Source organism: Cobetia sp. 5-25-4-2, from assembly GCF_013374075.1.
Lineage (GTDB): Bacteria > Pseudomonadota > Gammaproteobacteria > Pseudomonadales > Halomonadaceae > Cobetia > Cobetia marina.
On record NZ_BLWK01000005.1, the window covers coordinates 1 to 230686 of the forward strand.

The window sequence follows — 230686 nt, forward strand, 5'->3', positions numbered from 1 at the left end:
TTACGGACAGATTGCCGGCACCGTCGATCGTAATGTCAGTTGTGGCGACGGTGATCTCGTTGGCCGGATCGGCGCTGTCAGTGATGGTGATCACGACATTGCTGCTGTCGAGGCCGGCCTCGATGCTGCCAGTCAGATCAACGGCGTTGATGTCTGCCAGATTGAGAAGGCCATCGCCACCATCGACGAAGGCGATGCTGCCCGTCGGGTCGGTGGTATCCACGGTGACGGCGCCCAGGTTCACGGCGTCGCTGACGTTGCCCGCGAGATCGGTCTGACGGATCTGCACAACGCCATCGGCGTAGACACCTTCGTCCAAGGTGAAGGTGGTGCCAGTGCCAGCATCCCAAGTGGTGCCGCCATCGAGGGAGACTTCCCAAGTGGCATCGGTCTCGAGACCACTGACGGTGACCTCACCATTGCTGGTGATGCCGTCGTCCGCGACGTTGGTGTCGGCGGTGAGCGCAAGGCTCGGGACTTCAGGCGCCGTGAGATCACTGGTGGTGGTGCCGTCGGTCTCGAACGTATTGCCCGCTACATCGGTGACGGTCATCGAGACGGTGAGGGTGCCTGCTGTGAGGGCAGAGAGATCCAGGCCAGTCACCGAGAGCGCGCCGTCGGTGCCGACCGAGATGTTGCCAGCGTCGACGGTGTACTCATTGGCCGGCTCGGCGCTGTCCGTGATGGTGATCACGACATTGCTGCTGTCGAGGCCGGCCTCGATGCTGCCGCTGAGGGCGACGGCAGTGATGTCGTCGACGTTCAGGAAGCCATCGGCGCCATCGACGAAGGCGATGTTGCCCGTCGGGTCAGTGGTATCCACGGTCACGGCGCCCAGGTTCACGGCGTCGCTGACGTTACCAGCCACATCGGTCTGACGGATCTGCACAACGCCATCGGCGTAGCTGCCTTCGTCCAGCGTGAAGGTGGTGCCAGTGCCAGCATCCCAGCTGGTGCCGCCGTCGAGGGAGACTTCCCAGGTGGCATCGGTCTCGAGACCACTGACGGTGACCTCACCATTGCTGGTGATGCCGTCGTCAGCGACGTTGGTGTCGGCGGTGAGCGCAAGGCTCGGTGCCGCGATGGTGGCATCGACGGTGACGGCGCCCAGATTCACGGCGTCGCTGACGTTGCCGGCGACATCGGTCTGACGGATCTGCACCGTGCCATCGGCATAGCTGCCTTCGGCGAGAGTGAAGGTAGCCCCCGTGCCATCGACCCAGGTCGTGCCACCGTTGGTGGTGTACTCCCAGGTAGCGTCGGCTTCCAGATCGCTGACGGTGACTTCCCCGTTGCTGGTGATGCCATCGTCCGCGACGTTGGTGTCGGCGGTGAGCGCAAGGCTCGGTGCATCCGGCGCGGTGGTGTCGACGGTGAGCGTGAAGTCGGCAGACGGTGCACTTTCGTTGCCCGCGGCATCGGTGGCGGTGACGCTGAAGACGTGCTCGCCATCGGCGAAGTCAGTCTCCGGCGTGAAGCTCCACGTGCCGTTGCTGTCGGCGGTGGACGTGCCGATCACTTCGCCATTATGCGTGACGGTGACGGTGCTACCGATCTCGGCGCTGCCAGTCAGAGTCGGGGTCGCGTCATTGGTGCTGTCGCCATTGGCGAGGGAGCCGGTCACGGCTTCCACATTATCCGTGGCGGAGGCGATGGTCGGCGCATTCGGCGCGGTGACGTCGGCATCTTCCGGGACCACCAGGGTGTCGGAGACAGCACTTTCGTTGCCAGCGGCATCGGTGACTGTGGCGGTCAGCTCGGTGCCGGCATCCTGCTCGGGAGACAGCGCGACCGAGAAGTTGCCTTCTGAATCGACGATCGCGGTGCCCACCACATCATCGTTGGCATTCGTGACTTCCACCGTGGTGCCCGCTTCACCGGTCCCGGCGACGGTGGTGCCATCGGTCTCGGCCAGAACGGGCGCATTCGGCGCGGTGGTGTCGACTGTGAGCGTGAAGTCGGCAGACGGTGCACTTTCGTTGCCCGCGGCATCGGTGGCAGTGACGCTGAAGACATGCTCGCCATCGGCGAAGTCAGTCGCCGGTGTGAAGCTCCACGTGCCGTTGCTGTCAGCGGTGGTGGTGCCGATCTCTTCACCGTTATGGGTGAGAGTAATGGTGCTGCCGGCTTCGGCGCTGCCGGTCAGCGTCGGAGTCGCATCATTGGTGCTGTCGCCATTGGCGAGGGAGCCGGTCACGGCTTCCACATTATCCGTGGCGGGGGCGATGGTCGGCGCATTCGGCGCGGTGACGTCTGCATCTTCCGGCACATCAAGTGCCGCGGACGCTGCGCTTTCATTGCCGGCCGCATCGGTTGCCGTGGCTGTCAGAGTGCTGCCAGCTTCTTGCTCCGGTGAAAGCTCAACGGAGAAGTTGCCTTCTGAATCGACGATCGCGGTGCCCACCACATCATCGTTGGCATTCGTGACTTCCACCGTGGTGCCCGCTTCACCGGTCCCGGCGACGGTGGTGCCATCGGTCTCGGCCAGAACGGGCGCATTCGGCGCGGTGGTGTCGACGGCGAGCGTGAAGTCGGCAGACGGTGCACTTTCGTTGCCCGCAGCATCGGTGGCGGTGACGCTGAAGACGTGCTCGCCATCGGCGAAATCGGTCTCGGGCGTGAAGCTCCAGGTGCCGTTGCTGTCGGCGGTGGTGGTACCGATCTCTTCACCGTTGTGGGTGATCGTGATGGTGCTGCCGGCTTCGGCGCTGCCGGTCAGCGTCGGAGTCGCGTCATTGGTGCTGTCGCCCGAGGCGAGGGTGCTGGTGCCATCAGGCACGTCGTCGATCGCGGAGGCGATGGTCGGCGTGTTCGGGGCGGTGACGTCGGCATCTTCCGGCACGGTCAATGCGGCAGAGGCTGCGCTTTCATTGCCTGCAGCATCGGTGACGGTGGCCGTCAGCTCGGTACCGGCTTCTTGCTTCGGAGACAGCGTGACGCTGAAGGTGCCGTCATCCGCGACGGTGCCAGAGCCCAGCAGATCGCCATCACCGTTGGAGATCTCGACGGTCCCGCCGGCTTCAGCGCTGCCGTTGACCGTGCTGCCATTGGCGGTCTCGCCATCGGTTTCAGTCAGGACCGGTGCATCCGGCGCGGTGGTGTCGACGGTCAAGGTGAAGTCAGCAGATGCCGCACTCACGTTGCCCGCGGCATCAGTGGCGGTGACGCTGAAGACGTGTTCGCCATCGGCGAAGTCAGTCGCCGGCGTGAAGCTCCAGGTGCCATTGGCATCGGCGGTGACTGTCGCGATTTCCTCACCGTTGTGGGTAATCGTGACGGTGCTACCGGCTTCGGCGCTGCCGGTCAGGGGCGGGGTCGCGTCATTGGTGCTGTCACCAGAGGCGAGGGTGCCTGTGACGGCTTCCACGTCGTCGGTGGCAGAGGCGATGGTCGGCGCATTCGGTGCGGTGACGTCGGCATCTTCCGGCACCACCAGGGTGTCGGAGACAGCACTTTCGTTGCCTGCGGCATCGGTGACGGTAGCCGTCAGCTCAGTGCCAACTTCCTGCTTCGGCGACAGCGTGATGCTGAAGGTGCCGTCATCCGCGACGGTGCCAGAGCCCAGCAGATCGCCATCACCGTTGGTGATCTCGACCGTCCCGCCGGCTTCGGCGCTGCCATTGACCGTACTGCCATTGGCGGTTTCGCCATCGGTCTCGGCCAGGACTGGTGCATCTGGCGCGACGGTGTCGACGGTGAGCGTGAAGTCGGCAGACGGTGCACTTTCGTTGCCTGCAGCATCAGTGGCAGTGACGCTGAAGACATGCTCGCCATCGGCGAAATCGGTCTCGGGCGTGAAGCTCCAGGTGCCGTTGCTGTCGGCGGTGGACGTGCCGATCACTTCGCCATTATGCGTGACGGTGACGGTGCTACCGATCTCGGCGCTGCCGGTCAGCGTCGGGGTCGCGTCATTGGTGCTGTCACCAGAGGCGAGGGTGCCTGTGACGGCTTCCACGTCGTCGGTGGCAGAGGCGATGGTCGGCGTGTTCGGGGCGGTGACGTCGGCATCTTCCGGCACGGTCAATGCGGCAGAGGCTGCGCTTTCATTGCCTGCAGCATCAGTGACGGTAGCCGTCAGCTCGGTGCCAGCATCCTGCTTCGGCGACAGCGTGATGCTGAAGGTGCCGTCATCGGCAACGGTGCCGGTGCCAAGCACAACGCCATCGACATCGGTGATCTCGACGGTCCCCCCGGCCTCGGCGCTGCCATTGACGGTGCTGCCGTTGGCGGTCTCGCCATCGGTCTCGGATAGAATCGGCGCATCCGGCGCAGTGGTATCAACCGTCAGCGTGAACTCGCCAGACGGCGCGCTCACGTTGCCGGCTTCATCAGTCGCGGTGACGCTGAAGACGTGCTCGCCATCGGCGAATTCAGTGCCTGGTGTGAAGCTCCAGGTGCCATTGCTATCGGCGGTGGACGTGCCGATCACTTCGCCATTATGCGTGACGGTGACGGTGCTACCGATCTCGGCGCTGCCGGTCAGCGTCGGGGTGGCGTCGTTGGTGCTGTCGCCGGAGGCGAGGGTGCCGGTCACGGCTTCCACATCATCCGTGGCGGAGGCGATGGTCGGCGCATTCGGTGCGGTGACGTCGACATCTTCCGGGACCACCAGGGTGTCGGAGACCGGGCTCTCATTGCCTGCGGCATCAGTGACGGTGGCCGTCAGCTCAGCGCCGGCTTCCTGCTTCGGAGACAGCGTGATGCTGAAGGTGCCGTCATCCGCGACGGTGCCAGAGCCCAGCAGATCGCCATCACCGTTGGTGATCTCGACGGTCCCGCCGGCTTCAGCGCTGCCATTGACGGTGCTGCCGTTGGCGGTCTCGCCATCGGTCTCGGACAGAATCGGCGCATCCGGCGCAGTGGTATCAACCGTCAGCGTGAACTCGCCAGACGGCGCGCTCACGTTGCCGGCTTCATCAGTCGCGGTGACGCTGAAGACGTGCTCGCCATCGGCGAATTCAGTGCCTGGTGTGAAGCTCCAGGTGCCATTGCTATCGGCGGTAGCGGTGCCGATTTCTTCACCGTTGTGGGTGAGGGTGACGGTGCTGCCAATCTCGGCACTACCGGTCAGGGTCGGGGTGGAGTCATTGGTGCTGTCGCCGGAGGCGAGGGCGCCGGTGTCGGCTGGCACATCATCTGTGGCGGAGGTGATGGTCGGCGTGCTCGGCGCTGTGACGTCAGCATCTTCCGGTACATCGAGTGCCTCGGACACTGTGCTTTCATTGCCGGCCGCATCGGTTGCCGTGGCTGTCAGAGTGCTGCCAGCTTCTTGCTCCGGTGAAAGCTCAACGGAGAAATTGCCTTCTGAATCGACGATCGCGGTGCCCACCACATCATCGTTGGCATTCGTGACTTCCACCGTGGTGCCCGCTTCACCGGTCCCGGCGACGGTGGTGCCATCGGTCTCAGCCAGCACTGGTGCATTTGGCGCGACGGTGTCGACGGTGAGCGTGAAGTCGGCAGACGGTGCACTTTCGTTGCCCGCGGCATCGGTGGCAGTAACGCTGAAGACATGCTCGCCCTCGGTCAGCGCAGTCGTCGGGGTGTAGGTCCAGCTGCCATTGGTATCTGCCGTGACAGTAGCGATCACTTCACCGTTGTGGGTGATCGTGACGGTGCTGCCGGCTTCGGCGCTGCCGGTCAGGGTTGGCGTCGCATCATTGGTGCTGTCTCCATCGGCGAGGGTGCCTGTGACGGCTTCCACGTCGTCGGTGGCAGAGGCGATGGTCGGCGTGTTCGGTGCGGTGACGTCGGCATCTTCCGGCACCAGCAGGGTGTCGGAGACAGCACTTTCGTTGCCAGCGGCATCGGTAGCAGTGGCGCTCAGTTCGGTGCCTGGCTCCTGCAGCGGATCCAGCTCAACGACAAAGTTGCCATCGGCATCAGCCGTCGCGGTGCCCACGATCTCACCGGATGCATTGATGACTTCGATAGTGGCACCGGGCTCGCTGATGCCGCTGAGGACCATGCCATTGGTGTCGCTCAGAAGAGGAGCATCGGGCGCTGTCGTGTCCGCATCAGAGGAAGCGCTATCGCCAGAAGTGGCTGCGGCAACCCCAACGCCGGCGGCTACTGCAACACCGCCTGCCACCAGTCCAGCAGTACTGATGCCGGCGCCAGCCCCTGCGCCGGTGGCTGCTTCCGCCCCGGCGCCGACAGAGCTTGCTCCAGCAGCCGCTGTGGCGAGGGCAGACTCTGCCGTGGTCAATGTCGCAGTGCTCGTGAAGGGGACTGCGCCACTGGCACCGGCCTCGCCAAGGCCGACCTGGAATATTTCTCCAGCGAATTCATCACCCTGAAGATACAGATGACTGAGTTCGCTGGGGTCGGCGTAGAAACTCTCGATCGTGACCAGATCCCCGTTCTCGAGAGTGACAAGCAGGTTGTCCCCTTGGCGGGTCATCATTTCTACGTCACGTGGATGGAGATCTAGGCTGACATCCGAGGCATCATTGAGGGTGATGTTATCGACTTCACGCAGGATAGCTTCCTGACTTTCGAGTTGACCGTGCGGAGCGACCTTGGCATTGACTGGCATATTGTTGTCCTCAATGGCACTTCTTGTGTGCTTTTACGACTTTCTATTAATTATCAATGATTAACACAGTATTATGTGTGGGTTCATTTTTCTAGCACTGTCGCATGAATGATATGCGTGTATATATCGTTTGATTTGTTTTTCTTGTGTTTCTCGATTTCTTGTTCAACACATCGAATGCTGTCTACGCCACTGATACCTAGGTAGCAGTGGCGGTATGGGGTGTGTTTTCAAGAACGCTGCAAGGACGTATCTGGATCATTCCCTGGGTATGATTATTCTGGTTTCGTATCGATGCATTCATGGAATGGCGCTAACTGATTAATATCGTGGCGAAAAAACGCATTACTTTAAGATATCCTTATAAGTAGGTGCCCGCTGGTCAGTAATGTCCGTTGTTTAAACGTTTGAAATATGTTTCTGAGCTCACGAAAAAAACGCCACCCTGTCGGGTGGCGTTTTCATGGTTCGAGAGGAAATCGTCTCGTCAGCGTTGGAGAGGGCGAGAATTCTCCCCTCCTTGCCACTCCAGGTAGGCATCGATCTGTGACCGAGAGGCTTCGATCGGTGATTTCATCACAAACCAGGTGACGGGTTCAGAACATGGTGGAGTGGTCAGCGAGCCGGAGTATTGCCAGCCAGCATGCTCGCGTGGCAGTAGCAGGTTGGCCGACAGTCCGCTTGTCAGAGTCTCGGAGAGTCCTCGCTGTGGAAGACGGCTCAACAGACGGCTGAGCGCTAGGTTGTCATGTCCTTCCTCGACCAACACGGCCAGCACTGCCAACTTGCCTTCTGGAGTGGTGTGCACCAGATGGATTTCCATGGCAGCGCGCTTGCCATCGATCGCGTGTTCCGAGGGCACATGCAGATGCACCTGTGACAGAGTGTAGGGGGTGCCATCCAGTGTCATCGTGTTTCCGCTGGCCCCTTCGATCTGCAAGGTGTGCCCCGTGTCCCGAGTGACGAGCAGCGGCGAGTGGTAGTCGAGCTTCGGCCCTGTTTCCTCCAGAGGGCGTGACTGACTGTCGATGTCGATCGGTGATTGCCGGGCACCACTGGCGCATTCCGCGTAGCCGGGGGTGAGGTCTCCCCAGTGTTCCGGTCCATTGGCGCTGTCGCCCGACTCACTCGAGTAGCTCCATTCGGTGACGGATGTTCCCGGGGCTGGTGCCGTTTCATTGTCATTGGCCAAGGCCGGGAGGGATGACGAAGCGGTGGCAAGCAGCACAGCCATGGTGAGTGGGCGCAACAACGCACGAGGCGACGAGGAATTGGCTGGCATTGAGATGTCCTTGCTCAAGAGTCCGGAACATTCCAACGTTCTGGCCTGCGGTTGGCAGGCCAGAACGCTGACGAATAAAAGCAGTCAGTGTGCCGGACTCAGAGGGAAGGTCAAGATGACGCTGGAGGGTCACTCGGTTGTCGCATTCCAGCGTCAGAGGAGGTGGGGATGCCGGTCAGTAGCGGAAATCACTCAACTCTCCAGCCATAGACACTCCACACTGTCGCCGGGGCTTATCTGTGCGTGGGGAGGGATCACGGCCAATGCCTCAGCGCCGACGCATGAGGAGAGCACGGCTGAGTTCTGGTCCGGGAAGGCGTGAGCCTCAAGCTGGCCATCATCGGCTGGCGTCAGCGTGACACGCAGATGGTCCTGACGGATGGCGGTGTTGGCCGAGAAGGCGGAGCGTACTCGGAGGCTTCTCAGGGTCCGCAGTGCGTCACAGTCGAGCATCTCGCCCAGTATGGGGCGAAGAAACAGCCAGCCACCGACCCAGCTCGACACCGGGTTGCCAGGTAGCCCCACAACACGCACCGAGTCGCCTTGCGTGTTGAGGATGCGCCCCAGCGCCAGTGGCTTGCCCGGTTTGATGGCCAGGCGCCAGAGATCCAGGCTGCCAAGCGCCTCGATGGCAGGGCGGACGTGATCTTCCTCCCCGACGCTGACCCCGCCACAGGTGACGATCAAGTCGGCCTGTTCTGCCGCTGTCGCGAGAGCGTCACGGGTGGCCTCGAAGGTATCGGCCACATTGAGTGGCGCCAGCACCACGTCAGCCCCGAAGTCGCTGAGCATCTGGCTGAGCATCACGCGATTGGAGTTGTAGATCTGCCCCGGTTCGAGGGGCTGTCCCGGTTCGATCAGCTCATCGCCAGTTGCAAACAGAGCCACTCGTACCTTGCGCCGCACCGAGACCCTGCTCAATCCTTGACCACAGAGCAGGCCCAGCATCGCGGCATCCAGGCGAGTGCCAGCGGCGATCAGTCGAGTGCCACGAGTGACGTCGCGTCCCTGTCGGCGGATATTGTCGCCGGGAATCCGTGGGCCGGGCAGCCACGCTTCCGTGGTGCCATTTTCGTTCTCACGCAGTGTCACTTCTTCCTGCATGACCACAACGTCGGCGCCTTCGGGGATTTCCGCCCCGGTGAACAGCCGTGCACAACTTGCCGAGGCGAGTGCCGAGGTGGGCTGGCCTGCCGCGATGCGCTGGCTGATTGGCAGCCAGGCGCCATCACCGATATCCGCTACTCTTGCACAGTAGCCATCCATCTGTGAGTTGTCGGCAGGAGGAACGTCCAGTTCGGCGTAGATATCCTCAGCGAGGACACGCCCCGCGGCCTTGCTGACAGGGACTTGCTCTACCGGCATTACCGGACAGCATTCGCGCAATGCGGATAAGGCACTGGAAAGAGGGGCCAGGCCCTTGGCGCCAACCGGCACGCTATCGCAGCCGCAGGCGGTCTTGGTCTGACCCGTCCGGGATGCCTCTTGTGCAGAAGAGGAGTCAGTGGGCATGGGTTCCGCGCTCCGGGATCACCAGATTGGCGAAGTTGCAGGGACGATGACGGCTGTCCAGCTGCTCCTTGAGGATGCCGTTCCAGGCTGTCCTGCAGGCCCCGGTAGAGCCGGGCAGGCAGAACACCACGGTACGATTGGCCAGGCCGCCCAGACAGCGGCTCTGGATCGTGGAGCTGCCGACTTCCTGATGGGAAAGCTGACGGAACAGCTCGCCGAAGCCCTGGATTTCCTTGTCGAGCAGCACGCGGATGGCTTCCGGTGTGGAATCACGTCCGGTGAAGCCTGTGCCGCCGGTGGTCAGGATGACCTGCACGGCCGGGTCCGCGATCCACTCGCTGACCACGGCGCGCAACTGATAGATGTCATCGGGGACGATACGTTTTTCATGCAGGGTATGGCCGGCTGCCGTCAGGCTCTCGACCAGGGCGTCACCGGAGCGATCAGTGTCCTCGGTGCGCGTGTCGGAGACGGTCAATACCGCGATGGTGAGGCCGATCTGTTCGTCATTGCCGCTCATGATCAGTCCTTCTTGACTTGTTGACGTGCCTCGAGCGCTGCGAGTTGCTCAGGGGTCGCCTTGGCCTGGTGATGTGTCTTCCACTCGGAATAGGGCATGCCGTAGACGTGCTCGCGCGCCGCGTCGTAATCGAAGCTCACGCCGCGTTCCTCGCCGGCGGCCATCAGCCACTTGGACAGGCAGTTGCGGCAGAAGTCGGCGAGGATCATCAGATCGATGTTCTGGACATCCTTGTTGTCATCCAGGTGCTTGAGCAGACGGCGGAAAGCGGCCGCTTCCAGCTCGGTGCGGGTCTGCTCGTCCAGCTGGTTCAGGTCCTGGACGGTCTGGGGGGTCGGGTCGCTCATGGAAATCTCCTGAGAAGGCGCGGCATGGCGCAGGCCTTCATGGTAGAGGGGGCCTGGTGAGACCAGGCCAGATACCTGAAACTTTACGCAACTAATGCAGGGCTGTGAACCGGTGCGAGAGGCCGGGAGACGGGCAGGGAGAGGCGATATCAATGCAAAACGCCCGGCAGGCGAACCTGACCGGGCGAATCATCACTCATCCAGCGGACGTCTGGCCTCGGACTAATTCGGGCGTTGCTGACGCGCCAGGCTGTCGTCAGGTGCCATCCAGCGGACGTCTGGCCTCGGACTAATTCGGGCGTTGCTGACGCGCCAGACTGTCGTCAGGTGCCGTGGCGGGGTCTGATGCCGGGTCCGCCGCCTCGGCCTGCTTGACCTCGTCATACCACAGATTGTGGTGTTGCTTGGCCCAGGTTTCATCGACGTAACCGGTCTTCATGCCCTCGAAGGCACCTTCCGTGCCGGCGGTACCGATGTAGATGTGGCCGAAGGACACCGCGATCAGCATCAATGAGGCAACGCCGTGGAAGACATTGGCCCACTGCATGTTGTCACGGGTCTGACCGAATATCGGGAAGTCGAGCACCAGCCCGCTGGCAATCACCACCAGGCCGACTGTCGCCAGAATCCAGTACCAGGCCTTTTCCCCGCCATTGGCGAAGCCGGCATCCGGGTGCTTGCCCTTCATCATGCCGCCACCCTGGCGGAACCACTCAAGGTCATGCTTCTTGGGAAGGTTGAGCTTCAGCCACTTGGCCAGCACCAGAATCAGCATGATCGAGAACAATGGCCCCACATAGTTGTGGATCACCTTGGTCGCCATGATCATGTTGGCCCAGAACACATCCCCGAAGACATTGCGGAACACGAACTTGCCCCACAACAGATTGATGCCGGTGATGGCCAACGTGAGGAACAGAGTGGCCAGTGTCCAGTGCATGGCACGTTCCAGTGCCGTCCAGCGCAGCATCAACTTGCCCGAGCGGGGGTGGTCCAGATCGTTGCGCCCCACCAGCAGATAGAAGATCGCCAGCACGGCCAGCATGCCGCCCAGAGCGATCAGGCCACCCGGTGAGATCCAGCGGTTGCGGATCTGTCGCCAGGTCTCGCCGCTCTGGTTGATCAGGCTGTAGTTGGAGTCATGGCGACTGTCGATGGAATTTTCTCCATCTTTCACCTGCCGCCAGGTGTCGGCATTCACCGTACCGACCGCCTGACCGATCTCGCCGTCCGGATTCGCGGCCAGCGCCTGAGGGGCCAGCCAGAGGCTGGCCAGCATCAGACACAGGAACATGGCGACGACGGTCAACCGTGAAGCTGTGAAGTGCGCGCGCATGTCGCCTCCTTACCCCTTGCGGGCTGCGTCGTAGGCCAGGTGATCCGCCTGCTGAACGCTGCTGGTGGTCAGGTTGGCCGAGGTTTCCGGGTGGCTGGCCTTGTCGACCGGCGACCAGGCGCCGTCTTCATGGCCACGATAGACCACGCGCTGACGGAAGATGTCAGAGACGGTCTCGGCGTCACCGGCCAGCAGGGCTTTGGTGGAGCACATCTCGGCGCATAGCGGCAGCTTGCCTTCGCTGATGCGGTTGGCACCGTACTTCTCGAACTCTTCTTCCGGGCTCTCGGCCGGGCCGCCGGCACAGAAGGTGCACTTGTCCATCTTGCCGCGCTCGCCGAAGGCACCTTGCTGCGGGAACTGTGGCGCGCCGAACGGGCAGGCATACAGGCAGTACCCGCAACCGATGCAGATATCCTTGTCGTGCAGGACGATGCCGTCATCGGTCTTGTAGAAGCAGTCGGTGGGGCAGACCGCCATGCACGGCGCGTCATCACAATGCATGCACGCCACCGAGATGGAGACTTCGCTCGGCTTGCCGTCGTCCAGGGTCACGACACGGCGACGCTGAATGCCCCATTCCGTCTCGTTGGCGTTCTTGCAGGCCGTCACGCAGCCATTGCACTCGATGCAGCGCTCTGCATCACACAGGAATTTCATCTGGGCCATCTTGCTTCTCCTTCACGGCCCGTCGTCGAGTGGCTCAGACGACAGGCCGGATATTTCTGATCATCGACATATGATTGGCTCGATGATTCGGCGTTTACGCGATCGACAGTCAGGGTCGGGACGCGCTTCAGGCGAGGCTGACTCGGCACAGCGTGACCTTGGTTTCCTGCATCAGGGTCACGGGGTCATAGCCATAGGTCGTCGCGGTGTTGGCGGACTCACCCAGCACGTAGGGCACCGTGCCTTCCGGGTAGCGTGACTCCAGGGACTCGCCCTCGTAGTGGCCCCCGAAGTGGAAGGGCATGAAGACCACGTCCGGCCCGACTCGTTCGGTGACCAGCGCCTTGACCTTCACGCGGCCGCCTTCGGCACCCTCGACCCATACCATGTCGCCATCCTTGATGCCTTGGTCATTGGCCAGCGCCGGATTGATCTCGACGAACATCTCCTGCTGCAGCTCGGCGAGCCACGGGATGGAGCGTGTCTCTTCGCCACCCCCTTCGTATTCCACCAGGCGGCCCGAGGTCAGGGTGATCGGGTACTTGGCGCTGACGTCCTTCTCCTGAATGGAGGCGTAGAGCGTCGGCAAACGATAGATGGATTCGGAATCCGGCCAGGTCGGATAGTCCTTCACCAGGTCACGGCGCGCGGTATACAGCGGCTCGCGGTGCTTGGGGATCGGGTCCGGGAAGGTCCACACCAGGGCACGTGCCTTGGCGTTGCCGTACGGCATGCAGCCATGCTTGATGCACACGCGCTGGATGCCACCGGAAAGATCGGTCTTCCAGTTCTTGCCTTCCGCCGCCTGCTTTTCCTCGGCCGTCAGGTCGTCCCACCAGCCCAGCTGCTTGAGCAGCTTGTCGGTGAACTCCGGATAGCCATCCTCGATCTCGGCGCCCTTTGACCAGGAGCCCTCGGCCAGGATATTGGTGCCGTTGTGTTCCACGCCGTAACGGGCGCGGAAGTTGCCACCGCCTTCGGCCACCGTCTTGGAGGTGTCATACAGGATGGGCGAGCCCGGATGGCCCATCTCCGGCGTTCCCCAGCACGGCCATGGCAGACCGTAGAAGTCGCCATTTGCCGGACCACCCCGTGCCTTGAGTGTCTCGAAGTCGAAGGTATGCCAGTTCTTCTGATGTGCCTTCAGGCGCTCGGGACTCTGGGCGGTATAGCCAACGGTCCACATCCCGGCATTGAATTCGCGGGTGATGTCCTCGACCACCGGCACGCTGCCCTCGACCTTGATGTTGCGGAACAGCTCGTCGGCAAAGCCCAGCTTGCGGGACAGCAGATACATGATCTCGTGATCCGGCTTGGAATCGAACATCGGTTCGATGACCTGATCACGCCACTGCAGGGAGCGACTGGAGTTGGTCACGCTGCCGGTGGTCTCGAACTGGGTCGCGGCCGGCAACAGGTAGACGCCATCGGTGCGGTCGTGCATGACGGCGGCGATGGTCGGGTAGGGGTCGACCACCACCATCATGTCCAGCTTGGCCATGGCCTTCTTCATCTCGGGTCCACGGGTCTGGGAGTTGACGGCATGCCCCCAGTAGAACATCGCCTTGAGCGCGGTGCGCTGGGAGATGCGATCCGGGTCCTCAAGCACGCCATCGACCCAGCGCGAGACGGTGATGCCGTTGGTGTGCATCGGCTTGCCGTCGTGGTATTCGGTCTGGTCGTAGCGGTTCTGGATCCAGTCGAAGTCGACGTTCCATACCTTGGCCCAATGCTTCCACGCCCCTTCGGAGAGGCCGTAGTAACCTGGCAGGGAGTGGGACATCAGGCCCAGATCCGTGGCGCCCTGAACGTTGTCGTGACCCCGGAAGATGTTGGCGCCGCCACCGGACTTGCCGATGTTGCCCAGTGCCAGCTCCAGAATGCAGTAGGCGCGGGTATTGTTGTTGCCGGTGGTGTGCTGCGTGCCACCCATGCACCACACGACACTTCCCGGACGGTTCTGGGACAGTCGACGTGCGACGTCGAGCATGTCGGCTTCACCGACACCGGTGATGCGCTCGACCACGTCGGGCGGGAAGTTGGCGACTTCCGCGCGTACCTCGTCCATGCCGTAGACGCGCTGCTGGATGTAGGCCTCATCTTCCCAGCCGTTCTCGAAGATGTGCCACAGCAGTCCCCAGATGTAGGCAACATCGGTGCCCGGACGCAGACGAACGTACTTGTTGGCTTTCGCTGCCGTGCGGGTGAAGCGCGGATCGACGACGATGATCTCGGCGTTGGAGCGCTCCTTGGCCAGCAGGATGTGTTGCATCGCCACCGGGTGGGCTTCGGAGGGGTTGGAGCCGATGAACAGAATCGAACGACAATTGTGCATGTCGTTGAACGAGTTGGTCATCGCGCCATAGCCCCAGGTGTTGGCGACGCCGGCGACGGTGGTGGAGTGGCAGATACGCGCCTGGTGATCGACGTTGTTGGTGCCGAACAGCGCTGCGAACTTGCGCATCAGGTAGGCCTGTTCATTGCTGAACTTTGCCGAGCCGAGCCAGTAGATGCTGTCCGGGCCATGCTGCTCGGTCAGCTCCAGTACCTTGTTGCCGACTTCCTCGATGGCCTGCTCCCAGGACAGCTTCTTCCACTTGCCGCCTTCGAGCTTCATCGGATACTTCAGACGACGGTCAGAGTGACCATGCTCACGCAGCGAGGCGCCCTTGGCACAATGCGCGCCGCGGTTGAAGGGGTGATCGAAGGCGGGTTCCTGCTTGGTCCAGACGCCTTCCTGGACTTCGGCATAGACGCCACAGCCCACGGAGCAGTGGGAACAGATCGTGCGCTTGGTCTCGACAGGTGCCTGTGAGACTTCCGTCTTGGCCTCGGCACGCTTCATCATCGGGGTGGCCATGAAGCTGGCCGCGGCAAGGCCGCCGGTCGCAACACCGCTGCGCTTCAGGAACTGGCGGCGGTTGATGCCGAGTCCCGTACTCTCCGTGCTGGAGGGGGTGGGGGTCAGTCGCATGACATCTTTCTCCTCATCACCCGATACACGACATGCACCGCTTGGGCGGGTCAGGTGGCCGTGTCGGGAGTGGCGGTTCTTCAGGTGGCTCTTCTGGCATTCGCCAGCGAGCTCCTGTGCCGTCTTGTCGCTGTCAATGGCGGCTGGAGTGAACTCCACGCTGCCCTTTGTGTCTCTGATCGGTCACGCCGTCAGGCGAGTCTGTACTCTCCCGGAGGATCTGGCAGTGGCGGCGTTGCCACTGGCAGATTCCCCTGAGGAGACGTGACCGACAGAAGGTCAATCTCGCAGAGTGGCGTAGAACGCCTTCACGTGATCCGTCTCGCGATAGTTGTCGGTCACTCTGTCTGCTGTCTTGCCGTCCTGTGGCGCGGCCTGATCCGGGATGACGGCCCCGGCCAGCGTTCCAGCGGCTGCCGCCCCGACGGTGCTGGCTCCCAGTACCCTCAGGAACTTGCGGCGGCCCTGACGGGCCAGTTCCTGGCCTTGCGTATTATCATCAGTCTTCATGCTGATCTCCTGTCTGACATGTCATGTTCAAGGCGAACGTCGCTGAATCCGTTGTCGCTTGAAGGGTGTCTCACGGTCTTGCTTCAGGTCTTGCATCAGGGTCTTGCATCAGCCCCAGCACTGGCCATGGCGTGTGCCGGGGCTGTGGGTGCTGTCCGGCTCGTGTCTGTCGGTCTCACGATTGGGGAAGTTGTATGCCTTGCCAGCCAGTGGTGTCTTGGCTTGCGACGTCCGCCAATGAGGCTGTCGGTTGGGGAGCCTCTCCGAGATTGCGTCGTTCGGCTGCCAGAAATGCCTGGCCAAGATAGCCAACCGCGGCATAGAAAGGACTCTTGCGACGCGCAAGGTCGGCACAGCAACGCTCACCCCAGTTCGCCAGATGCTGACGGAAGAAGTTGACCTGTTCGCCGGGCAGCTCCTCGATCAGCATGGCCATGACCTCGCACAGGGCCCCCAGGTGGTCCTCCGGCTCGCGAACGTCGGCTTCGCGCTCGAAACCGAGGCGCTTGAGGTCATGGCGCAGTGCCACCAGCGGCATTTCCATCAATGAGCCGGTCAGGTACCAGCTGGCATACGGCACCACTTCGCCCTGCACGACCCCGACCAGTGCCTGGAAATACTCATCCTCCAGTCGTCGAGGATCACTGACCCGCGCCGAGAGAGACAGCGAGGCCAGCGCCCTGGGCAGTTGCTGCTGATCCGCGCCGGGCATGGTGATGGCCTCAGGCTCCAGCGCCGCCAGGAAGTCGATGAGTGGCTGATCGGGCGCTGCCCGCAGCAGGCGAGCCAGCAGGCGGTAGAGATCGGCCCGCAGTGCCTGTTGCTCGGCACTGTGGCTGATCAACGATCCATCATCAGGTGTCATATCAGTGTCATCACTTGAAGGCATGGACTCAGACCTTGAGTTGAGCATCGGGATTGCGGGCCATTTCGTGCCAGATATCCTTCACGCGGCAATCGCTGCACATCTTGAGGCGCAGCGCACCGTCACCCTGGAAATAGGCGTGGGAGGCCAGCTTGGTCTGCATCGCCGTGATGGTGGCGGTGGAGCCGAACGGGGTGCCGCAGCTGATGCAGGGGAACGGCGTGTCCTGCTTGAGCAGGCGCGGTTCACGGCGCACCTCTGGTTGTGCGGAAAAGCCCGGCGTCAGAGTGATGACGCTCTCGGGGCATGACTGCTCGCACAGGCCACATTGCACGCAATCTCCCTCGGTGAAGGACAGTGCCGGAGAGGTGCGGTTGGCGGACAGTGCGCTGGTCGGGCAGACCGCGACACAGGCCTGACAAAGGGTGCAGCCGTCGCTTTCGACCTGTATCGCGCCGAAGGGCGCACCGGCAGGTACCTCGACGGCGGTCTGCGCCAGGTCAGCGGCGGCCAGCGTGGCCAGGTGATCCAGTACACGATTCAGGCGCTCACGCTTGCCGGGTCGGGCATCCGGTTGACCCAACAGCCAGTCACGCGCGATCGGCAGGCCCGGCTGGCCGTCTTCTTCGCGATCGGCACCGGGCGCCAGCGCGATGCAGAGCGGACTGACGAGCGTCATGGGCGAGGCCGGCACGGCGGACTCGGTGATCAGCACGAGACGGGGGGAGCCCTGGGTGTCCGTGGCCAGTTGCATGCTTTCCAGCAACGCATTGCACAGACGCTGTTCCTGCTCGAGTTGCTGGTGCTGACCGGCAGGCAGTGTCCGAGGCAGTTCGACGATGACCTGGGTGGCGCCCAGCGCCAGCGCGGCCAGCCACTCGTCGTGCCCGGTGGCGCTGATTTCATCCAGTGCAATGTCCAGGCAGCGTTCCTGATCCTCAGGTGCCAACGGCGAGTGGCGGTCACTGGCAGACTCGAGGCGGTAGCGCAGTATCGGCTGCGTGCCCCCTGCATCCTGATAGCGCTCAAGCAGACGCTGGATCTGTTCGAGACGCTGTTCGAGTGGCGGCTGGGTAAAGCTCAGCGCGCCGGTCGGGCAGGCACTCACGCAACTGGCGGCACCATGGCAGAGGTACGGGTCGATCTCGATATGCGCGTTGCGGCGTCCCGCCACGGAGAAGATGGCATCGGCGCTGCAGGAGGAAAGACAACGTGTACACCCGATGCTGCCCGCACTTGAATGGGCACAGATGTCGAGATTGACGTTGACGTAATTGGGCTTGTCGAAGCTGCCGACCAGACCGGCGAATTCTGTCGCCCAATGGGTCAGGTTCGCGATCTGATCGCCGCTCTCGACAAGGCTGGCGTCGCTTGCGAGACGATCCAGCTCGCCCAGCACCGTATCCTCTGCACGCAGATAGCCCGGCGGCGGAAGTTCCGCCTGATTGAGGGGCTGGTGACCCAGATCGGCGATCAGGTCGAAGGTCTCGACCTGTCGGGCACCTGTGGACAGCAGTGCGCGCGCCAGATTGACCCCGCCAGACAGCAGCGTGAAATGGCCAAGATGGCCGCTCAGCGAGAGCGCCTCGCGGGTGCTGGCATGGGAGGGCAGTGCTTCGCTCGTCGTGATATGCCGCTCGTCGAGGGATACCAGAGCGCTGTTGTCCTGCTCGCTGATCAGCAGAGACAGTGACAGGGAGTGAGTGGCGGGCAGTGCCAGCATCAGGCTGGACAGGGCACGCAGGCGCGCTTCGCTGCCGATCAGCAGTGTGCGGCCCTGGCTGCGATAGCGGATCGGGGCGCTGCCGGCATCACTGGCCAGCAGTGGCAGGCTGGAAGCGGGGGAGGCTCCGAGCACTGCCGCCAGGGCGCGTTGGCGTGCTTGCTGGTTGAGCGCGCGCTGGGCGTTCTCGAGACTTGAACTGAGCATCCTCATCCTTATTTCGGTCGTGGCGGCTCCGCCCCTGGCGCCTGTCAGGTGGCGCGGTGGACGGTTCCTGATCGCCGCTGATTCTCGAGGCTTGCGCCCGGTCAGCGGTCGAAGGTCATTCAAGGAAGTGCATGGGCTTCCAGCGACGTCTTGCGTCTGATGTCATCCGGATGATCCGCATGGCGGCATCATTGCGACTGGCTTCAGCATAGTCAGGGACTGAAGGGCCAGCGATGAGCATCGGGCGTAGACGGTCAGGTATCGGAAGGCAGTGCCGTTCTCTTGCTAGACGATACCTGCCTCTGTTGAGCGGATTCTTGCAGGCAGTGCGCCTCTCGCATGGGAGTGGAAGTCATGTGAGAGGCAAGGGAATGACCCCGCATGCCGAAAACGGAGCTCGCGCTGGGTCATAATGTCTCAGTGCCTGAGGGTAGGCGTGTCATTCTGGTGGTTGGGGCGATCTGTGGGTGGGCCCATGTCCGTCAGCCGTGACGCCATCGGTCTGGTCCCATGCGCCTTGCCGTGCATGCGTGTCATGCGCAAGGGCAGCATCAGTATCAGTGTGCTGGTCCTGCGCGTGCTCGCGATGGGTCTGTGGGCCGTGATCCGATGATGTCTCATCCAGTGAGTCGAGGCCTTGCTCATCCGTTGAGGGTGCAGCCTCCGGCGCCTCATCCTGCGGTTGATCTTCCGAGCCGTTGCTGGTGGCTACGCACTCAGCCTCGTCATCCTCCAGCTTCTCGAGTCCCTCTTTGACATCGCGGGTCCAGTGTCTCAGCGTCTCGGCCACACCTGCGGCGAGCGGACGCATCTGGGAGAAATCCTGATCGTAATCGTCCAGGCCATCGCGCAGGGAGTGCTCGCCTCCCATGAAGATGCGGCGCAGGGCGCGTTGTCGCAGCGCCGGGTCCACTCCTGCCTGCATGTAGGCACTGATATCCGCATCCGGCAGCAGGGTGTCGGGGTCTGGCAGCTCCACGACGGGAGGGGGCTCATCTGCCTCCTGTGCAAGGGCCTCGGCGTCGGTCGTCTCACTGCCGCCTTCAGCGGACGCTTCGCCATGCCGCTTGCTGTCATGCCGCTCACTGTGCAGAGCATGGCCCGGCTCGTCCGATGCCTCGCAGGCCTCTGTTACCGTGGGTGCGGTCTCAGTGGGTGCGGTATCAGTGGGTGCGGTGTCATTGGCCGTGGAGGGCCGAGCGACCGTCGCCAGTCCAGCGGCGGCGGCATCGGGAGAGTCCGTGGTCGTCCGTGAGGCTTCGGCGCGCTGCTTGCGGCGTGACCAGCGGGACAACAGGCCTTGCGAGGTATGGTCGCGGTCGTCGGAGTGACTCATGGCCCTTCCTTGTTGGCAGCATCAGCGTCCGGGCGCACGGTGTCGGTCTGACTGGCGCGCCCCGCCCCCTTGCGCTTCTTCTTCTTGCCTTCGTCGATGCGCTCACCATGCCGGGCGAGATAGCCCTCCAGCCAGACCATCAGGGCAGGAGGCATCGGGGTGTCCAGTACCAGTTGGTCACCATCCAGCCAATGCGAGGCCACTTCCTGGCAGGCGGTGACGACCCTTGGCTGCATGCCATCCGCTTCACGCTCTTCACACAAGACGAACAGACGCGGCTGTTCGCAACGCAGGTTGTAACGATAGTCGGTGCGCTCGGTGAGATGCAGCTGCAGGGGCAGAGTGCGTTGAGGCTCCGGTTGCGCCGCTTGTTCAGGCGTCCGGGGCGTGGTCTCGCCGTGATCCGCGGGCGCGATCCGGGAAATCACCCAGGTGTCGAGAGTGAAGCGGCCGAGAGTCTGCTGCGAGGGGGCCAGTGTCACGGTCAGCCAGCGAGTGTCGTCAGGTCGTGATGACTCGCGTGAGGCGTCGAGTGTCGTGTCCATCAACGGGTCGGGTGGCTGGGTCATGGCGTATCTCTTGAGGGCGTTCTGGAAGTGGTTCAGGGGGTGACCCGAGTCGTGGTCGGCGGCGTATCGGGTCCAAGGCGAGTCTGTCATCAGCGCCGTGGCTCGTACGTTCACGAACATGCGACGCTCTACCGGTTTTAGCAAGAAGCGTGCCGCATGCGTCGAGAATTGCATGACGCGAGATCGCAATGGCTGCCGGATCAGGACAGCCTCTCGGCCTGACTGGTATTCTTTGAGCGCTGGGTGACGACGCATGCCGCAACCTGCATGGCAGGTTCGCCGTGTGGCGGCACCCTCCGGCATCAATTCGGCTCGAAGAGGGAGACCCCGACGCCATGAAAACCTCCATGCCTCCGGTCATCAGCAATGCTCGATTGCCCACCACGCTGGATATCGTCGTGATGGATGAGCGAGGCCAGCGCCAGACGCAGTCGATCGCCGCCGAGCGCGCGCTGACGATCTACCTCAACAAGCGTGAGATCGTCACTCTGATGACGCTGGGGGCCGAGCCTGAGGCGCTGGTGGCGGGCTATCTGCGCAATCAGGGCCTGTTGGGAGATATCGAAGACCTGGAGGCGCTGCAAGTGGACTGGGAGGTGGAAAGCGCCTCGGTGGTGACGCGCCATCTACCGAAGGATATCGAGCAGCGACTGAGCAAGCGTACCGTCACCACCGGCTGCGGCCAGGGAACCGTCTTTGGCAATCTGCTGGAGCGTCAGACGCTGGAGGCGCTTGATGATCGCCCCTTTCAGCAGAGTGTGCTGTATCAGCTGCTGGCATCTCTCGCGGCCCACAATGCCACCTACCGCAAGGCGGGGGCGGTACATGGCTGTGCGCTGTGTCGGGATGATGAGGTGCTGGCATTCATCGAGGATGTCGGTCGCCACAATGCCGTCGATACCCTGGCAGGCCTGAACTGGCTTTCACCTGTGCGCGAGGACGAGACGGATTACCGGGGTGCCAATATCTTCTATACCACGGGGCGTCTGACCTCGGAGATGGTGCTCAAGGTGGCGCAGGCGGGCATTTCGGTGCTGGTCTCACGCTCCGGGGTGACCCAGAAGGGCGTTGAGCTGGCCAGCCGCTTCGGGGTGCTGTTGATCGCACGTGCCAAGGGCAGCCACTTCCAGGTGGTGGACCCTGCCGGTCGGATGATACTGGACGCCATCCCTCCGCTGCGTGCCGGTGATCAACTTCGTGAAGCTGGCAAGTCTCGCCCGGGAGGCGAGCAATGAATCAGCCTGTTTCCGGGGATGCGACGATGCATGACAACCCCTTTCTGACGGTCCATGAGGTCGCACGACTGTTGCACCTCAATGAAAAGAAGATCTATCAGCTGGCCAGTGAGGGCACCATGCCGGCCACCAAGGTCACCGGCAAATGGCTTTTCCCGCGGCGCCTGGTCGAGCAATGGATTCTGGAGTCCAGCCATCATGGGGTGCTGGCGGATCGCTTGATGATCACCGGTAGCGATGACCCCTTGCTGGCAGCGCTGACGATGCGACTCAACCAGCAGCACGATGGCAGTGCCTTCTATGGCATGAGTGTCACCGGGACACGCCTGGGGCTGGATCTGTTGAGTCAGGGGCGAGCCGATGTCTGTGCCATCCACTGGGGGCGTGCCGAGGAAGCATCGCTTCGCCATCCGGCCTTGATCCGCGGGCACGATGGTTATCGTCAGTGGGTATTGGTCCGGCTGGCCCGGCGCACCCAGGGGCTGATCATTCGTCAGGAAGATCGCCACCTGCCGATCAATCCCGGTGGTCTGTTCGGGTCTCAACGACGCTGGGTAGTGCGTCAGGAGGGGGCCGGTTCGCAGCGCTTCCTGCAGGAGTGGCTGTCCGGCCATCAGATGCGCCCGGAGCAGCTCAACACCCTCGCCATCGCCTACTCGGAGCGAGAGGTCGCATCACTCGTCGCGCGCGGGGAGGTGGATGTCGGGCCGGGGACGTTATCGGCCGCGAATGAATTCGGTCTCGGTTTCGTGCCGGTCTGTGAGGAGGCCTTTGATCTGGTCGTGCCACGCAATGTCTACTTCCGTGACCTTTTCCAGGGCCTGCTGGACTATCTGTCCACGCCCAATGGTATCCAGCTGGCACAATCGTTGGGAGGGTATGACCTGCGTGAATGTGGTCAGCTCATCTGGCGAGGCGACGCCGCACAACATGACTGAGTCAAAATCGCCCGCTAGCACCAGGCTAAACGGTGATGATGTAGGCGCTGTCTCTGCCTCGCCAGGCCATTGTTCTGGCGAGGTAAAGATCTTTCACGTCACATGCTTCTGGAGAACGGTTTAGCGTTGCGCCAGTGGGCGTATCATCAATCGGCGTCGTTGCGCGTGCAGACTGACAGCACTACGGCATCGTCTTCGCTGGTGGAAACCAGAGCATGGCCCATGTCGGAGTCGAAATAGATGCTGTCTCCATCCCCGAGAGGCAAGGGTTCATAGAACTCGGAATACAGCAGAATGCTGCCCTCCAGCACCATCAGGAATTCCTCGCCGTCGTGGCGCACCCAGTCGGGAAACTCCTCGAAGCTGCGAGCGCGCACCCGGGTCTTGAAGGGAATCATGCGCTTCTGAGCCAGCTGCCAGGAAAGCAGCTCATGTTCATAGGTCGGGGTCGGGTGGCTCTTGCCTTCACCGAGGCGCGTCAGATCACGTCGGCCCAGCGTGCCGCTCTGTCGCTTGGGAGGACTCAGCAGTTGAGGAAGGTCGATATTGAGACCATTGATCAACTTCTGGACGGCGGTGAAGGTGGGGGATATCTGTTCATTCTCGATCTTGGACAGCGTAGAGCGTGCAAGCCCGGTACGCTGGCTGACATCCTCGAGGGTCCAATGATTGGCGAGACGGATCTGCTTGACCCTCTCTCCAAGCTTGAGGGGCTCAACGAAGGCCTTGCGGCCGGAAGCGATCCGGACCGCGGCATCCTTGTCAGTCGGTGTACTCATGGGAAGCTTCGCTGTGGTCGATGGCGGCGGGAGTTCACAAGTTTACTATTGGAAACTTTTTCGCCAGCTTATCACAGCAAGGAAATCACGGTGTAGCTGAGCAAGGCATCGACGATGCTCCTGGCGACAGGGGATGCGTCTCTTGAGCTCGCATGTCTGGTCACTCAGAACAGCGGATGATCACGCTCATCTGGCCTTGCATGAACTTTGGGTGACGCGTGCGCGGCTGGCGGCGAATGACGCAGGGATACCCCGTCCTCCATCGGCAGACCCGCCAGTGCCTTGACATGGGCTTCAGTGCTGCGTGCCAACGCTTCCAGGCAGTAGCCGCCTTCCAGTACCGAGACGATACGTCCCTGACAATGGCGCCTGGCCACGTCCATCGCCAGGCGCGTGATCCAGTAATAGTCGTCGTCCTCGAGACACAGTTCGGCCATTGGATCCTCACGATGCGCGTCGAAGCCTGCCGAGATCAGGATCAGCTCCGGCTTGAAATCATCAAGCTTCTTCAGCCATTGCGCTTCGATGGCATGGCGAAAGTCCAGCGAACCACAGCCTTCTGCCAGCGGGGTATTGTGAATGTGCTCCCAGCGGCTCTCGAGATAGCGCCAGGGGTACATGGCGTTCTGGAACGATGAGCAGACCAGCGTGTCGGGGTCATGCTTGAAGATATCTACCGTGCCGTTGCCCTGATGAACATCGAAATCGAGGATGGCGATGCGTCTGACACCGTACTGCTGGCGGGCATGCAGCGCGCCTACTGCCACGTTGTTGTAGAAGCAGAAGCCCATGGCATCCGCGCGTTCGGCATGATGGCCCGGTGGGCGCACGGCACAGAAGACGTTGTCCGCCTGATTGCGCATCACCTGGTCGACCCCGCGCACGACGGCTCCTGCCGCGAGACGTGCCGCCACCAGGCTGTCTGCACACATCACGGTGTCCTCGCTGAGCGCCAGCAGCTGACCTGCCTGGGGCGGGCACTTGTCGAGTGCCTGCAGGTGGCGCATCGGATGGACTCTTGCCAGCTGTTCCAGCGTGGCAGGGCGTGCATCGTATTGCTGGACATGCTGAATCACGCCGCTCAATGCCAGCTGACGCTGGATGGCCTGCAGGCGCAATGGGCTCTCGGGATGTGTCGGACCCATGAAATGATTGCCACAGTCGCTATGAGAGATATAAGAGGTGATCATCGGCATGTGCCTGTTTGGCTGGGCGCTAGACTGAGGATAGTTCGAAACCTCACAGTAAGATTCACTGGTAGGCACGGATAGTGGCGGATGGTCTACCTTCTCCAGCACCTGCCGGCTGCTGTTCAGGCACTCACTTTCGCGGCATGCTGGTGGCATCGCGCATTGGATGCGCACCGGCTGACAGGACACCTCCATGGGGATGCGATTTCTGCGCAATTTCTTCGAGCCCACCAGTATCGCGGTGATCGGGGCCTCGGAAAAGACACACTCACTGGGCGGCCAGGTGCTGAGAAACCTGCTGGAAGGCGGGTTCAAGGGCACGCTTGTCGTGGTGAATCCCAAGGGCTATGACACGGTGCATGGAGTGCCCTGTGTGCGCCGGATCAGTGAGCTGGACACGATGCCGGACCTCGCCATCCTGTGCTCGCCTGCCGAGACCTTGCCGCGCATCGTCGAGAAGCTGGGGCGTCGCGGCGTCAAGGCCGCGCTGTTGATCTCCGGAGGAGTGGCACCGTCGCCGGCAAGCTCCCTGGCCCGCGTGACGGAAAAAGGGCTCGGAATGCTTGCCCGGCGTGAGCCTGTGGCCCCCGACCACGCGCGACTGCGCATCCATCCGGATCAGGAGAGTCTCAACAGCCGTCTGCTCAAGGCGGCACGTGGCAGTGGAATACGTCTGCTGGGCCCGGAGTGCATGGGAGTCTGCGTGCCCAATCGGAATCTGAATGCCTCCTTCAGTGGTCAGCCTGTCGCCAAGGGCAAGGTCGCCTATCTGGGGCAGTCGGGGATGCTGGGCAATGCCATGATCGACTGGGCGGCGGGGCGCGGTATCGGCTTCTCCCATCTGGTGACGCTGGGAGACAGCGTCGACGTGATGCTGCCTGACCTGATTGATTACCTGAATCAATATGGGCATGCCCAGGCGCTCCTGCTGCATCTCGAGCGCATCCATGACTCGATGCACTTCATGACTGCGCTGCGCGAGGCCTCTCGCAACCGACTGGTATTGGCGATCAAGAGCGGTCGCACGCCCGAGGCCGACCTGTTCGGGACTCACGTCACCCCCGGCATCCCCAATCGCGACCAGATCGTGGACGTCGCGCTGGCGCGAGCTGGGGTGGTACGCGTCAATGACAGCGAGGACATGTTCGATGCCCTCGAGACGCTCAATCGCATGAAACCGCTGCGGGGGGATCGGCTGGCGATCGTCTCCAATGGTCTCGGGCCGGCCCTGTTGGCGATCGACAAGCTGATGGCGGGAGGCGGCAAGCTTGCCGAGCTGAGCAAGGAGAGTCGGGATGCGCTGCTCAAGGATCAGCTGGATGTCAGCCTGCCCGGTCGCAATCCGGTGGATCTGGGGGGCAATGCCACGCCCGAAGACCTCGTTGCCGCAGTCAACATCGTGGCCAATGATCAGGGGGTCGATGCGGTGCTCGTCGTGCATGCGCCGACAAGACTTGCACCATCCAAGGACACGGCCGAGGCCCTGATCACGCATCGCAAGCAGTTCCGGCGCAATCTGCTGACCAGCTGGATGGGGCTCGAGCAGGCGCTGGCGGCACGTCATGCCTGCCATGCTGCGGGTATCCCGACCTATCTCTCACCCGAAAAGGGCGTCAAGGCCTTCCTGCAGATGGTGGATTACCAGCGGGTGCAGTCCCTGTTGCAGCAGACCCCGCCGAGCCTGTCCTTCACCACCAGCGCCGAGATTCGCGCCCGAGCACATGATCTGGTGCACAGCGCTCGGCGTGCCGGTCGTGAATGGCTGACCCATTCTGAAACGGCTCAGGTACTGGAGACCTATGGCATCGCGACAGCTGCCAGTCATTATGTGTCTGACGCCGCCGAAGCCGCGCAGGCCATTGCAGCTCTCAGGCAGGCGGCTGGCAAGGAAGACGCCGAGATGGCAGCGGGGCCCTTCGCCTTGCGGGTGGTCCACAAGCACAACAGCCAGCCCTTCCGCTATCGCCGCTTCCCGCAGCGTCTGTCTTCTGGCGTGGTCCAGGATCTCAATGGCCCGGAAGACATCGCCCTGGCCATGCGTCGCATCACCAGCAAGGTGAGCGAGCGCGATGACGAGCGGGGACGCAGCGGCAGCGAACGCACCCGCATCCATGAGTTCTGCCTGCAGCCGATGCGCCGCGGCAAGCATTCGCTGCAATTGAGTGCGGGCATCACGCGTGACGAGGAGTTCGGGCCGGTGGTGGTCTTCGGGCTGGGGGGCTACAAGGTCAACGTGCTGGTAGACCGCCAGGTTGCCTTGCCGCCTCTCAACATGACGCTGGCACGCGAGCTCATCTCGCGCAGTCATGCCTCGCGTCTGATCGAGGAGCACTCGCCGGACCCCGAGCGGGATATCGCGCGCCTGTGTACCTTGTTGATCAAATTGTCGCAGTTGGCATCGGATTTGCCTGACATTCGGGGGCTGGAGATCAATCCGTTGCTGCTCAATCGTGATGAGGCCGTCGCGGTGGATTTCACGCTGGATCTGGGCAAGCCCGCGCGCTTCGCCATCATGCCGTACCCGGAAGAGCTGCGGGAGTGGGTGCGGCTTGAGGATGGCACCGAGGTGGAAGTGCGGCCGATTCGTGCAGAGGATGCGCCATTGATCACCGCTTTCCATGCCAGATTGTCCGAGGAAAGCATTCGTTTCCGTTATTTCCATCACAAGGCTTCCCTGACGCAACGCGATCTGGCGCTGCTGGCCCAGATCAATTATGACCGCCAGATGGCATTCATCGCCGAGCGTGAAGTCAGTGAGCAGGAGGAGGGCGGCTCACGTCGTGAAATGTTGGGAGTGGTGCGGGTCTGGAATGACCCTGACAACATTCGCACGGAGTTCTCGGTGATCATTCGTGATGACCTGCAAGGTGAGGGGATCGGACGACTGCTGATGGAAAAGATGCTGCGCTATTGCCGTTCGTTGGGCACTCTCGAGATGGTAGGCAAGATCATGATGGACAATCACCCGATGCGTGCACTGATGAAGCATCTGGGGTTCACCTGTCGTTACAACATGGAGGAACAGGTCATCGATGCGAGCATCCGACTCAATGAGCCCACCAGTGATTGGCAACGCCTGAGGCTTGAATCCAAGGCCTGATGCGCGCGTGTCGGGGCATGATCGGTGGTATGCCACCTTCGTCGTATAAAGCTGTGTTGTTGTTTGAGTGAATATCAATAACTCTGTATCATTATTTTAAATATAAGAATCCTTTATGGAAATTGGCGCAGGGAATGACGTGGCATTCTGCTCAGTATCAGGCAGTGTCATGACGGGTGCCTCCCGCATGACGGCCTGATTGGCGCTATGCCACCCTCAGCGGCGCAACATCGTGAAAGCGCGTTGCCTGCCGTGTGACTGATCAAGCCTGTTCACGCTTCCCTGTGCACTCACAACAGGAAAGCCAATGACTGACACTCGCGATGTGAAGATCCGGGTGCGCAACCTGAGCAAGGTGTTCGGTAACCAGCCTGACAAGGCGCTCACTCTGCGTGACCAGGGACTCAAACGTCCTGAAATTCTGGAAAAGACCGGCCAGACACTGGGCCTGTCCAATGTCGATTTCGATGTGATGGAAGGTGAGCTGCTGGTCATCATGGGGCTGTCCGGCTCCGGGAAGTCCACCTTGATCCGTTGTCTCAATCGTCTGATCGACCCGACAGAAGGCGAGATCCTGATCGACGGTCAGGACGTGGCCAAGCTGGATGAGAAATCGCTGCTGCGCTGTCGTCGCAAGCACTTCTCGATGGTCTTCCAGAACTTTGCGCTCTTCCCTCATCGTACGGTTCAACAGAATGCCGAGTACGGCCTTGAAGTGCGCGGCGAGGCGAAGGAAGTCTGTTTCCAGCGCGGGCGTGATGCACTCAAGCAGGTAGGACTGGACGGATGGGAAGATGCCTATCCCGATCAGCTTTCCGGCGGCATGCAGCAGCGTGTCGGGCTTGCACGTGCATTGGCCAATGATTCTACCGTCCTGCTGATGGATGAAGCCTTCTCGGCACTGGATCCGTTGATCCGCAAGGACATGCAGCAGGAGCTGCTGGCGCTGCAGCACAAGATGAAGAAGACCACCATCTTCATCACCCACGATCTGGATGAAGCCCTGTCCATCGGTGATCGCATCATCCTGCTCAAGGATGGTGAAATCGTCCAGATCGGCACTCCCGAGACCATTCTCACCGAGCCCGCTGACGATTATGTCGCGCGCTTCGTCGAAGGCGTGGACATGTCGCGGATTCTGACCGCCCAGTCCGCCATGACGGATGTCCGTGCCACCGCGCGAGATGATGATGGCCCCCGTACGGCATTGCGCAAGATGGGAGAAAACGGCCTGGACAGTCTCTTCGTGGTGCGCCGCGACCGTACCGTTCTGGGAATCGTGACGGCAGAAGATGCCGAGCGTGCTGTACGTGAGAACCTCACGGATCTCTCCAGTCTGATCCACTCCGATTGCTGTCGGGTCTCGCCTGATGAGCCCTTGCACAACCTGTTCGCGATGTTTGCCGGCCATCACCACCCGCTGGCAGTCGTGGATGAGCAATCGCGCTTGATGGGAGTCGTGGTCAAGGGGTCCGTACTGGCTGAGCTGGCCGAAGCAGGGGAGGCGCATGCATGAGTGAATCGACAGGTTTCACCATTCCGAAGATAGAGCTGGGTGACTGGATCGAGGCAGGGCTGGATTATCTGACCAACAATTATTCCAGCGTGACCCGCGCCATTTCCAAGTTCACCGAAACCGGCATCGGTGCGCTCAATGACGCCCTGATGTGGATGCCCCAGTGGGCCTTGATCGCAATGGTCGCGCTGTTGTGCTGGCGGCTGGCGGGAACTCGCCTGGCGATCGGTTCCATCCTGGGCCTCGGCCTCATCTGGAATCTGGATCTGTGGGATCCGATGATCGAATCGCTCACCCTGGTGGTCATCGCGACGCTGGTGGCCGTGGTCATCGCAATCCCCCTGGGCATTCTGGCGGCGCTGTCGGATCGCTTCTATCGGGTCATCATGCCGGTTCTGGATTTCATGCAGACGATGCCGGCCTTCGTCTATCTGATCCCGGCCATTCCCTTCTTCGGTATCGGGTCGGTCTCGGCGATCTTCGCTACGGTCATCTTCTCGATGCCGCCGGCGATCCGTTTCACTACCCTGGGGATTCGTCAGGTCCCCAAGGAGCTGATCGAGGCCGCAGATGCCTTCGGGTCCACCCGTCGCCAGAAGCTCTTCAAGCTGCAGCTGCCCCTGTCGCTGCCGACGGTGATGGCGGGCATCAACCAGACCATCATGCTGGCCCTGTCGATGGTCGTCATCGCGGCCATGATCGGCGCCGATGGTCTGGGCAACGAAGTCTGGAAGGCGATCCAGCGTCTTCGTCCTGGAGATGGGTTCGAAGCGGGTATCGCGGTGGTGATCCTGGCCATGCTGCTTGACCGCCTGACCCAGACCTTGAGCAAGGAAAAGAAGTCACGCTCCTGAGGTGACTCACCTCGACCCACAAGCCGGCACCGCCTGTCGTGCCGGCTTGTCCCATCTCTTCAGGGCGTTTCTTGCCCACATTTCTGCACCGCGACACATTCTCCTGTTCTTTACACGTTGCATGGGGATACGGCATTCGCGGCAGCCAGTCTTTCTGCTGGTCCTGTATTGATGAAAGGCTGACCTGATCGGCGATCAGGCAATTCTCGCCCTAAGAAATAAGTAGATTCAAATAAAGGGGAAGTTGATGAATAAGCAAGGTACTTCACGTAGCCATCTGACCATCACCGCCAAGGCACTGTTGCTGGGGGCCGCCATGTCATCCTCGGTGGTCGGTGTCAGCGCGGCTCATGCGGCAGGTGACAAGGGAGATGTCACCCTGGCGTATGTCGAGTGGTCCTCCGAGGTCGCCTCCACCAATGTCGTGAAAGCGGTGCTGGAAGCTCAGGGCTACAACGTCGAGCTCAAGGCGCTGTCCGCCGCCGCGATGTTCCAGGCGGTCGCCTTTGGTGATGCTGATGGCATGGTCGGTGCGTGGCTCCCCACGACCCATGAAGACTACATGGCCAAGGTCGGGCCCAAGGTCGAGGACCTGGGAGTCAACCTCGAGGGCACCAAGCTTGGCCTGGTGGTCCCGGCGTACAGCAAGCTCGAGTCCATCGAGGACATCACCTCGCATGCCGACGAGATTGATGAGCGTATCGTCGGTATCGAGCCAGGCGCCGGCCTGACCCGACTCACCGAGCAGGTGCTCGAGGATTACGATCTCGAGGATATCGACCTCACGACCGGTAGCGGCGCGACCATGACCGCAGCGCTGAGCAATGCCATCAAGGGCGAGCGGGATATCGTGGTGACCGGCTGGACCCCCCATTGGATGTTCGCGCGCTGGGACCTCAAGTACCTGGAAGATCCGAAGGGCGTCTATGGCGGTGCCGAGGAGATCCATACCCTGGCACGCAAGGGGCTCAAGGAGGACATGCCGGAGGTCTACGCGATCCTGGACAACTTCGCCTGGACGCCGGCGGACATGGGCGAGGTGATGCTCAACAACCAGGAAGATGATGCAGACCCCTACGAGACGGCCAAGGCGTGGGTGGAAAGCCATCCGGATATCGTCAATGAGTGGCTGCCGGCAACGGCTCAGTAACCTCATCGTGATGGCAGCGGTCTAGTCCACCTCGGCCTGCCATCAATGTGAGTAAGACCAAGACGAGACGCCCCCGCAGGCTTGCCTGCGGGGGCGTCTCGTCTATCAGGGTCGTCTATCTGTCTCACCATCCGTCTCACCCTCCGTCTCACCCTCCGTCTCACCCTCCGTCTCGCCGATGCGGGACGTCAGCGACGCTCAGAAGGGGCAGGGGCTGCAGACTTCCATGCGCTCGCCGCTGACCGGGTGATCGAAGGCGATCATCTCGGCATGCAGCATCAGGCGCTCGGCCATGAAGAAGGCTTCATCATTGGCATACAGATCGCAGCCCAGGATGGGGTGGCCCAGCTGCTGGCTGTGGATGCGCAGCTGGTGGGTGCGCCCGGAGACGGGCGTGAATTCGACCCGGGTACGCCTGGGGGCCTCGAGCCGCTCAAGCACGCGATAGTCACTGATGGCGGTCTTGCCTGTCTCATGGCAGATCTTCTGCAACGGGAACCGATCCACGTCCTTGGCAATCGGCAGCGAGATCCGTCCACTGTCCTGCTCGACGTGTCCCAGCAGCATCGCGCGGTAGGACTTGTCGATGGTCCGGGCCTGGAACTGGCGCGTCAGGTTGCCGTTGGCCGGCTTGTTGAGCGCCACCAGCATGATGCCTGAGGTGCCGAGATCCAGGCGGTGCAGCAGCTTGGCGGTCGGGTATTCCTTGACCAGCCGATGGTGCAGCGAGTCCAGATTGAGCGGATGCTTGCCGGACAGGCTCAACAGACCACTGGGCTTGTGGATCAGCAGGATGTCCTCATCCGCGTAAAGCACCTTGTAGGTCTCATGACAGGGCGGAACGATGAACGGGTCGGCTTGTGGCTGCATGGGGTCTCACAGATGACGATGGGCGGTTCGACGGTGATGGTCGGCAAGGCGGGTGACGAGCTCGCCGTCACTCGTCAGGCAGCGGGGAGGCCAGCAGATCGATGTCTTCCCAGTGATACTCGTATTCCTCCTCCTCGGTGTCGTCGGGAGCTCGCCCGATGAACAGGCTGGCGGTGAAAGCCCGCACGAAGATCACCTCGCTGCCATCCAGTGCCGCAAGGCGCTCGCCTTTCCTGAGCTTCTTGATCTTGCGCTTGCGCGCCGCGACATCCTCACGCGTGGCGCGGGTCGCCTCTCGCCACTGGGCGGCAATCTCACCGGGGGCAGTGGACTGCGCCAGGAGTGCCGGCGGGCATTGCAGCGGAATATCTGGCGTGCCTTCATCCCGGATATGGTATTCCCAGCGGCTGGGGTCACCCTGTCGGGGAGCCTGCATCAGATGCTGGCGAATGAAGGTATGACCATGGGGATGCTCCAGCACGGTGTAGAGCACATTGCCGACCACGGCGTGATCCACCAGCGAGATGCCATGGTGATCGGAAGGTGTGTAGCTTGCCAGCAGGCGATCTACCAGCGTCTGACGAGCCACCTTGGGTGTTGCACTGTCGTCCCAGGCCATGTGGCCTCCCTTCCTGTAAACATGTGACGGTGTATGCAGAACATGAGCCGTGCAGCTGTCGCCGACCTGAGCATGCCCTGCACCGAAAAGCCGGCCATTGTCTGTTCTGGCACGGCGCAGGGCAAGTCATGCTTAATCTCGCATGCCGCGTCGACGGGATCGCATCGCGGGTGCCGCATGGCGTGATGTGAGGGGCATGGCGCGAGGGGCATGGCGCGAGGGGCTTGGCGTAAGGGGCATACGTGTTTCGATCAGCACGCAGGCGCCTTCACGCAAAAGGCCCCGCCATGGCGGAGCCTTCGAGAGCGTGTGGCGATCAGGTGCCACTCACGGTGCGAGCATCACCTTGTGCCACTCATTGTCTTCGGTATCCAGACGCTGATAGCGGACCCGGTCGTGCAGGCGTGATGGCTGGCCCTGCCAGAACTCGATCATCTCGGGCACCACGCGATAGCCACCCCAGTGCTCAGGGCGCGGGACATCACTGTCGGCATAGACCTTCTCGAAGCGGCCCTGTCTCTCGCTGAGCCAGTCGCGATCCGGAATCTCGACGCTCTGCTGCGAGACCCAGGCCCCCAGCTGGCTTTCCTTGGGACGGGAGGCGAAGTAGTGGTCCGAGGTGGCGTCCGAGACCTTCTCCACGCGACCCTCGATACGGACCTGGCGCTCCATGCCAGGCCACCAGAACGTCAGGGCCGCATGCGGCACATTGGCCAGTTCGCTGCCCTTGTGGCTCTGATAGTTGGTATAGAAGATGAACCCTTGTGCGTCGTATCCCTTGAGCAGCACGATGCGCGCGTGCGGCTTGCCCTGGCTGTCCACGGTGGACAACGTCATCACATTGGCATCGTTGTCATCGGCGGAGAGTGCGCTGGTCAGCCATTCCTGAAACTGCTCGAAGGGTTCGGCCGGGGTGTTGTCAAGATTCAGGCCATCACCGGAGTAGGTTCTGCGCACGTCAGCGATATCGCGATTCATGGTGGGCTCCCTTGATGAATTGCTCATGTAATGTAAGGACTGTGTACCGTCGAGCGCCAGATCGCAAGGGCCTCAGGCCTGTGCCATGGGGCCGAGCTGTACCCACGCCATGTAAAGACCGGTACCGACGGCGATGGAGAGCAGCGCATTGCGTCGCCAGAGGTGAAGGCCGGCCACGCAGGCGGCGGATATCAGCATGCCGGCACCCTCGGCCTGCATCAGCCAGTCGCGCCAGAGCTCGCTGCGAGCAAGCGTGGAGGGCAGATCACGGGGGGAGTCGCCGGGCAACGACATGGCAGACAGGGACACGATGATCAGCACGACCATCACGATGGCCGGCAGATAGCGACCCATGTGCAGGATCAAGGGATGTGCGGAATGGCGTGAGAGAAACAGGAAGGGGGTCACGCGTGTCGCGAAGGTCGCCAGCGCGGCCACGCCGATCAGCAGCAGTGCCTGGGTCGTTGTCATCGTGTCCGGCTCCCGTCGCTCAGAGAGCGCTGTTGATGGAGGTAATGGCCGAGCAGAAGGACACTTGCCGCGGCGATGCTGCCGAGCAGCAGTTGGTCTTGGGGCAGCACCCATAGCCCCGCCAGGGTGATCACCAGGCCCAGCAGGAAGGGCCAGCGTTCCCGCAATGCGTACCATTGCTCGATGCCGAGCACGACGAACAGGGCGGTGAGGGCAAATTCGATGCCGCTGCTGTCAAAGGTAAGCTGGCCGGCCGCCAGCCCCAGTGCGGTCCCCAATACCCACCACAGCTGGTTGAGCGCCGTAATGCGCAGCATCAGACGCTGATCATTGCGCCTGGCGGCCTTGTCATCCCGCTCACCGCTGCGCGGCAGGCTGGATAGCAGCGAGTAGGTCTCGTCGGTGAGACCGAAGATGAGATAGAGCTTGGCGATTCCGGCCTCGCGAAAACGCTCCAGCAATGACAGGCCATAGAACAGGTGGCGTGAGTTGAGCAGCAGGGTGGCGACGGCCACTTCCGTGACACTCGCTCCAGCGCCCAGCAGAGCGACCGCCAGGAACTGCCCGGCACCCGCCAGGATGATCACCGACATCAAGAGTCCCAGCCAGGGGCTCAGGGGTAACTGGGTGAACAGCACCCCGAAGGCGGCTCCCAGCGGGATATAGCCGAACATCACCGGTAGCGTCTGACGCAGCGCCTCACGCCATGCGCTGGCCGTGGTGATCGATTCAGGCTCGGCCATCTCCAGGGAGTGCGCACCGTCGTCGAGGGTGCGTGTCACGCCATCGGTGGTGGGTGTCGTAGGCATGAGGCGTACGGGGTTCCTGTCGGCTCAATGGGCATTGGCATCACGCAAGGCTGCGTGACGACCCGATCCCGAAGGGGGTCAGATGAATCAGCATAGCGTGACGATGATGGTGTGGCGATGCGGCCAAGGTGGCACTCTGCAGTGCAATCCTCTGGATTCTAGCGCCAATTGCCCAGCAAACCACCGTCGAGCGCTGATCTGTCATTGGAATCCTCCGCCCATCTTCAAGGGGTAAGCGCTGAGGTCGAGGAGAAAGGGGGAGAGGAAAAAGAGAAGCGGGAAGTTGGAAGCGGAAAGCGGAAAGAGACAGGGACAGAAATGAGCGAAGGGACAGGAACATCGAATGAATCGCCGGTCGTGCAGACAGAGCGCCAGGCCTGATGACAGATAGCGCCCAGGGGGCGCTATCTGTCAGGTCCTCGTCGGCGGCCTTTTACCCCATGGGGGTGCCGGCCCGCATCACGACTGAGACTGACGCTTCAGATTGCGCGAGCGAAAGCGAGCATACGCCATGCTGGCGAGGAACAGGCCAAGTGCCGCCAGCGCCTCCAGTATGCCGATCACCCCATGGCCGGGTACGCTGGCCAGCATCACGCCCTGCATGAGATAGAGCAGACTGACGAAGGCCAGCCAGACGTGGCCGCGGGCGCGACGAGTCAGCACGGCGGGCAGGAAAAGGGCAATGGGCAGCAGGCGAATCAACAACGGCACCAGGCCGGTATTGTCACTCTGGGCCATCAACTGGATGCCACCTACCAGCAGGATGACGGCCAGGGCCGCGAAGCTCACGATCACGCCGCGGCGGCTCTTGGCCTCGAGGGTGTCGAGGCCCTGTTCACGTTCCATTCGTTCAAGCCAGGCGCGCATCTATCGGTTCTCCCTGAGGGGTTGCATGGCGAGGGCCAGACGCGCAATGCGCTTGCCTTGTGCGACGGCCAGGCGTCTCTCATGGTCGTTCACGTCATTGTCACCGCGCTTGCCGCTGACATGGGTGGTGCCATAGGGCGTACCGCCCTGGGTGGTTTCCAGCAATTCAGTGGCACTGTAGGGCACACCCGCATAGACCATGCCGTGGTGAAGAAGAGGCACCAGCATGGTCATCAAGGTGGTTTCCTGACCGCCATGCAGTGAGCTTGAGGCACTGAAGGCGGTGGCAGGCTTGTCGATCAGTGCCCCGTTCATCCACAGCTCGCTGGTGGAGTCGAGGAAGTACTTCAGCGGAGCGGCCATGTTGCCGAAACGGGTCGGGCTGCCAAGTGCCAGGCCTGCGCACTGACGCAGGTCATCGAGGGTGGCATACATGGCACCGCTGTCGGGGATTTCCGGCGTGGTCTGCTCGCAGGTCGTCGAGACTTCGGGGACACGGCGCAGGCGGGCCTCGATTCCCGGAATGGACTCGATGCCAGCGACGATCTGCTCCGCCAGGGTCTGGGTCGCACCGTGACGCGAGTAATAAAGCACGAGCACATAGGGTGTCGTATCGGGGGACGTACTGGAATGGGTGTCAGCTGACATGGGCGTCCTCAGGTCACGAAGGGATCAGGCGTCGTCGAGCAGGGCGAGTACATCCTGCGGTGGTCTGCCGATGATGGCGCGCTTTCCGTCATCGAGAATCGGGCGTTGCATCAACCTGGGCGTGGCAGCGATGGCGTCCAGACGTCGTGCATCATCGGGTTCCTCAAGGGCGAGCGCCTTCCAGTCACTCTCGTTCTCTCGCGTCAGGGCTTTCGCCCCGCCTTCGAGTCGAGCGGCCAGCGCACTCAGCTGCTCACGGCTCAACGGGGTGTCCAGGTAACGAATGGTCTCGAATTCGTCGCTTTTCAGGCGTGACTCCAGCAACGCGAGGGTTTCGCGTGACTTGGAGCAGCGCGGGTTGTGATAGAGTTTCAGCATTGGCATGACTGTCTCCGTTTCCGGACAGGCGGTAAGGCGAATGGACTGTGCCGTCAGTGATTCCTGACGGCAGCTTCACATCAGGGATGCATTGTAGAGGGGCGCATGAGAATGCCACAACTGCCACAACTCAAGCGGATGACGCCTGCCATCGGGGTCGTCCTCAAGCTGGTCTCACGTTTCAACTATCACGATGGCAAGAAGACTGCCTCCGCCTTGACCTATACCACCCTGTTCGCGGTGGTGCCTCTGATGACGGTGATCTATTCGATGTTCGCCGTCATCCCGAGCTTTGACGGTGTCGGGCAGCAACTGCAGACCACCGTCTTTGCCCAGTTCCTGCCCTCCACCGGCGAGACGGTGCTTGAGTACCTCAATGAGTTCTCGGGTCAGGCTCGCAATCTGACCTCCGTGGGCCTCATCTTTCTGTTCGTCACGTCGGTGTTGATGATGATCACCATCGAAGGGGCGTTCAATGCCATCTGGCAGGTACCGGAAGGGCGCAAGGGGCTGTCGAGCTTTCTGATGTACTGGGCGGTCCTGACACTCGGGCCGCTGATGCTGGGGTCCGGTTTCCTGCTGTCTTCCTATCTGACTTCGCTGTCGTTCTTCGATTCAGCGGCCTCGATGCTGGGCGGCAAGGCGGTATTGCTGCGCCTGTTGCCACCATTGTTGAGCGCGGTGGCCTTCACCTTCATCTACGCCGCGGTACCCAATTGCAAGGTGCGCCTGCGTGATGCGGCCGTGGGAGCGGTGACGACAGCTCTGGCACTGGAACTGGCCAAGGCCGGGTTCTCGTTCTACGTCACGCAGTTCCCGTCCTATCAGGCCATCTATGGTGCCTTCGCGGCAGTGCCACTGTTCCTGCTGTGGGTCTTCCTGTCCTGGTGCATCGTGTTGCTGGGGGCGGAAGTGGCGGCCTGGATGGGGGAACGCTCCAACGCTGACTGGCATCGCTGGCCACCGTTCTGGCAGACCCTGGGGGCCGTCATGCTGCTCAAGGATGCGCATGAACGGGGCGAGCCGCTCTCGGATGACAGCCTGACCGAGGTATTGGGCAGCCGCTATCGTCGTGTACTCAAGCCCTTGATTGAGGAGAACATCGCCAGCCAGACCCAGGATGGTCAGTGGGTGCTGGGGCGTGATCTCAATCACTATACGCTCTGGGAGCTGGCGCGAGCGCTGCCCTGGGATCTGCCGGCAGGCGAGGCCGGCGAAGCGCCGCACCCTCGTCTGGAGCCGTTGCGAGAAGCGTTGGCTCAGGCGCGTCAGGCCGAGAAGGAACGCATGGACTGTGGGCTGGTGGAGGTTCTGCCCAGTGTCGGTGAGGTCGAATCTGGCTCTGACCACACCGGCGCCCCCCTTCCGACGAATCCGTCATCCACCTCCTCCATGGCGACGTGAGTTGTTCCTGGGTGAATGCGAGATGACAGCAGGCCCTCGAGTGGGCAGAATGCGCACCTCACGACCTGCCTGAGGCTGGAGGATGCAAGCTGCCAGGCAATGCAAAAGGCCCGACTCCGGTACGGGCCTTTTCATGTTTCGTCGCTCAGGATTTGTTGCCGCGCGCATAGCCATCCCAGCATGGCCAACGGCTTGCATGACCGCCGTGGCGCAGCGGCGAAGATCCTGAGCTGGACCTTCTGCGCGCAGGTCGCGCAGGAACTGAAGAAGACTCGACAGTGTGGCGCGTCATTTCCGGCGCGCCATTTCATGTATCAGGGAGACGCGCGCGTTTCCCGCTGGAGGTGACCCCCTGCCGATGAATAGCTCTGCTCCTGAGACGACCCCACTGGTCAAGTTGCGCTCCATCACCAAGACGTTTGGCGAGCGCAAGGTGCTCGACAGCCTGGATCTGGATTTGAAGGATGGTGAGTTCGTGACCCTGCTAGGCCCCTCAGGGTGTGGCAAGACGACCGTACTGCGCTTGATCGCAGGCTTCGAGGACCCTGATGCGGGTACCATCACGCTCGAGAACGCGGCATTGCAGCACACGCCTGCGCACCTGCGTCCGGTCAATACCGTCTTCCAGAGTTATGCGCTGTTTCCGCACATGAATCTTTACGACAACGTGGCCTTCGGGTTGCGCATGGAGAAGGTGCCCAAGGCCGAGATCCACGAGCGTGTGCGTGAAGCGCTGGAAATGGTGCAATTGGCGCATCTGTCCGACCGTCGTCCGGACCAGCTCTCCGGTGGCCAGCAGCAACGTGTCGCCATTGCTCGCGCCGTCATCAAGCGCCCGCGTGTCCTGCTGCTGGATGAGCCGCTCTCGGCATTGGACTACAAGCTGCGCAAGCAGATGCAGAATGAACTGAAGCGTCTTCAGCGCCGTCTGGGCATCACCTTCGTCTTCGTCACCCACGATCAGGAGGAAGCGCTCTCCATGTCCGATCGTGTGGTCGTGATGCGGGAAGGGGGGATCGAGCAGATCGGCACGCCGCGTGAAGTCTATGAGTCGCCGAGCACGCTGTTCGTGGCGCGTTTCGTCGGCGAGATCAATCAGCTGGCGGCACGCGTCGAGCGGCCTTCCACAACGCCGGGGCGCATCCACGTCGAGGTGCTGGGAAAGTCGCTGGAACTGAGCAGCCACGGCCGCGAATACCTGGGTGGCGAGGCGGTGCAGGTGCTGCTGCGCCCGGAGGACATGCGACTCAAGTCCGCCGAGGACAGCGAAGGCTTCGCGGCCCGTGTCATCGAGCGCAACTACAAGGGCATGACGCTGGATACGGTGCTGGAGCTCGACAGTGGTCAGCAGTTGCTGGCCAGCGAGTTCTTCGATGAGGATGATCCGGACTTCGATTATCGTCTCGGTGAGCGCGTCAAGGTCAGCTGGGTGCCGGACTGGGAAATCATCCTGCCGGATGATGCCCCCGTGGAGGCGGGGGCATGAGTGTGGTGCGCAATCCCTTCAAGACGGCCACGCTGACCATCATCTGGGGCTGGCTGATCGTGCTGGTACTGGCGCCCACCTTGCTGGTGGTACTGGTCAGCCTGATGCCCGAGGGCAGTGGACAGCTACTGAGTGGCGACATCTCGCCTGCCACGCTCTGGCAAGGCTTGTTGACCAATTACGGCCAGATGATCAGTCCGGTCTATCTGGGAGTGTTTGGCCATTCGCTGTGGATCGGCCTGGTCTCGACCCTGATCTGCCTGGTGCTCGGGTATCCGTTCGCCTGGATGATCTCGCGTGCCAGCCCCCGGATGCAGCCGCTGCTGCTGCTGCTGGTGATCATCCCGTTCTGGACCAACTCGCTGATTCGCATCTATGCCCTGCGCACGCTGATCGCGACTCGTGGGCTGCTCAATGATGTGCTGATGACTCTGGGGCTGATCGATACTCCCCTGCGGCTTCTGTATACCGAGGAGGCGGTGATCATCGGGCTGGTCTACATGCTGTTGCCCTTCATGATCCTGCCGCTGTATGCCGTCTTCGAGCAGCTCAGCCGTCCGACCCTGGAGGCGGCACGCGATCTCGGCGCCAATGGTCTGGCCACCTTCCGTCATGTGGTGTTGCCACTGACCATGCCCGGCATCATCGCCGGCGTGCTGCTGGTGTTCCTGCCGGCGATGGGCATGTTCTATGTGTCGGATCTGCTGGGTGGCTCGCGTCATCCCTTGATCGGCAACATCATCAAGGGACAGTTCCTGGAAGCCAACAACTGGTCCTTCGGGGCGGCCATCAGCGTGATGCTGACACTGGTGATGGCCTTCCTGCTGCTGGCGTATTACCGCAGCGTCAAGCTCTTCAAGCGGGAGGTGACACTATGAGCCTGAGCCGCCCCCTGCGCGTGTTCAGTCGTTGCTACATGACGCTGATCTTCACGCTGCTGTATGTGCCGATCCTGGTGTTGATCGGGATTTCCTTCAATGATTCGCGCAATCCGTTCCTCTGGGGTGGCTTCAGTCTGCGCTGGTACGACAAGCTGCTGGGCAACGCCAATCTGATGGATGCTGCGCTCAATACCCTGTGGCTGGGCGTGACGGCGGCGACTCTCGCCACGCTGATCGGCACCCTGACCGCCACGGCGCTGTACCGTTATCGCTTCCGGGGAAAGCCGCTGCTCAACGGCATGCTGTTTACCGTGATGATGATGCCGGACATCGTGATGGCGATCGCGTTCCTGGCGCTGTTCATCGCCCTGGGCATCCAGCTGGGCTACCTCTCGTTGCTGGTCTCTCATGCCACCTTCTGTCTGCCCTTCGTGGTGATCACGGTGTATTCGCGCCTGTCGGGGATCAATCCGCAATTGCTGGAGGCCGCACGTGATCTGGGGGCCAGCGAAGCACGAGCCGTCTGGCATGTGCTGGTGCCAGCGTTGATGCCGGCGATAGCCTCGGGTTGGCTGCTCAGTTTTACCCTGTCATTGGACGATGTCGTGATCTCGACCTTCGTCACCGGTCCGACCTTTGAAGTTCTGCCGCTGCGTATCTATTCCATGGTGCGCCTGGGGCTCAAGCCTGAAGTGAATGCACTGGCAACTCTGCTGCTTGGATTGTCACTCTGTCTGCTGGTGATTTCCCAGTGGTTGATCAAGGAGAAAAAATAACATGCAAGGTTCCCGTTTCCCGCTGCGCGCCGCTGGCCTGATGGCTGCCGTCAGCCTGGCATCCGTGGCGACATCCGCCCCCGTTCTGGCCGCGGATGACAGCGACAAGGTGCTCTACGTCTACAACTGGACGGAGTACATGCCCGATGAGGTCATCGAGCGCTTTGAAGAACAGACCGGTATCGATGTCATCTATTCCACCTTCGATTCCAACGAAGCGATGTACGCCAAGCTGAAGCTGCTGGACAGCGACAACAGCTACGATCTCGTCTTCCCGTCGACGTATTACATCGACAAGATGGCGCGCGAGAATCTGCTGCAGAAGCTGGATGTCAGCAAGCTCAGCCATTTCAAGGATCTCGATCCCAACCTGGTCGACCGCGACTTCGACAAGGGCAATCAATATAGCGTGCCTTACATGTGGGGCAGCGCCGGGATCGGTTACAACCCGGACTATGTCGAAGAGGGCGCGCTGACCAGCTGGAACGATCTGTGGGATGACAAGTATCGTGACAAGCTGCTGCTCTCCAATGACATGCGCGAGGTCTTCCATGTCGCGCTGGCAAGCCTGGGCTACAGCGGCAATACCACGGACCCGGACGAGATCAAGGCAGCCTACGAGAAGCTGACCGAGTTGATGCCCAATGTTCGCGCCTTCAACTCCGATGCGGCGCGTGTGCCGTTCATGCAGGGCGAGGTCGATGCCGGTCTGATCTGGAACGGTGAGGTCTACCAGGCCAATGAGGAAGGCGTACCGGTGAATTACGTCTATCCCGAGGAAGGCATCATTCTGTGGATGGACACCATGGCCATCCCGTCCAATGCGCGTCACGTCGATGCGGCCTATCAGTTCATCGATTATCTGATCAGCCCGCAAGTCAGCAAGGAGATCAGCGAATACGTGGGTTACACCACGCCGAGCCTTGCCGCCAAGGAGATGATGGACCCCGAGGTGCGTGACAACCCGGTGGTCTTCCCGACTCAGCAGGATCTCGCACGTGGCGAGTTCCAGACCGATGTCGGCGATGCGCTGTCGATCTATCAGAAGTACTGGGAACAGCTCAAGACGGGTCACTGATCCCGTCGTGACGCCAGACGTGTGGACGCACGAATTTGGCATGGACGCTTGAGCTTGGCTGACGCCCCGAGGCATTCTCTGTCTCGGGGCGTCGTCGTTTGCGTCCTCTGCGTCCCCGGGGGGGCCAATCACCGCCCCGGGCGCAGGCAGGTCTTGATGACGACCTGCTCTCTGATTGCCACGTCCTGGTGAAGACTGGAGGGTGCCATGTCACGTTTTTCCCCTGCAATGATGTCGGCAGCGCATTCGCGCGAGATTACCCCTGATGAAGCGGATGCGCTGTTCAGTCGTGAGATGCAAGGTGTTGCTCCTCTGACGCGTGGCAAGGATCGCGCGGATGTGGCCACGGGGCCCAGGGCACCGAGCGAAGCACAGCTGGCCCGTCGGGAAGAGGCCCAGAAGGCGCTGGGCAATGAGCTGGATGGGTTGTCAGACAGTTACGTGGAGCATCTGTCGCCGCATGATCCGGTCGAGTATCGGCGTGATGGCATTCAGGTGGGCGTGCTGGACCGTCTGCGTCAGGGCGGCTACCCCCCTGAGGCACAGCTCAATCTGATGCGTCGGCCCTTGATCGAGTGTCGTCGAGAGGTCCATCGCTTCATTCAGGATGCCTGGGGCAGTGAATTGCGCTCGCTGCTGGTGATCCATGGCAAGGGGCGTGATGGCGAATCGCATGCTGCCTTGATTCGCTCCTACCTGGTGCATTGGCTGCAACAGATGCCGGAGGTGCAAGCCTGGAGCAGTGCTCCGCAGCGTCATGGTGGCCTGGGGGCAACGCTGGTGATGTTGCGCAAATCCCGTGCGGCGCGTGACAACAACCGCGAGCGCCACCAGAAGCGTCGCGGCTGACGCTTCGCTTCAAGGCTCACGACACAAGCACAGGACTCACGTCACCAGGCCTTCAGGTCTTCTGCAAGCAGGCAAGCAAAGGCCCGCCACGATGAGGTGGCGGGCCTTTTTGCATGCATGCGGAGGGATGACTCGCGCCGGCTGACTTATTGCACGCTGTAGCCGCGTCCGCTGAAGCAGGCACTCAATGCGCGACGATAGGTGTCGGCATTGCCGGCGGTCACCGGCGGGGCGGCGGAATTGGCATCCGCGCCACTTTCCTGATTGGCCCAGCGATGGCACTCGTAGCGATCCCTGGCCTGCTGGTCCGAGCTCTGCCCCTTGGAGGGATAGGCGATGACATCCACCGCGGGGGCGGAGAGCGTCGCCGGAGCAGGGGCCTGGACCGGCAGGTACTGTTGCTGGCTGGCCTCCCAGAGGTAATAGGTGCCCGCCGCCAGGTAGTAGAGAGTGGCGCCAACCCAGATGCCGCGAGCGCCTGCCGGCAGTCCATGCCCGTGGCCGGGGCCGCCCGGGGCCCAGCGTACCAGCGGCCCAGGGCCACCATGCCCGATGAAGATATCCGGGCCATCCAGACGTGGGTGCCCCGGACCGGCCATTGCCGATGCGGCCGGCAGGGCAGTCAACAGGGCAAGTGACAGCGCGAGGCCGCGCGTGGATCCTTTTCTGCTCATGCATTCAACTCCTCTGCATCAATCCGTCACGCCGATTATGCGCCTGCCGCGCTCGTTCAGTGTGCAAGCAACCCGCAAAGAAATGATATCTGATGATGTCGTGATACCCCGCAATGGCGTGTCCATGGCGTTGGGCGTGTTGCCATCAAGTGGTATTATCCGCGCCGCCATTGATGACGACTTTTCATTATGGATATGCGCGTTGAGGCAGCCAGGGGACATCAAGTGCCCACGCTGTCTCGCCAATACACCCACTAGGAAATGCCCATGCGTTCAACCCCTGCTGCGGGTGGCGGAGAGCCCGGCAAGGAGTCTCGTTCAGGCCTGTTTGCCAAGGTCAATCCGCCAGTCTTCTTCTGCGCCAACGCCATCATCCTGCTATTGGTGATCTTCACGGCAGTGTTCTCGGACACGGCCATGTCGGTATTTGACTCGGTCCAGCATTGGATCACCAATACCGTCAGCTGGTTCTATATCCTGTGTGTCGCGATCGTTCTCATTTCCGTGATCTATGTCGGTTTCTCGCGCCACGGCGAGATTCGTCTTGGTCCGGATCACTCGCTGCCGGACTACAGCAACGTCACCTGGTTCGCGATGTTGTTCTCGGCTGGCATGGGTATCGGACTGATGTTCTTCGGTGTCGCCGAACCGGTGATGCATTTCCTGAATCCGCCGACCGGTACCCCTGAAGAGGTGGAGACCGCGCGCGAAGCGATGAAGCTGACCTTCTTCCACTGGGGGCTTCACGCCTGGTCCATCTATGCCATCGTCGCGCTGATTCTGGCCTACTTCAGTTATCGCCATGAACTGCCGCTGACGTTGCGCAGCGCGCTGTATCCGCTGATTGGTGAGCGTATCCATGGGCCGATCGGCCATGCGGTGGACATCTTCGCCATCGTCGGCACCGTCTGCGGGGTTGCCACCACGCTGGGCTACGGCGTGGCACAGGTCAACGCCGGGCTCTCGCACCTGACCGGCATGCCCAACAATGACTGGACCCAGGTGGCGATCATCGTCGTGATCACCGGCCTTGCGACCATCTCGGTGGTGACCGGGCTCGACAAGGGCATCCGCATCCTGTCCGAGGTCAATCTCGGGCTTGCCGTCGTGCTGTTGCTGTTCGTGTTGCTGCTCGGGCCGACCGCCTTCCTGCTCAAGGCCTTCGTGCAGAATTCCGGTTTCTACATGGCCGATATCGTCGGCAAGACCTTCGAACTCTATGCCTATGAGCCCAACGACTGGATCGGTGGCTGGACGCTGCTGTACTGGGGTTGGTGGATGTCCTGGTCTCCGTTCGTCGGCATGTTCATCGCGCGTGTCTCGCGCGGTCGTACCATCCGGGAATTCGTGATCGGCGTGCTGTTCGTGCCGGCCGGCTTCACCCTGCTGTGGATGACCATCTTCGGCAACACGGCCATCTCGATGATCATGGAGCAGAACGTCACGGCGCTGGTCGATACCGTCAACGACAACTATTCGCTGGCCCTGTTCACCTTCCTCGAGCAGCTGCCGCTGGCGTCCATCACCTCGGTGATCGCGCTGGTGATGGTCATCGTGTTCTTCGTGACATCCGCGGATTCCGGCTCGATGGTGGTCGACATGCTGGCCTCCGGCGGGCGGGAAGATACTCCGACCTGGCAGCGTATCTACTGGGCCTTCGCGGTGGGCATTCTGGCGATCGTCCTGATGCTGGCCGGTGGGCTGGGCGCACTGCAGACGGCCACCATCGCCACTGCCTTGCCGTTCGGGATGATCCTGCTGGCGTCGATCTTCGGGCTGCTGCGCCAGCTCAATCTCGAGTCCGTCAAGCGGCGTTCACTGTCCGTCAACACGGCAGCGGCGACCCCGATGGGCGAGAAGGGCAACTGGCGCAAGCGTGCCCAGCACCTGATGAGCTTCCCGACGCGCGCCATGGTGCGGGGGTTCCTGCGCGGTACCGTCGCGCAGGGCATGCAGGAGCTGGCGGAAGAGCTGCGTGGTCAGGGGCTGGAGGTGGAAGTCACCATCAGTCGTGATCGCGTCTACTTCAATGCGCGCCATGGCGAGGAAGATGACTTCATCTACGGCGTGCGCATTCGCTCCCACCTGCGTCCGGATCTCAATCTGGATCAGGAAGACGAAGGCGATGAAGAGGATTACTGTCGTGCCGAGGTCTTCCTCAAGGAAGGCGGCCAGTCCTATGATCTGATGGGCTACAGCAAGGACCAGGTCATCAATGATCTGCTCGAACAGTACGAGCGCCATATGCACTACCTGCATCAGCTGCGCCTGACCCAGTCTGCCGGCTGACAGCGAGTCTCTGCGCGAGACCGTCAGACCCCAAGCCCCCGTGAGTTGACTCGCGGGGGCTTTTGTCTGTCTGGATGAGACGGACCGGATGAGCCGGACTGGATAGTGCATCTGTCGAGAGACCGTGACCTGAGGCCTCGCTTTCTCAGCTCAGGCATTAGCTCTGCTTATCCAGACGACGTCGAGATCTTATTTGTCTCGCGAGCGGGGGCCCTCTAGCATGGATTCTTCCCACAAAGTCGCATACCGGCGGGGGCCAGATGACATGCCGTGGTGGTGTCTCCTGCCAGGGTTCTCGCCCATGACTGACCGAAGGTGAACGCGATCTGCCCGCAATGTCGCCATGGCGCCTGAGGTTCCCTGAGCCCCAGTATCCGCTGTCATGAACCACGATACCGGTGTCATGAAAAACGATAATAACAACCCGTCACGAGGTAGAAACATGCTGAAAGGAAAGGAACTGGATGCACTGATCGAGCAGCGAGGTGTCCTGAAGGGACTCAACTCGACGCTCGGTATCACCGCGATCACCATGACCGTGTTCTTCATTCTCTATGCGATTCTGTTGGGCAAGACGGCCAGCGATCAGTTTCTGGGCATCAAGTCCTGGATAGAGAGCACCCTGGGCTGGTACTACGTACTGGTCATGTTCTCGACCTTCGTGGTCTGTCTTTACGTGATGTGTTCGCGTGTCGGCAAGATCCGGCTGGGGCGCGACGATGAACGTCCGGAGTTCAGCAATTTTGCATGGTTCTCGATGCTGTTCGGCTGCGGTACCGGCGCGGGCATGCTGTTCTTCTCGATGTCCGAGCCCATGATCCATTTCGCGAGTGACTGGAGCGGGGGCAATCCGTTTCTGAGTGCTGACATCAAGACGGCCGTCGCCGTCTTCTTCGAGGCCAAGCAGGCCGCCCTGGCGAGTGGGCTCATGCCGGGGGACGAAGGCTTCCCGGTGCCTGACAGCCGCGTCGCGGAAGCGGCCGCCGGTGGCATCAAGCTCACCGTCTTCCACTGGGGGACGATCGCCTGGGCCATGTATGCCATCGTCGGACTGTCACTGGCCTATTTCGCCTTTCGCAAGGGCCTGCCGCTCTCGATGCGCTCGGCCCTCTATCCGCTGATCGGCAACCGGATCTACGGGCCCATCGGGCATACCGTCGATATCCTGACCGTGTTCGGCACCATTTTCGGCATCGCCACCACGCTCGGTCTGGGCGTCGAGCAGATCGGCTCCGGCCTGATGTCACTGGGCCTCATCGAAGAGAAGTCGCGCATGGTGACCGTGGTCTCCATCCTGCTGATCAGCGCCATCGCCACTCTGTCAGCGACCAGCGGCGTGGCACGTGGCATCAAGCTGCTTTCCACCTTCAATACCTGGGTATGCCTCGGCATCCTTGCCTACTTCCTGCTGGTGAGCGATGCCAACTATCTGATCGCGAGCTCCATCACCGCGCTCGGGGATTACCTCACCGATGGCGTCTCGATGACACTGTGGACGGCACGCACGCCGGACGAGCGCATCTGGCAGGGCGGCTGGACCATCTTCTACTGGGGCTGGTGGATCGCCTGGGCCGGATTCGTCGGCATGTTCATTGCCCGCATCTCGCGCGGCCGAACTATCCGTGAATTCATTCTCGGGGTGATGGTGATCCCCTCCATCGTGGCGCTGGTCTGGTTTGGCGTCATCGGCTCGGCGGGCATCTATCAGTCCCTGTATGGGGCCGACATGGGCATCTATACGGCTGCGGTCACCAACTGGGACTACGCCGGAACCCTCTACCACTCGTTCGAGGTGCTCACACCCGGCATCGCCGCGACCGTAGCCAAGGTGGCGGCGCTGGTCGTGGTGATCATCTTCTTCGTCACGTCTGCGGATTCCGGCACCCTGGTGCTGGGACGCCTGTTGGCCTTCGGTCGTCGTCCTCCGGTTCAGCAACGCATCATCTGGGGCATGATGCTGGGCGCCGTGACCTTGATCCTGCTGTTGCTGGGGGGAGATCAGGCGCTCAAGTCCCTGCAGGCTGCCTCGATCGCCGGCGCCTTGCCGTTCACCTTCGTGTTGATCGCCATGATGATCGGGTTGTTGAAATCGCTGCGCGAGGACGGCGAATCGATGATCGAGAACGAAGAGCATATCCGCAAGATGATCGAGAACGAGGTCCGCGACCTCTCTTGAGTTGCCTGTTCCTGGCGTACGCGCCAGACGTATGCGCCTGACGTGTGCGTACGGTGTGCAAGACATGAGGCCTCTGCCCCCTGGGCAGGGGCCTCGTTGTTTCTCACTTTCGGGTGAGAAGGCGAGATCTCGCTCATCCATGCCAGCGATTTTCCGGCTTTTGGCCAGGGTTGTTTCCTCCCTGGGCTCAGGGCTGTTTCCTCCTTGGGCTCAGGGCTGTTTCCCTGCTCCAGAGCCAGCCTGCGCATGTCACCAAGGTCGCAAGGCAATATCAAACGTACGTATGTTCCAATGCTGGCAGGTCCATCGATTCCGCCAACGGCGCGCAGCATGGGTTTGCGGCTATGCTGTCGAAAGTGAAGAGCCCACAGGCTGACATCCATCCGACGGAGCCCCAGCAGCGCCTCACCACGATGTCTTACGACGTAGTCGCGCGACGACGTCTTACAACAACGTCTTACAACAACAAGGTAGCGGGGGCAGTGACGCCGAGCGCCCCACGTACTGTTCAAGGAGCAACGCCATGCATGATCCCCTAGCGGCTCGACCCGATGAGTCAGGCAAGTCCACTAACGACGTGACTACAGATCCTTCCCACGTGGCAGATGCCTCGCCCGATGCTTCGAGAGCACAGCCAACGACAGGCGACATGAGCGGCATGTCGTGCCTGCGCTCCTCGCGGGAAGTGGACTTCACCGGCCTTGATTCCCTGATGGACATGTTCGAGAACGCCTGTCGCACCCACGCCCAGCGGCCGGCCTTCACTTGCATGGACCGCACCATGAGCTTTGAAGAGCTTGAAACTTCCAGTCGCCAGCTGGCGGACTGGTTCCAGCACGAGACCGATCTCAAGCCGGGCGATCGGGTCGCCATCCAGTTGCCCAATACCTTGATGTTCCCGGTGGTGGCCTTCGCCGTCATTCGTGCGGGGCTGGTGCTGGTCAATACCAATCCGCTGTATACCGAGCGCGAGATGGAGCATCAGTTCAATGACTCCGGCGCACGGGCGCTGGTGGTGCTGGCCAACATGGCCGACAAGGTGGAGCGGGTACGCGAGCGTACCGGCCTTGAGTACGTGCTGGTCTGCGAACTGGGCGACATGCATCCACCGCTCAAGCGCCTGTTGATCAATGCCGTGGTCAAGCACGTCAAGAAGCTGGTGCCGAGTTATCGCTTGCCGGATGCCATCCCGTTGCGTCAGGCCATCTCGCAGGGCAAGGCCGAGCGTTGGGAGCGGCCGACACTGGCGCTGGATGACGTCGCCGTCCTGCAATACACCGGAGGCACCACAGGCGTCGCCAAGGGGGCGATGCTTACCCATCGCAACCTGCTGGCCAACATGCTGCAAGGCAAGATGGCGCTGACCCAGGGGCTCTCGGCCGGGAATGAGACGCTGGTGGCACCTCTGCCGCTCTATCACATCTATGCCTTCACCATTCATCTGGCCTGCATGCTCAGCGAGGGCAACCATTCACTGCTGATTCCCAATCCGCGGGACATTCCGGGCTTCGTGAAGACGCTGCAAAAGCATGACTTCACCATGTTCGTGGGGCTCAACACCTTGTTCGTGGCGTTGTGCAACAATCCCGGCTTCCAGGCACTGGATTTCTCTAAGCTCAAGATCACCACCTCGGGAGGCGTGGCGCTGACGCGCAAGGCGGCAGAAGAGTGGAAGCGGGTCACCGGCAGTGATATCTCCGAAGGCTACGGCATGACCGAGACCTCGCCGATCGTGTCGTTCAATCCGTTGGACGCCATCCAGCTGGGCACCATCGGGTGTCCGATGCCCTCGACGGAGGTGCGTCTCTACGATGAAGAGGGCGAGCTTGTCGCGATGGGAGAGCCCGGTGAGCTGTGCGTGAAGGGGCCGCAGGTGATGAAGGGGTATTGGCAGCGTGAGCAGGCGACCAAGGATAGCTTCACTGCCGATGGCTTCCTGCGCACCGGTGACATCGCGGTCTTCCAGGACGATGGCTATATGCGCATCGTCGATCGCAAGAAGGACATGATCATCGTCTCCGGCTTCAACGTCTATCCCAACGAGGTCGAGGACGTGATCGTGCGGCATCCGGATGTCCTGGAGGCCGCTGCGGTATCGGTTCTTGATGAACGTAGCGGGGAAGCCATCAAGCTGTATGTGGTACTCAAGGACGGTGCGGAGCTTGAGGCGGATGCGCTGAGAGACTGGTCGCGCAAGGAGCTGGCCAGTTACAAGGTGCCACGCCATGTGGTGTTCATCGATGACCTGCCCAAGACCAATGTCGGCAAGGTGCTGAGGCGCGAGCTGCGCGATTCCCCGCCGGAGGCGACAGCCTGAGAGGAAATGGCGAGAGACTCCTGACGAAACAAGAAGCCCCGCTCGATGAGCGGGGCTTCTTCGTGTCAGTCACTGATCGTACGGCTGGGGTGTTTCATGAGTGGCATGTCCTATGTGACATGTCACCTGAGCCATCGGACGAAAGACGTCGCAAGCACTCCTGGTGGCGTCACTGCTTGTGCGGCGCGTTGTAGATCTCCAGATCCAGTTCCTTCTCGGACTTGCCGACGAGGGTGGTGACCATCAGGTCGCCCGCGACGTTGACGGTGGTGCGCGCCATGTCGAGGATGCGGTCGATGCCGGCGATCACGGCGATCGCTTCCAGCGGCAGACCCACCTGGCTGAGCACGATGGAGAGCATGATCAGCCCGGCGCCGGGCACGCCCGCCGTGCCGATGGAGGCCAGGGTACCGGTAAGCACGATCATGCCGTAATCCATCACCGACAGCTCGATTCCGGTCATCTGCGCGATGAACAGCGCCACGACACCCTGATAGATGGCGGTACCGTCCATGTTGATGGTGGCGCCTACCGGCAGCACGAAGCCAGACACGCCTTCCGAGACGCCCAGATTCTTCTGGGCACAGCGAATCGAGATCGGCAGGGTGCCGGAGCTTGAGGCCGAGGAGAACGCCACGACCAGCGCATCGACGATGCCGCGCAGGTAGCGCATCGGGTTCAGCTTGCCCAGTGTCGCCAACAGGCCGGAGTAGACCACCAGCACATGCACGATGCTCGCCAGATACGCCACGGCGATGACCTTGGCCAGCGGCAGCAGCACATCCATGCCGTAGTTGCCGGAGACATGTGCCATCAGGCCGAAGACCCCGAACGGGGCGAAGGCCATCACGAACTCGGTCAGCTTGTACATCACTTCCGCGAAGCTGTCGAAGACACGCACGACCGGTTCGCCCTTGTCGCCGATCATGATCAGCGAGACGCCGATCCCGATGGCGAAGACGATGATCTGCATGATGTTGCCATTGGCAAGCGCATCAATGGGGTTGCTGGGCACCAGATCCACCAGGATCTGCACCAGAGACGGTGCTTCCTTGGTTTCCATGGCCTTGTCGAAGCTGAATTCGAAACCGGCCCCCGGTTGGAAGATGGCAGACGCCAGCATGCCGATGGCAATCGCGAAGGCCGTGGTCAGCAGGTAAAGCGCGATGGTCTTGCCACCGATGCGTCCCATCTTCTGAGGGTCACGCATCGAGGTGATACCGACGACGAGGGTGCTGAATACCAGAGGTACGATCAGCATCTTGATGGCATTGATGAAGATATCGCCCAGCGGCTTGAAGACACTGGCGTTCTCACCCATGAGGGCGCCGGCAAGGATACCCAGCGCCAGGCCACCGAGGATCTTCTGCCATAGCGGCAGGCGGCGCCAGAGATTGGGACGTGAAATGTCACTCATGTGGTTGTCCTTATTCGAGGTCGCGATCTCGATCGCTCATTGCACACAGGAGAACCCGAGCGCTGCTTGATAGGGGGTGTCGCAAGTTGAGGCACCGTTTTAGTGCGGGAAGATTACCAGTCCACCTGAGTGGTCCCCTTGCATCTTTAGTCGTAATTTTGCGGTCCCATTGCAGGATTCTGCGTTTCCATACCAATCCTGCATAAGCTCATGCCGCGAATCGTTCCACCAAAGATGTAGCGCTCAGGCAGTACTATTCACTGCAATCACCTATCTTTTACGTTAACGTCAACTTTATAGCGCTGGCTGGACAACCTCGACTACGCTGACAGCAACGAGGCATGACGGAAACCACGTCGCATCGGCGATTGCTGGAGAGCGTATTGCATCGCGAGTCCTCCTCGCAGCACTTCTCTCTGCATTCCCGGGGTGGCTCAGCCAGACCATCTGCCTGCTCGCTCTCAAAAGGAGCGGGCGGGGGCCTCAGGCACCTGATCGGTAAAGAGGATGATGCGCATGTCCCATACAAGAACCACCGGCTCCTGCAAGGGCGATGGCTCCACCAGTGAGCCCGCCACTCGTGAACAGGCCCCCGCGGCCGCCTCCACATCGTCTGCGAGTGCAGCCAGGGCCTCAGCCTCGGACGCAGTGAAGGCTGACACGATGGCCTCGGGCTCTGAGCCGACCGCACATCCCGAGTTGACGTCACTTCCCACTTCCCGGCAGCTGGCACCTGAAACCGCGAATGTCCTGCATCGCATCGCCTTCATGACCGGTGATGAGCTCTGCATCCCTCTCTTCCAGCGTCTGCGCCAGGATGGCTCGCTGCATGAGGGAGGCGAAGAGGTCAGTCTCACGCGCGAGAAAGCGCTCAGGATCTATCACACCATGCTGTTCATCCGGGTATTGGATGAGCGCATGCTGGCTGCCCAGCGTCAGGGGCGTCTGAGCTTCTATATGCAATGCACGGGTGAGGAAGCCACGGTGATCGGCAGTGCGGCCGCGCTGCAGGATGACGACATGATCATGGCCCAGTATCGCGAGCAGGGCGCATTGGCGTGGCGTGGGTTCAGCTGTGACGAATTCATGAACCAGATGTTCGGCAATGAACGCGACTACGGCAAGGGACGCCAGATGCCGATCCACTACGGCTCGCGTGATCTGAACTACATGACCATCTCATCACCGCTGGCGACCCAGATTCCCCAGGCGACCGGCTACGCCTATGGTCAGAAGCTGGCGGGCAAGGGGCAATGCACCATTACCATCTTCGGAGAGGGCGCCGCGTCGGAAGGGGATTTCCACGCGGCCCTCAACATGGCATCGGTACATCGTGTGCCGTGCATCTTCCTGTGCCGCAACAATGGCTACGCGATTTCCACACCGTCCTGCGAGCAATTCGCCGCAGATGGCATCGCGCCGCGCGCCTTCGGTTATCACATGCAGTGCATCCGCGTGGATGGCAACGATGTGATTGCCGTCTACGAAGCCACCCAGGCGGCGCGCAAGATCGCCGTCGAGACGAATCAGCCGGTATTGATCGAGGCGATGACCTATCGCCTGGCCGCGCATTCCTCCTCTGATGACCCCTCGGGCTATCGCAGCAAGAAGGAAGAGGCCATCTGGCGCGACAAGGACCCCATCCTGCGCATGCGACACTGGCTTGAGGCCCAGGGCTGGTGGAGCGAGGAGGAGGAGAAGGCTACCGGCGATCAACTGCGCCGAGAGGTGCTCGAGTCGATGAAGCGCGCCGAGAAACTGGCTCCGCCTCCGCTGGAGAGTCTGATCACTGATGTCTATGACACGCCGCCCCCCTTGCTGGAAGCGCAGATGGAAGACCTCAAGCAGCATATCCGCAAATACCCGCATGCCTATCCCAAGGGGGCCAGCAGCATGGGGTTCAGTGCCGATGAGATCGAGCAGAGCCGCAAGGCCCATCAGCAGCGTCAGCAGGGAGGCCAGCCGGCATGAGCGATTCGACTCCGACCACTGCCCGTCACGACGTCACTCCCGCATCGGGTGAGACAGCCGGCGCGAGCTCAGGCAAGAAGCAGATGAACATGCTGCAGGCCATCAACAACGCGCTGGACATCGCGATGGCGGCCAACCCTCAGGTGGTGCTGTTCGGCGAGGACGTCGGCGTATTCGGCGGTGTCTTCCGTGCCACCAGTCATCTGCAGGACAAGTACGGCCGTGAGCGTTGCTTCAATACGCCCTTGACGGAACAGGGCATCATTGGCTTCGCCAATGGACTGGCGGCGCAGGGCTCGACCCCGGTCGCCGAGATTCAGTTCGCCGACTACATCTTCCCGGCGTTCGACCAGATCGTGAACGAGGCGGCCAAGTTCCGTTACCGCTCCGGGGATCTCTTCAATGTCGGCGGGCTGACCATTCGAACCCCCTATGGCGGGGGCATTGCCGGCGGGCTCTACCACTCCCAGTCACCTGAAGCCTATTTTGCGCATACCCCCGGGCTCAAGATCGTGATTCCGCGCAACCCCCATCAGGCGAAAGGTCTGCTGCTGGCGGCGATCCGTGACCCCAATCCCGTGCTGTTCATGGAACCCAAGCGTCTCTATCGCGCTTCCGTGGGCGAGGTGCCGGAAGCGGATTATGAGCTGCCGCTGGGCGTCGCCGAGGTCATCCGTGAAGGCTGTGACATCACGCTTCTGGGCTGGGGAGCCCAGATGGAGGTCATCGAGAAGGCGGCCGCATTGGCCGAACAGGACGGTATCGACTGCGAGGTGATCGACCTGCGCAGCATTCTGCCCTGGGATTTCGAGACCGTATGTCAATCCGTGCTCAAGACGGGTCGCCTGGTGGTCAGTCATGAAGCACCGCTGACGGGAGGTTTCGCCAGCGAGATAGCGGCAACCGTGCAAGAGCGTTGCTTCCTGTATCTGGAAGCGCCCATACGTCGCGTCACCGGTCTGGACACACCGTTCCCGCTGGTGCTCGAGAAGGAGCACCTGCCGGACGAGCTCAAGATATACGAAGCCATCAAGCAGAGCCTGAATTACTGAGCCCGAATGATGGAGCTCGAATGACTGAGCCTGAATGACTGAGCACGGACCTGGAATTGCTGACGGAGGCTCGATGATGTCGAGACCGCTCATGTCCAGGTGACGGCTTGTGTTTACGTGATGAGTTGCAGGGAGTGACGTGTGCCATGAATGATTTCATCCTGCCCGATATCGGCGAGGGGATCGTCGAGTGCGAGCTGGTCAAGTGGTTGATCAAGGAAGGCGATGTGATCGAGGAAGATCAGGCGGTCGCCGAGGTAATGACGGACAAGGCATTGGTGGAAATTCCCGCGCCCCACGCAGGCACCGTGGTTCGTCTGTATTGTCGGGAGGGCGAGATTGCCCGGGTGCATGCACCGCTGTTTGCGGTGGATGAGGCGGGTGAGTCGGATGGGAAGGGTGGGGCAGGTGAAGCAGGTGGGGCAGATGGACAAGTAGCGCCGTCTGGCGATCACGCCCCGTCCGGAGCGAAGGCGCCGGGCGCCGACAGCGCGGATCAGGCCGCTGGAGAGGCTGTCAATGAACGACGTTCGCGTGATTTCATCCTCCCGGACATCGGGGAGGGCATCGTCGAATGTGAGGTGGTCACCTGGCATGTGGCCGAGGGTGACAAGGTCGAGGAAGACCAGACGATCGTCGATGTGATGACAGACAAGGCGCTGGTCGAGATCACGGCCTCCGAGACCGGGCGTATCGTGCGCTTCCATTACGCTCAGGGGGAGAACGCCCGTGTCCATAGCCCCTTGTACGCTTATGTGCCTGACAGCGATGACGCGGCCGACGAGGCATCCCACGTGGCGCACGAGGCAGTCATGGAGGCAGGGATGGCGCCGGCTGCAGCACAGCACGCTCCGTCTGCCTGTGCCTCAGGCATGTCCCCGGCCCAGGCGCGCATTCCTGCCACGCCGGCGGTTCGTCGTCTGCTGCGCGAGCATGCGCTGGACATCAGCGCCATTGCGGGCTCTGGTCGCAACGGCCGGGTATTGAAAGAGGATGTGCTCGCCTATCTCGCGCGTGATTCCGTGGCTGCTGGTACGGCAGATCGCCCGACAGCATCTTCTGCAGATCAACGCCATCGGGGCGTGGACCCCGCGGCGGTGGCCGAGCCGGTGGCGTGCGAGTCGCACGAGCCACGTGCAGCGCGGCTGGAAGCCAGGCAGGTCCCCCTCAAGGGCGTGGCGGCCGTCATGGCCCGACGCATGGTGCAATCCAGCACCCAGATCCCCCATTTCCATTACGGAGATGAGCTCGATGTGACGGAGCTGCTCGCGCTGCGCGCGCGTCTCAAGTCACGGGCCGACAAGGAGGGGACTCGCCTGACGCTGATGCCCTTCATCATGAAGGCGATGGCATTGGCGGTGCTTGAAGAGCCGATTCTCAATGCAAGTCTCAGTGACGATGAAAGCCAGGTGCTCTATCACGCAAGCTGCAATATCGGCATGGCTGTCGATGGTGCCGCCGGCCTGATGGTGCCCAACGTCAAGGGCGTCGAACGGCTGAGCATCCTCGAGATCGCGCGCGAGGTGGCCAGACTGACCGAGGCGGCACGCAATGGTCGTGTCCCGCAGGCGGATCTCAAGGGTGGCACGCTGTCGATCTCCAACATCGGTGCTCTGGGCGGCACCTATGCGGCCCCGATCATCAATCAGCCCGAGGTCGCCATCGTGGCCCTCGGTCGTACCCAGCGGCTGCCGCGCTTCGATGTCGATGGCAATGTCTGCGCGCGCGACATCATGACGATCACCTGGGCCGGGGATCACCGCATCATCGATGGCGGTACCATCGCTCGCTTCAGCAATCTGTGGAAGCACTATCTGGAGCATCCCGATGAGATGCTGCTATCGCTGGCATGACGGGGTTCGCTGAGGGAGGCGCTTGTCCATGAGTGACACGCGCGCTCATGAGCGCCTGCAACAGTTCTATATCCCGGAAGAGCAGTCCATCTACCTGCTCTCGCATCATGATGCCAAGAAGCTCAAGGACTGGGTGGCGCTGTGCATTGCCCAGCTCGAGGGGCTGGGCTATCGCGAAATCCATCTGGTGGGCAAGGGGGCTTATGGCTTCGTGTTTGCCGGGTGGCGCCCTGGTGAAGGCACGCCCATTCGAGAGGAGCACGTCTTCAAGTTCACGCGGGTCACCTTGCCTCAGGCGTTGCAGGACCGTCTGGAGGAAGAGGCCTTCATGCTCGACCAGGTCGCGCATCCGTTGATTCCGCGCCTGATCAGTTACCAGCGCGTTCGCCGTCAGTCGATACTGGTCATGGAGCGCGCACCGGGCATCAATCTCGAGGAGTACTCGCTCAAGCATGGCCGCATGTCACCGCGTCTGGTGATCAGGGTCGCCAGTCAGCTTGCCGGGATTCTCAAGTCGCTGCGTGGGTCATCCGCAAGCCCCGGCACGCCTGCGGTGGTGCACGGGGATATCAAACCGTCCAACCTGGTCTTCGATGCCGAGGGTGAGCAGGTGGCATTGATCGACTGGGGCAGTGCCGTCTTCGCGCAACTCGACGAGCACATGCAATACCTCACGACCAATGTGATGCAGCTGATGTCGGATGATCTGCAGCAGACCAACGCGCGACTGGGCGATGTCTACTTCATCGGCGAGGAACAGCTCAATGGCGCGCTGTCCTCGCCTCGCTTCGATGAGCAAGGCGTGGCCGCGACACTCTATGCACTGGCGTCAGGACAGTCGTGTCGCTTCGGCGTGCGGGCCATCCCGGCAACCGCGCTGGGACTGCCACGGGAGTTCGCGCGCATGCTGGATGGCATGCTGGCGGAAGACCCGATGCTGCGAATGCAGGCGGGTGACTACTTCCTGCGCGAGATGCCAAGAATGGCTCGTCTGGTCATGCCGGAACTGCCGTCATCGCCGATACCCTCTCTGCTTCCCGTCTGGGTGAGGCCTGCCGCCCGCGACATCGACACCGTCGTCTATACCTCGCGCAAATCCTTTCTGCGGGAAGCCTTCGAGATCGATGGCATGGACAGTGCGCAGGCCAACCTCGAAGACGGCGACCACGCCAATGCGCTGGATGCCGTCAATGACGTCCAGCTGGATCGCTATTACAAGAACTTCATGCAGGGCATGGGAGATACGGAGAAAGCCTTTCTGGCCGCGGTGAGCCGGCTGGGGAAGTATCCGATCGTCGGGGGACTGGCGATCCGCTGGGAGCCGCAGGGCATCTTCGTGGACACGGCGCTGCACCTGCATGACCCCTCGCTCAAGGCCGCCTTCGTGGTAGCGGTCAACAACATGGTGGCGCTGGCGCGTGCCATCTATCGACAGGGGGTGTTCAAGGCCTGTCTGTTCAATGCGCGTGATACCTTGCACCTGGAGCGCGACGACCCCGAGGACGCCTTCACGCTGCCGCAAGCCTCCCCTCGGCGTGAGGCACTCCGCTTTCCCTATGAAGTCAGCGCCGTTCCGGAGCTGGAGGATGAATCACGAGTGCACTCCTATTTCGAGGATGGCCCGGATCCCGAGGAGTTTCTGGTCCTGCCGGAACAGATCATGAACGCGCTGTCGGAACTCAATCAGATCCATCACACCGGAATGCTGATCTTCGAGGCATTGCCGCATCATCTCAAGATCCACAGTTATTACCGTCTGCTCGACCCTGGGCGTGAAGCCGATTTCGCGTATCTTCTGGATGTCATCCTGGCCGCCGTGCCACTGATTTCCGGACTGGGGGTGTCGGGCTTCATGAAGATGCCCTACAAGAACACCAAGCACTTTGACCACGTCGAAGCGCAGCCCGAGCGCTTCTACCCGCGTGACCCTCGGGTCAACATGACGACTCGGCAGGATCCAGCAGGGCAGGCCAGATAGCAGCGTGACACTGGAGAGAAGCGAGAAGCGAGGAAAGAGGCAAGAGGCAAGAGGCAAGAGGCAAGAGGCAAGAGGCAAGAGGCAAGAGGCAAGAGGCAAGAGGCAAGAGGCAAGAGGCAAGAGGCAAGAGGCAAGAGGCAAGAGGCAAGAGGAAAGAGGAAAGAGGAAAGAGGAAAGAGGAAAGAGGAAAGAGGAAAGAGGAAAGAGGAAAGAGAAGCGACTTGTCTCGCGGCTATCCAGCAGACAAACGCCCCACTCAGGTTTCAAGCCTGGGCGGGGCGTTTGTCATTCTAGGTTGCGCGTCAGACCACGCCACGGTTTGGCGCAGGGATAACTCGTGATGAGTCATCGGAACGCTACTGCAGCTTCAATCCTTCATCTGGCGCGGCCGTGTCATCGCCTGCGGCGACAGCAGTGCTTCAAGGCGCGCCTCATCCAGCAGGCCTTCCTCACGCACCAGTTCCAATACGCTGCGACCGCTGACCAGGGCTTCCTTGGCGATGCGGGTCGCGTTGTCATAGCCGATATAGGGGTTGAGGGCAGTGATCAGGCCGATGGAGTTGTTGACCAGCTCCGCACAGCGATCCCGATTGGCCGTGATGCCGATCACGCAGCGATTCTTGAGCATGGTCATGGCTCGGCTCAGCTGGCGGATGGAATCCAGCAGCTTGTAGGCGATCAGTGGCTCCATCACGTTGAGCTGCAACTGGCCGGCTTCCGCCGCCATGGTCAGCGCGGTGTCGTTGCCGATCACGTCAAAGGCGACCTGATTGACGGCTTCCGGAATCACCGGGTTGACCTTGCCCGGCATGATCGAGCTGCCTGGCTGCTGAGGCGGCAGGTTGATCTCGTTGAAGCCGGTGCGCGGGCCGGAAGACAGCAGACGCAGGTCATTGCAGATCTTGGACAGCTTGACCGCGAGGCGCTTGAGCATGCCGTGGAACAGCACGAAGGCCCCCATGTCGCTGGTCGCCTCGACCAGGTCCGACGCCGGACGGAAGTCGATGCCGGAACGACGTGCCAATGCCTCGATGGCCAGGGCGCTGTAGCGCGGATCGGCGTTGATGCCGGTGCCGATCGCCGTGCCCCCCAGATTGACTTCCTTGAGCAGCTCGTTGAGGTTGGCGATGCGCTCGACATCTTCGCGCAGAGTGTTGGCGAAGGCGCGGAATTCCTGGCCCAGTGTCATCGGCACCGCATCCTGAAGCTGGGTGCGCCCCATCTTGACGACATCATCGAATTCCAATGCCTTGCTGGCAAAGGCATTGGCCAGTTCGCTCAGCGCATCCACCAGCATTGAATGGCTGCGGAGCAGGCCGACACGAATGGCCGTCGGATAGGCGTCATTCGTGGACTGCGCCATGTTGACGTGATTGTTGGGGTGCAGGTGCTGGTAATCCCCTTTCGGATAGCCAAGATATTCCAGCCCGAGGTTGGCGATCACCTCGTTGGCATTCATGTTGGTCGAGGTGCCGGCCCCCCCCTGGATCATGTCGACCACGAACTGGTCGTGATGATCGCCATTCATCAAGCGTGCACAGGCATGCTGGATGGCATCGTGCTCACGTGTCTCGAGATAGCCCAGCGCGTGATTGGCTTCCGCGGCAGCGGCCTTGACCAATGCCAGGCCTTCCACCAGACGCGGGAAGTGGGACAGCGGCACGCCGGACAGATGGAAGTTGTTGAGTGCACGCTGGGTCTGGACACCGTAATAGGCCTCTGTCGGGACCGGCTCGCGTCCCAGTAGATCCTTCTCGAGGCGGAAACCGTTTGCCAATGCCTCCTGCTCTGCATGGCTGAGGTCGGGCTGTGAGGATGGCATGGCGTTCTGAGCGGTTTCCGAGGCACTGTTCACTTGGGCGGAACTCCTGGCTGAAGTACACTGTTGCGCTTGAAGCGCGGTGAGGTGGACAAGGGTAACCAGCAGGATGCCCCGACGACCAATGCCTATCGCCGCTGCCGTATACGTCAAATGCATACGACGAAGGTAGTGATTCTCCCCCGTGAAGCTCACTGCCAGAGACAAGGCGCTACATGACCGGTTTTCACGCATATTGCCGGCATGATCGATATCGATGGGAGTTCGGGTGAACCTGGAAACAAAATGGCTGGAAGATTTCGTCGCGTTGTCCAACACGCGCAGCTTCTCCACCTCGGCTCGCCTCAGACATGTGACCCAACCAGCCTTCAGCCGTCGAATTCGCGCGTTGGAGCAGGCCGTGGGCACCACGCTGGTGGATCGTTCGACCACGCCTGTCAGCCTGACGCCGGAAGGGCAGTTGTTCCTGGTGACCGCGCGCAACCTGACCGAGCAGCTGTCCGAATGTCTGGCCCATCTACGCGGGCTTGGGATGGCCAACGAGACGCTGGACATCGCGGCGGCACACTCGCTGGCTCTGGCGTTCTTCCCCAAGTGGATCTCGCGCCTTCAGCAAGGGCTGGGGGAGTTGCCGACGCGGCTCTCCGCCATGAATGTCGGCGATGCCATCCATGCCCTGCGTGAGGGCAACTGCGATCTGATGCTGGCGTATTACGACCCTTACGCCAGCATGCAGCTGGATGCAGAGGCATTCCCCTCCTTCTCGGTGGCCAAGGTCAACATGCTGCCGGTCTGCGTGCCGCTGGAGAATGGCGAGCCACGCTTCCCGCTGACCGGCCAGAGCGAAACCAGTCAGGACGCGATTCCCTTGCTCTCCTATACACAGGGAGCGTTCCTGGGGCGCAGCGTGAAGATGTTGCTCAAGAATGATCCATTGCGGCTTCGCCTGCGCACCGTCTATGAAATGGCGATGGCGGAGGGCCTCAAGGGCATGGCGTTGCAGGGTGTGGGGATGGCGTGGATTCCGGACTTCTGCATTCGTGATGAGCTGGAAAGTGGCAAGCTGGTGAGAGCCGGCAATGACGCCTGGGATATTCCGCTGGAGATTCGTCTCTATCGTTGCTCACTGGTTCACAAGCCGGGGATCGACAAGCTGTGGAAGCAGCTGATGAATCTGCCGCGAGATTTCCTTCAGGCCTGAGAGGCCACACCCAGACACGACAACGGCAGGCCAATGGCCTGCCGTTGTCGTGTCTGGCAAAGCTGTCTCTATCGGCGAGTCAGAAACTGCTTTGCCCCGCATGCAAGCCCAGAAAGTTCTGGATGATGAAGAAGTGGTCTTCGAACAAGGTGTCAGGCTCCAGATCCGCCAGTGCCACCCAGCGAGCCTGCTCTTCGCTGTCCTTGCCACTGCTGCGCAGTTTCGGTAACTGCTGCTCCGGGCGCAGTGCGAAATAGAAGGCCTCTGCCAGCGTGCGACCGCGCCAGCTGCGATGAGGCTCATCGAACAGACGCTGCCCACGCAGTGAGCCGCGCAGGACAGGTTCTGGCACCTTGAGCCGCACGCGCTCTCTCAATTCGCGCAGGCAGGCGTCCAGCAGGCGCTCCTGCGACTGGACGAAGCCCCCGGGCAAGGCGTAAAGCCCCTTGCCAGGCGCCGCGCGTCGGGTGGTCAGCAGGATATGCCCTGATTGCACGACAACCGCATTGACCGTGATGAACAGGGGAGGATAGGGCGCGTCACTCCATGCCGCGCGATACTGCTCGAGCAGTCGCCGCTCCTCGACCAGACCCTGCCATGCCGTTTCCTCCAGAAAGCCGCGCAGATGTTCTGCGACGCTGCCGGGCAGCAACTCCAGTCCCTCGTTGTCCAGCCAGTCCTCGACTCTGGCCCGCTCGCTGAAGATCACATCGCGGATATGGCTCGCCACCATGCCCTCGTGGTAAGGCCCTGCCACGGATTCCCACTGCGGGAACAGACTCAGATAATAGCTGGAGCGTGCATTGTCATTGCCGTGGGTGGCCCCGATCAAGGCGATGCGGGGCATGCGATTGGCCTGCGGGCGTGCGATGTCACGCACCTTGCGCTGCACATCCCGCACCCAGACATCGTCGTTGTAGAGAGCATCCAGCAGCGGCACGATTTCCAGTCGGGCATTGGCATCCTCCCCGAAACAGCTGCGAATCATGCGGGTGCGTTCATCGAAGGTGAAAGGGTTGCGCAAGGAACGCGCCTGCCAGGCAGACCCCACCAGGACGATGACCTGGCGTGCACGACGCAGGGCCTCCTCCATGATCGCGACATGACCATGGTGAACGGGTTGGAAGCGGCCGATGAAGACGAGACAGTCATACTGACAGGCGTTGTCTGCCGAGCCCTCGGAGCAGAGCTGAGACGGTGCACGCATGGCGGGCATGAGAGACGATGAGGGCATGAAACGCTCCATGGAATTCTGAAGACTGCATCTGGGTGGCAGGTCGTGCGTCCCCGATAGCCTATCAGATAACGCGCATACGCTGAGCATGGCCTGGCAGTGTGCGATCTGTCTGCGTCTGCAAGCATCTTTTATTATACCGTTACCTTGTATCTCCGCACAGATATCAATCCTACCCACAACACTGCCATCGACGAGGTGGGAGAGGCGAAAGACGAGAGAAACGAGAGAGGCAATAGAAAGCGGAGAGAAGGCGAGGCATCACGCAGACTGGCCCCCCGCAAGGCATGCCTTGCGGGGGGCCAGCCGGTATCATCATGACCCGCGGTGCGTCACGAGATATCGGGAGTACAGGCTCAGGAAGCCTTGGCGGTCAGCACGTCTGTGATCCACTCGACGACCTGCTCACCGTTGGCATTGACGCAGACGTCGACCAGCGGTGTCTGGGACCATTGATTGCCGAGGAACTCGCGTCCTTGCGGCGCGAACAGGGTCTGGCCTTCCGCCAGCCCTTCGACTTCGACGCTCAGGTGGCCCCGCTCGACGGTGAACATCTCCGGCTTCATCAGCCAGGCCAGGGCACAGCTGTCGTGCGGACAGCAGCCATCGATGCCACGAGCTTCCTGGTAGAAGGCCTTGTAGAACTGATAGCTGCCGGACAGCACCTCGCCCAGGGCACCTTGCGCGACACGGATGCGCTCGACATGTGCCGGGGACAGCACGCAGCGGTGAGTGGCATCCAGGCCGACCATGGTCAGCGGCCAGCCTGCCGTGAGCACCTTGGAGGCGGCATGCGGGTCGTTGAAGATATTGGCTTCCGCGACCGGAGAGACGTTGCCGCCTTCACGGATGGAGCCACCCATCACGACCACCTGCTTGACCTTGGTGATGATGCTCGGGTCCAGTTGCAGGGCGGTTGCCAGGTTGCCCAGCGGGCCTACCGCGACGAGGGTGATCTCGCCCGGACGCGCATTGACCTGCTCGACGATGAACTGCGGTGCACTGATGGGCAACGCCTTGCCCTTGGGCTCCGGGATATCCATGTTGCCAAGGCCGTTGGCGCCGTGGATGTGCGCCGGTGCGGGGAACTTGTCCTTGACCAGCGGTTGGGCAGCACCCTGTGCGACCGGGATATTCTGGCCCGCCAGCTCCCCCAGCAACAACGCATTGGACGTGGCGGTCTCGATGGTGACGTTGCCGAAGGTGGTCGTCATGCCGAGGAATTCGATGTCCGGATGTGCCAGGCAGATGGCGATGGCCTGGGCGTCATCAACGCCCGGGTCGGTATCAAAGATGATGGGAGTCTTCATGATGTCCTCTTGCCGATAAAGCCATGAACCGGTGCCATCGGCACCTCAATCAGCGTGCCGTGGGCTGAGCCTCACCCTCAGGAAAGGCTCAGACCTGTCCGGTTCAAGGGGGTGATCGTTCAGTTGCTCAATGCGTCCAGGGGGGGCCACTTAGCCAGGGCGTCAGCGACATCGCTGCTGCCCGGAATGCTGGGAGCGGCGCCTTCACGACTGACACAGAGTGCGGAGGCCGTGCTGGCGCGACGCAGACTGTCTTCGATGTTCATGCCATCGATCTGGCTGGCCAGGTAATAGCCGATGAAGGTATCGCCGGCAGCGGTGGTATCCACCGCCTTCACGCGATGGGCAGGCAGTTGGATGCGCTGCTCGCCCAGCTGATAGCAGACGCCCTCGCTGCCCAGAGTCAGCACCACCTCGGTGGCGGGCAGGCGCTCATGCAGGGCATTGAGCAGCGTGTCGACCGGTGCGCTTTCTTCCAGCTCGACCAGTTGCGCCGCTTCGCCACGGTTCAAGAACAGCACCTGGCAATGCTCCAGCGGGAGATCCAGCACTTCAGCACCCATCGGCGCCGGGTTGAAGGCGATCTTCATGCCCTTGGCATGCGCCATCTCGATGACCTTGCCAAGCGCATTGCACTCGTTCTGAAGCAGCAGCCAATCGCCCTGGGTGACTCCGGAGAACAGCTCGGAGAGGTGTTCGTCGGTGAAGCCATGATTGGCACCAGGGTAAAGGATGATGCTGTTCTCGGCGTGATCATCCACCTGAATGATGGCGTGACCGCTGGCGCTGGCGCTCAGTTCGACCTGAGACGTGATGACACCGGCGCTCTCCAATGGCTCAAGTGCCCAGCGGTCGGCATTGCCGAGACGTCCCCAGTGGGTGACATCTCCGCCTGCGCGTGCCAGAGCGAGGGACTGGTTGGCCCCCTTGCCGCCCAATACCTGACGGAAGGAGTGACTCGCCAGAGTTTCACCGGGGCGAACCAGATGAGGGACCCGGTAGACGTGATCGATATTGATGGAACCGTAGTTGTAAAGCATGCAGCCTCCTTGAGGGCGAGCATCCTAGCAAAGCCTTGGCCGCCTGTCCGCAGTCCTGACACCAAGGTCTGACCTTTTGGACATGTTTGAGCGTTGAAGCGCGAAGTCCACCTATAGGCAAGAGAAGGCGCATACTCGATTCACTTATGGAGGAATCAGGAAATCCGCCAATGCCGGGAATTCAACGTACCCCCATCACCATCAAGAAATGGGTCTGGCGCGCGCTGTTTACCAGTACCATGATCCCGTTGCTGCTGGTAGAGACGGCGCTGGTAGCGGTGTACTTCCTGTCCAACGACGAGATACGTGATGCCAACCTGAATTACCTTCAGGCGCAGTCGAGCAGTGAGTTGAATCTGGCCATGCTGCGCGAGGCCAAGAGCCTCAATCGTCAGCTGGAACATATACAGGATCTCTCCACCGGCATGGCGGCACAGGCCCGCATGATTCGACTCGACAGTGCTTCTCCCGTCAGGGCGGAGCAAGCGGCTCGGCATGGATTCGAGCGCAGTGGCGCCTGGGCCAGCCAGAGGGATGAAGGGGATCAGGCCAGTGGCTTCCATGCCGTGCTGCCTGATATCGAGATCGATGTGCCACTGGCATTGCGAATGACGGCCGTGGACCCCCTGATGCGCAATATCGTCTCGACCCATCCCGCGGTCATCCAGACCTTCGTGACGCTGGCGAACTGCTATGTGCGAATCTATCCCTATGTGGATCTCGTCGAGTTGTTGCCCCCCGATCACGATTGCCGAGACTTCTCCTTCTTCTACCTGGCCGCACCGGCCATGAATCCCGAGCGCCACACCATCTGGACGGATCTCTATCAGGACCCCGCCGCCAATGGCTGGATGACGTCTGCCGTCACGCCTTTTTACGACGGTGACGAATTTCTCGGTGTGGTAGGCATCGACATGACCCTGGATGTCATCGTCAACCAGATTCTGGCCATGGAACTGCCCTGGAGCGGCTTCGCGATGCTCTACGATGCCAAGGGGCGCTCACTGGCGGTGCCGTCGAGGGGCGAATCTTTGCTCTCTCTGGCACCGGTCGAGCAGCCGGACGTCAGCATTATCCAGGAGGAGGACGTGCTGCGGCCGGCGCAGATGGAGCTGTCCAGGCATCCCGTCTTCGCCACCCTGTCCGAGCAGATCCTCGGGCAGCGTCGTGGCTCTGCAAGCGTCTTGGTGAATGGTGAGACCTTCAAGGTGGCCTGGGAGCGTCTGAGCAGCAATGACTGGATCATGTTGAGCATGGTGGAGGAGTCGGCCGTCTTCTCGCGTACCGCCGAGATCGGGCGCAATTTTCAACTGGTCGGCATGGCGCTGGTGGGCGGCCTGATTCTCTTCTATCTGAGCTTCTTCCTGCTGATGAGCTGGCGCACCCACCACATTAGTCGCCATCTGTCCGTGCCGCTGGCAGAGCTCAGGGATCGCCTGCATCGTATCGGCATGGGGGCGGAGATCGAGTCTCCTGGGCAATGCGGTATCGTCGAGCTGGATGATGCCCATAATACGGCGGAAGAGATGTACCGACGTCTGCGCCAGACCCAGCAGGAACTCCAGGCCAGTGAGCGGCGCTTGCTCGACTCCCTGGAAGCCAGTGGCGACAGTCTGTGGGAGATGGATATTCCCGGGCGCATCATCCACATTCACCCCAATCTGTGGCGGATGCTGGGAGCGACAGGGCGTGAGCCACTGGTGATGCGCGAGCTGGACTTTGATCGGCTGATCCATCCTGATGACCTGGAAGCCGTGCATGTCCTGCGTCACCGCGTGTTCACCACCTTCGGCGATACCTTCGAATGTCAGTACCGCATGCGCGCCCCGGGAGAGGAGGATCTGCGGCACATCGAAAGCATGGGCTGCAATGCGCATTCTGATCTGACGGTTGAACCGGGCATCGAGCCGCAAGGCGGCGAGGGCCATGCGGCATCGTCGGCGAGTCGGCATGACGAGGATCAGCCGGCGGATGCCATTGATTGGGTATTGCTCATCTCGCGCGGGCGGGTAGTGACGTGGGATGCCGAAGGCCACCCCGTCAAGGCCGCTGGCATGCATATCCGTATCGACAGATCCTCATTCGCCAGCCACCTGCGCTGAGCGAGCTCAAGAGTGATCTCAGGCTAGCTGCCATCGATGTCGCGTCACTCCTCTTGAATGACGCGGCAATCCCGGCACCAGAAGGGGCCAGATGCCTTGCGCATCTGGCCCCTTCTGGTGTCTATCCATGCCTCTGCCAGCGGGCGGGCATCGGAGTGCAGCCCCCTCGTCCATGTCTCAGACGTTTTCGCCGAGATAGGCCTCGATATTGGCAAGACTCAGATCGAGTATGTTCTGACGCGCTTCACGACTGATCCAGGCATTGTGGGGCGTGACGATGAGGTTCCATCCGGCCTCAGACGCCGTGCGGCCGTCAGCCAGCGCTGTCAGCAGGGCATGGCCTTCTCGGGGCGGTTCCTCCGGCAGGCTGTCGACGGCCAGTCCACCGAGGTGCCCACGCTTCAAGGCGGCAAGTGCAGCCTCTTCATCGATGATGCCACCGCGTGCACAGTTGATGAGCAGGGCGCCGGGCTTCAGCAACGCCAGGGCCTGCTCGTCGATCAGATGGTGTGTCTCAGGCGTCAGGGGGCAGTGCAGGCTGATGACGTCCGCTTCAGGCAGGAGGTGTTTCAGGCTCGGTCGTTGAGACGTCGACTCACTGCCCGGGCGCGCGGCGAAGGTGACGCGCATGTCGAACGCCTCTGCCAACCTGCCCACGGCAGTCCCCAGCTCTCCCTTGCCGACGATCACCAGATGCTTGCCGGCCAGCTGCAGGGTGGGGCGGCCCATCAGGCAGAAGGTATTGCTGCGCTGCCATTCACCGCTCGCGACATCTCCCTGGTAGCCAGGCAGTTGTCCGGCCAGTGCCAGCATCAACATCCAGGTGTGCTGTGCGACAGAGGCGGTGCCATAGGCCGCGACGTTCATGACGCGTATGCCTTGCGCCCTTGCCGCTTCCATGTCGATGTTGTTGGTGCCGGTGGCCATGACGGCGATCAGCTTCAATGCCGGCAGGGCCTCCAGATGCTGCGCCTCCAGGCGTACCTTGTTGACCAGCACGATCTCGGCACCCACCAGACGCTCCACGACCTGCTCGGGCAACGTGGCATCATGGCAGACCAGCCCATTGACCCGGTCCTTCAGGCGGCTGAAGTCAAGGCCGTCGCCAAGTGATGCCATGTCGAGCATCACGGCCTGCGGGCCAGCATCAGCACCAGCGGAAGCAGTAGGGGGAGTTGCAGATGCGAGTTGGGGATCAGACATCGGTGTCCTCATGACGTGAGACGGCCGGGTGGCAGTGAATGAGGCCTGACCCTGGCCGGGCATGACGGCGCATTGCCGGGAATCTATCGAGGTGTTGCCCCGCAAGGGGCCGAGCACGCTATAATGTGGCCCTTTCGCTTTGACTTGAAAGACGTTCAACTGGCCTTATTGTACGCGTTCCGAAGCTGTGCTTGAGATGTCACTCATATTGATGTCTCCGGCACGTCTGATGCAAGGGCGCCGCAAGGCATAACATTGTCATGGTCCGCGACTCGCATTCTTGCGCTCGGGACCAGTATCGTCAGGAAAAAACCATGCCGATCTATGAATACCACTGCAAGGCCTGTGGCCATCGGATGGACAAGTTGCAGAAGATCAGCGCCGCGCCGCTGACGGAATGTCCGGAATGCAAGACGGACCAGCTGGAAAAGCTGGTATCCGCCGCCGGTTTCCGTCTGGCGGGCAGTGGCTGGTACGAAACGGATTTCAAGTCCGGCAGCAAGAAGAATCTGGCCGGAGGTGGCGATAGCTCGTCCTGATGTCTCCCGTCATCAGGCCAGCTGTCATGCCTGCCATCCATGTGCAAGGTCATGCATGAGTGGCAGGCATCTCCAGCGTCAGGCCCTCTGAGACAGACGCGCACCAGTGCGTCGATCACGAATTTGAGCAACAAGGAATCAACATGCGCAGCCACTATTGCGGCAAACTGAACGAGACCCTGATCGATCAGGATGTCACTCTGTGCGGGTGGGTGCACCGCCGTCGCGACCACGGTGGCGTCATCTTCCTCGACATGCGCGACCGTGACGGTATCGCCCAGATCGTCGTCGATCCGGACACCGTCGATGCCTTCGCCACTGCCGACAAGGCGCGCAGCGAGTACGTCCTGCGCATCAAGGGCCGTATTCGCATGCGCCCGGAAGGCACCCAGAACCCGAACATGCCGACAGGCATGATCGAAGTGCTGGCCAAGGATGTCGAAGTGCTCAACACCGCACAGACGCCGCCGTTCCAGCTGGACGACCACAACAAGGTCGGTGAGGAAGTTCGCCTCAAGTATCGTTATGTCGACCTGCGTCGTCCGGACATGATCGACAAGCTGCGCCTGCGTTCACGCATCACCCACAGCGTGCGTGCCCAGCTGGAAGCCCTGGGCTTCCTCGACATCGAAACCCCGATTCTCACGCGTGCCACGCCGGAAGGGGCACGTGACTATCTGGTGCCGAGCCGCACCTATGCCGGCAGCTTCTTCGCGCTGCCGCAGTCTCCGCAGCTGTTCAAGCAGCTGCTGATGGTCGCCGGTGTCGATCGTTACTACCAGATCGCCAAGTGCTTCCGTGACGAGGATCTGCGCGCCGATCGTCAGCCGGAATTCACCCAGATCGACCTCGAGGCCAGCTTCGTCGACGAGAAGGACATCATGGGCATGACCGAGACCATGATCCGTGGTCTCTACAAGGAAGTGCTGGATGTCGAGCTGGGCGACTTCCCGACCATGCCGTATTCCGAAGCCATGCAGCGCTTCGGTTCCGACAAGCCGGACCTGCGCATCCCGCTGGAGCTGGTCGATGTCGATGACCTGATGAGCGGTGTGGACTTCAAGGTCTTCTCCGGCCCGGCCAAGGATGACAAGGGCCGTGTCGCCGCGCTGCGTGTGCCGGGCGGTGCCAGCCTGTCACGCAAGGAAATCGACGCCTACACCAAGTTCGTCGGCATCTACGGTGCCAAGGGCCTGGCGTGGATCAAGGTCAACGAGCGTGCCAAGGGCATCGAGGGTCTGCAGTCGCCGATCGTCAAGTTCATGGAAGACGTCGTGGATGACGTGCTGGACCGCTGTGGCGCCGTCGATGGTGACATCGTGTTCTTCGGTGCCGACAAGTCCAACATCGTGGCCGAGGCCATCGGTGCGCTGCGCGTCAAGCTGGGCGAAGACCTCAACCTCTACACCCGCGAATGGGCACCGCTGTGGGTCGTCGACTTCCCGATGTTCGAAGCCGATGCCAATGGCCGCCTGAGCGCGCTGCACCACCCGTTCACCGCGCCGTCCTGCACCCCGGAAGAACTCAAGGCCGATCCGGAAGCGGCACTGTCTCGCGCCTATGACATGGTCATCAACGGCACTGAGCTGGGTGGCGGTTCCATCCGTATCCACGACCAGGCCATGCAGCGTACCGTGTTCGAAGTGCTGGGCATCGGCGAAGAGGAAGCGGAAGAGAAGTTCGGCTTCCTGCTCGACGCGCTCAAGTTCGGCGCGCCGCCCCATGGTGGTCTGGCCTTCGGTCTCGACCGTCTGGTCATGCTGATGACCGGCGCCAAGACCATTCGTGAAGTCATCGCCTTCCCGAAGACCCAGAGCGCTGGCTGCATGATGACCGACGCCCCGGGGGAAGTCAGCGGTGAGCAGCTCAAGGAGCTGAACATCCGTCTGCGTCAGAAGGTCAAGGTTGAAGAGGAAGGCGGTCAGGCCTGATCCAGGCGAATGACCCCGGGGTGATCAACCTCTCCTGACAGGCGCCATCAGCGCCCGGGAGAGGGGGAGTCCCGCGCAAGCGGGCAAGTGACCCCCGGCAAGGCGGTGTGAGACTGTTACCTGCAGATGATGCAGGCAATGACAGTGTCGCACCGCCTTTTTTGTGGCATTGTGGCTGGTTATATACACAGTAAGCACGAAAGACGACAGGGATGGAGAGGCAATGAGTGTGAGACGTGAGGCGGTGGCATGATCATTCTTGGCATTGATCCGGGGTCACGCCTGACCGGTTACGGCGTACTGGACGTCTCGGCGGCTCAGCCCCGCTATGTGGACAGTGGCTGCATCCGCATGTCCCAGGTCAGTCTCGACCAGCGGTTGGCGCAGATCTACGCCGGTATCAGTGAAGTGATTGCCATTCATCGCCCGGCGGAGTTCGCCATCGAGCAGGTCTTCATGTCCAAGAATGCCGACTCCGCGCTCAAGCTCGGTCAGGCACGTGGGGCAGCCATCGTGTGTGCGGCGAACCACGGCCTGCCGGTATCAGAGTATGGGCCGCGACAGATCAAGCAGGCTGTCACGGGATCGGGTGCAGCAGACAAGGCCCAGGTCCAGCATATGGTGACCCATACGCTCAAGCTCTCTGCAACGCCTCAGGCGGATGCCGCGGATGCTCTGGCCATCGCGCTGACACATTGCTTTGCACGCATGCGACTGACCCCGAGCAGCGCGCAGCTGGAGGCGTTGGGCCTGGGGGCGGGTGCAGGGCGCAAGAGTACCCGCGCACGACGCAGCAGTAGCTGGCGTGACTTTGAACCGGGCAAATGAGGTGTCTGCCGGTCACGTAGGGTCTGAAGAGTGTCTGGTCAGGGGCTGAAGAGAGTGGGGAGTAGACTCCGGCGTGTGCCGAAGACGGCCTCTACAGGCGAGAAGTGACAAGCCCGCTTGCGCCAGATACGCTATCGTTATCAATAAGTTCCAATTTTTCAGTCACTTGTAGGCTTGTTTTCACGATGTCAGGCAGCATCTTGCGTTCTGCTGGCATCCGCATGCTGCCTGCATCTGGCCTCATGGCAACAAGTGACTGTCAGATTCATGCGACAAAATCGTCGTGACACTCGGACATGCCGCCTGCACGTTATCTTTGGTAGGCTTGCCCGCAACGCAACAATCCGTGCCGCCTGACACCTGATGTCATGAGCAGGCGGCACTGAAGACTCAAGGACAGCCCGAAACATGATTGGACGTCTGACCGGGCGTTTGCTCGAAAAGCAGCCGCCTCATCTGGTACTCGATGTACAGGGTGTGGGCTATGAACTTGAAGCCTCAATGAATACCTTGCTGGGTCTGCCGGCTGTCGGGGAGGACTGTCAGCTGTTCACTCACCTGGTCGTGCGTGAAGACGCCCAGTTGCTCTATGGCTTCGGCAAGGAGCCGGAGCGTCGTCTGTTCCGGGAATTGATCAAGATTTCCGGGGTCGGGCCGCGCCTGGCGCTGGCGATTCTCTCGGGAATGGAGCAGGCCGATTTCATTCGCTGCGTGCACGACGAAGACAGTCGGGCACTGACTCGCTTGCCCGGCGTCGGCAAGAAGACGGCGGACCGCCTGATCATCGAGATGCGCGACCGGCTCAAGCATTGGACGATTCCGCAGGACGATGGTCTGTCGGAAATGGCGCGCGCCTCGCAGCCACAGCCGCCGGTTACCCATCCCCTGGCTGACGCCGAAGCCGCTCTGGTCGCGCTGGGCTACAAGCCGGTCGAGGCGGCCAAGATGCTCTCGGGACTCGAGACAGGTGCCTCCACGGAAGCCCTCATCAAGGCGGCGTTGGCCCGCAAGATGGCCAGCTAGCGCACGTGTCTCGTGCCTGATAGCGTGAATGACAGAATAGGCACGATCTGATTGGATTTATTGACTAGGGAATGGCCGGCGACTGGGGTAGAAAGTGCGCGCTTGATTGCATTGGCGCAAGATCATTTCACTGCCTCGGTCAGACCACCTCTCGCCACATGATTCATGTCTGCAGCATGAGTCATCAGGAGTTGAGCAAGCATCATGATGGAGTCGGATCGACTGATCTCCGCGGCCACGCATGATCCGGAAGAACGGATCGATCGCGCCAATCGGCCGCGAACGCTGAATGAGTATATCGGTCAGCCGATCGTGCGCGAGCAGATGGAAATCTTCATCAGTGCCGCTCGCGGTCGTGGCGATAGCCTGGATCACACCCTGGTATTCGGGCCCCCGGGACTTGGCAAGACCACTCTGGCACACATCATTGCCAGTGAGATGAGCGTGGACATCAAGTCGACGTCCGGACCGGTTCTGGAGCGGGCAGGTGACCTGGCCGCCATGCTGACGAATCTCCAGGAAGGCGATGTACTGTTCATCGACGAGATCCATCGCCTGTCACCGGCGGTCGAGGAAGTGCTGTATCCGGCGATGGAGGATTATCAGCTGGATATCATGATCGGTGAGGGCCCGGCTGCCCGCTCGATCAAGCTGGAGCTGCCACGATTCACTCTGGTGGGAGCGACGACCCGGGCTGGGCTGTTGACCGCGCCCCTGCGAGATCGCTTCGGAATCGTTCAGCGCCTCGAGTTCTACGATATCGAGTCGCTGACCGGTATCGTCTCGCGCAGTGCGAAGCTGTCAGGCATGGAAGTGGAGATGGATGGCGCGCGCGAGATCGCACGACGCTCTCGAGGGACGCCGCGTATCGCCAATCGGCTCTTGCGGCGGGTGCGTGACTTTACCGAGGTGCGCGGCGATGGCCGTCTGACGCTGGATGTCGCGGACAAGGCGCTCAACATGCTCAATGTGGATAGCCACGGGCTGGATCATATGGATCGCCGGTTGCTGCTGTCGATGATCGAGAAGTTCGATGGCGGGCCCGTCGGAGTGGATTCGCTGGCGGCCGCCATCGGCGAGGAGCGCGATACCATCGAGGATGTGCTGGAGCCCTATCTGATTCAGCAGGGCTTCATGATGCGTACGGCGCGCGGGCGCGTCGTGACCAGTTCCGCCTATCAGCATTTCGGCATCACGCCGCGTGAGACCCAGGCGCGTCTGACGCCGGGTGGGCAGGAGGACGCATGATGTCGTCTCTTCAGACATCCAGACCCGGCGAGGAAACGTTGATTGAGCAGACGGGCGATTTTCATCATGCGGTGCGGGTCTATATCGAGGATACCGATGCGGGTGGCATCGTCTATTACGTCAATTACCTGCGCTTCATGGAGCGTGCACGCAGTGAATGGCTCCGCGCACGTGGTTATTCCCAGCAGACACTTCTGGAGCGCGGTATCCAGCTTGTCGTGCACAGTGTGGCCAGTCGCTATCATCGTCCTGCGAGACTGGATGATCTGCTTCAGGTCACGGCAACGGCAGGTGAATTGCGTGGCGCGCGCCTTGTCTTTCATCAACAGGTGATGAAGGACGGGGTGATGTTGAGTGATGCCGAGGTGGTGATTGCCTGTGTCGATGCCAGCACATTGCGTCCGCGTCGATGGCCAGTGGAATTGCTGAACGCTCTTGAGGTCTGAGTCACCGATACCAGATTGACCGAGAGTCGCCGTGGTCAAGGCGTGAACGAGTGAGACGCCGTTGCAGCCATCCTTCTGGTCGGATGTCAGGCGACGGAGTCGGACGAATGTTAAGGGTGTCGCCTCACCGGTGGCACTGACTGAACCAAGTAAAAGAGGGATTTCCGTGGAAGATTCGATGTCGATCATTTCGCTGTTCGCGAATGCCAGCCTGGTGGTGCAATCCGTCATGTTGCTGCTGTTGGCGGCTTCCATCGCCTCCTGGGTAGTGATCTTCCAGCGGGGGATGGCATTGTCACGAGCGAAACAGGCGTATACCGCCTTTGAAAAGCGTTTCTGGTCCGGAGTGGATCTCAATCACCTCTACCGTGAATTGCCCAGTGAAGAAGAGGCGACGCCGGGTGCTGCAGGCGTCTTCCGTGCAGGCTTTCGTGAGTACAGTCGTCTCAAGTCCAAGTCCAGCAATGCCGATGCGGTGATGGACGGCGTTCAGCGCAGCATGCGTGTCACGCTGTCACGCGAGGAAGAACGTCTCAATATCCATCTTCCGTTCCTGGCCACCGTCAGCTCCGTAAGCCCCTATGTGGGTCTGTTCGGGACGGTGTGGGGCATCATGGGCTCTTTCCAGGCACTGGGGACTGCACAGCAGGCCACTCTGACCACTGTCGCTCCCTGGATTGCAGAAGCGCTGGTCGCCACCGCCATGGGGCTTTTTGCCGCGATTCCGGCGGTCATCTTCTATAACCGTCTGGCCAGCCGTGCCGATCAGCTGCTGGGCCGTTATGAAGACTTCGCCGAAGAGCTTCACTCCATTCTGCATCGCAATCTGCACGGCCGTGGCAGCAACGACGCCTGAAAGGAGAGTCGAGCATGAAAGGACCTTACAGCCGGGGGCACAAGCGCAAGCTGTCCTCTGAAATCAATGTGGTGCCCTTCATCGATGTCATGCTGGTGCTGCTGGTCATCTTCATGATCACCGCGCCGATGATGACCCAGGGGGTACAGGTCGAACTGCCCAAGGTCACCTCCAAGCCCATCGACAATCCTGATGACGTGACACCGCTGATCGTCTCGCTGGATGACAGCGGCAACTACTACATCGATCTGGGCTCTGATCAGGACAAGCGGACTCCCGTCGCCCTGGATGACCTGGGCAGCAAGGTGGCCGCCATCGTGTCGGAAAAGCCCAAGACACCCGTGCTGGTCAAAGGCGCCAAGACAGCGCCATATGGTGATGTGATGGGGCTGATGAGCACTCTTCAGGGGGCGGGCGTTCCCAATGTCGGGCTGATTTCAGAACCGCCGAACGAGGGCTGATGGATGAGTCAGCCGGAAATCGAAAAGCGGGCAGGCTATGGATTACCCGTCGTGCTGGCCGTGGGTCTGCATGTGGTCATCCTGGTACTGACCCTGGTGAGCTGGCCTGAGTCCGAGCCGGATCAGAGCAGCACGACCATCGTCAACGCGACGCTGGTCAGCACCGAAACGACGACCAATCAGCCCCAGCAGGCCAAGGCCAGCAAGGCGCGGGATGCCGCCGAAGAGGCCGATGAGCGTCAGAGCGCCAAGGAGGAGGCCTCCCGGGAAGCGGAGCGCGCTGCAGAACAGCAGAAGAGTGCTGCGCGCGAGAAAGCCGCGCAGCTCAAGGCAGAGCAGGCCAAGGCTGCCGAGCAGGAGAAGGCGGCACAGGCCAAGGCGGCTGAGCAGTTGAAGGCGGAACAGAAAGCGGCTGCCGAGGCGGCAGACAAGGCCAAGGCAGATGCAGCGCGTCGGGCGGAAGAAGCCAAGGCGATTGCGCTTGAGCGCAAGAAGGCTGAAGCTGAAAAACAGGCCAAGGCAGACGCCTTGAAGAAGGCGGAAGCCGAAAAGGCGGCCAAGGCCAAGGCGGAAGCGGAGAAGGCTGCCAAGGAAAAGGCAGCCGAGGAAGCGCGCAAGAAAGCCGAGGCGGAAAAAGCCGCGAAGGCCAGGGCAGAGGCTGAAAAGGCGGCCAAGGCCAAGGCGCAGGCTGAAAAGGAAAAGGCAGCCAAGGCAGCCGCCGAGAAAGCGGCGAAGGAAAAGGCGGCCAAGGAAAAGGCCGCGGAAGAGGCTCGCAAGAAGGCAGCTGCGGAGGCCGCGCGCCAGAAGGCGCTTGCCGAGAAGGCAGCACAGGCATCTGCCGGGTCACTGGATAGCCTGATCGACAGCGAAAGTGACGCCATCAGTGGCGCCAAGCAGGCCGCACAGGCGGCCAATGGCTTTAAGAATCTGCTCGAGAAGTATGTCGGGCAGAACTGGAATCGGCCTTCAGGTACCGTACCCGGCATGACGGTGACGCTGCGCGTCTCATTGCTGCCGACAGGGGAACTTGTTTCGGCTGCGGTCAGCAAGAGCAGTGGCAATACCGCCTTTGATCGTTCCGCGATTCAGGCGATACAGAAAGCAGCACCGTTTACCGAGATGCAGGACCTGCCGGCTTCAGCCAAGAGCCAGTTCCGCAACTTCAATCTGTACTTCAATCCAGAGGACCTGGGCCGATGAGACGAGTGACTACATGGATGATGGCAGCCGCCATGCTGGTCGTGACCAGCATGGCGCGAGCGGACCTGACCATCGAGATCACCAAGGGCAATGACAGCGCGACGCCGATCGCCGTGGTGCCGTTCGAGAACCTGACGGGGGGAAGTCTCCCTCAGGATCTGGCCCGTATCATCTCGGATGATCTGGCGCGCAGCGGCCAATTCGAGCCGATCAAGCGTGACAACCTGATCGCGCTGCCGGGGACTACCCAGGATGTCTTCGTCAATGACTGGAAGCGTCTCGGCGCCAGCTATCTGGTGGTCGGGCAGGTCAAGAATGCGAGCAGCGGTGGCTACAGCATTCAATACGAGCTGATGGATGTGCTCGGGAACAAGCGCATGCTGGGAGAAGTCATCACGGGCAGTGATGGCCAGTTGCGTTCGCGCGCCCATTACATGAGTGATGAAATATTTGAGGAAATCACTGGAATTCGCGGTGCTTTCTCGACAAAAATCGCCTACATTACCGCCAATGGCGTGGGTGACAACATTCGTTTCGCACTGTATGTTGCCGACTCGGATGGCCATGGTAGTCAGGAGATTCTTGCATCCGATGAACCGATCATGTCTCCTGCATGGTCGCCGGATGGAAAGAAACTGGCGTACGTGAGTTTCGAATCAGAACGGCCTGCGATTTATGTTCAGGAGCTGGGAAGTGGTCGTCGTGCCAAACTGACCGGTTTCCGTGGCATCAATGGTGCTCCGGCCTGGTCCCCGGATGGCCGCAAGTTGGCGATGGCATTGTCGAAGGATGGTCAGCCCGAGATTTATGTGATGGATATCGCGTCACGCAAATTCCAACGTCTGACCAACAATCCTGCGATCGATACCGAGCCGGACTGGCTGCCGGATGGCAGTGGCATGGTCTTCACGTCTGATCGTGCCGGCTCGCCGCAGATCTATCGTCTTGATCTTTCCGGGGGTACTGAACGCGTGACGTTTACCGGAAACTACAATTCCCGTGGGCGTGTGTCGCCCGATGGGGAAACCCTGTTCATGATCAATCGCTCGGGCAACGGTTATCAGGTTGCCAAGCAGGATCTGAAGAGTGGTCGAGTGACATCCCTCACGGATACTCAGTGGGATGAATCTCCAAGTGTTGCACCGAATGGCACTATGGTGATATATGCCACTCAGCAAGGAACCCGTGGGGTCCTGGGCGAGGTCTCGGCAGACGGAAGAGCACAATTTTCCCTGCCGTCACCACAAGGCGAAGTGCGTGAACCTGCGTGGTCGCCGTTCCTGAACTAAACCACTAGAATGCATCCGAGTCACAAAGAAAGGCTTGGCATTCGTTTTCATTAGAGCAAGGAGTTTTACAATGCAGTTCACCCCGTATGCAAAAGGTCTGTTGGTTGCCCTGTCCCTGAGCGTCATGGCCGGTTGTTCCAGCAGCGGTGGCGCCCAGGACGGCGACATGGATTCAGCCAACAGCGGTGCCAACACTGCCGGCATGAACTCTGGTGCCAACACCAACGGCAACCAGATGAGCAACGCTTCCATGCCTGACGTGCGTACCATCTACTTCGCATTCGACAAGGACACCATCCGTCCTGAATTCGAAAGCGTCCTGATGGGCCACGCCCAGTACCTGAAAGCCAACACCAGCGCCAACGTCGTTCTGGAAGGCCACGCTGATGAGCGCGGTACTCGTGAATACAACCTGGGTCTGGGCGAGCGTCGTGCCAAGTCTGTCGCACGCTTCCTGACCGTTCAGGGTGTGTCTCCGTCCCAGATCGAGATCGTCTCCTACGGTGAAGAGCGTCCGGCCGTTCAAGGCCACGGCGAATCTTCCTATGCCAAGAACCGTCGTGTGGTCTTCGACTACTGAGTTCGGCAATCTCTCTGAGGTCCCTGCGGGATAACAGAGACGCTTGAAACTTGTGTTGAGCAGGCCTGAGTCGCAAGGGCAGCCTTGAGGCTCGGGCCTTCTCGCACGGCAACATGATGATTCGGCGGAGCCGACAGCATGAAAGACAGCCTGAAATGGTTGTGCGGTGTGGGAGCCCTGGCGCTTCCGTTGTCAGTTGCAGCCGCACCCGCAGTGGAAGACCTTACCGTACAGTCCAACTCGCTTTATCAGCAGGCCAACACTCGCTTGAGTGGTGGCGGCACCCTGACCCTTCTCAACCAGCTTGATGAGCAGGCCCAGGAAATTGCGCGGCTGCGCGGGCGTGTCGATGAACTGGAATATCAGTTCAAGCGACTCACCGAGATGTCGCAGCAACGGTACCTGGACCTGGAGCAACGTGTTTCGGGAACAAGTCCAGCCGGTGAGAACGGTCAGGAGGTCGATGCGCAGACCGCGGCCGCGGTCAGTGGTGGTGCGGGCAGCAATGCCAGCAGCGCCAATGCCTCCAGTGGAGGAGATGCCCAGAAGGATTACGAGAACGCCTTTGCCAAGGTGCAGTCGCGTGATTTCGACGGAGCGATCGATGCCTTTGAATCCTTCGTGGTGGATCACGGGGATTCCAATCTCGCGGCCAATGCCCATTATTGGTTGGGGGAATTGTATTCCGCGAAGAATCAACTGGATGCTTCTGCCCAGGCCTTTGATACTGTCATCAGTGAGTTCTCGCAATCCAGCAAGGTGCCGGATGCGATGTACAAGCTGGGACTGGTCAAGGCGCGGCAGGGCAAGGCGCAGGAAAGTCGCAAGTTGCTCGAGGAACTGGTTCGCCAGTACCCCGACAGCAAGGCCGGCGGAATGGCCAAGGATTTCCTCGCCTCTGGCGCATGACGCCAGATGATGATGACAAAGCCCGCACTTGTTGACTGACAAGGCGGGCTTTGTGCGTTCTGACATGCGCCCGCATGTCATCGATACACCTCAGGCCTTGCCCTTCGGGTCAGCCTCTCGGCAAGGCCAGCGTTCAGGACGGGATATCCTCATGGCGGAATGCAAGATCGATTATCAGGCACCAGCGGATCTGCTGAAAGGGCGAATCATTCTCGTGACTGGTGCAGGCTCGGGCATCGGTCGTGAAGCAGCCATTGACTATGCCAGGCATGGCGCGACCGTCATCTTGCTGGGGCGCACCATTGCCAAGCTCGAGGAAGTCTATGACGAGATCGAAGCATTGGGGGCTCCTCAGCCAGCGATCTACCCGCTGAACTTCGAAGGGGCCACGCTCAAGGATTACCAGCAGATGGCGGAAACGCTCGACAAGGAATTCGGGCGACTCGATGGGGTGCTGCACAATGCCAGTCTGCTGGGCAAGATCACTCCGTTCGAGCAGTATGATCCGGCGTTGTGGGAGCAGGTCATGCAGGTCAACATCAATGGGCCTATCTGGATGTTGCAGGCGCTGCTGCCACTGCTGAAAGCGTCTCGGGATGCGTCCGTGGTGCTGACGAGTTCCAGCGTCGGCCGCAAGGGGCGTGCTTTCTGGGGGGCCTACAGTGTCTCGAAGTTCGCCACCGAAGGCTTTTCACAGCTCTTGGCACAGGAACTCGAGAATACCAGTCAGGTCCGCGTGAATACCCTCAATCCCGGTGGGACTCAAACGTCGATGCGCAAGTCGGCCTTCCCAGCGGAAGACCCGGATACCCTGCGTACGCCAGCCGACATCATGCCAAGCTACCTGTGGCTGATCGGCCCGGAGAGTCGTGGCCGCACCGGCGAGATGTTCGATGCCCAGCCGCCCAAGACGTGAGATGTCCGAGCGGGTGACAGTAACGAGCACTTGATGGTGAGAAGTTGTCACTGACAGGATTGCCTGCAATGAAAACGCCGACGGCCATGGCCGTCGGCGTTTTCATTGGCAGGGCGTCAGGGTGTCGCGCGACCCGTCAGCGCAGTTCTGCTGCGCGCAGAGCGGCATTGATGACTTCTTCCGAGGTGTCGAACCACACATCGGCAGGCCAGGCGTCCACATCATCCCCGTCGCGGACGTAGCCATAGCGCACGGCGACCGCCAGCATGCCCGCCGCGCGCGCCGCCTGCATGTCGCGATCATGATCCCCGAGATACCAGCATCGTGACGGTTCGACGCCGAGGAGGCGGGCCGCCTCCCACAATGGCTCAGGATGGGGCTTCTTGACGGGCAGGTCATCGGCGCACAGCAGACAGCCCGGTGTGAGCGCCAGGGACTCGATCAGCGGCTCGGCGAACTGACGCGGCTTGTTGGTCACGATCCCCCAGGGCAGGCCGTTGCGCTGACAGATCTCGATCAGGGCGTCATAGCCCGGGAACAGCTCGCTGTGGGCCGCGACATCACGGGCATAGAAGTCCAGCAGGCGTGTACGCTCCTCGGCATGCGAGGGATGATCGATGTCGTGACCCAGCGCCAGTCTCACCAGGGCGCTTCCACCATGCGAGACCTCGGCGCGAATCACCTCATAGCTCAGTTCCGGCAAGGCATGATGGCTACGCAGCTCGTTGGTCGCACGCGCCAGGTCCGGCGCAGTGTCCACCAGGGTGCCATCGAGATCGAAGATCAGCGCAGCGGGACGGGGCAGTGCGGCCGGCAGACTCATGCGAGTTCGTCTTCCGTCGGGCGGCGCGTATGCATCAGATAGTTGACGCTGAGGTCGGCGGTGTTGAGGCGATATTTACGGGTCAGCGGGTTGTAGGTCATGCCGGTGGAACCCTCCATCTTGAGGCCCGCTTCACGCGTCCAGCGGCCAAGCTCAGCCGGGCGGATGAACTTGCGGTACTCATGCGTGCCGCGTGGCAGCATCTGCAGCAGGTACTCGGCACCGATGATCGCGAAGGCGTACGCCTTGGGATTGCGATTGATGGTCGAGAAGAACACCTTGCCTCCCGGCTTGACCAGTCGCGCGCAGGCGTTGATCACCGAGGAAGGGTCAGGAACATGCTCGAGCATCTCGAGACAGGTCACGACATCGAATTGTCCCGCCATTTCCTCGGCGGCAGCTTCCGCGGTGGTCTGGCGATAATCGACTTCCACACCGGATTCCAGCTGATGCAGGCGTGCCACTGACAGCGGGGCTTCACCCATGTCGATCCCGGTCACGGTGGCGCCACGGTGAGCCATGGCCTCGGACAGGATGCCGCCGCCACAACCGACATCGATGACTCGCTTGCCCGCCAGTCCGGCATGGGTGTCGATGTAATCGACGCGCAGCGGGTTGATGTCGTGGAGTGGCTTGAACTCGCTGTCGCGGTCCCACCAGCGGCTGGCGAGCGCGGAGAATTTGGCGATTTCGCTGGCATCGACGTTGCCCAGATGATCCGGGGCAGTGGAATCTTGCTTGGCGTCGCTATGGCTCATGATCGGATCCTTACCGTTACGGAAGTGCATCGCAAGCATGCACGCCCCTGTACAGACGCGTCACCCTCGGGCACGATTCCTCCATTCTAATCCGCCTGTCGTCGCGGGTCAGCGGTAACTGCAAAAAACTCGTCATGACGGGAACTTGCAGATGGCCTCAGCCATTATCGCGCCGCGGTGTTCTCCAGTGCGAACCCCTTTGTCCGTGAGCCTACAGGGAAGTGTCATGAGCCTGATTCCAATTCGCTGGCTGACCCAGTCAGACAATGCCACCGGTAGCGACGAAGATGCCTTGCCGCGACTGGCACTGCTGGATCAACGTCTGCTGCCGGGCGAGACCCGAGAGATCGAACTGCGGGATGCAGGCGGCGTGGCTCGCGCCATTGCCGACATGGTAGTGCGTGGTGCACCGGCCATCGGCATCGCGGCCGCCTATGGTGTGGCACTGGAGGCGGTTCGCGCCGCACATGAGGGCGGTGCCTGGGGGGCGCGTCTGGAAGCGGCCTGCGAGGTTCTGGCGGCTTCTCGGCCGACGGCGGTCAATCTGTTCTGGGCGCTGGATCGCATGCGTACGGTGATCGCTGCGCACGCCACGCGTGAGCTTGCCCCCCACGAGGCACTGTTGCGGGAAGCCGTGCGCATTCATGAGCAGGATCTCGAGGACAATCTGCGCATGGCGGAATTCGGTGCGCAGGTGATTGCCGCGTCCCTGCCGGCCGACACCCCCCACTGTGAGGTGATGACGCACTGCAATACCGGTGCGCTGGCGACTGGGGGGCACGGTACCGCCCTGGGCGTGATTCGCACGGCGTACGCTCAGGGGCTGATCAGCCGCGTCCATGTCAACGAGACGCGCCCCTGGTGGCAGGGGGCTCGACTGACCGCCTGGGAACTGGTGCAGGAAAAGATTCCCGCCCGACTGGCCGTGGAGGGGGCCGCCTCGCTGATCATGCAATCCAGGGACGGCGATGCCGATGTGCGCTGGTTGATCGTCGGTGCGGACCGCATCGCGGCCAATGGCGACACGGCCAACAAGATCGGCACCTTCTCCCTGGCGGTCCAGGCGCGTGCCCACGGGGTCAAGGTGATGGTGGTGGCGCCCCTTGCCACCTTCGATGCCAGTCTGGACAGTGGGGCCGCCATCCCCATCGAGACTCGCGATGCCGATGAGCTGCGTCAGGCAGGAAATCGCAGGATCGCTCCCGATGAGATCGAGGTCTTCAATCCGGTCTTCGATGTCACACCGCATGAGTATATTGATGCCATCGTCACCGAGCATGGTGTGGTAGAGTCGCCCGATAGCGACAGTGTGGGCGCCCTGTTGGGGCGCGCCCAGCGTCGCTAAGAAGGCACCCTGTCCGCGGAGCGAAGGCTTCGCGTGGACTGGCCCGTCATGGACGTCTCAGACAGCCGATCTGATGGGCCAGTGTGGAAAATCTGCGGTCAATTCGCACTTTTTTGCCAAACTGGCATAATCCCTGCCTAGATTTCAGGACGGTCGCCATCTCGTCCGGGCGGCAGTAACTCGGTAGAGTCGTCACGATCTGCCACGACATAGACACAAGGAAGACGCTTCATGATACGCAAGGCTGTATTGCCTGTTGCAGGTCTCGGAACTCGTTGCCTGCCGGCCTCCAAGGCCATCCCCAAGGAAATGATCACCATCGTCGACAAGCCGGTGATCCAGTATGTGGTGGAAGAAGCGGTTGCGGCGGGTATCAAGGAAATCGTCCTGGTCACCCATTCCAGCAAGAATGCCATCGAGAACCACTTCGACAAGCACTTCGAGCTAGAGACGACTCTGGAAGCCAAGGGCAAGTTCGAGCTGCTCGAGGAACTTCGTCACATCATTCCGGATGACGTCAAGATCATCAGCGTGCGTCAGCCGGAACCGCTGGGTCTGGGCCATGCGGTGCTGTGTGCCAAGCCAATCGTCGGAGACGAGCCTTTCCTGGTGATGTTGCCGGACGTGCTGGTCGACGGCGAAGGTCTCGAGAAGAATGACCTGGCGCGGATGATGGAGGCCTATGAAGCCACCAATGCCGCCCAGATCATGGTCGAGAACGTGCCTCAGGAGATGGCCTACAAGTACGGTATCGTCGCCATCGATGGCGAGACGCCGGAAGCGGGCAAGTCCGCGATGATCAGCGGGATGGTCGAGAAGCCGGCTCCGGGCACCGAACCCTCCACTCTGGCGGTGATCGGCCGTTACCTGCTGCCGGGTCGTATCTTCGAGTTGCTCGAGAATACCCCGCCGGGCGCCGGTGGCGAGATCCAGCTGACCGACGCCATCGATACCCTGCGTGATGACAAGGCGGTCGCCGCCTATCGCATGGCCGGCGATACCTATGACTGTGGCCATCAGCTGGGCTATCTGGAAGCCACCATTTCCTTCGCCAAGCGTCACCCGAAATTCGGGGAAGGCTTCCGCGAGCTGATGACCCGCTATCAGGAGAAATGAGCCATGCAGGTGCTGGTGCACGGAAGCGAACTGGCGGCTGCCACGGCCAGTGCCGCCTTGGCGAGTGTCGGCCATAATGTCTGGTGGTGGCCGCATGAAGACATGGACTGGGAGTCACTGGACCGGGTCGACTGGCTGAACAGTGAGCCGGGCCTGCGAGAGCGGCTGGACCGCCACGTCGAACGTGGCGATCTGACGCTGGTGAAGGGGCTTGGTTCACTGCGTCGCATCGATGTGCACTGGGTGGCCGTCTCGCCGGATCAACGTGAGGGTGCTCTGGCGCGTATCGAGCAGGTCGTCGCGGCACTCGCGGAGCCGACGGTGCTGGTCAACAATTCGACCTTCCCTGTCGGGACCACCGAGCGTTTCGAGGCGCTGCTGTCGCGGGATGATCAATATGCGGTGGCCTTGCCGGACATGCTGGAAGAGGGGCGCTCACTGGCGACCTTCGAGCGCCCCGCACGCTGGTTGCTGGGCAGCGAGTCCGAGGTCGCGACACGTCGCGTCCAGGAGCTTCTGCGCGCCTTCAATCGTCGGGAAGATGTCTTCCAGATCATGCCGCGCCGCGCCGCCGAGCTGACCAAGCTGGCCATCAATGGCATGTTGGCGACCCGGATCAGTTACATGAACGAAGTCGCCGGGCTTGCGGATTCCCTCGAGGTGGACGTCGAGTACGTGCGCCAGGGCATGGGCGCCGACCCGCGCATCGGCTTCGGCTATCTGTATCCGGGCTGTGGCTTCGGTGGTCCCAACTTCTCGCGCGACCTGATGCGTCTGGCCGATGTCCAGCATGAGACCGGACGTGAATCGCTGCTGCTCGAGCATGTTCTCGACATCAACGAGGCCAAGAAGGAGACGCTGTTCCGCAAGCTGTGGCAGCACTTCGATGGCGAGCTGCGCGGTCGCACCATCGCCATCTGGGGGGCGGCGTTCAAACCGGGCACGGCGCGTATCGACCATGCGCCGGTATTGACGCTGCTCGAGGCGTTGTGGGCTCAGGGCGTGCGCGTTCGTGTGCATGATCCGGCGGCGCTGTCCGCGTTGGGCGAGGCCTGTGGCGCTCACCCCTTGCTGGAGCTGGTCGATGGCAACATGTACGACGCCCTTGAAGGGGCGGACGCCCTGATGCTGGTCACGGAATGGAAGTGTTACTGGAATCCGGACTGGCAGCGTCTCAAGCGTGAGCTGGGCGCGAAGCTGGTGCTGGACGGTCGCAATATCTATGACCCCAGCTACGTGGCCAGCCAGGGGCTGACCTACCGAGGCATCGGGCGTCGCGCGACGCCGTGACACCGTTTCGGCACCTGACGAATGTGCATGACATTCGCCTGGCATGAAAAAGGCCCCATCCGGCAACGGATGGGGCCTTTTCCTTGGTCACTCCTGTGGCTCATCAGGCCCAGGGCTCAAGCACGAACTTGCCGACATGGGTCTTCTCGAGGAAGGCCTTCTGGGCCTTGGCGATATCCTTCAGCGGGAAGCTCGCCGCGATCAAGGGGCGAATCTCCCCGCGCTCCACGTAGCGCACGAGATTGGGGAAGGTCGCCTTGCACCAGGCGGTGGTGCCCAGCAGGCGGAGATTCTTGAGGTACAGATCACGCAGGTCCAGGGTGACCATGGGCCCGGCGATGGCGCCGGTGGTCACCAGCCGGCCTCCACGTGACAACAGCTTGAGCATCACCGGGAAGGCATCGCCGGCGACATTGTCGACCACCAGATCGACGGATTCCTGCCCGAGTTCGGCGACCAGGTCCGCATGGCGATCAAACAGCCTGTCGACCCCCAGCGTGCGCAGGGCCTCATGCTTGGAAGCGCCTGCCACTGCATAGACGATGGCGCCACGTCGCTTGGCCAGTTGCAAGGTGGCGGAGCCGACGCCGCCCGACGCGCCGGTGACCAGTACACGTTCGCCGGATGTGAGCTCGGCCTGTTCCAGCATGTTCTCCGCTGTGCCATAGGCGCAGGGCAGTGAGCCCAGTTCCACGTCGCTCCAGTCACATTCAATCGGGAAGACGTCACTGGCCCGGATACTGACGAATTGCGCGAAGGCGCCATCGAAGTCAGAGCCCATCCATTCGTTTTCCAGTGACTCCCAGCCTGCACTGCGCATGCAGGCCCGCACCAGTACGCGCTTGCCGAGCAGCGCTGTGTCGGCACCTTCGCCGAGCGCGACCACTTCACCGCAGCAGTCGGTTCCCTGGATCAGGGGGAAGGGCGTCTCGCCTTTCCAGCCACCTTCAGGCGGGACCGGCTTGTCGATTGTCGTCTCGCCAGGCGAGGTGTCGTGCTGGCTGCTGGCCTGGTTCGTGGCCGTGGTGATGCTGGAGGAATACCAGCCAAGGCGCGTATTGATCTCGGTATTGTTCATACCAGCCGCCAGTACCTTGATCAGCACTTCCCCCTTGTCTGGCACAGGGACAGGCCGTTCTTGCGCCTCGAGGCGTTCATAGCCGCCGTGGCCGGTGGTCACGATGGCGAGCATGGTGTCAGGTAACGAGGAGGTGGTATCGGATGGCATGACGTTCCCTCTGGGGATGACGGAAGAGTAGAGTGAATGTTCTACCTTGCAGGCTAGCAAATGGCGAGGCGGCATGTCATCTGCAAGCGCGCTTCGTAAAGGATCATCAGGCGATAGGGGAGCCAGAAACCAAAAGACCCCGCCGATTGGCGGGGTCTTTCCTTGCATCATCCTCTCACTCGAACGTCACTGTCAGGTCATATCATCCATGACGTCTGATGTGAGAGTGATGTGAAGGTGCCATCACTCATGCCGGGTGTCTCAGGCTGCGAAGTTCTGTGCAGCGAAGTCCCAGTTGATGATGTTCCAGATGCTTTCCAGATACTTCGGACGCGCGTTGCGGTAGTCGACGTAGTAGGCGTGTTCCCAGACGTCGACGGTCAGCAGCGGGGTCTGGCCTGCCTTGGCGATCGGGGTGTCTGCGTCGTCAGTGTTGACGATTTCCAGCTCGTCCTGAGCGTTCTTGACCAGCCAGGTCCAACCGGAACCGAAGTTGCCGGCAGCGGAAGTGTTGAAGGCTTCCTTGAAGTCAGCGACGGAGCCCCACTTGGCCACGATGGCATCTGCCAGCGGGCCTGTCGGCTCGCCACCACCGTTCGGAGACAGGCAGTGCCAGTAGAAGGTGTGGTTCCACACCTGAGCTGCCTGGTTGAACAGGCCGCCCTGAGCGCTCTGGATGATGTCTTCCAGAGACTTCTCTGCGTCCGCAGTGCCTTCGACCATGCTGTTGAGCTTGGTGACGTAGGCCTGGTGATGCTTGCCGTAATGGTACTCAAGGGTCTCGGCGGAGATGGTCGGCTCGAGTGCGTTCTTTTCGTACGGCAGTGCCGGGAGTTCAAATGCCATGGGGGATAAGCTCCTTTTCCTCACCAATAGAATCTTGCTCTGACTTCGTTGGGGCAGGCATGAAGGCTTTCAAGCCTCCTTCAGTGTTCTCTTCGACGTCAGGCGACGAGGAGACAATCGCCAGGGATCCATTCAGCCAGCACATGATGGAAAATGTGCATTTAGCGTGAAAAACCTTGTGAATCCAGATAGCTACGAAGCCAGAGGCTGCGAGAGTCGCAGTGCTTTGCACTATAGCACTCGTGTTCCTGCAGGCCAACGCCGCCGGGACCTGCTGGCGGGAAAGCACCGAAGGATGTCGGTGAGCGATGTCAGGCATCGCGGGCGACGTCGCCGTCTGGCGGGAGGGTACAGTGCGGTTACATGAGAGGGACCGCGGGCCGTGCTGCCGGGGAACCTGATGAGATGGCCGGGGTCTGCTGTTAGACTCGGCAGAGCCGGCAACCGAAAACCGGCCAGTCAATCAGCGGGATACGGGCGTTTTCCCTCCAGGTGTCGCATGAGGCTCGGGCCTTGCCGCGGATGATGCCGACGCCTGTCGCTGGAACCTTGAGTCGATGTGCCAGTCATGGAGCCAGTATGCGGCAGGACACTACGGAACCTTCGATGGACAATTCCCGGGAGGAATCACTGATAGCACGGCGTGATGAAGCGCTGGCCCGTCATCCTGATGCAGCCCCGCCCCCGCGTCGTTGGCCGCTGTGGGTGTGCGTGCTGGCACTGGGAGGGGTGGTCGCCTGGCAGCAATGGCAATTGCAGCAGCTTCAGGACATGCGAGGCCAGCAGAGTGATCAGCTGAGTCGTCAGGTCTCGGGACTCAAGGGCGATGTCGAGAACGACGCCCGGCTGCTGGGGGATGTGGATGAGCGGCTTGCCCAGCTCACCACGCGGGTGGACGAGTCGCTGAGTGCGCGCATCGACGGCCTCACGCAGACCGATGAATCCCTTGCCGACAGCCTCGCTGAACAGCAGGCCGCCTGGCGGGAGCGTCTTGCCGCGCTCTCGGACACGCTGACGGCATCGCAGGACGCGCAGGCGAGTCGTCTCGCAGCGCTTGCCGAGTCCACCGAGGCCCAGCTCGAGGGACTACGCCAGGCGGGTGACAACCGCACCACCTTGCTGAGTGCCTTGCAGGGCTCCGTCAGTGCCCTTGAGTCCTTGAGCCGGGATGGGCGTGCGACGCTCAAGGCACGCCTCGATGCACAGGCTGACACCCTGGCCCATCTCGAGACCGAGCTCAAGGCAGTCGAGCAAGCGCAGCAGCAGTCGCTGCCCCGACTCGAGCAACGCCTGAGCGATCAGTCCAGCCGCCTGGATCAGCAGACCGTGCAGCTTGAGCGTCTCGCCTCGCAGTGGGACGCCCTCAGGCAAGCGCAGGATGAGGCGACGTCAGAGGATCGCCAGACAAGCTCGCAGGCGCTGACGGCCTTCAAGCAGTCCCAGCAGGAGGCGTTGGACGCGTTGCGTCACAAGCTCGAGCAGCAGCAGGCGTCCCTGACGGGGCTGGTGGACGCCCGGCTTGCGCCGTTGAGCAAGACCCAGACGTCGCTGTCTTCCCAGCTGGGGGAGCTGCGACGCCAGCAGACGGCGCTGAGCGCCGGGCTGGAAGCCCTGGATGAGGCATCCCCGCAGGACGAGCAGCTGCGCTCCCTGGATGCCAGCCGTCGGCAGTTGAGTGGCCGCGTGGCGTCCATGTTGAGTCAGCTGTCCCGGTTGGAGCAGCGAGTCGCGCGCCTGGAGCGCTGAGCAGTGATGGAATCCTGGAGGGTCACGTACCCGTGAAGGACACGAACCTCCCCGAACCGGCCTGCGGCAGATGACATATGGTCAGTAACAGTGATGGACAGTACTCGCATGAGTACCTAACAAGGGACGTGCAATGAGTGGCGACAAGAATGGGAGAGCGGGTTCGCTCGAGCCTCGAGGCAAGGTGTTGAGCAACGACGCTGCGCGCCGCTATCTGCGCTGGAGCAAGCCGCTGGTCCTGTGCGCCGGCCTGCTGCTGGCACCACAGGCATTGGCGCTGGATGCCGCGGTGAAAGGGCTGAAAGGTGCCGCTGCCACCAACGTGGTCAATTATCTGGCGGGGCTGACGTTGGAGGAGGATGTCCCGGCCGAGCGCTACGAGGACGAGATCATCCGGCGCATCCAGGAAGCGCTACAGGCCTTCGGTTACTACGATGCCCAGATCACTCTCCGCTATCCCGAGAAGGGGTTGCTGGGGGGCGATGATGTGGTGGTGACGGTGGATGCCGGTGAGCCGGTCACCATCGAGACACTGGAGCTGCGACTCGAGGGCGACGCCGCGCGCGACAAGGTCATGAAGGAGGCGCTGGCCGATGCCAACCTCGAGGAAGGCGATGTGCTGCGTCACTCTCGCTACGACAGCCTCAAGTCGACTCTGGCGTCGCTCAGTCTTGAGCGCGGCTATTTCGATACCTCCTTCTCCCAGCAGCGCATCGAGGTGCGCCCCTGGTTGCACTCGGCACGCATCTATCTGGTCATGCAGAGCGGTCAGCGTTACCGCTTCGGCGATATCACCTATCTCAACAGCCAGATAGAGCTGGATCGCGTCAAGGCCATGCAGCCGTTCCAGACGGGGGATTATTACGAAGCCGGCAAGCTGACCCAGTTCAACCAGCGGCTGAGTGAGGCAGGCTGGTTCCGCTCGGCCGCCATCAAGCCACAGCTCAATCCGGGCGCCGAACTCAAGACCACCAGCCCTGACAGCAAGATCAAGACGCGCAACGTCAAGACAGCCTATGCCGAGGCACAGGGGTATGAGGGGTCATGGCTTGCCGATGTCGAGCGGACTGACGTCGAGCAAGACAGTCAAAAAGGCAGTGAGAAAGACCGTGACACAGAGACGAATCGTCGTGCTGGCGCGTCCTCACGATCAGCCTCGTCGGTGCCTCCCGGGCAGGCGACCTTGGCCGCCGGCGGTGCTGCGAGTGAAGCGGGTACTGATCAAGCCTCCGGCAGCGACACGCCGGTACTGACTGGCGATGCGCTGGAGGCGGCGGTCAAGACGGCCAACGGTCCCATCATTCCCGTGGACATCAGCCTGATTCCCGCCGACCGCCACAAGTTCGAGACGGGCATCGGTTACGCCACGGATGTCGGGCCACGTCTGCAGTTCAGCTGGGAGATGCCGTGGGTCAATCGCTATGGCCATAGCATGACCAACAGCCTGTTCCTCTCCTCACCGGAGCAGACCTTCGAGGGTGAATACCGCATGCCCTTGGCTGACCCGCTCAAGGACAGCTATGTGCTGGAGTACGGGGTGGCCATCGTCGACGACGATGATGAGACCAGCAATGAAACGACAGTGCGTTTCGGGCGTGAGTGGAAATTCGACAATGGCTGGCAGCAGAAGATTTACCTGGGCGCGAGCTATGACGACTTCACCATCGCCTCAGATACTGGTCAGGTGTTTCTGCTGTATCCGGGGGTCAGCTGGACGCGGACACGAACTCGTCCCAAGGCCTTCCCCATGTGGGGGGATCGTCAGAAGCTGACGGTAGAGTACGGCAATCAGATCTGGGGATCTGATGAAAACTTCGTGTGGACCCAGTTCGATACCAACTGGATCCGCTCCATCGGCAACAATCACCGTTTCGTGGCGCGTGCCGGTATCGGTAATCTCGACACCGATAACTTCCACGGCATGCCCAACTCCAAGCGCTTCTATGCTGGCGGCGACAGCAGTGTTCGCGGTTACTCCTACGAGAGCCTCTCGCCGGAAGATGATGACGGGGATGATGAAGGCGGGAGTTCCCTGCTGACCAGCAGTCTGGAATATGACTACCGCCTGACCGGTGACTGGTGGGGCGCGGCCTTCTATGACGCTGGTAACGCCTTCGATGGCTGGGATGCCCTGGAGCTCAAGACGGCGGCGGGCATGGGGATTCGCTGGATCTCCCCGGTGGGCCCGATTCGCCTCGATATCGCCCATCCCTTCGATGACGATGACAACGATTATCGCATTCACTTCTCGATCGGGCCCGAGTTTTGATCAGCAGGTCTGATCCGCAGGTCTGATCGGGGGGCGAGACGGAGTGCCTCCTGAAGCCGGGAAGTGTGATCGCTGTATGGACGCGTGATCGGCTCTCAAGCGCAGCAAGCGCCTGCTCAGCTCAATCAGCTGGGTGGGTGAGCTGATAAACGATATGGAGATGTTGGAATTGTCTAATCCCTATGTACGTCGGGGCGGCCTGGTCATCCGGTTGCTGATATGGCTGCTCGTGTTCCTGATCGGGCTGACGATGCTGCTGGTCGGGGGCGTGTTGTCCCCGTGGGGCACAGGGCTCGTGCTCGATCAGGCACGCTCACGTGGCTTCATCGATTATTCGCAGGCCTCAGGCTCACCGCTGGAAGCGCTGTCACTCAAGGACGTCTCGCTGGACCTGCCGGGGCTGGCCGTCAATGCCGACTCCCTGTCGCTGGCCTGGGGCGAGGACTGTCTGCTCAAGGGCAAGCTGTGTCTCGAGTCGCTTGAGTCCAGCGGGCTCGCTATCACCCTGAGTGATAGCGGTGCCAGCGAGGAGCCTGAGCCAGAGAGCGGTGAGAGTCTCAACGTGCCCATCGTGGTGCCGATTCCCATCGAGGTGCGCAAGGTCGCCATTGATGACTTCGCCCTGGCGCTGGCGGATGGCAGTCGCGTCACCTTCGATCACTTCCATACCTCGGCCGCGCTGTCGGTGAGTACGCTGACGCTGGGCGAGACACGCTTGATCACCAGTCGTTTCATTCCGGCTGATGCCGTCACGGCTCAAGCGACGTCTGACACTGTGAGTCTCGAGGGGGTGAGCCTCACGCCTGAGGCGCAGCAAGCGGCGAGCGCAGTGGTCAACGCTCAGAGGGTGGCGCCACAAGCCGAGACCGCCGCCAGGGCCATCTCGAACAAGGCTATCACGGAGGACGCCGCAGAGCCGGCTGGCAAGACTGCAGACAAGACCTCAGATGAGACAGCGCAGGCCGGGCGCATCGCCTTGCCGGAGGTCTATATTCCGCTGACCATCGAGGTCCCTGATCTGGCCATTGAAGACTTTGCGCTCAAAGGGCCGAGCCCGTATGAGGTCAGCCGTCTGTCGCTCGCGCTCAAGGCGGAAGGGCATGACATCACGCTCTCGCGTCTCGAGGTCGACTCGCGTGACGTGAATGCCGATCTCGTGGCGCAGGTCACGCTCAAGGACGAGTATCCCCTGAGCGCCACGCTCAATGCCGAGACCCTGATCGACCCCGTGCGTCATGAAAGGCTCCGCCTGTCGCTTGAAGGCTCGCTGGCGGATCTTGAGGCCTCTCTCAAGGCCGACGGACCACTGGCCGCCGAGCTTGTGGCTAGCGCGGATGTGCTGGACAGTGATCTGCCCTTCGAGGCGCGTCTGAGCGCCAAACGGATCACCTGGCCCTTTGCCGCCGCCAATGACGCAGCGGGTGATGCTGCTCTCGCGCCTCAGAAAGAGGCCCAGACTGCGCATCAGGACAACGCAGCCAAGCACATCGCCAAGAGCCAGTCTGCCTCCTTCACGCCTGACTATCTCGTCGAGAATCTGGCACTGGTCGCCAAGGGCTCACTGTCAGGCTATACGACCACGCTGGATGCCATCATCGAGGGCCGTGACATTCCGCGTGCCACCGTGTCATTGGCAGGCGACGGCGATCTCGAGCATTACCGTTGGCAGCCGCTCAAGATCGCGCTCAAGCGGGGCTCCGCGACGACCCGCGGCGAGATCCAGTGGAAGGAAGGCCTCCAGGTCGTGGCCCAGCTGGCGCTCGACAAGCTGCATCCCGAGGATCTGCTGCCAGCCCCGACCGGTGGAGGGCAGAAAGCCGTGCGCGGTGAGCTGAGCGGCAATCTCGCGGCCAGCTTCCATCAGCCACTGCAAGGCCCGTGGGCCGTCGATGTCAGCAAGCTGGATATCCATGGCACCTTGCTCGAGCGGCCGCTCACGCTGACCGGCAAGCTTTCAGGCAATGCCGACATGCAGTGGAACGTCGACGCGCTGGAGCTGCGCCAGGGGCAGAACCGCCTGAGCGCCAACGGCAAGATTGCCAAGACCATCACGCTTGCCGCCAATATCGATTTCCCGGCGCTCTCGACCCTGATGCCGGATGTCGCGGGTGAGCTCAAGGGCAAGATCGATGCCACGGGCACCCTCGACAAGCCGCGACTGGCGAGCAACTTCACGGGACGACGCCTGCAGATCGGGGAGAATCGTATCTCCGACATGGCGCTGTCCGCCGGGGTCGATGCCCGCAAGCGTGGTGTGGATGACCCGGCACTGGACATCGCCCTCAACGCCGACGGCGTTCGGGCTGGTGGACAGCAGATCGCGACGGTCGCGCTGACGCTGGGGGGCTTCCTGAGCGATCACACCTTGCAGTTCGATACCGAGATGGCCGGCGAGATGCCATTGTCACGTCTGGGACTGACCCTCAAGGGCGGGCTCGACAAGGCGCGTGAGCATTATCGTGGGGCGCTGTCTCCGCTGACGGCGAATACCGACTTCGGGGACTTCAACTTCGACACGCCGGCACGCTTCGATGCCAATCTCGCCAAGGGCAGCGTGCTGGTGCAGCCGTTCTGTCTGAGTCGGGAACAGGGGGGGCAGATCTGTGTCGCCGAGCCCTTGAGTGCGGGCAATGACGGCCAGGCCGTGGTGACGCTCGAGGGGATTCCCCTGGACATGGCCCAGAGCGCCATGCCGGAGAGCTGGACCATCGGCGGTGCCACGGGCGGCAAGATCACGGCAAGCTGGAAGCAGGGTGGCCAACGCTGGAATGCGGATGCGGAGCTGGCAGGCAAGTTGACACTGGCCGGGGAAGACGCCGATGGCAATGCCTGGTCGCTGCCGGAAACCACCTTGCAACTGGCGTTGGAGGCCACGCCCGAGAAGGCTGATCTCGACACCCAGATTCGCCTCGACAGTGCTGGCGGCATCGGGCTCACCGTGTCGGTCCTCGACCCGGCGGGCGCAGGTCAGCTGGATGGCTCGCTGGCCATCCGCGACATCGATCTCTCTCCGTATCGTCCGCTGGTGGCGGGCATGACTCAGCTGGAGGGCAAGCTGGCGGGTGACGTCAAGGTCGGCGGCAATCTGAGCCTGCCGTCGTTGACCGGCCCGATCGCGCTGACCGGCGTCAAGGTACAGGGTGAGGGGCTGCCGGTGTCGCTTTCGGATGCCCAGTTCACCGTCGACTTCGATGGCAACAGTGCCGATATCGATGGGTATCTGGTGGGCAATGATGCGCGCTGGGGTATCGATGGCGAGGCGGCCTGGCCGACCCTGGATGACTGGACGGCGGCATTGAATCTCGACGGTGCGAAGAATCCGCTCGAGCTCAATATCGCCGGGATCGGGCGCATGCGTGTCGCACCGGATCTCGAGATCAATGCCAGCCCTACGCTGCTCAAGCTGCGAGGTGACGTCAATGTGCCGTGGACACGCATCGAAGTGGACCAGGTGCCGCCGTCTGCCGTGTCACCCTCCAGTGACACCATCATCATCGAGCGTCCCAGTGATGAGGACACCTCCAACCCGGCTGAGCTGGCGGATGGCAGCGATACCGCCAAGGCGCTCAATGAGGCCGGCATGGCGCTGGATGTGAGGATCGGCATCCATATCGGGCCAGATGCTCGCCTGGAGGCGATGGGGCTCAAGACCAGGCTCAGAGGCGATCTCGATGTGCGTCAGTCCAAGGGCGGTGTGCAGGTCTTCGGTGAGGTCAATCTCGTCGACGGGACCTACAAGAGCTTCGGGCAGGACCTGCAGATCAGCAAGGGGCAGGTATTGCTGGCCGGTCCGCCCTCGAGTCCGCGTCTGAATATCGAGGCGATCCGTGATCCTGACAACACCGAGGACGACGTGACCGCAGGGGTGCGTGTGACGGGGCTTGCCTCCTCACCCAGCATCGAGATCTTCTCGGACCCGACGATGGATGAGTCATCGGCACTGAGCTATCTGCTGCGCGGCGAAGGCCTGGACAGTGATACCAGCAGTGACAGTGCGGTCACGTCCGCCTTGATCGGCATGTCGCTGGCGCAAAGTGGCCAGGTGGTCGGACAGATCGGCGAAACCTTCGGCGTGAGGGATCTGAGTCTGGACAGTTCCGGCAGCGGGGATGACAGCCAGGTGGTGGTCAGCGGCTATATCGCCCCGGATCTGAAGCTCAGTTACGGCGTCGGGCTGTTCTCGCCGATCGCGGAGCTGACGCTGCGCTACAAGCTGTTCCGCAATCTGTATGCCGAAGCGGTGTCCGGTACGGCGCAGGCCGTGGATCTGCTCTACAGCTTCTCATTGGGTCGCAGTGAGCTGGCGCCCAGAGTCGGCAAGGACAGATGACACGCCAGGCCAATTGATTGCCACAGATTCAGCCCCCATCGATAGCGTCGGTGGGGGCTGTTTCGTTTCGCAGGGCGGGTCTTGCAGGGCTTATGCCAGAGATCGTGATCGTGCGCGTCAGCACCAGGCGCTGACGGTCAGCGTCATGCCGTGCAGCAACGCTTGATCTTCTTGCCGCTGCCACAGGGACACAGGCTGTTGCGCCCTGGCGTCAATGTCTGCCACTCGGCATCACCGTCGACATAACGCCAGTGATGGCCATCATGATGAAATCGGCTAAGTTCCTGCAATCGTTGGAACTTTCCCTGCTCGAAGAAGGTGGCGTGAAAGCGTACCATGCCGGTATCGGCATCTTGTCCGCTGTCCAGAATCTCCAACGCCAGCCATTGCGGGCCAGCACCTTCCAGGTCGGCGCGTGCTGGGCAATGTGCCGCGTCCCAGCTGTCGATGAGGAAGTCGCTCAGCGCGAGGCAGAAGGCACTGTAGCGGGCGCGCATCAATTGCTCAGGGCGTTCGGCGAGGGTGATGTCCGCATGAATCGGCTGACAGCAATCGACGTAGCGTCGTGCCTCAGCGGTGTTGGGCTGGCAGGGGCAGATCTTGGGGGGCAGAGATGACATCATTGAACCTATACACGATTGCACGACGCGACACAGGAGAGAGTCCGCCATGTGGAAGACGCAAGACAAGCAGGCCATTCCCTCGGCAGAAGATGCCTTGCCGGGGCGCGAACAGCCGCTGCAGATAACGGGTACCCATCACGTCAATGGGCGCTCGATTGTACCTCCCTATCCCCAGGGATGTGAGGAGATCGTGCTGGGACTGGGATGTTTCTGGGGCGCGGAGCGTCTGTTCTGGCAGCTGCCGGGCGTCGTGGTGACGGCCGTCGGGTATGCTGGCGGCCATACGCCGAACCCGACCTACGAGGAGACCTGTACCGGCAAGACCGGACACACCGAAGTGGTACGTGTGGTGTTCGATCCGACGGTCATCGGTCTGCCGGAGATCCTGCGTGCCAGCTTCGAAGCGCACGATCCGACGCAAGGCATGCGTCAGGGCAATGACATCGGCAGCCAGTATCGCAGTGCGATCTACTACGTCGATGACGCGCAGCGTGAGATCGTCGAGAAGAGCCTGGCGGATTATCAGCAGGCGCTCAATCAGTCCGGTCTGGGACGGATCACCACCGAGGTCGCTCCGCTCGAGACATTCTATTACGCGGAAGATTTCCATCAGCAGTATCTTGCCAAGAATCCGGGCGGCTATTGTGGCCTGAAGGGCACGGGGATCAGCTGCCCGATCGGCTAGCTGGCGGGCGGCGAGCGCATGTACGGTCTGCCCTGATTGCGCTGCCCTGAAGAAACGCGAAAGCCTCATGGTGACCGTCAGCACGACGCCTGCCATGAGGCTTTCTGGTTGCTGGGTCCGCCTGCTGGGCGACGGCCGATCGCCCGGTCTCAGTCCGTCGTGGGGGAGGCCTCATCCTGGCTACCTGAGCGACTCACCAGCAGCCATGCCAGTGCCACGAGCGGCAAGGCGCCACCGATCGCCATGATGCCATTCCAGCCGAGATGGGCGTAGATCAGACTGGTCAGCGCCGAGCCGATCGCACCGCCGACGAAGATGCTGGTCATGTAGATGGCATTCAGGCGGCCACGGCTCTCGGGGTCGAGGGAATAGATGGCGCGCTGGCCGAGGACCATATTGGTCTGTACCGCGAAATCGAGCAGCAATCCCGTCACGGCCAGTGCAATGACCTGTAGAGTCATCGGCATCAGCCCCGTCGCGAAGCTGGCACTGGCGAGTACCAGGGCGCCTACGGTGGCAATCGAGGTGTGGCCTGCATCTGCCAGGCGTCCGCTGATCGGGGCGGCGACAGCTCCCAACACCCCCACCAGGGCGAACAGCGCGACCTGGGTCTGCGAAAAGCCGTGTTCTTTGACCAGCTCGAGTGGTACGGCACTCCAGTAGAGACTGAATGCCGCGAACATCAGCCCCTGGTAGAGGGAGCGACGACGCAGTACCGGTTCATCACGCAGCAACTTGCCGAGGGTCTTGAGCAGCGCGGGATAGCTTGAGGTATGGCGTGGCTGGCGGCTGGGGACCACCCGCCATACCACGCCCCCGACCAGCAGCATCAAGGCGGCACCGACGAAGAAGATGCAGCGCCAGCCGAAGTGATCCGCCAGCAGGCTGGAGGCGGGCCGTGCCAGCAGGATGCCCAGCAGCAATCCGCTCATGATGTTGCCGACCACGCGGCCACGGCTCTGTTCCGCAGACAGGTGAGCTGCCAGCGGGATCAGGATCTGCACCGAGACCGAGCTGACACCGATCAGCAATGACCAGAGCAGAAACGAGGAGGGAGCATCCGCCAGCCCCGCCAGTACCAGGCTCGCCGCCGAGATCAGGATCGTGGTGATCAAAAGCCGCCGGTTTTCCAGCAGATCGCCCAGCGGTACCAGAAACAGCAGGCCAAGCGCATATCCTCCCTGGGTCAGCGCCACGATGAGACTGGCGCTGCTTTCTGACAGTCCGATGTCGCCCGCGATCATGTTGATGATCGGCTGCGAGTAATAGACATTGGCGACGATCGCGCCGCAGCAGAAGGCAAACAGCATCACCAGGGCGCTGCTGATGCCGTCGCTGGGGGTCGAGGAAGAGGTGTCGGAGGGAGTCATGCGTGATTGCCCCGTGTCATGAATGAAATCCATCACTGTCACGGGGAAGGTGAATCCCCATGGCCGCGTCGAAAGAACAGCTCTGACATGCGGTCAAGGGGACGCGACCATAAGGGCTGGATGGCGCAACTCTGGATTCCAATCGGTCATGGCGTCAGTCAGCACCAATATCACCGGGCAGGCGGCCTGACCTTCTGCTTGAGGCGATGCCGCCTGTCGTCTCGGCTTCAGCGATACCGCTGGCGATCCTGTTCAGCTTCGGCGAAGCGGTCGATCCACTGTACCAGCGCGCCGTCACCCGCCACATTGCAGGCCGTGCCGAAGCTGTCCTGCGCCAGATAGAGCGCCATCATCAGGCCGACGGCGGCAGCATCGAACCCCAGCAGACTCTGGAGCACTCCGACCGATGTCATCGCGGCGCCGCCAGGCGAGCCCGGCGCGGCGATGATGGTAACCCCGAGTGCGGCAATGAACGGCAACAACGACATCAGGTCGGGCTGTGGCAATGCCGGTGTCACCAGGATGACACCGATGGCGCAGATGGTCAGCGTGATGGCGCTGCCACACATGTGGATCGTGGCAAGCAGCGGAATGGCAAAGCTCGAGACCGAGGGCGAGATATGATTCAGGCGCGTCTGGCGCACGGTCACGGGGATCGTCGCGGCGGATGACATGGTGCCGGCGGCAGTGAAGTAGGCCGGCAACATGTTGCGTAGCGCCACCAGCGGTGCACGGCCGGTACTCATGCCACTGGCGAGGTAGAGAAGACTCAGCCACAGCCAGTGCAGGGTCAGCGCGAGAATCAGGATCATGCCGAAGCTTTTCAGCGTGTTGGCCACCGTGCCGGCGATGGTCATCTCGCAGAACAGTCCGGCGATATAGAAGGGCAGTGCCGGTATCAGTGCCTTGGCGATGAAGCGCTCGACGATGTCACGACCACCGTCGGCAAGATTGCGCAGGCCATCATGGCCGGTGGCGGAGATACCGATCCCGAACAGGAAAGCCGTGACCAGTGCGGTGCTGATATCGGTCAAGGGGGGGATGTCCAGCGCGAAATAAGGTTGGAGCACCATGGGGTGACTGGCGGGCATCTGGGTGTGGCTCACGATATGTGGCACCAGTTCGAGACCCACCACCGCCGACATCAATCCGGCCAGCGTGGTAGAGGCATATGCCAGCACCATGGTCAGTGCCAGCAGCCGCCCGGAGGAGCGCTCGAGACGTGCGATGCCGCTCATGATGAAGAACAGGATGATCAACGGGATGGCATACTCCAGCAGCTCGCCGAACAGCACCTTGAAGGTGAGCAGGCTGCGCACGAGGATGTCCGGGGCCCATTGACCCAGCAGTACACCGGCGACGATGCCGAGTACCAGACGAAAAATGAGGTTCATTATCAGACCAATAGCCTAGGTATCAGGCGCGCAGTCTACCATCCTCATGGCATCGCGACAGTGCAATCCTTCTTCTCTCTATATACCGTTATCTTGTCTGTGTTTCCTTTTACAGAAATGACGGCGTCTTCGGGCCGGAAGACGTCTGTGAATCTGACCTGCGAAGGTCTCCGCGTGCTCGTCCCACGATACAGGACGTCAGTCACGCGGCAGGTACTCGAACGAGGCGGCAGGCAACGTCAGTTACAGCGTTTCCTGATGAACACTGTGACGCTGACGGGAGTGTGACAATGCTGACCAATCCGTGAGCTGGCGCGTGATTCTGCGTGCCAGCCAGGACGACAGGCGACCGCGCCGCCACTCGATGAAGCCCACATGCCCGCCGCGTTCGCTCAACTCGATCCGCACCGCTTCAGAGGGCTGCGGAAACCGCGAGAACAGATCACGAGGCATGAAGGGATCGTCCAGCGACTGCAATATCAGGGTCGGTAGCTCGATGTCTCGCAACAGCCGGCCGGCCGAGGCACGGGAGTAGTAGTCACTGGCCGAGGAAAACCCATGCAAGGGCGCCGTGACTTCGTTGTCATAGGCCCAGAAGCTGTTCAACTGCGTCAGCTGGTGTGCACCGATGGAGATGGGCAGCGGCCCGTTGGCCAGCTTGGCGGCCACCTTGGCTTTCATGCTCTTGAGCAGATGTCGCTGATAGAGTCGCGAGCTGCCCTGATTCAGCACGTCGGAGCTTGCCGCGAGATCCAGTGGTGCGCTGATCGCGATCGCCCCGGCGAGGTCCAGCCCATCTCCGCCTTGTTCCGCCACCAGCTTGAGCAGCATGTTGGCCCCGAGAGATACGCCACAGGCCACCTTGAGGGCATGAGGGTAACGCCTGCCCATCTCCCCCAGAACCCAGTAGCCATCCGCCGTGTCACCACTGTGGTAGGCCCGCGGCAGTCGGTTGGGCGATTGCCCGCACCCCCGGAAATGCATCAGCACGGGCCGCCACCCCAGACGCGCTGCCGCATTGAGCAGATCCCGAGCGTAGGGTGACTCCAGATTGCCTTCCAGGCCATGGAACAGCACGAACAGCGGGGCGTCATCGGACAGTTCAACTTCCCGTTCGCGACGGCTGTTGCCATCACTGGTCACCCAGGATAGCTCGACGAAATCACCGTCCGGCAGGTTGAGTATCTCGGTGCGGCGAGACAGCGGGCCGCGGGGCAGCAGGCGGGGCAGCAAGGTCTGGACATGGCGATTGCGCAACCCCAGAGCGGGCCGGAACTCGGAGGTGAAGATCGAATGAGGCATGACGCTGACTCCAGAGACAGGAAATCCCGAGCAGGGGCGTCGCGCGCCACATGCCAGGATTTCCTGACTTCCATTCAGTGATTCTTTACGTCTGATACCAGGACTGGCTGCATCATTTCATTATCCATCGGTCACTGCTAGTTGCACTGCAGCATGATGCGCCGTCGTCGGTCAGGTCACTGCGCTGCTCACAATCCGGTGTCGGGGCTGCGCGTCAGGTTCTCGGCGCCATCGGCGGTGATGACCAGATTGTCCTCGATTCTGACACCGCCATGAGGCGCCAGGGCGTCTACCAGTGACCAGTTGATCGCCTCGCCCCGTGCATCGTTGCGCAGTGGCTCGAGAAGCATGGGGATGATGTAGCACCCCGGCTCGATGGTGATGGCCATGCCGGTCTCGAGTACGCGGGTCAGGCGCAGCATCGGGTGACCTTCCGGAGGGTGACGCACCTCACCGCTGGTGTGATCCGGAATTCGACCCGCGACATCATGCACCTGAAGTCCCAGCAGGTGCCCGAGACCATGCGGACAGAAGGCGGCGGTGATGCCTTGTGCGACCTGCTCCTCGGCAGGCAGGGAAACCACGCCCAGTTCACGCAGCAGCTCCCCCAGCTCACGATGCATTTCCAGGTGAAGCTCGACGTAATCGACCCCGGGCGCCAGTCTGGCGATCAGGCGCTTCTGGAGTGCCTCCACGCCCTCGATCAGTGAGCGGTAAAGGGGCAGCGCGTCATCACCCGCCCAGCTGCGGGTGATATCGGAGGCATAGCCGTGCACGCTGGCACCGGCATCCACCAGCAGGCTGCGGCGGGAATCAGGCGTCTTCAGGCCATAGTGCTGGTAATGCAGTACCGCGGCATGTTCGTTGAGGCCGACGATATTGCCGTAGGGCACATCGGATTCGCGTTGGCGGGACGCGCCGAGATATGCCAGCTGGATATCGAGTTCCGCACCGCCCTCCATGAAGGTCCGCCGGGCAGCCAGGTGGCCACGGGCAGCGCGCAGGCTGGCCTCTCTCAGACAGGCGATCTCGAATTCGCTCTTGCAGACGCGCCCCTCGTCCAGCTGACGGACAAGCCCGAGCGGATTGGGCAGCGCCCCAAGCTCGCTGACCACCTCCGGCTGAAGCTCGGCGATCTCACCCACCAGCGCCACGCGGCCCTCGGGACGCTTCGGCAGTGTCGGCTTGCGTAGATGCACGATCTCGAAGCACGCAGCCCAGGGGGCGATGTCAGGCGTCGGCAACGTGGGCGACAGGTGCCAGAAATCATCGGGGGCATACAGATAGAGCGTCGGACGCTCACCCGGTCGAACCAGCAGCCAGCTATCGCTCAGGCCTGCCATCGGCACCCAGTGAAGGAAGTGAGCATGGGACTTGAAGCTGGCATCCTGGTCATCGGCGAAATGCCGTTTCGGCTTGCCGCTATGCAGCACGATGGCGTCCAGATCATGCTGTTGCATGGCAAGCTCATAGCGCGCCTGCAGCGCCGCCAGATGCGCGCGATGTGCCTCGGCATGGGTCAGTGCGGGGTCATTCAGGCGAGGTTCGAACATCTGTCTTCCTTATGTCAATGTGGTTCAGAGCTGCGCTGTCGCCGGCGAGTCCTTCAGGTCAGTCCGCCGGACTCCGCTGGCTTGCCAAGCCGCGACCATAGCTCACTGACGCTGGCGTGACGTGGCTCTCGCGGGCGATAGAGTCGAATATGCAGTGGCAGATCCCAGCGTTCATCTCCGGCGCGCACCAGCTGCCCGCTGGCCATCTCCGCGGCCGCCAGACGCTGTGGCAACCAGCCGATGCCGTAGCCCTGCAGCACCAGTGCCTTGATGTTGGCTGCCTGGATGTTCTCGTTCATGGTCACCAGGTGTGCCTGGACGGGCACCTGAGCCAGGTGAGCCGTCAATGAGGTCGCGATGACGGCGCGGGGGTGAGGGCTGATGAACGGCAAGGGATTGCGACGCGTGCCCGGCAGGGGGTGAAGCGGGCTGCCATCCGCCTGGGGCGCACATAGCGGGATGAAGCACTCCTCACCGACCACCAGGTATTGATAACTGTCCAGTTCAAAGCCGAGGTCCACACGTGCCTGAGGCCAGTAACACATGGCCAGATCACACTCGCCGCGATCCAGACCATGAAAGTAATCCGCCGCCAGCCAGCCCGTCGCACGCAGATAGGGAAACACCTGCTCCCGCAGCTGGTGCTGATCCAGCCATTCGGGCAGGAAATGTGATACCAGCGATTGCGGCGCACCGAGCGAGATCTTGCTGGCCTGCTGCTGGGCCATGTCCTGCAGACGTTCACGCGTGATGCGTACCCGCTCGGTAATCTGCTCGCACAGCTGGAGAAACTCATCCCCGGCAGGGGTGAGTGACAGTGGCAAGGTCTGACGATTGATCAATGTGGTGCCCATCTCCTCTTCCAGCAGTTTAATACGGCGAGAAAAGGTGGGCTGAGAGACATTCTGTGCATCGGCTGCCCGTGAAAAGTGACGGGTCTGAGCCAGAACGATGAAGTCTTCGAGCCAGCGTATTTCCATGGATTCGGTGTGCCTCGTCGGCCTGTCAACAGGCCATGTCAGGAGGTCGGGCGCACATCTCTGCGGACGTGTCACACCAGGGTATCTTGCGGGGAGGTCAATGGCGCCATGCCCGGCAGCGTTCATCGTGACGATTCGCTACCGGGCGGATTGACCCCTTGGTCAATATCGGATCTGCGAGATGTTGCCCTAGACCGAGAGTGGGATGCAATCGTCGATCCGTCGATGTCGACCCGAAAGTCCACGCCAGGCATGTCATCAGACGGCAAGGCAGTCGGCTTGCGCCGGCTGCCTTGGAATCGCCATCCGTGCCCCGAGGGCCGGGCCCTGAGGCACGGGGCGACTCACCACGGAGTGGCATCTGGGCAGGTGTCCTGCTCAGTCGATTCTGCCTTCCTCGACGGCATGGCAGGCCACCTGACCACCCTCGATGGCGATCAAGCGCGGGATCTCCCGACGGCAGCGTTCATTGGCATGCGGGCAGCGGCCATGGAAGACGCAGCCCGATGGCAGATTCACCGGGGTCGGCACCTCACCCTCCAGGCGGATGTGATTGGGCTTGTCATCATGCAGGCGCGGTATCGCCGACATCAGTGCCTGGGTGTAGGGGTGTCTGGGACGAGCGAACAGCGAGCGAGTGTCCGCCAGCTCACACAGGGTCCCCAGGTACATTACGGCGACACGTGTCCCGAAGTGCTCTACCACGGCAAGATCGTGGGTGATGAACAGGTAGGTCAGATCCCGCTGTTCCTGCGCATCCATCATCAGATTGAGCACCTGAGCCTGAATCGAGACATCCAGTGCCGAGATCGGCTCATCGGCGACGATGAACTCGGGGTCCACCGCCAGTGCGCGGGCAATCGAGATGCGCTGGCGCTGGCCACCGGAGAACTCGTGGGCATAGCGCTTGCCCCAATCCGGGTCGATCCCCACCGAGCGCATCACTTCCTCGATCTTGTCGCGGATCTCACCATCCTTCAGTGTCGGCTGGTGGAAGCGCAGCGGCTCCTCCAGCGTCTGCTGGATGGTCATGCGGGGATTGAGCGACGCATAGGGGTTCTGGAAGATCATCTGCATGCGACGGCGATAGGGCAGCAGGTCCCTGGGTGCCATGTCATCGATACGTGTCCCGTCGAACCGTATCTCCCCGCCACTGGGCTTGAGCAGCCCCATGACGGTACGTGCGACCGTCGACTTGCCACAGCCGGACTCGCCGACGACACACAACGCCTCGCCCCGCTTGACGTCGAGAGTGACGCCATTGATGGCATGCACGTACTCCTGCTTGCGCCGCAGGCGTCCCTTCTCGAAGGTCAGCTGTTCGAGGAAGTCACCGGACAGCGAGAAACGTTTCTCGAGATCGCGGATCTCGACCAGTGTGTCGCCGAGCGCGGCACTTGTCCCGCTGGCGAGACGCTCCTCTGGTGTGAGAATGGCCTGACTCATGCGTTCACCTCCGTTCGGGGAGCCTGGGAGGCATCGGTGACGATCGGGGTCCACGACTCTCCTTTCACCATCGCCTGCACCATGTGACAGGCCACCTTGCAATTGCCGGAAGCCACGAAGGCGGGCACCTGCTCATGACAGACATCCGCCGCGAAATCACAGCGCGGATTGAAGGCGCAGCCAGCCGGAATCTTGGTCAGCGTGGGCATCGAGCCGCGAATCTGATTCAGGCGACTACCGGGCGTGGCCATCTGGGGCAGGGCGTTGATCAGCCCCTGGGTATAGGGGTGCTGAGCATCATTGATGATCTCGCGGGTCGGGCCCTGCTCGATCACGCGGCCGGCATACATCACCAGGGTGCGCTGGGTCACCTGGCTGACGACACCCAGGTCGTGGGTGATCAGGATCAGCCCGACATTGTGCTTCTCGCACAGCAGCAACAGCAGCTCCATGATCTCGGCCTGGATGGTCACATCCAGTGCGGTGGTCGGCTCATCGGCGACGATGATGTCCGGGTCCAGCAGCAACGCGATGGCGATGATGATGCGCTGACGCATGCCACCGGACAGCTCGTGCGGGTACTGATCAAGACGCTTTTCCGGTGAGGGAATGAAGACCTGATTGAGCTTGTGCAGGGCGATGGCGCGCGCATCCTTGCTGGAGATGCGGCGGTGCGCCTTCAAGCACTCGATCATCTGTTCGCCGATGGTCAGCACCGGATTCAGCGTCATCATCGGGTCCTGGAAGATCATCGAGATGCGATTGCCGCGAATCGATTGCATCGCCTTGGGCTTCATGGTGTTGAGCACTTCGCCATCGAATTTGATCTCGCCGCCGGCGATGTAGCCGGGCTTGGCGATCAGATTCAGGATGGTGAAGGCGGCGACCGACTTGCCGGCCCCCGACTCGCCCACGATGCCCAGGCGTTCGCCGCGTTCCAGCGTGAAACTGACGTCGCGCAGGGCGCGGACCTCGCCGCCTCGCATGGCGAAGCGGACATCGAGGTGGTTGACTTCAAGTAATGCCATTGTCTTGATTCCTCGCGGCTTCAGCCCTTGTAGAGGCGGGGGTTCATCACGTCACGCAGCCAGTCGCCCAGCAGATTGATCACCAGTACCAGCAGAATCAGCACGCCACCGGGAATCAGCGTGATCCACCAGCTGCCTGACTGCAGATAGTCGAAGCCGGATTTGATCAATGAGCCCAGTGACGGCTGGGTTTCCGGCATGCCGAGGCCGAGGAAGGACAGCGCCGCCTCCGAGATGATCGCGTTGGCGATCTGCACGGTGGAGATGACGAAGATCGGCGACAGGGTATTGGGCAGAATGTGGCGGAACATGATGCGGCGGGAACGGAAGCCCATCACCCGTGCGGCATCGACATATTCCTTGCTCTTCTCCGCCAGCACGGACGCCCTGACGGTACGCGCATACTGGGGCCATTCCGCCAGCCCGATGATCAGGATCAGCAGGATCAGCGCATAGTCCGAGAAGGCGGCGCCACCGAAGGTCGCCTTGATGATGGCACCCACCACGATGGCCACCATCAGGGTCGAGAACGACAGCTGGATATCCGCCATGCGCATCAGGAAGGCATCGACACGTCCCCCCAGATAGCCCGCCAGCAGCCCGAAGGTCACGCCGAGCAGCGCCTGCAGAATCACGGCACCGAAGCCGATCAGCAGCGACACGCGCGTGCCGTACAGAATGGTGGAGAGCAGATCCCGCCCCTGGGCATCGGTGCCCAGCAGGAAGGCCGGATCACCACCCGCCATCCACGCCGGCGGAAGCTCCGAGTTCATGATGTCGATGGTGGCCAGGTCATAGGGGTCCGCCGGGGCGATCCACGGGGCGAGAAAGGCCCCGAGCACCATGGCGATGAAGACCAGCAGGCAGGCCTGGGCCATCCAGTCACGCTTGAAGCTGTAGACCAGATAGGACTCACGGAAGCGCTGCCAGCGTCCGGGCACCGCGATGGAGCTGGTCTTCGGGGTGACGGGCGTATGGGTCTCGGAAGTGGAATGGCTCATGCCGATTTCCCCGCAAGCTTGACGGTGGGGTTGACCAGACCGTAGATCAGGTCGACGAGCGTATTGGTGATCACGAAGATCACGCCGACCATCATCAGGTAGGCCACGATCAGCGGAATGTCGGAGCGGGTGATGGCCTCGAGGAACATCAGGCCCATGCCCGGCCACTGGAAGACGGTCTCGGTCAGGATGGTGTAGGCCACCATGGTGCCGATCTGCACGCCGCCGACGGTGATCACCGGCAGCATGGTGTTCTTCAGCGCATGCAGGAAGTAGATGCGCTTGAGGCCGATCCCCTTGGCACGCGCGAACTTGATGTAGTCCGACTGCAGGACCTCCATCATCTCGGCGCGAATCAGGCGGATGAACAGCGGCAGCATGATCGAGGCCAGCGAGATGGCCGGCAGTACCAGATGCCAGAGGCCATCGGCGGTGAAGAAGCCGCTGGACCAGGGGCCTGCCACATGGACCAGCTCACCCCGCCCGTAGGAGGGCATGCCGCCATCGGTGGAGAGCATGCCGTTCAGCACACTGCCCCAGGGGGTATCACCGGGGAACCAGTCCACCGTGACGCCGATCGCGAACAGCTGGATCAACACGATGGCCGTCAGGAACACCGGCACCGAGATTCCGATGATCGAGGTGCCCATGAACAGGCGTGACAGCCAGTTACGTGGGCGGATCGCCGCGAACACGCCGATGGGGGCAGAGAGCAGGATGATGATCAGGCTCGAGGCCATCACCAGTTCCAGCGTGGCGGGCAGGTGCTTGAGTATCACCTCGGTCGCTGGCTGCTTGTAGAAATACGAGGTGCCGAGATCCCCTTGCAGGGCATTGCCGGCAAAACGCAGATATTGGGTGATGAAGGGGTCGTTGAGCCCCATTTCATCGCGCATGACTTCACGCTGGGCTTCTGACACGGCCTGGCCGGTCATCTCGCGCAGCGGGTCGCCCAGGTTGTCCTGAATGGCGAAGCTGATGATGCTGATCACGAACATGACCAGTACGGCGTGCATCAGGCGTTTGATCAGAAAGGCAATCATGGATCGCCACCTTCCTCGTGAACATCACGGTCTCGCGCGCGGCGGCCTGGTCTGGCTGGCCAATCGCGCTGGGTGTCAGGAGTCCCGCCTGTCGCTGGCCTGTCATCGGGCACAGGCTCCCCAACCCATCACCGAGAGGCGATGACCAAGGGGAAGGAACAGGCGGGGGTAAGTCGTCGCCTTCAGCCAAGCAGGGCAACCAGAGAGCTCACGTTGCCTATCTCCGGTTGCCTGACTTGCCTGTCGCGAGGGGTGTGCGTGGCCAGGAACATGACACTGGACGATGCAAGACGGTTCAGTGCCTGTTGCTCACTCACTCACGGCGTGGGATCAGTCCTGGTCGATGACCAGATCACCCAGGTACGGGAAGTTCATCACGTTGAGGACCGGCTCGATGTTGACGCCATCACGCGCGCCCCAGGCAAGGTTCTGCCAGTGCAGCGGCACGAAGCCGGCATCGTCGTAGACGGCTTTCTCGGCAGCCTGCAACATCTTGGCACGCTTCTCGGTGTCGGTCTCCAGGTTGGCCTCGGTGACCATCTTGTCGACGTCCGGGTTGCAGTAGTTGCCGGAGTTGTACTGACCGACACCGCTGTCGGCATCCGGGCAGAAGGTCAGGAATTCGAAGAAGTTGGCGCTGTCTTCGGTATCCGAGTGCCAGCCGATCATCATCATGTCGGCCGCACGTGCATCATATTCCGGCCAGTATTGGGCCTTGGGCAGGGTCTTGAGATCTACCGTGATGTTGATCTTGGCCAGCATCGAGGCGACGGCCTGAGCGATCTTGGCGTCGTTCACATAGCGGTTGTTGGGCGCCATCATGCTGATCTTGAAGCCATCCTCGTAACCGGCTTCCTTCATCAGCTCCTTGGCCTTGGCCACGTCATAGCGCGGTGTCAGCTCAGGATTGTGGCCCTGATAACCATCCGGCGACATCTGGGCAGCGGGGGTCGCGAAGCCCTTCATCAGCTTCTGGGCGATGCCTTCCTGATTGATGGCGTAGTTGACCGCCTGGCGGACACGCTTGTCCTTGAAGGCTTCGACACGTTCCTGGTTCATCTGGAAGGTGATGATGCGGGTGCCGCCCATCTCGACCAGGTGCACGCCGTCCTGCTTGCGAATGCGCTCCAGATCGGTCGGCGGTACCGGCGCGATGAAGTCCATGTCGCCGGAAAGCAGCGCCGCGACACGGGTGGCGTTTTCCTTGATCGGCGTCAGCACGATATCGTCGACATTGCCCGGGGATTCGGTATCCCAGTAATCCTCGAAGCGCTCGAAGCTGATCTTCACGCCCTGCTGACGGTCAGTGACCTTGTAGGGGCCGGTACCGGACTCGTTGCGTGAGGCGAAGGTGTTGGCGGCCTTGGCGATCTCATCCTTGGCCTTGCCGTCTTCGGTCTCGCCGGAATAGAACTTGCTGTCCATCGGGAAGATGTAGGTCGCGGCATTCAGCACCAGCGGGAAGGGCTTGTCGGTCACCAGATCCACGGTGTAGTCATCCACTGCCTTGACGTCAGTGAACGGTGCGAAGATGGCCTTGAAGTCAGCACTCTTCTTGAGGCGCTCGATGGTCCAGACCACATCCTTGGCGGAGAAGTCATTGCCGGAATGGAACTTGACGCCTTCGCGCAGATGGAAGCGCATGGTGTTGTCATCGACACGCTCCCAGCTCTTGGCCAGACGGCCATCGAAGCCCAGATCCTTGTTCCAGCGAATCAGCGGGTCATAGACCATGTGCGACAGCTGCAGAGTGCCGCCGGAGAGTTGCTCGTGGATATCGAGCGTGACCGGGTCTGCGTCGTAGGCCATGCGCAAGGTGACATCTTCGGCCAAGGCTGGTGTCGCCATGGCCAATGTCGCGCTGCCGATCAGCGCGCACAGGGTCTTCTTTTGGAAGAGGGACTGGAAGGCATTCTGACGGGTCATGAGCTTCCCTTTGCTTGTGATGTTTGGTTGTTCTTGTGGCTCTCTTCGCATTGTCTCCCTCAGGGCGACACGCAAGGATGCGCTTTCACAGTAGTGAGACACGCCGCACAGAGACAATCGAAATGTTGACTAGCCAGATTCAGGCCGTGAATAGCGGTGTCGACAAAAGCGCAACACACACGTTGCTGGTGCATCACGAGGCAAGGGCGTCTTGCATGGCGTCGGTTGACGATGGCAAGTGTCGTTCAGGACGGTTGGTTTAGTCTCTTGCCTGCGTCACGTGGGGAGAGCGTGACTGGTGATGGCATTCCGACAAAGGGAATTGAAGAGATATTCTTATTCAATTCAATGGCTTGATGGCGATATGCATCCTGGCTCATCGAAAGGCGGCAAGAGAGCCACGCCATCGTGTCCTCCCCCGAGTCGGGCAGACGACGGAGCCTGTCTTGCGGAGATGACGGCGGGGAAATTCTTGACGAGGCGGTGTTCCCGGAAGAGGAATCCGAGATTGCCTGGAAGGAAACGATGAGGTGCACCGTTCTGGTGCGAGGCTTGATTCGCGACTAAGGTCTAGTCGTTGTGCGCAGCCTCGCGGGCGTCATACACCCGAAATCAACGCTGCAACGTGACACGCCTCCCGAAAGGAAGGCGTGTGGGTGGCGCACCGCTGACGAGCCGAGAAGCCTCAGGCGTGGAGGCAGAGCAGGGTGCGCCTGCTCACTTACTCATTGCTGCCGGCGACAGGCGTCAGGCGGTCAACCCGATAGAGGTTCGGCACCTGGGAGAGACCGCTGATGGTGCACTCCAGGTTGTTGACGCGACCATCCGAGAGGCCATAGACCCAACCGTGGATCTGCAGATTCTGACCGCGCTCCCAGGCACGCTGGAGGATCTTGGTACGCGCCAGGTTCTGTACCTGAGAACGCGCATTCAGCTCACACATGCGGTCGACCTGTTCGTCCAGCGGCAAGTCCTTGAGCTCGGCGTGATGCAGGTTGTAGAGCTCGCGCAGACTGTGCAGCCAGTAGTCCACCATGCCGTTGTCCCCGCCGGTGATGGCAGCGCGTACACCACCACAACCGTAATGGCCGACGATCATGATGTGCTCGACCTTGAGGACATCCACGGCGTACTGGATCACGGACAACGCATTCATGTCGTTGTAGTGAATCAGGTTGGCGACGTTGCGGTGAACGAAGACTTCACCCGGTGGGAGGTCGATGATCTGGTTGGCGGGGACGCGTGAGTCGGAACAGCCGATCCACAGATAGTCCGGATTCTGCTGGTCGGAGAGACGCTTGAAGAAGTCAGGATCACGCTCGGTCATGGACTCGGCCCAGACCTTGTTCTGCTCCAACAGCTTTTCAATATTGCTCATGGCGAGGGGACCACTTATCAGGATGACGGGGCAGGGGAAGATGTTGTACAGACATGCTTGCCGCCGCCAGGCCCTCTGCAATGCAATACGTCAACATCGCAGGCCATCGTGAGCGGCGCATGTTGTAACTTTTGTCTAACATCATTGGTATTTTTACCGCGCGATGACCTGCAGGGTCAACCAGCAGTCACGATGGCGGATGACCGCGGCCCACGTCATGGGGCTGCCGAGGGGCATGACTCCTGATACCATGTGGCCAATTTACCAAGGAGATTCCCGTGTCCGATCAGACCCAACAGCCTGTGACAGGCCAGTTTGACTTCGACCTGTTCGTCATTGGCGCCGGTTCCGGCGGTGTGCGTGCAGCGCGTACTGCCGCAGCCACCGGTGCACGCGTTGCCGTCGCGGAAGATCGCTATCTCGGCGGCACCTGCGTCAACGTGGGTTGCGTGCCGAAGAAGCTCTACTCCTATGCGGCTCACTACCATGATTCCTTCAAGGACAGCGCAGGTTTCGGTTGGAACATCGGCGAGGCTCCCCGGTTTGACTGGGCCACTCTGCGAGATCGCAAGACCGCCGAGATCACGCGCCTGAACGGCATCTACCGCAACATGCTCAACAACTCCGGCACCACGCTGATCGACGGCCGTGCCACGATCGCCGATGCCAACACCGTCGAAGTCAACGGCAAGCGCTATACCGCTGCGAAGATTCTGGTGGCTACCGGTGGCTGGCCTTTCCTGCCGGACTTCCCGGGCCGTGAGCATGCGCTGGATTCCAACCGCATCTTCGATCTCGAGCAGTTCCCCAAGCGCTTCTTCGTCATTGGCGGCGGCTACATCGCCGTCGAGTTCGCCAGCATCTTCAATGGCCTGGGGGCCGAGGCGCATCTGAGCTATCGCGGCGAGCTGTTCCTGCGGGGCTTTGACGATGAAGTGCGCGCCTTCACGCGCGACGAGATGGCCAAGAAGGGCGTCAACCTGCACTTCAACACCACCGTGCAGTCCATCGACAAGCAGGGCGATGTCTATCAGGTCAGCCTCAGCGATGGCCAGGTGCTGGAAGTCGATTGCATTCTCGCCGCGACCGGTCGCAAGCCGAACATCGATGGTCTCGGGCTCGAGAATGTCGATGTCGAGCTGAATGCCGACGGTACCGTGCGCGTCAATGAGCGCTTCGAGACCACCACGCCTTCCATCCTGGCACTCGGTGACATCACCGGCGGGCCGGAACTCACGCCGGTCGCGCTGGAAGAGGCCATGCATCTGGTTCGCGCACACTTCGGTGATGGCGTGGTCGGTGGTCTGGATTACGACACCATCGCGACGGCCGTGTTCTGTCACCCCAACATCGGCACCGTCGGCCTCAGCGAGGAAGCGGCGCGCGAGAAGTTCGACAGCATCCGTGTCTACACCGCCGATTTCCGCCCGATGAAGCACACGCTGTCCGGCAGTGACGAGCGCAGTCTGATGAAGCTGATCGTCGATGATGCAACCGACAAGGTCGTCGGCGTCCACATGGTGGGGGATGAGGCAGGCGAGATCATGCAGGGCATCGGCATTGCCGTACGTGCTGGCTTGACCAAGACCGACTTCGACCTGACGGTCGGTATCCACCCAACCGCTGCCGAAGAATTCGTGACCATGCGCAGCGTGACCCGCACTTGACGCCCCATGCAGGCGACGGTGAGGAAGCTCTGGGTTATTCCATGGGCAGCGTTACCATTCGTTGACACTTGTCAGCGATCGCCAGCTTGAAAAAACGCCTCGCGGCATCACCGCGGGGCGTTTCTTTATGCGCGAAGGGCGCTTGACCAGTGAATTTCTTGTCTGCCAGTTCAGGTCACCACATGATCTTGCCAGCGCATACACCTTTCGTAGCATAAAGCTTTTCCGTTACGTACCAGAGACATCAGCTATGCTAATCTCATCTCAGCGTCGAGCATCCACAAGTTGCTGAAATATCAACCTTGTCATGCAATGCGGTGATCAGGTTGTCACCTTCGCAGTATTCAGCCGGGATGCAAGACGGCAACACCAATAACAAGCCAGCAAAGGGAGTTTCAAGATGACCATGATCAAGAAGTCGTTGACAGCGGCGGTCGCGACCGCAGGTCTTGGCCTGATGGGGATCTCCGGTGGCGCCAGCGCCGCGGAGCAGACCTTCGTGACCATCGGCACCGGCGGTGTCACCGGCGTTTACTATCCGGCCGGTGGTGCCATCTGCCGCCTCGTGAATCGTGGCAAGGCGGAACACGGCATTCGTTGCAGCGTCGAGTCCACGGGTGGTTCAGGCTACAACCTGAACAGCATTCGCACCGGTGAGCTGGACATGGGCGTCGCTCAGTCAGATGCCCACTACAACGCCTATGAAGGCGAAGGTGACTTCGCGGACTTCGGCCCCAACAAGGAACTGCGCTCCCTGTTCTCCCTGCACCCGGAACCGTTCACCGTCGTTGCCCGCAAGGACAGTGGCGTGACCGAGTTCGATCAGCTGGAAGGCAAGCGCATGAACATCGGCAACCCGGGTTCCGGTCAGCGCTCCACCATCGACACCCTGCTGTCTTCCCAGGATAAGGACACCAGCGTCTACTCGGTGGCATCCGAGCTCAAGGCTTCTGAGATGTCCTCCGCGCTGTGCGACAACAAGATCGACGGCTACGTCTATGTCGTGGGTCACCCGTCCGGTTCCATCAAGGAAGCCACCACCACCTGTGACGCGACTCTGGTCAACGTCACCGGCGACGCGGTCACCAAGCTGGTCGACGAGAAGCCGTACTTCTCGGTCGCCACCATCCCGGGCGGCATGTATCGCGGTAACGACGACGACGTCACCACCTTCGGGGTGCGCGCCACCATCGTGTCCAGCACCGAAGTGGAAGATCGTGTCGCCTACGAGGTGGTCAAGGCCGTGTTCGACAACTTCGATCAGTTCCAGCGTCTGCACCCGGCCTTCCAGGTGCTGAACAAGGAAGAGATGGTCAGTGCATCGCTGACAGCTCCGCTGCACGATGGCGCCAAGCAGTACTACAAGGAAGCGGGCCTGCTGAGCGAGTGATGCGGTTGACTCGCTTGCCTGTCGCAGGCTGATCAGGCTTCACCACGGAGACCGCACCTGTTGCGGTCTCCGTGCTTGTGCAGGAACCGTTGTGCAGGAACCGTTGTAGAGACCTCACCTTCGTGACTCGTCGTCCTCATGAGTCGCAGCTCCTGCATGGCCAATGGATGGCTGCCGCCGGCGGGTCTGGTGATGCAGCAAGGCGCATGACTCATCCCCGTCGGTCTCAGCGGTGAGCAGGTGGGGAAGGTGGTACCCCGAGCGTCGCTCGGCGCTGAGTCAGGAAATATCGTCCTGATTCAGCCAATTAATGGAAACATCCGTCAGGCCGGACATACTGAAGATGTAACCTGCTTGATAAGCATGTGGCTGTGCAGCGTCATCCTGGGTCGGGAACATGGCGGGTAGACGTAGATGCCGTTTCCTGATGATGCCTGCCAGTCATCGCCTGACTCGCGTTGATCGGATCATAAAAAATGACCAAAACTCAATCTTCACCGCCGTCCTCTGCGCCTGGCGCCGAGACGGATCATGATGCAGAAGTGCAGAAGATGCTCGAATCGGAGGTCGGCGGGCGTCATCCGGAAGGCTTCGTGGGGCGCCATTTCATGTGGCTGATCCCGCTTGCCTGGTCTCTTTTCCAGCTCTATCACGCCTCGCCCTTGTCGCTGCTGAACTCCGACACCGCGCGAGCCGTCCATCTCTGCTTCGCCATCTCGCTGGCGTTCGTGGCCTATCCCGCTTACAAGGGCGCGCCCGCCAATCGTATTCCTCTGTATGACTGGGCGTTGGCGATATTCGCCGTGGCGGGCGTGGCCTACGTGCTCATCTTCAGTGACGAACTGGCGCGACGAGCGGGTGCCTATACCACGACGGACCTCGTGTTCTCGGGCATCGGCCTCCTGTTGCTGCTGGAAGCGACCCGTCGTGCGCTCGGGCCGCCGCTTGCGGTCGTCGCCACCGTCTTCCTGCTCTACAGTCTGTTTGGCGCCTACATGCCCGATGTCATCGCGCATGCCGGGGCCAGTCTCAACAAGCTTCTGGGGCATCAGTGGCTGACCACGGAAGGGGTCTTCGGTGTCGCGCTGGGTGTCTCCACCGACTTCGTCTTCCTGTTCGTGCTGTTCGGCGCCTTGCTTGAACGCGCCGGTGCCGGCAACTACTTCATCCGCATGGCCTTCTCGATGCTCGGTCACATGCGTGGCGGACCAGCCAAGGCTGCCGTGGTGGCGTCTGGCCTGTCGGGGATCATTTCCGGCTCTTCCATCGCCAACGTCGTGACCACCGGGACCTTCACCATCCCGTTGATGAAGAAGGTCGGCTTCCCTGGCACCAAGGCAGGCGCCGTCGAGGTGGCAGCCTCCACCAACGGCCAGCTGACACCTCCGATCATGGGCGCTGCCGCCTTCCTGATGGTGGAATATGTCGGCATCCCCTATCTGGATGTCATCAAGCATGCCTTGTTGCCTGCACTGATCTCCTATATCGCGCTGATCTACATCGTGCACCTGGAAGCGTGCAAGGCCGGCATGGAAGGCCTCAAGCGGACGCACAAGACCAGCCTGATGGCTTCGATGCTGACCTTCCTGACCGTCTTCATCGGCATGGGCGTGCTCACGCTGGTGGTCTATTACGGTATCGGCTGGATCAAGGGTCTGGCGGGTGATGGTGCGGTCTATATCGTGCTGCCGCTGCTGCTGGCGTCCTATGTCGGCCTGATCGCCTATTCCGCCTGCTTCCCTCCGCTGGAGGAAGGGGACATCGATGAATTGCCGCCGGTGGGCCCGACGGTCAAGGTCGGTCTCTATTTCCTGCTGCCGGTCGTGGTGCTGGTATGGTGTCTGACCGTCGAGCGCATGTCGCCGGGGCTTTCCGCCTTCTGGGCGGTGCTGTTCATGATCTTCATCACCGTGACCCAGCGCCCATTGGTCGCGATCTTCCGCAAGGAAGGCAATCTGGGGGGGGCAACCCAGCGTGGCGGTGAGGACCTGTTCCATGGTCTGGTCATCGGTGCCAAGAACATGATCGGGATCGGTGTCGCCACGGCGGCGGCCGGTATCGTGGTCGGTACCGTGACCCTGACCGGGCTCGGGCTCAAGATGACGGCATTCGTCGAGTTCATCTCGGCAGGCAACCTGATGCTGATCCTGATCTTCACTGCCGTAATCAGTCTGATTCTGGGCATGGGGCTTCCCACCACGGCCAACTACATCGTGGTCTCCACGCTGATGGCGCCGGTCATCGTCAATCTGGGCGCCGAGAACGGCCTGATCGTGCCGCTGATCGCCGTGCACCTGTTCGTGTTCTACTTCGGGATACTGGCAGATGACACGCCACCGGTGGGTCTGGCCGCCTTCGCGGCGGCGGCCATCGCCAAGTCAGACCCGATCAAGACCGGTATCCAGGGCTTCACCTATGACATCCGCACCGCGATCCTGCCCTTCATGTTCATCTTCAACACCAACCTGTTGCTGATGAACATCGATAGCTACTGGCATCTGGCGATCACCATCGCCTCGGCGGTCGCGGCGATGCTGGTCTTCGCGGCGGCCACGCAAGGTTATTGGCTGACGCGTACCCGCTGGTACGAGACCATCGGTCTTCTGCTGATCACCTTCACGTTGTTCCGTCCGGGCTATTGGTGGGACATGGTCTATCCGCCAGTCATCATGGCGGCTCCGCAGCAGATCGAGACCCTGATGGAGGAGGCACCGGTCGACAGCAAGCTGCCGATTCATGTGTCAGGCATCAATCTGGATGGCGATGAGGTCTCCAAGACCGTGCTGCTGCCGGTGTCGGATGCCGACAGTGGCGAAGCGCGCCTGAGCGATGTCGGTCTGACGCTGGATATCAGCGACAAGCAGGTGCTGGTCAGCATGGTGGAATACGGTAGCGTGGCACAGCAGGCCGGTATCGATTTCGATTTCACCATCGATGGCATCCAGCAGACCGCTGAACGTCCACCGAAGGAAATCGCGATGCTGCCAGCCATCGTGCTGTTGTGGTTGATCGGCTGGTTGCAGGTGCGCCGTCGCCGTCGCGAAAGCGTCACTGCCTGATGCTTCGGGGTCTGAACGATCGAGACCCGTGACATTGCGCACCCGCCAATGAAAAACCGCCCCTGACATCGTCAGGGGCGGTTTTTTTCATCTGTCCTTCCGCAGCGCTCCTGGCGACGCGGTTGTCTGACGATCTGCGGCAGGGGATGTCTGGCAAATGAAATCTGGCAAATGAAATCTGGCAAATGAAAAGTGCAGAGAGTCCAGTGGCTGCGTGCTCATGGCTGCACGAGATGCTCGGCAGGAAGGCCGGCAACATGGCCGTGACGAACAGCAGATGAGAGTGCGGCCAGCAGAGCCGGGGACAGATTATGCGCCTGCGTTGCGTGACCTGTCAGCACCCTGTGCGTGAAATCGAGCGCCAAATTGAAACATCTTCGACATATTCGGCGTGATAGCTTCAAAGGGCACACCCCAACGGAAGGCATGTCGCCAATGGTAAGAGTCGAGAAGCAGTCCCGTCGTCTGTACGTCCTCGATACCAACGTGCTGATACACGACCCCTCCGCCATCTTCCAGTTTGACGAGCACGATGTCGTCATTCCGATGACGGTGCTGGAGGAGCTGGACAAGCACAAGAATGGCCACAAGGAAATTGCCCACACTGCTCGCCAGATCAGTCGCACCCTGTCTGATCTCACCGCCGACATCACACCACAGGAGATTCTGCGCGGTATTCCACTGCCGGGCTCGTTGAATGGCGCCGGCAATCTTCATTTTCTCTCCGGTAGCATCGATCAGAGCGAGGCAAGCGCCGACAACCGCATTCTTGCCGAGACACGCAGTCTCGCGGCGCGCAGTCAGGATGCATCCGTCATCCTGGTGACCAAGGACATCAATCTGCGCATCAAGGCAGCGGCACTGGGCATGGCCGTCGAGGACTATCTGACGGATCGCGCCTTCAGTGACAGCGATGCCATGATCGAGGGCGTGAAGCTCTATCACGAGGCTGGGCCTGACGGTCAGGGCGTATGGGATGACCTGCAGGTGGATGTCACCGTCAGTCGCGAGAATCATCGCACCTTCTACACCCTCGCCGGCCAGATGCCCAAGGACTGGTATCCGGGAATGTTGATCGCGGATTGTGATCGTGGTGCCAGCTTCGAGGCCATCGTGCGCGAGCTGGACAATGATCACGCCTGCCTTGAGGTATTGCAGGATTTCCGCAACGAGCGTAGCGCCTGGGGCGTCAATGCCCATGACAGTCGCCAGAATTTCGCGCTCAATCTGTTGATGGATGAGAGCGTCGACATGGTCTCGATTGCCGGGAGTGCCGGGACAGGCAAGACCTACATGACCCTGGCGGCGGCATTTGAGCAGACTCTGGAGAAGAAACGCTTCGAACGTATCATCTTCACGCGCGCGCCGATCGCTATGGGGGAAGAGATCGGCTTTCTCCCCGGGACCGAGGAAGAGAAGATGTCGCCGTGGATGGGCGCCTTCCACGACAACATGGACAATCTGCTGCGCAAGGAAGGCGAGGGCACCAGCGCGTGGAACGAGGAGGCCACCCGTGCCTGGATTGGCAACCGTGTCCAGATTCGCTCGCCGTCCTTCATGCGGGGGCGAACCCTCAGCGACACCTTCCTGATCATCGATGAGGCCCAGAACCTGACACCGAAACAATTGAAAGGGCTGTTGACCCGGGCTGGTGCCAACACCAAGGTCGTGCTGCTGGGCAATGTCGGGCAGATCGATACGCCCTATCTGACGGCCAATACCTGTGGTCTCGCGGTGGCAGTGCAACGCTTCGCCAATTGGCCGCATGCCGGTCACGTCACGCTCAAGTGTGTCGAGCGTTCGCGTCTGGCACTGGTGGCGGAAGAACTGCTGTAGATTTCTCGACAGCGGTGAGCATGATGTGACGTGAATCCTGAGGTGCGGGAACGCGCCATCCTCCAAGCGAAACGCCACCCCTGAGGGTGGCGTCTTTCATTGGTGTGAGTGTTGCAGCAACCTCAGCAGACGTTGCAGGAACATCAACACACAAAAGGAGGAAGCGGCGCGAAGGCCAGGCGCTCCTTGAGCAACTTGTTTTCATGCGTGATCTGGCTCAGCTGTGCCTCCAGACGAGATTGTTCCGCCATGGACTGCTCCAGCTGAGAGCGCAGATCCTTGAGCTCCACATCGCGCTGCTGTCGTAGCGTGGTTTCCTCGAAGCGACGACGTTCCTCTTCCTGAAGCAACTTCCGCTGCTCCGCCGTCTGGGCATCCAGGCGTTCCACGCGCTTCTCGAGCTGCTCGTGGCGGCGGCGATGCTGCTTGTCCAGCTCCTGCTTCTCCAGGCGCGCATCATCGAGCAGCTTCATCAGGCGCGTCTCACTGGCCTCGTGACGAGACTCTTCCTGCGCCAGGCGCTCCTTGAATTCGCTTTCCTGTTGCTGCACCAGCTGCTGATGGCGCTCATGGTCATGCTCGCGTGTCCGCTCGAGTGCGGTGACATCTTCCTGGGCAAGCGTCAGGCGCTTCTCGAGCTTCTCCTGCAATTGCTGCCATTGTTCGCGCTCACTGGTCAAGGTCGCCAGTGTCTGCACGCGCTCCTCGAGACGCGCCTGTACTCCCGCCAGTTGCTCCGTGAGTGCACTGAGCCGCTGCTCCGCATCCTCTGCGCGCCGCTGTGACTGTGCCTCGGCCTCACGGGCTGCCTCGGCTTGGCGGTCAGCTTCCTGCCGATAGTGCGCCAGGCTCTCGTTGGCCAGAGACTGGGCTTCACTCCATACCGTGGCCAGTGTCTCCGTCAGACTATCCGGCATCGCCTGGGTCAGAGGCTCATCACGTTTCTCGGCGCGACGTTGGCGCCATTCGCGCAGATGATCGCTGATGGTGGTGAAGCTGCCGGTCCCCAGCACTTCCCGAATCTTCTGCACGCTGGGCGCTTCACCACGTGCCATCAAGGATTCTATCGCTCGTTGTACATCCTCGTACTGGACGCCAATGCGCGCCATGGGAATCTCCGTCCGTATTCTGAAGTTGATGCTCAGCGGCCATTACGCCACGAAGTGACGTTCACTACCACTCCATTGGTCAGGATTCTGCGTGATATGCACAAGAAATCTTCCCTGTGCTCTCGCGGGCTCCCCTTTAGGCAGACTTCTGGCCGCTTAGCGTCATTGTAGCTACTCGTCTGCTTGGAATAAAGATAATTACATATTACGTAATACGTAATTTACGTTACCCTTGGTGGTAGCAATTCATGATTACGCGCATTATCTTGAATTATCATGGCCGTAACGTCACAATCAGCCCCCAGGCAACGCGACAGGAGTCGAGACAGTGGAGAAGGGCGCACACGGTGGCATGGCCGCATTGATCGGCCGCCTTGAGGGCGAGCTGGCCAATACCGCCAGCACTGCAGCCGTCACGCAGAGTGGCAATGCTGCACTCATCAAGGCGCAGACGGACATTGAGGCCGTGGCGGCGTGGCTCAATGAATATCGCCACAGCCCGCAGACCCTGCGCGCCTATCGCAAGGAAGCAGAGCGTCTGCTTCTGTGGCTAAGGGCGGAAGGTGAGCAGGGGAGAGGCGCCGCCCTGGCAAGTCTGGATCGTGAGCGGCTCGAGCACTTCGAGGCCTTTCTGGCCAATCCTCAGCCAGCGGAGGTCTGGATTGGCAGTGTGCGTGCCCGCAGGCACCCCGAGTGGCGACCCTTTCGCGGTCCGCTGGCTCCGGCCAGCCGCCGCCAGAGTCTGGTGATCCTGCAGGGGCTTTATGCCTGGTTAATCGAGGCTGGCTATCTGGCGCGTAATCCTTTCCGGCTAATGCGTGACAAGCGGCGCATGGACAATCGCACGCTGCGCATCGAGCGCTATCTCGAGCGTCCGCTATGGGATTGGTTGTGGGGGCGTATCGAGGCGCGCTGTGATGAGGTGCGTTGTCACGTACCGACAGCCGGCAGTGCCTCCCTCGAGCGCGAGGTGTCGCGGGAGCGATTCATCGCGGAGCGCCAGCGGTTTCTGTTCGCGTTTGCCTACCTGATGGCGCCGCGTATCGCCGAGATGGCCGCCGCCAGAATGGGGGATATCATCAAGCGGGAAGGCCAGTGGTGGTGGCGAGTGATAGGCAAGGGTGCCAAGCTGGCCGAGATTCCGCTGCCGCCCCCGATGCTCGAGGCCCTGGTGCGCTGGCGACGCCTGCGTGGACTGAGTGACTTGCCACAGGCACTGCCCGCTGATGAGTCACTGCCTCTGCTCGCGCGGTTGGATGGCACGACCCCTCTCGGCGACAATCAGCTCTACCGGTTGATCAAGCAGACGTTTACCCAGGCCGCCCACGACATGCGCCAGCGAACGGAGCACCCCGGCGACGCCAGCGAGTTGATGGCACGCACGCTCGACCAGGCAAGCCCGCACTGGCTGCGTCACACCGCCATTACCCACCAGGCACAGGCCGGGGTAGAGCTGCGTTTCCTGTCTCGCTCCGCCAGACACTCACGGCTGGATACCACCTCTCGCTACCTGCATGCCGAAGACGGCGAGTGGCAGCAGCAGATGGCAAGGCACTCGCTGGCGACGACGACGGCTACCCGTGAGGAGGAGGCGTGACTGCTGGCATGGCGCCAGGCTTCACGCCTCCCGTGCGTCCGTCGGAGTCAGGCGTTATCATGGCCGACAGCATATTTTCAGACACTCTTCAGTGACATCATCGGGAGTCAGCATGAGCGACGCGCAACAAGCGCAGGCGGAACTGGTCGAGGAATTCAGCTTCTTCGACAATTGGATGGACCGCTATCAGTACATCATCGACATGGGCAAGGCGCTGCCGGAATACCCGGAAGAGTTGAAGGGGCCTGAGACCAAGATCGACGGCTGCCAGTCCAACGTCTGGATTCATCCTGACGTACGTGGTGAAGGCAGCGAGCAGCGTCTGCACTTCCAGGCCACCTCGGATGCGGCCATCGTGGCAGGCCTGATCGCCGTGGTGCTGCGCATCTACAACGACCGGACGCCGCAGGAAATCGTCGCCACTCAGCCGACCTTCCTCGCTGAGCTTGGCCTCGACAAGCACCTGTCGCCGACACGCTCCAATGGTCTGCATGCAATGCTCAAGCGCATCTACGGTGTTGCCGAGCTGCACGCCAACGCCTGACGCCTGGCGAGAAAAGAGGCCTGACGATAACCAAGACGCCCGCCATGCCGATCGAGACATCTCGATCGGCATGGCGGGCGTCTTTGGCATTGCGATTGTCATTGCAATGACGCGCTGACTGGACCCAGCGGGAGGTTCGCAGTGTCGTCACAGGCTCAGCGGTGCTCCTTGACCTCCAGCACATGCGTCATGGCCTGTTGCTGACCATCCCAGACGTAGCGCAGGTGGGGGCCCTGGATGGGGATGCTGACCGCCGGTGGACGCAGGATGGCCGCGCATTCGGCATCGGGCTCAACCTTGGCATGGCGGACGCTGGGGTAGAGCAGACCATGACTGCCGGTATCTCTCATCTTCGCCGCGAAAGCCTGGCCGGCCGGGTAGCTGGCCGTGTCCGGCTGGCATAGCTCGGCGTATCCCTGGCGAATGTCGTGCAAGGGTTGCGTCACGCGATTGACGTAACTGCGCATCGTCATTTCCTGGCTGGGTTGCGCGGTATCGGCCAGAAAGCGTGCCATGTGAAAGCGGGTTTCGCTGATGGCGGTGTCCAGGCTACTGGCGCAGTAGTAGACACCGAAGCTGCCATCGGTGAAACGTGATGCGCGCCCGATGTGCGTGAAGGCCGCCATCACCGGTGTGGAGCCCGGCCCGCTGATGCGATCCTCGGGTGCGACACGGTTCAGCTCGCCGGCCTCCTCGCGCAGACGATCATTGGTCAGCGCCTCGATGGCAAACGCCATCTCCAGCTCATCAGGCTCGAGAATATCCTCGAACACCGAGATGGGCGGGAAGGCGCTGGAGATGACGCGCCAGGCGTTCTGCCAGTCCGGCAGTGTCAGGGCAGGTTGGGGCAGGGCGCTCATGCTCATCCACGCACTCCGTCGAGATAACGACGGGTGTCGGCCAGTGACACCACCTGCCCGGCCAGCATGTAGTCGAGCGCGCTCTGTCCATTGAAGGGAGCGGCACGATTGGGGCGGCGCACCCATTCATGGGCCATTTCAGGCGTGTTGCTGAACAGGATGCGCAACGCCTTGTGAATCCCCATCACGTAGGAGATACGCTCCAGGGTGTCATTGGGCAGGCGGACTTCCGGCAGCTTGCGGTACTTGTGATAGGTGGTGGTGCCGATGCCGCCGAGCAGCACGCGTTGATCGGCAGCGCTGCATTGCCATTTCTCCATGATGTTGAAGAAAGACTTGAGGGCAACGCGACCCGCGCTGGGGCTGGTCGGGGACACACGATCGATGGCGGTTGCGGTGGGCATGGTGCTCTCCTGCTGACTGACGATGGCATCGCACATGACGCCTTTCACATGTGAAGTATATCACGACTTCACTTCACATGCGTAAATCAGCTCGCAGGAGCGTGCGACACCATCAGGGCGTGGGGCCTGAGTCGCGGTCATTGCCCGCGCAGCAGTCTGACGATGACTCCTTGCGTGGCGGCACGGGGTCCACTCCTCCGGGGCCACCGAGGGGATGGCAGCGTGACAGGCGTCTGGCTGTCAGCCAGCACCCCTTGAGCGGCCCATGCACCTTGATGGCCTCGAGGCCATAACTGGAGCAGCTGGGATAGAAGCGACAACGCGGCCCCAGCAGCGGGCTGAGCACCAGCTGATAGCCGCGCAGCAGGCCGGTGAGCAGGCGCGTCATGCCAGCCGTCATAGCGCGCGACAGCGAGCCGCGAGCAGGGCGGGAATCGGGGTCTCGTTGACCTGACTCAGGCGTTGCCATACAGCGTGTCGGGATCAATGATCGGTGCATCGGTGATCTCTGCGCCTTCGGCGTCAAGGCGCCAGTAGAAGCAGCTCTTGCGTCCGGTATGGCAGGCAGGGCCGGTCTGATCGACCTTGACCAGCAGGGTGTCACCGTCGCAGTCAAGGTGGGTGCTGACCAGATGCTGCTGCTGACCGGAGCTTTCGCCCTTGCGCCATAGCTTGCTGCGCGAGCGCGAGAAGTAGCACACGCGTCCCGTGGTCAGCGTCTCGCGCAACGCCTCGGCATTCATCCACGCCATCATCAGTATCTCGCCGCTGTCATGCTGCTGGGCGATGGCAGGAATCAACCCGTCGCCATTCCACGGCAGGGCAGCCATCAGGGTGTCCAGCGCGACCTTTTCGCCGACCTGTGCATTTTCCAGCGACTTGAGCAGTCCATCCTGTGCCATTGAATCCATATCCTTGCAGAAGCTGTATCGAAGACTGGCCCCGTCGCGACGTTCACTGCGCAGGTTGCAGCGTTTCGGTTCGGAGGCCAGATCTCAAGAAGTCTCAGTGTAACAAGCCGCGACTCAGCGGCGCAGACCGCCACGGGCGCTACGCCAGATCAGCGAGACCAGATAGGCGATCCCCGCCACCAGTACGATGGTGGCACCGGCAGGCAGATCGAACTGCCAGGAAAGCGCCAGACCACCGGTGGTGAAGGCCATGGCCGCCAGACTCGCGATCACGATCATCATGCCCAGTGAGCGCGCATGATGGCCGGCCAGCGCGGCTGGCAGTGACAGCAATGCCAGCACCATGATCAGCCCGACGGCCTGCAGCAACAGCACCACGGTGATGGCGACCAGCACCAGCAACAGCAGATAGAGCGTCTTGACCGGCACTCCTCGCAGGCGAGCGAACTCTTCATCGAAGATCACGGCCGTCAGAGGACGGTGCACGACCAGCAGCACCAGTGCCAGCCCACCCACCATCCAGGCCAGGGTGCCGATGGCGTCCGCGGGCACCAGCAGCAGATTGCCGAACAGATAGCTCATCAGATCGACCTTGTAACCCGGGGTCTGACTGATGAAGAGGATGCCGGTGGCCATGCCGATGGCCCACAGCGCACCGATGACGGTGTCTTCCTGGTCAAACCCCTTGAGGCTGATATAGCCGATCAGCAATGCCGCGAGGATGGCACTGATGAAGGCACCGACGAGCGGGCTGGCCCCCATGAAGTAGGCGATCCCCATGCCGGCAAGCACCGTGTGGGCGATGCCGCCTGCCAGATAGCCGATGCGGCGTACCACGACATAGGGGCCTACCAGGCCCGCCGCGAGACTTGCCAACAGGCCGGCGAAGAGGGCGTTCTGAAGAAAGTCCTGGCTGCCCAGGGCGGTGATGAAATTCATGTGTTGTAAGCCTAGAGCGCGGGGCAGGCGCCGTGAAAGAAATGAAACCCGCCAGGCAGCCTGTCACGGGCCGCCGTATCAATGATGGTGATGAATCATCTGGACGTGTTCACCGTAGAGCCGCTCGATCGATTCGGCGGTCAGCGTCTCGGTGTCATGGACGATCATCTTGCGGTTGAGACAGGCCACCCGATCGACATAATCACTGATGAAGCCGAGATCATGACTGATCACCACGACGCTCATGCGATTGGCCAGCCGATTGAACAGCTCGAACAATGAACGCTCACCATCGCTGTCGACACTCGCGGTGGGTTCATCCAGCAGCAGCAATTGCGGCTCGGCCGCCAGTGCCCGGGCTATCAGGACACGCTGCAGCTGACCGCCGGAGAGGGCATCGATATGCCGACGGCGCAGATGACCGATACCGACTTCCTCCAGTACCGCACCGATCGCCTCACGATCCGCGCGTGGCCAGGGGCCCCATTGACGCTTGCGTCCCTGGCGCCCCATCAGCACGACGTCTTCCACGCGGATCGGAAAGCGCTTCACGAAATTGGCGAACTGTGGCACATAGCCGATATGGCGTGCGGCAGATTGGGGAGTGCGCCCCAGCACGCGGACACACCCAGCTGCCGGCTTGTGAAGGCCAAGCACCAGCTTGAGCAAGGTGCTCTTGCCGCCTCCATTGGGGCCGATCAGCCCCACGATCTCGCGGGCGCCGACCTGGAAGTCGACATCGTCGAGAATGACCTGCTCACCATAGCGAAAGGTCACGCCGCGAATATCGATGGCATCCGGCGCATCCGCCGGGACCGGGCGAAATACCGGACCGACACTGCGCCCGGTGGCTGGTGCATCCGGATGGCTGTCCGGGCGCCGGCGCGCGACGGAGATGGGGCTGGCCATGACGAGAGGTACCTCTTTGCAACGCAGACGGGCGCGTGAGCGCCCGTCTGACTTTTTTATGGGGCAGAGCATTGTGCAAGATCATGCCGCATGCGCAATACCTGGCCAGAAATTACTGACTGTCGGTCCGCTCGAAGCCTGCTTTCAGTGCTTCGGTGGCACGCTTGAGATTCTCGAGATAGTCCTCGGCCAACGGGTCAAGCACGGCGACTTCGGCATCCAGCGAGCTGGCGATGCGCTTGGCGGCCGTCTGGGAGAATTGTCCCGAGACGAAGATGGTGCCGATGTTCTCGTCCTTGGCACGTGTGACCAGAGTGGCCATCTCGCGTGGTGTAGGCTCACGACCACTGACTTCAATGGCATGCTGCGCGAGTGAGTAGCGATCCGCGAAGTAGCCGAAGCTGGGGTGGAAGATCAGGAAGTTGCGACCCTTGTAAGGTGCCAGCGCCTGCGCGATCTGCGTGTCCAGCGCATTCAGGGTCTTGAGCAGCCGCTGCTCATTGGCATCGATTTCACCGGCATGTTCAGGCAGCTGGGCTTCCAATACCTTGGCAGTGCGCTCGACGACGGTCTGCATTCGCTGCGGATCCAGCCAGAGATGAGGGTCGGCTTCGCCGAGGTCTTCATGCTCATCATGGCCCGCGTGCTCGTCATGATCCGCGTGGTCTTGATGGCCGTGCTCGTCATGATCTGCGTGGTCTTGATGGCCGTGCTCGTCATGCTCTGCGTGGTCTTCATGCTCATCATGGCCCGCGTGCTCGTCATGGTCGGAGCCGTGATCATGATGATGAGCGTCTTTACTGCCGAAATGGCGCGTGTTGAGACCCTCTTCCAGATGCACGACCTGCATCTCGGCATTGTTCTTCTCGAGACGCGGCAACCAGACCTGCTCGAAGGGTACGCCGATGGCGAGATAGAGGGGAACCGTCGACAACTCGGCCACCTGGCGAGGGGTCGGATCATAGGTGTGCGGGCTGTTGCCCGGTTTGACCAGCGTCGTGATCTCGACATGATCCCCGGCCAGCTGATCGACCATCCACTCGATAGGCGGCACGCTGACGGCGACATGCAGTGGCGCACTGTCTTCGGCTTGCGCGTTGGGGGCCGCCAGAACGGCAAGCGCACCCAGCACGCTCAACGGCAGGCTACGCGCAGCCCGCGAACCCAGCGTGCGCTGGATCCGGGACAGCAGCTTTTCGCAGAACACTTGGCGAGAGGCCAGGGGAGAGCCCGCATGCATACTCATGACACCACTTCCTTTGCTAGTGATCACGGCATGATGCGGGCAAGGCGTGCCGAAGATCGACACGCCAGGACCGCCATCAGCCGCGGTTGAACGAGAGACGCTGGCCGTTGGCCACCGGGTTGACGGTCTTGCCGTCATAGGCTTTCACGCCATTGACGAAGGTCGCATCGATGCGTGCCTTGAAGGTCACGCCATCGAAGGGGCTCCAGCCACACTTGTAGAGCACGTTGTCACGGGTGACGCTGGTCTCGCCATTCAGGTCGACCAGCACGAGATCCGCGAACGCCCCTTCACGGATATAGCCGCGATCGACGATGGAGAAGCGATCCGCGACGTTGTGGCTGGTCTTCTGTACCAGGGTTTCCAGGTCGTAGATGCCGTCCTGAACCTGATCCAGCAGTGACAGCAGGGCATGCTGCACCAGCGGCAGACCGGAAGGCGCCTTGAAGTAGGGGTTCTGCTTCTCTTCCCAGGTATGCGGCGCGTGGTCAGTGGCAATGATGTCGATGCGACCATCCATCACGGCGGCACGCAGGGCGGCACGGTCTTCGGCGGTCTTCACGGCCGGGTTGCACTTGATCAGGCTGCCACGCGTGTCGTAATCGGCATCGCTGAACCACAGGTGATGCGCGCAGACCTCGGCGGTGATCTGCTTGCCAGCCATCGGGCCCGGCTTGAACAGCGCCATCTCTTCAGCGGTGGTCAGGTGCAGGACATGCAGCTGGGTGCCGTTGCGAGTGGCCAGGTCGATCGCCAGGCGTGAGCTCTTGATGCAGGCCTCGCGAGAACGGATCAGACCGTGCTCGGAGAAGGGCACGTCTTCCCCGAAACGCTCACGCCAGCGCGCCTCGTTCTCCAGAATCATCGGAGTGTCTTCGCAATGCGTGACGATGGGCGTCGGAGCATGCTTGAAGATACCTTCGAGAATCTCCGGATCATCGACCAGCATGTTGCCGGTCGAGGCACCCATGAAGATCTTGATGCCGCAGGTCTGATTCGGATCCAGCGTCTTGATCGCTTCCAGGTTGTCGTTGCTGGCACCCAGATAGAAGGCGTGGTTGGCATGCGCACGACCCGCCGCCACGGCAAACTTGGCCTCCAGCGCATGGCTGTCCAGGGTGGCCGGCTTGACGTTGGGCATGTCGAAGAAGGTCGTGATGCCCCCGGCGACGGCGGCGGCCGACTCGGTGGCGATATTGCCCTTGGCGGTCAGGCCGGGCTCACGGAAATGCACCTGATCATCAATCATGCCCGGCAGCAGATGGCGGCCGGCAGCATCGATCACTTCACGCGCGTCCAGATGTGAGAGATCACTGCCGATGGCATGGATACGCCCGTCCTTGATGCCCACATCCAGAGTGGAAATGGTGCCTTCATTGACGACCTGTGCCTGCGAAATGCGGATGTCCAGCATGTGACGTCCTCCGTGGGAAGCAAATGTTATATCGTATCAAAAGCGCTCGCAAGCGCCATTCACTGAGCGGTTTCTACCATGTCAGCGACCTGAGAGGCGCATTTCTGGCAACGCCCCTCAAGTTCGACAGTCTGGCGTTCGATCGTGAAACCATGGCGATCTGCACTGGCGAGAAGGCGAGTGCCAAGATCATCGTCGTGCATCTCCTCGACTCTCCCGCAACCACGGCAGATCAGCAGCTGGAAACCGTGCTGATGCTCGGGACAGTGGCAGGCAAGGAAGGCATTGAGCGATTCGATGCGATGGACGAGGCCTTGTTCGATCAGGAAATCCAGCGCGCGATAGATCGTGGGCGGGCGGGCGGCACCGTGTTCCTTGGCAAGCTGATCCAAGAGGTCGTATGCCTTGAGTGCGCCATGACTGTTGGCGATCAATTCCAGCACACGTCGCCGGATCGGGGTGAAACGCACGCCACGCTTCAGGCATTGGCGTTCAGCCTGGTCGATCAGCGAAAGTTGCTCGGGCATGAAGAATCCTGGGTGTCGGGAATTCTGAGGATCGAGAATCCGGGATGACGAGAGGCCAGTGACACGTTGAGAGTGAATCAGATCAGCGTGTTACCTCAATGAACAGACTCTTATTCTAGGGCATTTGGGCGGTCTCGGGCCATATGCAGACTCAGGCTTGTCAGATAGCGGCAAGGTAGAGTGTTGTCACTGCACATCAAAGACATGTTATAACATAACAATAACGAGCGTGATTTCCCTCTTGCCTACCCACCGAGGCGCTTACCATGCACTCGATCACTCCGATCACTCCGATCACTCCGATCACTCCGATCACTCCGATCACTCCGATCACTTCTCATGACACACCATCGGCTTCCCGGCCTGCGAAGGGCGGCAGGTTGGCCCAGTCAGCTGTCACGGCGAGCGGTTCGAAAGATTCGGCAACACCACACTGGCACATCGGCGAGCAGGCGCTGGATCTCGGGGAGATCTTTCGCCCGGAGGTGACGCTGGCCGTGATGCAGCGCCGCATCGATGCGGCATTGAAAATGGCGGTCAAGGCTCAGTCCTCGGGTGCCTACCCGCTGCGCATGCGCTGGCGCGGGCCTATCAATGACCTGCGTGAGGCGCTGGAGCGCTACCTACCCGCACCGGATGCCGGGGCTGCGCTGATAGAGGATATCTATGTGCTGGGAGAGGCCATCGGCGAGCTGTTCGACGTGCAGGATATCGGCATGCGGCTGGAAATGACCCAGAGCGCCATGTGCCCACGCTTTCATGTGGATCGCATTCCGGTCCGGTTGGTGACGACCTATGAGGGCCCCGGAACGCAATGGTTGCCGGAGCAGGCCGCCGATCGCCTGGCTCTGGGGCATGGCGTTGTCGGACACCGGGACATCTGTCGGGACCCGGAACAGATCCGGGAGCTGCGCCCGGGAAGCCTGGCCTTGCTCAAGGGAGAATGCTGGCCCGGCAATGAGGGGCATGGCCTGATCCATCGCTCGCCAGTCGTGCCGACCGGTAGCCGCCTGATGCTGAGCATGGACCCCGGTTGAGGGTCTCGTCCCGCGAACGCAAACGCCCCGTGACACTCGCGTGTCACGGGGCGTTGTTCTCTGCGGTCACGCCATCATTCAGGAATGGGGGCCATTCCGACGTTGGCCACGTCTTCCTTGCTGCGTGCGAAGTGCTTGCGGGCGAAGGCTACCCGTTCCGCGACAGGCACGCCATCGGGTTGACGCTCGATCAGTTCGAGACGCTTGCGCAGTCCTTCGCCATTGGCCATCTGGATGGCGAGGCCCGGTCGCGCATTGAGCTCGAGCAGCATCGGGCCATGACGCCGGTCAAGCACCATGTCCGTGCCCAGATAGCCCAGTCCCGTCATCTCGTAACACCCTGAGGCCAGTTCGAGCAGGGTGTCCCACTGGGGTACCTTGAGCGAGAAGATGTCATGTCCCGTATCGGGGTGGGCGAACTGCGGGCGATCATACTGCACGCCGCGCACGGCCCAGCCTGACCCGATATCCAGCCCGACACCGACCGCCCCCTGGTGGAGGTTGGCCTTGCCATCCGAGGCCGCCGTCGACAGGCGCATCATCGCCATCACGGGATAGCCCTTGAAGACGATGACCCGAATGTCGGGAACGCCTTCATAGGTGAACTCGGCGAAGGCCTGATCGAAGGAAATCAAGCCTTCGACCAGCGCCACATCCGGTGAGCCGCCCAGCGAATAAAGTCCTGACAGGATGTTGGAGACGTGGCGCTCCATGTCGGCACGCGTGATGCGCGCGCCGCTGGGCTTCACATACTCTTCGCCATCATGGTGCTCGATGACGAGGATCCCCTTGCCGCCAGAGCCCTTGGCCGGCTTGATCACGAAACCTGCGTGATCGCGCACCATGTCGACGACCCGCTCGACCTCGAACTGGCTGGCGACCTTGCCGATCATCTCCGGCGAGGCCAGACCGTACTTCTGACACAGCAGCTTGGTCTGCAGCTTGTCATCCACCAGCGGGTAGAGGCGGCGGTCGTTGTACTTCGAGATATAGCCGATGTTGCGGCGATTCATGCCGACAACCCCCCGGGCACGCAGGGCGCCCGGCGTGGTCCAGTTGCGCGACCAGCGATTCATCCATGACGCGAGCATCTCAATCCTCCGTCAGCGGCTTGAAGCGACGCAATTCCAGCAGACGATAGCCGGTGTAATTGCCCAGCAGCAGGATGAAGGCCATCAGCACCAGCTGCAGACCCAGGAAGTTGAAGGTCAGGTGGCGCACCCACGGATTGTTCATTGCCAGATAGGCCAGCACGGCGGTCAGAAGGCTACCGCCACCTTGCTTGAGGACTTCCTTGGGGCCTTCCTCTTCCCAGAGGATCGACATGCGCTCGACGGTCCAGGACAGGATGATCATCGGGAAGAAGGTGATGGTCAGGCCGGCATTGAGGCCGAAGCGATAGGCGAGTACCGAGAAGATCGAGATGATCGCGATCACCGTGATGATCACCACCGAGACCCTGGCGACAAGCAACAGGTTGAGCCGCGAAAGGTAGCTGCGAATCACGAGCCCGGTGGCGACGATGAGCAGGAAACCGATCAAGCCGGTGATCAGGCTGGTCTGGATGAAGGCGAGGGCGATCAACACCGGCATGAAGGTACCGGAAGTCTTCAGGCCCACGAGCACCCGCAGCAGCACGACGACCAGTGCGCCGATCGGGATCAGCAGAATGGTCTTGAACAGGGCCTGCTCTTCCAGCGGCAGCGAGTGGATAGAGAAGTTGAGCAGCTCGTCATTGGCCAGCTTGTTGCGAACCGCGACGGCGGCCGGTTCGTTGTGGCGAATCATCGAGAAGCTGACGCGGGAATTGACGCCACCTTCCACTTCCAGCATCGGGGCACCGCGGCCTTCCCACAGCAGCAGGTTGTCAGGCTCACCTTGCTTGCCGGTCTCGGGGTTGATAAGCACCCAGTCAGTGTTGAGCTTCTCACCCTCGGGGGAGTCGATCTCGACAGCCTGATTGCTGTCAGGTGTCTCGGCGAAGACCTGCAGCCAGGAGCTCACGTTCTGGCGACGGCGTCCGTCTTCCAGGCTCAAGCCACTGACCAGGCGTGCGCTCACGCCCGCTTCATTGAGCAGACGCAGCATCAGCACCGGACGCTGGAACTGGGTCAGCAGCAGACGCGCGTTCTCACCCTGACGCTGATTGTCGAACTGCTTGATCAGTTCACGGGCGAAGGTGAAGGAGTCGGCGCTGCGGGTGCGCGCCTGCTCTATCACCTGAGCGGCAGCCGTATCATAGGGACGTTCCCAGGACACTTCCTGAGGCGCCGGCAGGCGCTTGATGGCAGCAGGCGTCGCGTTGTCGGACTCCAGCATGGTCACGGTGTAATACAGCAGCTGGGAGCCAGCGGCCTCACGGATCGACCATTCAGCACGACGGCCCGGCAGATCATCCAGGTACGACAACCCGAAGCCGGAGGAGGCCGTGTTCTCGGTCAGGACGCTATAGCCTTTCTGATTTTCCGGAAGCGCCAGCGACGCCTTGACCGGACCGCCCGTTGCCGTGAAGGCGACCTGGGCCTCGATATCCCAGACTTTCTGTTGTGCACCCGGCACCCAGGGCACATCGAAGGAAATATGGCGGTAGGCGGTCAGGCCCACGCCAATCAGCATCAGCAGGCCGACCAGAAGGTAAAAGGAGAAACGCGACATGGGAGTCCTTGAGTATTATGCAGTCACAGGGTCTGGCACCCGGCCAGACCCTGTCAGTGGAGATGTTCGAGATCCGTGAACGTCAGGTGAGGGCGAGGGTCAGTCGCGATTTCCTTCATTCGGGTCCTGATCCTTGGCAGCGGCGGTGCTGGGAGCGCTGCCCGGGAATTCCGGACGCGGATTGATGAAGGTGCGGCTGACATCGACGGCTGCGATATCCATCATGAAACGACGGCCCAACAGCACCGGGTACGTCAGATCACGACGGTCATTCAGGGTGAATTCGACACGCTGCTTGATGTCGCCAAGCGTCATCAACATGCTGACCACAGGACGGTCTTCCCGGCCTGACGCCTGCACGATGGTCACGGTACGGCTGACCTTGGCTTCTACCCACTTGTCGCGTACTTCGGGAACGAAGTATTTGGCATCCTCGCGAAGCGCCAGCTTGAACTTGACCCACTTGTCGCCATCACGTTCGAACTCGGTGATGTCACGCGCCGACAATGAGGACGTGTTCGCGCCGGTATCGATGCGCGCCTTGAAATAGCTGCCGATGTCCGGAAAGCCGACCCACTCGACACGTCCGAGCAGCGTCTTGTCCATGATCGGGTTTTCAGAGGCGGTCTTGCAGGCCTGAACCACCTGCGGAGCTGCCGGCTGTTCCATTTCGGCATGCATGCGGCGTAATTGGCTGCCGACTTCCCGCATGTCGCGGCGCAATGAGCGGTTCAGTTCGCGCTGCTCGACAAGCTGTTGTTGCTGGACGTCGCATTGCCCGGCGATCTGGCTCTCCAGGGCATCGATGCGTTGCGAGAAGGCCTCCGGGGTCAAGACCGGCTTGGGGGGCTGAGGTTGCGCCGGAACACAACCTGCCATGACGATGACGCTGGACAATGACACGGGCAGCAGCAGCTTGCGGATCAGCATGATAAAGAGGGTTCCTGTTCAGCCTTGCTGACGATCTCGTCTTCACGAGTTCGCCTTGCATGATTCTTGTTCATCCATCTCGCACCGTACTTGCACGAGTGGATGATGGGAGGGAGCCCGGCCACCTTCAGTCGTCGTCTTCGCAGCGATCGCTGAAGGTGTGGCAAAGGGCGATGATACGTAGGCCGGATAGTCGCTGTCCATGATTCGCCACCCTCGGCTGGTGCGCCCGGGAACGGCTTCCGTCAATGCGTTGCCATTCACGGACAATCATTCAATCCAGCGTGATGCGAAGCGCTCATGACGCCTCTTGCCGTCGATTCCATCGCTCGACAGGCAAGAACGTCGCTCGTTGGGGACGTGCCTGTCCCAGCCGAGTTGACGGCTCCGGCTACCATACTTTGGCACTTATTTCATGGACTTGCACATTTCTCGCATCGTGAGTGCACCTTGTGGTGGGTGTCACAAGTCATCGAATGATCGGCGGGAGCACTGGAGACCTCAGTGGCGAAGTCTGTTCTCAACGGGCTGGTCGTGACACAAGGGCAGAAGAAGACCAATCACTGACGTCAGCTGACGACAGGCAGACATGCTGCTGAACTTTTCAGTACATCAGGCACTCGAGTTGTGGTTCAGCATGGCGGGTATCGGTCACGCACAGCGAATACATGACAGGCAGCATGATCGTCAGGGCGGGTCCAGTGAGACGTGAGTCTGGGTTTCTCGAATACTCGATTTAACATAATATATATTATACGAGCCTATGAGAATTCGACATCACGCCCGCGTTGACGATCCACTGCAAGCGTCGAGACACATCCAAATTGCTATTTGTAGAATCACTGCATAGTATCAGTACAAGTTTCCTTGTCGAGAATGTCGATGATTCGCTCCCGCTTGCGTCCCCTCGGTCTGATCACCCTGCTGGCCTCCTCGGCAAGTCTGTTGATGGCTTGCAGCAGCCCCTCAATCGATACCTATGCCGGTTCCGGTCCCGAGTTCAGAATCGACGAGTACTTCCTCGGGCACACACGAGGCTGGGGAATGGTTCAGGATCGTTCCGGTGAAGTGACTCGGCGCTTCGTGGTGGACCTACAGGGCACCAGGCAGGATGGACGATTGACCCTCAACGAGAACTTTCGCTACAGCGATGGCGAGACGCAGTATCGACAATGGACCTTCATCCCGACGGCTGACCGTCAGTGGCGCGGCACGGCAGCTGACGTGACCGGAGAAGCCACGGCAGCCAGCAATGGCCATGCCTTTCGCATGCAATATGTCCTGCAGGTTCCCATCGATGGCAGTGTCTGGGAGTTCAACATGGATGACTGGATGTATCTGCAACCAGACGGACGCGTGTTGAATCGCACCTCGATGCGCAAACTGGGCATCGAGCTTGCCACCATCACCCTCGCCTTTCAGCGCTGCCCCTGTGAGAGCGACCGCTAGAGGCGCTTGTTCAAGGGCAAATGTGTCTCGGCAAGCCACTGGGCATAGCTATCTTCCGGGAGCGCAGGTTGCCCGAAGGCATCGCTCTGAACCTGATCGAACCCGAGAGACTCAAGCTCCGATAGCTGCTGAACTCGCTTGCTACCTACCGCGATGGGCACCAGTCCCAGCGTTTTCATCGCACAGGTCCATGCCTTGATCAAACGTGTCTGATCCGGCTCATGCTGCTGAGGTACCATGAAGCGTGGGTGCAGCTTGACGGCTACCGCCGGCATCCGGCTCAACAGACGCAGATTGGCATTTTCCCGGCCAAACCGATCAATGCAGAAGGAGACTCCGTCACGGGTCAACGAGGTCATTGCCGCAATCAGTGCCTCTGGTGTCTCCGCGAAGCGTTCGCAGCCCGTGAGATCCAGGCGCAGATGCTCCCCCTTGAGGCGGTAAAGTCGCAGGATGCGTCTCAATGTCTCGGCGTATTCACTGTCAATCAGGCGCTTCGCCGAGAGATTCAGTGATACCGGCACTCCGAGAGACTCCGTGGAGCGCTGCGACTGCCAACGACTGACCATGGCGCACGTCTGGCGCAACACCCAGGTATCCAGTTCTTCGCCAAGGCCTGCGCGCTCAGCCATGCGCAACATCTGGTTCGCGGTGACCCAGCGCCCTTGAACCTGCCAACGCAGCAGCATCTCCATGCCGCACACCTTTCTCGTCCGGACATCCAGGATCGGCTGCGCATGCAGGCTGAGCTCATTGTCTCGCAAGGCCCGGGCGAAGCGATCACCCAATGCGATGGCAAGCGTGACATTGCTACTGAGATCGGCGACCTGAAGATTCTGCTGACACGGTGCCCAATGCGCCGCACTGGCAAGTTCCTCCTCGAGAAGTTCGACAAGCTCATGGGCCGTGGCCCCCTCGGGCGTGAAGGTGGCCGTTGCGACCAGGAGTTTGGGCCTCAGAGCACTGGAAAGATGCATCAACCAGGGCTGAGTGATGAAACGTTGCCAACGCATGCCGCTGACAGACTGCCGCTGAGGCAGCAGGATGATCAAGGTATCGCTGCACAGACGACCCTTGATGACGTCTTCATCATCGAAGCTTTCATTGATCTGGCTGGACAGTGACTGCATCACCTCCTGGAGGAAGACCTCGCCCTGATGGTGACGCCAGTGTTCTGCCTCCGATACCTTGAGCATGATGGCCTGGTAGCTTTCACTCCCTCGGTTTTCCATCCAATGGGCAAATGTCTGAAGATAACGTCGTCGTGTGCTGTAGCCGGTAATGGGGTCAATGCTGGCCTGAAGCGTGGCACGCGTTCGTTCCGTCAGGAGGCTGTCGCGCTGGATCAGCTCGTTTTCGACCAGCATGGCACAGCGTCCCAGCCTTTCGAGTTGAGGCGCACTCAGCTCACGTGGTGTGTGATCGATGAGGCACAAGGTGCCCAATGGCAATCCTGAACTGTCTCGCAGCAAGGCGCCGGCATAGAATCGGAGATATGGCGGGCCGGTGACCAGGGGATTGTCATGGAAGCGTTCATCCTTGCTCGCGTCGTTGACGACGAGGTAGCGCTCTTCATGGAGAGCGTGAGCGCAGAAGGCCAGGTCACGCCCCGTTTCACGTGCATCGATACCGCAGTGGGCCTTGAACCATTGGCGATTCTCGTCCACCAGTGACACGAGACAGATGGGGACATCGAAGATATCCGCGACCAGGCGCGTCAGGTCGTCATAACGCTTTTCATGCTCACTATCCAGTACGTGAAGCGCGTGCAGGCTATCGATTCGCTCCTGTTCGCGAGGATGAGGGGCTGCTGGCATGAACCCGGGACGCCCACCTGCCGCAATGGCGGGTGGGCTGACAGACGCGTTGTGTGGGGGGATGGCCATTGGCGAGGATCTCATCTGAGTGACACGGACACCATTCAGCTTATCGTTGCCTGCATCGCGAAGGGAGACTTAGCGCCTCTGGTCAATTAAACGGTAAACTTTCGAATATTCGTGATGCAATATGGAGCCGCGCGCCCTGCTGCCCTGCTCCCACATACCACGAAGCCCCCGCAGCTTGGCTGCGGGGGCTTCGTGTGGTCAGGCCATGGATCTCGCGGTTCGTGACGCGGATTCAGGCTTCGGCAGGTGCGTAGGAGCCATCTTCACGGTGGACTTCCTTGCCGGTCAGACCCGGCGTGAAGACACATGCCAGATGCATGGTCTTGGTAGCACGCAGCAGGTGGTCGTCATGTTCATTGAGGATATAGACGTCACCCGGCTTGATCGGCCAGACCTTGCCATCCGCCAGTGTCTCCACCTCGCCCTCACCTTCCATGCAATACACGACTTCATAGTGGTGCTTGTAGTGGATATGGGTCTCGGTACCTTCGAAGATACGGGTGATATGGAAGGAGCACTTGCCACCATCTTCGTCGAGCAGCAGACGAGTGCTGTCCCAGTTGCCGTTCTCGGCCTTGACCAGACGATCCGTCTTGCGGGCTTCCTCGAGATTGCGAACGATCATCAACTTCTCCTCATTTGGGCGCTGTCATGACTCGACAGCTGACAGATGGCGATTCCCGCAGTGACATGAAGGCAATGGCGCTTGAACACGAAACAGCCACGACGCAGAACGATGAGCGCCTTCTTCGGTGACAGGTGACAAGGGCCAGGAATCGCATGAGATGACCCGCGCCATGGCGGGCCAGGGAAGAACGGACGCCGATCACGTGACCAGCGCCCGATACCGCAGAGACTCAGCGCAGGACGGCTGCCGCATTTTCCTCGATGATGTCGAGGGCTTCCAGCAGGTCTTCATCACGGATGGTCAGCGGACACAGGCATTTGACGACCTGCCCAGAGTGACCGCTGGTCTCGATGATCAGGCCCTGCTCGAAACAACGTGAGGTGATGGCATCTGCCAGTTCACCTGACGCCACATCGATACCGCGCATCAAGCCACGACCTTTCTCGTGTGCCGCGAAGCCGTTTTCACGCGCCTTGGCGGCAATCTTCTGGAAGCGCTCCTCGACGATACGGCCCTTGCGCTGGATGTCGCGCTCGAACTTGTTGTCGCTCCAGAAGTGACGCAGTGCAGCGGCGCCGGTCACGAAGGCCAGTGCATGGCCACGGAAGGTGCCGTTGTACTGACTCGGCTTCCACTCATCCAGCTCCGGACGCATCATCACCATCGCGAACGGCACGCCAGAGGCCGACAGCGACTTGGAGTTGCAGACGATGTCCGGAACGATGTCGGCATGCTCGAAACTGAAGAACTTGCCGGTACGACCACAACCCGCCTGGATATCGTCGATGATCAGCAGGATCTTGTGCTCCTTGCACAGGGCATCCAGACGCTGCAGCCATTCGATGGAGGCCGGGTTGATGCCACCCTCGCCTTGTACGGTCTCGACCAGTACGGCTGCCGGGCGGTCAAGACCACTGGAGGAGTCCTTCAGCAGCTTGTCGAGATACGCGACAGTGTCGACACCCTCGCCCATGTAACCATCATAGGGCACGAACTGTGCGCCCTGGGCAGGCAGACCCGCTGCATCACGGAACTTGGCGTTGCCTGTCGTGGCCAGAGCACCCATGGTGACGCCATGGAAACCATTGGTGAACGACACGATGTTGTGACGGCCCGAGACCTTGCGCGCCAGACGGATGGCGGCTTCGACGGCATTGGTACCGGTCGGCCCTGGGAAGTGGACCTTGTAGTCCAGACCACGCGGTTTGAGGATCACTTCTTCCAGTGCTTCCAGGAAGTCGCGCTTGGCGGAAGTCCACATGTCGAGACCGTGGATGATGCCATCGCTGCTGATGTAATCGATCAATGCCTTCTTGAGCACCGGGTGGTTGTGCCCGTAGTTGAGCACGCCCGCGCCGGCCAGGAAATCGATGTAGCGCTTGCCATCCTCGGTGAACAGGTGGGCATTCTGCGCCTTGGTGAAGACGGTCGGGAAAGAACGAGAATAGGTGCGTACCTCGGATTCCATCTGTTCGAGTATCTGCGTATTCATGCTGTCACCTCCCTGGTGATGGATGGCCATGCTCGGCGCGATGAAAGCGCTGAGGGCCATGCCAGAATGTAAAGACGATTCAACGAATGACACTGACCCGCTTGCACACGATGACTTGGGGGTCGACAAGTGATGTCACGACTTTCCTGTCATGAACATCCAGCGGGTGAGACGTGATTCTCCTCGAGGTCCGACACGAGAATCGTGACGCCGCCTCACCCGAGACTTCTCCATGGCGTCTTGAGACACCCTGGCTGGCTCAGATATCGCTCGGCAGGAACGGACCGATACGTACCAGGTTCTCCGCGAGGTGCACGCCGCCCAACTGATCCGAGGAGAAATACTCACGCGAATGCAGGGGGACCTGCCAGCGCTCGGACAGACGCGTGAAGAGCGCCCAGGACGCTTCATTGTCAGGTGTGATGGTGGTCTCGAGGTGGCGCACATGGGCCATCTCCGGGCGCTTCATCACGGCTTCGATCAGACGACGTGCCAGGCCGGTCCCGCGGGCTTTCTCACCGACGGCGATCTGCCACAGGAAGAAGGTCTGCGGGGCATCATTGCGGGTGTATCCCGAGACGAAGCCGACCACCTCACCCTCTTCATCCGTCGCCACGGCGCAGCTGTCACGGAACTGGGTTGCCAGCAGAACGTACGAATACCCTGAATTGAGGTCCAGCGGCGGGCATGCCTTGACCAGCTCATAGATGCCCCAGCCGTCATCAGTGGTCGGCTGACGGATGAACAGCGGCGTCGTGGCGCGGTTGATCACGGCATCATGGGTGTGGTGGGCAAGGCCCTGAATCGTGGAAGTCATTGTCATGGTTTTCATAGATTATTTCGCAGTTGGCGAATTCGCTATAAACCATAACAAACCGTTATGAGTCTTGCAAACCATAGTTTATTTGCGAAGCGCTCATACATAACGGGAAATTATCGTTTATCACCCCATCGCATGAGCCGCTCCACGGGGCAATCGCCACGCCTCCGCCCACCGCGCAGACGCCAGTCATGCCATGCCCCTATCCTCCATCCCCTATCGCCAGCCGTGCCTGAGTGCAGTAAGCGTCACTGACAGCAGAACGACATATGGCGCCCGCAGGCGCCATATGGAGAAGAAAGAGTATGAAGAGATGCCGTCGCGGCAGGCATCGTGAAGACGTCACATGCGGTCTCTGACGATGTCAGCAGATCCCCTTCGCACGTGTGCCCGAGCGGCAGGTCAGCGTTTCACGGCCGTCGAGGAAGCGGCTCGCCTGGAGGAGGACGCCACGATCTGACCGAGTTCATCGTGGCGACTGAACTGGATGGCGCAGTTGCGGCCTTCATTCTTGGCAGCATATAGCGCCATATCGGCATTGTGAGTCAGCGCTTCACGTTGATTGCCGTGTTGCGGCGCGATCGCGATACCGATGCTGCATCCCACTTCCAGCTTGTGGTCTTCATAGAGGAAAGGCTTGCCCAATGAATCGATGATGCGCTGTGCCAGCTGGGCAAGTTCACCATGGCGCCCCAGATTTGCCTGGATGTCGGCATTGTGGACCAGTACCACGAATTCATCGCCGCCCAGACGTGCGACGAAGTCGTCCTTGCGCACCACCTGGTTGAGTCTTTCCGCGATCACCTTGAGAGCGACGTCACCAGCCGCGTGACCATAGGTGTCATTGATGGGCTTGAACTTGTCGATGTCCAGCATCAGACAGGCCATCTGACCGCCCTCTTCATTGACATCAGCCAGCCACTGCTCGCTTCTCTCATAGAAATGCTGACGATTGGGCAGGCCTGTCAGGGAATCATGCATCGCCAGCTGAGTGATGCGTTTCTTGTAGTTGTTGCTCTCGATGATGTTGTACTTGAACTTCTGCAACGCACGCGCCATCTGGCCGACTTCATTGGTGTGCTGAGTACTGTCGATCACCACGCTGACATCATCATTGGCCAGAGTGTTCATCGTCTGCGTGAGGCGGCGAATCGGCTTGAGCACATAGCGAGCGAACAGCCACATGGAAAGCCCGATCAGCACGGCGATCATGATCAGCGCCAGGCCATTGACGATAGGGGCCAGCGTCGCCAGCAGCTTGAGCGTCTTGCCGACCGCCGCCGAAGTGGCGGCGACGCGTTGATCGCTTTGATGATCCAGGACCGCAAGGCCCTCGATCGCTGGCGCGTCATCGACCTTGACGCGGGCGTCAAGCTCACTGGCTGACATGCCGGGCTGCTCATCATGTAGATGACTGATCGTCAGCAGGCGCTCGCTGTAGGCCTGAATGACACTGGCGATATCGCGGATCGCACGCTGCTCTGCCACGTTCATGCCCATCTCGCGGTAGGCCGCAAGCGTCTCACGCAGCGACTGGATGTCCTGGGCGGCTTGCTGTCCATAGATGGCGTCCCCGCGCAGAACATAGTTCTTGAAGTGGTGGATCATCTCGCCGTACCCCATGTCCCGACGCAGGTTGGCGACCAGGCGCGCCTTGCCCATGCCATCTTCCAGCGGATTGGCATTGTCACGGGATTCACGTATGGCGACGCTGCGCAGGGTGTCCAACCCGGACACGGCCAGATAGTCATCCACGACGACCTGTCGGTCGATCTCGCGAACCGACTCATCAGTGGCCATCAGCTGACGAACCTTCAGTACCATGGCGTCGTAACGGTCCAGCGTCTCGTTCAGCCCATGGAGGGCCACTTCTTCCTGTTGACTGATCCCCAGACTCTGGTAGCGGAACAAGGCGCTGCGGGCTGCGCCGATTTCATTCTGGATCTCGGGAATCAACGCCTCATCATGTCGCAACACCAGGTTCTTGAAGTCGTGGATCATCCCGCCGAAGCCCATCGACTTGGTAAGCTGGCTCTCCAGGCGTGGCTTGTCGGCACGTGCCTGCTGATATTCGTGCCAGTCCGTTTCCAGTTCTGACACGTTGCGGGTGATGAAAGCCAACACGACCAGCAACACCAGCCCTGCCAGTGCGGAGAGTCCGCAGATGATGATGTTGATGGTGCGAAAGCGCATGTTGGCCAGGGTCATGTATGGCGGTCTCTTCACTGGTGGATACGGTCATCGGGCAAGCCGTCATGAGGCGTCAGCGTAGGCGCCATCTGCAGCATTCATCTTCACAATACCAGAAATCCTAATACTCGGATGTATTACGCGGGGTTGCTCCCGGTACCAGCTTCCCAATGAAAAGATCCCCCACCGCAACGCGATGGAGGATCTTCATCTGATCAAGCTGGACGGGACGTCGCAGGCCATCGACAGGCGCCTTGAGGCATCACGTCAATGAATCAGTTGTAATAGGCATTGGTCGTATCGGTGTGATCGGTCACGTCACGAATGCCGGCGAGTTCGGGGATGCGTTCCAGAAGCGTCTTCTCCACGCCATCCTTGAGCGTCAGGTCAACGGCCGAGCACCCCTGGCACCCGCCGCCGAACTGCAGCACGGCAACCTGGTCGTCGGTCAGCTGCATCAGCTTGATCTCACCACCGTGTGCCGCCAGGCCCGGATTGATCTCGCTGTAGAGGATGTAATTGATGCGATCTTCCAGCGGGCTGTCCGCATTGACCTTGGGCATCTTGGCATTCGGTGCCTTGATGGTGAGCTGGCCGCCCATGCGATCCGCATTGAAGTCGACCGTCGCCTCTTCCAGGAACGGAACGCTGTGGGTGTCGAGATAGACCTTCAGCTTCGGAAGATCCAGAATCTCGTCCGTCGGCTCTTCTTCTCCCGGGCGGCAGTAGGCAAGACACGTCTCGGCATACGGAGTGCCCGGCTGGGTGATGAAGATGCGCACGCCGATGCCTTCCACGTTCTGCTTCTCGAGCAGCTCGGCAAGATACTCCTGGGCGCTATCGGTAATCTGGATGCTCTCACTCATGGCGCAGAGACTCTCTTGATGTCAGGTGACTAATGGCTCCATGTTAAGGAAATCCTGCTGCACTCGCAATCCTGAGCAAATCACTCGGGTTTGGCGCCATGGGCGCGGCCACTCCCGGGTGGGCTTTCCTAAAGCACTCATGTTGCGCATGAATCATGCTCATCGTGACGATTCTGAGGTCTGATACGATAGCCACATCTGGCAAGGCGAGGATGCCGCGAGCGGATCCTTCACCAGAGCCTCCCAATAGCAATGAGTTCGCGCCTGTGGCGTGTGGCTTGCCTGGCAAAGTCCTTGCTTGGCAAACAGAGTCACACGCCCGGGAAACAACGCGACAAGTCACGTACGCTGGAGTCCGTCATGGCGCAAGCCCACCCCCCTGTTCCCTATTCCCTGCCCCTGTCTGACGCGCTGAGACAGGCGCTGCAGGAGCGTATCCTGATCCTCGATGGTGGCATGGGCACCATGTTGCAGAGCTATGGGCTGGAAGAGGAAGACTTCCGTGGTGAACGCTTCGCCGACTGGCCCAGTGACATCAAGGGCAACAACGACCTGCTGGCCCTGACACGCCCGGATATCGTCGAAGCGATCCACCGCGCCTATTTCGAGGCCGGCGCCGATATCGTCGAGACCAACACCTTCAATGCGACCCAGTTGTCGCAGTCCGATTACGGCATGCAGGCGTTGGTGTACGAGATCAATCTCGAATCGGCGCGACTGGCGCGCAAGGCAGCCGATGACGTGGCCGCCGAGACCGGCATCCCGCGCTTCGTCGCCGGGGTGCTCGGCCCGACCAGCCGCACCTGCTCCATCTCCCCCGACGTGAATGACCCCGCCAAGCGCAACGTCACCTTCGATATCCTGCGCGACAATTATCGCGAAGCTGCGCTGGCGCTCTTCGAGGGCGGCGCGGACCTGATCCTGATCGAGACCATCTTCGACACGCTCAATGCCAAGGCGGCGATCTACGCGCTGGAGGAGCTGTTCGACGAGGGTCACCCGCGCCTGCCGGTGATGATCTCCGGCACCATCACCGATGCCTCGGGACGCACGCTGTCCGGCCAGACCACCGAAGCCTTCTGGAACTCGGTACGCCACGCTCGCCCGCTGAGCATCGGCCTCAACTGTGCTCTTGGCGCCGAGGAGCTGCGCCCCTATCTGCGTGAGCTGTCCGAGAAGGCCGATACCTTTGTCTCCGCGCACCCCAACGCCGGCCTGCCCAATGAATTCGGCGAGTACGACCAGACCCCGGACGAGATGGCCGAGATCATCCGGACCTTCGCCGCGGAGGGTCTGCTCAACATCATCGGTGGCTGCTGTGGCTCCACGCCGGAACATATCCGCGCGATCAAGGGTGTGGTGGATCAATGCGCGCCCCGCAAGGTGCCCGAGATCGCCAGAGCTTGCCGCCTGTCGGGGCTTGAGCCCTTCAACATCCAGCCGGACTCGTTGTTCGTCAATGTCGGTGAGCGTACCAACGTCACCGGCTCCGCGCGCTTCCGTCGCCTGATCAAGGAAGAGGATTACACCACCGCGTTGGAAGTCGCCCTCGAGCAGGTCGAGAGCGGCGCGCAGGTCATCGACGTCAACATGGATGAAGGCATGCTGGAGTCACAGGAGGCCATGGTGCGCTTTCTGAACCTGATCGCCTCGGAGCCGGATATCTCGCGGGTGCCGATCATGGTCGACTCCTCCAAGTGGGACATCATCGAGGCGGGGCTCAAGTGCATCCAGGGCAAGGCGGTGGTCAATTCCATCTCGCTCAAGGAAGGCGAGGAAAGCTTCCGTCATCAGGCGCAGGTCTGTCGACGCCATGGCGCGGCCGTGGTGGTCATGGCATTCGATGATGTCGGACAGGCCGACACCTATGAGCGCAAGATCGAGATCTGCGAGCGAGCCTACCGATTGCTGGTCGAAGATATCGGCTTCCCGGCCGAGGACATCATCTTTGACCCCAACATCTTTGCCGTCGCCACCGGCATCGAGGAGCACAACAACTACGGTGTCGATTTCATCGAAGCCACGCGCTGGATCCATGCCAACCTGCCGCATGCGATGATCTCCGGCGGCGTCTCCAACGTGTCCTTCTCGTTTCGCGGCAACAACCCGGTGCGTGAAGCGATCCATTCCGTGTTCCTCTATCACGCCATCCAGGCGGGTTTGAGCATGGGCATCGTCAACGCCGGCCAGTTGGCGCTCTACGATGATCTACCCGATGAGTTGCGTGAGGCCGTCGAGGATGTGGTGCTCAATCGTCGTGATGACAGTACCGAGCGTCTGCTCGACATTGCCGACAAGTACAAGGGTGATGGCAGTACTGGCGAGAAGAAGGAAGATCTCGAGTGGCGCAGCTGGCCAATCAACAAGCGTATCGAGCACGCGCTGGTCAAGGGCATCACCACGCATATCGAGGAAGATACCGAAGAGGCGCGGGTCCAGGCGGCGCGCCCCATCGAGGTCATTGAAGGCCCCTTGATGGATGGCATGAATGTCGTCGGTGATCTGTTCGGTGCCGGCAAGATGTTCCTGCCGCAGGTGGTGAAGTCCGCACGGGTCATGAAACAGGCGGTCGCCCACCTGATCCCCTTCATCGAGGCAGAAAAGTCCGGAGACACCCAGGCCAAGGGCAAGATCGTCATGGCCACCGTCAAGGGCGATGTCCACGATATCGGCAAGAACATCGTCGGCGTGGTGCTTCAGTGCAACAACTATGAGGTGATCGATCTGGGCGTGATGGTAACCGCCGAAAAGATCCTGCAGACCGCCATCGACGAGAAGGCCGATATCATCGGGCTTTCGGGCCTGATCACACCATCACTGGACGAGATGGTCAGCATCGCCAGGGAAATGCAGCGTCGGGGCATGCAGTTGCCGTTGCTGATCGGGGGCGCCACCACCTCCAAGGCGCACACGGCGGTCAAGATCGAGCCACAGTACGAGCATCCGGTCATCTATGTCACCGATGCGTCGCGCGCCGTGGGCGTGGCGTCTCGTCTGCTGTCACCCGAGCTCAAGCCCGACTTCGTCGATCAGGTGCGCAGCGAGTATGCCGTGGTGCGTGAGCGCAATGCCAAACGACGCCCGAAGGCTGCGGACCTTGACTATGCCCAGGCGCGCAAGCGCCGCTTCCAGCCTGACTGGGAGAATTACACGCCGCCGGCGCCAAGTTTCACGGGCCTCAAGGTCTTCGATGGGTATGATCTCAACGAACTGGTCGAGCGTATCGACTGGACGCCCTTCTTCATGAGCTGGCAGCTGTCAGGCAAGTATCCGAAGATCCTGCAGGATGAGGTGGTCGGAGACGCCGCGCGTGCCCTGTTTGCCGATGCCAGAGAAATGCTGCGCAAGTTGATCGATGAGAAGGTGCTGACCGCACGTGGGGTCATCGGTTTCTGGCCAGCCAACTGTGTCGACGACGATACCCTGGAGGTCTATGCCGATGAGTCGCGTACTCAGGTCATCGAGCACCTCCACCACATCCGTCAGCAGATGACCAAGAACCGCGACGGCGTCTGTCACAGCCTCGCCGATTTCATCGCTCCCCGAGACAGTGGCAAGCCGGACTGGATCGGTGGCTTCGCCGTCACCACCGGGCATGGGGCGGATGAATTGGCCAGACAGTACGAGGAGGCTGGCGATGACTACAACGCCATCATGGTCAAGGCGTTGGCGGATCGTCTCGCCGAAGCCTTTGCCGAGCGCCTGCACGAACGTGTCCGCAAGGAGTTCTGGGGATATGACGCCGAAGAAGTACTCGACAACGAGGCACTGATCGCCGAGCAGTATCGGGGCATACGTCCGGCGCCCGGCTACCCGGCCTGTCCGGACCACACCGAGAAGGCCACGCTGTTCCGCATGCTCGAACCGGAGACGCATGCCGGCATGGTGCTGACCGAGAGCTTCGCCATGTGGCCTGCCGCCGCCGTTTCCGGCTGGTACTTCGCCCATCCTGAGTCGAAGTACTTCTCCACCGGCAAGATCACCCGGGACCAGGTGCTGTCATTGGCGGAGCGCAAGCGCATGCCACTCGCCGAAATGGAGCGCTGGTTGTCACCGGTACTGAGCTACGATCCGGACAACGCCAGCTAGATCAGGTCGTACGAAGATTTGCCGACAGCCGGCAAGCGTATCTCGCATGATCATGCAAAGGGCACCTGCCAGCGCAGGTGCCCTTTTGCGTGGGGCTGGTTGACTCAGCAGAGTCTCGGTCAGCGTCATGCATCGGATGCTGCCTGTGATACCTCACGCTATAATGGCCTCCTTTGTCCTTCCCTGCCCTCTGACCTGCGAGCCGTCTGTGTCCCTGTTCTGCGCATCCATCCCGTCTGTCCTGCCCTGCGCGGCGGCATCGTCTGAAGGTGACTCTGGAGATTGCCGGCGGCGGTATTCACCGGCGATGGGGCGTGCGTGATGTTGCCTGAACGCCAACGCAGCCTGAGAATTCTGAAGCTGGCACTGCCCATCATCGGTGGCATGCTCTCGCAGAGCCTTCTCAATCTGATCGATGCCGCCCTGGTAGGACAGCTTGGTGAGACGGCGCTGGCCGGAGTCGGGGTCGGGGGCTATGCCATGTTCATGGTCACGGCCTTGATCTTCGGGCTGTCATCCGCCGTGCAGGCCCAGACCTCTCGACGGCTGGGAGAATCTGCCCCCGAACGTTGCGGCGAAGGGCTGAATGCCGGACTGATATTGGCATTGTCGGTGGGCATTCCCGTGATGTTGGCCTGCCATCACTGGGCAGACACCTTGCTTCGTCTGATCAATGATCAGCCTGAGGTCCACGCAACGGCCACCTCCTACTTCCAATGGCGCGTCGCCGGCATCGTGCCCGTCGCCATGGCATTCTGCTTCCGCGGATTCTGGAATGGACTTCAGCGCACCGGTATCTATCTGCGCATCATGTTGATCACCCAGCTGATCAATGTGGTGTTGAGCATCATCTTGATCCATGGACTCTATGGCGCCCCCAGGATGGGGGCCGATGGTGCAGGTGCCGGCACGACACTGTCACTCTTCGTGGCATTGGGCCTGTGGGTGCAGGCGACCCTGGGAGAGCGCAGACAACATGGCGTACTGCATGCCTGGCCGCCACTGAGACACTACCTGACGCTGCTCAAGCTGGCGGTGCCCCACTCCTTCCAACAGCTGTGGTTTGCGGCGGGCTATGCCGTGTTGTTCTGGATTCTGGGCAGGATCGACGCGGCCAGCGTGGCGGTGGGTCATGTGCTGGTCAATCTCTCCCTGCTGCTCATTCTGCCCGGAGTCGGTCTGGGGCTGGCGGCCATGAGTCTGGTGGGCCAGGCATTGGGGCGCGATCACCATGAAGATGCCCATCGATGGGGATGGGATACGGTGCGCATCGCCCTGCCTTGCCTCATGCTGCTGGGATTGCCGCTCTGGGCGGCACCGGAAAGCGTGCTGGGCCTCTTCCTGCATCGCCCGGAGTTGATCGCGCTGGGCAAGCTCCCGTTACAGCTGACCGCCGTGATGATCATCATGGACTGTGCGGCCATCGTGCTGGCTCAGGCGTTGCTCGGGGCTGGTGCCAATCGCACGGTCATGACCGCCACCCTGGCCATCCAATGGCTGCTCTTCCTCCCGCTTGCCTGGTGGTTCGGGGTGCATCTGGAGGGTGGCTTGCTGGCCATCTGGTGCACTCAGCTCGGGTATCGAATCTTCAACTCCCTTGTCTTCAGTGCCATCTGGCAACGCAGAGAGTGGCAGTTGCTGCGGCTCTGAGTCTCGCCCTCTTCCTTCATCAAAGGGCCGTGGTGGCCTTGTCCTGTCGACCTCGAGATCGCCACGGGGGCATCACCGCCACGTGGATTCCCTTTCATCTGGCATCGCCTCTGAATCGGTCTGGAGGACCGAAGCGTTGAAATCGGGTGATAGCGCACGGTTGTTGAGGCGTATGACATGCTGTGGTCTGGAGTATGTTGGTCATACTGTAAATCCTTGTCATCGGGTGCCGACATGTCGATCACGTCTACATCAGGAGGTTGGATCAAGAGTGCGCGGCGATGGATTCCCGTCGTTTGCGTCATGGCATTCAGCCCCCCGATTGCCGCTGCCTCAGCTCCCCTCCCACCAGTCCTTGATGTTGCCTCGGCCAGCAGTCACTCGAGAATGGCCAGGGTGGCCGACGAGATGCCCCCCACGGCGGCGTCCCTCGCGCCCGGGCGAAATCTGACCGCCGTCTTCGTCAATCCGGGGCTGCCTGGGGAGCGATTCTGGAACATGGTCACGGCGACGATGCAGGCAGCAGCTCGAGACCTGAATGTCTCGCTGGAAGTCGTATATGCCGAGCGAAATCCCATCCTCATGAAACGATTGGCAAGCGCGGCCCTGGCGCGTGCAACACCCCCGGACTATCTCGTGCTGGTCAATGAGGAGCAGGCCGCTTCCGACCTCCTGCCTCTGGCAGATGGCGCCTCATCACATGTCGTGATGCTTTTGAACGGCTTGACCCCGGAGGAGCAGACAACTCACGGCGTCCCGGGCAGTGTCCACCCCTCCTGGATCGCCAGCGTCATTCCCGACAACCATGGTGCCGGGAGAAGGATGGCCAGCGAATTGATTGACGCGGCGCGTATCTATCCACCCGGTGAAACGCGCCACGGGCTCGCCTTGATCGGCGATACCAGAACGCCAGCCTCCATCGCTCGCAATGCCGGGATGCTGTATGGCTTTGCTGAGCATGATGCCGTCAAGATGACGCGCATTCTCGAGGCACGCTGGAACCTTCCGGATGCTGAGCGGCTCACGCATCACTATCTCCAATGGGCCGAACGCTCGGGATTGCACAATACCCTCATCTGGGCGGCAAACGACGCCATGGCGGAAGGTGCCGTCCGAGCGGTTGAAGCCAGTGGCATGCAGCCGGGCAAGGATGTGCTGATCGCGGGTCTCAACTGGTCGCCCGAGGGCATCGCCATGGTGATGGACAAGCGCATGGTGATGTCAGATGGCGGGCATTTCATGGCGGGGGCCTGGGCGATGGTGATGTTGAGAGACCACGCTGATGACACCCACTGGGCCCCCAGAACCGTGCACTTCCCGATGAGCCCCATCCATCAGGGAAATGTCGATATCTACGGCCCGTTGCTGATCCAGCCGGACTGGGAAACGGTGGACTTCACGCGCTTCAGATTGCAGACAAAGGAAGACGACTACGCGTTTGATCCGATGGCAGTGTTGGGACAAATGAAAGACTCGCCTGCGCCACTCGAACGACAGGACTGATCGAGCAGATCATGGTGCGGCCCCGGGAGAGGAACACGTCAGATCACCCGTCGCCAGGCAGCCCTCTCCCCTTCAGCTCGCCAGCCGCGGGGATCGACTTGCTTCCTGACAGCCTGTCACACGCGATAATGGAGTCATCATGAGATTGACGCGATCTTCACTGGCTTCACGATGTTCGAGAATGTGCCATGCCCTTGCCCTGTTGGCATTGATGTCCATCTCAACGATGACTCAGGCCGAAAGCTTGCGTCCCATCAAGCAGGTCGTGTTTCTGAACCCCGGATATTCCACGGAAACGTTCTGGGCCCAGGCGATCATCGCTGCCTCGACGACCGCTGAATCCCTGGGGATGCATCTGGAAGTCTTCAGTGCCAGACGCAACACCGACGAATTCATTCGAATGGGAAAGCAGGTATTGAACCGAGAGAGCCCTCCGGATCTATTGATCACCACCAACAACCATGGACTGGCGGTTCCATTGATCGAGATCAGCCATGCCGTGCGCGTGCCCATGATCATCATCGTCAATAGCCTGACCCCCCACCAGGCCAGAGCGTTGGGCAAGCCACTTGGCCGATATCCCTACTGGCTGGGCAGCGTTTCGCCTGATCATCAGCAAGGGGGGCACGACAGCATGGTGGCACTCATCAATCGCCATGACGTCTTGCATGGCAAGTCGGATGGTCGAGGCATCGCTCTTGTTGGAGGGCTGCATGACGAGGCGACACGACTCCGGGTGCGCGGTGTACAGGACGCGCTTCTCAGAGCCCCCCATCTGTCCCTGGATCGGATATTTCAGGCCAACTGGAGTTATGAGGATGCCTACCGAAAGGTCGAAAGCTACTTGAGACATCAAACAGACGCCCGCCCCCTTCGCATGATATGGGCGGCCAATGACCTGATGGGCATCGCGGCCATTGATGCCCTCAAGCGCAATGGGCTTCGCCCGGGTAAGGATGTCGTCGTGGCTGGCATGGGATGGACCCGTGCCGGAATCGATCACCTGCGCTCAGGAGAGATGGAGGTCAGTGCTGGCGGGGGCGCCCTGGCGACCGCCTGGTCACTGGTCCTGCTCGCCGCGGTACAACAAGGAAGCCTTCAGGCACGTGATATCGGCACTCGCTATTACACCATGGGGATCGCGCTGGCTGGGGACCCGGAGGCCTTTCTGGACAGGATTCCTCTGGAAGTCCTTGCCCTGCAACCGATGGATCATCTGATCAATGAGGTCGCGACACTTCCCCCTGATGCCTCTCCCTTCCTTCCGATGCCCGCTCATGCCGCTTCATCGTCCAGCGTTGCAGCACCGAGTGCATTGACGGCCGTCCATCAGGGAGCACGCCGCCATGCGCAATGACGAGACACAGGACAGGCCTCACGACACGACAGAGGTGCATGAGGGTCATGAGGGCCACGATGCCTCGCCCCTGCGCTGGCGGATATTGCGCGTGCTGGCGCCCCTCATCCTGTTGATCTGTGCAGTCAGCGGCGTCGTGGGTTATTCACTGTATTCAAGTGAAACCATCGAGCACATGCACGAAGATCATCAAGAGATGATGAACATCACGGTTCTGTCCCTGCCAAGTGCGATCTGGAACTTCGATGACGATGTCATTCACGCCTATCTGGAAACGCTGAGCAGTCACCCCAGCGTGCATGCAGTGCGCTACTACAACCATGAGGGCACTCTCGTCGAGGAGATCACCAAGGCGGGCGACGCCCTGGACCCGATGATACATTCCCAGGAGCTGGTCTATCGCAATTCTCTCGTGACGCAGGTCGTGGGGCGACTGGAGATGGAAAGCACCAATGCTCCCTTGCTTGCCAAGCAATACCAGGGAGGAGCGCTGCTGTTCGTCATCGCACTCTCGATCATCATCTGCGTTCTGCTGATCGTTTCCTGGCAATTGAAACGCTACGTGATGAACCCTCTCAACCGGGCGATCGCCAGCATGCGTCAGCTGGAGAATCCGCAGACGGCATTTCGCAGGATCCCGCTCACGCGCTCAAGAGAGATCAACAAGGTCATTGCACAGCTGAATAGCCTGGGCGAGCGCATCTTCATCATGATGGAGGCGCTGCGTGACAACGAAGAGCGCTATCAGCATTTCTATCGCGACACCCCTGCACTGCTCCTGGTGATTGATGCTCACGGTACGGTGCTGGATGTCAGCCAGAGGATGCTCGAGGTAACGGGGTGGAAGCGAGAGCAACTTGTGGGAACGCCCTTCGATACCTTGATCATCGGCCAGAATGCTCATTGTATCGATCGCATCAGCTCGGCGCTTCGCAAGGGAGACGCGTGCGAGAACCAGGTGATGACCCTCAAATGCCTCTACGAAGAGGACCGGCAGGTACAGGTGGTCATCCCGTCGGCTACCAATGACAGCGAACGCGGCACCATGATGCTGCTGTCGGACGTTACCGAATTGAAGCGGACCCAGAAGCGATTGCTGGAGCATGAACTGATCGACCCGCTGACACAGCTGCCGAATCGTCTGGCCCTGAACTCACACCTTCAGACACTCATCAATGGCGGGGCTCCCTTCGGACTGCTGCTGGTCAACATCGATCGTTTTCACAGCATCAATCACCACCTCGGCCCTGTCGACGGCGACATCCTGCTCAAGGAAGCGGGAGAACGTCTGAAGAGTTGCACTCCAGCCTGGATGGGTCGCTCCGGCGGAGATGAATTCGTCATGACCTGTGACACAAGCGAATTGCGCGCCCTGGCGCGTCGGATTGAACTGGCCTTCTCGACGCCGCTTCTCAAGGCGGGGGAGCCCATCAATCTCAGCCTGAGCAAGGCAGGGCTTGAAGTTCGCCAGGATGATGAGACACCCAGTCGTCTGATGCGCCTGCTCGAGCGCACTGTCATGGATATCAAGCACAAGGGAGGCAACCAGTACCGACTCTGTGTACGCGACAGCGCTCTGGAGGACGGTGAGCCACTGTTTCTCAAGGAGCGTCTGATTCGCGAGGCCCTGACCAGAGGTTGGCTCTGCCTTTACCTGCAGCCCATCTTCCAGGCGCAAAGTCCTGATCTCGATGCACCAACATTGCTGGGGGCGGAGGCACTGGTGCGTATCCATCACCCAGACCTTGGCTTGATTGCGCCCAATGAATTCATTGCGGCAGCGGAGAAGACGGGGCAGATCATCGATATCGGAAACTGGGTACTGGAAGAAGCGGCCGTCATCTTGAGTGAATGGCAAAAGCAAGGTATCGAGACTCGTTACCTGTCCGTCAATGCCTCTGTCATGCAGTTCAGGGATCAGGGCCTGCTGCACAAGCTCGAATCATTGATCGAACGCCATCCGATACGTCCTCGGCAGCTGATCATCGAAGTGACCGAAAATCTGATGCTCGACAATGAGGACAGCCTGCGCTTTCAGCTGGAGGCGATTCGCAAGCTGGGCGTGAATCTGTCATTGGATGACTTCGGTACTGGCTTTTCATGCCTTTCCTATCTTCACAACCTGCCCTTCGGCACCTTGAAGATCGACCGCTCATTCGTGATGAACGTACAGACAAGCCGGCGAGACAGGGAGCTTGCACGCATCATCGTCGACATGGGGCATTCGCTTGGCATGCAGGTCGTCGTGGAGGGAATCGAGGCACGGGGTCAGGCAGAGATCTTCAGGGCCATGGGAGTGCGCGCCTTCCAAGGGTATCACTTCGCGCGTCCGATGCCCCTGCAGGCCTTCAATGCCCGGTATTCTTCGTCAAGTGAAACCCGCATGTGTCTTCTTCGGGCGGCGACACCCGACGATCAGAACCGCGACCGCCAGATAGGCACGGGCCGTGACGAGGATTGACGGCATCAACATGATGTCATCCAGGGCCAGACGCGCATATTGCAGCCTCTGGCCTTTTCTTTCGTTCTTGCCGTAGGCACACTCATGGCATCTTCTTCATAACCCTATCATCGAAAAGTATGATTATTTATTCTTTTAAAGAATAAAAGATAGGGAGTAAGGTGACCGCAGCATCAACAAGACTCGCATCAGTGGTCGCCCACCTGATGCCCGACCGCAGGACACCCCTGACATGTATCGGTATGACACTTACGACCAGACCCTGGTCGACGAGCGGGTAGCTCAGTTCAAGGACCAGATGGACCGCTATCTGGCCGGCCGCCTGGGTGAGGAAGAATTTCGTCCCCTGCGCCTGCAGAACGGTCTCTACATTCAGCGTCACGCACCGATGCTGCGTATCGCCATTCCCTACGGCATGCTGAGCGCTGCACAGCTGCGCTCACTGGCTGCCATCAGCCGTCGCTATGACCGTGCCTATGGTCACTTCACCACGCGTCAGAATCTGCAGCTCAACTGGCCGAAGCTTGAAGATGTCCCGGCGATCCTCGCCGAGCTGGCCCAGGTCGAGATGCATGCGATCCAGACCAGCGGCAACTGCATACGCAATACCACCACGGATCAGTTCGCCGGTATCGCGCAAGACGAGACGGTGGATCCGCGTCCCTGGTGTGAGCTGATTCGTCAGTGGTCCACCCTGCACCCGGAGTTCGCCTATCTGCCGCGCAAGTTCAAGATTGCCGTCACCGGCGCCAGCGCGGACCGTGCCGCGATCCAGGTCCACGATATCGGCCTGCGCCTGACACGTGGCGAGGATGGTCGCGTCAAGGCGACCGTGCTGGCAGGTGGCGGCCTCGGTCGTACCCCGATGGTCGGCGATGTCGTGCGGGAAGATCTCGATTGGCAGCACCTGCTGACCTATCTTGACGCCATCGTCCGCGTCTACAACCAGTGGGGCCGTCGTGACAACAAGTACAAGGCGCGCATCAAGATCCTGGTCAAGGCATTGGGCATCGAGGAGTTCCGCCGCCGTGTCGAGGAAGAATGGGCACACCTGAAGGATGGCCCCGAGACACTGACAGACTCGGCGGTTGCCAAGGCGACCGAGTACTTCCCGGAACCGGCGCGTCGTGCCGTCGGCGAGGACGCGATTGCGGCCTACGAGACACTGCGCAGCGAGAACCGGGCCTTTGCCCGTTTCGTGACCAACAATGTCGTCGGCCACAAGGTCCCGGGTTACAAGGCCGTGACCTTGTCACTCAAGCGCCGTGAACTCGCGCCGGGCGATGTCACCGCTGATCAGATGGACGCCGTGGCCGACCTCGCGGAAAAGTACGGTTTCGGTGAACTGCGTGTGACGCACGAGCAGAACCTGGTGCTGTCAGATGTGCCGGTCGATCAGCTCGAGAATCTCTGGAAGGCGCTGGACGCGCTGGGCATGGCCAACCCGACCGTTGGCACCCTGGCCGACATGATCTGCTGCCCTGGCGGAGATTTCTGCTCACTGGCCAATGCCAAGTCGATCCCGATCGCCCAGGCACTGCAGGATCGCTTTGAAGACCTCGACTTCCTGTATGACCTCGGCCCGCTGGATCTGAACATCTCCGGTTGCATGAACGCCTGCGGCCACCACCACGTCGGCAACATCGGCATTCTCGGTGTCGACAAGAAAGGCCAGGAGTTCTACCAGGTCTCGCTTGGCGGCCGCAGTGATGACAACGCGACCATCGGCAAGATTCTCGGCCCGTCGTTCAATGCCGAGGACATGCCGAACGTCATCGACAAGGTGTTGCAGGTATATGTCGAGCAGCGACTGGAAGATGAGGTCTTCGTCGATACTTACCACCGCATCGGCATGAAGCCGTTCAAGGAGCGGGTCTATGCCTGAGGTGACAGCGGAAATGACGTCAGCACGTGAATTGACTGATCAGCGTCAAGGCGGAGTCATCCGTCAGAACCAGCTGGTCCCCGAGGACGCCTGGCAGGTCGTGCGCCTTGATGAAGACGGTAACCTGCCAAGCTACCAGCAACCTGCCCTGCTGCCTCTGGCACACTGGCAGGCGCTGGTGGACGCAGGTGAAGGGTCTGACCAGCTTGGCCCCTGGCTTGCCAGCGATACCGAGCTGACACCGGAGCTGGGAGAAGCACTTGCCACTGCACCGCTGCTGGCAGTCGATTTCCCCAACTTCAATGATGGGCGTGGCTATACCCTCGCCCGCCTGATGCGAGAGCGGTATGGTTTCCAGGGCGAAATTCGCGCCATTGGCGATGTGCTGGTCGATCAGCTGCATTACATGAGCCGCTGTGGCATCGACGCCTTCCAGCTGCGCTCGGACCAGTATGTGGAAGATGCCTTGTACGCGCTGTCCATCTTCAGCGTGAGTTACCAGACAGGTATCGATCAGACGAGTCCGCTGTTCTCTCGTCGCTGGTAACCCTGACGACTAGCCAATGAAAGGCCCCGTGAGCTGGATGTCACCAGTTCACGGGGCCTTTTCGTTTCTGGTCACCTCTTTCGTTGCAGACCTTGTCGTGGTATCGGCCTATATCATGGTATCGATGCCTATCGACAGGTCACGCCGCCATCACCGTGGCCAGCAATGCCATGCCCCCGACCAACAGAGCAGCCATCACCAGTCCTACCACCAGAAAGTCCAGCGCATGACCATGCTCGAAGTCACGTTTGCGGTTGGCTTCCTTCTGAACGCCGATGAATGCAGCAAGCACGGATTTGACTTCGTTGATCATGAGCACCTCCCAGAATGACGCATATCAATATGGTGGTGGAACAACGCTGCAAGGCGTGGCGGCAACCCCTGGGGACAACTACGATGAGGTGATGCTGCCATTCGCGTCACATGCGGACCTGAATTCACTATTGGCCAGAATCTGCTCGAATACCAGTGAATCATGACACGGACGGGACACAAGACAGCAGCTTCCAGTGCATTATCCAGCCGCTGAAGGAGCTATCCTCATGGAACTTTCCGTCGTGCCATCTCTGCCTTTCAAACCCTTGACGGCACATCCGCTGTCCTGGATGAACCGTCCTGATGATCTCGTGCACCCTCTCGCCCCCTGGATGCGATGCCAGCAGGTCTTCTGGTCGCTGGGGTTGCAGGCCTATCAGCAGGAACTGGCCTTCATTCAGCTCTGTCAACTCAAGGGTCTTGAGATGACTCAGGCGCTATTGGCAGGTGACTGGCAGGAGGCTCGGACCTCGCCTGAATTGCTTGGCAAACTCGCCGGGGATGTCACCGAGCATGCGCTGACTCGCATGAAGCGACTGCAGACATTGAATGAAGAATTGCAGGATGCCATCTGGGAAGAGATCTGACTCGCATGACAGGAGTCTCCCCCGGTCTCCACGCAATGTGCCGGGGGAGAGATCACGCCAGAAATGCACAGCGAAAGGGAGCCTCTGGCGATGGCAAGGAGACTGGCGCCGTGAGGATGGAATGTGACGATTCAGGCAAGGACCATGGATGACATCAATCCGTCCGTGTCTGGAACTCACTGAGATCGCACAGCCAGGCATGTGCCGTTTCACGATCCAGCCCGAATTCCGCGATCAGGCTCTCCAGACGCGCATTGAATTCAGCCTCACGCGCTTCAGCCGGGTCCGTTGCCTGAGGGCTGCTTTCTGACGTGGCGGGGGGAGTCGAGGGACGATCCAGCGCATTCAACTCTTCAGCCAATGCCTTTTCAAGTTCATCAAACAAGGCACGCTGCTTGCGGGCGCTTGCGATGACCTTTTCATCATGTCGGTTCATGCATGGTTTCCACTATTGATCTTGTCGACAACAAGAAGAGAGGCTGAAACATTCAAGACAGCAAAATATCACACTATGCCCAAGGCTTCTGCAATGTCATATCGGCAACATGGGGGAGTAACGGAACCAGGAGGCAACCCCTTGGGAAGAAAGCCGCCAGGGAAGTGATATCTTCTTGAAAGCCATGAAGAAAGCGCCTGTCATCATGCCCATTTCCCACCATGCTAGCAAGCACGCAAGGGCCGCAGACCCGCCGCCTTGAGACGGCAATTCCCAGGCAATCTCCCCATGTTGGGCATGGCGTTGACCAGACGCGCGGTGCGTGATCGACAAGCAACGAACGCTTTGTCGTTGTGGTGTATCCTCAGTGTACGAAAAATACACGGATGATGTATCTGATGATCAAGGATAATGATCTTTCCTCAGACAACACACCACCAGGGCGGTCTTTCCTTGACGCCACGCGAGAATTCGCCGGTCTTTCGATTCGGCACTGGTTGGGGCTGGTAGCGCTCTCAGGCGTGGTGCTAGGCCTGGTGTTGATCATTCTCGAAAGAGACAGTCGCGAGATGGAAGCGCTGCATGCGGCCTCCACGCGTGACCTCATCACGAGCGAGAGGCGTCTGCAGGCAAGCCTGCTGGTCGAGCAGACGCTCGGCGTGATTGCCTCACGGCATCGAGATTACGAACATCGTCTGCAGCGACTGATGATGACGACGATGCGAGCCCCCTTCCTGGGCATCACCCACCTTACCGGTCGAGATCGGTCCTATATCAGTACCGAGCTCCTGCGTCAGTTCCCTGATCTTCGCATCAACCCGGATTGGATCGATATCGTTCAATTGCCGAGCAATCTCTATCCGGAATGGTGGTCCACCGAACTCAATCTGCGTCTGCACACGAGCAATGACAGTCCTCACTTCCTGCGTGGCACGGACGCAGGCCTGATCTTCGCCATCCCGAGCCAGCAGGGCCTGGGCAAGGATGGTGAGGTTAGACGCCCTCGCAACACCGCCTCGACCATCTGGACCCTGATTCATATCGACCCGCAGATGGTGGCATTCCTGGTCGCCAACGAGCTTCGTCAATCCCTGCATGCCAGCCTGGACAAGGGAGAGAGTCGCTATGTCTGGATCAATGAAATTCTGGATCCGACGGGCGGCCCCGGCTACGCCCGTCGCCTGATTCACCCGCTCTTGCCCGGCACCGAAGGCACGCTGCTCTCCACCGAGCATCGGGACAGCAGTGGACGCCAGCCTTACAAGACCGAACTCGAGGGTGTCCTGCAGGGAAGTGGCATCTTCTTCGATTACCGCTTCCCCCGCTCCCGTGGGGGGCCTGAGGAAGACAAGACGACCTATGCCGCGCTGTATCCGCCCTTCCAATGGATCGTGGCCAGTGGGGTCTACATGGGCGACATCAACAATGCGGCCCTGACAGCCCACGCGGACATCATGCAGGAGAAGAGCCGTCTGGAGCGCTGGCATCTCCTGCTGACCCTCGGTGCCTGCCTGCTGCTGTTCCTGGCCATCGGTCATGCCCTCTTCCGGCAATCCCGCACCCGTCAGCGTCAGATGCGCCAACGCATGGGGCGTCTGGAAAACGAGCTTGAGCAGCGCGGTGAGGACAGGCTGATCAATACCCTGCAGATGATTCGCAATGAACGCTGCCCCCAGCGTGAAGGCAATGACCTCATCGTCGCCGAATACGTGACGGCCATCGCCAGAGAGCTGGGGCTTGAAGAGGCGCAGATCAGCGCACTGGAGCGCACGGCCATGCTCCATGACATGGGCCGACTGACACTTCCCGACACGCTGCTCAAGCCGATGGCGCAGCTTCAGTTCGATCAACAACAGTTGTTGCGTCAACAGGCGGATATCGGCAGCCGAGTGTTGAGAGAAGCGCTCAATGCGCCTCTGGAGGCCAGCCTGCTGAGTGAAAGCCAGCACTACATGCCTTACCGCCAGACGGACTCGGAGGCGGCCTTGCTGTCGCGGTCTGCCAGTCCCGCGATCCTGGCGCTGGTCGTCCAGGTCCTGGAGCTGGTGAGATACTCGGGCCTGACTCAGGCGGAGGCCATCAGTGAAATCGAGCATTGCGCCTACCAACCCTTTGCGCCGGACATCCTTCAGGCGGCACGCAGGGTGTTGACCCGCAAGCCGATCCCCAGGGCCGAGCCACGCAGCGCGATTCCCGGCCCGCGTCAGATCGAGCGCCATGCGGATCAATGGCGTGACCAGACGACCGGTTGCTTCAACCGTGCCTTGCTGGAGACCTTGCTGGCAGGCTTGCTGCATGAATGGCATGTCACTGTGCAGGGGATAACGCTTCACCATCTCCAGCTCGTCGGGACGCAGTCCCCTCTCACTACGGACCGGCAATTCGGTCCCCATCTGAATGCCTGTTTGTACCCGCTCAAGGTCTTCCATCTGGCCCCTGGCCACTTCGTGGTCCTGGAAGACGAGACCGAGGAAGCCTCGAACGTTCCCGTGCTGACTCCAGCCACTCAGCAGCAATTGAGGAATGTACTCAGGACCTTCGAGACAGACGCGGAACTCGTCACCCGACAGAGACTTCTGTCCGGTGATGAGTCACTCAAGGACTGGCGACATCACATCGATCAGCTGATCGCTGATGACTGATGATTGATGGAAAGGTCTGAGGGGAGTCGACCGATCCCAGCGGCCTGCCCGAAGTCTCGCCATACCCCCTTCCCACCTCCCACGGCGATCTGGCCTGCCGGCAACGACCAAAGTTGCATTCGTTGAGGCTTGTTCAAATGTCTGACATTTATTAAGGTTCATTCAGACATTTACCGTAGCTTGCCCTGCGCACTACGTCAGCCACGAGGCCTCGCGTGACCATCTCTCGCCCAGACCCACTCTCTGAGACTTCCGACGATACAGCGCCGGATCAGGATTCCTCTCGCCAGAAAGATTCACTGGCGCCGGCCATGACGGGCTCCAGACAGCCCGTAGCCAGCATGGAAGCCATCGCTGCCTGCCTGGCGCGTGAAATTCTGGCCGGCACGTTCGAGCCAGACGACAACTTCCCGCGTGAAATGGACCTCTGCAAGCGCTTCGATGCCAGCCGTAACCGGCTGCGCAATGCACTGGCCCAGCTGGTGGGGGCCGGTTTGCTGGAGCGCACTGCCGGCCGTGGCACCCTGGTGCGGCCGATGAGCGAATGGCAACTGCTGGATCCACTGATGAGCGACTGGATCAGCGGACTGGAAGGCATCAACCCTGCCCTGATGCGTGAGATCTACGCCTTCCGCCTGTCCGTCGAGCCCTATGTCAGCGCCCTGGCGGCGACCAAGGCCAACGCCCAGGACCTCGCAAGGCTTGAGCGCGCCTTCGAGGGAATGGTCGCGACCGCCAATGACGAGCAGCAGGCAGCTCACAGCGAATTTGACGTGGCGTTCCACGAGGCCATCTACCGCGCCACCCACAACCTGGTGTGGGCCCAGCTGGGTAGCTTGCTGCGCCCTTCCATCAGCCAGTTGATCGAGTCCTCCCAGCAGGCGGCACAACAGCACGACCAGGCCCATCACCGTGCCAGTCTCGAGCGACATCGCGCCGTGATGGAAGCCATCCGCCTGCGTCAACCGGACATGGCGCGTACCTGTGCCGAGCGCGTGCTGGAAACGGCTGCGCGCGATCTCGGATTCGGCCTTGATCATCCGCGCCTCGAGACGCCGCGCTTCTGACCCACGACTTTTCCTTCTTCAATGCTTTCCAAGCTCGACACGAGCGTCATCCCAAGGAATCTCGACATGAAAATCACTCGACTCAAGACCTGGCAAGTTCCGCCACGCTGGTTGTTCCTCAAGATCGAGACCGATGAGGGCTGCTATGGCTGGGGGGAACCGGTCATCGAAGGGCGTGCCGCCACGGTGGAAGCCGCGGTCCACGAACTGTCGGATTATCTGGTCGGCCAGGACCCACGCAACATCGAGCACCTGTGGAACGTCATGTACCGCGCAGGGTTCTATCGCGGCGGCCCTATCCTGATGTCCGCGATCGCCGGCATCGACCAGGCCCTGTGGGACCTGAAGGGCCGTGATCTGGGAGTGCCCGTGCATCAGCTGCTCGGCGGCCCGGTGCGCGACAAGATGCGGATGTACGCCTGGACAGGCGGCGATCGCCCGTCAGAGGTCGGCGCAGGTGCCAAGGCGCTGGTCGACCAGGGCTTCACGGCCTTCAAGATGAATGGCACGCCGGAGATGCAGATCGTCGATTCCCACAAGAAGATCGATGACGCCGTGGCGCGTGTCGCCGAAGCACGTGATGCGGTCGGCCCCGACGTGGGGATCGGCATCGACTTCCATGGCCGCGTGCACCGCCCGATGGCCAAGGCGCTGCTGCGGGAACTGGAGCAGTTCCACCCGATGTTCATCGAGGAGCCTGTGGCACCTGAGCACCTGCCCGCGCTCAAGCATATCGCCGAGGGCATCGCGACGCCCATCGCCACCGGCGAGCGCCTGCACACCCGCTTCCAGTTCCGTGACCTGCTGGCGGACGGCATGGTCGACATCATCCAGCCGGATCTTTCCCACTGCGGCGGCATCAGTGAAGGCTTCAAGATCGCGACGCTGGCCTCGGCCTACGACGTGGCCCTGGCACCGCACTGCCCGCTGGGCCCGCTGACGCTGGCGGCTTCCCTGCAGCTGGATGCGGTGTGTCACAACGCCTTCATCCAGGAACAGAGCATGGGCATCCACTACAACAAGGATAACGACGTCCTGGATTACCTGGTCGACAAGGACGCGCTGGCGATCAAGGACGGATTCTGCGCCATTCCCCAGGGCCCGGGGCTCGGGGTCGAGATCGACGAAGCCTTCGTCGAGGAACGTGCCAAGGTCGGGCATCGCTGGCGCAATCCGGTCTGGACCCACGAAGACGGCTCCGTCGCTGAGTGGTAATGCCGAGCAAGCCGCAACGTACACACTGACAACACAGACGCCATGCCAGGACAGGCTCTCAGCCGAAGGTCTGTCACGCTGCAGAAGGGACTCATCATGACCCGTACCGCATCACCCCATACTGAACTCCCCGCCTTCGCGGACTTTCGCTACCCGGACCTCGCAGGTGCCAGCGTCTTCATCACCGGCGGAGGCTCGGGTATCGGTGCCGCATTGACCGAAGGCTTCCTGGCGCAAGGTGCCAAGGTCGCCTTCGTCGGGTTGTCCGATGCCAGCGAATTCTGTGACGCCATGGAGGCCCGATACGCCAATCGCCCCCTGTTCATCCGCTGCAACATCCAGGAGATCGAGGCATTGCAGGCGGCTGTTGCACAGGCGCGCGAGGCCCATGGCCCGATAGGCGTTCTGGTCAACAATGCGGCCCGCGACACTCGCCATACGCTGGAGGAATGGACGGTGGAGCAGTGGGATGAATCCATCGCCACCAACCTGCGTCCCCAGTTCTTCACCGCTCAGGCGGTCGCGGCTGACATGCGTGCACTGGGAGGCGGCGCCATCATCAACCTGTCTTCCAACAGCTACATGCTGGGGCTGGGGGGCTATCCCACCTACGTCACCGCCAAGGCCGGCATCATGGGGCTTACCAAGGCGCTGGCGCGTGAACTGGGCCCGGACGCCATTCGCGTCAACTGCCTGATTCCGGGCTGGGTGATGACGGAGCGTCAGCGCGAGCTGTGGGTCAACGACAAGGACTTGAACGAGTGCATTGATCAGCAATGTCTGAAAGAGGCCATTCCGGTCGAGGACATGATCAATCCGTGCCTGTTCCTGGCCTCCAGCGCCTCGCGCATGATGACCGGCCAGCCGATGGTGGTAGACGGAGGCCGAGTGTGAGCGCCGTCAGCGTCACGCCGGCCTGGATCGCCGTCGACTGGGGTTCCAGCAATCTGCGCGCCTGGGCCGTCAATGGCGACGATGCAGTCATCGCTCAGGCCAGCAGTGCCCGCGGCATGCTGGGACTGGCGGCGGATGAGTTCGAGGATGTACTGCGCGTGCTGATCAATGACTGGCTGCCCGAGGACTCCACCTCAAGCATGCCGGTGTTGATCTGCGGCATGGCGGGCGCACGCCAGGGCTGGGTGGAAGCGGCCTACCTTCCGGTCCCCGGTGAGCAAGCGCCTGCCATCGATGTCCTGTCTGGCCTGGCAGAGCAGCTGACCCATGTGGCAACGCGCGACAGACGCATCGCCGTCACCATCGTGCCGGGGCTGTGTCAGCACCAGCCGGCCTTTGATGTCATGCGCGGCGAGGAGACACAGCTGGCGGGTCTGGTCGCCGCTCAGCCGGGCTATAGCGGGGCCGTCTGTCTGCCCGGCACCCACGCGAAGTGGGCACAGCTCGAGAACGGTTCGATCACGGGCTTCACCACCTTCATGAGCGGTGAACTCTACAAGCTGCTCAGTCAGGATTCGGTCCTCAAGCACTCCGTGGCGGGAGGGGATCTTGCCGATGAGCCACAGCGTCAGGCATTTCTGGCAGGCATCGATGCGGCCATGGCGGAACCGGCGCGCATGACGGCGGCGCTGTTCGGCATCCGTGCGCGGGATTTGCTCGATGAACGCCTCGATGATGAGGCCTCGCGCGCAGCCTTGCTGGGTGCGCGGCTTTCCGGTCTGGTGCTGGGCCTTGAGCTGGCCGGTGCCACATGCCTGCAGCCGCAAGGGTCGCTGATCACCTTGATCGGTGATGACACCTTATGCCAGCGCTATCGGATCGCACTCGAGCATCTGGGCTATCGCGTCAGCCTGGCCGCCAATGCCGACATGATTCTGGCCGGGCTCGGGCGCATTCATCACGCCTGTCAGGCACGCCTCGCCACTGACTGACACCCCCATCTTCCCCTGGAGAATTCCATGAGCCTTCCCCTGGTTGCCATTCTGCGCGGCGTCACGCCGCAGGAAATCATCGCGATTGCCGACGAGATCATCGCGGCGGGCATCACCCGCATCGAGGTCCCGCTCAATTCGCCCCAGCCGCTGGTCAGCATCGCGGCGCTGGTCAAGCACTGTGCGACGGCCCATGACGGCCAGATCCTCATCGGTGCCGGCACCGTCCTGACGCCGGAGCAGGTGCGGGACGTGCACGGCGTCGGTGGTCGGCTGATCGTGTCGCCCAATGCCGATGTCGAGGTCATTCGCGAGAGCCGCCGACTCGAGATGGTGTCCATGCCAGGCATCGTCACGCCGACGGAGGCCTTCGCGGCCCTCGCCGCCGGCGCCTCAGGTCTCAAGCTCTTCCCGGCGACCCAGGTCGGTATCGTCAACATGAAAGCGATGCTGGCCGTGCTGCCCACAGGCACCGAGCTGTATGCCGTCGGGGGCATCGGCAGTGACAACTTCGCGCAATGGCGTGCGGCGGGTGTCCATGGTGCAGGTCTGGGAACGGCCATCTACACGCCGGGTCTGACGGCTTTTGACGTCGGTGAACGAGCACGCAAGCTGGTCTCCGCCTGGACCGCCGCCGACTGAGCCCCGGCGGCTCTCCCACAGGATTCACGAGGAGTAACGGATGACACGATCGACCTGCCTGGGCACGGCTGAGCGCCTCGTGGCCAGCCACTGCGAGCTGGGAGAAGGCCCCGGCTGGACACCCGCCACAACCACCCTGCCTGCGCGGGTGCGCTGGCTGAACATCCTCGCCGGCGAGCTGCATCACGCGGCCGCGGATGGCAGTGATCACGTCATCACTCAGCTTGCGCGCCGCACCTCCTATGCGGCGGTCACCCTTGAAGGCGACTACCTGCTGGTCGGGGAAGGCATGCTGTCACGTTGGAACCCCGAGACAGGCGCCGTGGAAGATGTCATGTCCTTCGAGGCGGACGCCATGCCCGCGACACGCAGCAATGATACTCGAGTGGATACCCACGGCAGTCTGTGGCTCTCGAGCATGGGCTGCAACGCCGAGACCGGAGCTGGCAGTCTCTACCGCCTGCACCGCGGCAAGCTTTGCAAGCTCATGGATGGGCTGACCATTCCCAATGCGCTGTGTTTCTCGCCGGATGGCCGCTTCGCCTATTTCACCGACACCGTTACCGGTCAGGTGATGCGCTGGCCGCTGGACGCCGATGGCTGGCCACTCAAATCAGCAGGTGAAGGGTCAGCAAGTGAAGGGGCGGCAGGTGAATACAACGCTCCTGAGGTCTGGGCCGATCTGCAAGATTGTGGCGGTGGCCCGGATGGCGCCGTGATCGACGCCGACGGCCATATGTGGATTGCGCTCTGGGGGGCCGGCCGCGTGGCAAGGCTGGATCATGACGGCAAGGAAATCGCTCATGTGGCCCTGCCGGTCAGCCAGCCCTCGTGCCCGCTGTTCGGTGGTGAGGGGCTGAGCACGCTGTATATCACCACGGCGCATGAGGGCATGGCCACGCCGGATCATGTGGCGGGTGATGGTGATCTCTTCGCGCTGGACCTGTCAGCACACGGCTTCAAGGGACTGGCAGAAGCGCCGCTGGTGTTGGGCTGACACTGCCATTCCGTCTCTGATTCTTCTTTATTTCTGGACCTCTCATGATGACCGCAGACGCTCCATCCACCCGACCTTCGGCAACGCCCGACGCGACATGGTCCCCCCAACAGCAATGGCTGAGCCTGAGCGCCGACGGCATCCAGCTGCAGCTGGATCTCGCCGATGGCCTGCTCAAGCTGGCCCACCTGGGGCGCATCGCCCCGGTCACGCCAGCCCAGCACCGCCTGATGAGCGCTGCTGCCACGCCCCAGGCAAGCCTCGATCAGCTGCCGCCCAATACCTTGTTCAATGATGCCGGGCTTGGCTTTGCAGGCTATCCGGCCTTGATCGGTGACCGTGATGGACGTGACTGGCTCACCGACATGCGACTGAGTGAGGTGGCGTGCTCGACCGATTCACTGGGCGCGCATGCCCAGCTGACACTGGCGGATGCCACGAGCGAGCTGGAAGTTCTGCTGTCACTCACGCTCACCATCGAGGGGGTGCTGCGTCAGTCCACCACCCTGCGCAATCCTGGTACGGCCGACTATCGTCTCGAGTGGCTGGCGGCCTGCTGCCTGCCACTGCCGAATCGCTTCGAGCAGTGCCTGAGCTTCGGTGGCCGTTGGGTCCAGGAGTTCACCGAGACACGCCACGCCTTGAGTGAAGGTACCTTCACACTCGAGAATCGGCGCGGGCGCAGCTCTCACCAGCGTGTGCCCTCCCTCATCGTGGGTACCGAGGGCTTCAGTGAGCAGTCCGGGGAGGTCATCAGCGCGCACCTGGCCTGGAGCGGCAACCATCGACTGCTGGTGGAGCGCCAGTTCGATGGCAGCACGCAACTGCAGCTGGGCGCACTGCTGTTGCCCGGTGAGCAGGTACTGGCCGCCGGGGACAGCGTCACCACGCCGGAAGTCGTCATGGCGTGGTCTGACACGGGCATCAATGGCGCCAGTCAGCGCATGCATCGTACCTTGCGTGCACGGCTTGACTGGCCGACGCCGAACAAGCCTCGCCCGGTCCACGTCAACACCTGGGAGGCCCTCTATTTCGATCACGACGCCGAGCGGCTGGAGGAGCTGGTCACCGCTGCCGGCGACGTCGGCGCGGAACGCTTCGTGCTCGACGATGGCTGGTTCGTGGGCCGCGATGGTGAGCGAGCAGCGCTGGGCGATTGGTACCTGGATCAAGGCAAATACCCCGAGGGGCTGGGGCCCTTGATCGCGTCCGTCCATGCCCAGGGCATGGAATTCGGTCTGTGGGTGGAACCCGAGATGGTCAATCCTGACAGCGCGCTCTTTCGCACGCATCCCGACTGGATACTGGCGCTGGAAGGCCGTGAGCAGCCACTGGGGCGGTATCAATGCGTGCTGGATCTCACACGCCCTGACGTCACTGACTATCTGTTTGTGCGACTGGATGCCCTGCTCAGCGACTACCCGATCCGCTATCTCAAGTGGGACATGAATCGCGACCTCACCCACGCCGCGACCCAGTCCGGCGAGCGACGCGGCATGCCTGCAGCGCATGCTCAGGTACAAGCGCTCTATGCGCTGCTCGCACGTCTGCGCCAGGCGCACCCTGAGGTGGAAATCGAGAGCTGCGCCTCGGGGGGCGCCCGTACCGACCACGGCATTCTGCGCCACACCCATCGCGTCTGGACCTCGGACTGCAACGACCCGCATGAGCGAACGCACATCCAGCGCGGTGCCAGTCGCTTCCTGCCACCGGAGCTGCTCGGGGCTCATATCGGGCCGGAGCATGCACATACCACGTCGCGGCGTACCTCCCTTGCCTTCCGTGCCTCCACGGCCCTGTTCGGTCACCTGGGCCTTGAACTGGACGTCAGCCAGCTCGCGCCACGCGAGCGTGGGGAGCTGCGCGTCTGGATCGAGCGCTACAAGGCATTGCGCGGGCTGTTGCATGGCGGCGTGAGCTGGCGTCTGGACTGCCTGGATGACGGCCAGCATGCACATGGCGTGGTCAGCCAGGACGGTGAAGAGGCGCTTTACTGCATCAGCCAGCTGGCCATGCCACGACACGCCGTACCTGCGCCACAGCCGCTGGCAGGGCTCATCGCCGAGCAGCATTATCGACTCGAACTGTTGGAACTGCCGGAACATCCCGAACGCCGCATGAAGCAGCTGCCGGCCTGGGTGCAGGCCCAGCTCTCGGGGGAGCCCGTCGTCGCCAGTGGCGAGATGCTGATGCGTACCGGGCTTGCCCTGCCGGTGCTCGACCCGGAACAGGCGATCCTGATCCACCTGACGGCGGCACACGACGTTGACTGAGCCTGTGCTCCAGCTATCACTTCACCGATTCAAGGATGACCTGTATGCAACTCGGCGTCTGTTATTACCCGGAACACTGGCCGCGTGAGCGCTGGGCGCAGGATGCCCGTGACATGTTCGAGGCCGGCATTCGCGTGGTGCGCATAGGCGAGTTCGCCTGGAGTCGGCTGGAGCCGCGCTCCGGAGAGCTGCGTTTCGAGTGGCTCGACGAGGCCGTTGAGGTGCTTGCCCGCGCCGGTCTCAAGATCGTGATGGGAACCCCGACGGCCACGCCCCCGAAATGGCTGGTGGATGCCCATCCCGAGATACTGGCCGTCGATGAGCATGGCCAGGTGCGAGGGTATGGCTCACGTCGCCATTACTGCTTCTCCTCGCCCGTCTATCGCACTCAGAGCGAGCGTATCGTGCGTCTGATGGGGGAGCGCTACGCCACTCATCCGGCGATCATGGCGTGGCAGACCGACAACGAATACGGCTGTCACGACACCATCCTCAGCTACTCTCGAGCGGCGCGCGCAGGCTTCCCTGAGTGGCTGGAACAACGCTACGGCAGTGTCGAAGCGCTCAATGAGGCATGGGGCGCGGTGTTCTGGAGCCTGGAGGTGACCGCCTTCTCGCAGGTCGAGGCGCCGGTCGGCACCGTCACCGAGCCACATCCGGCGATCGTGCTGGATTATCGTCGCTTCTGCTCCGACATGGTGGTCGAGTACAACCGGCTTCAGGTCCAGACGCTGCGAGACAGCGGCGTGAACGTCGATATCGTGCACAACTTCATGGGCCTGTTCACGGAGTTTGACCACTTTGACGTCGCCCGGGACCTGGACATCGCCAGCTGGGATAGCTACCCGTTGGGCTTTCTGGAGCGTGGTGCCCATCCCGAGGCCACCAAGGCGTTCTATCGCCAACAGGGCCACCCTGATTTCGCCGGTTTCCACCACGACCTCTATCGCGCCATGTGCAAGGGGCGCTGGTGGGTCATGGAGCAACAGCCGGGTCCGGTCAACTGGGCCATCAGCAATGCCGCCCCACTGCCCGGCATGGTTCGCCTCTGGAGCCATGAGGCCTTTGCCCATGGCGCGGAAGTCGTTTCCTATTTCCGTTGGCGTCAGGCCCCCTTCGCGCAGGAACAGATGCATGCGGGTCTGTTGCGTCCGGATGGTTCACCGGCCTCGGCCTGGCCGGAGCTGTTGCAGGTCCGCGATGAACTGGCTCGCTTGAGCGCAGAAGGCCTCAGTGGGCGCGAGATCGAGACCGAACAGGCCCCTGTGGCCTTGATGTTCGACTATGCCTCGATCTGGGCCTGCCAGATTCAACCGCATGCCGAGGACTTCGATGCGTTGGAACTGCATCTGAGCTGGTACAGCGCCCTTCGCAGGCTGGGTCTGGACATCGACATCGTCTCCCCTCGTGATGATGTCAGTGGCTATCCTCTCGTCGTGTTGCCCTGTCAGGTGATTGCCGACGATGCGCTTGCGGCACGCCTGAGCGCTGCACGTGACAGCGGCAACCGTATCGTGATCGGCGCACGCTCCGGCTCACGCACGCCAGACTTCCAGATACCCGATCAACTGGCACCGGGCGCCCTCGGCGAGCTGGCCGGCGTCACGGTCGATCGGGTAGATGGTCTGCGCCCCGGTGCCTGCCCCGGGGTCACCACAGCCAATGGTTATCATGGCCACGCGTTGCGCTGGCGAGACCTGCTCGACAGCACGCGAACCACGGCAAGGGTCGTGACTCGTTTCGATGATGGAGAAGCGGCTCTCACGGAGCGCGCAGGGGTCAGCTATCTGACCGCCTGGCTTGAAGAAGACACCCTCATGGCCGTGCTGGTCGAGGAATGTCGCAAGGCAGCCATCCTTACCACCGCCCTGCCGGAGGGTGTGCGCCTGCGCTGCAGAGGCAATCTGGTGTTTGCCTTCAATTATTCGCCTGAACCACGCTGGCTACCCGAAGGCCTGGTGCCGGAAGATGGCTGGATCTGCGGAGGCCAACAGCTCGCTCCCGCTGGCGTCAGTATCTGGCGCATGGCATGAGGAGATGTCCAAGGCGATGACAGCAACGGAGCGCTTCAGTAGCCTTGCCATCATCCAGACAAGCGTCACGTACGTATGACTCCATGACCCCTGTCGGCCTCGCGACCGGCGGATGGTTCGATCGTTTCTGGCGGTGCCTCCGGGTACCGCCTTTTTCTTAAGGCGACAGTTGCCAACAAGAGTTTTCGTCAAGAGCTTGCCGCTGGCGGTGTTGAGAACACAGCCCCTTCCCGTGGCAGGTCTTCTGCTGACACGATGGTCCCTTCAGCCCTGGTGACTTGCGGAATTGGTAGGATTTTTTATTCAAACGAAAGATAACGGTATAAATTCTATCTGTTGTACCACACGCCTTGCCAACCCCCGATACGGGAGTCCCACGCTGCCACTTAAGCCGCATTGTCCTCTTGTCAGACAAACTCTACCGTGAGCCAGATGTCACTGTAGAACAGTCCATATAAAGAAATAATTACAGGAAACGCACCTGTTCACAGGACATACGTCGTCATTGGCAGACGGCACACCATGACTACAACGCCAACCACGAGATGTCCCCTTCATGAGCATTCTTGCCATTCTGATATCGCTGGGACTGTTGATGTTCCTGGCCTACCGCGGTATCACCGTTCTGTTGCTGGCACCTGTGATGGCGGCTCTTGCCGTCGTGCTTTCAGGTGATGCAGGCGCCCTGCTGCCCAGCTATACCGTCACCTTCATGAGCCAGCTGGGCGGCTACCTGGCCAAGTTCTTCCCGCTGTTCATTCTCGGTGCCCTGTTTGGCCAGTTGATGGCGGATTCCGGGGCTGCCCACGCGATTTCCGAGGGACTGGTAAGGCGCCTCGGAACCCGCCATGTGATCCTCACCGTCGTGCTGGCCTGCGCCCTGCTGACCTACGGTGGCGTCTCGCTGTTCGTGGTGGCTTTCGCCGTCTATCCCATCGGTGCCCAGCTCTTCCGGCGCACCTCGACACCCAAGCGACTGCTGCCCGCGGCACTGGCGCTGGGCTCCTTCACCTTCACGATGACCGCCCTGCCCGGTACCCCGGCGATCCAGAACGCGATTCCGATTCCCTACTTCCAGACCAACAGCTTCGCGGCTCCCGGACTTGGCATCATCGCCGGTCTGATCATGCTGGGGCTGGGCACCTGGTGGCTGAAGGGCAGAGCCACGAAAGCTCAGGCGCAGGGCGAAGGCTACGGCAAGCATGACAATGAGGCATTGAATGACGATACACCGGTGGCACGCATGAGCATGCTGTCAGCCGTGATCCCGCTGATACTGGTGATCGGACTCAATGCCCTGCTCACCTACCTTGTCTTCCCGCGCATCGACTTCTCCTATCTCAATGATGCCTTCCCGGAGCTGGACCCGGCCGGCGCCACCGGCATGTGGTCGATATTGATCGCGCTGAGCTGTGCGTCACTCTGGCTGGTGGTGACTCGCTGGAAGCAGTGGGCTGACTTGAAGACGACGGTCAACAATGGCTGTTTCGGTGCCATGCTGCCCGTCTTCAACACCGCCTCGGAGGTCGGTTATGGCGCCGTGATCGCAAGCCTGGCCGGCTTTGCACTGGTCAAGGAGGCAGTACTGGGGCTCTACCCCGACAATCCGCTGATCTCGGAGGCCGTGGCGGTCAACGTGCTGGCAGGGATTACCGGCTCCTCCTCGGGCGGCATGAGCATCGCGCTCTCGACACTGGGCTCGACCTACATGGAGATGGCCGTCAATGCCGGGATAGACCCTGAATTGATGCACCGTGTGGCGGCACTGGCGGCTGGCAGCATGGATACGCTACCGCACTCAGGTGCAGTCATCACGCTGCTGGCCATCTGCAAGCTGACTCACCGCCAGTCCTACGGACAGATGTTCATGATGACCGTGGCGTTCCCGATGCTGGCACTGATCAGTGTCGTGACGCTGGGCAGCCTGTTTGGCAGCTTCTGACCACGACATGCCTCTGAAAGCCAAGGGCGACAGAAACGACACAGGCCACCTCAAGGGGTGGCCTGTGTCGTTTCGATACCTGAGACATCTGTCTCAGGGCGCCTTGATGGCACGGACAGTCTCAATAGACGTGATGCTGTTGGATCATGGGGACTTCGGCGCGGGCACGCGTCTTGATCCAGAGCGTCAGATCTTCCTTGTCGGCCCGGGGATTCTCCGCCACCCAGTCGACGATGCGCGAGGCAATGAACTCGGCGTAGAAGTCATCATCGAACTGCAACAGCATCAGGTCCTCACCGGCCTGGCTCACTCGCAGCAGCACTTCACTGCCGGGCAGCACATACAGGCTCAATTCGTGCAGGTATTGCGTCGTGAAGGTGACGCGCTTGAAGCGATCAGGGGCATCACGACCACAGTTGCTGATGTCATTCATGAAAGCCATGATGCTCCCCCGTAGTAGACATCTCATGCATTTCGCTCAGATATGAGCAGATATCTACAATGATAGACCAGATGCTCTTGCCACGGTTGCTTTTATTAGCGTTTTTTAACGGACCACCCGACGCCTTAGCGCGGAACATTGATCAGGCGTCAGATTCACGCGTTCTGACGCAACGCATCACTCTCGAGGGTGAGTTGCACCCGCTCCAACCAGCCCGCCAGCAAGGCTTGCTTGTGGCGACTCATGGCGTCCTGCTCGGCGATGGTCTGCGAGAATCGGCGCCCGGCCTTCTGAAGACGCCTGGGTCGCTTGCCCTGACTGCATCGCTCGAAATCCTCCGCCAGCGCCAGAATCAAGCTCTGCAAGGCACGCTGCACGGGCCTGGACATGTTCTCGCCAAGCTCCCGTCGCACGAAGCCTATTCCGCGCCCGATATCCATGCCTGTCAGGCCCAGAGACATCAGAGGCATTCCCTGTGGCTCGTCCGCGACCGCAGATGAATCGGCCCCGCCCTGACGTGACTGCTGTTCCTGTTGACGGCTTTGCTCATGGCGGGCAAGACGCAGCAGGCGATCTCCCATGCGTCCCCCGAACCAGCTGTCCACCTGCTGAGCGGGGCGTTCGGCCAGCTCCCGGATATCACTTGCCGTTGTCTGGATCAGCTGGCGTTTGTCCCAGCCGGCCCCGGGTACCGGGATCAGGCGAAACCCGAGAATGGTCACGATCAGGCCGATCCCGGCCGCCAGACTCCGGTTGAGGGTATAGGCCACATCGAAGGTCATGCCGTTGTCGGGCATCACCAGCAGGATATTGAACACCACGAACGGCAGACAGATCCCCGCCAGCACCGGCACCACGGACCCCATCAGGCCGATGAACAACGGCACACTGAAGATCAGAATGAACGGCACGAAATGCTGGGCCTGACTCAACAGGACATTGCCGAACAACAGCACACTGGGCACGGCGAACAGCAGGCCTTTGAGCACCATGGGGATGATGGGGGCGGGGTCATCGCGACTGGCGAAGATACCGGAGAACAACGTGCCCAGCAGCATGGCCACCGCCCCATTGTCCCAGGCCGTCGCCAGCCAGAAGATGGAGGTAGTCCCGAAGATCAGCATGGCACGCAGCGCATTGGTCGCCGCTCGTCCGTGATCGCGATGCCAGCTCAGACTGGGCTGGCGCAATTGATGGCGACCGGGATGATTGATGACCTCACGTGCCTGAAGCATCACCAGCGCATGGCCCAGCACTTCCCGCAGACTATAGAGCAGCCGTGCCTCGAGGGCAGACAGATTGCGCTGACCGCGCGAGATTCTCAGGCATTCTCCGCGCAGCTCCTTCAAGGTGGCGCGTGCCTGCCCGATCCCCTGGTTGTCGGCCATGCTCTGGAAGGCGCTGCCGAGTCGCTGCATCAGGTCCTGTGTCGGCTGACTGAAGCGCTCCGGTTGCTGAACGGCGGGACGCGCGAGCTGATCGTCTTGCCCGTCGTCGTCGATGGGGTTGTGGTGCTCGGACTCACCATCAACGCCAGTGGCGTGATGGCGCAGGAAGAATTCCGGGTGACGCAGCTGATGCAGCGCCTTGAGGGTGGCATAGAGGCGCATGCTCCGCCGGGTCAGCAGATGGACACCGCGGATACGCCCCTTGCCCTGAGGCCCCTCATATCGCGCGGAGTGGGCATCGATCTCGAGATTGTTGAGCGCCCCAAGGCCGGTCATCATCTGTTCGAGCATCGCCTGACGTTCCCGATTCTCCTCGGCATGACGTTGCTCGGCGCTCAGGTCATCCTGGGAGGGGTCCGAGAAGGCCAGCGCCATGTAACGGAAGGTGGCGTTGACGGCGGTATCCGCCAGCTGCCCCAGATGGTCCCGCACACGTATCGGCCAGACCAGCGCACTGACCAGCACGGCGCACAGTGCACCGAGACTCAACTCACTGAGGCGAGCCAGCGCCACCGAGAAGAAGTTGCCGGGCGCCGAGGACGTCAGCACCACGATGATCATGCAGGCCACCGCCCCCATCACGCAGCCATAGGAGAGGTTGTTGTGGGTGAGCGAAGCCCCGTAGATGCACAGGCCGATCCACAGGGTGACACTGCCCAGTGCCAATTCCGGCGCCTGGGCAAACAGCCCCATGATCACGACGGCGACACCGACACCCGCCACGGTGCCGGCGATCTGGCAGATGCCCTTCTCGACCACCATCCCCGACATCGGGCGTATCTGCAGAAAGGCCGCCGAGATCAGCGCCCAGTACGGGCGATCCAGATCAAAATAGAAGGCCGCATAGAGTGCCAGTGACATGGCAAGGACACCCTTGAAGGCGAACTTCAGGGCAAAGGAAGAGGGTCTGAGAAACGCCGCGAGTGCCGGAGACATCGATCAAGGTGCTCCGTGGCCGCTGTCCTCGGCATCGGTGATGTCACTGAGCAGCCGGACACTCGCCGTCATGCCTGCCGCCAGATTGACCCCGGACGCCCGTACCGCCTCGATATCATCGAACTCCACTCTCACCGGGATGCGCTGTGCCAAGCGTACCCAGCTGAAGGTCGCACTCACCTGCGGCAGCTGCTGGGCATTGGTCGCGGTATTGTCATCGGCGATCCCCTCACCGATTCCCACGACACGGCCCTTGAAGTCCTTGTTGCCGCTCATCAGCGTGATCTGGACCGGATCTCCCTTGCGCACATGCTGCAACTTGGTTTCCTGGAAATAGGCGCTGAGATAGAAGGAGTCATCCTTGATCAACGCCATGACCGAAGTACCCGCCGTCACATAGTTGCCCTGCGTCAGGTGCATGTTGAGGATGCTGCCATCCGCCGGGGCGGTCAGCTGGGTACGGTCAAGATCCAGTTGCGCGGATTGAAGCGCCGCCTCGGCCTGCTGCACATCGGCGCGAGCCACCTCGGCCTCGAGGCGAGCACTGTCACGCTCCTCTTCACTGATCGCCCGGTTGGTCAGGCGACTGCGTCGATTGGCTTCATGCTCCTTGAGCCGCAAGGTGGCCTTGGCACTGGCCAGACTCGCCTTGGCCTGAGCCAGTGCCGCCGCATAGCGGGCCTGGTCGATCTGCAGAATCACGTCACCCTGCTTGACGCGAGTGGTGTCCGCCACGTTGAGTTCACTCACCCAGCCGGACACGTCAGGGCTCAGCGTGATCACCTCGGCACGCACGCGAGCATCCCGCGTCCAGGGACTGTACATGTAGGTCTTCCACAGCCAGATGGCACACCAGACCGCCACGGCCACCAGACACAGGGTAATGACCCATTTCACGACTTTCTGTCGAGACTTGCTCATGCAGTTTCCTTGAAGAGTTGATCCTGACGGGAGCCTCGGCTCACACGAGGTTGCGCAGAGTGATGCTTGCCAGTGACGCCTGAGCTCGACCGCCTTCGAAGATGGGGTGACGTTGCGACAGTGACGCGACAGGTAAATGACGAGGGACATCTGACGCTTGCGACGCGAGCGCTGTCGCGATGACGATGAGTGACGGACCAGACGCGATTCGGTGAAGGCGTCAGGTCACCAGTGCGACGATTCCCGTCAGACAGATGATGAAGAGCGAGATGTCGAACCAGGCCTCGAACCATAGCTCATGATTGGCAAGCACCCGGTGCAGCAACGAGCGAATCAACCCGGCGATCACCAGCGCCGCCAGCGCATAGACCAGCATGGGGCTGATCAGGAATTCTCCCACCACCATCTCGTGCAGTGCATTGAAACCTGCCAATGGCATGTCAGGGGGTGTTTCGTTCATCGACACATGTCCTTGGAGATCCTCTGGAGGTGAGATCACGCATACGGGGGCGATAGGCGAGATTGGTCGCCAGCATTGACGCTCAGTCAACGTCAACCAATGGAGGCAGGTCCGCCTGCATTCAAGGTCTCAAGCGCCCGCCACCCCACAAGAATATATGCAGGCTAACATTTATCAAGCGAGTTGCCACGTGCTCGTGATGAGACGCGACAGTGCGCAAGTGCTTCCCCCTGCTGGGTTTTCCAGTAGGGGGAGCGAGTGAAGACAGCGTCCGGGCAGAACATCTGGTGGGTGTGGCAGTCATGACAAGCGGCTTGCCTCTCGACAAGCCGCTTTTGAAGGCTCCGCTTCGCTTTCGCACTCAACAACGCGCTCACTCGGTTGCGTTACACGGCATAACCGAGGATGCGCGGCAGCCATAGCGCCAGTTCCGGGAACAGCATCACCACTGCCAGGGCCGCGAGCATCGCCACGACAAAGACTATCGCCCATCCGACGGTCTTCTCGAGTCGGACACCGGCCACGCTGCTGGTCACCATCAGATTGACGGCCACCGGCGGCGTGAACTGGCCGATCGCGATGTTCATGGCCAGCAGAATCCCGAACCATACCGGATGCCACCCGAAGTGCTGCATCACCGGAATCAGCACCGGCATCAGGATCAGGTAGATGGAGACCGCATCCAGCAGCATCCCGGCGATCAGTACCGCCACCATCACCAGAATCAGCAGCACCGTGCCGCTATCGGACAGCGTGATCAACCACTCGGCGAGATGGCGGAAGGTACCCAGCATGGTGCCGGCCCAGGCGAATATGCCCGCCAGCGCGATGATCAGCATCACCACCCCCGAGATCACCGCTGCTTCCCTGAGCAGTTCCCACACCTGAGAGAGCTTGAGCTCACGGGTGATGAAGAGCCCGACACACAGCCCGTAGGCAGCCGCCACCACCGCCGCTTCCGTGGGCGTGAAGAGGCCTGAGCGCAGCCCGCCGAGGATGATCACCGGTGCCAGCAGCGCGGGGATCGCTGAGCGGAACGCCGGACCCAGCGCGATACGTTCCACCTGAGTCGGATCTTCCCAGCGATAGCGCCGCGACAGCACCCAGGCCGGTACCAGCAGTGCCGCACCGACCAGCAAGCCCGGAATCAGCCCTGCGGCAAACAGCGCGCGCAGATCCACCCCCGGCACCACGATGGAATAGAGGATCAACGCGATGGAGGGCGGGATCAGGATCGCCGTGGAGGCCGAGGCCGCAATCAGCGTCGCCGAGAACGCCTTGGGGTAGCCCGCCCGTGTCATGCTGGGAATCATCACCATCGCCACCGCGGCGGCATCTGCCGGGCCGGAACCACTCATGCCGCCCATGATCAGACACACCAGCACTGCCACCAGCGCGAGGCCACCGTGACGCGGCCCGATCAACGCCTGGGCAAAGCGCACCAGCCGCGCCGCCACTCCGGCACGCTCGAACACCAGCCCCGTCAGGATGAACAATGGAATGGCGATCAGCGGATACTTGGCAATGCTGTTGTAGGTATTGGTCCCCAAGGTGGCCAGCATGCTGACCGGCAGCCCCGCGACGATACCCACCGCCCCCGACAGCCCCAGCGCGAAGGCGACCGGCACGCCGAGTATCAACAGCGCGGCGAAGCTTGCGAGCAACCAGAGATCAGGACTCATGATCTGACTCCTTGTGCTCCGGCGACGCATCCTGACCGGGTCCATGACCAGGCCCTTGCGCAAGACGCTCGACACATTGCTGCAGCTGGCGCCAGGCCATCGCCAGCGCCAATATCGGCAGCCAGATCACGTACCACCAGTTGGGCAGGCCCAGTCCCGGTGACAGCGACTCCCACTGATACTCCTCCAGCGCGAAGGTGCCGCCAAACCAGACGACCAATCCAAGCACGACAAGTACCGCCAGGGTCTGCAACACCACCACCAGTCGCCACAGCGGCAACGGCAGCACGTCTTCCAGCAGCGCGATACGAATATGTGCCTGACGGCGAATCGCCACCGAGGCGCCCGCCAGCGTCAGCAACACCAGCAGGAAGACCGAGAATTCCTCGGTGAAGGCAAAGGAGGCATCGGTGGCGTAACGCACCACCACGTTGGCCAGACTGATGATGCCGATCAGGCCCAGCGCCAGCGCCGCCAGCCAGGATTCCGGCCGCACGCGTGGCGGTGGCCTATCCACGGGGGCAGGCGCTGCGCTGGTGCCAGTTTGATGTGAGGCTTGTTGAGACGGTTGTTGCGACTTTTGCGACATGACACGCGATCCACACGAACGCCGAGGCTGTCAGGCCCCGGCGTGGTTCTTCACTCAATAACGCGCACAGACCGCATTATTCCCGATGTCATCTGCTCCGTGATCAGCGGCGATCATGGCCAGACTCAGCGCGAGGCCTCGACCTCGGCACGTGCCGTCTCGACCAGCGCCTCACCGATCTTCGGTGTCCAGCTTTCGTAGACCGACTGGGTGGCATCACGGAAGGCCTGCATCGCATCGTCATCGAGCTTGACGACATTCACGCCGCGCGCCTCGATATCCGCCAGCCGCTGGGCATTGCCTTCACGACTCATGGCGATCTCCCAGGCACCCGCTTCCCTGGCGGTCTCGGTCAGCAGAGTGCGCTCCTCCTCACTGAGCGACTTCCAGACACGCTGGTTGGCGGCGAAGATCAGCGGGTCCGCCATGTAGTGCCAGAGGGTCAGATGAGTCTGGCCGACCTGATCGATCCGCGCGACATCAAACACCGACAGCGGGTTCTCCTGACCATCCACCGCACCGGTGGTCAGCGCCGGCTTGGCATCCGCCCAGCTCATCTGGGTCGGGTTGGCGCCCAGCGCCGTGAAGGTGTCCTGGAACAGCGGCGACCCCACCACACGAATCTTCAGGCCTTTCAAGTCGTCCGGCGTGGTGATTGATTTCGAGGAATTGGACACCTCACGGAAGCCATTCTCGCCCCACGCCAGCGGCATGATGCCCTTGGACTCGATGGCGGCGAAGACCTGCTTGCCCGACTTACCCTGGGTCAGCGCATCGATGGCGGCGTGGTCCGGCATCAGGAACGGCAGCGAGAACAGGTTGAGCTCCGGCACCTGGGGCGACCAGTTGATGGTCGAGCCCACCGCGAGATCGATCAGCCCCTGACGCATGGCCGAGAACTCCTTGGTCTGATCTCCCGCCACCAGCTGGGCATTCGGATAGACACGCAGGGTGAGATCGCCACCGGAGCGCTCCTCTACCAGTTCCGCCCACTTCTCGGCTGCCTGCCCCCACGGGAAGGCATCCGACAGCACGGTGGAGACGGACAGTTCACGCGCCTCGGCATCACTCGCCATCAGTGGTGACAGCAGAGCCAGGCCAAGCACGCCAGCCATCAGGGCAGCGCGACTCGGGGCGGCAACACGCGAAGAAGTAGTGGAAGGAGTTGCAGACATTGAAGCGTGGCGATGCCATTGACGAGAGACGGTGTCAGTTCCGGAGGCGGAATCAGCGTTGGCGAGTGCGGCGGTCAGGGTCATGAATAACCTCTTGATTATGATGTTGTTGAGTGTGTCCTCGGGCAGATTCGCATCTACTTTGGTCGCTGACCATTCGACCATGCGACAGATCGGCGCTTTTTCGACGCTGAGGTGCTGTCTCACTCCATTCACATCACTGTATATGCATCCACCCCTCGGGTTTTCCGAGACTTTTTGCGTACGAAACTCTCGACCATGTGGTGTCATCAACGTGTGTTGCCAAGGAGTGCATCCAGCGATGCAAGAGGGCCAACCCCCGCGCAGGCCCCGCCAACAGGGAGTTTCAGGATATTTCACTTTGCTTGATGCCGTGCCTTTTACAACGCCAGCGTGCCCCCAGCCCCTCCGAGGTCAGGATTTCACGGGTTACTGTATATCCATCCAGCCAATTACATCATTGCGACAAATTTCCAGATCTGTCGCCTTTCATCCACGCAATGGCGCGCCACGGGTCGCAGACTGCGGATTCGGTCGGTAGACTGAGCGCCGTTCCCGCAAGGACCAACCACGACTGACCATCACCACGCACGCAAGTGTCGTACCTGACATCTCGTCGGCACCGCTCAAACGGTACCGACCTTGACCGATGAGGCCCCTTCCATGCCGCACCCCCAGCAGGAAGCCATACCCACTCCCACCTTCGAGACCGAGCCGCTCGACACGCCGCCCAAGCGACTGCAGCCGACCAGCAGTCTGGGCGCGGCGGTCGTTCTGTGGTCGCTGCTGCTGGGAATGGGGATGCTGATGCTGGCCAACGGACTGCAGGGCAGTCTGTTGGGGATTCGTGCCTCCTCGGAAGGCTTCAGCAACACCATGACGGGCATCATCATGTCGGCCTACTTCGCCGGCTTCCTGCTGGGCTCTACGCTTGCACCGCGCAAGCTGCGTCGGGTCGGCCATGTGCGCACCTTCGCGGCGCTGGCCTCCATCACCTCGGTGTGCATCCTGATCCACGCGCTCTATGTGGTGCCCGAGGTGTGGATCGCGATGCGCTTCATTACCGGTTTCGCCTTCGCCGGCCTCTACGTGGTGGCGGAGAGCTGGCTCAACAGCCAGGCGACCAACCAGATGCGTGGCCGTCTGCTGGCCATCTACATGGTGATCACCTATCTGGGCATGGGCGGTGGCCAGCTGCTGCTCAACGTCGCCAACCCGAATACCTATCTGCTGTTCATCCTGGTCTCGGTGATCATGTCCTTGGCGCTGGTGCCGATGCTGCTGTCCGCCTCACCGCAACCGGAAGGCGCGCAGCCGGAAGCCATGGGGATCGTTCGTCTGCTACGTCTGGCACCGCTGGGCACCCTGGGCGGCTTCGCCACCGGTATCGCCAACGGCACCGTCTTCGGCATGGGCGCGGTGTATGCCGACCGCGCCGGCCTGCCGGTGCAGGAAGTCTCCTGGTTCATGGGCGCCTTCATTCTGGGTGCCGCCCTGCTGCAATGGCCGCTGGGCAAGCTCTCCGACAAGCTGTCGGCCAAGAAGGTGATTCTGGGCTGCAGTGTCGGGGCGATCGCGCTGTCCATCGGCGGCGTGCCGTTCAGTGGTGGCAGCATGCTGACCATGGCGCTGCTGGGGGCGGGGCTCGGCGGGTTGATCCTGACCCAGTACTCGCTGTTCCTGGCGGCAGCCAACAACCTGCTGACCACGCCACAGATCATCTCCGCCAGCGGCACGCTGGTGCTGATGCATGGCGCGGGCGCGATCCTTGGCCCGCTCACCGCGGGTCTGCTGATGGAGCGCTTCGGGGCCGTCGGCTTCCTCTATACCCTGACCGCCATCCACGTGCTGATCGTGATTCTCGCCGCCAGTGTCACCAGCAAGCCGCGTCAGGTGCTGGATGCCGAGGATGGCGATCACCCCGGTCACTATGTGGTGGCGCCCTCCACCACCAGTCCGCTGAGTGCCGCCTGGGTCGAGGAAGCCATCACCGAGCCCGAGACCGGTCAGCTGGAATTCGACTTCGATGCCGAACCTGAGCCGGAGCCTAGCGAGGAAGAACTCGCTGCCCAGCAACAGGAAGCGGCCTCTGAAACAGAAGGAGGCGTCGTGCAGCAGGTCGACAACGAGGAAGGCGTGATGAACGACCGCGTCACTGGCATGGAAGACGACTGGCATCTGGATGGCCATATCGACGAGCAGGCCCAGCACCTCAGTGAAGAGCAGCGCCGCGTCAGGTCGGAGCCGGAGCGCGAGAGCTACTGATCACGCCTGACGGCATGCCAAGATTGACAATAAAAAAGAGATAACCAAGAACACCGCCCTGAGAGGCGGTGTTCTTGTTTGGAGCGGGCGAAATAGCGGCGGGCGAACAGGGACAGAAAAACAAGGGCAGCCGAAACAGCAAACGGTTCAGCGGGGGGAGAAAGACCAGGGAAACGAAGAAGGCTCAAAACGATAAAGGATCAGCGGCGACGCTTGCCCGCCCGCGCCACCAGATGCGGCGCCAATACACCCTGCAGACGGCGCACGGCCTGAGAGTGCAACTGGGAAACCCGCGACTCGGTGACATCGAGCACCGCGCCAATCTCCTTGAGATTGAGATTCTCCTGATAATAGAGCGCCATCAACAGCTTCTCGCGCTCCGGAAGCCGTCCGATGGCCTCGGTGAGTGCTCGGCGAGTATCGGCCTCCTCCAGCGCCTCGTGGGGCAAAGCGAAGGGTTCCGCGTAGGGAGTGGAGATTCCGCCCGGCGCAGCGCCATCCTCATCCAGCATCTCGTCCAGCGACATCACCATGCCGTTGTTGGTATCCAGCAGCAGGCGTCGATAGTCCTCCAGCGCAAGCCCCATGGCAGCGGCGATCTGGGTCTCCTCGGGCGGATAGCCCAGACTCTGCTCCAGCTGCTGGATCACGCTCTCAAGCTCGCGCCCGGCCCGGCGCACACTGCGTGGCAACCAGTCTCGCGAGCGCAGCTCATCGAGCATCGCACCCCGGATGCGCTGACTGGCATAGGTGGCAAAGCTGGCGCCGTGGCCCTGCTCATAGCGGCCCACGCATTCACACAGCCCCAACATGCCGGCCTGAATCAGATCCTCGAGATCGACACTCGCTGGCAAGCGCACTTGCAGCTGAAGCGCGATCCGGCGCACCAGCGGTTGGTATTCAGAGTAGATATCCTGCTGGGCCATGCGCCCATTGGCGGTATACATCGGCGTCCTGGTCCTCGCTTGCATCCCTCGGGGTCGTTTGACTCAGGGTCGTGCCCCCCATCCTCGGGACTCCTGTTCCCAGCGTATTGTCGCGCCCCCACCACAAACCATTCGCTCGAATAGCTACCCTCAGCGACGGCTTTCCTGCCTTACGTCGCCATTGGGCCTCGGGGAGGCGGAAATGAAGGCAGCCAGGAAGAGACAGGGAGGGAAAACGAGATATGCACAACTCCCGCCAGCAGGTCGACAGAATGTCGCGAAGGTGAAGCGAGAGTGGAGCGAGGATGTCACGAGGAGCACCCGTGAGGAGAGCGCGCAAGGAAAGCCAGCGGAACAGCCGGAACGAGCAACATCAAAAGGCCGCAAAAAATTTCTAAAGTTCTGTCGCGCCGCGACGATAACTGAAGCAACGGCACAGGAGTCGTTACTGGCGACACGCCATCTATCTCCCCATTACGACAGGAAGTGACACATGGCTTCAGTGATCAATACCAACACCCTTTCCATGGTGACTCAGCAGAACCTGAGTAAGTCCCAGAACGCCCTGAATACCTCCATGGAACGTCTGTCATCCGGCCTGCGTATCAACAGCGCCAAGGACGACGCCGCCGGCCAGGCCATCGCCAATCGCATGGACGCTCAAATCACCGGCCTGTCCCAGGCGCAGCGTAACGCCAATGATGGCATCTCTGTCGCACAGACGGCTGAAGGCGCATTGAATCAGGTCAACGATAACGTGCAGCGTATCCGAGAATTGACGGTTCAGGCGCAAAATGGCACCAACAGTTCTGAAGATTTGCAATCCATTCAGGACGAAATCAACCAACGCACTACCGAAATCGACCGCATTTCAAGAGAAACGGATTTCAATGGCGTCAAAGTGCTATCTGAAGACCAATCCATCTCCATTCAAGTTGGTGCAAATGATGGAGAAACAATCAACATTGATCTCAACAAAATCGACTCGTCATCTTTAGGCTTGGATACACTTGATGTCACCAGTTTGCCTAAAGCAGCTTCATTCGGGAATGGTTTCGATGATGGTAATAACACAATTGTGACAGATGACCCGACAGTCACAATTACAGACGATGGTGGCACTGAGCTTGATGGAGCAAGCGTGTTTAAAGATAGTGACAACAACTACTATATCAAAACCGCTGAAGGCGAATATTATGAAGCTGCAGCTACAAACAGCGACTCCGCTGGTGGTACCAACTATGATACAGTTACACTTGAAGCAAGTAGCACCGCTATGACAAATGATGATATTTCTAAAAATGGCTTGTCACCTCTTAGCGATATTGATGATGCCCTGAATGATATCAATAGTCAGCGCTCAGCCCTCGGTGCCCTGCAGAATCGATTTGATTCCACGATCACCAACCTCTCGACCATCGAAACCAACCTGGCCTCTGCCCAATCGCGTATTCAGGATGCCGATTACGCAGAAGAAGTCTCCAGCATGACCACTGCACAGATTCTGCAGCAGGCGGGGACATCCATGCTGACCCAGGCCAACCAGGTGCCGCAGAACGTGCTGTCACTGCTGGGCTGATCTCTGGCTCGCATGCTGCATGGACCTGTCACTCAGTAAGAGTGGCAGGCCCGTCGCTGGCAGAGGATAGTGGACTGGTTGATTTTGATCCTTTTAGCCAACAGCGCTCTTGCATTTCAACCTCCGCCAGCGATATCCAACAGCAGCAAACAAAAAAGGGCAGACGCATCGCGTCTGCCCTTTTTCATTGGAATGCGGACAGGAATCATACCGCCATGTTCATGATTTCCTTGTAGGCGCTGAGCAACTTGTTGCGCACCTGTACGGTCATCTCGAATTCCAGTGAGGCCTTCTGGCCCGCCACCATGACCTGATCGAGGCTGACATCCGGGCTGCCTAGCTCGAAGGCCTTGGCCTGCCCCGCCGCGACCTGCTGTGACTGGCTGACGCGCGCCAGCGAGTCCTTGAGCATGCCGGCAAAGTCCGACGACGCCTCAGACATCTCGCCTGGCTGCCCGCTGCCCCCCGCGGCCTGAGCCGCCATGCGCTCAAGTTGCTGCACCCCGTCCTTCATGGCGGGTGACAGCGCGGACGTCACGCTCGCACCAACTGATTCGATTGCCATCCCGCCTCTCCTGTCTCAACGCGCGCCATTCGTCTACCGCTTTCAGTGGAGCTCAGCCTATCAGCCAAACGCAGAGCTGAAAGTCGCTAATACCCGCTTTTTGACACGCTATTCGTCTGATTGGTTACCCCGACAGCTTCGATAATGGGCACCCTGCGACAAGAGGGTGACACAACTCTCCTGCCTGCAGGCACCACCGCTGCGACCCCAGACCACGGCGCCGTCATCTTGCGCTAACCGGACATCTGCATGAGTACACCCAGCCAGTCAGCGCCCCAGGGGGCCAGCAAGCCCTCGGCGGGCAACGGCAGCTACACCGTCAATGACCTCAAGACCCGTCTGGCATCACTGCCACGCCTGCCCTTGATCATGGCGGCGGCGTTCTGCGTGGCCGTCATCGTCGCGCTGCTGCTATGGGGTACCCAACCACAGTGGAGCGTGCTGTACCGCGATCTGCCTGCCGATGAAGGTGGCGAGATCGTCACGCAGCTCGAGCAGGCCGGCGTGCCCTATCGTCTCAGTGATCAGGGCGCGACCCTGGAAGTGCCGGCAGACCAGGTCTATCGCCTGCGCCTGTCCATGGCACAGCAAGGCCTTCCGAGTCAGGGCGGTACCGGATTTGAGCTGATGGACACCCAGGCCTTCGGCATCAGCCAGTTCACCGAGCACGTCAATTATCAGCGCGCCCTGTCGGGGGAGCTGTCACGCACCATCGCAAGTCTCGAACCCGTCGCCAGCGCGCGCGTGCATCTCGCCCTGCCCGAGGAATCCGTCTTCGTGCGTGAGCGCCGCCCTGCGACAGCCTCCGTGGTGGTCGAGTTGCATCGGGGTCAACAGCTCAAGGATCGCCAGATCCAGGCCATCCAGCATCTGGTGGCAGGCAGCGTGCAGGGCCTGGTGAGCGAGGACATCACCGTCGTGGACCAGAATGGCGAGCCGCTGTCGCGCCCGGCCGGCGATACGCTCAATCTCGATGGCAGCGCCCTGGAATATGCCCAGGCGCTGGAGCAACGCTACCAGTCGCGCATCAACGTATTGCTGACCCCGATTCTGGGACGCGACAACTTCCGTGCCGAAGTCAGCGCCCAGCTGGATTTCTCGCATTCCGAACAGACGGAAGAACACTACAGCCCCAATCAGACCCCCGGCACTGCCGCCGTGCGCAGTGCACAGCTCAACAATGCCGGCGCGGGTGACATGGCGATGATCGGCGGCATTCCCGGGGCACTGTCCAATACGCCACCGGGTACCGCCGCCTCGCCCATCAATGCCGCGGATGACACCGGGGATGAGGGTGACACTGCCGCCAGCCACGCAACCGATGAGGAAAGGGGTGGCAACTATCAGCACAGCTCGATCACCAACTACGAGCTGGACAAGGTCGTGCGTCATACCCGTGAGCGGCTGGGGCGACTGGACAAGCTGTCGGTGGCGGTGGTCGTCAATCACCGAGGCGTGACGGATGCCAACGGCAATGTCACCTCCCGCCCGCTGGATAGCGAAGCGCTTGAGCAGATCAAGGCATTGGTACGTCAGGCCATGGGCTACAGCGAGCAGCGCGGCGACAGCCTCAGCGTGATCAATGCACCCTTCGTGATGGCAGGCGGCGCCGACGAGAGGCCGGATGACATTGCCGAATGGTGGCAGAACCCTGAACTCCAGGCGCTGGCCATCGAACTTGGCCGCTACCTGATCATCCTGATCGTCGCCTGGGTTCTGTATCGCAAGCTGCTGCGGCCGCTGCTGCAACCTCAGCAGAGCAATTCCCAGGCAACTACAGAACATGACGAAGCCATGGTGGATCAGCTTATGGCCGACAGTCTTCAGAAAAGTGATATGAGCCCGCCGGGTATGGCGCCTTACCCTAGTGCACAGAACATATCGGAAAACGCTTCTGCTTATCATCATGACCTGAAGAAGGCACAGGATATGGCCCGCAAGGACCCTCGCCTGGTCGCCATGATTCTCAAGAACTGGATGAGTCACCATGAGTAAGTCTCTGAGCAGTCTGGAGCGCAGTGCTGCGCTACTGATGAGTCTGGATCAAGATACTGCAGCCGAGGTCTTCAAGTTCTTCTCGACTTCAGAGATCCAGAAACTGAGCACGACGATGACTCACTTGCCTCAGGTGTCACATCAGCAGATGTCCCAACTACTTGAGGATTTTCATGCTGATAGTCAGCAGTTCAGTGCAGTCAACATGCTATCTCGAGACCACATCCGCTCAGTACTGATCAAGGCACTGGGTCAGGATCGTGCCAGCACGCTATTCGAAGATATCTTCGCAAGTACAGGGCAGAGCAATGGTCTTGAAACGCTCAATCTGTTGGAGCCAGCACTGGCCGCCGAAATGATTGGCGACGAACATCCGCAGATCATTGCCACCATCATGATTCACCTTGAGCGTCATCAGGCCTCACAGATTCTCGAACAGTTCGAGGAGGCCTTGCGTCATGACATCCTGTTGAGGATTGCTACCCTCTCGGACATCCAGCCAGTAGCGATACAGGAATTGAACGAAGTATTGGCCAACCTGCTCGATGGCCAGGATCTGAAACGCAGCAAGACAGGTGGTATTCGGATCGCTGCCGAGATTCTCAATCTCATGCCCAGTCAGTACGAGGAAAGGGTGCTTGAAGCCATTCATCATCATGATGAAAGCCTCGCCAAGTTAGTCGTCAATGAAATCTTCGTTTTCGAGAACCTCTCCGACCTGGAAGATCGAGCCATTCAACTGTTGCTCAAGGAAGTGGACAACGACACCTTGGTAATAGCCTTGAAAGGGGCCAAGGAAGACGTGCTACAGAAATTCCTGCAGAACATGTCGCAGCGTGCCGCAGAGATGCTCAAGGACGACATGGAAGCGCGCGGCCCGGTGCGTGTCACCCAGGTCGAGGCAGAGCAGAAAGCTGTTCTGGATATCGTTCGCCGCCTGATGGACAGCGGCGAGATCGTGATCAATTCGAGTGGCGAGGCCTATGTCTGATCACCTCACCAGCAGCGCAGATGACGGCTGGCAGCCGCTGGAACTCGAGTCGCTGGACACGGCGCTGGAAGCGCGGCCAGACGCCACCGGCTCGCAACAGGCAAGCACGAGACAGACGGGGTCAGGCACTTCTCCGGATGCGGAGCTGCTCAGACGCATGACCCAACGGGCACGTGCCACGCTGGAAGCGCAGCGCCGCCAACTCGAACAGGCCGCCCATGAAGCAGGCTATGCCGCCGGTGAAGCGGCCGGCTATCAAGCCGGGCTGGAGCGCGCACGCCAGCAGGCGCAGGCGCAGGCCGAGCAGCAGGACAAGGCCGCTCGACAGGCGCTGGCCGAGCAGCTGGCTCAGATCACGCCGCTTGTCCATCACCTGCAACAGTCATTGACCTGCCTCGAGGAGCAGATCGGCGATGAGCTGGCGGCCCTCGCCGTCAGTGTCGGTCGGCATCTGGCCAGAGAGTCGTTCCGCGCGCACCCCGAGCATGTCGTCGAGAGCGTCCGCAGCCTGCTGGCCGCGGATCCACCGCTGCTCGGGCGCCCTCGCCTCTATCTGAATCCGGCGGATCTGCCGCGGGTCGAGCAGGCGATGGGCGCAGAACTTGCCCGCCTGGGCTGGCAATGTCTGCCGGATGCCAGCCTCAGCGTCGGAGGCTGTCGTGCCGAGGCGGACAGCGGCTGTCACGATGCCAGTCTGGAAAGCCGACTGGCACTGCTGTCACGCCAGCTGCGCCAGCGCGCGGCCCCCACGGATGACACCACGGCAGGTGCACGTATCCTGCACCTGGAGCCGTCGCTGCAGGAGCCCCCCGAGAACGCCTTCGCGCCATCACAGGCAGCGCCGGCGGCGTCATCGCTGTCGTCTGACACCCTCGGGCGTCTGCCCTCATGAGCGATTCTGCCTCTCAGCAATGGCGCAGCGCCATGCAGGCCATCCGTCAGCGCGTCGAGACGCTGGAACCCCAGCTCACCACCGGGCGACTGGTGCGTGCCACCGGCCTGGTACTCGAAGCCGTCGGCCTGCGGCTGCCAGTGGGTGCCAGCTGCCTGATCGAACTGGGGCCGGGCATGTCGCCGGCAGAGGCCGAGGTGGTGGGCTTCGCCGACCAGACCCTCTACCTGATGCCCATCGACCCGCTCAGTGGGGTGGCGCCGGGTGCCAAGGTCATTCCCCTGGGGCATGGCAATGTCGGCGAACGTCGCTATCCGGTCGGTGACGCCCTGCTGGGGCGTGTCGTGGATGGCGTCGGCCGACCGCTGGATGGATTGGGGCCGCTGGAAGACGTCAGTCATGCGCCCCTGGAGGGACAGCCGCTCAATCCCCTCGAACGCGCCCCCATCGACACGCCGCTGGACGTGGGGATTCGCGCCATCAATGCCCTGCTCAGCGTTGGCCGCGGGCAGCGTATGGGGCTGTTTGCCGGCTCAGGGGTCGGCAAGAGCGTACTGCTGGGGATGATGGCCCGCTTCACCAATGCCGATGTCATCGTGGTCGGTCTGATCGGTGAGCGTGGCCGCGAGGTGCAGGAATTCATCGAGCACACGCTCGGCGAAGAAGGCCTCAAGCGTGCGGTGGTGGTCGCGACCCCTGCTGACATGACCCCCCTGCATCGACTCAAGGGGGCCAGCTACGCGACACGCATCGCCGAATCCCTGCGCGATCAAGGCCGGGATGTGCTGCTGATCATGGATTCGCTGACCCGTTACGCCATGGCGCAGCGCGAGATTGCCCTGGCCATCGGTGAGCCACCGGCCACCAAGGGCTATCCCCCTTCCGTGTTCGCCAAGCTGCCGGCACTGGTGGAACGCACGGGCAACGGCCGGCGTGGCGGCGGGTCCATCACCGCCTTCTATACCGTGCTCACCGAAGGGGATGATCAGCAGGACCCGATCGCGGACAGTGCCCGCGCGATTCTCGATGGTCATATCGTGCTGTCGCGGCGCATTGCGGAGAGCGGGCATTACCCGGCCATCGATATCGAGGCCTCCATCAGCCGCGCGATGTCGGCGGTGGCGCCGGAGCGCCAGCTGACCAGAGCCCGCCGCTTCAAGCAGCTGTACTCGAGTTATCAGCGCAATCAGGACCTCATCGCCATCGGGGCCTACCAGCCGGGCAGCGACAAGACCCTGGACAACGCGGTGCGCCTGCATGAGCCCATGGGGCATTTCCTGCAACAGGCCACTTCACAACGCGCCAGCCTTGCCGATAGTACTGACATGCTGGAACAGCTGCTGGCCCAGCAGTGACGCGGCTGTGTCGCGTCAGCGCTGCGCCTTTCGCCATCACGAGGGAACGTCACGCATGACCCTATCCACTTCACGCTTTGACACCTTGACCCGGTTGAGCGAACGCCGCCGTGATGGTGCCGCACGCCTGCTGAATCAGCAGCGTCAGCGCCAGGACTCCGCCGCCAGCCAGCTGGCGACGCTGGAGCAGTATCGACTCGATTATCGCCAGCAGATGCAGCAGCGCCTGGCCCAGGGTCTGGACCCGGCCAGCTGGCAGAATTTCCAGACCTTCATCGCCTCGCTGGACAATGCCATTGCGCAGTGCCGCCAGCGTGTCGCGATGGAGACGTCGCAGACGACCGCCCGGCATCAACGTCTTGTCAGTGAGCAGCGCACCCATGCGGCTTGGCAGGGCTTGGCGGAACGCGCCGCCCTGGAGACCAGTCGCGAAGTTCGGACAAGCGAGCAACGTCGCAGTGACGAGATGGCCATGCAGGCCTGGCGGCGCCACGCCAGCCTCTGAGCGTAGTGAATGACGGCACGATCACTGCGCGTATTCCGGCGCATCAGGGAGAGCTTGCATGACCGATAGCCCCAGCATCCTGGCCACGACAGGGCCTTCCTCGTCGTCGATGGCCTTTTCAAACAGCCAGCCGCGCGATGCCCGAGTCAGTTCCCCCGGTCAGGACTTCGAGCAGCATCTGGCGCAGGCTCGCAGTGAGGAGAAGCGCAGTGCGGAGCAGGCTCAGGAAGCTCGCCTGCAATCCCGTCACCAGCGAGCGCAGGCGACGAACGACGAGTCAGCTCGAGCACTCGAGGATGATCGCGCCGCCAAGGCTGGCTCAAGTACTGATTCAAGCGCTGACGCCACGACTGACGAGACCTCTCGAGATCTTGCAGGTGCCACCGCCAGTCACGAGGCCGAGCCCCGCCATCCCTCCGATGACACCTCGGACCTCAATGGCGCGATACAGCACATGCAGGCCCTGCAGGAGATGACGAATCAGGCCCGATCATCCTCCGGCTCCGCCACGCCGGATGCGCTCGCGGGCGCCAACGGGCAGCAGGCCCAGGCGTCTCTTCCGCGCAGTGACTGGTTCACCTCACTGCGCAGCGGCAAGGTCGGTGACATCAAGAGCGAGGCAGGCAAGGCCGCGGGCACACCCACCACGTCTCCCCCGACAGACACGCCGCCCCTGTCGTCCCGCACATCAACCGACGCCGTGAGCCGTGCACTCACTTCGCTGACTCCCGCAAGCCTGACTCAGGGCGAGACGGGACCGTTCGCCGAGCTCCCCGGCGAGGGAGGTGTCGCGACGGGGTCGCCGAGCCATCAGGTCGCGCTATTTTCCGGCATGCTGGGCGATGTCAGCAGCGCCTCCGGTGGCCACTCACTGGCTGGCATGCCTCTCGCGGCCCCCGGCATGGCACCGCAAGGCATGCTGCAAGGCACTCTTCACGGCGTGTCCCCCAGTGTCGGCAGCCAGGCCTGGCAGCAGTCCCTGAGCGACCAGGTGGTGCGCATGCAACTGAGCCGAACGCCCCAGGCGGAGCTGACGCTCAACCCGGCGGATCTCGGCAGGCTCAGCATTCACCTGAGCCTTGGCGAGCAGACGACCAGCGCGCACTTCGTCGCCGCGCATCAGCAGGTGCGTGCCGCGGTGGAAGCGTCCCTGGCGGACCTGCGTCAGGCGCTGGATGCGCAGGGTCATGCCCTGTCAGAGGTCACCATCAGTGGCGAGGACGATTCCGCTGCTCAGTTCCACTGGGGCGATGACCAGCAAGGTGGGCGTGATGACGGCCATGGCGAGCACGCTCCCCTTTGGGCATCACGCACCGGAGGAGCCCCCTCATCAGACACTCACGACCGCCAGGCCTCCTCCCTTGAAGACCCGGCGCTTGCGAGCCGCCAATCCTCCGACCTGACGCTTGCCGCGCTCTCCTCTGGTCGCGAGTGGCAGGCATGATCTGCGGGATGAACTTGCGTGACGACATCGTGCGAGCAGAGGCCCCCGCGCCTGACCTGAGGCGCAGATGATACGACCATCACCCAAGTAAGCCCCCAAGCGTGGCCTTATTCCGCCCTTCGGCATGGTGCCCGTCGGGCATACTGGCGCCAGCCACCGACCCCGGAGACCTTGCATCACGATGTCATCGACCACCGCTTCACAGAATCCATCCCGCACCTGGCTGATGATCGGTCTGATCAGCATGGTGACGGCCGTGATTGCTGCCCTGGCAGTGGTCTATTTCGCCTTGCCGGTCTTCAGTGACCGCCAGGCGAGCGAGGCGGACGACACGCCGGACGTTGTGGTCGAAGCGCCCCCCGTCTTCCTGCCGCTGGCACCGTTCACCGTCAATCTGGAGAGCCCGCGAGGCAATCGACTGCTCTATATCGGGGTGACCTTCAAGCTGGCTGACGAGGACGCCTCACGCCTGGTGCAGTCACGCCTGCCTGAGCTCAAGAGCCGGATGCTGCTGTTGCTGTCAGGCCAGAACCCACAAGAGCTGACCAGCCAGTCCGGCAAGCTGGCGCTCCAGACCACGCTGCGTGACGAGCTGTCTCGTCCCTACAGTGAAGGGGGCCAGCCACTGGCCATCACCGGCGTGCTCTACAACGACTTCATCGTGCAGTAATCCTCCATGGCTCAAGACGACCTGCTATCCCAGGATGAAATCGACGCGCTGCTCTCCGGTGTCAATGGAGAGCACGGCTCGGAGGCTGCCAAGGCCCCCGAGAAGGAGCGTATCCGCCCTTTTGACCCCGCACGCCAGCACCGCGTGATCCGGGACCGTCTGCATGCGCTGGACATCATCAATTCACGCTTCAGCCGCCAGTTCCGCATGGGACTGTTCAATCTGATTCGGCGCGGAGCCGACATCACGCCAGGGCCGGTGCAGTTTCTCAGCTACAACGAGTTCTCGCGCAACGTGCCGGTGCCCACCAACATCAATCTGTTCACCATGAAGCCCCTGCGCGGCACCTCGATGCTGGTCTTCCCACCCAGTCTCGTCTTCATGGTGGTCGACAGCCTGTTCGGTGGTGATGGCCGCTTCGTGACCAAGTCCGAAGGCCGTGAATTCACCCGCACGGAACAACGTGTCATCCAGCGCCTGATGAGATTGGCCCTCACTGCCTATCAGGACGCCTGGTCGGGAGTGTTTCCGGCAGAGCTTGAGTACCTGCGCAGCGAGATGCAGGTCAAGTTCGCCAATATCACCAGCTCCCCCAACGAGATCGTGGTCTGCACCGGCTTCCATCTCGAGGTGGGCAATCACAGCAGTGACTTCCAGATCTGCCTGCCCTACTCGATGATCGAACCCCATCGTGAGCTGCTATCCAGCCCGCTGCAGGAAACGACCGCCGAGGGCGACAGCCAGTGGAGCGAGCGACTGCGGCAGGAAGTCCGCGCCACCGATGTCGAGCTGCATGCCGATTTCTGCTCGCTGGAAACGACGCTCGGGGCACTGGCGGAACTGGCGGTTGGTGACGTCCTGCCCATCGAACGCCCGGGCACCGTCAATGCCTACGTCAATGGCGTGCCAGTCCTGGAAGCCGGTTTTGGCAGCGCCAACGGGCATCGTGCCCTGCGCGTGAGCCGCATCATCAATCACCCGATCAATTCCGCATACGAGGACACCGGCGATGAGTGAGCCCAATTCGCCCGAAGAGCACACGTCACCCGAATCCCCGGGAGATGCCGGATCGTCAGCCTCGGGCCAATCCCCCGATGATCCCTGGGCGGAAGCGATGACTGAACAGATGGGAGAGGAATGGGCCCAGGCCATGGAAGAGCAGGCGCCGAACGCCAGCGCCGCGCCAGGCTCAAGCGACATCTTCCAGCCGCTGGATGGCTCTGGAGGTGAGACGAGGCCGCGTGAGCTGGACATGATCATGGATATCCCGGTCAAGATGACCGTGGAGCTCGGACGCACCCGCTTGACCATCAAGCAGCTGCTGGAGCTTTCCCAGGGCTCGGTGATCGAGCTGGATGGCCTGGCCGGTGAGCCGATGGACATCCTGATCAATGGCTATCTGATCGCCCAGGGCGAGGTCGTCGTGGTCGAGGACAAGTACGGTATCCGCATCACGGAAATCATCACTCCCAATGAGCGGGTACAGAAGCTCAACCGCTGAGGCTGTCTCTGCATGTCTGCCACTGCTCCCATATCCGCCGCGCTCTCGGAGTCTGATCTCGCCGAGACGACCACTGCCGCCACCGACGCCCCCCCTGCGGGTGACATCCTCGCGGGTGGCACTACCGCTGCACACACCACGCAGACGCTGGCCCCTACCGAGCCCGGCTTCCGGCATGACCCACAGGAAACGCCGCTCGGGGCGGCGAGTCTTGCCACCACGGGACTTGCGCTGTCAGGGGTGATCGCGCTGATCCTGCTGCTGGCCTGGCTGGTCAAGCGTCTGGGAGCCGGGGCCGATGTTCACGGCACACGCGTACCGCTCCGCGCCCTGGCACGCCTGCCACTGGGCCACAAGCAGAGTCTGGTAGTGGTCGAGGTGGGGCATCAGCGCCTGATGCTGGGGGTGGGGCCGCAGGGCGTCAGCCATCTGGGGGATCTCGACGAGCAGGCACTGCCCGAGAACCTCGACTGCCAGGCCGGCGGCGAGTCTGGGTCTGATACCGCACGCAAGCAGGGCTTCGCGGCGCTGTTGCAGTCACGTCTGACGAACAAGGCGGTCGAGCGATGACCGCGACATGCCACATCCCCCGACCAGCCGGCCGCGGGACGGCGACGCTCATCAAGGCGGGGCTTGCGATCCTGCTGGCCATGACCAGTCTGCCGACCCACGCCGATGTCCTGACGGGGCTGACCAGCCAGCCATTGCCCAACGGTGGCGAGCAGTGGTCGCTCAATGTCCAGACATTGATCCTGTTGAGCGGGCTGGCGATGTTGCCGGCGGCACTGCTGATGATGAGCGCCTTCACTCGCATCATCATCGTGCTGGGGCTGCTGCGCACGGCCATCGGTACCCAGTCGGCTCCCCCCAATCAGATTCTGGTCGGCATCGCGCTGTTTCTGACCTTCTTCATCATGTCGCCCGTCATCGAGCGCATCCATGACGAGGCCTGGCAGCCTTACGACAGCCAGCAGATCGGCCTTCAGGAAGCCATCGAACGCGGCGGCGTGCCGCTGCGGGAGTTCATGCTCGGCCAGGTGCGTGAGCCTGACATCGCGCTGTTCGCGCGCCTGGCAGAACTCGATGAGATACAGGGGCCACAGGAGGTGCCTTGGCGTGTCCTGTTGCCGGCCTTCGTGACCAGCGAACTGAAGACGGCCTTCCAGATCGGCTTCACGCTGTTCGTGCCCTTCCTGATCATCGACCTGGTGGTGGCCAGCGTCCTGATGGCGCTGGGGATGATGATGGTACCGCCTGCCACCATCTCGCTGCCCTTCAAGCTGATGCTGTTCGTGCTGGTCGATGGCTGGCAGCTGTTGCTGGGGTCACTGGCCGACAGTTTCTACTGAGCTCTCGACGGAAGGTTCCATCGATGTCGCGAGTGAGCTGGCTGGCCCGGCCCTCCCGCTGGCCAGCAGCACCGGCCCTCTGTGTCTGATCTTCTTTACATTTTCATCTTCGACTCATCTCCGTCTTTTCTCCGCCTCATCGCCCATGGAGTCGCGCATGACACCTGACGTCATCACCAGTCTGGCCTCACATGCCATGTACATCACGCTACTGGTGGCAAGCCCGCTGCTGGCCAGCGCGCTGGTGATCGGGCTCGTGGTCAGCCTGTTCCAGGCCGCCACGCAGATCAACGAGATGACACTGTCCTTCATCCCCAAGATTCTCGGCGTCTTCGCGGTGCTGGTCGCGGCGGGCCCCTGGCTTCTGGAGACGCTGCTCGACTTCACGCGCAGCGTCTTCACGGGCTTTCCGCAGTTGATCGGCTAGGCTGGGAGCGCGCATGAACGGGTTGGACCCGAATCAGCTCCAGGCGATGATCGTCAGTGTCATGTGGCCGTTCGCGCGCCTGTCAGGCTTCATGCTGATCGCGCCGATCTTCGGGCACCGGAGTCTGCCGACCCCGGTGCGACTGCTGATGGCGTTCGGCCTGGCCGTGATCATCGCGCCATTGATCGACAGCCCACCGGCACCGGACATGCTGGGGCTGGTGGCCGTGTGGCAACTGGCACTGCAGATGGCGGTCGGCATGGCACTGGGTCTGGTGATGCGCATCACCTTCGCCATCGTCGAGGCGGCGGGGGAATTCATCGGTCTGCAGATGGGGCTGGCCTTCGCCAGCTTCTTCTCCGAGGACACCGGCACCAACACCCAGGTGCTGTCACGTCTGCTGGGCATGCTCGCGATGCTGCTGTTTCTGGCCTTCAACGGCCATCTGCTGGTGCTGGAAATTCTGGTGGGACATTTCCATGACATCCCGCTGGATCTCGCTAGGCTGGGGTCACCGGGACTGGAAAACCTGCTGCTCTGGAGCGCCAGCCTGTTCAGCGCAGGCCTGCTGCTGGCATTGCCACTGGTGGCATCGCTGCTGGCCATCAATCTGGCCATGGGCGTACTGAACCGCTCGGCGCCGCAGCTATCCGTCTTCTCCATCGGCTTTCCGCTCACCCTGCTGCTGGGCATCGCCATGCTGTGGCTGATGATGCCCGGCATGACGGATTGGCTGTCGCTGCTGTTCCGTCAGGCGTTGAGCGCCCTGCAGGCCGTGCATGCAGGGCTGGGAAGCGGTCTGTGAATCAGCGCAGATAATCGAACAGCGACATCGAGGAGATCTCGGAAAAGGCCTGCTGGGAGGCCTGCAGCCCGACCTGAGCCAGTGAATAATCAGAGATCGCGGCATTGTAATCCAGGTCGATCAGGTCAGAGCGTGTGGCGGCATAATTGATTTCGCGGTCATCACCGATGAGATCGAGAGCGTCCAGTTCATTGAGCTTGGTGCCGACATCGGCGCGTACGGTCAGCACGTTGTCGAGACTGTTGCGGAACTGGCGACTGGCGCTCGCGATGGCATTGTCGAACGCGGCTTGATCCTCGTCGGTCTCGATGGGCGTCGCCAGTGCCGTGATGAGGCTGTCCAGATTGGCGAAGACCTCGGCGCTGGCCTCTCCCTCCTCGACCACCAGCTGCGTTGCCTTGCCGGACGCCTGAGCCTCAAGCACCTGTTGCTCATCACCGGACAGCGTCATCGACAGGCCATTGAACGCAAGCGTCATGCCATCGCGGAACGCCACCGGTGATGCCAGCGGGTCGCCATCACCATCCAGCATCGTGACATCCGCGCCGTCGGCATCGGTGATCGTGACGCCAGTCGCATCGATGTCGATGGTGTAGGAAGCGCCATCGACACGCGCGCTTGAATCGATCAGCTCCGGCCCCTTGAAGGTGATCGGCAATGACGACTCGCGGCTGCTGGTCTGGATCGCCAACGACTGGCTGCCGGATGCCACGCCAGCGAAGATCTGGCTGCCGGTGTGATTGACCTCCATCAGGCGCGAGCTGTCGACGCGCTGCTGGCGCTGCTGGTCATCTCCGCGATAGGTGCCGTCCTCAGCGAAGGGCGCCGTATCCCCCTGCAGGCCACCGAACAGATAGTTGCCATTGCCATCGGTGCTGTTGGCCAGCCCCAGCAGCACGTCACGGCTGCCTTCGATCTCGGTGGCCAGCGCGTCGCGATCGCTGTCACTGAAAGTGCCATTGCCTGCCTGGACGATCAGGCTCTGGACATGCGTGATGGTATCGGTGACCTGATTGAGCGTACTTTCCTCGAGGGACAAGGTGTTGCGCGCCGTGGTCCGACTGTCCGCGAACTGCTCATTGACGGCCTGTGCCTGCGAGATCGTCACTGCCTGACTGGCGGCACTGGGGTCATCCGAGGGATTGACCACGCGCTTGCCGCTGGCGAGCTGATCGGACACCTTCGAGAACGCGGCCTGCTGCTCCAGCATCGAATTGACGCCCTGGGCATAGAGGGTTTGGGTACTGATGCGCATCACGACCTCGTTAGCGGATGTTCAGGAGGGTATCCAGCACCGTCGCCGCGGTCTGGATGACCTGAGCGTTGGCCTGGTAGAACTGCTGATAGCGAATCAGGTCCGCGGCTTCCTCATCGAGGTTGACCCCTGACACCGACTGCTCGGCGGCCGTCAGCTGCTCGGTCAGGCTCTGTTGCGCCTCCAGATTGACCTGCACCAGCCGAGTCTGATTGCCGACCTGGCTGACCAGCGAGGCGTATTGATCATTGAAGCTGCCGGCACTGCCCAGCGCGTCGCTGCTCTGCAGCTGCTGCAATGCCAGGATATTGCGGTTGTCGAGGCTGCCGCTGCTCTCGCCCGCCGCGATGTCAGCGCCGTCAGCGATCGCGACCCCAAACGTCGCCGCAATCTGGCGTGTCGGCTGGATGGTGAAGCTGTCACCCTCCCGCATGTTGGTGGCCGAGAGGATCAGCCCCTCATGTTGCATCAGGCCTTCGCTGTCCGGACTCAGACTCTCCACTGTGCCATTGCCCAGATTCTCGAGCCGGTATTCCCCGCCCTCCAGGCTCAGGCGATAGTCATCACCGGTCAGCGCGACACTGTAGAAGTCATCACCCTCCTTTAGGGTCGCAGGGGCGAACTCGACCTCAAGCGCCGCATCGATGGCGTTGCCGCTGGCGGGCAGGATCTCCGGCGTGCCGAGCGTGAAGAAGTCGCCGCCGGCGTCACCATTGGCATCGACCCCGTCGCCATGCTGGGCATTGAAGGTCAATGCCAGACCCGCCGCCAGTTGCCCCAACTGATTCTGGGCCGGCGCCAGACTCTCCTCACGAAAGCCCAGCAACCCGCCCAGCGTGCCGCCCTCAAGCTGATCCTCTTCGAGACTCATCGGCATTCCCGGGGCCGCGCTGTAATTGACCACCACCCGACTGGCATCCTGTGGGTCCACCACCGCGACAAGATCATGGCTGTCGCTGCCATTGACCAGCTGCTGACCGTTGCCAAGGCTGATGCTCAAGCGCCCGTCCTGCTCCTGCACGTCGACACCCACCAGCGATTGCAACTCGGTGACCGCCTGATCACGCTGATCCAGCAGCCCCAGCGGCTCTTCTCCGGTGCGCGCACGCGTCATGGAAATCTGCTCGTTCAGCGAGGCGATCTGGGTGGTGGCGTTGTTGATGTCGCCGACCACATCGCCGATTCGCGCATTGACACCGGCATCCATCTCATCGAGATACCCCGCGAAGGCATTGAGTTGCCCGGCCAGGCTCTCCGCCGTGCCCAACATGCTCTCGCGGGCGGCAGGGTCGCCCGGCTGGCTGGCGACACCATCGATGGCAGCGAAGAACTGCTGCATCAGAGGCGCCAAGCCAGCCTCTTCATCCGCCAGCAGATTGTCGATCTGGCTGAGATTGGCCTCACGGGTTTCCAGCGCCGCGCTGGCGCTCAGCGCCGAATCCAGCTGCGCCGAGAGATACGCATCCGTCTGGCGACTGATGGAAGACACGCTGACGCCAGAGACCGGGCTGGCCCCCGGCCCGCCACTCAGTTCCACCGTCTCGCGGCTATAACCCGGCGTATAGACGTTGGCGATGTTGTTGCTGTTGGTGGCAAGCGCGGTCTGGGCGGCCTGCAGACCACTGACACCGATACTCAACATGCTGCTGGCCATGACGTTTACCTGAAGCGAATGAAGAAGACAGTAGGAAGATGGGCACTCTGCCGCGACGTGCCGGGCATGCCTGACTATCGGCCAGTGCTGAGCGAACTTGAGTCACGACCTACTCCAGTAGCCCTCGAGAGGTCGTCATCGCAAGCGGGATCGCTCCGCTCTGCGAAGGCGTTGCCGCCGGGGCTGTCACCGGCATTGCCGTGTCATCGGCGAAGAGGGGCCTGGCCTCACCGGCGTCGCGCTGCCACAGCGGTGCGGAGGCAGCCAGCCATCCCGGCTCTTGATTGTCCTGCGAGGCGCTGGCGGTTGAGGTGCCCGAGAGGGAGCGTTCCACCTCCGAAGACGGCAGCACGTCACGTGATGCCAGGCGAGGCGATGAAAGCTCGCGATCACCGCTGGCATCCAGCGGGCCGACACGTTGCATGATCGAGATCAGCTTTTCGGCATAGTGAGGGTCGGTGGCATAGCCTGCCGACTGCAGGGCACGTGCGGCGCTTTGCGCATCCGGTGACCGGGCGACATGGGCATAGCGATCGGCCCCGCTCAGCAACGCGGCGTGGTCACGCAGCGCACTGGCCTGATCCGGATAGACCCGGAAGCTGTCTTCCAGCTGCAGCCGACGTCCCTCACGATATTCCGTGGTCAGTACCGTGGTGCTGTCCCCCTGCCAGCCACTGCCGGCCTTGATCCCGAACAGGTTGTGGCTGTCCTGGCCGTCCTCGGTGTGGATGCGTCGCTCGCCCCAGCCGGTCTCGAGTGCGGCCTGCGCCAGGATCAACTCAGCCGGCAAGCCGCTTTCACGACTGGCTGCGCGCGCCGCTGGCGCAAACTCCGCCACGAACCGCTGGACGTTGTCGGGTTGCTGACGCTGGTGCGCGTTGAGCATCGACACATCAGCGGCCGAGCGTGCCGTCTGATGGCCTTGTGAAAGTCGCTCAGCACCCGCCCCGACAGCTTCCTGAGGTATCTCGGCATAGAGTCCCTGAACCTCCCGACCCGCCGATACCACCTCCAGCATCGCCATGAAGCCGCCAGGCGAGTCGGCGCCTTCGGCTTCCACCGCTGACAGCCAGTTCGCGTCCGCCCCCCCCTGCGCAGCGCCAACCTCCTTGGCGACGAGATCAGAGGCAAGAGCGTGGGCAGACTCACTGGACGATGTCTCAGGCGGGTAATCACCGCCAGCCGTGCCTGCCCGGGAGGACAGTTGTTGAATCAGGATCCGCGAAAGCCCCATCCCCTCCCCAACACTGGCCAGCTGCTGTGAGAGCTGCTGATCCAGCATCGCGGTCATCATCTCCTGCTGCTGGGAGCCGGTCAGCGCTGAGCTTTCGGTCGCCGAACGCATCTGCTTGAGCATCATGTTGAGCATCAAGGCTTCAAATTGACGGGCGCTCTCCTCAAGAGCCTGCTGTTGCCGCTCTCCGCCACTCGTGGCCGCCCCCTTGAGACTCGCAAGCCCCTGGGTATCGAAGGCCAGACGCCCGGCATCCACACCGGCATTGCTCGTGGACAGCCCCATCAGATCACCTCGAGATCAGCACGCAGCGCGCCGGCTGCCTTGAGCGCCTCGAGAATCGAGACCAGATCCTGCGGGGTGGCCCCCAGGGCATTGAGACCGTCGACCACCTCGGCAAGGCTGGCCGTCCCCTCGACCATGCGCAGCGCACCGCCCTGCTGGTTCACGCTGATATCGGGGTCGTTGACCACTGCCGTCTGTCCCTGTGACAGCGGCGCGGGCTGACTGATCACCGGATTGGCATCGATCACCACTGAGAGGTTGCCGTGGGTGACGGCGGCACGCGCTAGGCGCACCTCGGAATTCATCACCACCGAGCCGGTACGGGCATTGACCACCACACGTGCGCGCGGCACGCCCAGTGACACCTCGATATTTTCCAGCCCAGCGATGAAACCGACGCGCTGGCTGATGTCGCGTGGCGCCTGAATCACGATGTCCCGATTGCTCAACGGCGAGGCCAGCGAGCCACCGAAGTGTCGATTGATCGCAGTGGCGACGTTCTGGGCATGATTGAAATCGCCCTCGAACAGATCCAGATGAATCATGCCATTCTCATCGCCGAGTCGGGTGGGTACACCACGCTCCACCGTCGCCCCGCCAGGAATGCGCCCTGCCGTGAGCTGATTGACCTGCACGCTTGAGCCACCCGCCTGGGCGCCGGCGCCCCCGATGATCAGATTGCCCTGCGCCAGTGCGTAGACCTGGCCGTCCACCCCCTTGAGCGGCGTCAGCAGCAAGGTGCCGCCACGCAGACTCTTGGCATTGCCAAGCGAGGACACCACGACATCGATGGGCTGACCGGAACTCGCGAAGGCCGGCAGGCTGGCGGTCACCATCACCGCAGCCACGTTCTTGAGCTGCATGTTGGTGCCCGACGGAACCGTCACCCCCAGCTGGGAGAGCATGTTGGTCAGACTCTGCCCGGTGAAGGGGGCCTGGGTGGTCTGGTCACCACTGCCATCGAGCCCCACGACCAGGCCATAGCCGACCAACGGGTTGTCGCGAACGCCACGTACCTGCGCGAGGTCCTTGATGCGGTCGGCCTGCACCGACTCCAGGGAGAACAGCAGGCCGGTCAGCAGCAGACAGGCAGAGAGTGCTGCACGCAGTCGCACGGGGAGTATCAGCTCAAGCATCGGAAAGCGACTCGTCAAGAAAGGTCATGGTGGGAAGACACCCTGTCAGGCTCACGCCGGGCAGCGCCATCAGAACGGTGCCAGATTCAGGAAGAAGCGCTGCATCCAGCCCATGTTCTGGGCCTCATTGATGTAGCCGTCGCCCACGTATTCGATGCGCGCGCTGGCCACCTGGGTGGACTGCACGGTATTGGCCGAGGAAATCGTGCGCGGGTTCACGACCCCTGAAAAGCGGATCGACTCGGTGCCCTGATTGATCGCGATGCGCTTCTCGCCACGCACCTCGAGATTGCCGTTGGGCTGCACCTGACTGACCGTCACGGTGATGGTGCCGGTGAAACTGTTGTTGGCATTCGAGCCACCGCTGCCGGTGAAGTCGTTGTCGCCCTCGATATCGGCATCGGTACCATCCAGCAAGCCGGTCATGAAGTCGGGAATGGCGCTCAGCGAGAAGCCGACGCTGCCATCGCGACTCGCGTTGCTGGCCGAGCTCTTGCTGGCACTGACGTTCTCATCCAGCAGAATGGTGATGATGTCGCCGATGGCACGCGGGCGTCGGTCCTCGAACAGCGGCTGATTGCCATAAAGCGGCTGGAAGATGGCACCATTGGCCATCGGCTGGGGACGCGGCTGCAGCGTGGATTCCAGCGGCGTGGTGTCCACCAGCGGCTCGCTTGGGACATAGGCGCAGCCAGCCCCCAGCAGCATCGCGCCCAGCAGGCCCGCGATTCCTGCTCCACGCACAGACGCCCGCCGCACGGCCTGCCGTGACGCCTCTACCCTGCTCACCAGATCACACGAAAGCGACATGCCAGGCCCCTTACATCTGGACCAGACGCTCGAGCATCTGATCGGTGGTGGTCACGGCCTTGGAGTTGATCTCGTAGGCACGCTGGTTCTGGATCATGCCCACCATCTCTTCCACCACGTTGACGTTGGAGGTCTCGACGAAGCCTTGATAGAGCGTGCCAGCCCCATTGAAGCCGGGCACGCTGTCGCTGCGCGGCCCAGAGGCGTCCGTCTCGGAATAGAGATTCTCCCCACGACTGAAGAGGCCAGCGGGATTGATGAAGGTGGAAAGCTGCAGCTGCCCGACTTCGGTACTGTTGGTCGCGCCCGGCTGGGTGACACTGACCACGCCATCCGAGGCGATATCCACGCTCAGCGCATTGGCCGGGATGACGATCGCCGGGTCCAGCGGATAGCCACTGGACGTCACCAGCTGGCCGGTGCTGTCGAGCTGGAAGGACCCATCGCGGGTATAGGCGCTGGTACCATCCGGCAGCATCACCGCAAAGAAGCCCTGCCCGTTGATGGCGACGTCCTTGGAATTTTCCGTCTGCTCCAGATTGCCCTGGATATGCAGGCGCTCGGTGGCCACGGTTCGCACCCCGGTCCCCACCTGCAGGCCCGAGGGCAGCTCCGTGGTGGCGGATGAAGCCGCGCCCGGTTGGCGCAGATTCTGATAGAGCAGGTCTTCAAATACCGCGCGCGAACGCTTGAAACCATTGGTCGAGACGTTGGCCAGGTTGTTGGCGGTCACGTCCATCTGCATCTGCTGAGCTTCAAGGCCGCTCTTGGCCGTCCATAGGGCACGAATCATCTAATGGGCTCCGCAATCAGGCTTCGGTGTCAGTCGAGACCAAGCAGGCTATTGCCTCGCTCGGCCATGCGCTCCGCGGTCTCGATGCCTTTCATCTGCATCTCGAAACCGCGGGCATTGTTGATCATGGCGACCATGGCGTCGGTCGCCGAGACATTGCTGCCTTCCAGCGCTCCCGAGACGACACGCACCTCGGGGTCCGCCACCAATGGCGCGGCCGGCACCCCCTCGGCGGTCAGCGGCTGGCGAAAATAGCCGTCCGCCCCACGCTCCAGCGGCAGCCCACCGGGCACGCTCTCGGGGTTGACCAGCTTGAGCTGTGCCTGCAGCACCATGGTGTCCGGTGCATCCGCCGCCGAACGAGCGCTCACGCCACCATCCGCGGCGATGTGAACGATGGCATTGAGCGGCAGCGCGATCGGCCCGCCATCGCCCATCACCGGCAAGCCACCCGATGTCAGCATGCCGTCGGCGTCGATCTGCAGGGCGCCGTTGCGGGTGTAGCGTTCCTCGCCATCCGCGCCCTGCACGACCAGCATCCCCGGGCCGTCGAGGGCGACATCCAGCGCACGTCCGGTGGACTGGATCGTGCCCTGTGCCATGGAGGCCCCAGAGGTGGTCAGCTGGCTGGACACCCGCGTCGGCAGGCCCTCGCCCTGGACATCCACGGCGCGTGACAGGGTCAGCATCTCGCGAAAGCCCGTGGTGGAGACATTGGCCAGGTTATGCCCGGCGACATCCTGCGCCGCCAGACTTCGCTGGGCACCGCTCATGGCGGTGTAGAGCATCCTGTCCATCACCGACTCCTCCTTTCATCAATCGTTGCGGTCAGTGGCCGCCAGTCACAGTGGTCAGGCACGGCGGTCAGTGGCCAAGTGCCGCCACCACACCGTGTCGCGACACATCACCCTTCAGCGCGGATCAACGCAGGTTGATCACGGTCTGCTGGACTTCATCCTGGACCTGGATGGTCTGGGCATTGGACTGGTAATTGCGCTGAGCGACGATCAGATCCACCAGCTCCGTGGTCAGATCGACATTGGAGGCTTCCACCGCGCCGGACACGACATCGCCGAAGACACCCTCCCCCGGCACGCCCACCAGCGGCTCACCGGATTCCGCCGTCGCCAGCCAACCATTGTCGCCATTGGGCCTCAGCCCCTGATCATTGGCGAAATTGGCCAGCGCGATGGTACCCAGCGTCTGCTTGAGCTCGTTGGAATAGCTGCCGATGACCCGGCCATCATCCTCGAAGGACACCCCCACCAGGCTGCCCGAGGTATAGCCATTCTGGGAAAGCGAGGTGACTTCATAGTCATTGGCGTACTGGGTGCTGCCGGAGAGATCGATGCTGAAGTTCAGATCCTGCGCCCCATTGGAGAGGGCATAGGTCATGGCCGTGGGGGTGTAATCCGCCAACTGACCATTGGCGGCGAAGCTGATCTGCTCGACCTGTGCATCGAACTCGACCGTCGGCGCCGTGCTGCCGGCATTCACCTGTGACTGGTAGTCGGCCGACTTGCCCGCGAAATCCATCACATGCTGGACATCCCAGGTGTTGTTGCCGGTCTTGGTATAGAAGGAGGTCACCACATGCTCGCCGCCCAGGCTGTCATACACCGTCATCGCCGAGGCGTAGTCATAACTGGCGGGGTCCATGGGATCGAAGGTAGTGGAGGTGGTCTCGGCCTCGGCGTCCAGATTGATGGAAACCTGCGCGCCGAAGATGCTGTTGGCCAGATTGTCCTGGGTGGCGCTGGCGGCCAGCGGCGCCGTCGGCACCTGCAGCACGACCGGCTCCCCGGTGACTCGCTCGCCCGCATAGCCCGTCAGCTGGGCGCCCTGTGCATTGACGATGAAGCCGTCGGCATCGATGTTGAGCTGGCCATTGCGCGAATAGACGACCTGACCGGTACTGTCGGCAAAGCGCAAAAAGCCTTCTCCGGAGATCGCCAGGTCCAGATCACGCCCGGTGGTTTCCAGGGACCCTGTCGAGAAATCCTGGGAAATGGTGGCGACCTGCACCCCGATACCCGCCGCCTGAGAGCTGGCGTAGAGGTCCGCGAACTGGGTCTCGGATGACTTGAAGCCCACCGTTTCCGAGTTGGCGATGTTGTTGCCGATCACATCCAGATTGGTCGCGGCAGCACTCAAGCCGCTCAATGCCTGTGAAAACGCCATGATCTGTCCCTTGTCTCGCTATGTGAATGAGATCCCGAGCAGCATCGTGATACTCGGGGTGGCCGCAGCCTCTTTCCAACGGCGCGTGTCGAGGGCTCAACGACTCGCCTCCCGCGCCGGCGCATGTGCTCAGAGCACCTGACGCACGGCCGCAAGTTCCACCACCCCAAGCTGCGGACCAAGGTCCAGCTGAGCCCCGCTCTCGGATTGATTGACGCCACTGACCACGCCATAACTCAGCGTCTGCAAGTCGCTATAGGGCTCACCGCCACGCTCGGCACTCACCGCCAGCTGGTAGGCGCCATCCCCGGCCTGACTGCCATCCTCCAGCAGACCATCCCAGACGAAGCCATGGATGCCGGCGTCCAGCGCCCCGAGTTCGAAGGTCTTGACCACGCTGCCATCCGCGGCGAGCACCTCGACCCTGGCATCATCCACCGCTCCTTCAAGCTCGATCCCGAAGGGCGTGGAGGTGGCATTGCCCACCAACACGGCATCGCCAGCGACCAGCACGCCCTTGTCGATCAGGCTGGCGGCCTGCAGGGCCTCGCTGCTGGAAATCTGGGTGGTGATGCTCTCCAGGGTCGTGTTGAGCTCCTCGATCCCGCTGACCGTGCTGATCTGAGCCAACTGCGCCGTGAGATCGGAATTCGAGACCGGGTCCATCGGGTCCTGGTTCTGCATCTGTGCCACCAGCAACGTCATGAACTGATCATTGAGATCCTCGGTGCCGCTGGCAGACACGGCACTGGCAGCCGCGCTCGAGGGGGTGGTGGAGGTCTGGTTCAGGCTGCTGAGCAGACTGGTATCTAGCGTCGCCATGCGATTACCCGGTAGCGGAAAAAGCGGTCAGAAGGCAGAAGCGAGGGTCAAGGCATCCCACGCCCGGGCTCACTCACCCAGCGTCAGTGTCTTGCGCAGCAACGACTTGGAGGTATTGAAGACCTCGACGTTGGCTTCATAGGATTTGGAGGCGGCGATCATGTCGACCATCTCGGCGATCGGATCCACGTTGGAGAAACTGACGTAGCCCTGCTCGTCCGCCAGCGGGTGATCAGGACGATATTCCTTGCGTGCCGGCGCATCACTCAACGCCACCGAGCTGACCTGAACACCGCCCATGCCGGCGCGCTGATCGAGAGGCTGGCCGAGAGTCTGACCGGTGAAGGACGAGTTCATGCCCGTCAGGGCAGTGGCGGCCTGATTGGCCTGACGGGCAAGCGGTGCATATTCAAAGACCACCTGGCGGGCCTGATAGGGCTTGCCGTCGGGCCCGGCGACGCTGTCGGCATTCGCCATGTTGCTGGCGATGGCATTGAGTCGCTGGGATTGCGCCGCCATCGCGGAACCAGCGACATGGAAGAGACTGAAATCAGGCATCAGCTGTTCTCCGATTGCATGGCCAGACGCAGGCCCTGGATCTTGCCGGTCAGCAGCTCAAGACTGGCTTCGTAATGCAGGCTGTTGTCGGCGAAACTGACGCGCTCGACGTCCATGTCCACGGTATTGCCATCCAGACTCGGCTGGGTGGGCACCCGGTACATGAGCTCGACGCCGGCCAGCGTTGCGGCTCCCTGCGCCGCCTGATGCCCGGCCCGCGGCGTAGCCAGGGAAAGGGCCGCAGGCGCGCCCGCGCTGGCGGACGTCGCCTTGGCGAGCGCCGAGGAAAAGTCAAAATCCCGCGCCTGATAGCCCGGGGTATCGGCATTGGCGATATTGCTCGCCAGCACCTGCTGACGCTCGGCGCGCAGGCCCAGCGCCTGCTGATGAAAACTCATGAGGGCATCAAGTCGATCAAACATGGGGTATCCCGGCCTTGCACCCTGGCGTGTCGGCCATGGGTGATGTCCATTGATCAGCTCACCATCGGGGAGCTTGACTCAAGCAGGAATGAGAATAGTCAGCCGGCGCGAGGATGAAGGTAGGAACAAGCCCCTTTATCGGGGCTATTTCTGGTAATGCCCGATCGGTGGGCGTCATACAATCGTGTCACGCTCGGTTCGCATGCCGATGACAGATGGCCAATGGCCGATGACCAATGCCCAATGGCCGATGCCGATCCCCGACAGCAGACACCGTCGACGGCAGGCCCTCCAGCCAAGAACAGCTCGGCGGGGCAATCCGATCACGACATGAGAGAGAGCATGACGCCGACTTCAGCAACTACAGCCTCCCACTGGCGCAGCGCAGGACTCGCCCTGCTCGTCGGGTGGGGACTGTGCGTGCCGACCGCCCATGCCGCGCCCTCCTCGTCGCCGGCACCGACACCTGAGCAGGCGTTGCGTCACCAGCTGCAGGCGTTCTTCGCCACCCCCGAAGGCGACACCGTCACGATACGCCTGCCCAAGGATGCCCCGCTCGGCCCGCCCGACGAGCCGGGCGTGCAACTGGAAGTTCGACGTCTTCCGGCACGCCTGGCTGACTGCATACCGGCGACGCTCAGCGCCTATCCAGATGGCCATGACCGCCTGTCACCGGGCCTCAAGCGCCTGCAACTGGCATGTTCCGATGGCCAACAACACCTGCTGAGTCTGCGCCTGGAACGCTTTGACTGGCGCATGAGCGCCGCCCGAGCACTGGCAAGCGGAACCCCCCTGACCGCACAGATGCTGCGCCCGCGGCTGACGGCACTTGGCAAGCTGCGCGGCGAGGGTTTCGCGCAAGCCGGGCAACTGGCAGGATTTTCCACACGCCGCCGCTTGCGAGCGGGGGACGTCATCCGCGACAGTAGTGTGCAAGCCATCCCGCTGGTGAACTTCGGGGATACGCTGACCTATCAGGTGGATGGCAAGGGCTTCAGCATGCAGCGCAGTGCGCGGGCTCTGGAGTCCGGTGCACTGGATGACCGCATCCGCATCGAGCTTTCGCCCGGCCACTGGGTGCGCGCTCGAGTGATCGGTCAGCGTCTGGTCGCCCCCTGAGCCGATGTGTCCGTCTCGCTCACGAACACGATGGCTCTGGTACCCGACGTCCCAGATGGTTCATCGAGGCTAAAGCTGGCTCGCCAGCCGCCGATACTCGATTGGAGTGCAGGATGGATGCCTGCGCTCGCAAAGGCACCGCGACACGTCCGCCTCTCATCAGCTGAAGCGGACGCCCATCATCACAGAGGACAGGCCATGAAGATCGAACACGGCGGCCCCCTGCAGCGCAGTGAGACTCACGGCACCCGTGAGCTGCGCCCGCAGGCAAGCCAGGTGACGGCGAGCACCACGTCATCCCCCGGCGACTCCACCCAGGTCGAGTTGTCGAGCAGCAGCATCGATGCCGGACAGGATATCGACCAGGCACGCGTGGACAGCCTCAAGCAGGCCATCGCCGATGGCAGCATCAAGATCGATGTCGATCGCATCGCTCAGGGTCTGATCGACGCCTTCGAGGGTGACGCATGACCCTCACGACCGCTTCCCCCCTTGAGCTCGAGGCGATCTTTCATGGCCTCGAGCATGAGCTGAAGCACTTCATCGCCCTGCTGGAGCAGGAACAGCGACTGTTGGGACAACGCCAGCCCCAGACCAGCGCACTGGATGAGATACGCCAGGCCAAGCTGGCCAACGCCGGCCGACTTGAGGCGCTGGAAACTCGCCGACGTGACTGGCTTGCGCAGTCAGGTCTCTCCAATGACCCGCTGGAACTGCAGACGGCACTGGCCGGACAGCCGCTGCTGGCGCAAACGTGGTGGCAACTGGTCACCCTCACTCGCCGCGCCCAGGCGCGCAATCGCCTGAGCGGGGACCTGATCCGCCAGCGCATGGCGCTGCACAGTCGGATTCTCGACAGCCTGCATGAGCGGGCGCCCGGGCACTATGGTGCTGATGGCCGCCCCGGCGCTGCGCCTGCACGGCTGAACGTCTCGGCGTAAGCTCCCGCGTCGCGCTCTCCCTTGTCATGCAGTCCCTCGACGCCCCTCACTTGCCTCCTTGCCGTTCTCACTGTCCTTGCGGCTTTCACCGCCCATGAAAACGACAAGGCCCGGTCAATGACCGGGCCGAAATTCTGACCGCCTGCATGACTGGCGGATGCCTGCCGTGGTTGGCTACCACGCACGGGCGCAGGGCGTGAACGCTCAGCCCAGACTCTCCACCTCCAGCACCAGCTGGATGTCTTCCAGCTGCGCCGCGGGCGCCAGCACTCCACGACCGTTGCGGTAGACCCGCAGAGAGAACGGCGCCGTGGCGAGAATGATCTCCGGCAATGTCAGTTTTCCACGTCGCGCGTCCAGCAGCGCGCAATGCGATGCCTGACACAGCATGACCTGCCATTCCCCGGGCGCCGAGGGCAGATGGTAGCGCCAGTGGATCGCCCCGATACGCGTCCTTTCAGGCGCCATCAGCCCCGAATCACGTACCGCAGGGCCGATTGCCAACTTGCGGGTATACCATTCGCCCCGTTCACGAATGGTCACTGACTCCACGCTCATCATGACGGCGGCACTACCCGCCTGTACCGATGGCACAGCGCCGAACGCCCCCAGCAGCACCGCTGCGGCCATCACCATCGGCACCCGCCGGCCCGGCCGCCACGTCGCCGATTCCGTGTCTGGGCGAAGCAGGAAAGAAAAAGGGTGAAACACGTCTGACTCCTTGACGATGACTCATTCATTGATGGGGCCTTGCAGACGAGCGCCGCCCACCTGACTCCCTTCAGGCGGCACGCCCGCCGATCATCCGCGTGACGCGCAACTCTCTGTCGTCGGGGATTTCCGCCTGAGACAGCACTGCCAGATGCTTGAAACGTCGACGCAGGAACCGCGAGAGCAGCGGGCGCAGGGAATGCCCCACCACCAGCACGCAGGGATCTCCCTGCGCATCCTGAGCCGTCACGGCACTCTCGGCATGTTGCATCAGCGTATCGGCAAGTCCGGGCTCCAGGGCGTTGCCGTTGCCCAGCGCCTGCATCAATACCTGTTCCAGCTGAGCCTCGAGACCGATCACCCGCAGCACGCGTTCCGCGCCGAACCAGTACTGGGTAATCGCACGTCCCAGCGCCACCCGCACCATGGCCGTCAGCTCTGCCGGGTCCTGGGTGCGGGGTGCGTGCTCGGCCAGTGCCTCCAGAATGCTGCGCAGATCGCGAATGGACACCTCCTCATCGAGCAGGGTGTGCAGAATGCGCTGCAAGGTGCCCTGGCTGACCAGCGCCGGCACGACTTCCTCCACCAGCCCCCCGTCCTGCGGCCCAAGTTTTTCCAGCAACTTGCTGACTTCACTGCGGCCCAGCAACTGCGAGGCATGGCGTGACATCAGATGATTGAGGTGCGTGGTGATCACCGTGGCGGTATCCACCACGGTATAGCCGTAGACCTGGGCCTGCTCTCGGGTGTCCGGCTCGATCCAGACCGCTGCCAACCCGAAGGCCGGCTCGGTGGTGGCCACGCCCGGCAACTTGCCCGAGACCTTGCCGGGATTGATCGCCAGCCAACGCCCCGGATACGCCTCGCCCCGCCCGACCTCGGCGCCCTTGAGGCTGATGACATAGTGATTCGGCCCAAGTTCGAGGTTGTCGCGAATATGCACCACCGGCGGCAGGAAACCGATATCCTGGGCGTACTTGCGACGCACTCCCTTGATGCGCGACAGCAGCTCACCGCCCTGGCGCACATCCACCATGGCGATCAGCCGATGGCCGACTTCCATCGCCAGCGGCTCCACCAGTCGCACATCATCCCAGCTGGCCTCACTGACCTCCTGAACCGCCGCGGCTGGCGCAGGCGCCTGCTCCTGCGCTGATGCCTCGCCTTCCTGGCGTTCACGGCGCCCGGCCCACCAGGCCAGCGCTCCCAGCATCACGGTGAAGAAGATGAACACCAGATTGGGCATGCCAGGTACCAGCCCCAACAGCCCCATCACACCGGCTGCCAGCCACAGTACCTGAGAACTCATGAACAGCTGGCCGATCATCTGCTGGCCAACATCCTCATTGGTGTTGACCCGCGAGACCATGACCCCGGCCGCGGTGGAGATCACCAGCGAGGGAATCTGGGCCACCAGACCATCACCGATGGTCAGCAGCGTGTAGGTGCGGGCTGCCTCATCCATGCTCAGCCCATGCTGGCCGACACCGATGATCAACCCACCGATGATGTTGACCACCATGATCACGAGCCCCGCCACGGCATCACCGCGCACGAACTTGCTCGCGCCGTCCATCGAGCCGAAGAAGTCGGATTCCTCGGCCACTTCGCGACGCCGCTCACGCGCCTGGTCCTCACCGATGAGGCCGGCATTGAGATCGGCATCGATCGCCATCTGCTTGCCGGGCATCGCATCCAGCGTGAAGCGCGCGCCGACCTCGGCGATACGCCCCGCGCCCTTGGTGATGACCATGAAGTTGATGATTACCAGAATCGAGAACACCACCAGCCCCACGGCAAAGTTGCCACCGACCAGGAACTGTCCGAATGCTTCGATGACCTTGCCGGCGGCGTCTCCGCCGTTGTGTCCCTCAAGCAGCACGACGCGAGTCGAGGCCACGTTGAGCGAGAGCCGCAACAGGGTCGAGAACAGCAGCACGGCGGGAAATGCCGAGAAATCCAGCGGCTTCTGAGCGAACATGCTGACCATCAGGATCATGATCGACAGCGCGATATTGAAGGTGAACAGCAGATCCAGAATGAAGGGCGCCAGCGGCAGCACCATCATCGAGAGGATCATCATGATCAGCATGGGCCCCGCCAGCACCTTCATCTGACCTGGCGTGCCGAGACCCATGCGATCCAGCAATGACAAGAGAGCATTCATGCAAACGGCTCGTCTGGCGGTGAAGACGCACGCGGATCGCGCGGCCTGGAAGAGGATGGTGTCGCTGGCGGCGTGCTGACGGAATCGTCTTCGCCGGCATCCGTATCACCGGCGTCGATGCCACCGGCGTCAGCGTTCGGGGATTCGTCAGCGCTCCCCGTGTGAGCTTGCGCCTCCGGCGGAACCTGCAGGTCCTGCGGCACCTCGAGACCCTCGGGATCACGCGGCCGAAGCCCCCCGTGGTCTCGGGCGCGCTTCAAGCGCATGGCCCAGGCGAGCACCTCGGCGATCACCTGATAGAGGGCAAGGGGGATTTCCTGCTCGAGCTCGACGTGGGCATGCAGGGCACGCGCCAATGGCGGAGCATTCAGGACCGGCACGGCATGCGCCTCCCCGAGCTCGCGAATGCGCAGCGCTACCTGATCACGTCCCTTGGCCACCACGCGTGGCGCGCGCATGTCCGACTCGCGATAGACCAACGCCACCGCGAAATGGGTCGGATTGGTGACGATGACGTCCGCTCGCGGCACCTCCGTCATCATGCGTGCCCGCGCCATTGCCTGCTGCTGCTGACGAATGCGCGCCTTGACCTGAGGGTCGCCATCCGTCTCCTTGTGCTCACGCTTGATCTCTTCGAGACTCATGCGCAGCTTCTTGGCATGGCTCCATAGCTGATAGGGGACGTCCATCAGGGTCGGCACGATCAGCATCACGACCGCCAGCGCCGTGCATCGCGCCACGAGCGTCAAGGCATCCGCCAGCGCGTTGTCCAGCGGCATCAGCATCAAGGCCATCAACTCCTGGCGCTGCGCATGCAGATACAGCACCACCACCCCACCGACCAGCAGCGACTTGGCGATCGACTTGGCCAGTTCGGCCAGGGCCTGACTCGAGAACATCCGCCCGATGCCCTTGATCGGGTTGAGTTTGCCAAGCGAGGGAGCCAGCGACTTGGTGGAGAACATCCAGCCGCCCAGCAGAATAGGCCCGACAAGCGCCAGCACGACCAGCAACGCAAACAGCGGCAACAGGGCGATCAACGCCTCCTGCCCCAGCATCAAGGCATTGGCGAGCATGACGCGACTATCCAGTGCCAGCGTGCGATCGAAACCGAAAGCCTGGCCCAGGATGCGCTCCAGGGTATCGCCCAGCACACCGGCATACAGCCACAACGCGCCGGCGCCACCGCCCAGCAACAGGAAGGTCGCCAGCTCGCGCGAGCGTGGCACCTGCCCTTCCTCGCGGGCCTTCTGCAGACGGTGAGGTGTCGCCTCTTCCGTCTTGTCGTCACTGCTCTGCTCGTCAGACACCTGCCGCTCCACTGCCGTCAGGCGACCAATGCCCGGGAATCATGCCCGCCATTGTGCCTCCCGACGTCAGGATCAAAGCGCGGAATAACGCCGAAAATCGACTCGGACTCGTGTCGATATCCTCTAGCTCTCAACCCCAGTCCGGGCATCACGAATCTCGCCGGGACTTGCCAGCTGTTCGAGGCGCGCCCTGAGGCTGTCGATGTTCTCTGCCGGGCGCGGATTGACCCCGTTGCTGTCAGTGATTTCGCGATAGGCGGTGTGACTGAGCACCATCAGGCTGATGCGTCGGTTCACGGCGGCCTGCGGGTCCTGGCTGTCCAGACTGATGCGTGACCCCATTCCGACGACACGCACGATGCGATCGACCGCCAGCCCATGCGCGACCAGCACTCGGCGCGCGACATTGGCACGATCAGTGGACAGCTCCCAGTTGCCATAGCCTCCCTCACCGACAAAGGGACGATTGTCGGTGTGTCCGGTGATGCTCAGGTGATTGGGCAGGCGCGCCAGAATCGGCGCCAGCAGGGACAGCAGTTGGGAAAGCTGTGCCGAGGGCTGCTTGCTGCCAAGGGCAAACATCGGATGCTGATCACTGTCCGTGATCTGGATACGCAGGCCTTCCGCGGTCAGCTCGATCTGCAGCTGCTCGCGCAGCTCAGCAAGCGATGGGTCTTCACGCATCTGCTGCGACATGATGCTGTCGATCTCGTCACGGATATCCGCGAAACGCGCCTCTTCCGCCAGTGCCTGACGCTGCATGCGCGAGACATCCGCGCCCTTCTCCCCCTGGACTTCCTCGGCCATGAATCCCCCACCGGGAATGGCACTGCTGGAGGCGGAGTTGCGATCACCGCCCAGCAGCGAGATTTCCAGCGGCGCACCGAAATAGTCGGAGATTTCCCTGAGGTCCTCATCAGAGGCATTGGAAATCACCCACATCACCAGGAAGAAGGCCATCATCGCCGTCATGAAGTCGGCGTAGGCAATCTTCCAGCCGCCACCGTGATGGCCCTTCACGATCTTGGGTCGCTTGATGACGATCGGTCTGCGCGTCTCACTCATGCGCCGCCTCCCCGTGTCTCGGCGTCCCCGTCGTCAGGATGCTTGCGCTCATGTCAGCCGGCTCCCTTGTTCTTGATGTCGCGAACATGCTCTTCCAGCTCATTGAAGCTGGGGCGTTCGGCGGTGAACAGCGCCTTGCGGCCGAACTCGACGGAAATCTGCGGCGCATAGCCATTGAGCGAGGCCATCAGGATGACGCGGATGCACTGCATCATCTTCACGGCCTCATGCACTTCGTGCTGGATCTTGTTGGCCACCGGCGTCACGAACCCATAGGCCAGCAGAATCCCCAGGAAGGTGCCGACCATGGCATTGGCGATCAGGACGCCAAGCTGAGCAGCGCCCTGATCCGCGGAGGCCAGCGCATGCACGACCCCCATGACGGCAGCCACGATCCCGAAGGCAGGCAGTCCGTCCGCCACCGCAGACAACGAATGGACCGGGATCTCGGTCTCGTGCTTGAAGGTCTCGATCTCATGCTCCATCAGGGATTCCAGCTCGAAGGGGTCCATGTTGCCGCTGACCATCAAGCGCAGATAATCCGTGATGAAGTTCATCAGAATCGGGTCCGACAGCACGCGCGGATACTCCGCGAACAGCGCACTCTCCTGGGGATTGTCGATATCCTGCTCGATGGCCAGCATGCCCTGCTGGCGCGACTTGGAAAGCAGCAGATACAGCAGGCTGATGACCTCCATGTACAACGACTTGTTGTAACCCCGCGTTCGCTTGAGTCTGGAGAACGCCTTGCCGGTCGCCTTGATGGCCTTGCCATTGTTGCCCGCCAGGAAGGCACCTATCGCCGAGCCGAAGATGATCAACAGCTCAGCAGGCTGCATCAGCACCGCCAGATGCCCCCCCACCATCAGATACCCACCCAGGGTCGACCCGATCACCACCAGATAACCTATGAAAAGCAACACAACCACCCCCTTGGCATGCGATCGACCTCACGTCTCAACGGTTATCGGCCGCACGCGGGAGGTCTTGAGGGTCATGTGGGAAAACGTTCACGCATTGCCTTGCCGGCCGTTGCAGGCACAAGACGTGAGAGCGCCCACAACCAGAGACGTGTCGCTGCCGCACTCAGGGCAACAAAAAAGGCTCACCGGGAGGCGAGCCTTTCTATCGTGACACTAAAGGGACCAAGAGGCGCATCAGCCGAGCTTGACCGCGAGTGCCTCGCGCTGCATGTCCTGCTCCCGAGCCTTGCGACGCGCTGCTGTCTTCCCGGCACGGGAAGGCGGCTGGCAGATACCGCACACGTAATCATGCGAGGGGGTATGGGCATGAATCACGAAGTGGCCGGTACAGGTCTGGCAGGTCGCCAGGTCCAGCAGTTCACTCTCGAAGAAGCGCACCAGTGTCCAGGCGCGGGTCAGCGCCAGTACCGGCTCCTCCTCCCCCACGTGCTCGAGGTAGAAGCGATACGCCTTGACGAAGGCATCCATGCGCGGCACGCCCTGGGAGCGCAGGCGACGATAGAAGCCATGGAAGAGGGACGCGTGCAGGTTGGGCTGCCAGGTCATGAACCAATCCGTGGAAAACGGCAGCATGCCCTTGGGCGGGGAGACGCCGCGCACCTCCTTGTACAGCTTCACCAGACGCGCACGACTGATTTCCGTCTCTGTCTCGAGCACCTGCAGACGAGCCCCCAGCTCGATCAATTCGACCGCCAGCTGCAGCTGCTGCAATTCATCCACCAGACTCTTCTGACTCATTGTCCAGCACCGCCCAGGCGGGTGACCGAGCCCGCCTGACGTGCATTCAACAACATGGCCGTGTGCATGGCACCGAAATCCTGGTCGCGCCCCCCCTGAAGCACTCCCTTGAGCTGAGCCGCATCATCCAGGGCCAACTCACACAACAACTGATTGCAGGAAGACAGCGATACCAGCTGACTGACACTCATCCCGGACAATATATCTGCCATTTCCTGACTGAGGCCAAGACGTACCCTTGCCATATCGACATCTTCGGCCAGCAAACGCTGCACGAGAAGAAGATAGGAGAGATTGACACTCTGGATATCGTTGAGAAGTGAAGACATAAAGGTTCCCTGAATAGCCTGATCTTATCGAGATCAACACAAGAAAACGGCTGATCCATCGCCAGACCTTATGATTTAGATGTAGTGACCCTACATTTCTGGTATGTCGTTTCTGCGGGACATGAAAATCATTACCTGAGTAACACCTCATGTACTGGCGATTCTAATACCAGTATCGCGATCAAACCAGCGTTATCCTGAACAACCCTTTTCAAACGCTGTGATCGATAGGAAGAAACAGCTCAAAAAACCACGAAAAGCAGGCAACTCCTGCAAAATATTGCGAAAAATACGCCATAAAAATATTCTGCAACATATGGATGAGAAACTTAATCCCAAAAAGAGCAGACTACCCTCTTGCACTGTCACAACATGAGAGCAAGGTTGAACAAACCTTGTATTGCAGATTGATGAAATGACGCGCCATATAGACCTGCCATCGCATTACCGGGATTGTCGGATAGCGCCAATCACCCCACACCCTCTTCCTGGCCTGACATGACGCTTGATCAGGGCAGGATGCGGCTGCCCGACAATCCGCATATCTCGGATCAGGCGGCTGAACAGGCATTGGGACGATGACGAGTCCGTCGAGACGATTCACAGTGCATTTATTGATCCAGATCAACAATGGGTTACCGTCGATAACGCCCTACCCTGCATCAAACTTAAACAATTATAATATTCTAATTATAAAGGCGTTCTTGCCCACGGTTATTTCAGGAATCCCGGTGTCCTGCGCAGCCACCGGCATGCCATGCACGCCAAGACCTGCGTACGATCTCAGGGGGCTTCTCGCCCATCCGCCCTGGGCCCTTTACCACTCGTCCCCTGGTGTGACCAGAGGAGGGCAATCTCGACGATGCACTGAAACAGCGCCTGGGGGATGGTGCGACGCGCAGGCAATCCCTGCGCAAGCAGCGCCACCAGCTCTGGCGAGGCATGGACGGGAAGCCCCACTTCAATGGCGTGCTGCTGAAGACGCGTGCCCAGGGATTTTGCCAGACCGCAGGGGAATGCTCGCTCTGCGGGCTCTTGGGGCTGAGAGCGGATATCGACGTCGGCAACCCCGTCTTCGCTGCCACTGGCGGTCTCGAACATTGCCGGGCCATCAGCGTATCGCGGCGGTCCCATTGCCTCACCAGGGCGGCGTACGTGAACGCGAGGGGCAAGGGCGTGCAATGCCTGAGGCAGGCTCTCGAGCAGTGCATCCCGCGCAACGGCATGCCGTGACTCCAATATCACGACAAGCGCCACTGGCGATGCGAGTTGATACCACAGAAGCGTGGCCTCCAGCACGGCTCCCTGCTCGGCCGTGAAGGTCATGACGACCCGCCACTGGGACACGGCCTCCTCTTCACTGTCCGCCTGCCCCGCCAACGCCGTCACACCGGCAACAGGCAAGACCTCTCGGGGCCCCTGCTTGCGTGACCGCATGTCTCGCGGTCGCGGAGTCGGCGGAAAGTAGAGGCTGAAGAAGGCATGCAATCCAGGCAACAGCAGCCCCTGCCAGTTGAGAGGTTGCCCCAGCACCAGACGCAATTGCTGCTGAAGCACGCCTGGGTCAGCGCCCTCCCACTCATCGACATCTGTGGCGATCGCAGAGCTGGCGTGCTGCATCCCCTCACGGTAGGCGCTCACCGCCTGTGACTCGCGAGTCGCAGGCTCCCTGCGCGAGGCAAGTGCCGGGTATGCCATCAGCGCCGTGGGTATCGCCACCCCCGAATCCGGACGTGTCGACACCCACGGCGGCGACACCCGAGACTCCGAGACCGGCAGATAGCGTGCCTGGGTCAGCAGCAGCGCCTGACGCCAGGCAAGCAAGGCATCCAGACGGGCCGTCGAGGTCTGGGGATGAGCACTGAGGTCGGCAAGCGGGGTCCGTCCTTGATACCAGTCCAGCAGGTCAGCCTCATAGAAGAGACCGCTCTGACTGATCTGCTGGCGCAATGCCGCAGCCAGAGGAAGGTGCGGGGTGGCCGTGGCGATCTCGTAGGCAAGCCCCGGCAATGGGCGGCCACTCGCGAGCCACTCCTGCAGAGAGATCCCTGCCGGCATCTTGATACCGCTGGCAGCGGAAGACGTATCGGCAGGCAGGCGACTCAACGCCTCGAGTAGATCAGAGATCAGATGGGCACGATCCGTTAGCTGCACGGCGGCCGCCGGCGACTCAAGACCCGGCGAACGACGGGATGCGTTGGTGTCGGGCTGAGCCCCACTGGCAAGGCCTGGCGTGCGCGTTATCGGAAAGACAGTCCCCGAATCCGCCGCCGGGGGTGGCTGGGCCGTGCGGCCCAGCACCTGGTGGAGCAACCCATCGATCAAGGGAGTGATGCCCGTCATCTCAGCGCCTCCCCTGGTGTAGTGGTGTCATGCGCGGCGCTCAGAGCTGGACAGGCTGGCCATGATGACGCTCGGCATTGCAAATGGCCTCATCCGGCCCGAACCGACTCAACTGAGATGCTGGCGATGTCCGTAACTGCGCGCCAGCTTGCGCCGAGTCCCCACATCGCCAAGCACTTCCTGCAACTGCGCCTTGCGCGCATTGAGCAGCGTCGTCAGCTCCGCCTCCATGCCCGTCAGTCCCTTCAGCTGACGCTCAAGATACTCACGAGCCTCCGCGCTGCCGGAATCCGGCATGCGCAGCGATTGCATCTGCTCGATATAGCGCGTCTGACCCTGTATGACACCCGGCCAGTCTCCTGCGCGCGCTGCCACCAGCATGTTGGACATCTGAGTGAAGAGCGCATCGCATAGAGCGGACGCTTCATCCACTGATGGCGTATCGATTTCCATGATCATGACTGTCCCTTGTCGTGAGCCGCGATCTGACGCCAGGCCTCGCCCAGCTCGCTGAGCAGGCGGCGCGCTTCATCCAGCTTCTCCACACTGTTGGACAGATTGGCCTGGAGCAGCAAGCGGGCAATGTAGTCATACATCCGATCCAGGTTGGCGGCGACGTCCGCCCCCTGCTCGTGATCCAGACAGGCACGCAGCCCATCGGTGATGATGTTGATGGCCTTGGTCAGAGATTGTCCCTTGGCCACGATATCGCCTGCCTCCATCTGCAGACGGGCCGCGGCCAAGGTGCGATCAGCTCCCTCGAACAGCATCACGATCAGCTGGTGGGGACTGGCAGACAGGACTCCGGATTCCACGCCGACACGGGCGTAGGCATTGGCCCCACGATAGCGACTCATGACGTTTGTCTTCCTTTGTTCATAGCGTATTCAAGGCCTTCAACAGCCTGATGTCAGATGTAGGATGGCGGCGTTTGATCACCTGGCCGGCTAGTCGGTCAGGTTCCAGCTGTTTTCCAGAGTTTCCAGCTGTCCCGTCAGGTAATCGCTGGTCGAGGTCAGATTGGCGACCAGAATGTCCAGCGCCGTGAACTGTTCCCGGTAGCGCTCGATGGTGGCGTCAATGGTGGTCTCGGTCTGCTCGTACTGACTCTCGAGACTTTCCAGCGAGCTTTCGATGCTTTCGGTCGTGTTCTCGAGGGTACCGTCATCGCCGACCACCTGATCCAGCAGGCCAGCCATCTGACTTGCGAAGCCCACGCTTCCCGCTTCGCTGTCCGAGATGAAGAAGCCGGACATGGCGGCCAGCTGCGTGGCATCCGCCTCATCGACCATGGCGCTGTCGAACTCAAGCTTGCCATCGTCCGTGCGAGTGACTCCCAGCGAGGACAGCGCATAGAAGTCCCCCTCACTGGTGAAATTCAGCGCCGAGGTGAGCCGGCTCTCGATGGTTCGCAGCGTCGAATCGCCCAGCAACTCGCCCGCCGTGCCTTCATCGGCATTGAAGGCGGTGTAGTTGTCGATGGTCTTCTGCAATTCGTTGTAAGCGGTGACGAAGGCCTGCAATGCCGAACTCGCCTTGTCCGGGTTCTCGGCCACCGTCACCGTGCTCGGTGTCGTGGTCACGTCGCTCAAGACGAGGCTGAGGCCATCCACGGCATCGTCGATCTCATTGGAGGTGCTGTGCATGGCGATGCCATTGACACTGAAGCTGGCATCCAGCGGCTCCACCACCTGCTCGACCTGACTCGCGGATGGCGCGGCGGGGTCGAAGCCAAGCAGGTCCTCCAGCGCCGGCTCTTCACCGCTGGTCGACAGGCTGATGACGGAGTCCTTGCCGGTCTCCCGGGAGGTCAGCACCAGACGATACGGCGAGTCAGAGCCGTCGTTGACGATGGAGGCGCTGACCTCAAGCCCTGCCGCATTGATGGCATCCCGGATGCCTTCCAGGCTGTTGTTGCTGGAGTCGATCACGATCTCGGCGGTGCGCTCGGCGTCCGCCACATAGCCATCGTCGCTGCCGAGACTTCCAAGCGAGAGCGTCAGCGTGGTGGCCGTCCCGCTCCCGATGGCCTCATCGCGATGGGTCTGCCCCCCGGTCGCCAGGCTCTGCGCCTGCGCCAGCTGGGAGACCGAGACCGAATAGCTGCCCGGCTCCGCGATATTGGTGGCGCTGGCACTGACGCCACTGCCACTGGCGGTGGTCGTCATGCCGGCATAGATATCGGGATCAGCCAGGGACGCTGCCGCCGTGTCCAGCGACTCCAGACGACTCTGGATCGTCCCCCAGGCCGACAGCTCCGCCTCGTAGCTGGCCTGCTTGTTGGCAATCGGCGTGAGCTTCTGGCGCTCGGCGCTCTCCAGGTCACTCAGCAGGCCATTGAGGTCAAGCCCCGACCCTATCCCCAGCGATGAAATCGTCGCCATAAGCCTTCCCCTTGAGCATTAGCGATATTCTGGCATGCCGTTCGCAGCGCCATCGGGCGAAAAAGCACGCATACCACACGCATTTGTGTCCTGGTTGCTGCATTTATCGGCCACATCAGCAATCACTTGAGTCTTGTGGCGTCATTTCTTCATCACCGATTCTCGCCCCCGCTCGCTCGCCTTCTGCGCCGTCCACTACAAAAAAGTAGTCGCTCTACAGGGGCTACGACGTTTCGCCTACCGCGCCGCAAACGTTTGCGCGTCATACTGTCGCCCATGGTGAACCCGTCAGGTAAATGACTGGATCGACTCGCCCCTGCCTCATTCAAGGACTGAGACGTGAAACGACAAGGCCTACTCAACGCGCCGCTCAGCGGGCACATCGCTCGCCTCGGCCATACCCAGACCCTGGTGATCGCCGATGCCGGCCTGCCGATTCCCGCCGATATCCCCTGTGTGGATCTGGCGGTCATTCCCGGGCTGCCGGCCATGCTGCCGGTGCTCGACGCCCTGCTTGCAGAGCTGTGCATCGAAGCCGTGACCCATGCCAGCGAGCTGGCGCTCAAGAGCCCGGAGCTTCACGACGCGCTCTCGACCCGCCTGGCCTCACTGGAGCAGCGTGACGCCAAGCCGCTTGAGCGCCATGTGATCGAGCACGAGGCCTTCAAGGCCGAACTCCCCAAGGCCAGCGTGATCGTGCGCACCGGTGAGTGCACGCCCTACGCCAATCTGATCCTGCATTGCGGAGTTCCCTTTTGATGGGCATGCAGACGCAAGATGTCACGCATCCGACCCCGCAAGCGCCCAAGGTCAATGAGGACGCTGCCCCGCGCGTGCTGATGGCATTGCGCGGCATCGACAAGGGCTTCTCCGGGGTCAGCGTGCTCAAGGGCGTCGACCTGACGCTGCGCGCCGGCCGCGTGCATGCGCTGGCTGGCGAGAACGGCGCAGGCAAGTCGACGCTGATGAAGATTCTCTCCGGCGTGTATCGCTATGACGCCGGCACCCTGTGGCTCCGCGATGAGGAAGTCATCTTCACCACCCCACGCCAGGCCATGGACAGTCGCATCGCCATCATCCACCAGGAACTCAATCTGGTGCCGGGCCTGTCCGCCGGCGAGAACATCTTCCTCGGGCGTGAACCACGCACTGCGCTTGGCACCGTCGACTGGAAGCGCCTGCATGCCGATGCCCGCCAACTGCTGGATCGCCTGCGCCAGACGCTGGATTCACGCACCGCCGTCAGTGAACTGAGCATCGGTCAGCAGCAGATGGTGGAGATCGCGCGCGCCCTGTCGCTTGACGCCGAGATCATCATCATGGATGAGCCCACCGATGCCCTGACGGACATCGAGACGGACATTCTGGCCGAGGTGGTCGCGGAGCTGCGCGGTGAGGGACGCTCACTGGTGCTGATCACCCATCGTCTCAACGAGATCTTCAGCATGTGCGATGAAGTCGCCGTGCTGCGTGATGGCCAGATGATCCACCAGGGGCCGACGGCGGAACTGGATGAGGATGGCTTGATTCGCCTGATGGTCGGCCGTGAACTGGCCGAGCGCTATCCCTATACGCCCGCCAGCCCTGATGGCGAGGTGATGCTGGAGGTGAAGGAGCTTCACGCGCCGGGCGTCAATGGCATCAGCTTCTCGGCGCGCCGCGGTGAGGTGCTCGGCTTCGGCGGCCTGATGGGCGCAGGACGCACCGAGCTTGCGCGCGCGCTGTGCGGTGATACCCGCATCGCGGCGGGAAGCGTGACCTTCAACGGACAGTCCGGGCAGTTCCCCTCGCCGGCCGCGGCACTGGCGGCAGGCCTGGTCTATGTACCGGAAGATCGCAAGCAGTCAGGACTTATTCTGGCGCACTCGGTGGCCAGCAACATGTCTCTCAGTGCCCTGCCGAACTTCTGCGGTGCGCTGGGGCGCATTCGTCACGGCGAGGAAGCCGCCGCGGTCGAGCAATTCGTCAAGAGCATGCAGATCAAGATCAGCGATACCGCCCAGGCGGTCGATACGCTGTCCGGTGGCAATCAGCAGAAGGTGTCGCTGGCCAAGGCACTGATGCCGGCACCGGAGCTGGTGATTCTCGATGAGCCGACCCGCGGTGTCGATGTCGGTGCCAAGCGCGAGATCTACCTGCTGATCAACGAGCTCAAGCGTCAGGGCAAGTGCATCCTGCTGATCTCCTCCGAGATGCCCGAGCTGCTGGGTCTGGCAGATCGCATTCTCGTGGTGGCCGATGGCCGGATTTCCGGTGAATTCAGCCGCGAGAACGCCACCCAGGAAGCGATCATGACAGCCGCCTCCGGTCTCGAGAGCCCGCTGAGTGCCAGCACTGGCGCCGCCCGGGCGACCCCTCCACACACGTCTTCTGATTCCCGCCACGAGATGCCGAACTGATGTCCACTCCCACTTCCTCCGCCGCCGGCGACCGTCGACTCGACATCATGCGCCTGCTGGTCGACAACAAGGCACTGATCGCGCTGGCACTGTTGATCGCCGTCAGCGCCGGCCTGTCCGACAACTTCCTGTCTGCCGACAACCTGCTCAACGTGCTGCGCCAGACCAGCATCAACGCCATCATCGCCATGGGCGTGACCTTCGTCATTCTCACCGCCGGTATCGACTTGTCAGTGGGTGCGGTACTGGCACTGACCGGCGCCTTCGCCGCCTCGATGACCGCCGCCGGCCTGTCACCGTGGCTGAGCGTGCCCGGCACCATCATCGCCGGTGCCGCACTGGGCGCAGTCTCGGGTCTGTTCGTCGCCTTCGGACGCATCCAGGCCTTCATCGTCACCCTGGTGGCGATGACGGTACTGCGCGGCGCGACGCTGGTCTATACCGATGGTCGCCCGGTCTCCATCGGCGTCAGTGAAGCCGCCGACAGCTTCTGGAACCTGGGCGGCGGCTACTGGATGGGCGTCCCGATTCCCATCTACATGATGTTCTTCGTCTATGTGCTGTGCTGGGGCGTGCTGCATCACACCCGCTTCGGCCGTCACGTCTATGCGGTCGGCGGTGGCGAGAAGGTGGCGCGCCTGTCCGGCATCAACGTCAATCGCATCAAGATCAGCGTCTACGCCATCGCGGGTGCCTTCGCGGCACTGGCGGGTGCCATCCTGGCCGCCCGTCTGGGTTCGGCACAGCCGAATGCCGGCACCGGATACGAACTCGACGCCATCGCGGCCGTCGTCATCGGGGGCACCAGCCTGATGGGTGGTCGAGGCCGCATATTCGGCACCTTGATCGGCGCACTGGTGATCGGGGTCTTGAACAACGCGCTGAACATCATGGGGGTCTCAAGCTACTTCCAGATGATCGCCAAGGGCGCCGTCATCCTGCTCGCGGTACTGATCGACAGCCGCGCCCAGAAATAGTCCCCCACGCTCGAACGCGCGCGAAAGACGCTTGCGATTTCATTCCCGGCAGCATCGAAGACCCTCGATCCCGTGCGCCAACCACGGGGTCATGCATCGCCAGGGTCGCCGACAACGAAGACGCCAGACGATGGCGTCGACAACAATGAAAGGAACCACGCCATGAAAAAACTGCTCGTTTCCTCGCTGACCACCGCCATCACCGCCGCCGGTCTGAGCATGATGCCGGTGCAATCCGCCATGGCGGACAAGATCGCGCTGGTCGTGTCCACACTCAACAACCCGTTCTTCGTCAGCCTGCAGCAGGGTGCCAAGGACAAGGCGGCGGAGCTCGGCCATGAGCTGATCGTGCTGGATTCCAGCAATGACGCCGCACGTGAGCTGTCCAACGTGGAAGACGCCCTGTCACGTGGCGTGGACCTGCTGCTGGTCAACCCGACCGACTCCGACGCCGTCGTCTCCAGCGTGCGTACCGCCAATGCGCGCAACGTGCCGGTGGTGACGCTGGATCGTAGCGCCAACGGCGGCCGGATCGCCGCCCACGTGGCCTCCGACAACGTCGCGGGTGGCGAACTGGCCGGCAGCTTCATCGCCGAGAAACTCGGCGGAGAAGGCAAGGTCGTCCAGCTTGAGGGCGTGGCCGGTGCCTCCGCGACACGTGACCGTGGGGAAGGCTTCCTCAAGGCCATCGAGGGTCACTCGGACATCAGCCTGATCGCCAGCCAGCCGGCCAACTTCAATCGCACCCAGGGCCTCAACGTGATGGAGAATCTGCTCCAGGCGCATCCTGAGGTGAATGCCGTCTTCGCGCAGAACGATGAAATGGCCCTCGGCGCACAGCGCGCGCTGCAGGCGGCCGGCAAGGACATCCTGCTGGTCGGTTTCGACGGCACCGATGAAGGCATCAAGGCGGTTCAGGCCGGCAAGATGGACGCGACCATCGCGCAGCAACCCTCACTGATCGGCAGTCTCGGCGTGGAAGTCGCCGACAAGCTGCTCAAGGGCGAGGATGTCGACAAGACCACCGACGTGCCGCTCAAGCTGATCACCGAGTAAGCGCGAGCCCGCGAGACGTGACACCAAGACGCCGGCCTCGTGCCGGCGTTTTCGTCACCGCTCTCCACCGGCGCCACCGACACGCCACGACATTCACATCGACAGACGTGACGACACTCACCACGACAGACGTGACGACAGGCGTCAGAACAGACGCATCATTCCACCAGGGACAGGGGACAGGCAGCGTGATTCGACTCAAGGATGTGGCGGCACGGGCAGGCGTTTCCGTCACCACCGTCTCACATGTGGTGAATGCCACTCGGCCCGTCGCCAGGGACACCGAAGCGCGGGTGCGCGAGGCCATCGCGGCACTCGGCTATCGGCCGGACAGCGTGGCACGTGCGCTGAAATCCAATCGCAGCCGCACGCTGGGGATGATCGTCACCAGCGCGCACAACCCGTTCTTCGCCGAGGTGATCCGTGGAGTCGAGGACCGCTGCTATCAGGCAGGCTACAGCCTGATCCTGTGCAACAGCGATGATATCGATGCCAAGCAGCTCAGCTATCTCGAGACACTGCGCGATCGCCGCATCGATGGGCTGGTGGTGATGACCGCCGAGAACGGCGCGGGCTTTCTGCAGGCTCTCAGCGCCCTGCCGCTGCCGACGGTGATGATGGACGCCGAACCCCAGCCGGGCTGGGACATGACGGTGGTCAACGACGACTCGCGCCTGGGGGGCAGGCTTGCCATCGAACATCTGATATCCCGCGGACTCGAGCGCATCGCGCTGCTGACCGGCCCACGCGATCACGCCCGCTCGCGGGAGCGCCTGTGCGGAGCACTCGGGGCGCTCAAGGCCGCCGGCCTGGGCGTACCGGAGGACTGGCAGGTCGCCACCGACCTGATGCTGGAAGATGGCCATCGCGCCGCTCACCTGCTGCTGGCGGACCCCGGGGATCGTCCGGACGCCATCTTCGCCTTCAATGACCTGCTGGCGCTGGGCTGTCTGCGCGCCGCGCAGGATCTTGGCCTCGAGGTCCCACGCGAGCTGTCGATCATCGGCTACGACGACATCGAGATCAGCGCCTACCTCAACCCGGCACTCACCACCATCCGCCAGCCGATCTACGATCTCGGCACCACGGCAGTGGAACAGCTCATCGCCCGCCTGGAGGGTTCCCCCTTCCCGGGCCAGACCCAGCTTGCCCCCACGCTGGTCGTGCGCGAGAGTGTCTCGAGGGTAGACCGGGCCTCATCAGGCTCGCGCTGATAACAGCTCGGCATCAAAGATATCCATTATCAACATTTCTCTTATAGGTGATGGCGACATACCGTAGGCCACCTTGATCGACGCCAGATCAGCGCGTCAGATCCGCACATCAGCACAATGCGCAAGAGGAGCCTTTCGGTGAGCCATCAAGACGAGACGACCACGGAGACCCCCGAGTCCTCCCCCATCAGTCGCGGCCTGCTGTTGCTGATGGCGATTGCCGTGGCCGCCACGGCAGCCAACCTGTATTACAACCAGCCGCTGCTGGCCGACATGGCAGCCTCACTCGGCGTCAGTCAGGGCACCATCGGCATGATTCCCTCGGCCACGCAGTTCGGTTATGCCGTGGCGATCCTGCT

Annotated in this window: 189 protein-coding genes (1 of these 189 cut by a window edge); 91 read left to right on the forward strand and 98 right to left on the reverse strand. The window is 61.6% G+C overall.

The genetic code is table 11. The features are described 5' to 3' along the window. The 13 genes from HXS65_RS11175 to HXS65_RS11235 form a co-directional block, all read right to left on the reverse strand. The coding region (locus HXS65_RS11175) for an Ig-like domain-containing protein (protein WP_176493873.1) at positions 1–6538 on the reverse strand (6538 nt) is incomplete at its 3' end. A 487-nt stretch (positions 6539–7025) separates the two neighbouring features. Beyond that, complete coding sequence (locus HXS65_RS11180; RefSeq protein ID WP_084208731.1) at positions 7026–7820, reverse strand: carbonic anhydrase; 795 nt, start codon at positions 7818–7820, stop codon at positions 7026–7028. A gap of 192 nt (positions 7821–8012) precedes the next feature. Continuing rightward, on the reverse strand, positions 8013–9332 hold the full coding sequence (gene glp / locus HXS65_RS11185) for a gephyrin-like molybdotransferase Glp (protein ID WP_176493874.1): 1320 nt from the start codon (positions 9330–9332) through the stop codon (positions 8013–8015). Beyond that, a complete protein-coding gene (gene moaB, locus HXS65_RS11190; RefSeq protein WP_136937849.1) occupies positions 9322–9852 on the reverse strand; it encodes a molybdenum cofactor biosynthesis protein B in 531 nt (176 codons plus the stop codon). Before moaB ends, glp begins: the two co-directional genes overlap by 11 nt. Positions 9853–9854: 2 nt before the next feature. Then, the gene (locus HXS65_RS11195) at positions 9855–10199 is read right to left on the reverse strand and encodes a DUF1244 domain-containing protein (RefSeq protein ID WP_176493875.1); all 345 of its coding nucleotides are present in this window, start codon (positions 10197–10199) and stop codon (positions 9855–9857) included. 289 nt (positions 10200–10488) lie between these two features. Then, on the reverse strand, positions 10489–11535 hold the full coding sequence (locus HXS65_RS11200) for a formate dehydrogenase subunit gamma (RefSeq protein WP_077376626.1): 1047 nt from the start codon (positions 11533–11535) through the stop codon (positions 10489–10491). A gap of 9 nt (positions 11536–11544) precedes the next feature. Continuing rightward, positions 11545–12204, reverse strand: a complete 660-nt coding sequence (fdh3B, locus tag HXS65_RS11205) for a formate dehydrogenase FDH3 subunit beta (RefSeq protein WP_084208727.1) — start codon at positions 12202–12204, stop codon at positions 11545–11547. A 127-nt stretch (positions 12205–12331) separates the two neighbouring features. Continuing rightward, positions 12332–15178, reverse strand: a complete 2847-nt coding sequence (locus tag HXS65_RS11210) for a molybdopterin-dependent oxidoreductase (RefSeq protein ID WP_077376621.1) — start codon at positions 15176–15178, stop codon at positions 12332–12334. Positions 15179–15457: 279 nt separating this feature from the next. Continuing rightward, entirely contained in the window at positions 15458–15688 is a 231-nt protein-coding gene (locus HXS65_RS11215) for a hypothetical protein (protein ID WP_077376618.1), read from the reverse strand. Positions 15689–15863: 175 nt separating this feature from the next. Continuing rightward, on the reverse strand, positions 15864–16553 hold the full coding sequence (locus HXS65_RS11220; protein WP_176493876.1) for a molecular chaperone: 690 nt from the start codon (positions 16551–16553) through the stop codon (positions 15864–15866). Positions 16554–16581: 28 nt separating this feature from the next. After that, positions 16582–18483, reverse strand: a complete 1902-nt coding sequence (locus HXS65_RS11225) for a 4Fe-4S dicluster domain-containing protein (RefSeq protein WP_176493877.1) — start codon at positions 18481–18483, stop codon at positions 16582–16584. 439 nt (positions 18484–18922) lie between these two features. After that, positions 18923–19819 carry a DUF3306 domain-containing protein gene (locus tag HXS65_RS11230; RefSeq protein ID WP_176493878.1) on the reverse strand — a complete coding sequence of 299 codons (897 nt, stop codon included), beginning with the start codon at positions 19817–19819 and terminating at the stop codon, positions 18923–18925. Next, positions 19816–20388, reverse strand: a complete 573-nt coding sequence (locus HXS65_RS11235) for a DUF3305 domain-containing protein (RefSeq protein ID WP_255304488.1) — start codon at positions 20386–20388, stop codon at positions 19816–19818. The genes HXS65_RS11230 and HXS65_RS11235 overlap by 4 nt, the downstream gene beginning before the upstream one ends. A gap of 335 nt (positions 20389–20723) precedes the next feature. On the opposite strand from HXS65_RS11235, the gene HXS65_RS11240 reads away from it, so the two are divergent. Together HXS65_RS11240 and HXS65_RS11245 are read left to right on the forward strand one after the other, a co-directional pair. After that, positions 20724–21623: a formate dehydrogenase accessory sulfurtransferase FdhD gene (locus tag HXS65_RS11240; protein WP_375782214.1), complete on the forward strand. Its 900-nt coding sequence runs from the start codon at positions 20724–20726 to the stop codon at positions 21621–21623. Continuing rightward, on the forward strand, positions 21620–22561 hold the full coding sequence (locus HXS65_RS11245; protein ID WP_254696481.1) for a helix-turn-helix transcriptional regulator: 942 nt from the start codon (positions 21620–21622) through the stop codon (positions 22559–22561). Before HXS65_RS11240 ends, HXS65_RS11245 begins: the two co-directional genes overlap by 4 nt. 146 nt (positions 22562–22707) lie before the next feature. Here HXS65_RS11245 and HXS65_RS11250 read toward each other — a convergent pair whose 3' ends face one another. Continuing rightward, entirely contained in the window at positions 22708–23340 is a 633-nt protein-coding gene (locus HXS65_RS11250; RefSeq protein WP_077376603.1) for a helix-turn-helix domain-containing protein, read from the reverse strand. 164 nt (positions 23341–23504) lie between these two features. Continuing rightward, the gene (locus HXS65_RS11255; protein ID WP_176493879.1) at positions 23505–24530 is read right to left on the reverse strand and encodes a histone deacetylase family protein; all 1026 of its coding nucleotides are present in this window, start codon (positions 24528–24530) and stop codon (positions 23505–23507) included. 193 nt (positions 24531–24723) lie between these two features. Between HXS65_RS11255 and HXS65_RS11260 the strand changes: the two genes are divergently transcribed. The 4 genes from HXS65_RS11260 to HXS65_RS11275 all read left to right on the forward strand — a co-directional run bounded on the left by HXS65_RS11260 (position 24724) and on the right by HXS65_RS11275 (position 31150). Further along, the gene (locus HXS65_RS11260) at positions 24724–27630 is read left to right on the forward strand and encodes a bifunctional acetate--CoA ligase family protein/GNAT family N-acetyltransferase (RefSeq protein WP_176493880.1); all 2907 of its coding nucleotides are present in this window, start codon (positions 24724–24726) and stop codon (positions 27628–27630) included. Between the two features lie 307 nt (positions 27631–27937). After that, positions 27938–29146, forward strand: a complete 1209-nt coding sequence (locus HXS65_RS11265) for a glycine betaine/L-proline ABC transporter ATP-binding protein (protein WP_084208718.1) — start codon at positions 27938–27940, stop codon at positions 29144–29146. Continuing rightward, positions 29143–30000 (forward strand): proline/glycine betaine ABC transporter permease, encoded by an 858-nt coding sequence (locus tag HXS65_RS11270; RefSeq protein ID WP_077376591.1) that lies wholly within the window; start codon positions 29143–29145, stop codon positions 29998–30000. The genes HXS65_RS11265 and HXS65_RS11270 overlap by 4 nt, the downstream gene beginning before the upstream one ends. Before the next feature lie 247 nt (positions 30001–30247). Beyond that, entirely contained in the window at positions 30248–31150 is a 903-nt protein-coding gene (locus tag HXS65_RS11275; RefSeq protein ID WP_077376588.1) for a glycine betaine ABC transporter substrate-binding protein, read from the forward strand. 198 nt (positions 31151–31348) lie between these two features. Here HXS65_RS11275 and HXS65_RS11280 read toward each other — a convergent pair whose 3' ends face one another. The 8 genes from HXS65_RS11280 to HXS65_RS11315 all read right to left on the reverse strand — a co-directional run bounded on the left by HXS65_RS11280 (position 31349) and on the right by HXS65_RS11315 (position 36796). Continuing rightward, positions 31349–32020: an RluA family pseudouridine synthase gene (locus HXS65_RS11280; protein ID WP_176493881.1), complete on the reverse strand. Its 672-nt coding sequence runs from the start codon at positions 32018–32020 to the stop codon at positions 31349–31351. Between the two features lie 67 nt (positions 32021–32087). Beyond that, positions 32088–32639, reverse strand: a complete 552-nt coding sequence (locus tag HXS65_RS11285; RefSeq protein ID WP_176493882.1) for a hypothetical protein — start codon at positions 32637–32639, stop codon at positions 32088–32090. A gap of 327 nt (positions 32640–32966) precedes the next feature. Further along, positions 32967–33617 (reverse strand): pyridoxamine 5'-phosphate oxidase, encoded by a 651-nt coding sequence (gene pdxH / locus HXS65_RS11290; RefSeq protein ID WP_176493883.1) that lies wholly within the window; start codon positions 33615–33617, stop codon positions 32967–32969. Positions 33618–33689: 72 nt separating this feature from the next. Continuing rightward, on the reverse strand, positions 33690–34088 hold the full coding sequence (locus tag HXS65_RS11295) for a branched-chain amino acid transporter permease (protein ID WP_077376573.1): 399 nt from the start codon (positions 34086–34088) through the stop codon (positions 33690–33692). Beyond that, the gene (locus HXS65_RS11300) at positions 34085–34897 is read right to left on the reverse strand and encodes an AzlC family ABC transporter permease (protein WP_255304489.1); all 813 of its coding nucleotides are present in this window, start codon (positions 34895–34897) and stop codon (positions 34085–34087) included. The genes HXS65_RS11295 and HXS65_RS11300 overlap by 4 nt, the downstream gene beginning before the upstream one ends. A 459-nt stretch (positions 34898–35356) precedes the next feature. Continuing rightward, complete coding sequence (locus tag HXS65_RS11305; RefSeq protein WP_176493884.1) at positions 35357–35764, reverse strand: DUF2069 domain-containing protein; 408 nt, start codon at positions 35762–35764, stop codon at positions 35357–35359. Beyond that, positions 35765–36412, reverse strand: coding sequence for an NAD(P)H:quinone oxidoreductase (gene wrbA / locus HXS65_RS11310; protein ID WP_176493885.1), 648 nt, complete (start codon positions 36410–36412; stop codon positions 35765–35767). Between the two features lie 24 nt (positions 36413–36436). After that, complete coding sequence (locus HXS65_RS11315) at positions 36437–36796, reverse strand: ArsC/Spx/MgsR family protein (RefSeq protein WP_084208713.1); 360 nt, start codon at positions 36794–36796, stop codon at positions 36437–36439. Between the two features lie 99 nt (positions 36797–36895). Here HXS65_RS11315 and HXS65_RS11320 point away from each other — a divergent pair, with 99 nt between their 5' ends. The 6 genes from HXS65_RS11320 to smrA all read left to right on the forward strand — a co-directional run bounded on the left by HXS65_RS11320 (position 36896) and on the right by smrA (position 43264). Further along, positions 36896–38194 (forward strand): YihY family inner membrane protein, encoded by a 1299-nt coding sequence (locus HXS65_RS11320; protein WP_176493886.1) that lies wholly within the window; start codon positions 36896–36898, stop codon positions 38192–38194. Between the two features lie 358 nt (positions 38195–38552). Further along, positions 38553–39680, forward strand: coding sequence for a spermidine/putrescine ABC transporter ATP-binding protein PotA (potA, locus tag HXS65_RS11325; RefSeq protein WP_077376558.1), 1128 nt, complete (start codon positions 38553–38555; stop codon positions 39678–39680). Further along, positions 39677–40558 carry a spermidine/putrescine ABC transporter permease PotB gene (potB, locus tag HXS65_RS11330; RefSeq protein ID WP_176493887.1) on the forward strand — a complete coding sequence of 294 codons (882 nt, stop codon included), beginning with the start codon at positions 39677–39679 and terminating at the stop codon, positions 40556–40558. The genes potA and potB overlap by 4 nt, the downstream gene beginning before the upstream one ends. Next, entirely contained in the window at positions 40555–41337 is a 783-nt protein-coding gene (gene potC, locus HXS65_RS11335; RefSeq protein ID WP_077376552.1) for a spermidine/putrescine ABC transporter permease PotC, read from the forward strand. The genes potB and potC overlap by 4 nt, the downstream gene beginning before the upstream one ends. Position 41338: 1 nt before the next feature. Beyond that, on the forward strand, positions 41339–42415 hold the full coding sequence (locus HXS65_RS11340; RefSeq protein WP_205632690.1) for a PotD/PotF family extracellular solute-binding protein: 1077 nt from the start codon (positions 41339–41341) through the stop codon (positions 42413–42415). A 207-nt stretch (positions 42416–42622) separates the two neighbouring features. Then, positions 42623–43264 (forward strand): DNA endonuclease SmrA, encoded by a 642-nt coding sequence (gene smrA / locus HXS65_RS11345; RefSeq protein WP_308483181.1) that lies wholly within the window; start codon positions 42623–42625, stop codon positions 43262–43264. Positions 43265–43410: 146 nt separating this feature from the next. Here smrA and HXS65_RS11350 read toward each other — a convergent pair whose 3' ends face one another. Continuing rightward, positions 43411–43938 carry a hypothetical protein gene (locus HXS65_RS11350; RefSeq protein ID WP_176493888.1) on the reverse strand — a complete coding sequence of 176 codons (528 nt, stop codon included), beginning with the start codon at positions 43936–43938 and terminating at the stop codon, positions 43411–43413. A gap of 267 nt (positions 43939–44205) precedes the next feature. Here HXS65_RS11350 and HXS65_RS11355 point away from each other — a divergent pair, with 267 nt between their 5' ends. From HXS65_RS11355 to HXS65_RS11365, 3 genes are all read left to right on the forward strand, one after another. Then, positions 44206–46227 carry a choline BCCT transporter BetT gene (locus HXS65_RS11355; RefSeq protein ID WP_077376546.1) on the forward strand — a complete coding sequence of 674 codons (2022 nt, stop codon included), beginning with the start codon at positions 44206–44208 and terminating at the stop codon, positions 46225–46227. Positions 46228–46669: 442 nt separating this feature from the next. Continuing rightward, positions 46670–48403, forward strand: a complete 1734-nt coding sequence (locus tag HXS65_RS11360; protein ID WP_176493889.1) for a BCCT family transporter — start codon at positions 46670–46672, stop codon at positions 48401–48403. A gap of 649 nt (positions 48404–49052) precedes the next feature. After that, positions 49053–50720: an AMP-binding protein gene (locus HXS65_RS11365; RefSeq protein WP_176493890.1), complete on the forward strand. Its 1668-nt coding sequence runs from the start codon at positions 49053–49055 to the stop codon at positions 50718–50720. 169 nt (positions 50721–50889) lie between these two features. On the opposite strand, the gene HXS65_RS11370 is transcribed toward HXS65_RS11365, so the two are convergent. Then, positions 50890–52137, reverse strand: a complete 1248-nt coding sequence (locus HXS65_RS11370) for a dicarboxylate/amino acid:cation symporter (protein WP_176493891.1) — start codon at positions 52135–52137, stop codon at positions 50890–50892. Between the two features lie 768 nt (positions 52138–52905). Here HXS65_RS11370 and HXS65_RS11375 point away from each other — a divergent pair. From HXS65_RS11375 to HXS65_RS11390, 4 genes are all read left to right on the forward strand, one after another. After that, positions 52906–54108: a thiamine pyrophosphate-dependent dehydrogenase E1 component subunit alpha gene (locus HXS65_RS11375; RefSeq protein ID WP_176494037.1), complete on the forward strand. Its 1203-nt coding sequence runs from the start codon at positions 52906–52908 to the stop codon at positions 54106–54108. Between the two features lie 83 nt (positions 54109–54191). Then, positions 54192–55160 (forward strand): alpha-ketoacid dehydrogenase subunit beta, encoded by a 969-nt coding sequence (locus HXS65_RS11380; RefSeq protein ID WP_176494038.1) that lies wholly within the window; start codon positions 54192–54194, stop codon positions 55158–55160. A gap of 146 nt (positions 55161–55306) precedes the next feature. Continuing rightward, entirely contained in the window at positions 55307–57013 is a 1707-nt protein-coding gene (locus tag HXS65_RS11385) for a dihydrolipoyllysine-residue acetyltransferase (RefSeq protein WP_176493892.1), read from the forward strand. A gap of 28 nt (positions 57014–57041) precedes the next feature. Next, positions 57042–58991 (forward strand): phosphotransferase, encoded by a 1950-nt coding sequence (locus tag HXS65_RS11390; protein ID WP_176493893.1) that lies wholly within the window; start codon positions 57042–57044, stop codon positions 58989–58991. 367 nt (positions 58992–59358) lie between these two features. Here HXS65_RS11390 and HXS65_RS11395 read toward each other — a convergent pair whose 3' ends face one another. Then, a complete protein-coding gene (locus HXS65_RS11395; protein WP_077377375.1) occupies positions 59359–60813 on the reverse strand; it encodes an aspartate ammonia-lyase in 1455 nt (484 codons plus the stop codon). Positions 60814–61078: 265 nt separating this feature from the next. Here HXS65_RS11395 and HXS65_RS11400 point away from each other — a divergent pair, with 265 nt between their 5' ends. Then, positions 61079–62011, forward strand: a complete 933-nt coding sequence (locus HXS65_RS11400; RefSeq protein ID WP_077377372.1) for a LysR substrate-binding domain-containing protein — start codon at positions 61079–61081, stop codon at positions 62009–62011. 79 nt (positions 62012–62090) lie between these two features. Here HXS65_RS11400 and HXS65_RS11405 read toward each other — a convergent pair whose 3' ends face one another. The 3 genes from HXS65_RS11405 to HXS65_RS11415 all read right to left on the reverse strand — a co-directional run bounded on the left by HXS65_RS11405 (position 62091) and on the right by HXS65_RS11415 (position 65595). After that, positions 62091–63218: a bifunctional nicotinamide-nucleotide adenylyltransferase/Nudix hydroxylase gene (locus tag HXS65_RS11405; RefSeq protein WP_240499743.1), complete on the reverse strand. Its 1128-nt coding sequence runs from the start codon at positions 63216–63218 to the stop codon at positions 62091–62093. A gap of 383 nt (positions 63219–63601) precedes the next feature. Beyond that, positions 63602–64555, reverse strand: coding sequence for a nucleoside hydrolase (locus HXS65_RS11410; RefSeq protein ID WP_077376524.1), 954 nt, complete (start codon positions 64553–64555; stop codon positions 63602–63604). Between the two features lie 119 nt (positions 64556–64674). Next, positions 64675–65595: a ribokinase gene (locus HXS65_RS11415; RefSeq protein ID WP_077376521.1), complete on the reverse strand. Its 921-nt coding sequence runs from the start codon at positions 65593–65595 to the stop codon at positions 64675–64677. 170 nt (positions 65596–65765) lie between these two features. Between HXS65_RS11415 and HXS65_RS11420 the strand changes: the two genes are divergently transcribed. Beyond that, entirely contained in the window at positions 65766–67697 is a 1932-nt protein-coding gene (locus tag HXS65_RS11420) for a hypothetical protein (protein WP_176493894.1), read from the forward strand. Positions 67698–67874: 177 nt separating this feature from the next. Here the strand turns inward: HXS65_RS11420 and HXS65_RS11425 are convergent, their stop codons facing one another. Then, positions 67875–68825: a D-2-hydroxyacid dehydrogenase gene (locus HXS65_RS11425; RefSeq protein ID WP_255304502.1), complete on the reverse strand. Its 951-nt coding sequence runs from the start codon at positions 68823–68825 to the stop codon at positions 67875–67877. Between the two features lie 389 nt (positions 68826–69214). Between HXS65_RS11425 and HXS65_RS11430 the strand changes: the two genes are divergently transcribed. The 13 genes from HXS65_RS11430 to HXS65_RS11490 all read left to right on the forward strand — a co-directional run bounded on the left by HXS65_RS11430 (position 69215) and on the right by HXS65_RS11490 (position 81126). After that, on the forward strand, positions 69215–69439 hold the full coding sequence (locus HXS65_RS11430; RefSeq protein ID WP_136937831.1) for an FmdB family zinc ribbon protein: 225 nt from the start codon (positions 69215–69217) through the stop codon (positions 69437–69439). A 143-nt stretch (positions 69440–69582) separates the two neighbouring features. Further along, complete coding sequence (gene aspS / locus HXS65_RS11435; RefSeq protein WP_077376510.1) at positions 69583–71370, forward strand: aspartate--tRNA ligase; 1788 nt, start codon at positions 69583–69585, stop codon at positions 71368–71370. A gap of 249 nt (positions 71371–71619) precedes the next feature. Continuing rightward, positions 71620–72198, forward strand: coding sequence for a crossover junction endodeoxyribonuclease RuvC (ruvC, locus tag HXS65_RS11440; protein ID WP_176493896.1), 579 nt, complete (start codon positions 71620–71622; stop codon positions 72196–72198). A gap of 408 nt (positions 72199–72606) precedes the next feature. After that, positions 72607–73221 carry a Holliday junction branch migration protein RuvA gene (gene ruvA / locus HXS65_RS11445; RefSeq protein ID WP_077376504.1) on the forward strand — a complete coding sequence of 205 codons (615 nt, stop codon included), beginning with the start codon at positions 72607–72609 and terminating at the stop codon, positions 73219–73221. 204 nt (positions 73222–73425) lie between these two features. After that, positions 73426–74469 carry a Holliday junction branch migration DNA helicase RuvB gene (ruvB, locus tag HXS65_RS11450; protein ID WP_077376500.1) on the forward strand — a complete coding sequence of 348 codons (1044 nt, stop codon included), beginning with the start codon at positions 73426–73428 and terminating at the stop codon, positions 74467–74469. Next, a complete protein-coding gene (gene ybgC, locus HXS65_RS11455) occupies positions 74469–74915 on the forward strand; it encodes a tol-pal system-associated acyl-CoA thioesterase (RefSeq protein WP_176494039.1) in 447 nt (148 codons plus the stop codon). Before ruvB ends, ybgC begins: the two co-directional genes overlap by 1 nt. Positions 74916–75093: 178 nt before the next feature. Further along, positions 75094–75771 carry a protein TolQ gene (gene tolQ / locus HXS65_RS11460; RefSeq protein ID WP_176493897.1) on the forward strand — a complete coding sequence of 226 codons (678 nt, stop codon included), beginning with the start codon at positions 75094–75096 and terminating at the stop codon, positions 75769–75771. Positions 75772–75785: 14 nt separating this feature from the next. Beyond that, a complete protein-coding gene (gene tolR / locus HXS65_RS11465) occupies positions 75786–76232 on the forward strand; it encodes a protein TolR (RefSeq protein WP_077376494.1) in 447 nt (148 codons plus the stop codon). Between the two features lie 3 nt (positions 76233–76235). After that, a complete protein-coding gene (gene tolA / locus HXS65_RS11470) occupies positions 76236–77432 on the forward strand; it encodes a cell envelope integrity protein TolA (RefSeq protein WP_176493898.1) in 1197 nt (398 codons plus the stop codon). After that, positions 77429–78721, forward strand: coding sequence for a Tol-Pal system beta propeller repeat protein TolB (gene tolB, locus HXS65_RS11475; RefSeq protein ID WP_077376488.1), 1293 nt, complete (start codon positions 77429–77431; stop codon positions 78719–78721). Before tolA ends, tolB begins: the two co-directional genes overlap by 4 nt. A gap of 70 nt (positions 78722–78791) precedes the next feature. Further along, positions 78792–79301, forward strand: a complete 510-nt coding sequence (gene pal / locus HXS65_RS11480) for a peptidoglycan-associated lipoprotein Pal (RefSeq protein WP_065392600.1) — start codon at positions 78792–78794, stop codon at positions 79299–79301. Between the two features lie 138 nt (positions 79302–79439). Further along, on the forward strand, positions 79440–80210 hold the full coding sequence (gene ybgF, locus HXS65_RS11485) for a tol-pal system protein YbgF (protein WP_077376485.1): 771 nt from the start codon (positions 79440–79442) through the stop codon (positions 80208–80210). A 151-nt stretch (positions 80211–80361) separates the two neighbouring features. Continuing rightward, complete coding sequence (locus HXS65_RS11490) at positions 80362–81126, forward strand: YciK family oxidoreductase (RefSeq protein WP_176493899.1); 765 nt, start codon at positions 80362–80364, stop codon at positions 81124–81126. Between the two features lie 136 nt (positions 81127–81262). Here the strand turns inward: HXS65_RS11490 and HXS65_RS11495 are convergent, their stop codons facing one another. Then, on the reverse strand, positions 81263–81949 hold the full coding sequence (locus tag HXS65_RS11495; RefSeq protein ID WP_084208694.1) for an HAD-IA family hydrolase: 687 nt from the start codon (positions 81947–81949) through the stop codon (positions 81263–81265). Next, entirely contained in the window at positions 81946–82662 is a 717-nt protein-coding gene (gene ubiG / locus HXS65_RS11500; RefSeq protein ID WP_103751442.1) for a bifunctional 2-polyprenyl-6-hydroxyphenol methylase/3-demethylubiquinol 3-O-methyltransferase UbiG, read from the reverse strand. The genes HXS65_RS11495 and ubiG overlap by 4 nt, the downstream gene beginning before the upstream one ends. Positions 82663–82933: 271 nt before the next feature. Between ubiG and mtnA the strand changes: the two genes are divergently transcribed. The 3 genes from mtnA (at position 82934) to HXS65_RS11515 (ending at position 86458) form a co-directional block, all read left to right on the forward strand. Beyond that, complete coding sequence (gene mtnA / locus HXS65_RS11505) at positions 82934–84052, forward strand: S-methyl-5-thioribose-1-phosphate isomerase (protein WP_176493900.1); 1119 nt, start codon at positions 82934–82936, stop codon at positions 84050–84052. A 231-nt stretch (positions 84053–84283) separates the two neighbouring features. Then, positions 84284–85168, forward strand: coding sequence for a UTP--glucose-1-phosphate uridylyltransferase GalU (gene galU, locus HXS65_RS11510; protein WP_077376470.1), 885 nt, complete (start codon positions 84284–84286; stop codon positions 85166–85168). Between the two features lie 3 nt (positions 85169–85171). Beyond that, positions 85172–86458 carry a nucleotide sugar dehydrogenase gene (locus tag HXS65_RS11515; protein WP_176493901.1) on the forward strand — a complete coding sequence of 429 codons (1287 nt, stop codon included), beginning with the start codon at positions 85172–85174 and terminating at the stop codon, positions 86456–86458. Positions 86459–86561: 103 nt separating this feature from the next. Here the strand turns inward: HXS65_RS11515 and HXS65_RS11520 are convergent, their stop codons facing one another. Both HXS65_RS11520 and HXS65_RS11525 read right to left on the reverse strand, forming a co-directional pair. Continuing rightward, positions 86562–87686: an alcohol dehydrogenase family protein gene (locus tag HXS65_RS11520; RefSeq protein ID WP_218015075.1), complete on the reverse strand. Its 1125-nt coding sequence runs from the start codon at positions 87684–87686 to the stop codon at positions 86562–86564. A gap of 261 nt (positions 87687–87947) precedes the next feature. Further along, positions 87948–88532 carry a superoxide dismutase gene (locus HXS65_RS11525; RefSeq protein ID WP_176493902.1) on the reverse strand — a complete coding sequence of 195 codons (585 nt, stop codon included), beginning with the start codon at positions 88530–88532 and terminating at the stop codon, positions 87948–87950. A gap of 606 nt (positions 88533–89138) precedes the next feature. On the opposite strand from HXS65_RS11525, the gene HXS65_RS11530 reads away from it, so the two are divergent. The 3 genes from HXS65_RS11530 (at position 89139) to HXS65_RS11540 (ending at position 96877) form a co-directional block, all read left to right on the forward strand. Next, a complete protein-coding gene (locus HXS65_RS11530; protein ID WP_176493903.1) occupies positions 89139–90278 on the forward strand; it encodes a hypothetical protein in 1140 nt (379 codons plus the stop codon). 187 nt (positions 90279–90465) lie between these two features. After that, a complete protein-coding gene (locus tag HXS65_RS11535; protein ID WP_176493904.1) occupies positions 90466–92547 on the forward strand; it encodes an autotransporter assembly complex family protein in 2082 nt (693 codons plus the stop codon). Positions 92548–92707: 160 nt separating this feature from the next. Then, a complete protein-coding gene (locus HXS65_RS11540; protein WP_176493905.1) occupies positions 92708–96877 on the forward strand; it encodes a translocation/assembly module TamB domain-containing protein in 4170 nt (1389 codons plus the stop codon). A gap of 143 nt (positions 96878–97020) precedes the next feature. On the opposite strand, the gene HXS65_RS11545 is transcribed toward HXS65_RS11540, so the two are convergent. Next, the gene (locus HXS65_RS11545; protein ID WP_176493906.1) at positions 97021–97497 is read right to left on the reverse strand and encodes a YchJ family protein; all 477 of its coding nucleotides are present in this window, start codon (positions 97495–97497) and stop codon (positions 97021–97023) included. A 49-nt stretch (positions 97498–97546) separates the two neighbouring features. On the opposite strand from HXS65_RS11545, the gene msrA reads away from it, so the two are divergent. Continuing rightward, positions 97547–98185 carry a peptide-methionine (S)-S-oxide reductase MsrA gene (gene msrA, locus HXS65_RS11550; protein WP_077376454.1) on the forward strand — a complete coding sequence of 213 codons (639 nt, stop codon included), beginning with the start codon at positions 97547–97549 and terminating at the stop codon, positions 98183–98185. 149 nt (positions 98186–98334) lie between these two features. Here the strand turns inward: msrA and HXS65_RS11555 are convergent, their stop codons facing one another. The 11 genes from HXS65_RS11555 to can form a co-directional block, all read right to left on the reverse strand. Further along, the gene (locus HXS65_RS11555; protein WP_176493907.1) at positions 98335–99555 is read right to left on the reverse strand and encodes an MFS transporter; all 1221 of its coding nucleotides are present in this window, start codon (positions 99553–99555) and stop codon (positions 98335–98337) included. A 227-nt stretch (positions 99556–99782) separates the two neighbouring features. Next, entirely contained in the window at positions 99783–100949 is a 1167-nt protein-coding gene (locus HXS65_RS11560) for a dicarboxylate/amino acid:cation symporter (RefSeq protein WP_084208688.1), read from the reverse strand. 243 nt (positions 100950–101192) lie between these two features. Next, complete coding sequence (locus HXS65_RS11565) at positions 101193–102251, reverse strand: hydrolase (RefSeq protein ID WP_176493908.1); 1059 nt, start codon at positions 102249–102251, stop codon at positions 101193–101195. Between the two features lie 188 nt (positions 102252–102439). Next, positions 102440–103804 carry a Xaa-Pro dipeptidase gene (gene pepQ / locus HXS65_RS11570; RefSeq protein ID WP_176493909.1) on the reverse strand — a complete coding sequence of 455 codons (1365 nt, stop codon included), beginning with the start codon at positions 103802–103804 and terminating at the stop codon, positions 102440–102442. A gap of 53 nt (positions 103805–103857) precedes the next feature. Then, positions 103858–104784, reverse strand: coding sequence for a LysR family transcriptional regulator (locus HXS65_RS11575; protein ID WP_176493910.1), 927 nt, complete (start codon positions 104782–104784; stop codon positions 103858–103860). 378 nt (positions 104785–105162) lie between these two features. Next, positions 105163–106230 (reverse strand): ABC transporter ATP-binding protein, encoded by a 1068-nt coding sequence (locus tag HXS65_RS11580; protein ID WP_077376441.1) that lies wholly within the window; start codon positions 106228–106230, stop codon positions 105163–105165. Then, a complete protein-coding gene (locus tag HXS65_RS11585; protein WP_136937816.1) occupies positions 106227–107258 on the reverse strand; it encodes an ABC transporter ATP-binding protein in 1032 nt (343 codons plus the stop codon). The genes HXS65_RS11580 and HXS65_RS11585 overlap by 4 nt, the downstream gene beginning before the upstream one ends. Before the next feature lie 20 nt (positions 107259–107278). Further along, positions 107279–108259 (reverse strand): ABC transporter permease, encoded by a 981-nt coding sequence (locus tag HXS65_RS11590; protein ID WP_077376435.1) that lies wholly within the window; start codon positions 108257–108259, stop codon positions 107279–107281. After that, positions 108256–109302 carry an ABC transporter permease gene (locus HXS65_RS11595; RefSeq protein WP_077376432.1) on the reverse strand — a complete coding sequence of 349 codons (1047 nt, stop codon included), beginning with the start codon at positions 109300–109302 and terminating at the stop codon, positions 108256–108258. The genes HXS65_RS11590 and HXS65_RS11595 overlap by 4 nt, the downstream gene beginning before the upstream one ends. A 330-nt stretch (positions 109303–109632) precedes the next feature. Continuing rightward, positions 109633–111228: an ABC transporter substrate-binding protein gene (locus HXS65_RS11600; protein WP_136937815.1), complete on the reverse strand. Its 1596-nt coding sequence runs from the start codon at positions 111226–111228 to the stop codon at positions 109633–109635. A gap of 721 nt (positions 111229–111949) precedes the next feature. Then, a complete protein-coding gene (gene can, locus HXS65_RS11605) occupies positions 111950–112606 on the reverse strand; it encodes a carbonate dehydratase (protein WP_084208684.1) in 657 nt (218 codons plus the stop codon). A 278-nt stretch (positions 112607–112884) separates the two neighbouring features. Between can and gorA the strand changes: the two genes are divergently transcribed. From gorA to HXS65_RS11625, 4 genes are all read left to right on the forward strand, one after another. After that, on the forward strand, positions 112885–114273 hold the full coding sequence (gene gorA, locus HXS65_RS11610; RefSeq protein WP_254696484.1) for a glutathione-disulfide reductase: 1389 nt from the start codon (positions 112885–112887) through the stop codon (positions 114271–114273). Positions 114274–114679: 406 nt separating this feature from the next. Further along, positions 114680–115663: a TAXI family TRAP transporter solute-binding subunit gene (locus tag HXS65_RS11615; RefSeq protein WP_217622094.1), complete on the forward strand. Its 984-nt coding sequence runs from the start codon at positions 114680–114682 to the stop codon at positions 115661–115663. A gap of 551 nt (positions 115664–116214) precedes the next feature. After that, complete coding sequence (locus HXS65_RS11620) at positions 116215–118722, forward strand: TRAP transporter permease (RefSeq protein WP_240665319.1); 2508 nt, start codon at positions 116215–116217, stop codon at positions 118720–118722. Between the two features lie 435 nt (positions 118723–119157). Further along, positions 119158–120558: a PhoH family protein gene (locus tag HXS65_RS11625; RefSeq protein WP_077376418.1), complete on the forward strand. Its 1401-nt coding sequence runs from the start codon at positions 119158–119160 to the stop codon at positions 120556–120558. Between the two features lie 143 nt (positions 120559–120701). Here HXS65_RS11625 and HXS65_RS11630 read toward each other — a convergent pair whose 3' ends face one another. Then, complete coding sequence (locus HXS65_RS11630; protein ID WP_084208682.1) at positions 120702–121667, reverse strand: DNA-binding protein; 966 nt, start codon at positions 121665–121667, stop codon at positions 120702–120704. Between the two features lie 328 nt (positions 121668–121995). Here HXS65_RS11630 and HXS65_RS11635 point away from each other — a divergent pair, with 328 nt between their 5' ends. Continuing rightward, positions 121996–123264: a site-specific integrase gene (locus HXS65_RS11635; protein ID WP_255304491.1), complete on the forward strand. Its 1269-nt coding sequence runs from the start codon at positions 121996–121998 to the stop codon at positions 123262–123264. 112 nt (positions 123265–123376) lie between these two features. Continuing rightward, positions 123377–123808 (forward strand): SufE family protein, encoded by a 432-nt coding sequence (locus tag HXS65_RS11640; RefSeq protein ID WP_084208681.1) that lies wholly within the window; start codon positions 123377–123379, stop codon positions 123806–123808. Positions 123809–123963: 155 nt separating this feature from the next. Here HXS65_RS11640 and HXS65_RS11645 read toward each other — a convergent pair whose 3' ends face one another. The 9 genes from HXS65_RS11645 to HXS65_RS11685 form a co-directional block, all read right to left on the reverse strand. Then, on the reverse strand, positions 123964–124674 hold the full coding sequence (locus HXS65_RS11645; protein WP_240499520.1) for an RES family NAD+ phosphorylase: 711 nt from the start codon (positions 124672–124674) through the stop codon (positions 123964–123966). Further along, entirely contained in the window at positions 124671–125072 is a 402-nt protein-coding gene (locus tag HXS65_RS11650; RefSeq protein WP_084209711.1) for an MbcA/ParS/Xre antitoxin family protein, read from the reverse strand. The genes HXS65_RS11645 and HXS65_RS11650 overlap by 4 nt, the downstream gene beginning before the upstream one ends. A gap of 112 nt (positions 125073–125184) precedes the next feature. After that, complete coding sequence (yidD, locus tag HXS65_RS11655; protein ID WP_205632688.1) at positions 125185–125460, reverse strand: membrane protein insertion efficiency factor YidD; 276 nt, start codon at positions 125458–125460, stop codon at positions 125185–125187. A 67-nt stretch (positions 125461–125527) separates the two neighbouring features. Continuing rightward, positions 125528–125974: a phosphoribosyl-AMP cyclohydrolase gene (hisI, locus tag HXS65_RS11660; RefSeq protein WP_373996124.1), complete on the reverse strand. Its 447-nt coding sequence runs from the start codon at positions 125972–125974 to the stop codon at positions 125528–125530. Between the two features lie 123 nt (positions 125975–126097). After that, the gene (locus HXS65_RS11665; RefSeq protein WP_077376406.1) at positions 126098–126922 is read right to left on the reverse strand and encodes a metal ABC transporter permease; all 825 of its coding nucleotides are present in this window, start codon (positions 126920–126922) and stop codon (positions 126098–126100) included. Between the two features lie 78 nt (positions 126923–127000). Continuing rightward, positions 127001–127831 (reverse strand): metal ABC transporter ATP-binding protein, encoded by an 831-nt coding sequence (locus HXS65_RS11670; RefSeq protein ID WP_077376403.1) that lies wholly within the window; start codon positions 127829–127831, stop codon positions 127001–127003. 112 nt (positions 127832–127943) lie between these two features. Further along, entirely contained in the window at positions 127944–129077 is a 1134-nt protein-coding gene (locus HXS65_RS11675; protein ID WP_176493912.1) for a metal ABC transporter solute-binding protein, Zn/Mn family, read from the reverse strand. 76 nt (positions 129078–129153) lie between these two features. Beyond that, a complete protein-coding gene (locus tag HXS65_RS11680) occupies positions 129154–130491 on the reverse strand; it encodes a dihydroorotase (protein ID WP_176493913.1) in 1338 nt (445 codons plus the stop codon). Positions 130492–130550: 59 nt separating this feature from the next. Further along, complete coding sequence (locus HXS65_RS11685; protein ID WP_084208678.1) at positions 130551–131018, reverse strand: Fur family transcriptional regulator; 468 nt, start codon at positions 131016–131018, stop codon at positions 130551–130553. Between the two features lie 380 nt (positions 131019–131398). Between HXS65_RS11685 and HXS65_RS11690 the strand changes: the two genes are divergently transcribed. Next, positions 131399–132055: a DUF1826 domain-containing protein gene (locus HXS65_RS11690; protein WP_176493914.1), complete on the forward strand. Its 657-nt coding sequence runs from the start codon at positions 131399–131401 to the stop codon at positions 132053–132055. Between the two features lie 74 nt (positions 132056–132129). Here the strand turns inward: HXS65_RS11690 and HXS65_RS11695 are convergent, their stop codons facing one another. The 3 genes from HXS65_RS11695 to HXS65_RS11705 form a co-directional block, all read right to left on the reverse strand. After that, positions 132130–133146: an alpha-L-glutamate ligase-like protein gene (locus HXS65_RS11695; RefSeq protein ID WP_240499519.1), complete on the reverse strand. Its 1017-nt coding sequence runs from the start codon at positions 133144–133146 to the stop codon at positions 132130–132132. 1 nt (position 133147) lies between these two features. Beyond that, the gene (locus HXS65_RS11700; RefSeq protein ID WP_077376389.1) at positions 133148–134710 is read right to left on the reverse strand and encodes an inactive transglutaminase family protein; all 1563 of its coding nucleotides are present in this window, start codon (positions 134708–134710) and stop codon (positions 133148–133150) included. A 99-nt stretch (positions 134711–134809) separates the two neighbouring features. Then, positions 134810–135640 (reverse strand): ATP-dependent zinc protease, encoded by an 831-nt coding sequence (locus HXS65_RS11705; RefSeq protein ID WP_077376386.1) that lies wholly within the window; start codon positions 135638–135640, stop codon positions 134810–134812. An 882-nt stretch (positions 135641–136522) separates the two neighbouring features. On the opposite strand from HXS65_RS11705, the gene HXS65_RS11710 reads away from it, so the two are divergent. Continuing rightward, complete coding sequence (locus HXS65_RS11710; RefSeq protein ID WP_176493915.1) at positions 136523–137089, forward strand: DUF3833 domain-containing protein; 567 nt, start codon at positions 136523–136525, stop codon at positions 137087–137089. On the opposite strand, the gene HXS65_RS11715 is transcribed toward HXS65_RS11710, so the two are convergent. The 6 genes from HXS65_RS11715 to nfuA form a co-directional block, all read right to left on the reverse strand. Next, positions 137086–138906, reverse strand: a complete 1821-nt coding sequence (locus HXS65_RS11715) for an EAL domain-containing protein (RefSeq protein WP_176493916.1) — start codon at positions 138904–138906, stop codon at positions 137086–137088. The two genes, HXS65_RS11710 and HXS65_RS11715, sit on opposite strands and share 4 nt — an antisense overlap. A 301-nt stretch (positions 138907–139207) precedes the next feature. Continuing rightward, entirely contained in the window at positions 139208–139600 is a 393-nt protein-coding gene (locus HXS65_RS11720; protein ID WP_065392486.1) for an ectoine synthase, read from the reverse strand. 232 nt (positions 139601–139832) lie between these two features. Continuing rightward, entirely contained in the window at positions 139833–141095 is a 1263-nt protein-coding gene (gene ectB / locus HXS65_RS11725; protein WP_065392487.1) for a diaminobutyrate--2-oxoglutarate transaminase, read from the reverse strand. A gap of 259 nt (positions 141096–141354) precedes the next feature. After that, positions 141355–141912 carry a diaminobutyrate acetyltransferase gene (gene ectA, locus HXS65_RS11730; protein ID WP_077376377.1) on the reverse strand — a complete coding sequence of 186 codons (558 nt, stop codon included), beginning with the start codon at positions 141910–141912 and terminating at the stop codon, positions 141355–141357. 405 nt (positions 141913–142317) lie between these two features. Continuing rightward, positions 142318–144123 carry a diguanylate cyclase domain-containing protein gene (locus HXS65_RS11735; protein ID WP_176493917.1) on the reverse strand — a complete coding sequence of 602 codons (1806 nt, stop codon included), beginning with the start codon at positions 144121–144123 and terminating at the stop codon, positions 142318–142320. Positions 144124–144380: 257 nt separating this feature from the next. Continuing rightward, complete coding sequence (gene nfuA / locus HXS65_RS11740) at positions 144381–144971, reverse strand: Fe-S biogenesis protein NfuA (protein ID WP_077376371.1); 591 nt, start codon at positions 144969–144971, stop codon at positions 144381–144383. 360 nt (positions 144972–145331) lie between these two features. Here nfuA and metH point away from each other — a divergent pair, with 360 nt between their 5' ends. The 7 genes from metH (at position 145332) to HXS65_RS11775 (ending at position 158463) form a co-directional block, all read left to right on the forward strand. Then, on the forward strand, positions 145332–149060 hold the full coding sequence (metH, locus tag HXS65_RS11745) for a methionine synthase (protein WP_176493918.1): 3729 nt from the start codon (positions 145332–145334) through the stop codon (positions 149058–149060). Positions 149061–149381: 321 nt separating this feature from the next. Next, on the forward strand, positions 149382–150710 hold the full coding sequence (locus HXS65_RS11750; protein ID WP_084209709.1) for an MATE family efflux transporter: 1329 nt from the start codon (positions 149382–149384) through the stop codon (positions 150708–150710). A gap of 177 nt (positions 150711–150887) precedes the next feature. Beyond that, the gene (locus HXS65_RS11755; RefSeq protein ID WP_176493919.1) at positions 150888–152213 is read left to right on the forward strand and encodes an ABC transporter substrate-binding protein; all 1326 of its coding nucleotides are present in this window, start codon (positions 150888–150890) and stop codon (positions 152211–152213) included. Between the two features lie 244 nt (positions 152214–152457). Further along, positions 152458–153570 (forward strand): ABC transporter substrate-binding protein, encoded by a 1113-nt coding sequence (locus tag HXS65_RS11760; RefSeq protein ID WP_176493920.1) that lies wholly within the window; start codon positions 152458–152460, stop codon positions 153568–153570. Next, entirely contained in the window at positions 153560–156031 is a 2472-nt protein-coding gene (locus HXS65_RS11765; RefSeq protein WP_176493921.1) for a bifunctional diguanylate cyclase/phosphodiesterase, read from the forward strand. Before HXS65_RS11760 ends, HXS65_RS11765 begins: the two co-directional genes overlap by 11 nt. A gap of 232 nt (positions 156032–156263) precedes the next feature. Beyond that, complete coding sequence (locus HXS65_RS11770) at positions 156264–157916, forward strand: nitrite/sulfite reductase (RefSeq protein ID WP_176493922.1); 1653 nt, start codon at positions 156264–156266, stop codon at positions 157914–157916. Then, a complete protein-coding gene (locus HXS65_RS11775) occupies positions 157909–158463 on the forward strand; it encodes a DUF934 domain-containing protein (protein WP_084208669.1) in 555 nt (184 codons plus the stop codon). Before HXS65_RS11770 ends, HXS65_RS11775 begins: the two co-directional genes overlap by 8 nt. Before the next feature lie 139 nt (positions 158464–158602). Here HXS65_RS11775 and HXS65_RS11780 read toward each other — a convergent pair whose 3' ends face one another. Beyond that, on the reverse strand, positions 158603–158776 hold the full coding sequence (locus HXS65_RS11780; protein WP_077376348.1) for a DUF2970 domain-containing protein: 174 nt from the start codon (positions 158774–158776) through the stop codon (positions 158603–158605). Positions 158777–159005: 229 nt separating this feature from the next. Between HXS65_RS11780 and HXS65_RS11785 the strand changes: the two genes are divergently transcribed. Then, positions 159006–159365 carry a hypothetical protein gene (locus tag HXS65_RS11785; protein ID WP_176493923.1) on the forward strand — a complete coding sequence of 120 codons (360 nt, stop codon included), beginning with the start codon at positions 159006–159008 and terminating at the stop codon, positions 159363–159365. A 154-nt stretch (positions 159366–159519) separates the two neighbouring features. Here HXS65_RS11785 and HXS65_RS11790 read toward each other — a convergent pair whose 3' ends face one another. Beyond that, positions 159520–159801, reverse strand: coding sequence for a hypothetical protein (locus HXS65_RS11790; protein ID WP_084208667.1), 282 nt, complete (start codon positions 159799–159801; stop codon positions 159520–159522). A 398-nt stretch (positions 159802–160199) separates the two neighbouring features. Here HXS65_RS11790 and HXS65_RS11795 point away from each other — a divergent pair, with 398 nt between their 5' ends. The 10 genes from HXS65_RS11795 to HXS65_RS11840 all read left to right on the forward strand — a co-directional run bounded on the left by HXS65_RS11795 (position 160200) and on the right by HXS65_RS11840 (position 174498). After that, complete coding sequence (locus HXS65_RS11795; RefSeq protein ID WP_176493924.1) at positions 160200–162443, forward strand: cache domain-containing protein; 2244 nt, start codon at positions 160200–160202, stop codon at positions 162441–162443. Positions 162444–162754: 311 nt separating this feature from the next. Then, positions 162755–163510: a FadR/GntR family transcriptional regulator gene (locus tag HXS65_RS11800; protein WP_176493925.1), complete on the forward strand. Its 756-nt coding sequence runs from the start codon at positions 162755–162757 to the stop codon at positions 163508–163510. 66 nt (positions 163511–163576) lie between these two features. After that, the gene (dgoD, locus tag HXS65_RS11805) at positions 163577–164725 is read left to right on the forward strand and encodes a galactonate dehydratase (protein ID WP_077376333.1); all 1149 of its coding nucleotides are present in this window, start codon (positions 163577–163579) and stop codon (positions 164723–164725) included. A gap of 96 nt (positions 164726–164821) precedes the next feature. Then, a complete protein-coding gene (locus HXS65_RS11810) occupies positions 164822–165619 on the forward strand; it encodes an SDR family NAD(P)-dependent oxidoreductase (RefSeq protein WP_176493926.1) in 798 nt (265 codons plus the stop codon). Next, positions 165616–166611, forward strand: a complete 996-nt coding sequence (locus HXS65_RS11815; protein ID WP_255304492.1) for a 2-dehydro-3-deoxygalactonokinase — start codon at positions 165616–165618, stop codon at positions 166609–166611. Before HXS65_RS11810 ends, HXS65_RS11815 begins: the two co-directional genes overlap by 4 nt. Before the next feature lie 27 nt (positions 166612–166638). Further along, positions 166639–167253, forward strand: coding sequence for a 2-dehydro-3-deoxy-6-phosphogalactonate aldolase (locus HXS65_RS11820; protein WP_077376324.1), 615 nt, complete (start codon positions 166639–166641; stop codon positions 167251–167253). A gap of 40 nt (positions 167254–167293) precedes the next feature. Continuing rightward, positions 167294–168250: an SMP-30/gluconolactonase/LRE family protein gene (locus HXS65_RS11825; RefSeq protein WP_176493928.1), complete on the forward strand. Its 957-nt coding sequence runs from the start codon at positions 167294–167296 to the stop codon at positions 168248–168250. 44 nt (positions 168251–168294) lie between these two features. Further along, positions 168295–170523 (forward strand): alpha-galactosidase, encoded by a 2229-nt coding sequence (locus HXS65_RS11830; RefSeq protein ID WP_176493929.1) that lies wholly within the window; start codon positions 168295–168297, stop codon positions 170521–170523. Between the two features lie 44 nt (positions 170524–170567). Further along, entirely contained in the window at positions 170568–172556 is a 1989-nt protein-coding gene (locus HXS65_RS11835) for a beta-galactosidase (protein WP_176493930.1), read from the forward strand. Between the two features lie 556 nt (positions 172557–173112). Further along, positions 173113–174498 (forward strand): GntP family permease, encoded by a 1386-nt coding sequence (locus HXS65_RS11840; protein WP_176493931.1) that lies wholly within the window; start codon positions 173113–173115, stop codon positions 174496–174498. Between the two features lie 121 nt (positions 174499–174619). Here HXS65_RS11840 and HXS65_RS11845 read toward each other — a convergent pair whose 3' ends face one another. The 7 genes from HXS65_RS11845 to HXS65_RS11875 form a co-directional block, all read right to left on the reverse strand. Further along, the gene (locus HXS65_RS11845; RefSeq protein WP_176493932.1) at positions 174620–174940 is read right to left on the reverse strand and encodes a hypothetical protein; all 321 of its coding nucleotides are present in this window, start codon (positions 174938–174940) and stop codon (positions 174620–174622) included. 155 nt (positions 174941–175095) lie between these two features. Next, entirely contained in the window at positions 175096–177324 is a 2229-nt protein-coding gene (locus tag HXS65_RS11850; protein ID WP_176493933.1) for an FUSC family protein, read from the reverse strand. Between the two features lie 3 nt (positions 177325–177327). Then, positions 177328–178245 carry an HlyD family secretion protein gene (locus HXS65_RS11855; protein ID WP_077376306.1) on the reverse strand — a complete coding sequence of 306 codons (918 nt, stop codon included), beginning with the start codon at positions 178243–178245 and terminating at the stop codon, positions 177328–177330. Between the two features lie 220 nt (positions 178246–178465). After that, entirely contained in the window at positions 178466–178705 is a 240-nt protein-coding gene (locus tag HXS65_RS11860; protein ID WP_240499517.1) for a DUF1656 domain-containing protein, read from the reverse strand. A 386-nt stretch (positions 178706–179091) separates the two neighbouring features. After that, positions 179092–180387 carry a TRAP transporter large permease gene (locus tag HXS65_RS11865; protein ID WP_176493934.1) on the reverse strand — a complete coding sequence of 432 codons (1296 nt, stop codon included), beginning with the start codon at positions 180385–180387 and terminating at the stop codon, positions 179092–179094. Next, on the reverse strand, positions 180377–180904 hold the full coding sequence (locus HXS65_RS11870; RefSeq protein ID WP_255304493.1) for a TRAP transporter small permease: 528 nt from the start codon (positions 180902–180904) through the stop codon (positions 180377–180379). The genes HXS65_RS11865 and HXS65_RS11870 overlap by 11 nt, the downstream gene beginning before the upstream one ends. Before the next feature lie 197 nt (positions 180905–181101). Next, positions 181102–182091 carry a DctP family TRAP transporter solute-binding subunit gene (locus HXS65_RS11875; RefSeq protein ID WP_255304504.1) on the reverse strand — a complete coding sequence of 330 codons (990 nt, stop codon included), beginning with the start codon at positions 182089–182091 and terminating at the stop codon, positions 181102–181104. A 744-nt stretch (positions 182092–182835) separates the two neighbouring features. Here HXS65_RS11875 and HXS65_RS11880 point away from each other — a divergent pair. Next, a complete protein-coding gene (locus tag HXS65_RS11880) occupies positions 182836–184437 on the forward strand; it encodes an MFS transporter (protein WP_176493936.1) in 1602 nt (533 codons plus the stop codon). Between the two features lie 200 nt (positions 184438–184637). Here HXS65_RS11880 and HXS65_RS11885 read toward each other — a convergent pair whose 3' ends face one another. Next, entirely contained in the window at positions 184638–185384 is a 747-nt protein-coding gene (locus tag HXS65_RS11885; RefSeq protein WP_176493937.1) for an RNA polymerase sigma factor FliA, read from the reverse strand. A gap of 472 nt (positions 185385–185856) precedes the next feature. On the opposite strand from HXS65_RS11885, the gene HXS65_RS11890 reads away from it, so the two are divergent. After that, a complete protein-coding gene (locus HXS65_RS11890; protein WP_176493938.1) occupies positions 185857–186942 on the forward strand; it encodes a FliC/FljB family flagellin in 1086 nt (361 codons plus the stop codon). A 205-nt stretch (positions 186943–187147) separates the two neighbouring features. Here the strand turns inward: HXS65_RS11890 and fliE are convergent, their stop codons facing one another. Next, positions 187148–187507 (reverse strand): flagellar hook-basal body complex protein FliE, encoded by a 360-nt coding sequence (gene fliE, locus HXS65_RS11895; protein ID WP_176493939.1) that lies wholly within the window; start codon positions 187505–187507, stop codon positions 187148–187150. A 249-nt stretch (positions 187508–187756) separates the two neighbouring features. On the opposite strand from fliE, the gene fliF reads away from it, so the two are divergent. The 13 genes from fliF to fliR all read left to right on the forward strand — a co-directional run bounded on the left by fliF (position 187757) and on the right by fliR (position 199441). Then, a complete protein-coding gene (gene fliF, locus HXS65_RS11900) occupies positions 187757–189502 on the forward strand; it encodes a flagellar basal-body MS-ring/collar protein FliF (RefSeq protein WP_176493940.1) in 1746 nt (581 codons plus the stop codon). Beyond that, the gene (gene fliG, locus HXS65_RS11905; RefSeq protein ID WP_176493941.1) at positions 189495–190493 is read left to right on the forward strand and encodes a flagellar motor switch protein FliG; all 999 of its coding nucleotides are present in this window, start codon (positions 189495–189497) and stop codon (positions 190491–190493) included. Before fliF ends, fliG begins: the two co-directional genes overlap by 8 nt. After that, positions 190486–191385 (forward strand): FliH/SctL family protein, encoded by a 900-nt coding sequence (locus HXS65_RS11910; RefSeq protein WP_176493942.1) that lies wholly within the window; start codon positions 190486–190488, stop codon positions 191383–191385. The genes fliG and HXS65_RS11910 overlap by 8 nt, the downstream gene beginning before the upstream one ends. Further along, positions 191382–192740, forward strand: a complete 1359-nt coding sequence (gene fliI / locus HXS65_RS11915) for a flagellar protein export ATPase FliI (protein ID WP_077376276.1) — start codon at positions 191382–191384, stop codon at positions 192738–192740. The genes HXS65_RS11910 and fliI overlap by 4 nt, the downstream gene beginning before the upstream one ends. A 55-nt stretch (positions 192741–192795) precedes the next feature. Continuing rightward, positions 192796–193245, forward strand: a complete 450-nt coding sequence (gene fliJ, locus HXS65_RS11920) for a flagellar export protein FliJ (protein WP_176493943.1) — start codon at positions 192796–192798, stop codon at positions 193243–193245. Between the two features lie 58 nt (positions 193246–193303). Then, positions 193304–194689 carry a flagellar hook-length control protein FliK gene (locus HXS65_RS11925; protein ID WP_176493944.1) on the forward strand — a complete coding sequence of 462 codons (1386 nt, stop codon included), beginning with the start codon at positions 193304–193306 and terminating at the stop codon, positions 194687–194689. Between the two features lie 181 nt (positions 194690–194870). Then, positions 194871–195359: a flagellar basal body-associated FliL family protein gene (locus tag HXS65_RS11930; protein ID WP_077376268.1), complete on the forward strand. Its 489-nt coding sequence runs from the start codon at positions 194871–194873 to the stop codon at positions 195357–195359. A gap of 6 nt (positions 195360–195365) precedes the next feature. Further along, entirely contained in the window at positions 195366–196376 is a 1011-nt protein-coding gene (fliM, locus tag HXS65_RS11935) for a flagellar motor switch protein FliM (protein WP_136937778.1), read from the forward strand. After that, the gene (gene fliN / locus HXS65_RS11940; RefSeq protein ID WP_136937777.1) at positions 196369–196860 is read left to right on the forward strand and encodes a flagellar motor switch protein FliN; all 492 of its coding nucleotides are present in this window, start codon (positions 196369–196371) and stop codon (positions 196858–196860) included. The genes fliM and fliN overlap by 8 nt, the downstream gene beginning before the upstream one ends. Before the next feature lie 12 nt (positions 196861–196872). Next, positions 196873–197430, forward strand: coding sequence for a flagellar biosynthetic protein FliO (fliO, locus tag HXS65_RS11945; RefSeq protein ID WP_176493945.1), 558 nt, complete (start codon positions 196873–196875; stop codon positions 197428–197430). 80 nt (positions 197431–197510) lie between these two features. Next, positions 197511–198209, forward strand: coding sequence for a flagellar type III secretion system pore protein FliP (gene fliP / locus HXS65_RS11950; protein ID WP_136938393.1), 699 nt, complete (start codon positions 197511–197513; stop codon positions 198207–198209). 157 nt (positions 198210–198366) lie between these two features. Further along, entirely contained in the window at positions 198367–198636 is a 270-nt protein-coding gene (fliQ, locus tag HXS65_RS11955) for a flagellar biosynthesis protein FliQ (RefSeq protein WP_077376253.1), read from the forward strand. Between the two features lie 13 nt (positions 198637–198649). Next, positions 198650–199441 (forward strand): flagellar biosynthetic protein FliR, encoded by a 792-nt coding sequence (fliR, locus tag HXS65_RS11960; RefSeq protein ID WP_084208640.1) that lies wholly within the window; start codon positions 198650–198652, stop codon positions 199439–199441. Between the two features lies 1 nt (position 199442). Here the strand turns inward: fliR and flgL are convergent, their stop codons facing one another. From flgL to flgB, 11 genes are all read right to left on the reverse strand, one after another. After that, positions 199443–200696 carry a flagellar hook-associated protein FlgL gene (gene flgL / locus HXS65_RS11965; RefSeq protein ID WP_176493946.1) on the reverse strand — a complete coding sequence of 418 codons (1254 nt, stop codon included), beginning with the start codon at positions 200694–200696 and terminating at the stop codon, positions 199443–199445. Positions 200697–200706: 10 nt separating this feature from the next. Then, complete coding sequence (gene flgK, locus HXS65_RS11970) at positions 200707–202350, reverse strand: flagellar hook-associated protein FlgK (RefSeq protein ID WP_176493947.1); 1644 nt, start codon at positions 202348–202350, stop codon at positions 200707–200709. A gap of 109 nt (positions 202351–202459) precedes the next feature. Then, positions 202460–203869: a flagellar assembly peptidoglycan hydrolase FlgJ gene (flgJ, locus tag HXS65_RS11975; protein ID WP_176493948.1), complete on the reverse strand. Its 1410-nt coding sequence runs from the start codon at positions 203867–203869 to the stop codon at positions 202460–202462. Further along, the gene (locus HXS65_RS11980; RefSeq protein WP_176493949.1) at positions 203869–205005 is read right to left on the reverse strand and encodes a flagellar basal body P-ring protein FlgI; all 1137 of its coding nucleotides are present in this window, start codon (positions 205003–205005) and stop codon (positions 203869–203871) included. Before HXS65_RS11980 ends, flgJ begins: the two co-directional genes overlap by 1 nt. Before the next feature lie 69 nt (positions 205006–205074). Next, the gene (locus tag HXS65_RS11985; protein ID WP_127736814.1) at positions 205075–205713 is read right to left on the reverse strand and encodes a flagellar basal body L-ring protein FlgH; all 639 of its coding nucleotides are present in this window, start codon (positions 205711–205713) and stop codon (positions 205075–205077) included. Positions 205714–205825: 112 nt separating this feature from the next. Then, positions 205826–206608 carry a flagellar basal-body rod protein FlgG gene (gene flgG, locus HXS65_RS11990; RefSeq protein ID WP_136937770.1) on the reverse strand — a complete coding sequence of 261 codons (783 nt, stop codon included), beginning with the start codon at positions 206606–206608 and terminating at the stop codon, positions 205826–205828. Positions 206609–206637: 29 nt separating this feature from the next. Beyond that, the gene (locus HXS65_RS11995) at positions 206638–207405 is read right to left on the reverse strand and encodes a flagellar basal body rod protein FlgF (protein ID WP_084208634.1); all 768 of its coding nucleotides are present in this window, start codon (positions 207403–207405) and stop codon (positions 206638–206640) included. 124 nt (positions 207406–207529) lie between these two features. Next, positions 207530–208789, reverse strand: a complete 1260-nt coding sequence (gene flgE / locus HXS65_RS12000; protein WP_136937769.1) for a flagellar hook protein FlgE — start codon at positions 208787–208789, stop codon at positions 207530–207532. A gap of 129 nt (positions 208790–208918) precedes the next feature. Next, positions 208919–209611, reverse strand: a complete 693-nt coding sequence (locus tag HXS65_RS12005) for a flagellar hook assembly protein FlgD (RefSeq protein ID WP_176493950.1) — start codon at positions 209609–209611, stop codon at positions 208919–208921. Between the two features lie 69 nt (positions 209612–209680). Further along, complete coding sequence (flgC, locus tag HXS65_RS12010; protein ID WP_084208632.1) at positions 209681–210169, reverse strand: flagellar basal body rod protein FlgC; 489 nt, start codon at positions 210167–210169, stop codon at positions 209681–209683. Continuing rightward, complete coding sequence (gene flgB, locus HXS65_RS12015) at positions 210169–210591, reverse strand: flagellar basal body rod protein FlgB (RefSeq protein ID WP_077376218.1); 423 nt, start codon at positions 210589–210591, stop codon at positions 210169–210171. The genes flgC and flgB overlap by 1 nt, the downstream gene beginning before the upstream one ends. Positions 210592–210933: 342 nt before the next feature. Here flgB and flgA point away from each other — a divergent pair, with 342 nt between their 5' ends. From flgA to HXS65_RS12030, 3 genes are all read left to right on the forward strand, one after another. Continuing rightward, positions 210934–211710 (forward strand): flagellar basal body P-ring formation chaperone FlgA, encoded by a 777-nt coding sequence (flgA, locus tag HXS65_RS12020; protein WP_176493951.1) that lies wholly within the window; start codon positions 210934–210936, stop codon positions 211708–211710. A 198-nt stretch (positions 211711–211908) separates the two neighbouring features. After that, positions 211909–212181 carry a flagellar biosynthesis anti-sigma factor FlgM gene (gene flgM, locus HXS65_RS12025; protein WP_176493952.1) on the forward strand — a complete coding sequence of 91 codons (273 nt, stop codon included), beginning with the start codon at positions 211909–211911 and terminating at the stop codon, positions 212179–212181. Beyond that, positions 212178–212651 carry a flagella synthesis protein FlgN gene (locus HXS65_RS12030; protein WP_084208630.1) on the forward strand — a complete coding sequence of 158 codons (474 nt, stop codon included), beginning with the start codon at positions 212178–212180 and terminating at the stop codon, positions 212649–212651. Before flgM ends, HXS65_RS12030 begins: the two co-directional genes overlap by 4 nt. Before the next feature lie 204 nt (positions 212652–212855). Here HXS65_RS12030 and HXS65_RS12035 read toward each other — a convergent pair whose 3' ends face one another. The 11 genes from HXS65_RS12035 to fliD all read right to left on the reverse strand — a co-directional run bounded on the left by HXS65_RS12035 (position 212856) and on the right by fliD (position 224681). Further along, positions 212856–213362 (reverse strand): flagellar protein FlhE, encoded by a 507-nt coding sequence (locus HXS65_RS12035; RefSeq protein ID WP_176493953.1) that lies wholly within the window; start codon positions 213360–213362, stop codon positions 212856–212858. A gap of 70 nt (positions 213363–213432) precedes the next feature. Further along, complete coding sequence (flhA, locus tag HXS65_RS12040) at positions 213433–215529, reverse strand: flagellar biosynthesis protein FlhA (RefSeq protein ID WP_077376204.1); 2097 nt, start codon at positions 215527–215529, stop codon at positions 213433–213435. After that, positions 215526–216839 (reverse strand): flagellar biosynthesis protein FlhB, encoded by a 1314-nt coding sequence (flhB, locus tag HXS65_RS12045; RefSeq protein WP_176493954.1) that lies wholly within the window; start codon positions 216837–216839, stop codon positions 215526–215528. Before flhB ends, flhA begins: the two co-directional genes overlap by 4 nt. Positions 216840–216962: 123 nt before the next feature. After that, entirely contained in the window at positions 216963–217904 is a 942-nt protein-coding gene (motB, locus tag HXS65_RS12050) for a flagellar motor protein MotB (protein ID WP_077376183.1), read from the reverse strand. A gap of 53 nt (positions 217905–217957) precedes the next feature. After that, positions 217958–218827: a flagellar motor stator protein MotA gene (gene motA, locus HXS65_RS12055; RefSeq protein ID WP_136937758.1), complete on the reverse strand. Its 870-nt coding sequence runs from the start codon at positions 218825–218827 to the stop codon at positions 217958–217960. Positions 218828–219061: 234 nt separating this feature from the next. After that, positions 219062–219625: a flagellar transcriptional regulator FlhC gene (gene flhC / locus HXS65_RS12060; protein ID WP_136937757.1), complete on the reverse strand. Its 564-nt coding sequence runs from the start codon at positions 219623–219625 to the stop codon at positions 219062–219064. Next, complete coding sequence (flhD, locus tag HXS65_RS12065; protein ID WP_077376174.1) at positions 219622–219954, reverse strand: flagellar transcriptional regulator FlhD; 333 nt, start codon at positions 219952–219954, stop codon at positions 219622–219624. The genes flhC and flhD overlap by 4 nt, the downstream gene beginning before the upstream one ends. Positions 219955–220737: 783 nt before the next feature. Beyond that, entirely contained in the window at positions 220738–222297 is a 1560-nt protein-coding gene (locus HXS65_RS12070) for a hypothetical protein (protein ID WP_176493955.1), read from the reverse strand. A gap of 108 nt (positions 222298–222405) precedes the next feature. Further along, a complete protein-coding gene (locus HXS65_RS12075) occupies positions 222406–222756 on the reverse strand; it encodes a flagellar protein FliT (protein WP_176493956.1) in 351 nt (116 codons plus the stop codon). Then, a complete protein-coding gene (gene fliS / locus HXS65_RS12080; RefSeq protein WP_077376165.1) occupies positions 222753–223154 on the reverse strand; it encodes a flagellar export chaperone FliS in 402 nt (133 codons plus the stop codon). The genes HXS65_RS12075 and fliS overlap by 4 nt, the downstream gene beginning before the upstream one ends. A gap of 90 nt (positions 223155–223244) precedes the next feature. Beyond that, a complete protein-coding gene (gene fliD, locus HXS65_RS12085; protein WP_077376162.1) occupies positions 223245–224681 on the reverse strand; it encodes a flagellar filament capping protein FliD in 1437 nt (478 codons plus the stop codon). A gap of 339 nt (positions 224682–225020) precedes the next feature. On the opposite strand from fliD, the gene rbsD reads away from it, so the two are divergent. The 6 genes from rbsD to HXS65_RS12115 form a co-directional block, all read left to right on the forward strand. Next, positions 225021–225440: a D-ribose pyranase gene (gene rbsD / locus HXS65_RS12090; protein ID WP_136937754.1), complete on the forward strand. Its 420-nt coding sequence runs from the start codon at positions 225021–225023 to the stop codon at positions 225438–225440. Then, complete coding sequence (locus tag HXS65_RS12095; protein ID WP_255304494.1) at positions 225440–227080, forward strand: sugar ABC transporter ATP-binding protein; 1641 nt, start codon at positions 225440–225442, stop codon at positions 227078–227080. The genes rbsD and HXS65_RS12095 overlap by 1 nt, the downstream gene beginning before the upstream one ends. Continuing rightward, positions 227080–228057 (forward strand): ribose ABC transporter permease, encoded by a 978-nt coding sequence (gene rbsC / locus HXS65_RS12100; protein WP_084208619.1) that lies wholly within the window; start codon positions 227080–227082, stop codon positions 228055–228057. Before HXS65_RS12095 ends, rbsC begins: the two co-directional genes overlap by 1 nt. 162 nt (positions 228058–228219) lie before the next feature. Further along, positions 228220–229113, forward strand: a complete 894-nt coding sequence (gene rbsB / locus HXS65_RS12105) for a ribose ABC transporter substrate-binding protein RbsB (protein WP_084208618.1) — start codon at positions 228220–228222, stop codon at positions 229111–229113. A 188-nt stretch (positions 229114–229301) separates the two neighbouring features. After that, a complete protein-coding gene (locus HXS65_RS12110; RefSeq protein ID WP_176493957.1) occupies positions 229302–230327 on the forward strand; it encodes a LacI family DNA-binding transcriptional regulator in 1026 nt (341 codons plus the stop codon). 138 nt (positions 230328–230465) lie between these two features. Continuing rightward, positions 230466–230686, forward strand: the start of a protein-coding gene (locus tag HXS65_RS12115; protein ID WP_255304495.1) for an MFS transporter. Its footprint extends 1000 nt past the window's final position; only the first 221 of its 1221 coding nucleotides appear in the window; the start codon lies at positions 230466–230468; its stop codon lies off the right edge, out of view.

What these genes read in the sequence shown, in the direction of transcription:
- potC (WP_077376552.1), top strand. Translation starts at nt 40,555, where the DNA reads ATGAGCCTGAGCCGCCCCCTGCGCGTGTTCAGTCGTTGCTACATGACG.
- HXS65_RS11220 (WP_176493876.1), bottom strand. Translation starts at nt 16,553, where the DNA reads ATGACACCTGATGATGGATCGTTGATCAGCCACAGTGCCGAGCAACAG.
- HXS65_RS11855 (WP_077376306.1), bottom strand. Translation starts at nt 178,245, where the DNA reads ATGAGCAAGTCTCGACAGAAAGTCGTGAAATGGGTCATTACCCTGTGT.
- HXS65_RS11910 (WP_176493942.1), top strand. Translation starts at nt 190,486, where the DNA reads ATGTCTGATCACCTCACCAGCAGCGCAGATGACGGCTGGCAGCCGCTG.
- HXS65_RS11320 (WP_176493886.1), top strand. Translation starts at nt 36,896, where the DNA reads ATGAGAATGCCACAACTGCCACAACTCAAGCGGATGACGCCTGCCATC.
- HXS65_RS11645 (WP_240499520.1), bottom strand. Translation starts at nt 124,674, where the DNA reads ATGAGCATGAGCGCCCTGCCCCAACCTGCCCTGACACTGCCGGACTGG.
- HXS65_RS11495 (WP_084208694.1), bottom strand. Translation starts at nt 81,949, where the DNA reads ATGAGTCTGCCGGCCGCACTGCCCCGTCCCGCTGCGCTGATCTTCGAT.
- HXS65_RS11830 (WP_176493929.1), top strand. Translation starts at nt 168,295, where the DNA reads ATGATGACCGCAGACGCTCCATCCACCCGACCTTCGGCAACGCCCGAC.
- HXS65_RS11715 (WP_176493916.1), bottom strand. Translation starts at nt 138,906, where the DNA reads ATGCCAGCAGCCCCTCATCCTCGCGAACAGGAGCGAATCGATAGCCTG.
- HXS65_RS11525 (WP_176493902.1), bottom strand. Translation starts at nt 88,532, where the DNA reads ATGGCATTTGAACTCCCGGCACTGCCGTACGAAAAGAACGCACTCGAG.
- HXS65_RS11490 (WP_176493899.1), top strand. Translation starts at nt 80,362, where the DNA reads ATGGCGGAATGCAAGATCGATTATCAGGCACCAGCGGATCTGCTGAAA.
- HXS65_RS11880 (WP_176493936.1), top strand. Translation starts at nt 182,836, where the DNA reads ATGCCGCACCCCCAGCAGGAAGCCATACCCACTCCCACCTTCGAGACC.
- HXS65_RS11845 (WP_176493932.1), bottom strand. Translation starts at nt 174,940, where the DNA reads ATGGCTTTCATGAATGACATCAGCAACTGTGGTCGTGATGCCCCTGAT.
- HXS65_RS11405 (WP_240499743.1), bottom strand. Translation starts at nt 63,218, where the DNA reads ATGCGTGCACCGTCTCAGCTCTGCTCCGAGGGCTCGGCAGACAACGCC.
- glp (WP_176493874.1), bottom strand. Translation starts at nt 9,332, where the DNA reads ATGCCCACTGACTCCTCTTCTGCACAAGAGGCATCCCGGACGGGTCAG.
- HXS65_RS11785 (WP_176493923.1), top strand. Translation starts at nt 159,006, where the DNA reads ATGGAACTTTCCGTCGTGCCATCTCTGCCTTTCAAACCCTTGACGGCA.
- HXS65_RS11225 (WP_176493877.1), bottom strand. Translation starts at nt 18,483, where the DNA reads ATGCTCAGTTCAAGTCTCGAGAACGCCCAGCGCGCGCTCAACCAGCAA.
- flhA (WP_077376204.1), bottom strand. Translation starts at nt 215,529, where the DNA reads ATGAATGCTCTCTTGTCATTGCTGGATCGCATGGGTCTCGGCACGCCA.
- HXS65_RS11820 (WP_077376324.1), top strand. Translation starts at nt 166,639, where the DNA reads ATGAGCCTTCCCCTGGTTGCCATTCTGCGCGGCGTCACGCCGCAGGAA.
- HXS65_RS11795 (WP_176493924.1), top strand. Translation starts at nt 160,200, where the DNA reads ATGATCAAGGATAATGATCTTTCCTCAGACAACACACCACCAGGGCGG.
- fliF (WP_176493940.1), top strand. Translation starts at nt 187,757, where the DNA reads ATGAGTACACCCAGCCAGTCAGCGCCCCAGGGGGCCAGCAAGCCCTCG.
- HXS65_RS11840 (WP_176493931.1), top strand. Translation starts at nt 173,113, where the DNA reads ATGAGCATTCTTGCCATTCTGATATCGCTGGGACTGTTGATGTTCCTG.
- HXS65_RS11985 (WP_127736814.1), bottom strand. Translation starts at nt 205,713, where the DNA reads ATGCTGCTGGGGGCTGGCTGCGCCTATGTCCCAAGCGAGCCGCTGGTG.
- ruvB (WP_077376500.1), top strand. Translation starts at nt 73,426, where the DNA reads ATGATGGAGTCGGATCGACTGATCTCCGCGGCCACGCATGATCCGGAA.
- HXS65_RS11670 (WP_077376403.1), bottom strand. Translation starts at nt 127,831, where the DNA reads ATGGCCAGCCCCATCTCCGTCGCGCGCCGGCGCCCGGACAGCCATCCG.
- HXS65_RS11565 (WP_176493908.1), bottom strand. Translation starts at nt 102,251, where the DNA reads ATGCCTCATTCGATCTTCACCTCCGAGTTCCGGCCCGCTCTGGGGTTG.
- ruvC (WP_176493896.1), top strand. Translation starts at nt 71,620, where the DNA reads ATGATCATTCTTGGCATTGATCCGGGGTCACGCCTGACCGGTTACGGC.
- HXS65_RS11620 (WP_240665319.1), top strand. Translation starts at nt 116,215, where the DNA reads ATGCTCGAATCGGAGGTCGGCGGGCGTCATCCGGAAGGCTTCGTGGGG.
- ruvA (WP_077376504.1), top strand. Translation starts at nt 72,607, where the DNA reads ATGATTGGACGTCTGACCGGGCGTTTGCTCGAAAAGCAGCCGCCTCAT.
- HXS65_RS11850 (WP_176493933.1), bottom strand. Translation starts at nt 177,324, where the DNA reads ATGTCTCCGGCACTCGCGGCGTTTCTCAGACCCTCTTCCTTTGCCCTG.
- HXS65_RS11350 (WP_176493888.1), bottom strand. Translation starts at nt 43,938, where the DNA reads ATGAGCAGAAAAGGATCCACGCGCGGCCTCGCGCTGTCACTTGCCCTG.
- HXS65_RS11530 (WP_176493903.1), top strand. Translation starts at nt 89,139, where the DNA reads ATGGACAATTCCCGGGAGGAATCACTGATAGCACGGCGTGATGAAGCG.
- HXS65_RS11695 (WP_240499519.1), bottom strand. Translation starts at nt 133,146, where the DNA reads ATGCTCGCGTCATGGATGAATCGCTGGTCGCGCAACTGGACCACGCCG.
- HXS65_RS11865 (WP_176493934.1), bottom strand. Translation starts at nt 180,387, where the DNA reads ATGAGTCCTGATCTCTGGTTGCTCGCAAGCTTCGCCGCGCTGTTGATA.
- HXS65_RS11650 (WP_084209711.1), bottom strand. Translation starts at nt 125,072, where the DNA reads ATGCCCACCGCAACCGCCATCGATCGTGTGTCCCCGACCAGCCCCAGC.
- HXS65_RS11995 (WP_084208634.1), bottom strand. Translation starts at nt 207,405, where the DNA reads ATGGACAGGATGCTCTACACCGCCATGAGCGGTGCCCAGCGAAGTCTG.
- HXS65_RS11930 (WP_077376268.1), top strand. Translation starts at nt 194,871, where the DNA reads ATGTCATCGACCACCGCTTCACAGAATCCATCCCGCACCTGGCTGATG.
- rbsC (WP_084208619.1), top strand. Translation starts at nt 227,080, where the DNA reads ATGTCCACTCCCACTTCCTCCGCCGCCGGCGACCGTCGACTCGACATC.
- HXS65_RS11385 (WP_176493892.1), top strand. Translation starts at nt 55,307, where the DNA reads ATGAATGATTTCATCCTGCCCGATATCGGCGAGGGGATCGTCGAGTGC.
- HXS65_RS11395 (WP_077377375.1), bottom strand. Translation starts at nt 60,813, where the DNA reads ATGCCATCCTCACAGCCCGACCTCAGCCATGCAGAGCAGGAGGCATTG.
- tolB (WP_077376488.1), top strand. Translation starts at nt 77,429, where the DNA reads ATGAGACGAGTGACTACATGGATGATGGCAGCCGCCATGCTGGTCGTG.
- HXS65_RS11765 (WP_176493921.1), top strand. Translation starts at nt 153,560, where the DNA reads ATGCGCAATGACGAGACACAGGACAGGCCTCACGACACGACAGAGGTG.
- HXS65_RS11835 (WP_176493930.1), top strand. Translation starts at nt 170,568, where the DNA reads ATGCAACTCGGCGTCTGTTATTACCCGGAACACTGGCCGCGTGAGCGC.
- mtnA (WP_176493900.1), top strand. Translation starts at nt 82,934, where the DNA reads ATGAGCCTGATTCCAATTCGCTGGCTGACCCAGTCAGACAATGCCACC.
- HXS65_RS11250 (WP_077376603.1), bottom strand. Translation starts at nt 23,340, where the DNA reads ATGAGTACACCGACTGACAAGGATGCCGCGGTCCGGATCGCTTCCGGC.
- potA (WP_077376558.1), top strand. Translation starts at nt 38,553, where the DNA reads ATGAATAGCTCTGCTCCTGAGACGACCCCACTGGTCAAGTTGCGCTCC.
- HXS65_RS11200 (WP_077376626.1), bottom strand. Translation starts at nt 11,535, where the DNA reads ATGCGCGCGCACTTCACAGCTTCACGGTTGACCGTCGTCGCCATGTTC.
- HXS65_RS11555 (WP_176493907.1), bottom strand. Translation starts at nt 99,555, where the DNA reads ATGACTCCCTCCGACACCTCTTCCTCGACCCCCAGCGACGGCATCAGC.
- fliP (WP_136938393.1), top strand. Translation starts at nt 197,511, where the DNA reads ATGACCAGTCTGCCGACCCACGCCGATGTCCTGACGGGGCTGACCAGC.
- HXS65_RS11560 (WP_084208688.1), bottom strand. Translation starts at nt 100,949, where the DNA reads ATGAACCTCATTTTTCGTCTGGTACTCGGCATCGTCGCCGGTGTACTG.
- smrA (WP_308483181.1), top strand. Translation starts at nt 42,623, where the DNA reads ATGTCACGTTTTTCCCCTGCAATGATGTCGGCAGCGCATTCGCGCGAG.
- fliG (WP_176493941.1), top strand. Translation starts at nt 189,495, where the DNA reads ATGAGTAAGTCTCTGAGCAGTCTGGAGCGCAGTGCTGCGCTACTGATG.
- HXS65_RS11630 (WP_084208682.1), bottom strand. Translation starts at nt 121,667, where the DNA reads ATGGCGCGCATTGGCGTCCAGTACGAGGATGTACAACGAGCGATAGAA.
- HXS65_RS11770 (WP_176493922.1), top strand. Translation starts at nt 156,264, where the DNA reads ATGTATCGGTATGACACTTACGACCAGACCCTGGTCGACGAGCGGGTA.
- fliN (WP_136937777.1), top strand. Translation starts at nt 196,369, where the DNA reads ATGAGTGAGCCCAATTCGCCCGAAGAGCACACGTCACCCGAATCCCCG.
- HXS65_RS11680 (WP_176493913.1), bottom strand. Translation starts at nt 130,491, where the DNA reads ATGCTGGACATCCGCATTTCGCAGGCACAGGTCGTCAATGAAGGCACC.
- HXS65_RS11410 (WP_077376524.1), bottom strand. Translation starts at nt 64,555, where the DNA reads ATGAAGACTCCCATCATCTTTGATACCGACCCGGGCGTTGATGACGCC.
- HXS65_RS11230 (WP_176493878.1), bottom strand. Translation starts at nt 19,819, where the DNA reads ATGAGTCACTCCGACGACCGCGACCATACCTCGCAAGGCCTGTTGTCC.
- dgoD (WP_077376333.1), top strand. Translation starts at nt 163,577, where the DNA reads ATGAAAATCACTCGACTCAAGACCTGGCAAGTTCCGCCACGCTGGTTG.
- flgJ (WP_176493948.1), bottom strand. Translation starts at nt 203,869, where the DNA reads ATGGGGCTGTCCACGAGCAATGCCGGTGTGGATGCCGGGCGTCTGGCC.
- wrbA (WP_176493885.1), bottom strand. Translation starts at nt 36,412, where the DNA reads ATGTCAGCTGACACCCATTCCAGTACGTCCCCCGATACGACACCCTAT.
- HXS65_RS11545 (WP_176493906.1), bottom strand. Translation starts at nt 97,497, where the DNA reads ATGTCATCTCTGCCCCCCAAGATCTGCCCCTGCCAGCCCAACACCGCT.
- HXS65_RS11195 (WP_176493875.1), bottom strand. Translation starts at nt 10,199, where the DNA reads ATGAGCGACCCGACCCCCCAGACCGTCCAGGACCTGAACCAGCTGGAC.
- HXS65_RS11520 (WP_218015075.1), bottom strand. Translation starts at nt 87,686, where the DNA reads ATGCCATCCGATACCACCTCCTCGTTACCTGACACCATGCTCGCCATC.
- pal (WP_065392600.1), top strand. Translation starts at nt 78,792, where the DNA reads ATGCAGTTCACCCCGTATGCAAAAGGTCTGTTGGTTGCCCTGTCCCTG.
- potB (WP_176493887.1), top strand. Translation starts at nt 39,677, where the DNA reads ATGAGTGTGGTGCGCAATCCCTTCAAGACGGCCACGCTGACCATCATC.
- HXS65_RS11890 (WP_176493938.1), top strand. Translation starts at nt 185,857, where the DNA reads ATGGCTTCAGTGATCAATACCAACACCCTTTCCATGGTGACTCAGCAG.
- ybgF (WP_077376485.1), top strand. Translation starts at nt 79,440, where the DNA reads ATGAAAGACAGCCTGAAATGGTTGTGCGGTGTGGGAGCCCTGGCGCTT.
- msrA (WP_077376454.1), top strand. Translation starts at nt 97,547, where the DNA reads ATGTGGAAGACGCAAGACAAGCAGGCCATTCCCTCGGCAGAAGATGCC.
- fliE (WP_176493939.1), bottom strand. Translation starts at nt 187,507, where the DNA reads ATGGCAATCGAATCAGTTGGTGCGAGCGTGACGTCCGCGCTGTCACCC.
- HXS65_RS11260 (WP_176493880.1), top strand. Translation starts at nt 24,724, where the DNA reads ATGGGGATGCGATTTCTGCGCAATTTCTTCGAGCCCACCAGTATCGCG.
- tolR (WP_077376494.1), top strand. Translation starts at nt 75,786, where the DNA reads ATGAAAGGACCTTACAGCCGGGGGCACAAGCGCAAGCTGTCCTCTGAA.
- HXS65_RS12095 (WP_255304494.1), top strand. Translation starts at nt 225,440, where the DNA reads ATGGGCATGCAGACGCAAGATGTCACGCATCCGACCCCGCAAGCGCCC.
- HXS65_RS11425 (WP_255304502.1), bottom strand. Translation starts at nt 68,825, where the DNA reads ATGCTCGACATGGCATCACTTGGCGACGGCCTTGACTTCAGCCGCCTG.
- tolQ (WP_176493897.1), top strand. Translation starts at nt 75,094, where the DNA reads ATGTCGATCATTTCGCTGTTCGCGAATGCCAGCCTGGTGGTGCAATCC.
- HXS65_RS11270 (WP_077376591.1), top strand. Translation starts at nt 29,143, where the DNA reads ATGAGTGAATCGACAGGTTTCACCATTCCGAAGATAGAGCTGGGTGAC.
- HXS65_RS12030 (WP_084208630.1), top strand. Translation starts at nt 212,178, where the DNA reads ATGACCCTCACGACCGCTTCCCCCCTTGAGCTCGAGGCGATCTTTCAT.
- fliO (WP_176493945.1), top strand. Translation starts at nt 196,873, where the DNA reads ATGTCTGCCACTGCTCCCATATCCGCCGCGCTCTCGGAGTCTGATCTC.
- HXS65_RS11700 (WP_077376389.1), bottom strand. Translation starts at nt 134,710, where the DNA reads ATGTCGCGTTTCTCCTTTTACCTTCTGGTCGGCCTGCTGATGCTGATT.
- flhD (WP_077376174.1), bottom strand. Translation starts at nt 219,954, where the DNA reads ATGTCTTCACTTCTCAACGATATCCAGAGTGTCAATCTCTCCTATCTT.
- fliI (WP_077376276.1), top strand. Translation starts at nt 191,382, where the DNA reads ATGAGCGATTCTGCCTCTCAGCAATGGCGCAGCGCCATGCAGGCCATC.
- HXS65_RS11275 (WP_077376588.1), top strand. Translation starts at nt 30,248, where the DNA reads ATGAATAAGCAAGGTACTTCACGTAGCCATCTGACCATCACCGCCAAG.
- HXS65_RS11710 (WP_176493915.1), top strand. Translation starts at nt 136,523, where the DNA reads ATGATTCGCTCCCGCTTGCGTCCCCTCGGTCTGATCACCCTGCTGGCC.
- ectA (WP_077376377.1), bottom strand. Translation starts at nt 141,912, where the DNA reads ATGACTTCCACGATTCAGGGCCTTGCCCACCACACCCATGATGCCGTG.
- HXS65_RS11355 (WP_077376546.1), top strand. Translation starts at nt 44,206, where the DNA reads ATGCGTTCAACCCCTGCTGCGGGTGGCGGAGAGCCCGGCAAGGAGTCT.
- HXS65_RS11265 (WP_084208718.1), top strand. Translation starts at nt 27,938, where the DNA reads ATGACTGACACTCGCGATGTGAAGATCCGGGTGCGCAACCTGAGCAAG.
- HXS65_RS11240 (WP_375782214.1), top strand. Translation starts at nt 20,724, where the DNA reads ATGAAAACCTCCATGCCTCCGGTCATCAGCAATGCTCGATTGCCCACC.
- HXS65_RS11315 (WP_084208713.1), bottom strand. Translation starts at nt 36,796, where the DNA reads ATGCCAATGCTGAAACTCTATCACAACCCGCGCTGCTCCAAGTCACGC.
- nfuA (WP_077376371.1), bottom strand. Translation starts at nt 144,971, where the DNA reads ATGAGTGAGAGCATCCAGATTACCGATAGCGCCCAGGAGTATCTTGCC.
- HXS65_RS11280 (WP_176493881.1), bottom strand. Translation starts at nt 32,020, where the DNA reads ATGCAGCCACAAGCCGACCCGTTCATCGTTCCGCCCTGTCATGAGACC.
- HXS65_RS11925 (WP_176493944.1), top strand. Translation starts at nt 193,304, where the DNA reads ATGACCGATAGCCCCAGCATCCTGGCCACGACAGGGCCTTCCTCGTCG.
- HXS65_RS11810 (WP_176493926.1), top strand. Translation starts at nt 164,822, where the DNA reads ATGACCCGTACCGCATCACCCCATACTGAACTCCCCGCCTTCGCGGAC.
- HXS65_RS11675 (WP_176493912.1), bottom strand. Translation starts at nt 129,077, where the DNA reads ATGAGTATGCATGCGGGCTCTCCCCTGGCCTCTCGCCAAGTGTTCTGC.
- galU (WP_077376470.1), top strand. Translation starts at nt 84,284, where the DNA reads ATGATACGCAAGGCTGTATTGCCTGTTGCAGGTCTCGGAACTCGTTGC.
- HXS65_RS11825 (WP_176493928.1), top strand. Translation starts at nt 167,294, where the DNA reads ATGACACGATCGACCTGCCTGGGCACGGCTGAGCGCCTCGTGGCCAGC.
- HXS65_RS11300 (WP_255304489.1), bottom strand. Translation starts at nt 34,897, where the DNA reads ATGCCTACGACACCCACCACCGATGGCGTGACACGCACCCTCGACGAC.
- HXS65_RS11360 (WP_176493889.1), top strand. Translation starts at nt 46,670, where the DNA reads ATGCTGAAAGGAAAGGAACTGGATGCACTGATCGAGCAGCGAGGTGTC.
- HXS65_RS11625 (WP_077376418.1), top strand. Translation starts at nt 119,158, where the DNA reads ATGGTAAGAGTCGAGAAGCAGTCCCGTCGTCTGTACGTCCTCGATACC.
- motB (WP_077376183.1), bottom strand. Translation starts at nt 217,904, where the DNA reads ATGAGTGAGACGCGCAGACCGATCGTCATCAAGCGACCCAAGATCGTG.
- can (WP_084208684.1), bottom strand. Translation starts at nt 112,606, where the DNA reads ATGAGCAATATTGAAAAGCTGTTGGAGCAGAACAAGGTCTGGGCCGAG.
- HXS65_RS12070 (WP_176493955.1), bottom strand. Translation starts at nt 222,297, where the DNA reads ATGACGGGCATCACTCCCTTGATCGATGGGTTGCTCCACCAGGTGCTG.
- HXS65_RS11420 (WP_176493894.1), top strand. Translation starts at nt 65,766, where the DNA reads ATGCCGGGAATTCAACGTACCCCCATCACCATCAAGAAATGGGTCTGG.
- HXS65_RS11595 (WP_077376432.1), bottom strand. Translation starts at nt 109,302, where the DNA reads ATGATTGCCTTTCTGATCAAACGCCTGATGCACGCCGTACTGGTCATG.
- HXS65_RS11340 (WP_205632690.1), top strand. Translation starts at nt 41,339, where the DNA reads ATGCAAGGTTCCCGTTTCCCGCTGCGCGCCGCTGGCCTGATGGCTGCC.
- yidD (WP_205632688.1), bottom strand. Translation starts at nt 125,460, where the DNA reads ATGACGCGCCTGCTCACCGGCCTGCTGCGCGGCTATCAGCTGGTGCTC.
- HXS65_RS11370 (WP_176493891.1), bottom strand. Translation starts at nt 52,137, where the DNA reads ATGAGTGACATTTCACGTCCCAATCTCTGGCGCCGCCTGCCGCTATGG.
- fliR (WP_084208640.1), top strand. Translation starts at nt 198,650, where the DNA reads ATGAACGGGTTGGACCCGAATCAGCTCCAGGCGATGATCGTCAGTGTC.
- HXS65_RS12075 (WP_176493956.1), bottom strand. Translation starts at nt 222,756, where the DNA reads ATGATCATGGAAATCGATACGCCATCAGTGGATGAAGCGTCCGCTCTA.
- HXS65_RS11800 (WP_176493925.1), top strand. Translation starts at nt 162,755, where the DNA reads ATGACGGGCTCCAGACAGCCCGTAGCCAGCATGGAAGCCATCGCTGCC.
- flgA (WP_176493951.1), top strand. Translation starts at nt 210,934, where the DNA reads ATGACGCCGACTTCAGCAACTACAGCCTCCCACTGGCGCAGCGCAGGA.
- HXS65_RS11735 (WP_176493917.1), bottom strand. Translation starts at nt 144,123, where the DNA reads ATGACCCTGGCCAACATGCGCTTTCGCACCATCAACATCATCATCTGC.
- HXS65_RS11180 (WP_084208731.1), bottom strand. Translation starts at nt 7,820, where the DNA reads ATGCCAGCCAATTCCTCGTCGCCTCGTGCGTTGTTGCGCCCACTCACC.
- HXS65_RS11235 (WP_255304488.1), bottom strand. Translation starts at nt 20,388, where the DNA reads ATGACCCAGCCACCCGACCCGTTGATGGACACGACACTCGACGCCTCA.
- HXS65_RS11860 (WP_240499517.1), bottom strand. Translation starts at nt 178,705, where the DNA reads ATGAACGAAACACCCCCTGACATGCCATTGGCAGGTTTCAATGCACTG.
- HXS65_RS11380 (WP_176494038.1), top strand. Translation starts at nt 54,192, where the DNA reads ATGAACATGCTGCAGGCCATCAACAACGCGCTGGACATCGCGATGGCG.
- fdh3B (WP_084208727.1), bottom strand. Translation starts at nt 12,204, where the DNA reads ATGGCCCAGATGAAATTCCTGTGTGATGCAGAGCGCTGCATCGAGTGC.
- flgC (WP_084208632.1), bottom strand. Translation starts at nt 210,169, where the DNA reads ATGCCTGATTTCAGTCTCTTCCATGTCGCTGGTTCCGCGATGGCGGCG.
- HXS65_RS11640 (WP_084208681.1), top strand. Translation starts at nt 123,377, where the DNA reads ATGAGCGACGCGCAACAAGCGCAGGCGGAACTGGTCGAGGAATTCAGC.
- moaB (WP_136937849.1), bottom strand. Translation starts at nt 9,852, where the DNA reads ATGAGCGGCAATGACGAACAGATCGGCCTCACCATCGCGGTATTGACC.
- flgL (WP_176493946.1), bottom strand. Translation starts at nt 200,696, where the DNA reads ATGCGCATCAGTACCCAAACCCTCTATGCCCAGGGCGTCAATTCGATG.
- fliS (WP_077376165.1), bottom strand. Translation starts at nt 223,154, where the DNA reads ATGAGTCGCTATCGTGGGGCCAATGCCTACGCCCGTGTCGGCGTGGAA.
- HXS65_RS11790 (WP_084208667.1), bottom strand. Translation starts at nt 159,801, where the DNA reads ATGAACCGACATGATGAAAAGGTCATCGCAAGCGCCCGCAAGCAGCGT.
- HXS65_RS11255 (WP_176493879.1), bottom strand. Translation starts at nt 24,530, where the DNA reads ATGATCACCTCTTATATCTCTCATAGCGACTGTGGCAATCATTTCATG.
- flgG (WP_136937770.1), bottom strand. Translation starts at nt 206,608, where the DNA reads ATGATTCGTGCCCTATGGACGGCCAAGAGCGGCCTTGAAGCTCAGCAG.
- HXS65_RS11390 (WP_176493893.1), top strand. Translation starts at nt 57,042, where the DNA reads ATGAGTGACACGCGCGCTCATGAGCGCCTGCAACAGTTCTATATCCCG.
- HXS65_RS11210 (WP_077376621.1), bottom strand. Translation starts at nt 15,178, where the DNA reads ATGCGACTGACCCCCACCCCCTCCAGCACGGAGAGTACGGGACTCGGC.
- metH (WP_176493918.1), top strand. Translation starts at nt 145,332, where the DNA reads ATGGCGCAAGCCCACCCCCCTGTTCCCTATTCCCTGCCCCTGTCTGAC.
- HXS65_RS11305 (WP_176493884.1), bottom strand. Translation starts at nt 35,764, where the DNA reads ATGCGCGCCTGGCTTGAACGAATGGAACGTGAACAGGGCCTCGACACC.
- HXS65_RS11580 (WP_077376441.1), bottom strand. Translation starts at nt 106,230, where the DNA reads ATGAGTCAGGCCATTCTCACACCAGAGGAGCGTCTCGCCAGCGGGACA.
- ectB (WP_065392487.1), bottom strand. Translation starts at nt 141,095, where the DNA reads ATGAATACGCAGATACTCGAACAGATGGAATCCGAGGTACGCACCTAT.
- HXS65_RS11585 (WP_136937816.1), bottom strand. Translation starts at nt 107,258, where the DNA reads ATGGCATTACTTGAAGTCAACCACCTCGATGTCCGCTTCGCCATGCGA.
- HXS65_RS11285 (WP_176493882.1), bottom strand. Translation starts at nt 32,639, where the DNA reads ATGGCCTGGGACGACAGTGCAACACCCAAGGTGGCTCGTCAGACGCTG.
- HXS65_RS11515 (WP_176493901.1), top strand. Translation starts at nt 85,172, where the DNA reads ATGCAGGTGCTGGTGCACGGAAGCGAACTGGCGGCTGCCACGGCCAGT.
- pepQ (WP_176493909.1), bottom strand. Translation starts at nt 103,804, where the DNA reads ATGTTCGAACCTCGCCTGAATGACCCCGCACTGACCCATGCCGAGGCA.
- HXS65_RS11780 (WP_077376348.1), bottom strand. Translation starts at nt 158,776, where the DNA reads ATGATCAACGAAGTCAAATCCGTGCTTGCTGCATTCATCGGCGTTCAG.
- HXS65_RS11600 (WP_136937815.1), bottom strand. Translation starts at nt 111,228, where the DNA reads ATGACCCGTCAGAATGCCTTCCAGTCCCTCTTCCAAAAGAAGACCCTG.
- HXS65_RS11590 (WP_077376435.1), bottom strand. Translation starts at nt 108,259, where the DNA reads ATGAGCCATTCCACTTCCGAGACCCATACGCCCGTCACCCCGAAGACC.
- fliM (WP_136937778.1), top strand. Translation starts at nt 195,366, where the DNA reads ATGGCTCAAGACGACCTGCTATCCCAGGATGAAATCGACGCGCTGCTC.
- HXS65_RS11375 (WP_176494037.1), top strand. Translation starts at nt 52,906, where the DNA reads ATGACCGGTGATGAGCTCTGCATCCCTCTCTTCCAGCGTCTGCGCCAG.
- HXS65_RS11750 (WP_084209709.1), top strand. Translation starts at nt 149,382, where the DNA reads ATGTTGCCTGAACGCCAACGCAGCCTGAGAATTCTGAAGCTGGCACTG.
- pdxH (WP_176493883.1), bottom strand. Translation starts at nt 33,617, where the DNA reads ATGAATCGCGATATCGCTGACGTGCGCAGAACCTACTCCGGTGATGGC.
- flhC (WP_136937757.1), bottom strand. Translation starts at nt 219,625, where the DNA reads ATGAGTCAGAAGAGTCTGGTGGATGAATTGCAGCAGCTGCAGCTGGCG.
- HXS65_RS11415 (WP_077376521.1), bottom strand. Translation starts at nt 65,595, where the DNA reads ATGCTTTACAACTACGGTTCCATCAATATCGATCACGTCTACCGGGTC.
- flgK (WP_176493947.1), bottom strand. Translation starts at nt 202,350, where the DNA reads ATGGCCAGCAGCATGTTGAGTATCGGTGTCAGTGGTCTGCAGGCCGCC.
- flgB (WP_077376218.1), bottom strand. Translation starts at nt 210,591, where the DNA reads ATGTTTGATCGACTTGATGCCCTCATGAGTTTTCATCAGCAGGCGCTG.
- HXS65_RS11615 (WP_217622094.1), top strand. Translation starts at nt 114,680, where the DNA reads ATGATCAAGAAGTCGTTGACAGCGGCGGTCGCGACCGCAGGTCTTGGC.
- HXS65_RS11980 (WP_176493949.1), bottom strand. Translation starts at nt 205,005, where the DNA reads ATGCTTGAGCTGATACTCCCCGTGCGACTGCGTGCAGCACTCTCTGCC.
- fliQ (WP_077376253.1), top strand. Translation starts at nt 198,367, where the DNA reads ATGACACCTGACGTCATCACCAGTCTGGCCTCACATGCCATGTACATC.
- flgM (WP_176493952.1), top strand. Translation starts at nt 211,909, where the DNA reads ATGAAGATCGAACACGGCGGCCCCCTGCAGCGCAGTGAGACTCACGGC.
- HXS65_RS11365 (WP_176493890.1), top strand. Translation starts at nt 49,053, where the DNA reads ATGAGCGGCATGTCGTGCCTGCGCTCCTCGCGGGAAGTGGACTTCACC.
- HXS65_RS11295 (WP_077376573.1), bottom strand. Translation starts at nt 34,088, where the DNA reads ATGACAACGACCCAGGCACTGCTGCTGATCGGCGTGGCCGCGCTGGCG.
- HXS65_RS11215 (WP_077376618.1), bottom strand. Translation starts at nt 15,688, where the DNA reads ATGAAGACTGATGATAATACGCAAGGCCAGGAACTGGCCCGTCAGGGC.
- HXS65_RS11575 (WP_176493910.1), bottom strand. Translation starts at nt 104,784, where the DNA reads ATGGAAATACGCTGGCTCGAAGACTTCATCGTTCTGGCTCAGACCCGT.
- fliD (WP_077376162.1), bottom strand. Translation starts at nt 224,681, where the DNA reads ATGGCGACGATTTCATCGCTGGGGATAGGGTCGGGGCTTGACCTCAAT.
- HXS65_RS11245 (WP_254696481.1), top strand. Translation starts at nt 21,620, where the DNA reads ATGAATCAGCCTGTTTCCGGGGATGCGACGATGCATGACAACCCCTTT.
- HXS65_RS11775 (WP_084208669.1), top strand. Translation starts at nt 157,909, where the DNA reads ATGCCTGAGGTGACAGCGGAAATGACGTCAGCACGTGAATTGACTGAT.
- HXS65_RS11755 (WP_176493919.1), top strand. Translation starts at nt 150,888, where the DNA reads ATGCTGTGGTCTGGAGTATGTTGGTCATACTGTAAATCCTTGTCATCG.
- HXS65_RS11885 (WP_176493937.1), bottom strand. Translation starts at nt 185,384, where the DNA reads ATGTATACCGCCAATGGGCGCATGGCCCAGCAGGATATCTACTCTGAA.
- hisI (WP_373996124.1), bottom strand. Translation starts at nt 125,974, where the DNA reads ATGGCACAGGATGGACTGCTCAAGTCGCTGGAAAATGCACAGGTCGGC.
- tolA (WP_176493898.1), top strand. Translation starts at nt 76,236, where the DNA reads ATGAGTCAGCCGGAAATCGAAAAGCGGGCAGGCTATGGATTACCCGTC.
- HXS65_RS12005 (WP_176493950.1), bottom strand. Translation starts at nt 209,611, where the DNA reads ATGGCGACGCTAGATACCAGTCTGCTCAGCAGCCTGAACCAGACCTCC.
- HXS65_RS11720 (WP_065392486.1), bottom strand. Translation starts at nt 139,600, where the DNA reads ATGATCGTTCGCAATCTCGAGGAAGCCCGCAAGACGGATCGTCTGGTC.
- HXS65_RS11430 (WP_136937831.1), top strand. Translation starts at nt 69,215, where the DNA reads ATGCCGATCTATGAATACCACTGCAAGGCCTGTGGCCATCGGATGGAC.
- flgE (WP_136937769.1), bottom strand. Translation starts at nt 208,789, where the DNA reads ATGGCGTTTTCACAGGCATTGAGCGGCTTGAGTGCTGCCGCGACCAAT.
- HXS65_RS11685 (WP_084208678.1), bottom strand. Translation starts at nt 131,018, where the DNA reads ATGCCCGAGCAACTTTCGCTGATCGACCAGGCTGAACGCCAATGCCTG.
- HXS65_RS11875 (WP_255304504.1), bottom strand. Translation starts at nt 182,091, where the DNA reads ATGGCTGGCGTGCTTGGCCTGGCTCTGCTGTCACCACTGATGGCGAGT.
- HXS65_RS11705 (WP_077376386.1), bottom strand. Translation starts at nt 135,640, where the DNA reads ATGCTGATCCGCAAGCTGCTGCTGCCCGTGTCATTGTCCAGCGTCATC.
- fliJ (WP_176493943.1), top strand. Translation starts at nt 192,796, where the DNA reads ATGACCCTATCCACTTCACGCTTTGACACCTTGACCCGGTTGAGCGAA.
- rbsB (WP_084208618.1), top strand. Translation starts at nt 228,220, where the DNA reads ATGAAAAAACTGCTCGTTTCCTCGCTGACCACCGCCATCACCGCCGCC.
- HXS65_RS11540 (WP_176493905.1), top strand. Translation starts at nt 92,708, where the DNA reads ATGTTGGAATTGTCTAATCCCTATGTACGTCGGGGCGGCCTGGTCATC.
- HXS65_RS11665 (WP_077376406.1), bottom strand. Translation starts at nt 126,922, where the DNA reads ATGAATTTCATCACCGCCCTGGGCAGCCAGGACTTTCTTCAGAACGCC.
- aspS (WP_077376510.1), top strand. Translation starts at nt 69,583, where the DNA reads ATGCGCAGCCACTATTGCGGCAAACTGAACGAGACCCTGATCGATCAG.
- ybgC (WP_176494039.1), top strand. Translation starts at nt 74,469, where the DNA reads ATGTCGTCTCTTCAGACATCCAGACCCGGCGAGGAAACGTTGATTGAG.